Source organism: Vreelandella hamiltonii, from assembly GCF_014651775.1.
GTDB classification, from domain to species: Bacteria; Pseudomonadota; Gammaproteobacteria; order Pseudomonadales; family Halomonadaceae; genus Vreelandella; species Vreelandella hamiltonii.
The window spans coordinates 1-223,096 of record NZ_BMXN01000006.1 but is presented as its reverse complement, the minus strand read 5'-3'; the positions used below and the strand labels follow the sequence as shown (position 1 = coordinate 223,096).

General features: G+C 59.8%; 218 protein-coding genes, 9 tRNA genes, 1 other RNA gene and 1 pseudogene. 122 read left to right on the top strand and 107 right to left on the bottom strand.

Annotated features, from left to right (window positions below; genetic code table 11):
* Window positions 1–99: 99 nt before the first annotated feature.
* Together IE091_RS08065 and IE091_RS08060 are read right to left on the bottom strand one after the other, a co-directional pair.
* A complete protein-coding gene (locus IE091_RS08065; RefSeq protein ID WP_189463359.1) occupies window positions 100–450 on the bottom strand; it encodes a chemotaxis protein CheB in 351 nt (116 codons plus the stop codon).
* Window positions 451–542: 92 nt separating this feature from the next.
* Window positions 543–2,069: a methyl-accepting chemotaxis protein gene (locus IE091_RS08060; RefSeq protein ID WP_189463358.1), complete on the bottom strand. Its 1,527-nt coding sequence runs from the start codon at window positions 2,067–2,069 to the stop codon at window positions 543–545.
* A gap of 246 nt (window positions 2,070–2,315) precedes the next feature.
* Between IE091_RS08060 and IE091_RS08055 the strand changes: the two genes are divergently transcribed.
* Together IE091_RS08055 and IE091_RS08050 are read left to right on the top strand one after the other, a co-directional pair.
* Entirely contained in the window at window positions 2,316–5,534 is a 3,219-nt protein-coding gene (locus IE091_RS08055) for a putative bifunctional diguanylate cyclase/phosphodiesterase (protein WP_189463357.1), read from the top strand.
* A gap of 181 nt (window positions 5,535–5,715) precedes the next feature.
* Window positions 5,716–5,874, top strand: a complete 159-nt coding sequence (locus tag IE091_RS08050; protein WP_189463356.1) for a hypothetical protein — start codon at window positions 5,716–5,718, stop codon at window positions 5,872–5,874.
* Between the two features lie 59 nt (window positions 5,875–5,933).
* On the opposite strand, the gene IE091_RS08045 is transcribed toward IE091_RS08050, so the two are convergent.
* From IE091_RS08045 to grxD, 8 genes are read right to left on the bottom strand one after another with little or no spacing between them, the layout of a single operon-like run.
* Window positions 5,934–6,392: a YcgN family cysteine cluster protein gene (locus IE091_RS08045; RefSeq protein WP_039182563.1), complete on the bottom strand. Its 459-nt coding sequence runs from the start codon at window positions 6,390–6,392 to the stop codon at window positions 5,934–5,936.
* A 42-nt stretch (window positions 6,393–6,434) separates the two neighbouring features.
* Entirely contained in the window at window positions 6,435–7,016 is a 582-nt protein-coding gene (locus tag IE091_RS08040; RefSeq protein WP_189463355.1) for an acyl carrier protein phosphodiesterase, read from the bottom strand.
* Between the two features lie 10 nt (window positions 7,017–7,026).
* Window positions 7,027–7,320, bottom strand: a complete 294-nt coding sequence (locus tag IE091_RS08035; RefSeq protein ID WP_039182557.1) for a YcgL domain-containing protein — start codon at window positions 7,318–7,320, stop codon at window positions 7,027–7,029.
* Window positions 7,317–8,450 carry a ribonuclease D gene (gene rnd, locus IE091_RS08030; protein ID WP_189463354.1) on the bottom strand — a complete coding sequence of 378 codons (1,134 nt, stop codon included), beginning with the start codon at window positions 8,448–8,450 and terminating at the stop codon, window positions 7,317–7,319. The genes IE091_RS08035 and rnd overlap by 4 nt, the downstream gene beginning before the upstream one ends.
* Window positions 8,451–8,501: 51 nt before the next feature.
* Window positions 8,502–9,107, bottom strand: coding sequence for a recombination mediator RecR (gene recR / locus IE091_RS08025; protein ID WP_081138363.1), 606 nt, complete (start codon window positions 9,105–9,107; stop codon window positions 8,502–8,504).
* 3 nt (window positions 9,108–9,110) lie between these two features.
* Complete coding sequence (locus IE091_RS08020; RefSeq protein WP_016914346.1) at window positions 9,111–9,437, bottom strand: YbaB/EbfC family nucleoid-associated protein; 327 nt, start codon at window positions 9,435–9,437, stop codon at window positions 9,111–9,113.
* Window positions 9,438–9,475: 38 nt separating this feature from the next.
* A complete protein-coding gene (dnaX, locus tag IE091_RS08015) occupies window positions 9,476–11,389 on the bottom strand; it encodes a DNA polymerase III subunit gamma/tau (protein ID WP_189463353.1) in 1,914 nt (637 codons plus the stop codon).
* A gap of 32 nt (window positions 11,390–11,421) precedes the next feature.
* Window positions 11,422–11,772 carry a Grx4 family monothiol glutaredoxin gene (gene grxD, locus IE091_RS08010; RefSeq protein ID WP_039182647.1) on the bottom strand — a complete coding sequence of 117 codons (351 nt, stop codon included), beginning with the start codon at window positions 11,770–11,772 and terminating at the stop codon, window positions 11,422–11,424.
* A 220-nt stretch (window positions 11,773–11,992) separates the two neighbouring features.
* Here grxD and argF point away from each other — a divergent pair, with 220 nt between their 5' ends.
* Window positions 11,993–12,913 (top strand): ornithine carbamoyltransferase, encoded by a 921-nt coding sequence (gene argF / locus IE091_RS08005; RefSeq protein WP_189463352.1) that lies wholly within the window; start codon window positions 11,993–11,995, stop codon window positions 12,911–12,913.
* A 130-nt stretch (window positions 12,914–13,043) separates the two neighbouring features.
* On the opposite strand, the gene IE091_RS08000 is transcribed toward argF, so the two are convergent.
* Window positions 13,044–13,119 (bottom strand) — tRNA-Ala (locus IE091_RS08000).
* 173 nt (window positions 13,120–13,292) lie between these two features.
* Between IE091_RS08000 and uvrY the strand changes: the two genes are divergently transcribed.
* From uvrY to nadB, 7 genes are all read left to right on the top strand, one after another.
* Window positions 13,293–13,943, top strand: coding sequence for a UvrY/SirA/GacA family response regulator transcription factor (uvrY, locus tag IE091_RS07995; protein ID WP_039182542.1), 651 nt, complete (start codon window positions 13,293–13,295; stop codon window positions 13,941–13,943).
* 46 nt (window positions 13,944–13,989) lie between these two features.
* The gene (gene uvrC, locus IE091_RS07990; protein ID WP_189463351.1) at window positions 13,990–15,804 is read left to right on the top strand and encodes an excinuclease ABC subunit UvrC; all 1,815 of its coding nucleotides are present in this window, start codon (window positions 13,990–13,992) and stop codon (window positions 15,802–15,804) included.
* A 100-nt stretch (window positions 15,805–15,904) separates the two neighbouring features.
* Window positions 15,905–16,453 (top strand): CDP-diacylglycerol--glycerol-3-phosphate 3-phosphatidyltransferase, encoded by a 549-nt coding sequence (gene pgsA / locus IE091_RS07985; RefSeq protein WP_039182535.1) that lies wholly within the window; start codon window positions 15,905–15,907, stop codon window positions 16,451–16,453.
* 86 nt (window positions 16,454–16,539) lie between these two features.
* Window positions 16,540–16,614: transfer RNA gene (locus IE091_RS07980), tRNA-Gly, on the top strand.
* A gap of 26 nt (window positions 16,615–16,640) precedes the next feature.
* Window positions 16,641–16,714: transfer RNA gene (locus IE091_RS07975), tRNA-Cys, on the top strand.
* Window positions 16,715–16,745: 31 nt separating this feature from the next.
* Window positions 16,746–16,832, top strand: a tRNA-Leu gene (locus tag IE091_RS07970).
* Between the two features lie 186 nt (window positions 16,833–17,018).
* The gene (gene nadB / locus IE091_RS07965) at window positions 17,019–18,614 is read left to right on the top strand and encodes an L-aspartate oxidase (RefSeq protein WP_189463349.1); all 1,596 of its coding nucleotides are present in this window, start codon (window positions 17,019–17,021) and stop codon (window positions 18,612–18,614) included.
* Here the strand turns inward: nadB and IE091_RS07960 are convergent.
* Together IE091_RS07960 and IE091_RS07955 are read right to left on the bottom strand one after the other, a co-directional pair.
* Entirely contained in the window at window positions 18,611–19,009 is a 399-nt protein-coding gene (locus IE091_RS07960; protein ID WP_229800784.1) for a hypothetical protein, read from the bottom strand. The two genes, nadB and IE091_RS07960, sit on opposite strands and share 4 nt — an antisense overlap.
* On the bottom strand, window positions 18,969–19,262 hold the full coding sequence (locus IE091_RS07955; protein ID WP_039182528.1) for an FAD assembly factor SdhE: 294 nt from the start codon (window positions 19,260–19,262) through the stop codon (window positions 18,969–18,971). The genes IE091_RS07960 and IE091_RS07955 overlap by 41 nt, the downstream gene beginning before the upstream one ends.
* A gap of 222 nt (window positions 19,263–19,484) precedes the next feature.
* On the opposite strand from IE091_RS07955, the gene IE091_RS07950 reads away from it, so the two are divergent.
* The 3 genes from IE091_RS07950 to lapB all read left to right on the top strand — a co-directional run bounded on the left by IE091_RS07950 (window position 19,485) and on the right by lapB (window position 21,386).
* Entirely contained in the window at window positions 19,485–19,781 is a 297-nt protein-coding gene (locus IE091_RS07950) for an integration host factor subunit beta (protein ID WP_016914356.1), read from the top strand.
* Window positions 19,782–19,880: 99 nt separating this feature from the next.
* Window positions 19,881–20,186, top strand: a complete 306-nt coding sequence (locus IE091_RS07945) for a lipopolysaccharide assembly protein LapA domain-containing protein (protein WP_039182525.1) — start codon at window positions 19,881–19,883, stop codon at window positions 20,184–20,186.
* A complete protein-coding gene (gene lapB / locus IE091_RS07940; protein ID WP_189463347.1) occupies window positions 20,187–21,386 on the top strand; it encodes a lipopolysaccharide assembly protein LapB in 1,200 nt (399 codons plus the stop codon).
* 16 nt (window positions 21,387–21,402) lie between these two features.
* On the opposite strand, the gene pyrF is transcribed toward lapB, so the two are convergent.
* A complete protein-coding gene (gene pyrF / locus IE091_RS07935; RefSeq protein ID WP_189463346.1) occupies window positions 21,403–22,104 on the bottom strand; it encodes an orotidine-5'-phosphate decarboxylase in 702 nt (233 codons plus the stop codon).
* A gap of 301 nt (window positions 22,105–22,405) precedes the next feature.
* Between pyrF and IE091_RS07930 the strand changes: the two genes are divergently transcribed.
* Window positions 22,406–22,690, top strand: coding sequence for a ComEA family DNA-binding protein (locus IE091_RS07930; protein WP_016914360.1), 285 nt, complete (start codon window positions 22,406–22,408; stop codon window positions 22,688–22,690).
* 118 nt (window positions 22,691–22,808) lie between these two features.
* Here the strand turns inward: IE091_RS07930 and prpF are convergent, their stop codons facing one another.
* The 5 genes from prpF to IE091_RS07905 form a co-directional block, all read right to left on the bottom strand.
* A complete protein-coding gene (gene prpF, locus IE091_RS07925; protein WP_016914361.1) occupies window positions 22,809–23,987 on the bottom strand; it encodes a 2-methylaconitate cis-trans isomerase PrpF in 1,179 nt (392 codons plus the stop codon).
* 92 nt (window positions 23,988–24,079) lie between these two features.
* Window positions 24,080–26,722, bottom strand: coding sequence for a Fe/S-dependent 2-methylisocitrate dehydratase AcnD (gene acnD / locus IE091_RS07920; RefSeq protein ID WP_189463345.1), 2,643 nt, complete (start codon window positions 26,720–26,722; stop codon window positions 24,080–24,082).
* 32 nt (window positions 26,723–26,754) lie between these two features.
* Complete coding sequence (gene prpC / locus IE091_RS07915) at window positions 26,755–27,882, bottom strand: bifunctional 2-methylcitrate synthase/citrate synthase (protein ID WP_081138341.1); 1,128 nt, start codon at window positions 27,880–27,882, stop codon at window positions 26,755–26,757.
* A gap of 57 nt (window positions 27,883–27,939) precedes the next feature.
* On the bottom strand, window positions 27,940–28,842 hold the full coding sequence (gene prpB, locus IE091_RS07910) for a methylisocitrate lyase (protein ID WP_096922683.1): 903 nt from the start codon (window positions 28,840–28,842) through the stop codon (window positions 27,940–27,942).
* 4 nt (window positions 28,843–28,846) lie between these two features.
* Entirely contained in the window at window positions 28,847–29,593 is a 747-nt protein-coding gene (locus IE091_RS07905; protein ID WP_039182506.1) for a GntR family transcriptional regulator, read from the bottom strand.
* Window positions 29,594–29,845: 252 nt separating this feature from the next.
* Here IE091_RS07905 and pabB point away from each other — a divergent pair, with 252 nt between their 5' ends.
* Together pabB and IE091_RS07895 are read left to right on the top strand one after the other, a co-directional pair.
* Window positions 29,846–31,204: an aminodeoxychorismate synthase component I gene (gene pabB, locus IE091_RS07900; RefSeq protein ID WP_189463344.1), complete on the top strand. Its 1,359-nt coding sequence runs from the start codon at window positions 29,846–29,848 to the stop codon at window positions 31,202–31,204.
* A gap of 133 nt (window positions 31,205–31,337) precedes the next feature.
* Complete coding sequence (locus IE091_RS07895; protein WP_039182500.1) at window positions 31,338–31,958, top strand: phosphoadenosine phosphosulfate reductase domain-containing protein; 621 nt, start codon at window positions 31,338–31,340, stop codon at window positions 31,956–31,958.
* A gap of 98 nt (window positions 31,959–32,056) precedes the next feature.
* Here IE091_RS07895 and cysB read toward each other — a convergent pair whose 3' ends face one another.
* Window positions 32,057–33,031 (bottom strand): HTH-type transcriptional regulator CysB, encoded by a 975-nt coding sequence (gene cysB / locus IE091_RS07890; RefSeq protein WP_189463343.1) that lies wholly within the window; start codon window positions 33,029–33,031, stop codon window positions 32,057–32,059.
* Between the two features lie 336 nt (window positions 33,032–33,367).
* Between cysB and trxA the strand changes: the two genes are divergently transcribed.
* On the top strand, window positions 33,368–33,691 hold the full coding sequence (gene trxA, locus IE091_RS07885) for a thioredoxin (RefSeq protein WP_016914369.1): 324 nt from the start codon (window positions 33,368–33,370) through the stop codon (window positions 33,689–33,691).
* A 59-nt stretch (window positions 33,692–33,750) separates the two neighbouring features.
* Here the strand turns inward: trxA and IE091_RS07880 are convergent, their stop codons facing one another.
* Window positions 33,751–34,863 (bottom strand): AI-2E family transporter, encoded by a 1,113-nt coding sequence (locus IE091_RS07880; RefSeq protein ID WP_039180972.1) that lies wholly within the window; start codon window positions 34,861–34,863, stop codon window positions 33,751–33,753.
* A 195-nt stretch (window positions 34,864–35,058) separates the two neighbouring features.
* Here IE091_RS07880 and IE091_RS07875 point away from each other — a divergent pair, with 195 nt between their 5' ends.
* Window positions 35,059–35,907, top strand: a complete 849-nt coding sequence (locus IE091_RS07875) for an SIMPL domain-containing protein (protein WP_189463342.1) — start codon at window positions 35,059–35,061, stop codon at window positions 35,905–35,907.
* On the opposite strand, the gene serS is transcribed toward IE091_RS07875, so the two are convergent.
* Window positions 35,849–37,126 carry a serine--tRNA ligase gene (gene serS / locus IE091_RS07870; protein ID WP_016914373.1) on the bottom strand — a complete coding sequence of 426 codons (1,278 nt, stop codon included), beginning with the start codon at window positions 37,124–37,126 and terminating at the stop codon, window positions 35,849–35,851. The two genes, IE091_RS07875 and serS, sit on opposite strands and share 59 nt — an antisense overlap.
* Window positions 37,127–37,440: 314 nt before the next feature.
* On the opposite strand from serS, the gene ydiJ reads away from it, so the two are divergent.
* Window positions 37,441–40,536 (top strand): D-2-hydroxyglutarate dehydrogenase YdiJ, encoded by a 3,096-nt coding sequence (ydiJ, locus tag IE091_RS07865; protein WP_016914374.1) that lies wholly within the window; start codon window positions 37,441–37,443, stop codon window positions 40,534–40,536.
* 111 nt (window positions 40,537–40,647) lie between these two features.
* Here ydiJ and IE091_RS07860 read toward each other — a convergent pair whose 3' ends face one another.
* Entirely contained in the window at window positions 40,648–41,838 is a 1,191-nt protein-coding gene (locus tag IE091_RS07860; RefSeq protein WP_229800783.1) for an RNA-guided endonuclease InsQ/TnpB family protein, read from the bottom strand.
* Between IE091_RS07860 and tnpA the strand changes: the two are divergent.
* Window positions 41,731–42,133 (top strand): annotated as a pseudogene (tnpA, locus tag IE091_RS07855) (IS200/IS605 family transposase). The gene IE091_RS07860 and the pseudogene tnpA overlap by 108 nt on opposite strands.
* 92 nt (window positions 42,134–42,225) lie before the next feature.
* Here the strand turns inward: tnpA and IE091_RS07850 are convergent.
* From IE091_RS07850 to IE091_RS07830, 5 genes are all read right to left on the bottom strand, one after another.
* Window positions 42,226–42,936, bottom strand: a complete 711-nt coding sequence (locus IE091_RS07850; RefSeq protein WP_016914377.1) for a response regulator transcription factor — start codon at window positions 42,934–42,936, stop codon at window positions 42,226–42,228.
* A gap of 121 nt (window positions 42,937–43,057) precedes the next feature.
* Window positions 43,058–43,450 (bottom strand): hypothetical protein, encoded by a 393-nt coding sequence (locus IE091_RS07845; protein ID WP_016914379.1) that lies wholly within the window; start codon window positions 43,448–43,450, stop codon window positions 43,058–43,060.
* A gap of 51 nt (window positions 43,451–43,501) precedes the next feature.
* Complete coding sequence (trpC, locus tag IE091_RS07840; RefSeq protein WP_189463340.1) at window positions 43,502–44,305, bottom strand: indole-3-glycerol phosphate synthase TrpC; 804 nt, start codon at window positions 44,303–44,305, stop codon at window positions 43,502–43,504.
* A gap of 8 nt (window positions 44,306–44,313) precedes the next feature.
* A complete protein-coding gene (trpD, locus tag IE091_RS07835) occupies window positions 44,314–45,333 on the bottom strand; it encodes an anthranilate phosphoribosyltransferase (RefSeq protein WP_026001760.1) in 1,020 nt (339 codons plus the stop codon).
* Between the two features lie 36 nt (window positions 45,334–45,369).
* Window positions 45,370–45,957 carry an anthranilate synthase component II gene (locus IE091_RS07830; protein ID WP_040460858.1) on the bottom strand — a complete coding sequence of 196 codons (588 nt, stop codon included), beginning with the start codon at window positions 45,955–45,957 and terminating at the stop codon, window positions 45,370–45,372.
* Window positions 45,958–46,973: 1,016 nt separating this feature from the next.
* Between IE091_RS07830 and IE091_RS18575 the strand changes: the two genes are divergently transcribed.
* Window positions 46,974–47,096, top strand: a complete 123-nt coding sequence (locus tag IE091_RS18575) for a hypothetical protein (protein ID WP_016914383.1) — start codon at window positions 46,974–46,976, stop codon at window positions 47,094–47,096.
* A gap of 89 nt (window positions 47,097–47,185) precedes the next feature.
* Here the strand turns inward: IE091_RS18575 and IE091_RS07820 are convergent, their stop codons facing one another.
* Window positions 47,186–47,671 carry an Lrp/AsnC family transcriptional regulator gene (locus IE091_RS07820; protein WP_016914384.1) on the bottom strand — a complete coding sequence of 162 codons (486 nt, stop codon included), beginning with the start codon at window positions 47,669–47,671 and terminating at the stop codon, window positions 47,186–47,188.
* A gap of 225 nt (window positions 47,672–47,896) precedes the next feature.
* On the opposite strand from IE091_RS07820, the gene IE091_RS07815 reads away from it, so the two are divergent.
* From IE091_RS07815 to IE091_RS07780, 8 genes are read left to right on the top strand one after another with little or no spacing between them, the layout of a single operon-like run.
* Complete coding sequence (locus IE091_RS07815) at window positions 47,897–48,262, top strand: Dabb family protein (RefSeq protein ID WP_016914385.1); 366 nt, start codon at window positions 47,897–47,899, stop codon at window positions 48,260–48,262.
* A 21-nt stretch (window positions 48,263–48,283) separates the two neighbouring features.
* Window positions 48,284–48,706, top strand: coding sequence for a DUF2000 domain-containing protein (locus IE091_RS07810; protein WP_016914386.1), 423 nt, complete (start codon window positions 48,284–48,286; stop codon window positions 48,704–48,706).
* A 13-nt stretch (window positions 48,707–48,719) separates the two neighbouring features.
* Window positions 48,720–50,120, top strand: a complete 1,401-nt coding sequence (locus IE091_RS07805) for a phenylacetate--CoA ligase family protein (protein WP_016914387.1) — start codon at window positions 48,720–48,722, stop codon at window positions 50,118–50,120.
* Between the two features lie 2 nt (window positions 50,121–50,122).
* Window positions 50,123–51,088, top strand: coding sequence for a branched-chain amino acid transaminase (locus IE091_RS07800; protein WP_050980294.1), 966 nt, complete (start codon window positions 50,123–50,125; stop codon window positions 51,086–51,088).
* Between the two features lie 21 nt (window positions 51,089–51,109).
* Window positions 51,110–51,748 (top strand): hypothetical protein, encoded by a 639-nt coding sequence (locus IE091_RS07795; protein WP_016914389.1) that lies wholly within the window; start codon window positions 51,110–51,112, stop codon window positions 51,746–51,748.
* Between the two features lie 30 nt (window positions 51,749–51,778).
* A complete protein-coding gene (locus IE091_RS07790; protein WP_016914390.1) occupies window positions 51,779–52,348 on the top strand; it encodes a carboxymuconolactone decarboxylase family protein in 570 nt (189 codons plus the stop codon).
* Between the two features lie 39 nt (window positions 52,349–52,387).
* A complete protein-coding gene (locus tag IE091_RS07785) occupies window positions 52,388–53,305 on the top strand; it encodes an ornithine cyclodeaminase family protein (RefSeq protein ID WP_198517601.1) in 918 nt (305 codons plus the stop codon).
* Window positions 53,306–53,334: 29 nt separating this feature from the next.
* Window positions 53,335–53,955, top strand: coding sequence for a LysE family translocator (locus IE091_RS07780; RefSeq protein ID WP_016914392.1), 621 nt, complete (start codon window positions 53,335–53,337; stop codon window positions 53,953–53,955).
* Window positions 53,956–54,127: 172 nt separating this feature from the next.
* On the opposite strand, the gene IE091_RS07775 is transcribed toward IE091_RS07780, so the two are convergent.
* Entirely contained in the window at window positions 54,128–54,280 is a 153-nt protein-coding gene (locus IE091_RS07775; protein WP_156808482.1) for a hypothetical protein, read from the bottom strand.
* 747 nt (window positions 54,281–55,027) lie between these two features.
* Between IE091_RS07775 and IE091_RS07770 the strand changes: the two genes are divergently transcribed.
* On the top strand, window positions 55,028–55,945 hold the full coding sequence (locus IE091_RS07770) for a metal ABC transporter solute-binding protein, Zn/Mn family (protein WP_189463339.1): 918 nt from the start codon (window positions 55,028–55,030) through the stop codon (window positions 55,943–55,945).
* A 3-nt stretch (window positions 55,946–55,948) separates the two neighbouring features.
* On the opposite strand, the gene IE091_RS07765 is transcribed toward IE091_RS07770, so the two are convergent.
* Window positions 55,949–56,626, bottom strand: coding sequence for a phosphoglycolate phosphatase (locus IE091_RS07765; protein WP_189463338.1), 678 nt, complete (start codon window positions 56,624–56,626; stop codon window positions 55,949–55,951).
* Between the two features lie 125 nt (window positions 56,627–56,751).
* Here IE091_RS07765 and IE091_RS07760 point away from each other — a divergent pair, with 125 nt between their 5' ends.
* Window positions 56,752–58,050: an NAD(P)/FAD-dependent oxidoreductase gene (locus IE091_RS07760; RefSeq protein ID WP_039180998.1), complete on the top strand. Its 1,299-nt coding sequence runs from the start codon at window positions 56,752–56,754 to the stop codon at window positions 58,048–58,050.
* A 13-nt stretch (window positions 58,051–58,063) separates the two neighbouring features.
* On the opposite strand, the gene rpe is transcribed toward IE091_RS07760, so the two are convergent.
* Window positions 58,064–58,762 (bottom strand): ribulose-phosphate 3-epimerase, encoded by a 699-nt coding sequence (gene rpe, locus IE091_RS07755; protein WP_016914397.1) that lies wholly within the window; start codon window positions 58,760–58,762, stop codon window positions 58,064–58,066.
* 227 nt (window positions 58,763–58,989) lie between these two features.
* On the opposite strand from rpe, the gene cysP reads away from it, so the two are divergent.
* The 5 genes from cysP (at window position 58,990) to IE091_RS07730 (ending at window position 63,575) form a co-directional block, all read left to right on the top strand.
* Window positions 58,990–60,042, top strand: coding sequence for a thiosulfate ABC transporter substrate-binding protein CysP (gene cysP, locus IE091_RS07750; protein ID WP_189463337.1), 1,053 nt, complete (start codon window positions 58,990–58,992; stop codon window positions 60,040–60,042).
* Window positions 60,043–60,051: 9 nt separating this feature from the next.
* The gene (gene cysT / locus IE091_RS07745) at window positions 60,052–60,906 is read left to right on the top strand and encodes a sulfate ABC transporter permease subunit CysT (RefSeq protein WP_081137609.1); all 855 of its coding nucleotides are present in this window, start codon (window positions 60,052–60,054) and stop codon (window positions 60,904–60,906) included.
* Entirely contained in the window at window positions 60,906–61,733 is an 828-nt protein-coding gene (cysW, locus tag IE091_RS07740; RefSeq protein ID WP_016914400.1) for a sulfate ABC transporter permease subunit CysW, read from the top strand. The genes cysT and cysW overlap by 1 nt, the downstream gene beginning before the upstream one ends.
* Entirely contained in the window at window positions 61,730–62,824 is a 1,095-nt protein-coding gene (locus IE091_RS07735) for a sulfate/molybdate ABC transporter ATP-binding protein (protein WP_039181007.1), read from the top strand. Before cysW ends, IE091_RS07735 begins: the two co-directional genes overlap by 4 nt.
* A 157-nt stretch (window positions 62,825–62,981) precedes the next feature.
* Window positions 62,982–63,575 carry a YajG family lipoprotein gene (locus tag IE091_RS07730; RefSeq protein ID WP_189463336.1) on the top strand — a complete coding sequence of 198 codons (594 nt, stop codon included), beginning with the start codon at window positions 62,982–62,984 and terminating at the stop codon, window positions 63,573–63,575.
* Between the two features lie 11 nt (window positions 63,576–63,586).
* On the opposite strand, the gene IE091_RS07725 is transcribed toward IE091_RS07730, so the two are convergent.
* From IE091_RS07725 to IE091_RS07715, 3 genes are all read right to left on the bottom strand, one after another.
* Window positions 63,587–64,219 carry a thiopurine S-methyltransferase gene (locus IE091_RS07725; protein WP_189463335.1) on the bottom strand — a complete coding sequence of 211 codons (633 nt, stop codon included), beginning with the start codon at window positions 64,217–64,219 and terminating at the stop codon, window positions 63,587–63,589.
* Between the two features lie 46 nt (window positions 64,220–64,265).
* Complete coding sequence (locus IE091_RS07720; protein WP_189463334.1) at window positions 64,266–64,901, bottom strand: TIGR04211 family SH3 domain-containing protein; 636 nt, start codon at window positions 64,899–64,901, stop codon at window positions 64,266–64,268.
* 83 nt (window positions 64,902–64,984) lie between these two features.
* The gene (locus IE091_RS07715; protein WP_009100748.1) at window positions 64,985–65,314 is read right to left on the bottom strand and encodes a DUF1820 family protein; all 330 of its coding nucleotides are present in this window, start codon (window positions 65,312–65,314) and stop codon (window positions 64,985–64,987) included.
* Window positions 65,315–65,522: 208 nt separating this feature from the next.
* On the opposite strand from IE091_RS07715, the gene IE091_RS07710 reads away from it, so the two are divergent.
* From IE091_RS07710 to IE091_RS07700, 3 genes are read left to right on the top strand one after another with little or no spacing between them, the layout of a single operon-like run.
* On the top strand, window positions 65,523–66,746 hold the full coding sequence (locus IE091_RS07710) for an ATP-grasp domain-containing protein (RefSeq protein ID WP_096922661.1): 1,224 nt from the start codon (window positions 65,523–65,525) through the stop codon (window positions 66,744–66,746).
* A gap of 30 nt (window positions 66,747–66,776) precedes the next feature.
* Window positions 66,777–68,801, top strand: coding sequence for a hypothetical protein (locus IE091_RS07705; RefSeq protein ID WP_039181018.1), 2,025 nt, complete (start codon window positions 66,777–66,779; stop codon window positions 68,799–68,801).
* A 38-nt stretch (window positions 68,802–68,839) separates the two neighbouring features.
* Window positions 68,840–69,589 carry a TlyA family RNA methyltransferase gene (locus tag IE091_RS07700; protein ID WP_189463333.1) on the top strand — a complete coding sequence of 250 codons (750 nt, stop codon included), beginning with the start codon at window positions 68,840–68,842 and terminating at the stop codon, window positions 69,587–69,589.
* Window positions 69,590–69,594: 5 nt separating this feature from the next.
* On the opposite strand, the gene mscK is transcribed toward IE091_RS07700, so the two are convergent.
* Complete coding sequence (mscK, locus tag IE091_RS07695; RefSeq protein WP_189463332.1) at window positions 69,595–72,939, bottom strand: mechanosensitive channel MscK; 3,345 nt, start codon at window positions 72,937–72,939, stop codon at window positions 69,595–69,597.
* 174 nt (window positions 72,940–73,113) lie between these two features.
* On the opposite strand from mscK, the gene IE091_RS07690 reads away from it, so the two are divergent.
* From IE091_RS07690 to IE091_RS07675, 4 genes are all read left to right on the top strand, one after another.
* Complete coding sequence (locus IE091_RS07690) at window positions 73,114–74,133, top strand: phospholipase A (RefSeq protein WP_096922657.1); 1,020 nt, start codon at window positions 73,114–73,116, stop codon at window positions 74,131–74,133.
* Between the two features lie 88 nt (window positions 74,134–74,221).
* Window positions 74,222–74,554: an ElaB/YgaM/YqjD family protein gene (locus IE091_RS07685; protein WP_189463331.1), complete on the top strand. Its 333-nt coding sequence runs from the start codon at window positions 74,222–74,224 to the stop codon at window positions 74,552–74,554.
* Window positions 74,554–74,958, top strand: a complete 405-nt coding sequence (locus IE091_RS07680; protein WP_016914411.1) for a phage holin family protein — start codon at window positions 74,554–74,556, stop codon at window positions 74,956–74,958. The genes IE091_RS07685 and IE091_RS07680 overlap by 1 nt, the downstream gene beginning before the upstream one ends.
* On the top strand, window positions 74,930–75,244 hold the full coding sequence (locus IE091_RS07675) for a YqjK-like family protein (RefSeq protein ID WP_016914412.1): 315 nt from the start codon (window positions 74,930–74,932) through the stop codon (window positions 75,242–75,244). The genes IE091_RS07680 and IE091_RS07675 overlap by 29 nt, the downstream gene beginning before the upstream one ends.
* Window positions 75,245–75,306: 62 nt before the next feature.
* Here the strand turns inward: IE091_RS07675 and IE091_RS07670 are convergent, their stop codons facing one another.
* Window positions 75,307–76,491 (bottom strand): BaiN/RdsA family NAD(P)/FAD-dependent oxidoreductase, encoded by a 1,185-nt coding sequence (locus tag IE091_RS07670; RefSeq protein ID WP_189463330.1) that lies wholly within the window; start codon window positions 76,489–76,491, stop codon window positions 75,307–75,309.
* A 190-nt stretch (window positions 76,492–76,681) separates the two neighbouring features.
* On the opposite strand from IE091_RS07670, the gene IE091_RS07665 reads away from it, so the two are divergent.
* Together IE091_RS07665 and IE091_RS07660 are read left to right on the top strand one after the other, a co-directional pair.
* The gene (locus tag IE091_RS07665; RefSeq protein ID WP_039181036.1) at window positions 76,682–77,746 is read left to right on the top strand and encodes an efflux RND transporter periplasmic adaptor subunit; all 1,065 of its coding nucleotides are present in this window, start codon (window positions 76,682–76,684) and stop codon (window positions 77,744–77,746) included.
* Complete coding sequence (locus tag IE091_RS07660) at window positions 77,746–80,886, top strand: efflux RND transporter permease subunit (RefSeq protein WP_039181038.1); 3,141 nt, start codon at window positions 77,746–77,748, stop codon at window positions 80,884–80,886. Before IE091_RS07665 ends, IE091_RS07660 begins: the two co-directional genes overlap by 1 nt.
* Before the next feature lie 110 nt (window positions 80,887–80,996).
* Here the strand turns inward: IE091_RS07660 and IE091_RS07655 are convergent, their stop codons facing one another.
* The gene (locus IE091_RS07655) at window positions 80,997–81,410 is read right to left on the bottom strand and encodes a DUF3617 domain-containing protein (protein ID WP_100731929.1); all 414 of its coding nucleotides are present in this window, start codon (window positions 81,408–81,410) and stop codon (window positions 80,997–80,999) included.
* A gap of 140 nt (window positions 81,411–81,550) precedes the next feature.
* On the opposite strand from IE091_RS07655, the gene IE091_RS07650 reads away from it, so the two are divergent.
* Window positions 81,551–81,760 (top strand): zinc ribbon domain-containing protein, encoded by a 210-nt coding sequence (locus tag IE091_RS07650; protein ID WP_039181041.1) that lies wholly within the window; start codon window positions 81,551–81,553, stop codon window positions 81,758–81,760.
* Window positions 81,761–81,767: 7 nt separating this feature from the next.
* Here the strand turns inward: IE091_RS07650 and IE091_RS07645 are convergent, their stop codons facing one another.
* From IE091_RS07645 to IE091_RS07630, 4 genes are all read right to left on the bottom strand, one after another.
* On the bottom strand, window positions 81,768–82,610 hold the full coding sequence (locus tag IE091_RS07645) for an ABC transporter permease subunit (RefSeq protein WP_189463329.1): 843 nt from the start codon (window positions 82,608–82,610) through the stop codon (window positions 81,768–81,770).
* Window positions 82,607–83,518 (bottom strand): ABC transporter permease subunit, encoded by a 912-nt coding sequence (locus tag IE091_RS07640; RefSeq protein WP_039181044.1) that lies wholly within the window; start codon window positions 83,516–83,518, stop codon window positions 82,607–82,609. The genes IE091_RS07645 and IE091_RS07640 overlap by 4 nt, the downstream gene beginning before the upstream one ends.
* A gap of 31 nt (window positions 83,519–83,549) precedes the next feature.
* Window positions 83,550–84,731 (bottom strand): ABC transporter ATP-binding protein, encoded by a 1,182-nt coding sequence (locus tag IE091_RS07635; RefSeq protein ID WP_039181047.1) that lies wholly within the window; start codon window positions 84,729–84,731, stop codon window positions 83,550–83,552.
* Window positions 84,732–84,825: 94 nt separating this feature from the next.
* Window positions 84,826–85,929: a polyamine ABC transporter substrate-binding protein gene (locus tag IE091_RS07630; RefSeq protein WP_039181048.1), complete on the bottom strand. Its 1,104-nt coding sequence runs from the start codon at window positions 85,927–85,929 to the stop codon at window positions 84,826–84,828.
* A 361-nt stretch (window positions 85,930–86,290) separates the two neighbouring features.
* Between IE091_RS07630 and ahpC the strand changes: the two genes are divergently transcribed.
* Both ahpC and ahpF read left to right on the top strand, forming a co-directional pair.
* Window positions 86,291–86,854 (top strand): alkyl hydroperoxide reductase subunit C, encoded by a 564-nt coding sequence (gene ahpC, locus IE091_RS07625; protein WP_026001768.1) that lies wholly within the window; start codon window positions 86,291–86,293, stop codon window positions 86,852–86,854.
* A 183-nt stretch (window positions 86,855–87,037) separates the two neighbouring features.
* Window positions 87,038–88,594, top strand: coding sequence for an alkyl hydroperoxide reductase subunit F (gene ahpF / locus IE091_RS07620; RefSeq protein ID WP_100731922.1), 1,557 nt, complete (start codon window positions 87,038–87,040; stop codon window positions 88,592–88,594).
* Between the two features lie 45 nt (window positions 88,595–88,639).
* On the opposite strand, the gene IE091_RS07615 is transcribed toward ahpF, so the two are convergent.
* A complete protein-coding gene (locus tag IE091_RS07615) occupies window positions 88,640–89,047 on the bottom strand; it encodes a polymer-forming cytoskeletal protein (RefSeq protein ID WP_189463328.1) in 408 nt (135 codons plus the stop codon).
* 211 nt (window positions 89,048–89,258) lie between these two features.
* Between IE091_RS07615 and IE091_RS07610 the strand changes: the two genes are divergently transcribed.
* Window positions 89,259–89,786: a bactofilin family protein gene (locus tag IE091_RS07610; protein ID WP_039181058.1), complete on the top strand. Its 528-nt coding sequence runs from the start codon at window positions 89,259–89,261 to the stop codon at window positions 89,784–89,786.
* 18 nt (window positions 89,787–89,804) lie between these two features.
* Here IE091_RS07610 and IE091_RS07605 read toward each other — a convergent pair whose 3' ends face one another.
* Genes IE091_RS07605 through hemA form a run of 5 tightly spaced genes read right to left on the bottom strand, consistent with a single transcriptional unit; the run spans window position 89,805 to window position 94,339 of the window.
* Entirely contained in the window at window positions 89,805–90,560 is a 756-nt protein-coding gene (locus tag IE091_RS07605) for a HesA/MoeB/ThiF family protein (protein WP_189463327.1), read from the bottom strand.
* Between the two features lie 4 nt (window positions 90,561–90,564).
* Window positions 90,565–91,065, bottom strand: a complete 501-nt coding sequence (locus tag IE091_RS07600) for an Lrp/AsnC ligand binding domain-containing protein (protein ID WP_016914425.1) — start codon at window positions 91,063–91,065, stop codon at window positions 90,565–90,567.
* A 30-nt stretch (window positions 91,066–91,095) separates the two neighbouring features.
* Window positions 91,096–91,944 carry a peptide chain release factor N(5)-glutamine methyltransferase gene (gene prmC, locus IE091_RS07595; protein WP_081195661.1) on the bottom strand — a complete coding sequence of 283 codons (849 nt, stop codon included), beginning with the start codon at window positions 91,942–91,944 and terminating at the stop codon, window positions 91,096–91,098.
* A complete protein-coding gene (prfA, locus tag IE091_RS07590) occupies window positions 91,944–93,032 on the bottom strand; it encodes a peptide chain release factor 1 (protein WP_039181068.1) in 1,089 nt (362 codons plus the stop codon). Before prfA ends, prmC begins: the two co-directional genes overlap by 1 nt.
* Complete coding sequence (hemA, locus tag IE091_RS07585) at window positions 93,029–94,339, bottom strand: glutamyl-tRNA reductase (protein ID WP_189463326.1); 1,311 nt, start codon at window positions 94,337–94,339, stop codon at window positions 93,029–93,031. The genes prfA and hemA overlap by 4 nt, the downstream gene beginning before the upstream one ends.
* Window positions 94,340–94,686: 347 nt before the next feature.
* On the opposite strand from hemA, the gene IE091_RS07580 reads away from it, so the two are divergent.
* The 9 genes from IE091_RS07580 (at window position 94,687) to IE091_RS07540 (ending at window position 101,851) form a co-directional block, all read left to right on the top strand.
* Window positions 94,687–96,354, top strand: coding sequence for a tetratricopeptide repeat protein (locus tag IE091_RS07580; RefSeq protein WP_373294907.1), 1,668 nt, complete (start codon window positions 94,687–94,689; stop codon window positions 96,352–96,354).
* A gap of 45 nt (window positions 96,355–96,399) precedes the next feature.
* Window positions 96,400–97,071, top strand: a complete 672-nt coding sequence (gene lolB, locus IE091_RS07575; protein ID WP_039181075.1) for a lipoprotein insertase outer membrane protein LolB — start codon at window positions 96,400–96,402, stop codon at window positions 97,069–97,071.
* A 42-nt stretch (window positions 97,072–97,113) separates the two neighbouring features.
* Complete coding sequence (gene ispE, locus IE091_RS07570; protein WP_039181077.1) at window positions 97,114–97,974, top strand: 4-(cytidine 5'-diphospho)-2-C-methyl-D-erythritol kinase; 861 nt, start codon at window positions 97,114–97,116, stop codon at window positions 97,972–97,974.
* A gap of 31 nt (window positions 97,975–98,005) precedes the next feature.
* A tRNA-Gln gene (locus tag IE091_RS07565) sits at window positions 98,006–98,080 on the top strand.
* 59 nt (window positions 98,081–98,139) lie between these two features.
* On the top strand, window positions 98,140–99,081 hold the full coding sequence (locus IE091_RS07560; protein WP_172416021.1) for a ribose-phosphate pyrophosphokinase: 942 nt from the start codon (window positions 98,140–98,142) through the stop codon (window positions 99,079–99,081).
* A 97-nt stretch (window positions 99,082–99,178) separates the two neighbouring features.
* Window positions 99,179–99,808, top strand: a complete 630-nt coding sequence (locus IE091_RS07555) for a 50S ribosomal protein L25/general stress protein Ctc (protein ID WP_016914433.1) — start codon at window positions 99,179–99,181, stop codon at window positions 99,806–99,808.
* A 134-nt stretch (window positions 99,809–99,942) separates the two neighbouring features.
* Entirely contained in the window at window positions 99,943–100,524 is a 582-nt protein-coding gene (pth, locus tag IE091_RS07550; RefSeq protein WP_016914434.1) for an aminoacyl-tRNA hydrolase, read from the top strand.
* A 95-nt stretch (window positions 100,525–100,619) separates the two neighbouring features.
* Window positions 100,620–101,711, top strand: a complete 1,092-nt coding sequence (gene ychF, locus IE091_RS07545; protein ID WP_016914435.1) for a redox-regulated ATPase YchF — start codon at window positions 100,620–100,622, stop codon at window positions 101,709–101,711.
* 63 nt (window positions 101,712–101,774) lie between these two features.
* Window positions 101,775–101,851: transfer RNA gene (locus IE091_RS07540), tRNA-Met, on the top strand.
* Between the two features lie 101 nt (window positions 101,852–101,952).
* On the opposite strand, the gene IE091_RS07535 is transcribed toward IE091_RS07540, so the two are convergent.
* Window positions 101,953–103,257, bottom strand: coding sequence for a M18 family aminopeptidase (locus IE091_RS07535; RefSeq protein WP_039181083.1), 1,305 nt, complete (start codon window positions 103,255–103,257; stop codon window positions 101,953–101,955).
* A 138-nt stretch (window positions 103,258–103,395) separates the two neighbouring features.
* Here IE091_RS07535 and IE091_RS07530 point away from each other — a divergent pair, with 138 nt between their 5' ends.
* The gene (locus IE091_RS07530; protein WP_189463325.1) at window positions 103,396–105,477 is read left to right on the top strand and encodes a carboxy terminal-processing peptidase; all 2,082 of its coding nucleotides are present in this window, start codon (window positions 103,396–103,398) and stop codon (window positions 105,475–105,477) included.
* Between the two features lie 143 nt (window positions 105,478–105,620).
* Here IE091_RS07530 and IE091_RS07525 read toward each other — a convergent pair whose 3' ends face one another.
* The 4 genes from IE091_RS07525 to IE091_RS07510 all read right to left on the bottom strand — a co-directional run bounded on the left by IE091_RS07525 (window position 105,621) and on the right by IE091_RS07510 (window position 106,578).
* Window positions 105,621–105,917 (bottom strand): metalloregulator ArsR/SmtB family transcription factor, encoded by a 297-nt coding sequence (locus IE091_RS07525; RefSeq protein WP_229800785.1) that lies wholly within the window; start codon window positions 105,915–105,917, stop codon window positions 105,621–105,623.
* 292 nt (window positions 105,918–106,209) lie between these two features.
* Window positions 106,210–106,285: transfer RNA gene (locus IE091_RS07520), tRNA-Asn, on the bottom strand.
* Between the two features lie 55 nt (window positions 106,286–106,340).
* Window positions 106,341–106,416 (bottom strand) — tRNA-Asn (locus tag IE091_RS07515).
* An 86-nt stretch (window positions 106,417–106,502) separates the two neighbouring features.
* Window positions 106,503–106,578 (bottom strand) — tRNA-Asn (locus IE091_RS07510).
* 188 nt (window positions 106,579–106,766) lie between these two features.
* On the opposite strand from IE091_RS07510, the gene miaB reads away from it, so the two are divergent.
* The 5 genes from miaB to lnt all read left to right on the top strand — a co-directional run bounded on the left by miaB (window position 106,767) and on the right by lnt (window position 112,264).
* Window positions 106,767–108,110, top strand: a complete 1,344-nt coding sequence (gene miaB / locus IE091_RS07505; RefSeq protein WP_039181090.1) for a tRNA (N6-isopentenyl adenosine(37)-C2)-methylthiotransferase MiaB — start codon at window positions 106,767–106,769, stop codon at window positions 108,108–108,110.
* An 86-nt stretch (window positions 108,111–108,196) separates the two neighbouring features.
* Window positions 108,197–109,288 carry a PhoH family protein gene (locus IE091_RS07500; RefSeq protein ID WP_189463324.1) on the top strand — a complete coding sequence of 364 codons (1,092 nt, stop codon included), beginning with the start codon at window positions 108,197–108,199 and terminating at the stop codon, window positions 109,286–109,288.
* Window positions 109,285–109,746, top strand: a complete 462-nt coding sequence (gene ybeY, locus IE091_RS07495; RefSeq protein ID WP_189463323.1) for an rRNA maturation RNase YbeY — start codon at window positions 109,285–109,287, stop codon at window positions 109,744–109,746. The genes IE091_RS07500 and ybeY overlap by 4 nt, the downstream gene beginning before the upstream one ends.
* 123 nt (window positions 109,747–109,869) lie before the next feature.
* Entirely contained in the window at window positions 109,870–110,751 is an 882-nt protein-coding gene (locus IE091_RS07490; RefSeq protein ID WP_189463322.1) for an HlyC/CorC family transporter, read from the top strand.
* 49 nt (window positions 110,752–110,800) lie between these two features.
* A complete protein-coding gene (gene lnt, locus IE091_RS07485; RefSeq protein WP_189463321.1) occupies window positions 110,801–112,264 on the top strand; it encodes an apolipoprotein N-acyltransferase in 1,464 nt (487 codons plus the stop codon).
* 73 nt (window positions 112,265–112,337) lie between these two features.
* Here lnt and phaC read toward each other — a convergent pair whose 3' ends face one another.
* The 5 genes from phaC to prmB all read right to left on the bottom strand — a co-directional run bounded on the left by phaC (window position 112,338) and on the right by prmB (window position 117,337).
* Window positions 112,338–114,191: a class I poly(R)-hydroxyalkanoic acid synthase gene (phaC, locus tag IE091_RS07480; RefSeq protein ID WP_189463320.1), complete on the bottom strand. Its 1,854-nt coding sequence runs from the start codon at window positions 114,189–114,191 to the stop codon at window positions 112,338–112,340.
* 93 nt (window positions 114,192–114,284) lie between these two features.
* Window positions 114,285–114,695 (bottom strand): phasin family protein, encoded by a 411-nt coding sequence (locus tag IE091_RS07475; RefSeq protein WP_081137536.1) that lies wholly within the window; start codon window positions 114,693–114,695, stop codon window positions 114,285–114,287.
* 127 nt (window positions 114,696–114,822) lie between these two features.
* Window positions 114,823–115,194 carry a DUF6489 family protein gene (locus tag IE091_RS07470; protein ID WP_081137535.1) on the bottom strand — a complete coding sequence of 124 codons (372 nt, stop codon included), beginning with the start codon at window positions 115,192–115,194 and terminating at the stop codon, window positions 114,823–114,825.
* A 60-nt stretch (window positions 115,195–115,254) separates the two neighbouring features.
* On the bottom strand, window positions 115,255–116,346 hold the full coding sequence (aroC, locus tag IE091_RS07465; protein ID WP_189463319.1) for a chorismate synthase: 1,092 nt from the start codon (window positions 116,344–116,346) through the stop codon (window positions 115,255–115,257).
* A 13-nt stretch (window positions 116,347–116,359) separates the two neighbouring features.
* Window positions 116,360–117,337 (bottom strand): 50S ribosomal protein L3 N(5)-glutamine methyltransferase, encoded by a 978-nt coding sequence (prmB, locus tag IE091_RS07460; protein ID WP_189463318.1) that lies wholly within the window; start codon window positions 117,335–117,337, stop codon window positions 116,360–116,362.
* Between the two features lie 124 nt (window positions 117,338–117,461).
* Here prmB and IE091_RS07455 point away from each other — a divergent pair, with 124 nt between their 5' ends.
* The gene (locus tag IE091_RS07455; RefSeq protein ID WP_081137530.1) at window positions 117,462–118,025 is read left to right on the top strand and encodes a Smr/MutS family protein; all 564 of its coding nucleotides are present in this window, start codon (window positions 117,462–117,464) and stop codon (window positions 118,023–118,025) included.
* A gap of 1 nt (window position 118,026) precedes the next feature.
* Here the strand turns inward: IE091_RS07455 and IE091_RS07450 are convergent, their stop codons facing one another.
* Entirely contained in the window at window positions 118,027–119,043 is a 1,017-nt protein-coding gene (locus tag IE091_RS07450) for a patatin-like phospholipase family protein (protein WP_170919474.1), read from the bottom strand.
* Window positions 119,044–119,103: 60 nt separating this feature from the next.
* Entirely contained in the window at window positions 119,104–119,988 is an 885-nt protein-coding gene (locus tag IE091_RS07445; protein WP_189463317.1) for an alpha/beta fold hydrolase, read from the bottom strand.
* A gap of 343 nt (window positions 119,989–120,331) precedes the next feature.
* On the opposite strand from IE091_RS07445, the gene IE091_RS07440 reads away from it, so the two are divergent.
* Genes IE091_RS07440 through IE091_RS07430 form a run of 3 tightly spaced genes read left to right on the top strand, consistent with a single transcriptional unit; the run spans window position 120,332 to window position 123,225 of the window.
* Entirely contained in the window at window positions 120,332–120,775 is a 444-nt protein-coding gene (locus tag IE091_RS07440; RefSeq protein WP_016914453.1) for a LexA family protein, read from the top strand.
* Window positions 120,772–122,070 carry a Y-family DNA polymerase gene (locus IE091_RS07435; protein WP_189463316.1) on the top strand — a complete coding sequence of 433 codons (1,299 nt, stop codon included), beginning with the start codon at window positions 120,772–120,774 and terminating at the stop codon, window positions 122,068–122,070. The genes IE091_RS07440 and IE091_RS07435 overlap by 4 nt, the downstream gene beginning before the upstream one ends.
* A 39-nt stretch (window positions 122,071–122,109) precedes the next feature.
* On the top strand, window positions 122,110–123,225 hold the full coding sequence (locus IE091_RS07430; protein WP_189463315.1) for an LBF_2804 family protein: 1,116 nt from the start codon (window positions 122,110–122,112) through the stop codon (window positions 123,223–123,225).
* Here IE091_RS07430 and IE091_RS07425 read toward each other — a convergent pair.
* The 9 genes from IE091_RS07425 to IE091_RS07385 form a co-directional block, all read right to left on the bottom strand.
* Window positions 123,222–124,685, bottom strand: coding sequence for a sodium-dependent transporter (locus IE091_RS07425; protein ID WP_144983710.1), 1,464 nt, complete (start codon window positions 124,683–124,685; stop codon window positions 123,222–123,224). The genes IE091_RS07430 and IE091_RS07425 overlap by 4 nt on opposite strands.
* Before the next feature lie 102 nt (window positions 124,686–124,787).
* Window positions 124,788–126,170: an L-serine ammonia-lyase gene (locus IE091_RS07420; RefSeq protein ID WP_189463313.1), complete on the bottom strand. Its 1,383-nt coding sequence runs from the start codon at window positions 126,168–126,170 to the stop codon at window positions 124,788–124,790.
* A 13-nt stretch (window positions 126,171–126,183) separates the two neighbouring features.
* Window positions 126,184–127,050: a formyltetrahydrofolate deformylase gene (purU, locus tag IE091_RS07415; protein WP_189463311.1), complete on the bottom strand. Its 867-nt coding sequence runs from the start codon at window positions 127,048–127,050 to the stop codon at window positions 126,184–126,186.
* Window positions 127,051–127,112: 62 nt separating this feature from the next.
* On the bottom strand, window positions 127,113–127,745 hold the full coding sequence (locus IE091_RS07410; RefSeq protein WP_189463309.1) for a sarcosine oxidase subunit gamma: 633 nt from the start codon (window positions 127,743–127,745) through the stop codon (window positions 127,113–127,115).
* Window positions 127,738–130,800 (bottom strand): sarcosine oxidase subunit alpha family protein, encoded by a 3,063-nt coding sequence (locus IE091_RS07405; protein WP_189463307.1) that lies wholly within the window; start codon window positions 130,798–130,800, stop codon window positions 127,738–127,740. The genes IE091_RS07410 and IE091_RS07405 overlap by 8 nt, the downstream gene beginning before the upstream one ends.
* On the bottom strand, window positions 130,797–131,138 hold the full coding sequence (locus IE091_RS07400) for a sarcosine oxidase subunit delta (protein WP_189463305.1): 342 nt from the start codon (window positions 131,136–131,138) through the stop codon (window positions 130,797–130,799). The genes IE091_RS07405 and IE091_RS07400 overlap by 4 nt, the downstream gene beginning before the upstream one ends.
* A 40-nt stretch (window positions 131,139–131,178) precedes the next feature.
* The gene (locus IE091_RS07395; protein ID WP_189463303.1) at window positions 131,179–132,429 is read right to left on the bottom strand and encodes a sarcosine oxidase subunit beta family protein; all 1,251 of its coding nucleotides are present in this window, start codon (window positions 132,427–132,429) and stop codon (window positions 131,179–131,181) included.
* A 12-nt stretch (window positions 132,430–132,441) separates the two neighbouring features.
* Complete coding sequence (gene glyA / locus IE091_RS07390; protein ID WP_189463301.1) at window positions 132,442–133,755, bottom strand: serine hydroxymethyltransferase; 1,314 nt, start codon at window positions 133,753–133,755, stop codon at window positions 132,442–132,444.
* 273 nt (window positions 133,756–134,028) lie between these two features.
* Complete coding sequence (locus IE091_RS07385) at window positions 134,029–135,135, bottom strand: FAD-binding oxidoreductase (protein ID WP_144983684.1); 1,107 nt, start codon at window positions 135,133–135,135, stop codon at window positions 134,029–134,031.
* Window positions 135,136–135,496: 361 nt separating this feature from the next.
* On the opposite strand from IE091_RS07385, the gene IE091_RS07380 reads away from it, so the two are divergent.
* Window positions 135,497–136,783, top strand: coding sequence for an aromatic ring-hydroxylating oxygenase subunit alpha (locus IE091_RS07380; RefSeq protein WP_189463299.1), 1,287 nt, complete (start codon window positions 135,497–135,499; stop codon window positions 136,781–136,783).
* 96 nt (window positions 136,784–136,879) lie between these two features.
* On the opposite strand, the gene fdhF is transcribed toward IE091_RS07380, so the two are convergent.
* The 3 genes from fdhF to fdhA all read right to left on the bottom strand — a co-directional run bounded on the left by fdhF (window position 136,880) and on the right by fdhA (window position 142,828).
* Window positions 136,880–139,747 (bottom strand): formate dehydrogenase subunit alpha, encoded by a 2,868-nt coding sequence (gene fdhF, locus IE091_RS07375; protein WP_189463297.1) that lies wholly within the window; start codon window positions 139,745–139,747, stop codon window positions 136,880–136,882.
* Window positions 139,748–139,758: 11 nt separating this feature from the next.
* Window positions 139,759–141,477, bottom strand: a complete 1,719-nt coding sequence (locus IE091_RS07370; protein WP_189463295.1) for an NADH-ubiquinone oxidoreductase-F iron-sulfur binding region domain-containing protein — start codon at window positions 141,475–141,477, stop codon at window positions 139,759–139,761.
* Between the two features lie 157 nt (window positions 141,478–141,634).
* On the bottom strand, window positions 141,635–142,828 hold the full coding sequence (gene fdhA, locus IE091_RS07365) for a formaldehyde dehydrogenase, glutathione-independent (RefSeq protein WP_189463292.1): 1,194 nt from the start codon (window positions 142,826–142,828) through the stop codon (window positions 141,635–141,637).
* A gap of 259 nt (window positions 142,829–143,087) precedes the next feature.
* On the opposite strand from fdhA, the gene IE091_RS07360 reads away from it, so the two are divergent.
* Together IE091_RS07360 and IE091_RS07355 are read left to right on the top strand one after the other, a co-directional pair.
* Complete coding sequence (locus tag IE091_RS07360; protein WP_189463290.1) at window positions 143,088–144,668, top strand: BCCT family transporter; 1,581 nt, start codon at window positions 143,088–143,090, stop codon at window positions 144,666–144,668.
* Window positions 144,669–144,731: 63 nt separating this feature from the next.
* Window positions 144,732–145,619, top strand: a complete 888-nt coding sequence (locus IE091_RS07355; RefSeq protein ID WP_189463288.1) for a DMT family transporter — start codon at window positions 144,732–144,734, stop codon at window positions 145,617–145,619.
* 75 nt (window positions 145,620–145,694) lie between these two features.
* On the opposite strand, the gene etfB is transcribed toward IE091_RS07355, so the two are convergent.
* From etfB to IE091_RS07300, 11 genes are all read right to left on the bottom strand, one after another.
* On the bottom strand, window positions 145,695–146,528 hold the full coding sequence (etfB, locus tag IE091_RS07350) for an electron transfer flavoprotein subunit beta (RefSeq protein WP_189463286.1): 834 nt from the start codon (window positions 146,526–146,528) through the stop codon (window positions 145,695–145,697).
* Entirely contained in the window at window positions 146,518–147,789 is a 1,272-nt protein-coding gene (gene etfA, locus IE091_RS07345) for an electron transfer flavoprotein subunit alpha (RefSeq protein WP_189463284.1), read from the bottom strand. Before etfA ends, etfB begins: the two co-directional genes overlap by 11 nt.
* Complete coding sequence (locus IE091_RS07340; RefSeq protein WP_189463282.1) at window positions 147,786–149,801, bottom strand: (Fe-S)-binding protein; 2,016 nt, start codon at window positions 149,799–149,801, stop codon at window positions 147,786–147,788. The genes etfA and IE091_RS07340 overlap by 4 nt, the downstream gene beginning before the upstream one ends.
* Before the next feature lie 20 nt (window positions 149,802–149,821).
* Window positions 149,822–151,894 (bottom strand): dimethylglycine demethylation protein DgcA, encoded by a 2,073-nt coding sequence (dgcA, locus tag IE091_RS07335; RefSeq protein WP_189463280.1) that lies wholly within the window; start codon window positions 151,892–151,894, stop codon window positions 149,822–149,824.
* Between the two features lie 24 nt (window positions 151,895–151,918).
* On the bottom strand, window positions 151,919–152,464 hold the full coding sequence (locus IE091_RS07330; protein WP_189463364.1) for a DUF5943 domain-containing protein: 546 nt from the start codon (window positions 152,462–152,464) through the stop codon (window positions 151,919–151,921).
* 2 nt (window positions 152,465–152,466) lie between these two features.
* Entirely contained in the window at window positions 152,467–153,444 is a 978-nt protein-coding gene (locus IE091_RS07325; protein WP_189463278.1) for a dipeptidase, read from the bottom strand.
* Window positions 153,445–153,678: 234 nt separating this feature from the next.
* The gene (gbdR, locus tag IE091_RS07320) at window positions 153,679–154,824 is read right to left on the bottom strand and encodes a choline metabolism transcriptional regulator GbdR (protein WP_189463276.1); all 1,146 of its coding nucleotides are present in this window, start codon (window positions 154,822–154,824) and stop codon (window positions 153,679–153,681) included.
* Window positions 154,825–155,204: 380 nt separating this feature from the next.
* Window positions 155,205–155,570 carry an AtuA-related protein gene (locus tag IE091_RS07315; protein WP_052196451.1) on the bottom strand — a complete coding sequence of 122 codons (366 nt, stop codon included), beginning with the start codon at window positions 155,568–155,570 and terminating at the stop codon, window positions 155,205–155,207.
* The gene (locus tag IE091_RS07310) at window positions 155,557–156,981 is read right to left on the bottom strand and encodes an acyclic terpene utilization AtuA family protein (protein ID WP_144983675.1); all 1,425 of its coding nucleotides are present in this window, start codon (window positions 156,979–156,981) and stop codon (window positions 155,557–155,559) included. Before IE091_RS07310 ends, IE091_RS07315 begins: the two co-directional genes overlap by 14 nt.
* A complete protein-coding gene (locus IE091_RS07305) occupies window positions 156,981–158,882 on the bottom strand; it encodes a TRAP transporter permease (RefSeq protein WP_144983672.1) in 1,902 nt (633 codons plus the stop codon). The genes IE091_RS07310 and IE091_RS07305 overlap by 1 nt, the downstream gene beginning before the upstream one ends.
* 21 nt (window positions 158,883–158,903) lie before the next feature.
* The gene (locus IE091_RS07300) at window positions 158,904–159,869 is read right to left on the bottom strand and encodes a TAXI family TRAP transporter solute-binding subunit (RefSeq protein ID WP_096922636.1); all 966 of its coding nucleotides are present in this window, start codon (window positions 159,867–159,869) and stop codon (window positions 158,904–158,906) included.
* Window positions 159,870–160,007: 138 nt separating this feature from the next.
* Between IE091_RS07300 and IE091_RS07295 the strand changes: the two genes are divergently transcribed.
* The 7 genes from IE091_RS07295 (at window position 160,008) to IE091_RS07265 (ending at window position 168,376) form a co-directional block, all read left to right on the top strand.
* On the top strand, window positions 160,008–160,943 hold the full coding sequence (locus IE091_RS07295; RefSeq protein WP_189463273.1) for a LysR family transcriptional regulator: 936 nt from the start codon (window positions 160,008–160,010) through the stop codon (window positions 160,941–160,943).
* A 35-nt stretch (window positions 160,944–160,978) separates the two neighbouring features.
* Window positions 160,979–162,238, top strand: a complete 1,260-nt coding sequence (locus IE091_RS07290; RefSeq protein WP_189463271.1) for a M20/M25/M40 family metallo-hydrolase — start codon at window positions 160,979–160,981, stop codon at window positions 162,236–162,238.
* 218 nt (window positions 162,239–162,456) lie between these two features.
* Window positions 162,457–163,908: an SLC13 family permease gene (locus IE091_RS07285; RefSeq protein WP_189463269.1), complete on the top strand. Its 1,452-nt coding sequence runs from the start codon at window positions 162,457–162,459 to the stop codon at window positions 163,906–163,908.
* A gap of 508 nt (window positions 163,909–164,416) precedes the next feature.
* Entirely contained in the window at window positions 164,417–165,214 is a 798-nt protein-coding gene (locus tag IE091_RS07280) for a MipA/OmpV family protein (RefSeq protein ID WP_229800782.1), read from the top strand.
* A gap of 52 nt (window positions 165,215–165,266) precedes the next feature.
* Window positions 165,267–166,931: an alpha/beta hydrolase gene (locus IE091_RS07275; protein WP_229800781.1), complete on the top strand. Its 1,665-nt coding sequence runs from the start codon at window positions 165,267–165,269 to the stop codon at window positions 166,929–166,931.
* Between the two features lie 414 nt (window positions 166,932–167,345).
* Window positions 167,346–168,128 carry a CLCA_X family protein gene (locus tag IE091_RS07270; RefSeq protein ID WP_422822520.1) on the top strand — a complete coding sequence of 261 codons (783 nt, stop codon included), beginning with the start codon at window positions 167,346–167,348 and terminating at the stop codon, window positions 168,126–168,128.
* A 95-nt stretch (window positions 168,129–168,223) separates the two neighbouring features.
* On the top strand, window positions 168,224–168,376 hold the full coding sequence (locus IE091_RS07265; RefSeq protein ID WP_096922632.1) for a metallothionein: 153 nt from the start codon (window positions 168,224–168,226) through the stop codon (window positions 168,374–168,376).
* A gap of 497 nt (window positions 168,377–168,873) precedes the next feature.
* Here IE091_RS07265 and IE091_RS18645 read toward each other — a convergent pair whose 3' ends face one another.
* From IE091_RS18645 to IE091_RS07200, 13 genes are all read right to left on the bottom strand, one after another.
* Window positions 168,874–169,377, bottom strand: coding sequence for a YgjV family protein (locus tag IE091_RS18645; protein ID WP_096922631.1), 504 nt, complete (start codon window positions 169,375–169,377; stop codon window positions 168,874–168,876).
* Complete coding sequence (locus tag IE091_RS07255) at window positions 169,374–170,810, bottom strand: amidohydrolase family protein (RefSeq protein ID WP_229800780.1); 1,437 nt, start codon at window positions 170,808–170,810, stop codon at window positions 169,374–169,376. The genes IE091_RS18645 and IE091_RS07255 overlap by 4 nt, the downstream gene beginning before the upstream one ends.
* A 147-nt stretch (window positions 170,811–170,957) precedes the next feature.
* Window positions 170,958–171,926, bottom strand: coding sequence for a tripartite tricarboxylate transporter substrate binding protein (locus tag IE091_RS07250; RefSeq protein ID WP_157779976.1), 969 nt, complete (start codon window positions 171,924–171,926; stop codon window positions 170,958–170,960).
* Window positions 171,927–171,937: 11 nt separating this feature from the next.
* Entirely contained in the window at window positions 171,938–173,473 is a 1,536-nt protein-coding gene (locus IE091_RS07245; RefSeq protein ID WP_096922628.1) for a tripartite tricarboxylate transporter permease, read from the bottom strand.
* On the bottom strand, window positions 173,473–173,955 hold the full coding sequence (locus tag IE091_RS07240) for a tripartite tricarboxylate transporter TctB family protein (RefSeq protein ID WP_189463265.1): 483 nt from the start codon (window positions 173,953–173,955) through the stop codon (window positions 173,473–173,475). The genes IE091_RS07245 and IE091_RS07240 overlap by 1 nt, the downstream gene beginning before the upstream one ends.
* Window positions 173,942–174,742, bottom strand: a complete 801-nt coding sequence (locus tag IE091_RS07235) for a fumarylacetoacetate hydrolase family protein (protein WP_157779975.1) — start codon at window positions 174,740–174,742, stop codon at window positions 173,942–173,944. The genes IE091_RS07240 and IE091_RS07235 overlap by 14 nt, the downstream gene beginning before the upstream one ends.
* Entirely contained in the window at window positions 174,736–176,181 is a 1,446-nt protein-coding gene (hydA, locus tag IE091_RS07230; RefSeq protein WP_096922625.1) for a dihydropyrimidinase, read from the bottom strand. The genes IE091_RS07235 and hydA overlap by 7 nt, the downstream gene beginning before the upstream one ends.
* 1 nt (window position 176,182) lies before the next feature.
* Window positions 176,183–176,914: a maleate cis-trans isomerase family protein gene (locus tag IE091_RS07225; RefSeq protein WP_096922624.1), complete on the bottom strand. Its 732-nt coding sequence runs from the start codon at window positions 176,912–176,914 to the stop codon at window positions 176,183–176,185.
* Window positions 176,915–176,948: 34 nt separating this feature from the next.
* Window positions 176,949–177,701 (bottom strand): aspartate/glutamate racemase family protein, encoded by a 753-nt coding sequence (locus tag IE091_RS07220; RefSeq protein ID WP_096922623.1) that lies wholly within the window; start codon window positions 177,699–177,701, stop codon window positions 176,949–176,951.
* A gap of 19 nt (window positions 177,702–177,720) precedes the next feature.
* Window positions 177,721–179,088, bottom strand: coding sequence for an amidohydrolase family protein (locus IE091_RS07215; protein ID WP_096922622.1), 1,368 nt, complete (start codon window positions 179,086–179,088; stop codon window positions 177,721–177,723).
* Between the two features lie 18 nt (window positions 179,089–179,106).
* A complete protein-coding gene (locus tag IE091_RS07210) occupies window positions 179,107–180,387 on the bottom strand; it encodes a TRAP transporter large permease (RefSeq protein ID WP_189463263.1) in 1,281 nt (426 codons plus the stop codon).
* Window positions 180,384–180,941, bottom strand: a complete 558-nt coding sequence (locus IE091_RS07205) for a TRAP transporter small permease (protein ID WP_081195631.1) — start codon at window positions 180,939–180,941, stop codon at window positions 180,384–180,386. Before IE091_RS07205 ends, IE091_RS07210 begins: the two co-directional genes overlap by 4 nt.
* Window positions 180,942–180,949: 8 nt before the next feature.
* Entirely contained in the window at window positions 180,950–181,951 is a 1,002-nt protein-coding gene (locus IE091_RS07200) for a TRAP transporter substrate-binding protein (RefSeq protein ID WP_096922621.1), read from the bottom strand.
* A 355-nt stretch (window positions 181,952–182,306) separates the two neighbouring features.
* Here IE091_RS07200 and IE091_RS07195 point away from each other — a divergent pair, with 355 nt between their 5' ends.
* On the top strand, window positions 182,307–182,996 hold the full coding sequence (locus IE091_RS07195; RefSeq protein ID WP_205738319.1) for a GntR family transcriptional regulator: 690 nt from the start codon (window positions 182,307–182,309) through the stop codon (window positions 182,994–182,996).
* Between the two features lie 18 nt (window positions 182,997–183,014).
* Here IE091_RS07195 and puuE read toward each other — a convergent pair whose 3' ends face one another.
* From puuE to IE091_RS07150, 9 genes are all read right to left on the bottom strand, one after another.
* Entirely contained in the window at window positions 183,015–183,947 is a 933-nt protein-coding gene (gene puuE, locus IE091_RS07190; protein ID WP_229800779.1) for an allantoinase PuuE, read from the bottom strand.
* Between the two features lie 11 nt (window positions 183,948–183,958).
* Window positions 183,959–185,395 carry an amidase gene (locus tag IE091_RS07185; protein WP_157779974.1) on the bottom strand — a complete coding sequence of 479 codons (1,437 nt, stop codon included), beginning with the start codon at window positions 185,393–185,395 and terminating at the stop codon, window positions 183,959–183,961.
* Window positions 185,396–185,417: 22 nt separating this feature from the next.
* The gene (locus tag IE091_RS07180) at window positions 185,418–186,719 is read right to left on the bottom strand and encodes a TRAP transporter large permease (protein WP_189463261.1); all 1,302 of its coding nucleotides are present in this window, start codon (window positions 186,717–186,719) and stop codon (window positions 185,418–185,420) included.
* Window positions 186,716–187,333: a TRAP transporter small permease subunit gene (locus tag IE091_RS07175; RefSeq protein ID WP_096922617.1), complete on the bottom strand. Its 618-nt coding sequence runs from the start codon at window positions 187,331–187,333 to the stop codon at window positions 186,716–186,718. Before IE091_RS07175 ends, IE091_RS07180 begins: the two co-directional genes overlap by 4 nt.
* A gap of 31 nt (window positions 187,334–187,364) precedes the next feature.
* Window positions 187,365–188,414, bottom strand: coding sequence for a TRAP transporter substrate-binding protein (locus tag IE091_RS07170; protein ID WP_096922616.1), 1,050 nt, complete (start codon window positions 188,412–188,414; stop codon window positions 187,365–187,367).
* 84 nt (window positions 188,415–188,498) lie between these two features.
* Window positions 188,499–189,194 (bottom strand): cyclase family protein, encoded by a 696-nt coding sequence (locus IE091_RS07165; protein ID WP_096922615.1) that lies wholly within the window; start codon window positions 189,192–189,194, stop codon window positions 188,499–188,501.
* Between the two features lie 381 nt (window positions 189,195–189,575).
* The gene (locus IE091_RS07160) at window positions 189,576–189,857 is read right to left on the bottom strand and encodes an addiction module antidote protein (RefSeq protein WP_081195623.1); all 282 of its coding nucleotides are present in this window, start codon (window positions 189,855–189,857) and stop codon (window positions 189,576–189,578) included.
* Window positions 189,854–190,156, bottom strand: a complete 303-nt coding sequence (locus tag IE091_RS07155; RefSeq protein ID WP_096922614.1) for a type II toxin-antitoxin system RelE/ParE family toxin — start codon at window positions 190,154–190,156, stop codon at window positions 189,854–189,856. Before IE091_RS07155 ends, IE091_RS07160 begins: the two co-directional genes overlap by 4 nt.
* A gap of 413 nt (window positions 190,157–190,569) precedes the next feature.
* Entirely contained in the window at window positions 190,570–191,268 is a 699-nt protein-coding gene (locus IE091_RS07150; RefSeq protein ID WP_189463260.1) for an XRE family transcriptional regulator, read from the bottom strand.
* 176 nt (window positions 191,269–191,444) lie between these two features.
* Here IE091_RS07150 and IE091_RS07145 point away from each other — a divergent pair, with 176 nt between their 5' ends.
* Together IE091_RS07145 and IE091_RS07140 are read left to right on the top strand one after the other, a co-directional pair.
* Window positions 191,445–191,798, top strand: coding sequence for a helix-turn-helix domain-containing protein (locus tag IE091_RS07145; RefSeq protein ID WP_063744307.1), 354 nt, complete (start codon window positions 191,445–191,447; stop codon window positions 191,796–191,798).
* Between the two features lie 2 nt (window positions 191,799–191,800).
* Window positions 191,801–192,238 carry a hypothetical protein gene (locus IE091_RS07140; protein WP_189463258.1) on the top strand — a complete coding sequence of 146 codons (438 nt, stop codon included), beginning with the start codon at window positions 191,801–191,803 and terminating at the stop codon, window positions 192,236–192,238.
* Between the two features lie 11 nt (window positions 192,239–192,249).
* On the opposite strand, the gene IE091_RS07135 is transcribed toward IE091_RS07140, so the two are convergent.
* Window positions 192,250–192,744, bottom strand: coding sequence for a hypothetical protein (locus IE091_RS07135; protein ID WP_189463256.1), 495 nt, complete (start codon window positions 192,742–192,744; stop codon window positions 192,250–192,252).
* An 89-nt stretch (window positions 192,745–192,833) separates the two neighbouring features.
* Between IE091_RS07135 and IE091_RS07130 the strand changes: the two genes are divergently transcribed.
* The 18 genes from IE091_RS07130 to IE091_RS07045 all read left to right on the top strand — a co-directional run bounded on the left by IE091_RS07130 (window position 192,834) and on the right by IE091_RS07045 (window position 201,702).
* Window positions 192,834–194,891, top strand: a complete 2,058-nt coding sequence (locus tag IE091_RS07130; RefSeq protein ID WP_189463255.1) for a DNA-binding protein — start codon at window positions 192,834–192,836, stop codon at window positions 194,889–194,891.
* A gap of 39 nt (window positions 194,892–194,930) precedes the next feature.
* Window positions 194,931–195,650, top strand: a complete 720-nt coding sequence (locus IE091_RS07125) for an AAA family ATPase (protein WP_189463253.1) — start codon at window positions 194,931–194,933, stop codon at window positions 195,648–195,650.
* Window positions 195,651–195,653: 3 nt separating this feature from the next.
* Window positions 195,654–196,280, top strand: coding sequence for a hypothetical protein (locus IE091_RS07120; protein WP_189463251.1), 627 nt, complete (start codon window positions 195,654–195,656; stop codon window positions 196,278–196,280).
* Window positions 196,277–196,660, top strand: coding sequence for a hypothetical protein (locus IE091_RS07115; RefSeq protein WP_144981094.1), 384 nt, complete (start codon window positions 196,277–196,279; stop codon window positions 196,658–196,660). The genes IE091_RS07120 and IE091_RS07115 overlap by 4 nt, the downstream gene beginning before the upstream one ends.
* Complete coding sequence (locus IE091_RS07110) at window positions 196,657–197,292, top strand: hypothetical protein (protein ID WP_189463249.1); 636 nt, start codon at window positions 196,657–196,659, stop codon at window positions 197,290–197,292. The genes IE091_RS07115 and IE091_RS07110 overlap by 4 nt, the downstream gene beginning before the upstream one ends.
* Window positions 197,289–197,717, top strand: a complete 429-nt coding sequence (locus IE091_RS07105) for a YdiU family protein (protein ID WP_189463248.1) — start codon at window positions 197,289–197,291, stop codon at window positions 197,715–197,717. Before IE091_RS07110 ends, IE091_RS07105 begins: the two co-directional genes overlap by 4 nt.
* 1 nt (window position 197,718) lies before the next feature.
* A complete protein-coding gene (locus IE091_RS07100; RefSeq protein ID WP_144981103.1) occupies window positions 197,719–197,979 on the top strand; it encodes a hypothetical protein in 261 nt (86 codons plus the stop codon).
* Window positions 197,976–198,611, top strand: a complete 636-nt coding sequence (locus IE091_RS07095; protein WP_189463246.1) for a DUF3164 family protein — start codon at window positions 197,976–197,978, stop codon at window positions 198,609–198,611. The genes IE091_RS07100 and IE091_RS07095 overlap by 4 nt, the downstream gene beginning before the upstream one ends.
* Before the next feature lies 1 nt (window position 198,612).
* Window positions 198,613–198,978, top strand: a complete 366-nt coding sequence (locus IE091_RS07090; protein ID WP_189463245.1) for a hypothetical protein — start codon at window positions 198,613–198,615, stop codon at window positions 198,976–198,978.
* A gap of 2 nt (window positions 198,979–198,980) precedes the next feature.
* Window positions 198,981–199,139: a hypothetical protein gene (locus tag IE091_RS07085; RefSeq protein ID WP_189463243.1), complete on the top strand. Its 159-nt coding sequence runs from the start codon at window positions 198,981–198,983 to the stop codon at window positions 199,137–199,139.
* Window positions 199,136–199,372, top strand: a complete 237-nt coding sequence (locus tag IE091_RS07080) for a hypothetical protein (RefSeq protein ID WP_189463241.1) — start codon at window positions 199,136–199,138, stop codon at window positions 199,370–199,372. Before IE091_RS07085 ends, IE091_RS07080 begins: the two co-directional genes overlap by 4 nt.
* Window positions 199,369–199,605: a hypothetical protein gene (locus IE091_RS07075; RefSeq protein WP_189463239.1), complete on the top strand. Its 237-nt coding sequence runs from the start codon at window positions 199,369–199,371 to the stop codon at window positions 199,603–199,605. The genes IE091_RS07080 and IE091_RS07075 overlap by 4 nt, the downstream gene beginning before the upstream one ends.
* Window positions 199,602–199,817: a hypothetical protein gene (locus IE091_RS07070; protein WP_189463237.1), complete on the top strand. Its 216-nt coding sequence runs from the start codon at window positions 199,602–199,604 to the stop codon at window positions 199,815–199,817. The genes IE091_RS07075 and IE091_RS07070 overlap by 4 nt, the downstream gene beginning before the upstream one ends.
* An RNA gene (locus tag IE091_RS07065) (hammerhead ribozyme type II) lies at window positions 199,816–199,885 on the top strand. Before IE091_RS07070 ends, IE091_RS07065 begins: the two co-directional genes overlap by 2 nt.
* A gap of 224 nt (window positions 199,886–200,109) precedes the next feature.
* Window positions 200,110–200,517, top strand: a complete 408-nt coding sequence (locus tag IE091_RS07060; RefSeq protein WP_189463235.1) for a hypothetical protein — start codon at window positions 200,110–200,112, stop codon at window positions 200,515–200,517.
* Window positions 200,514–200,936, top strand: a complete 423-nt coding sequence (locus tag IE091_RS07055; protein WP_189463233.1) for a gp16 family protein — start codon at window positions 200,514–200,516, stop codon at window positions 200,934–200,936. Before IE091_RS07060 ends, IE091_RS07055 begins: the two co-directional genes overlap by 4 nt.
* On the top strand, window positions 200,923–201,336 hold the full coding sequence (locus tag IE091_RS07050) for a Mor transcription activator family protein (RefSeq protein WP_189463231.1): 414 nt from the start codon (window positions 200,923–200,925) through the stop codon (window positions 201,334–201,336). Before IE091_RS07055 ends, IE091_RS07050 begins: the two co-directional genes overlap by 14 nt.
* Before the next feature lie 15 nt (window positions 201,337–201,351).
* Window positions 201,352–201,702 (top strand): hypothetical protein, encoded by a 351-nt coding sequence (locus tag IE091_RS07045; RefSeq protein ID WP_189463229.1) that lies wholly within the window; start codon window positions 201,352–201,354, stop codon window positions 201,700–201,702.
* Window positions 201,703–201,760: 58 nt separating this feature from the next.
* On the opposite strand, the gene IE091_RS07040 is transcribed toward IE091_RS07045, so the two are convergent.
* Window positions 201,761–202,012 carry an Arc family DNA-binding protein gene (locus IE091_RS07040; protein ID WP_189463227.1) on the bottom strand — a complete coding sequence of 84 codons (252 nt, stop codon included), beginning with the start codon at window positions 202,010–202,012 and terminating at the stop codon, window positions 201,761–201,763.
* A 64-nt stretch (window positions 202,013–202,076) separates the two neighbouring features.
* On the opposite strand from IE091_RS07040, the gene IE091_RS07035 reads away from it, so the two are divergent.
* From IE091_RS07035 to IE091_RS06925, 23 genes are all read left to right on the top strand, one after another.
* Complete coding sequence (locus tag IE091_RS07035; protein ID WP_189463225.1) at window positions 202,077–202,229, top strand: Arc family DNA-binding protein; 153 nt, start codon at window positions 202,077–202,079, stop codon at window positions 202,227–202,229.
* Window positions 202,207–202,893, top strand: a complete 687-nt coding sequence (locus tag IE091_RS07030; RefSeq protein WP_189463223.1) for a Rha family transcriptional regulator — start codon at window positions 202,207–202,209, stop codon at window positions 202,891–202,893. Before IE091_RS07035 ends, IE091_RS07030 begins: the two co-directional genes overlap by 23 nt.
* Window positions 202,890–203,120: a hypothetical protein gene (locus tag IE091_RS07025; protein ID WP_189463221.1), complete on the top strand. Its 231-nt coding sequence runs from the start codon at window positions 202,890–202,892 to the stop codon at window positions 203,118–203,120. The genes IE091_RS07030 and IE091_RS07025 overlap by 4 nt, the downstream gene beginning before the upstream one ends.
* 169 nt (window positions 203,121–203,289) lie before the next feature.
* Window positions 203,290–203,655, top strand: a complete 366-nt coding sequence (locus IE091_RS07020) for a D-Ala-D-Ala carboxypeptidase family metallohydrolase (protein WP_189463219.1) — start codon at window positions 203,290–203,292, stop codon at window positions 203,653–203,655.
* 2 nt (window positions 203,656–203,657) lie between these two features.
* A complete protein-coding gene (locus IE091_RS07015) occupies window positions 203,658–204,218 on the top strand; it encodes a 3TM-type holin (protein WP_189463218.1) in 561 nt (186 codons plus the stop codon).
* A gap of 20 nt (window positions 204,219–204,238) precedes the next feature.
* Window positions 204,239–204,586 (top strand): DUF2730 family protein, encoded by a 348-nt coding sequence (locus tag IE091_RS07010; protein WP_189463216.1) that lies wholly within the window; start codon window positions 204,239–204,241, stop codon window positions 204,584–204,586.
* Window positions 204,583–204,888 carry a VpaChn25_0724 family phage protein gene (locus IE091_RS07005; protein ID WP_189463215.1) on the top strand — a complete coding sequence of 102 codons (306 nt, stop codon included), beginning with the start codon at window positions 204,583–204,585 and terminating at the stop codon, window positions 204,886–204,888. Before IE091_RS07010 ends, IE091_RS07005 begins: the two co-directional genes overlap by 4 nt.
* Window positions 204,889–204,890: 2 nt before the next feature.
* On the top strand, window positions 204,891–205,442 hold the full coding sequence (locus IE091_RS07000) for a DUF3486 family protein (protein WP_189463213.1): 552 nt from the start codon (window positions 204,891–204,893) through the stop codon (window positions 205,440–205,442).
* Window positions 205,439–206,941, top strand: a complete 1,503-nt coding sequence (locus IE091_RS06995; protein ID WP_229800778.1) for a terminase large subunit domain-containing protein — start codon at window positions 205,439–205,441, stop codon at window positions 206,939–206,941. Before IE091_RS07000 ends, IE091_RS06995 begins: the two co-directional genes overlap by 4 nt.
* Window positions 206,935–208,542 (top strand): DUF935 domain-containing protein, encoded by a 1,608-nt coding sequence (locus tag IE091_RS06990; protein ID WP_189463211.1) that lies wholly within the window; start codon window positions 206,935–206,937, stop codon window positions 208,540–208,542. The genes IE091_RS06995 and IE091_RS06990 overlap by 7 nt, the downstream gene beginning before the upstream one ends.
* Complete coding sequence (locus IE091_RS06985) at window positions 208,532–209,686, top strand: phage head morphogenesis protein (protein WP_229800777.1); 1,155 nt, start codon at window positions 208,532–208,534, stop codon at window positions 209,684–209,686. The genes IE091_RS06990 and IE091_RS06985 overlap by 11 nt, the downstream gene beginning before the upstream one ends.
* 142 nt (window positions 209,687–209,828) lie before the next feature.
* Window positions 209,829–210,305 carry a phage virion morphogenesis protein gene (locus tag IE091_RS06980; protein ID WP_189463207.1) on the top strand — a complete coding sequence of 159 codons (477 nt, stop codon included), beginning with the start codon at window positions 209,829–209,831 and terminating at the stop codon, window positions 210,303–210,305.
* 191 nt (window positions 210,306–210,496) lie between these two features.
* Window positions 210,497–211,438, top strand: a complete 942-nt coding sequence (locus IE091_RS06975) for an LAPAL motif-containing putative phage structural protein (protein WP_189463205.1) — start codon at window positions 210,497–210,499, stop codon at window positions 211,436–211,438.
* A gap of 121 nt (window positions 211,439–211,559) precedes the next feature.
* A complete protein-coding gene (locus tag IE091_RS06970) occupies window positions 211,560–212,615 on the top strand; it encodes a phage protease (RefSeq protein WP_189463203.1) in 1,056 nt (351 codons plus the stop codon).
* A gap of 36 nt (window positions 212,616–212,651) precedes the next feature.
* On the top strand, window positions 212,652–213,080 hold the full coding sequence (locus IE091_RS06965) for a hypothetical protein (protein ID WP_189463201.1): 429 nt from the start codon (window positions 212,652–212,654) through the stop codon (window positions 213,078–213,080).
* A 41-nt stretch (window positions 213,081–213,121) separates the two neighbouring features.
* Window positions 213,122–214,030 carry a Mu-like prophage major head subunit gpT family protein gene (locus IE091_RS06960; protein ID WP_189463199.1) on the top strand — a complete coding sequence of 303 codons (909 nt, stop codon included), beginning with the start codon at window positions 213,122–213,124 and terminating at the stop codon, window positions 214,028–214,030.
* A gap of 14 nt (window positions 214,031–214,044) precedes the next feature.
* A complete protein-coding gene (locus IE091_RS06955) occupies window positions 214,045–214,452 on the top strand; it encodes a gp436 family protein (protein WP_189463198.1) in 408 nt (135 codons plus the stop codon).
* Between the two features lie 9 nt (window positions 214,453–214,461).
* Window positions 214,462–214,740, top strand: coding sequence for a hypothetical protein (locus tag IE091_RS06950; protein ID WP_189463196.1), 279 nt, complete (start codon window positions 214,462–214,464; stop codon window positions 214,738–214,740).
* On the top strand, window positions 214,740–215,141 hold the full coding sequence (locus IE091_RS06945) for a phage tail terminator protein (protein WP_189463195.1): 402 nt from the start codon (window positions 214,740–214,742) through the stop codon (window positions 215,139–215,141). Before IE091_RS06950 ends, IE091_RS06945 begins: the two co-directional genes overlap by 1 nt.
* A gap of 17 nt (window positions 215,142–215,158) precedes the next feature.
* A complete protein-coding gene (locus IE091_RS06940; RefSeq protein WP_340162539.1) occupies window positions 215,159–216,088 on the top strand; it encodes a phage tail tube protein in 930 nt (309 codons plus the stop codon).
* Window positions 216,089–216,145: 57 nt separating this feature from the next.
* Window positions 216,146–216,469, top strand: a complete 324-nt coding sequence (locus tag IE091_RS06935; RefSeq protein WP_189463191.1) for a hypothetical protein — start codon at window positions 216,146–216,148, stop codon at window positions 216,467–216,469.
* A gap of 32 nt (window positions 216,470–216,501) precedes the next feature.
* Complete coding sequence (locus IE091_RS06930) at window positions 216,502–216,840, top strand: DUF1799 domain-containing protein (protein WP_189463189.1); 339 nt, start codon at window positions 216,502–216,504, stop codon at window positions 216,838–216,840.
* Window positions 216,841–216,851: 11 nt separating this feature from the next.
* Window positions 216,852–223,079 (top strand): tape measure protein, encoded by a 6,228-nt coding sequence (locus IE091_RS06925; RefSeq protein WP_189463187.1) that lies wholly within the window; start codon window positions 216,852–216,854, stop codon window positions 223,077–223,079.
* Window positions 223,080–223,096 lie beyond the last annotated feature (17 nt).

Genomic DNA, 223,096 nt, shown 5'->3' with positions numbered 1-223,096 from the left:
GGGGTGGCGGCGCATACCGCACTGGAGCAACTGTTTGCGGGGGAGGTGCCAGCCTTCATGCAGCAAGAAGCCCCGACTCAGCCAACCGGTGCTGAATAGTTACAAGAAATCGTTGATTGAGGGCTTGGGCACGACATGAGGCAACGCGGGTGTGGTGTAAAACACGCCCTCTCTTATCGTCGCATTCATGTTGGCGGGCACCACATAGATGACGCCGGCTTCCGGGCGCTGCTGATGCTCCAGACGCGTCACCCGCAACCGGGTCTCACGCGCAAGAATATCCACCAGCATGCTTTTGTGGGCAGGAGAGACATGCTGCAGCACCACATACGCCAGCGGTAGCGCAGGATCCAGGGGGCGTATCAGCCTGGTAATGGCTTCGAGCCCACCCGCAGAGGCGCCAATACCCACGACAAGCGGTGATACTGGCGCTGGCGTTGCAGCAGTCATGGCGTTCCTTTGAATCATGGTGAGGCGTTTCGACAGTCTACACAGCTTGGCAACAAAGCAATACGTCACCCGCCATTAAACCATTAACGCTATTACTGTTTATCGGCGATGAAGTCCTTTTCGGCAAGTGCCGTTCGAGGCGTTACAGAAAGTGAAGCCACGCTTCCTGACACCCTCAGTGGCGGGAGGTGGAAGCCACTCACGGCTTCCAACAGGGTGTCTGCGGTGTTAGAGAGCTTCTCGGCCATCTCATGGGCATCACTGACCGAACGATTGGAGCGTTCCAGTGCATCATGGATTTCGGTAACACTGTGCTCCAGGGCATCAATACCTTGGTGCTGCTGCTGTAGCGCACCGTCTATACTACCCAGCCGTCGAGCGACTTCCGCAAACGAGGCCTCCAGCCGATGCGTGGTCGCACTGGCCGCCTGGCTCTGGGTAACGCCACTGGCAGTCTGTCGGGTAATGTCTTCCACATTGCCTCGAATACGCTCAGCGGTTTGTTGCGTATTGCCTGCCAGTTTACGTACCTCACTAGCGACCACCGCAAAGCCCCGGCCTTGCTCACCAGCACGGGCGGCTTCCACTGACGCATTCAAAGCCAGCAGGTTGGTTTGAAAGGTAATGTGGTCAATTTCAGCCAGCATGCTGCTTATGGAATCTGCCTGTTGGGCCAACTGATGCATCATATCCTGCAGGGCATTTACCTGACGGTCGTTCTCCTCCATGGCGGCCTGCGCGTCCTGCGCAAGTCGGCGGACATGTTGAGACTCCATGGCCGTATCGCGGGTGAGGCCCGCAAGCTGGGTGGCATTGGTGGAGATTTTTTCCGTTTGGCTGACATTGCGCGCAATCTGTTCACTCAGCGTATCTTGAGCACAAAACAGCTGCTCACTGAGTTGGGAAGCCGCCTGAGCGGCCGCCTGGGTCTTGTGCAAGCTGCCTGCGACCTGATCACGCATGGTCAACACCGCGGCCACGGCGGGCAAGCGCTGCTGCTGGGGAGTAAAGGTAGTATCCAGATGCCCTTTGCCTGCCTTGTGAGCAAAGCGGGTGACATGCAGGCCCTCAGCCACCGTGCGCGACAGCACTTTCGCCAAGTAGCCCAGAATGCCGACCTGCACTACCACCGCACCACCGTGCATCAACAGGCAGGCGACCAGCTCAGCGCCCGAATGATCATGATCGTGACCACTCCCCACCATACCGCTGTAGAGATGCACGTACCCCAGGTGTTGCAACCAGCTGAACGCCGCATGATGCAGTGCTACCACGAGACCACCGAAGGCAATCACCCGCCAGTCGCTGTAGAGAATCAGTGCGGCCAGCAGGATGAAGATGCTGAAATGCGCCTCGATCAGACCGCCACTCTGCTCGATGAGCACGGCCGCCCAGCCCATCATGACCGCCGCTTTGATGAAACCGTTGAAAATGAGCCCAGGCCACTTCCATTGTAACCAGGCGGCCAAGGGTAGCGTGGCCAACGCGTAGGCGATGGCGATCCACAGCGTTTGGGTAAACGACCCAACGATAAGGCACAGAGCGCCTATCAAACCAATAGGCAGCCACATGAGACGGTCGGCATGGGCAATATGACGTGCGAAAAGCTGTCGAGACATGAGTCTCCTTCTGTGGGAACAAGGGTCAGGCGAGGATGAGGGGAGCAGACCGAGGGGGACGGCCTGATAATCGGACTATAGAAACCTTGTAACACTTTTTCAATACTCTGCTTTACAGATTTGTCACACTTTACCACTATTAGATTACACTGAATTGGCCAAGCCGCTGCTTCACCTCTCCGGCTCTCCCGCAGCATAATAAGACTCACAATACTTCCACCTCCTGCTTCAGAAGACACACACCCAATGGATGTACACAATCGTGAGCTGGCCCTGCAAACAGGGCTGCTGATGCTACTGGCGACCACTGTCATCATCGGCGGGGCCAGCCTGCTGTTCGGTGTCATCCCTCATTTGCCGCAACCCCAGGCACTCGCCATCCTTCCGGATAGCGCACTGGTGATCCTGCTATCCGGACTGGGCCTGAGTGCGGTGATGGCCAATCTTGCCTACTGGCGGCGGGTGACGTCGGTATCACTGCTACTGCTGTGCCTGTATACACTGGCGCATAATCTCCTGGCGGGCACGTCAGGGCTGTCGCTCTTGACGGGACAGCCCCGTTTACCTTCCCAGGCATTGCCGACGCTGACCCTGGCCGCCTTTTGTTTATGGGTTGGCCCTGTTGGCGGCTGGCAACGGCGCATGTGGCAAACCGGCGGCATCCTGCTCTGGGTCATCGGCATCATCACCTTGGCAGACCAGGCGGGGGCCGCACTGCCCCACTGGCTACCTAGAGCCAGCGCCCTCTTGCCAGGTCTGCTCTGCTTCTCCTTTGGCCTGGCCATGATCATGGTCAGCCGCCACATTCCTCACTTGACCACCTCGCTCAGCAAGACCGCCGTCCTGGCCGGGCTTCTGGGTGTCAGCATCAGCATGGCCAGCTGGTTTCTGATCAGTTGGAACCAGCATCAGAGCGTGCGCACCGAGGCGCACCATATCCTGGAGAGTGTCACGACGAGCGTGGAGAGAGCGCTGACATCGCGCGCACTGGTACTGAAACGCTTGGCTGAACGATGGCAAGGGGTCTTTATCGATGCGTCTTCTCGTCAACGCGAAGTGGTTCGTTACTGGAATGATTACCCCAGTTTCTTGGCCATGGCCTACCTTGACCCTTCCTCACGAGAAACGTGGCGAAGAGCCCAACAGGGAAATGACCTACTCTGGCTGGATGAGCAACTGACAAAGCCAACAGTGCTGCGCTGGCTGAATCAGCAGCGTGCTACCGAACAATGGCTGCTTCCCGACGCAGCCAGACCCGATATCGCGCTCCTGGCACTGATGCCTTCCAGCGAGCCACGATTCCAGCTCGTCGTCATGATAGATATCGACTTTTTGATCGGTAAAGAAACCACCATCGCAGAACAGGCGTTTGCCCTGAGCATTTCGCATGACAACGGGGAAATGGTCAATTTGCGGGGCCTGGACTCGAACCCTGATCACCATGAAGGCACTCCGCTCAGTGAAGAAATACTGCTCCTGCCAGAGGACACGGCTCTCCACCTGAGCCTGTGGCCAAGAGGTTCTGCCAGCTTCGAACTGGGCAATTTCATTGCCGCAGGCGTGGGAATTTCCGGGCTTTTGCTGACCTATCAGCTGGTGCTCAGTTTAGCCCTGATGGCCGCTCGGGCTCAGCGCTCTGTCGAGCTTACCCAAGCAAAGGAGGCATTGGAGGACCAGCATCGGATCCAGGCCATGATTGCACGCGACGAGCCGTACAGCGCAACGCTACTGCAAATATGCCGCCTGCTGGAGCACCAGAATCCTCAGTGGGAGGTCGCCATCTGGCGCCTGGAACCATCGTCAGCACGCCGAATAGAACTGCTTTCGGCCAGCCTCCCCGCCGCGTTGCAGAGCGACCCCAGCCTCAACGAAAGCCTGATGCGCCTGGCTAGCGAGCTGCAATTGCAGCAACGCTCCACCGTGGCATGGAGCCTCGACGAGCCGTCTGCAGAAGAGTTTTCCAGGCTGTTATCGGAATATGGCTATCGACGCGCTTCATTGCACCTGCTGGATGGCAGCGATAGCCATGCACTGGGAGCGGTGGTGCTGCTATCGAAGCATGCCAACGTGACCTCACCCGATCCCGGCGCCCAAAGCTCCCCTTCACTGCTGGCCAGTGCTCTTCGCCTGATGCGCCTGGCCATCGAGCGCCATAACCACCAGCAAACGCTGCTCTTTCACGCGACCCACGATGCCCTGACGGGGTTGGGCAACCGAGCCCTGTTCGAGGATCGCTTACGTCACGACGTTGCCTTGGCCCAGCGCCACCAGCAGCAGCTTGCGGTACTCTTCATCGACCTGGACGACTTCAAGCCCATCAACGATACCCTGGGTCATGCCGTGGGAGATAAAGTGCTGATTCACGTCGCCAAGCGGCTGGAAGCCATGATTCGCCCCTCCGATACGCTATGTCGACTGGGCGGGGACGAATTTGTCCTGCTGTTACCCGATCTGGTCAACGCAAGGGACGCGGAAGAGGTCGCGGAAAGGCTGCTGGTGGAGTTGGCCAAACCCTATCGCATCGATCGCCACGAGCTGTATCTTTCAGCCAGTATCGGGGTCGCCCTGAGCGACGAAACGCTGGAACAGCCTGCCGCGCTGCTGCAGCAAGCCGACATGGCCATGTACAAGGCCAAACAGCAGGGCCGCAATACTCAACAGACCTTTACCCATGATATCAATCACAAGTTGACCCAGCGGGTGACCTTGCGCAACGAGCTGCAAGAGGCCATGGCCCAAGAGCAGTTCGAACTGCATTATCAGCCGCTGTTGACGCGTGATGGGAAGGTACACGGTTTCGAGGCCCTGGTACGTTGGAATCACCCATTAAAGGGCGCCATTTCCCCTGGGTTATTCATCCCCATTGCCGAGGAGACGGGGCAAATCATTGGTTTAAGCGCCTGGGTCATGGAGCGCGCTGCGCGAGACTTCTGCCTGCTGCGCCCCCTTCTCGCTGGGCAGCCGCGCGTGGCCATCAATCTCTCGCCGCTGCAGTTTCATCGGCCAAGCTTCTTGAACACCCTCCGCCAGACCCTCGCAGAAACCGGCCTCCCCCCTGGCTCGCTGGAACTGGAGCTGACCGAGGGAATCCTGATGAACGACACGGAAGCCGCCATCGAGACGCTGAATGCGCTGCGCGAGCTGGGCGTCAGCATCGCCATCGATGACTTTGGCACCGGCTTTTCCAGCCTGAGCTACCTTCGCCACTTGCCCATCGACAAGATCAAGATCGACCGCAGTTTCATCATGAACATCGACCACCACCGCAAGGATGCCGCCGTGGTCCAAGGCATCATCGCGCTGGCACACCACCTGGATCTGACCGTGGTCGCCGAAGGCATCGAAACAGACGCCCAGCAACAGCAGCTGTTGCTGCTGGGCTGCGATGTATTGCAAGGCTATCTTTTGGCCAGGCCCATGCCGTTCGACACGCTGAAGTCATGGCTGACAGAACGCCAAGGCTGACAATAAGATAGCCTCCTGACGACTTTTTCCTGAAGGCAGCGCTCAGCGCTGCTTTTTTATGCCGATAATTTTTTATGAAAACATTTTCCAAAAACACTTTTCAAAACGCCTTTCTTTGGGCATACTCGCCCTACGTCTTATAGACCAACGTCTAAAACCATCTCTCCATCAGGAGTCTGTCATGAAATATCAGGAACAATTTCTCACTATCTGGGACACCCCTACCAAGGCCTCCGCACCTCAGCCCAAAGCCGCTCCCCAGGCATCGCGCACCCCGCTGAGAGAGATGTTCTTCACCATCTGGGATAGCGCCAAAAACAAAACCGCCAGCACACGATAAGGTGAGCCAGCGGTGTCAGCCCTGCCATGGATGGCAGCGCATTGCGTGTTGGTCGGCAGTCAGGTCATGGGAATGACCGCAATGATATGCTCTTCGAGATGCCGTTCCGGCACCTCATCCTGCGATACCGCAAAGCCTCTGACGCTTACACCTTTGCGATGCACGCGCTCGGCGTCATTGCTCAACAAGGGATGCCATCCCGCCAACTTGCGCCCTTCGGCCACCCGACGGTAGCCACAAGTATGCGGCAGCCAGGTAAACTCTTTTACCAGCGCTGGCGTCAGCTGCGTGCAGTCCGGCACGCTGGCAAAGCGATTCTCGTAATCACTGCATTGGCAGCTGTGTAGATCCAGCAGGCGGCAAGCAACGTTCAGAATGGCCAATTCCTGAGTGTCATCGTCATGCAGCTTCAATAGGCAGCACTGGCCACAGCCATCGCAGAGCGCTTCCCACTCTGGCGCGGTCAACTCCTCCAGCGAGTAGCGCTCCCAGAAGCGCTCACGCAACGTGGTTTCCATGTTCGGTTCTCTCTCGGGTAGGTGCATGATCGCCGACGCCGATCAATGGGCGCTGGTATCGTTGCCGCTGCTGGTCAAGTGCGCCTGACATTCGCGCCACAGCACGCTGAAGTCATCCTCAAGAAGGGCGTAATCATCGTATAGCCAGGGGACCAGCTCGGCCAAACGGTTCGGGCCTGTCAACCGCTTGCCGATGCCTGCCACGGCCTGACAGGTGAAATCGAAATCCGCATAGCGGCGCAGCCAGTCCTGTTCGACCAGTACGGGCATCATGGTGGCCAACCGTTGGGGAGCAGGCCTGGCCGACAGCAGCTGATAACAGCGCTCGATGAGCTGATGCTGCCGCTCACCCGCTTGCTGCCGGGCAATGAAGTGATCCCACACCAGGTCGAGGGCAATACCGGCATAGCGGCGCTGCTGCCTGGGCGCGCGTTGACGCGCAGCCAGTACCCGAGGGTGCTGATCCACCCAGGTATCCACACGGCGGTGATGGCGAATGCCGTCCGCCACGCTGGCCGGCCAGCCGGAGAGATCACTGCCCTTGACCCCATCGGCAATCAGGTTGCCATAGAGAAAACCATCGTTGCCGGGGCGTGCCAGCCAGGCATGGGCCAAAAAATTCATTCTGGCATCATCACGAGCGGCTGGCAGATTCAGCGCGGTGCAGGTCCAGCAGGTACGGCTCCTTGGCGGGGGGCATCTGCAGGTAGAACCCCTGCTCTTCAATGGCCGCCATGACATCGCGGGCGGACACGCGTGCCAATGACTTCTCCTCGGTCAGGATCATGGTCAGCACCGGGACGGGCTTGCCGAAAGTCGCCATCAAGGCCTCGGGCACGTCTACCATGCCCTTGCGCTTGTCCACGTAAAGGTACATCTCTTCTTTTCGTGAGCTTCTGAAAATTTCGCAAAGTAGCTTCTCGCTCATTCCGACGCTTCCTCTAAGGCTCGTTGAAGGTCCTGACCCAGGCAAACTCCGCGCCAACCGTGCAGTTCATCAAGCGGCTCGCCGGCCATGGCCTGCATGACCAGCGCTTCGATATCACGACGACGAAGCAGCATTTCCGGCGCAATCCCCAAGGCCGCCGCTTTGTCCGCCACGACCTGTTTGATGGCCTTGAAGCGTCGCTTGAAGGGCGGCTGCATGGGGTCAGGCCAGCGGGCAGGCAGGGCGCTTTCAGCACAGTGTTGCGCCTGCTTCACCCACCCCAGCAAGGCATCGCCCTCTTTCTTGACCAGTGGTGGCTTGACGCCCTCTACCTCTGCCAGTTCATAGCGATTTGCAGGCATTTTTTCGGCCACGGCAAACAGTAGCTTGTCACTGACCAGCCAGTTGCGTGGCAGGTCACGCCGCCGGGTTTCGCCTTCTCGCCAGATGGTCATCAGACGATAGGCTTCCAGCTGGCGTGGCGTCAGGCGCCAAAGCTGACGCTGGCGGGTGTACCACTGGCCGTCGCTCTCTTCGTCACGACCCGCTTGTTCGATGAGTGATGCACACTCTTCCTCGACCCAGCCAAGCCGCCCTGACTCAGCCAACTGGATGGCCTGGCGCTTCCAGACCTGAAGCAGGTAGGTCACGTCCAGCGCCGCATACTCGCATTGAGAAGCCGTCAAAGGCCGCTCCAACCAGTTGGAGCGAGTCTCTTCCTTGGGCAGCGTGTCACCTATCCAGTGCTCCACCAGCTTCTGATACCCCATTCCCGGGTTCTCTCCCAGAAACGCTTGCGCCACTTGGGTATCGATCAGCGGCGTCGGAAGCGTTCCTGCCCAGTGCTGAAATACTTCTAAGTCTTCACTGCAAGCATGCAGCAGCTTAGGCACCTGGCTTTGCAGAAGAGCCTTGAAAGCGGGCGTACAAGGGGTCACCAGCGGGTCCACCAGGTACGCTTTTTCCCCTGCGGCAAACTGGATCAGTGCAGGCACGGGAAAGAAGGTGTTTTCACGAAAAAACTCGGTATCCAGTGCAATGACCTCTGCACTGGCCACCTGTTGGCAGGCGGCATCCAACGCCTCGGCGTTGTCGATCCATTGATACAAGGAGGAGGTTGAAGAGGACAATTCGGTCTTCCAGGTTGTCACAACCGCCTTGGCGCTTGCGTTTTATCCGACTTAATCGCTAGCAAAAGGCTGACGACCGTTAAAGGCACGACTCAAGGTGCCACCATCCACATACTCGAGTTCCCCCCCCATCGGGACACCGTAGGCGAGGCGAGAAAACGCCACACCGTACTGAGCAAGCTGGGCTGCTATGTAATGCGCCGTCGCCTCGCCTTCTACCGTGGGGTTGGTGGCCAGCACGATCTCGCGAATGTGCCCTTCGGCCACTCGGCTTTCCAATAGCGCCAAGCCCAAGGCATCAGGGCCTACACCGTCCAGGGGTGAAAGGTGACCATGCAGAACGAAGTAGCGACCTTGAAAGCCGCCCGCCTCTTCGATGGCGAGCTGATCCGCTGGCGACTCGACCACGCACAGCAAGCTGTCGTCGCGGCGCGGGCTCTCGCACAAGGCGCATATGTCGGCCTCGGTCAGCGTGCGGCAGTGCTGGCAATAACCCACGTCTTCGATGGCACGCAAGATCACCTCGGCAAGCCGCTGCCCGCCGGGGCGCTCACGCTCCAGAAGGTGCATCGCCATGCGCTGGGCCGTCTTGGGCCCAACGCCGGGCAGCACACGAAACGCATCCATCAACTGCTCTACGAGGGGGGAAAAGCGCATGGATCAGAACGGCATCTTGAAGCCGGGCGGAAGGTTAAGGCCCGCCGTCGCCTCTTCCATTCTGGCTTTCGAGTTGGCTTCTACCTTGCGCACAGCGTCGTTGACGGCCGCAGCCAGCAGGTCTTCCAGCAACTCCTTGTCTTCCTCCATGACGCTTTGGTCGATGGCCACGCTGATCACATCGTGGCGGCCGTTCATGACGACCTTCACCATGCCAGCGCCAGCCTCACCATGCACTTCTGCCTTGGCGACCTCTTCCTGAGCGCGCTGCATTTTTTCCTGCATTTCCTGGGCTTGCTTCATGATGTTGCCCATTCCGCCTTTGAACATGCGGTGATCTCCTGAGTGATATGACTGAAGTGATGGGGTCAAGAGTGCGATGCGGGTTTTACCGTCGACTCAATCAGCGTAGCCCCAAAAGCGTGAAGTAACTTCTCAATATTGGGGTCACGATAAAGTAGATCAACCGCTTCGGCATGTCGCTCCTGCTGGAGACGCTCTTCCTGCTGCCGCGGGGTCTCGATTCCCGTGTCCAGCGCCGCTACCTTGAAGTGCACTTTTCTGGGCAGCCCAATCCCGTTCAACGCGCGCTCGATGCGTTGGTTGTGCACCTCAGCCTGCATGGCCGACTGCGATGGGTCCAGACGCAGCACCAGCGTAGCGCCATCATCGCTTTCCACCTGACAGTGTGCCGCAAGGTTACGCGTCAGCCCCCCCAGGCCCAACGCATCAAAGCAGCCCAGCCACCCGGCTTGATCCAACGGGCCTTCCAACGAGGGCGAAGATGACGAGGAAACCATCGACGCTTGATGAACTGGCTCTGGCTCTGGCTCTGGCTCTGGCTCTGGCTCTGGCTCTGGCTCTGGCTCTGGCTCTGGCTCTGGCTCTGGCTCTGGCGAAAGCATGGCGGCCTGATTCACTTCGTCAAGCGACCAGGGGGGCGGCTCCTCTGCTGGCTGTGCCACAGCAACGTTACTTTCTGGCGGGCGACTCTCTGATACGTTTTGGGGCGGCTCAGCAGATACCCGCGCAACAGGTGTTTGCGGCGGTGCAGCCTGCGCAGCGGGCGGCGCAGGCTCAGGCTTTTTTGGCTCGCTCTCAACGGCCGCAGCCTCGGCCGCGGGCTCAATGACCGGTTCACGACGCAGCGGCAGCGGCACCGTGGGTGGTTTTGGAACCCCCTGCGGGCGAAACGCCAGCATCCTCAACAGCGTCATCTCCAGCGCGCTGCGCAAGTCGGGCGCATGCACCATGTCGCCTCTTCCCTGGATACCGATCTGGTAGTAAAGCTGCAGATCTTCGGCGGTAAAGCGCCCGGCAAGCTGCTGAATCTGGGCGCGGTCACCGTGACTGTTATCCACCGCGTCAGGCACCATCTGGGCAACGGCCAGCCGGTGCAAAATGGCGGTCAGCTCATCCAGCACGGCGGCAAAGTCCGGCCCCTGCTCGGCGAGCTGAGCAACCTCCTGCAGCAGTTGTTGAACGTCCACGTTCGCCAGCGCCTCTACCAGCGCCAGTACGTGGCGATGATCCAGCGTACCCAGCATGGCCGCAACATCGCCATGGCGTACCGCCCCCTGACCAAAAGCAATGGCTTGATCGGTCAGGCTCATGGCATCACGCATCGAGCCCGCAGCGGCTTTGCCCAGCAGCCAAAGCGCACTCTCGTCGTATTCGACGCCTTCTTCACCCAGCACGAAGCTCAGGTGTTCGACCACCCGCTCAGGCGGCATGTGCTTCAGAGTGAACTGCAAGCACCGGGAGAGTACGGTGGCAGGCAACTTTTGCGGGTCGGTGGTTGCCAGCAGAAACTTGACGTGGGGCGGGGGTTCTTCCAGTGTCTTCAGCAGCGCATTGAAGCTGCTGGTCGACAACATGTGCACCTCGTCGATCAGATACACCTTGTAACGCCCTTGGGTAGGCGCGTACTGAACGTTGTCCAGCAGCTCGCGGGTATCTTCGACCTTGGTTCGCGACGCGGCATCGACTTCGATCAGGTCGACGAAGCGCCCCTGGTCAATCGCCTCACAGCTGGGGCACTGGCCACAAGGGGTCGACGTGACGCCCTCGTCACCACGCCCATTGGCGGTGCAGTTCAGGCACTTGGCCAATATCCGTGCCAGGGTGGTCTTGCCGACGCCACGCGTGCCGGTGAACAGGTACGCGTGGTGCAAACGCCCCTGGTCAAGAGCATTGACCAGGGCGCGTTGGACATGGGCCTGCCCCACAAGCTCGTGGAATGTGCGTGGCCGCCATTTACGGGCCAGAACCTGATAGCTCATGGAGCAAAACTTCCTTGGGCGCTGTTCTTGGATTAGGCGTCAGTGCCGTTTTCAGCAGCGCCTGCACGCTGGGCAGCTTCCTTGATCAACTTCTCGAGATCGCCACTCTGGTGCATTTCCATCACGATATCGCATCCGCCGACCAGCTCGCCTTCTACCCACAGCTGTGGGAAGGTGGGCCAGTTGGCAATTTTGGGCAGTTCGGCACGAATATCGGGATTGTCCAGCACGTTGACGAAAGCAAAACGCTCACCGCAGCTCATCAGCGCCTGAACCGTCTGCGCAGAGAAACCACACTGCGGCAGCTGGGGCGTACCCTTCATGTAGATGAGAATCGGGTTTTCAGTGATTTGACGCTGGATATTGTCAGCCGTGGTGCTCATGGGATGCTCCTCGATAAAAAATATGGTCTTTTCCAGTGTACGCAATTCGGCCACTGGCTTTAACCCTGCGACCGGGTCATCGTCAGTCTTGATCCTGCAGGTCAATACCTGAGCAAACGACTCGGTCATATTGCGTGGCGGATATTCTACGCATGCCGCTTGCGTTGCGCATCCCCTGCGGCCTCGCTAGGATGGTGTTTTTGCGCGGAGAGACGTCACCATGGCGACACGCCATTTCCTTACCCTGCTGGATTTGACCCCTGAAGAGCTGGACTATCTGATTCAGCGCGCCATCAAGATCAAGACGGACCTCAAGGCCAACGGACCGATTTACACGCCGCTGCCCAACCGCACTCTGGCAATGATTTTCGAGAAGTCCTCCACGCGAACCCGTGTTTCCTTCGAGACCGGCATGGCCCAGTTTGGTGGCCACGCCCTGTTTTTGTCTCCGCGCGACACCCAACTGGGCCGCGGCGAGCCCATCGAAGACACCGCCCGCGTGCTGGCTGAAATGGTCGACGCGGTGATGATCCGCACCTTCTCCCATGCAGGGCTGGAAGCGTACGCCAGCGCCAGCAGCGTGCCCGTCATCAATGCGCTCAGCGACGACTACCACCCCTGCCAATTGCTGGCAGACGTCATGACCTGGACCGAGCTGCGCGGCAGCGTCAAGGGCAAGACCGCCGTATGGATCGGCGATGGCAACAACATGTGCCACTCGTGGATCAATGCTGCCCGCCAGTTCGGTTTCCACTTGAGAATTTGCTGCCCGGAAGGCTACGAGCCCCGCGACGACATCATGCAAGCCGCCGGCGACTGCATCACTCTGTTGCGCGACCCACAGCAAGCCGCTCAAGGCGCTGACCTGATCACCACCGACGTCTGGGCCTCCATGGGCCAAGAGCAGGAACAGGCGAAGCGAGAGGCCGATTTTGCGGGCTTCCAGGTAACGGAAGCGATGCTCGACAGCGCTAACGCGGACGTCCTGTTCTTGCACTGCCTGCCGGCACATCGCGGCGAAGAGATCAGCCACACGCTGCTCGATGACCCGCGCTCGGTGGTCTGGCAAGAGGCAGGCAACCGCCTGCACGCACAAAAAGCCTTGATCGAGTTCCTGCTGCTGGGCAAGGTCGACGGCTAGCCCACAGCGGCGCCCGCTCACTCATGAACGGGCGCCGATTGCAGCGCAGCAATAGAAGGAGTTCAAATGAGAGGCTACATGACAGGCAAAACAAAAAGCGCCGCGTGAGATACGCGGCGCTTCGAAATCTTGGTGGAGCCTAGCGGGATCGAACCGCTGACCTCAACACTGCCAGTGTTGCGCTCTCCCAGCTGAGCTAAGGCCCCACATGCTGCCATTGCGGCAGCGGTGCGAATATTACTCCAGGGTTTGCGCGAGGTCAAGAATTAAAGTGAACAAGCATTAACTAATTCTCCTTTGCCAAGAGCTGTGGCACTCTATGTCAACGCAGCGTGCGTATCGCCCCAGTCCACGATGATTACCTGCAGGAGCCAGCCCCTTGATCAACGTTTTAATTGCCGATGATCACCACCTGGTGAGAACCAGCATCGCCCACCTCCTGAACGAAGAGAGCGATATCAAGATCGTGGGTGAAGTGGATGATGGTGAGAACGCAGTCACACAGAGCCGACAACTGAAGCCTGACATCGTACTGATGGACATTCGCATGCCAGGCATTGGCGGTCTGGAAGCGACCCGCCGCATCTACCGCACGCTTTCGGACGTCAAAGTCATCATCCTCACGGCACATCTGGAAGACAGCGTCTTGCGGCGCATGCTCGAAGCAGGGGCATCAGGCTTTCTCAGCAAGGGTGCCGATGCAACGGAAATGACCGATGCCATTCGCCAGGTCTTTCACGGGCGCCGCTATGTCAGCCAGGAAATCGCCCAGCGGCTGGCACTCTCCCATTTCGACGATGAAGACAACCCTTTCAGCCACCTCTCGCATCGTGAATTGCAAATCGCCCTGATGATCGTCAATTGCCAGCGCGTACAGGATATTTCGGACCGATTGCACTTGAGCCCCAAAACCGTCAACACCTACCGCTACCGCCTGTTTGACAAGCTCCAGGTAGCCACTGACGTAGAGCTGACCCACTTGGCGTTACGCCATGGACTGGTCGAGGGCTTTGACGCCATCCTGGGATAGACCTACCATCGCTGCTTCAGCCGACAAGAAGCGCCGTTGATACGCCATGTCCTTTGATGCCAAGCAGTTCCTCAGCTCCGTCAGCGCCTCTCCTGGCGTCTATAAAATGCTGGATGAGCAGCAGAATGCGCTCTACGTTGGCAAGGCCAAGCGCCTCAAGTCGCGTCTGGCCAGCTACTTTCGCGGCCAGCTCAATGCCAAGACCCAGGCCATGGTCTCGCGCATTGCCGACATCCAGATCACGGTCACGCGCAGCGAGACCGAAGCGCTGCTGCTGGAACAGACCCTGATCAAGGAGCTACGTCCGCCCTACAACATTCTCCTGCGCGACGACAAATCCTACCCTTTCGTATTCGTGACCGACCGCCACCCCTACCCTGCCCTCGAGTACAAGCGAGCCCGACAGCGGCGCGGTGACGGCAAGTATCTTGGCCCCTACCCCAGCAGCGGCGCAGTCAGGGAAAGCCTGACCCTGATGCAGAAAATCTTTCGTATCCGCAACTGCGAGGATAGCGTCTTCGCCCATCGCTCTCGCCCGTGCCTGCAATACCAGATCGAGCGCTGCAGCGCCCCTTGCGTGGACTACATTTCACAGCCAGAGTACCAGCGGGATGTCGACCATGCCGTCATGTGCCTGGAAGGCAAGAGCGAACATGTGACACAACTGCTTACCGAAGAGATGGAGGCAGCGAGCCGGACGCTCAACTTTGAAGAAGCCGCCCGCCTGCGTGACCAGATCCAGCAGTTGCGCCAGATGCAGCAACGCCAGTTCGTCGACAACGAGAGCGGCGATGCGGATATTTTCGCGCTGGCTCAACGCCCTGGCGCGCTGGGCATCTCCATCCTCAGCGTACGCGATGGGCGCCTGCTGGGTGCACGACATCACATGCCCAAGAACGACCTGGATATTTCCCCCGAGGCACTGCTCACCGAAGTGGTCAGCCAATACTATTTTGGTCAACCCCACAGCGTGCCCAGTGAAGTGATCACCAATCTCCCGCTTGAAGACGGCACACTGATTGCCGACGCGCTTGCCCAGCAGGCGGGCAAAAAAGTCCGCGTGACCCATCAGGTGCGCGGGCACCGCGCCCAGTGGCAGCATTTGGCCATGACCAATGCCGAACAGCAGCTCGCCTCGCAGCTGGCCAACACCACGCAGCTCACCGAACGCTTCACGTCACTGCAGCAAGCGCTGGGGCTACCCTCACTGCCGGAGCGCCTGGAGTGCTTCGACATCAGCCACAGCCAGGGCGAAGCCACCGTGGCTTCCTGCGTGGTGTTCGACCACCAAGGGCCACGCAAGAGCGACTACCGCCACTTTCGCATCGAAGGCGTGGCCGCAGGCGACGACTACGCCGCCATGCAACAGGCGCTCACGCGACGCCTCAAACGCGTCAAAAGTGGCGAAGCCATTGCGCCTGACGTGCTGATCGTGGATGGCGGCAAGGGCCAATTGAACATGGCACGGCAAGTGCTGACCGACCTGCAGGTGCCAGGCATCGTCCTGCTGGGCGTGGCCAAAGGCACTACCCGCAAGGCCGGGCTCGAAACCCTGTTTCTGGAAAGTAGCGACAACCCGCTGGTACTGGCACCAGCCTCTCCCGCCCTGCACCTCATTCAGCATATTCGCGATGAATCGCACCGCTTCGCCATCGCGGGGCACCGAGCAGCACGCGACAAGGCGCGACGCACCTCTACCCTGCAGGACATTCCCGGCATCGGCCCCAAGCGGCGCCGCGAATTGCTCAAGTTTTTTGGCGGCCTGCAGGGCGTGCAAAAGGCCAGCCGTGACGAACTCACTCGGGTGCCGGGCATCAGCGCCGCCCTGGCGGAGACGATTTATGTCACTCTGAACGGATAAAGCGGTGGTTAACATGGATGCAATGCGCCAAGGGGGATAGAATGACCGGGCACATTACATTCCGACTTTCATGATTCTCCGGCAAGGATCGCGCCCTGCGATGAATATACCCAACATACTGACACTGGCACGAATCGCGTTCATCCCACTTCTGGTAGTGCTCTTTTACCTGCCCTTTGGCTGGAGCATGCCGATGGCGGCCGGGCTGTTTGCCCTGGCATCGGTGACGGACTGGCTGGACGGCTATCTTGCCCGCCGCTGGAACCAATCGACACCGTTTGGCGCATTTCTGGACCCGGTGGCCGACAAGCTGATGGTCGCAGTGGCACTGGCGCTGCTCATCGAGCGCTTCGACACGCTGGTATTGACGCTCCCCGCTCTGGTCATCATCGGTCGAGAAATCGTCATTTCCGCCCTTCGGGAGTGGATGGCCGAAATGGGCAAACGCGGCATGGTGGCCGTATCGTGGATCGGCAAGCTCAAGACCACGCTGCAGATGGTCGCCATTCTCGTCTTGCTCGCCTTCCCGCCCGGACACGACGTTGCGCTGCTGGGCGTGGTCATACTTTATGCAGCAGCGACCCTGACCCTGTGGTCCATGATCCAGTACCTGCGCGCCGCCTGGCCGCACCTCAGTCGTTCGATGTAGGCAGGGTAAGCTCGCTTTTTTAAGCACTTAACGAATTGATTGATTGACAATCGCTGGGCGATGCGTATAATTCGCCCTCGAGTCAAGCGGGAATAGCTCAGTGGTAGAGCATCGCCTTGCCAAGGCGAGGGTCGGGAGTTCGAATCTCCTTTCCCGCTCCAATTTGGTTCAATCCAATGACTTGTCAGGCTGGATGGCAGAGTGGTTATGCAGCGGACTGCAACTCCGTGTACGCCGGTTCGATTCCGACTCCAGCCTCCATTTCCCAGTGTATCGATCTCTTCGACACACTGCCCGGATGGCGAAATTGGTAGACGCAAGAGACTTAAAATCTCTCGGAGGTAACTCCGTGCCGGTTCAAGTCCGGCTCCGGGCACCAATATGAAAGACGACGACGCTGCGAGATCATCTGATCGACGCGGCTTTTTTGTGTCTGGCCACCGCCTACCATCTCTTCCTGTTGTCGATGCATCGCCCGACATCCCCAGTCGCGCTATGATGCCGAGCGAACGATGGCGACGCTAGCCACCCACTTGTACTTGTAAGTCATGGAGGAGCGGGCCCAATGAGCACGTCAACATCCGACATCGTCATTATTGGTGGGGGCGTCGCCGGCTTGACGCTGGCACTGGAAGTGGCCGACCAACGCTCGGTGCTGCTGGTGCGCCCCGCCCAGGACGACAAAGGCGCCAGCCGCTGGGCCCAGGGCGGGATTGCTGCCGTCCTGTCACCCGACGACCAGCTCGAAGACCATGTCCAGGACACGCTCATTGCCGGTGACGGCCTGTGCGATGAAGCGGCCGTACGCTTTACGGTCGACCACGGCCCCCAGGCCATTCAGTGGCTCATCGACAATGGCGTGCCGTTCACCCCAGACCCTGACCCCAGCGCCCGCTACCCCTTTCACCTCACCCGCGAGGGCGGCCATAACGCAAGACGCATCATTCATGCCGACGATGCCACGGGCCGCGCCGTGGTAGATACGCTGCTGGATAAAGTCGCTGCCCACCCCAACATCACCCAGCGCAGCGACCTGACCATTCTGCACCTGCTCCAGAACACCTCTGGCCACTGCCTGGGCGCACTGGGCATCGACAGCGGCGGCAATCTTCACCACCTGCTGGCTACGCATACCGTACTGGCAACGGGCGGCGCCAGCGGCCTGTATCGCCATACGACGACCCCCGCCCCCAGCAGCGGAGAAGGCATGATGATGGCCGCCGAGCTGGGCGCCACCCTGTGCAACCTGGAGTTCCAGCAGTTTCACCCTACCTGCCTGTTCGACCCCAACGGCCCTGCGTTTCTGATCAGCGAAGCCGTGCGAGGAGAAGGTGGCCACCTGCTGAACGAGGCGGGAGAGCGCTTCATGCTGGCGCTGGATGCGCGTGCCGAACTGGCCCCCCGTGACATCGTGGCCCGCGCCATCGATGCCAACATTCAGCGGGGCACGCTGGGGCATGTCTGGCTCGACGTGCGCCACCTGGGCGACACCAACCTACGCCACCACTTCCCGACCATTCTGGCCCACTGCGCCTCACGGGGCATCGACATCACCCGGGAACCCATTCCCGTCGTGCCCGCCGCCCACTACAGCTGCGGCGGCATTGCCACCAACAGCGCAGGCGCAACCGACGTGCCCAATCTTTACGCCATCGGCGAGACCGCCTATACCGGCTTGCATGGCGCCAATCGCATGGCCAGCAACTCCCTGCTGGAGTGCCTGGTCTACGCCCGCAGCTGCGCCCTGCATCTGCTCAGCCAGCCGCAGACGGCGCCTTGCCAACTATCTGAAGCGCTAGCTGACAGGCCCATTGATGCATACATCAAGGTGGATCGGAACGCCCTCGACGAGCTGCGCCACGCCATGCGCAGCGTGATGAGCCAGCATGTTTCCATCGTGCGCAGCGAGCAGGGCTTGAACAGCGCCCATGCGGCGCTGGAGAACATGGCGGAGAACCTGAAAGCGCTGGATCCTGAGCGGCAGCACCCCGACAGCCTTCAGCTTGGCCAGGCACTGGCCCTGGCACAGTTGACCACCCTGGCAGCCCTGCGACGCCATGAGTCACGCGGCCTGCATTACTCCACCGATTGGCCCTCGGCCCAGCCAGACAGCCAACCTTCCCGACTGACGCTGGACGACCTGCCCAACGCCAGGCGCTAACGACCGGGACGGTGCAGGCAGCGGCGCAGCTGGCGCTGCTCTGAGGCAGGCAGGCTGTCAGGCCATATCCAGATACGCTGGCTGCCGACACGCAGCCCCGCCAACCAGGGCCCCAAATAGTCACAGCGCACAGGCTGCTCGGGGCCCAGTTCACCAGTAGGCAACAACCAGCTTGCCGCCCAGTGTTGCCCTGTATGCACGAGCTGCAATGTTCCTGCCGGCTGACGGCAGCGGCTGCCCCACCACACCGCCAACCCCACCACCAAGGCCACCCCGATCCAAGCAGCGCTGACGAGGAGCATCAGCAACGTCATGCAGCCCATCAACAATGCTGCATGAACGCCGCTGGCCACGTTAGAGCGTACGATAGGCAGCGTTATCGGTGGTTTCTGCATGTTCGACGATCATTTGGACCATTTGACGCAACTCCGGGTCTTCCGGCCACTCGCGGTGCATCAGCCAGACGAACAGATCCTGGTCTTCCTCTTCGATCAACCTTTGATAGGTCAGTTGCTGCTCATGACTGAGCGACTCGAAGCGTGCTTCCAGAAACGGAATCAACAGCAAGTCCAACTCCCACATGCCACGACGGGAGTGCCAATAGAGCCGCTTGCGCAGCACAGCTGCTGGGGATGTATCGTCGTTCAACGCCACTTCTCCACGTAAAGGGAATGAAAAGGCAGTATACCGGAGCGACAGGGTCGCGCCAGCGCCCGGCTTCGCCTATGCTGTTACTCAGCCTTGAGCTCACCAAGCTAGTACCTTGTTTTATCTGAATTGTTTTATGCCGTTTGGCGAAGTATGCTGATTTCGATGGTATCGAGGTCGCATGCGCAAGAACGGCCTTTAACGTTTGCAGGGAGCCAACCGATGACCAAGTCTGAACTAATCGAACAAATCGCGATGCGTCAACCGGAGCTATCCGCCAAGGAAGTCGAAACGGCAGTGCGTATCATCCTGGATGATATGACCGATGCCTTGTCCAGCGGCGGGCGAGTAGAAATACGGGGCTTTGGCAGCTTTTCACTTCACTACCGCGAGCCACGCACCGGCAGAAACCCCAAGACGGGCGACCCGGTAGAACTGGACGGCAAATATGTCCCCCACTTCAAGCCCGGCAAAGAGCTGCGGGAACAGGTAGACGCCAGCCGAGCGCTGGGCTATTGAGCCTGAGCAAACGCCCCCTTCGACGTTCTTCGGGATGACGTCACGCTTAGACTCAGACACAATAGCACTACCGCGAACGCCACTAACCAGGAAACACACATGCGTTGGATCAAAGGGCTGATTCTGGCCATCATTCTACTGATAGTGCTGCTGGTCGGCATTCTTTTTGCCGTCAACAACCAGCAGACCATTGCCTTGAACCTGATCTGGACAGAGCTGCCTGCCGTCTCGCTGTCGGTCTGGCTGCTGGCAACGCTGACGCTGGGTGTGGTGGTCGGCATGATCGCCATGCTGGGCGTGTACGTACGCCTGAGAGCCAAGCTGGTGCGTAGCGAACGCCACAACAAGCAGCAGCGCAAGGAGCTCGACCGCCTCCGCACCCAGGAGTTCAAGGAACTGGCATAAATGCAAGATGCCGTGCTGCTGGGCGTGCTGTTGACCGCCACTGTGCTGGGCTTTGCGCTTGGGGTCAGACATGCGACCAGGCGCCAGCGGCAGGCCCCTTTGTCGCGCCCACCCGATCTATCTCGAGAGTACTTCGTCGGGTTGAACTATCTGCTCAACGAGCAGCCTGACGAAGCCATCAACACCTTCATTCATGCCCTCGACATCAATAGCGAGACGGCAGAAACACATATTGCCCTGGGCAAGCTGTTTCGCGCTCGCGGTGAAGCCGACAAGGCCGTCAGTATTCATCAAAACCTGCTGGCCCGCCCCGCCCTGTCGGCAGAGACCAACGAACACGTTCAACTGGAGCTGGCGCGAGATTTCATCGCTCTGGGAGTGCATGATCGCGCCCAGCGGCTGCTGCGCAGCGTGCTCGAACACTCGAGCAGCGAGCCTTTGTGCCTGGAAGCGCGCCGACTGCTGATCGACCTGCTGGAAAGAGAAAACGACTGGCATGAAGCGCTGGAGACCGCCCAGCCCCTGATGAAGCTGCAACCTGCCATGCGCCGACCCGCCGCCCATTGGCTGTGCGAACTGGCAGAACAGGAGATCGCCCAGGCAAGCCGCCCGCTGGCCCGCAAACATCTGAAAAAAGCGCTGCAGTTCGATGAGTGCTGCGTCAGAGCCACCCTGCTGTTGGCCGAACTCGATATGGAAAACGGCCATCATGACAAGGCCATCGAGCGGCTCGACCATATACCTCAACAGGATATCGCCCACGTCCCCACCATGCTGCCGGTCCTGCAACGGGCCTATACCCGCAACGATGACCTGGACGGCCTGGAAAACCACCTGTATCGGCTGTTGGGGCAAGCCCCCTACACCAGCGTCATGATTACCCTGGGGGCCCTGATCCACCAGCGAGAAGGAGTCGACAACGCCATCGAACGGATCGGCACGTGGTTACGAGAAGCGCCGAGCCTGGGTGGCCTCGACTATCTGGTGGATCTTTATCTCGAAAGCGAGAAACTGTCCGGCAAAGCTTCTCCCGACACACGCTTGCTGCTGCTCAAGCACCACACTGACCAGCTGCTATCCGACCGACATCGTCACCGCTGCCGCCGCTGCGGCTTCAACAGCGACAGCCTGAGCTGGCAGTGCCCCAGCTGCCGACGCTGGGGCACCATCAAACCCGTCACGGGCGTTCAGGGCGAATAGCCGCTCGCATCCAGCCTCAGACGCTCGCCAGCTCGCTTTCGATAGCGACCAATGCCGCCATCGGGTCTTCTGCCTGAGTGACCGGCCTGCCGATGACCAGATGAGTGCTACCGGCCTGCATGGCTTCTGCAGGCGTCATGATCCGCTGCTGGTCATTGGCTGCAGCGAAATGGGGACGAATTCCCGGCGTCACCTTGAGGAAGGCATCGCCATACCGAGCCTTCAGAGGTGCCGCCTCGTGGGCAGAACACACCACCCCCGCCAAACCACTGGCATGTGTCAACGCCGCGAGACGATCCACCTGGGCATCGATCCCGCCGCTCACGCCGGCGCTGGCCAAATCCTCTTCCTGCATGCTGGTCAACACGGTGACGGCTATCAAGTGCGTCTTCAAACGATGCTCCGCCAGCCGCTGGGCCGCGGCCTCCATCATCTTGCGCCCACCAGAGGCATGCACATTGACCATCCACACGCCCTGCTCTGCCGCCGCCTGCACCGCACTGGCGGTGGTGTTGGGAATGTCGTGAAACTTGAGGTCCAGGAATACCTCGAAGCCCCGACCATGCAATGCCTCCAGTACTGCTGGGCCGCTGCGCGTGAACAGCTCCTTGCCGACCTTCACACGGCAACGCGCCGGATCGAGCTGGTCAGCCATGCACAGGGCCGCGTCAAGCGAAGGGTAATCAAGGGCAATGATGATAGGTGAGTCGGTGGACACGCGCTTACTCCGTGCTCGTTAGATCAACAATGGAAAGGTTCATGTCTGTCACGAACCCGTTCAATGGGCGACGGTCTGCCGCTTGCCTAGTGTAACAGCCCTCGTCACGCGGCTGTGTAAGCGATTACCGACATCCCTCATGGCAAACGGATTACAAAAACTGTCGGCAATGGCTTACAGCGCGAGGCGCGCCAAAAGATTAAGTTGACTAAGGACGCAAGCAATTCGGTCATGCTGGCGATCAAGGAGGCTTGGCTCTTGGCGAGCCGAGCGACGAACCAACACCGATGAGGTACTCCACATGCAGAAAACGTTCAAGGGATTTGTAGCCGCACTCGTGATGTCACTGTGCCTGGGCTTGTCCAGCGCCGCGCTGGCCCAGGCAATCGCCCCCATCAATGTCAATAGTGCCGACGCCGAGCTGCTGGCGGAACTGCCGGGCATTGGCCCCAGCCGGGCGGCCGCCATCATCGAGGAGCGCGAAACCAACGGCGCTTTCGAGAGCGCTGACGACCTGACACGGGTCAGCGGTATCGGCCCGGCCACCGTTGACCGGATGCGCGACCAGGTCGTGGTAGAGGATTAATCACATCATAAGCAACATCATGACCACCCCGCCCGTCACGGCAAGCCTTACGCCCATACCGTGACGGGCACCATTCGGCAAGGGGCACCAGGGTGGTCAAAGCAGTGCCTGCCGTCGATTACAGCACATCACCAGGCACGCGCACTCGCCCTTCCATCAATACCCGGGCACTGCGACTCATGACCGCCTGATCGATTTGCCAGCGCCCCTCCACCAGACTGGCCTTGGCCCCTACCCTGAGCGTGCCGGAAGGATGACCAAAAGTGACCGACTCCCGCTCGCTGCCGCCTGCGGCCAGGTTCACCAGCGTCCCCTGAATGGCCGCTGCTGCGGCAATGGCCACGGCCGCAGTGCCCATCATGGCGTGATGCAACTTGCCCATGGAGAGCGCCCTGACCAACAGATCGATCGATTCGGCCTCGACCTGCTTCCCACTGGAAGACGTATAGCCCGCCGGTGGTGCCACGAACGCCACCTTGGGCGTGTGCTGACGGCTGGCGGCCTCGTCTACATGGGCAATCAAGCCCATCTTGACGGCCCCATGGGCGCGTATTCTTTCGAACCGGGCCAGTGCATCCGGGTCGCCGTTGATCGCCTCTTGCAGCTCACAGCCGCTGTAGCCCAGGGCTTGCGCGTCGATGAACACGGTAGGAATACCCGCATTGATCAGCGTCGCCTTGAGCACTCCGATGCCGGGCACCTCCAGCTCATCCACCGGCTGCCCCGTGGGGAAGATCGCCCCCTCACCGTCGGCAGGATCCAGAAACGCCACCGGAATCTCGGCAGCAGGAAAGGTGACGCCGTCCAGTTCGAAGTCTCCGGTTTCCTGAACGGCGCCGTGGCTGATCGGCACCTGGGCAACGATGGTTTTCTGTATGTTGACCTGCCAGATGCGCACTTCCACGACGCCGTGTTCAGGCACCCGCGCGGGGTCGACCAACCCATTGGCCACGGCATAGGGGCCCACCGCCGCAGACAAGTTGCCGCAGTTACCGCTCCAGTCCACGAAAGGCTTGTCGATGGACACCTGTCCAAACAGGTAATCCACATCATGCTCCGGGGAAGTACTTTTCGAGAGAATCACCGCCTTGCTGGTGCTGGACGTGGCACCGCCCATCCCATCGATCTGTTTTTCATAGGGGTCGGGGCTACCCATTACCCGCAACAGCAGCCTGTCTCGCGCCTCACCCGGCTGCTGCGCAGCGGGAGGCAGGTCACTGAGGGTGAAAAACACCCCTTTGCTGGTGCCACCTCTCATGTAGGTGGCGGGAATACTCATCTGCGCTGCGTGCGCCATGGTCACTCTCCTGACAACGGCCTGACACGCGTCAGGCCGTCGATGTTCACTCGTTGGGCTTTCCCTTTCGATGCTACGCTGGGACAACGCGGCTAGACAGCGGCGCTGGACTCCAGAAAATCCTGCGCAAAGCGTTGCAGCACACCACCGGCGGAGTAGATGGTGACCTCCTCGGCGGTGTCCAGGCGGCACACCACCGGCACACGCTCCACAGCCCCCTGCTGGCGATGGATCACCAGCGTCAGTTGGGCTCTGGGGGCAGGCGTTCCTTCCACGTCATAGATTTCGGTGCCATCCAGCGCCAGCGTCTTGCGGGTCGTGCCCTCCTCGAACTGCAGCGGCATCACGCCCATCCCCACCAGATTGGTGCGGTGGATACGCTCGAAGCCTTCCGCCACGATCGCTTCGACCCCGGCCAGAGCCACACCCTTGGCCGCCCAGTCACGAGACGACCCTTGACCATAGTCGGCACCCGCGATGATGATCAGCGGCTGCTTGCGCGCCATATAGGTCTCGATGGCTTCCCACATGCGGGTCACGGTGCCTTCCGGCTCGATACGCGCCAGCGAGCCTTGCATGACCTTGCCCTGCTCGTCGTGCACCATCTCATTGAAGAGTTTGGGATTGGCCAGGGTGGCACGCTGGGCGGTCAGATGGTCGCCGCGGTGGGTGGCGTAGGAGTTGAAGTCCTCCTCCGGCAAGCCCATGGCATGCAGATACTCGCCAGCAGCGCTGTCCATGAGGATGGCATTGGACGGCGACAGATGGTCCGTGGTGATGTTGTCCGGCAGGATGGCCAGCGGGCGCATGCCTTTCAGCCCCCGCTCCCTGGCCATGTTGCCCTCCCAGTAGGGAGGCCGCCGAATGTAGGTGCTCTGGGGGCGCCACTCGTAGAGGGGGCTCACCTGAGGCCCGGCACGCTTGTCCAGGTCGAACATGGGGATGTAGGTTTCGCGGAACTGCTCCGGCTTCACCGACGCCTTGACGATGGCATCGATCTCGCTGTCTTCCGGCCAGATGTCCTTGAGAGTGACCGGATTGCCCTGGGCGTCGTGACCCAGCACGTCCTGCTCGATATCGAAACGGATGGTGCCCGCAATGGCATAGGCCACCACCAACGGCGGCGAGGCCAGAAACGCCTGTTTGGCGTAAGGGTGGATACGCCCATCGAAGTTGCGGTTACCCGACAGCACCGCCGTGGCATAGAGATCGCGACGAATGATCTCCTCCTGGATACTCGGCTCCAATGCGCCGGACATGCCGTTGCAGGTGGTGCAGGCGTATGCCACGACGCCGAAGCCCAGCGCTTCCAGCTCGCCCATCAGCTCGGCTTCTTCCAGGTACATCTTGACCGTCTTCGACCCCGGAGCCAGCGAGGTCTTGACCCACGGTTTGCGGGTCAGGCCAAGGCGGTTGGCGTTTCGGGCAATCAGGCCTGCCGCCACCATGTTGCGCGGGTTGGAGGTATTGGTGCAGCTAGTGATGGCCGCAATGATCACCGCTCCATCGGGCATCTTGCCGGCGGCCTCCTCTTCCCGAGCCTTGTCCAGCCCGACGGCAATGCCGCGCTTGGCAAGCTCCGTGGTGGGCAGGTGGGCATGGGGGTTGGAAGGCCCCGCCAGGGTACGCGTCACGCTGGACAGGTCAAAGCGCAGGATGCGCTCGTAGACAACCTGCTTCAGGTCATCGGCCCAGAGCCCGGTATGCTGGGCGTAGGCCTTCACCAGGGCTACCTGCTCATCGTCACGGCCGGTCAGCTTGAGGTAGTCGATGGTCTGGTCGTCGATATAGAACATCGCCGCCGTGGCACCGTACTCCGGGGTCATGTTGGAGATGGTCGCCCGATCCCCCACCGACAGCGCATCGGCACCTTCCCCGAAGAACTCCAGATAGGCGCCGACCACGCGCTCGCGGCGCAGGAACTCGGTAATCGCCAGCACCATGTCGGTGCTAGTGATACCGGACTGTAGCTTACCCGTCAGCTCGACACCCACGATATCGGGCAAGCGCATCATGGAGGCGCGTCCCAGCATCACGCTTTCGGCTTCCAGCCCCCCGACCCCCACAGAGATCACGCCCAGCGCGTCCACCATGGGCGTGTGGCTGTCGGTACCCACGCAGGTGTCCGGGTAGGCCACCTGCACCCCCTGCTCATCCGGGCGGCACTGCACCACCGGAGACATCTTTTCCAGGTTGATCTGGTGCATGATGCCGTTGCCGGGAGGAATCACGTCGACGTTCTCGAACGCCAGCTTGGTCCAGTTGATGAAGTGAAAGCGGTCGTCGTTACGCCGATCTTCCACCTGGCGATTCTTCTCGAAGGCGTCCTTCTCGAAACCGGCGTGCTCCACGGCCAGCGAGTGGTCGACGATCAGCTGCGTCGGCACCACCGGGTTCACCTTGGCAGGGTCACCGCCCCTCTCCGCGATGGCGTCGCGCAGCCCGGCCAGGTCGACCAGCGCGGTCTGGCCCAGGATGTCGTGGCAAACCACCCGGGCCGGGTACCAGGGAAAGTCCAGCTCCTGCTTGCGCTCGATCAGTTGCTTGAGGGCGTCGGTCAGCAGCGCCGGATCACAGCGCCGAACCAGCTGCTCGGCCAGCACCCGAGACGTATAGGGCAACTGGGCATAGGCACCGGGCTGAATCTCCTCGACGGCCTGGCGTGTATCGAAAAAGTCCACTGGTGCGCCCGCCACCGACACATTCGGCAGCGGCTTGCGATAATTCGTGTTCATGATGCCTCTCACTTGGTCACAGAGCCAAACGCCTAGTCACGGGCTTCAATGGGCACCCATTCGCTCTTCTCCGGGCCGATGTAGTCGGCGCTGGGGCGAATAATGCGGTTATTGGCACGCTGCTCGAACACGTGGGCGGCCCAGCCGGTCAGCCGCGACATGACGAAGATGGGCGTGAACAGCTTGGTCGGAATATCCATGAAGTGGTATGCGCTGGCGTGGAAGAAATCGGCATTGCAGAACAGTTTCTTCTCCCGCCACATGACCTCTTCGCAACGTACCGATACCGGGTAGAGCACGGTGTCGCCGACGTCGTCAGCCAGCTTCTTCGACCACTCCTTGATAATTGCATTGCGCGGGTCGGACTCACGATAGATGGCATGACCAAAGCCCATGATCTTCTCTTTGCGCTCCAGCATGCCGAGCATCTCCTGCTCGGCTTCTTCGGGCGAGCGCCAGTGCTCGATCATCGCCATGGCCGCCTCGTTGGCGCCACCGTGCAGCGGGCCGCGCAGGGAGCCAATCGCCCCGGTGACGCAAGAGTGCATATCCGACAGCGTCGAGGCACACACCCGCGCGGTGAACGTGGAGGCATTGAATTCGTGCTCGGCATAGAGAATCAGCGAGACGTTCATGACCCGAGCATGCAGCTCGGAAGCGGGCTCACCACGCAGCATGTGCAGGAAGTGGCCACCCACCGAGTCATCATCGGTCTGGGTGTCGATGCGCACGCCGTCGTGGCTGAAGCGGTACCAGTAGCAGATGATCGACGGCAGCACTGCCAGCAGCCGATCCGCCACGTCCTGCTGCTGATCGAAGCTCTCTTCGGTTTCCAGATTGCCCAGCATGGAGGCACCGGTACGCATCACATCCATGGGATGGGCGTCCTTGGGAATCTGCTCGAGCACCGTCTTCAGGGCCTCGGGCAGCCCACGCAGACCTTTCAGCTTGGTAATGTAATGATCGAGCTCCGCCTGATTGGGCAGCTTGCCCTTGAGAAGCAGGTACGCTACTTCTTCGAACCTGGCCTTCTCAGCCAGCTCCTTGATGTCGAAGCCGCGATAGGTCAAGCCGGAACCGGTTTTACCCACGGTACACAGCGCCGTCGAGCCCGCACTCTGCCCACGTAATCCTGCACCTGCTAGCGGTTTATCAGCCATGGTAGTCTCCTGACGTACTCAGTATTGTCACTGTTATTAGGTGTATTGCCTGCGCACTCAAGCGTCTTTTTGTTCAGCGAACAGCGCATCGAGCTTCTGTTCGAAATCGTGGTAATTCAAGAAGTCGTACAGCTCATCGCGAGTCTGCATGGTGTCGACCACCTCGCGCTGATGGCCATGCTCCAGAATGCTCTGGTAAACCTTCAGGGCCGCCGCGTTCATGGCGCGAAAAGCCGACAGTGGATAGAGCACCATTCGACAGCCGACGTCCCCCAGCTCCTGCTGGCTGAACAGCGGCGTGGCGCCAAACTCGGTGATATTGGCCAGAATCGGCGCATTGACGCGCTGGCAGAAGGCGCGATAGTCGTCGAGGGTATGCACGGCCTCGGCGAAGATGGCGTCGGCTCCTGCTTCCACACAGGCGTTGGCGCGCTCGATGGCGGCATCGAGCCCCTCTTTCTGGAAGGCATCGGTGCGTGCAATGAGATAGAAATCCGGATCCAGCTTCGCATCGGCCGCAGCCTTGATGCGGTCCACCATCTCCTGCTGGGAAACGATCGCCTTGTTGGGGCGATGACCACAGCGCTTCTGAGCGACCTGATCTTCAAGATGCACTGCGGCGACTCCGGCGCGCTGCATCTCTTTCACGGTGCGCGCAATGTTGAACGCGCCGCCCCAGCCGGTATCGATATCCACCAGCAGCGGAAGCTCCGTGGCAGCACAGATGCGATGTGCATCCTCGACCACGTCGTTCATGGTCGTCATGCCCAGATCCGGCAGGCCGAAGGAGGCATTGGCCACGCCGCCGCCGGAGAGGTAAATGGCCTGGTGCCCCACGCGTTCAGCCATCATGGCCGTATAGGCATTGATGGTGCCCAGGATGGGCAGCGGGCGCTGGGCTTCCAGCGCGGCACGAAAGCGCCCACCGGGGCTCAGGCGAGAAGTGGATGAAGCGGTCATGACATCAGCTCCTGTCTTCGGTTGTTGTTTGTTGTTCAAGAATGGCGGCGTAGCGGTCTGCCACGTTCGCCCGTGACGCGCTGACATGGCGACGCATCAACAGCTCGGCCAGCTCGGCATCGCCGGCCTCGATGGCATCGACAATCCTGTGGTGCTCCACGAACGCCCGCTGAGGGCGGGTACCGCTGGCGCTGAACTGCGTGCGATAGAGGCGCACCAGGTAGTAGAGGTCGTCACACAGCAGGTTCATCAACATTTTGTTGTGACTGCCCTGAACGATGCGATAATGGAAATCGAGATCGCCTTCGCGCTGGTAATAGGCTTCCCCACGCTTGAGGTCGCTCTGGCTTTCGTGCAGCGCCAGAACGTCTCGCAGCCCCTGGATTTCCTCGGCAGACATGTGCTCGGCCGCCAGCCGCGCCGCCATGCTTTCCAGCGCTTCGCGCACGTCGAAAAGCTCCAGCAGCTCTTTCATGGAAAGCTTGACGACCCGGGCGCCCACATGGGGCACGCGCTCGATCAATCGGTGAGCCTCGAGACGCCGCATGGCCTCGCGCAGCGGCCCCCGAGAGATACCGTAGGTCTTCGAGAGCCCAGGCTCGGTGATTTTGCTGCCAGGTGCCAGCTCCCCACGGACAATGGCGCTTTGCAACTGGTGAAACACACGCTCGGCCAGTGTGCGTACTTCTGGCGAGACGACGTCGCTGGCGTCGCCGTCCGGGGGTGGTGAAGTGGAAGCAAGTAAGGTCATGGCTAATTGTCGACAATTAAGGAATGATGAAACTTTAGCCCTCCCCTTTTCTGACGTCAACCTCGGAAAATAAGCGTTTTTATTCACCTTTCGTTGCACGCCTGACGAGACCTCCTGCGCAAATGTCTACAATCTCTGTTGCGGCATCCTCTCCCCGCCTGCTTACGTGAGAACGCCGTCGATAAACGCGGCTGGTGTCCTTGGCGCGAGCACCCTAAAATGTGCCGCCCTTTCCGGATTGGCGTTTGCTTCATGACAACGGCGTTGACGATATCCGCTCTGCCCTATTTCTCCGACCCGCTGGCCACCTTTGCCCGATTACGGAAACGGCTAGGGGCGGTGCTGCTGGACAGTGGCCGACCCGTGGCCACCAGCGGCCGTTACGACATTCTCAGCAGCGACCCGCTAGCCACGCTGGAAATTTTCGCGAACCGCCAGGCACAGCTCAGCTCCACCACGTTGACGCTGCCAGCTCATCTCGACGATGACAGCACAGCGCAACAGCAGTGGCTGCTGGAACAGCTGCCCGCGCCCGCTCTCGACAGCGACCTGCCCTTTCTGGGCGGCTTGATCGGCTACTGGAGCTACGACCTGGGCCGCCAAGGCTGTTCGGTGCCCAGCCAGCACCCGCCCGCCACCCAACTGCCGCTGGCCCGCCTGGGCCTGTATGACTGGTGCATCACCTTTGACCACGTCACCCGACAAGCCTGGCTGGTGGCCAGCGATGCGCGCCGTCGAGAGGTGCTGGCCTGGCTGGAAGAAGCCCCGCCAGCAGGCGAGCCTTTCACGCTGACGCAGCCGTTCAAGGCCCAGCTCAACCAGGCCGAATATACCGAGCGCTTCGAGGCCGTACAGCGCTATATCCGCGCTGGTGACTGCTACCAGATCAATCTTGCACAGCGCTTCTCTGCCCGCTACGAAGGGGATGAGTGGCAAGCCTATCTGCAGCTGCGACACGCCACACCGACGCCTTTCTCGGGGTATATGGCCTGGCAGGGCCAGGCAGTGCTGTCGCTGTCGCCCGAGCGCTTCATTCAGTGCCGTGATGGCCGTGTCGAAACTCGCCCCATCAAGGGCACCAGACCCCGCGGCGATACGCCCGCAAAAGACCAGGCGCTAGCCGAGGAGCTGCTCGACAGTTCCAAGGATCGAGCCGAGAACGTGATGATCGTCGACCTGCTGCGTAACGATCTCGGGCGGGTCTGCACCCCCGGTTCGATACGTGTGCCGCAGCTTTGCCAACTGGAAAGCTACCCCAACGTGCACCATCTGGTCAGCGTCGTTCAGGGGGAGTTGGCGGCCGCACACTCACCGCTTTCGCTGCTCACGGCGGCCTTCCCCGGCGGCTCGATCACCGGCGCGCCCAAGATACGCGCCATGCAGATCATCGATGAGCTGGAACCCTGCCAGCGTAGCGTCTATTGCGGAAGCCTGGGCTATATCGACACCCGCGGCAGCATGGACACCTCGATTGCCATTCGCACCATGCTGGCCGATCATGGCAGCCTGCATGTATGGGGCGGCGGCGGACTGGTCGCCGACTCTCAGGCAGACGAGGAGTACACGGAAACCCTCGACAAGATCCGTCACCTGATCGGTGCACTGGAATAGATCAGCGCTTTGGAATAACAAAGAAGCATTGTTACATCAGAAAGGAATATAAAACCCAAACCAAACGGTATTGGGGCACCACACAGGGCTTTGGTAGCCTAAGGGCATCGCACGCTTTTCAACAGGAAACAGCATGTCCTCAGCTCTCGAAGCCATTCATCAAGAGTACGCCAACGACCCGCAAGGGTTGATCGAGTGGGCGTTTCGTCAGGGCGAGCGCCCTATTTGCACCACCAATTTCCGCCCGTTCGAAGCCGTGATTCTGCACATGGTGACGCAGGTTCGCCCTGATATCCCCATTGTCTGGATGGACAGCGGTTACAACACCGAGGCTACCTACCGGTTTGCCGATGACGTGATTCGACGGCTCGACCTCAACTTGGTGAGCTTTTTACCCCAGCGCACCCGCGCCCACCGGGAGGCCCTGGACGGCCCCATGCCGGGCATCGACGACCCGCGCCATGCGGCGTTCACTCAGGAAGTGAAGATCGAGCCGTTCGAGCGCGCCCTGGCCACCATGCGGCCCGACATCTGGTTCACTGCCCTGCGCGCCGAAGACACGCCGGAACGAGCCAAGATGCAGTCCGTTAGCCGCAACAGCGACGGCCTGCTGAAAGTGGCGCCGCTACTGAAGTGGACCGCCAAGGACATGTACGAATACCTGCAGGCCCATGACCTGCCCAACAACTTCGACTACTTCGACCCCACCAAGGTGGAAGAGAAACGCGAATGTGGGCTGCACCTGCAGCATTGATATAGCCACCTGACGAGTTCACCGCCCTGTTCACCACACCATGGGGGCGGTGAACAGGGCGGTGAGTTGGTTTATCAACCCTGAATCGCTGGCCGCGCTCAATATTCGGGGAGTTCGACACCTTCGAACAGCGCGTGCTCATGGCGGGGCCCTGCCGTGAGCGCTTCGTCCACTCGGTCGCGGGTCAGGTGGGGGGCAAAGCGCGCCAGGAAGTCATACATGTAACCGCGCATGAACGTGCCACGACGAATGCCGATCTTGGTGGTGGAGCTGGCAAACAAGTGGCTTGCGTCCAGCGCCATCAGGTCGTCATCCTGCGTAGGGTCCACCGCCATATGGGCCACGATGCCCACTCCCATGCCCAGGCGCACATAGGTCTTGATGACGTCGGCATCGGCTGCCGTCAGCACGACGTTGGGGGTCAACCCCTTGGCCTTGAAGGCATCGTCCAGCTGCGAGCGCCCGGTGAAGCCAAAGACGTAGGTCACCAAGGGATACTCGGCCAGAGCATCAAGTGTGAGCGGCCCCTCCAGCGAAGCGAGCGGGTGCTCCTTGGGTACCAGTATGCAGCGATTCCAGCGGTAGCAGGGCAGCAACACCAGGTCGGTAAACAGCTCCAGCGACTCGGTGGCAATGGCAAAGTCCGCCTGCCCTTCACTCACCATCTGGGCAATTTGCTTGGGCGTACCCTGCTGCATGTGCAGCGCCACATCTGGGTACTTGAGCGTGAATTCGCTGATGATCGGCGGCAGCGCATAGCGGGCCTGGGTATGCGTAGTAGCGATGGCCAGGCTGCCACGGCGCTCGTCGCTGTGCTCCTGGGCTACCTGCTTGATGTTTTCGGCAAGCTTGAGCACTTGCCCGGCCAGCTCGATGATCGACTGGCCAGCGGGGGTGACACGCGTGAGATGCTTGCCACTGCGAGCAAAGATCTCCACGCCCAATTCGTCTTCCAGCAGGCGAATCTGCTTGGAAATACCTGGCTGAGAGGTAAACAGACTCTGGGCAGTTGCTGACACATTCAGGTTATGTCGATTGACTTCCCAGATATAGCGAAGTTGCTGTAGCTTCATATCCTCACCTAATGTTCGATGCCGGGAAACGTCCCAAAACGCCCCGCGCTGCTGCCACTGCGTACCTGCCCGATGCTCGGAGCATGACGCTCAACGAGCATAATTGTGAATAAAAAAACGATCTATAATTCCCATATAGTATAAAAAATCATCGCTATCAGCATCCATTAATTTTTTCTATTTCAGCGCAAAACGCATCTGGAATTTGCCAGCATCCGCCGTGACCGCTAACATCTGGCAACTTGGCGCGGTGAAAGAGCGCTGGTAAATCGCGTATAGACCGTTGCTCCATTTGAGGCAACGTAACTGCAAGAGCAACGCAAACGGGAGAAGCAAATGGCTAACAATGTTGATGTCACCAACGCCAATTTTGAGCAAGAAGTCCTCAACGCCGAACAGCCTGTCCTGCTCAAATTCTGGGCCCCCTGGTGCGGCCCATGTAAAGTCATGGCACCTGTGGTCGATGAAGTCGCTGCCGAGCGCGGCGACAATCTGAAAGTCGTCAGCGTCAACGTAGACGATGCACCGGAAATTGCCGCTGAGCAGGGTGTACGTGGCGTGCCCACGGTCATGCTGTTCAAGTCGGGCACCAAGGTCGCTTCGCTGGTCGGCGCGCAGTCCAAGTCGCAACTGACTCAGTTCATCGACCAGAACGCCTGAGCACTTCCAATCACCGCTGGCCTCGCCAGCGGTGATTGCCCCTCCCGCCCTTGCCTGCCCTACTGCTCCTGCTTGTCCCGCTTCAGCGGTGGCCGCCGCGCATCGCCCGGCTGAAGAGTCGAACGGCGCTGCTTGCCAGGCCCTAACAGGTGCGCCATCCAGCGCGTTTGTGGATGACTGTCCAAGGCAATCTTGAGCGTCATGGTCAGCACTACCGACAGCAACATACCCGCCGCGCCGAAAATCCAGCCCCATACCACCAGGGAAAGAAACGCCACGAAGGTGGATAGCCCCAGCGCCTGCCCCATGACCCGCGGCTCGACCAGATTGCCCAGAATGAAGTTGATGACCAAATAGGCCGACGCCAGCATGAATGCCTGCAGCACACCGCCATCCTGAGACACCAGCAGCAGCAAGACAGGAGGAATGGCCGCCAGAGCAGAGCCAATGTTGGGAATGAAGTTGAGGGCAAAGGCCAGCACCCCCCAGAGCAGCGGGAAATCGACCCCTACCATCAGGCAGGAAAGCCACACCAGAACACCGGTGGCCAGGCTGATGACCGTCTTCACGGCCAGATAGCGCTTCAGGGTCAAGCTGAACTCGCTGAAACGTTTCAGGCTAGGCGCAGGGTTTTCCAACGCGCGCGAGACCTTGTCACGAAAGTGCAGCGTCTCGAACAGCATGAAGATCACCAACAGCGCCACGATGGTGCCCTGCATGAACAGCGAGCCCAGCTCTCCCAGCAGCAGGGCAACCCATGAGCCATCGTCTTCCATGGCAAACGCCGAACTCAGCTGTTCCGGGTTGATCGCCAAGCCATGGGACGCCAGCGTATTGAGCAAATTCCAGTAATGCTCGTACAAGCGCGCCTCGATGTCCGGCAGCGCTTCCACGAAAGTGCCGAAGCTGTTGACCACCAGCAGGCCAATCAGGGAAATGAAGGCCAGTAGCACCAGCAGCGTCAGCATGGCTGCCGTACGCCGGCTCAGCCCCCAGCCATGCAGCCACTGCACTGGCGACGTGCACACCACCGCAATGAACACCGCCAATAGCAAAGGTACCAGCAGATCGGCACCTACTTTCATTCCGGCAACGATGACCACCAGCGCGGCCAGCGCCAGGGTAGCGTTAAGTGGAATACTGCGATAATCCTCATCTGACAACTTCGACATAGCCTGATCCTTAGCATGTTATCCGTACATAATGGCTGCTGGCGTGACAATGCACAAACCGTGCACCTATTGAGAAAGACGTCATCACGACTCATTAGCCTGTGAACTTTCCGTGTATCTCTGCTTCAAAGCTGCGGGTAATGACCCACATTCGCTCTCACAACACATTGGCTCTCTCAGCAAGGAAGTGACTCCATGCAAACCCAGCTCAACTCCGTCAATCGGCTGCGCCACCCTATCAAACGCCTTCGCTATGGCGTGTTGGGGGGCGCCCTTCTCGCACTATTGGTCGCCCCCATCAGCCAGGCAGCACCGCCTCCCCCAAGCGTCTTCGTGCAAGCGCAGTCGTGGGTAGAAGTCGAGCCCGACAAGGCGACGCTCAGCGCGCGGCTATGGGAAAACACCCCTGCCGTGTCTGCCCTGGAAGACACCCAAAGCGATGAGCTGAGCGACGCCCGGCAGCGGCTGGAGCAGCGCGCCAGTGAGCTGATTGCGGCCATCGAGGAAGCGGGCATCAAGCAGCGCGCCATCACGGCGGGCTCGCTCAACGTCTACCCCGAGTACGTGGCAGGCCCGCGTAGTGACGATGGCGAGCAGGAGAACCTGATGCGTACGCGTCTCGAACGCCCGTTCAGCGTCGAACTGGCTGACGTAGAACAGCTGGGGGATGTGCTGGACGCGCTGATCGGCGCGGGGGTCAATGCCCTGGATGGCGTGCAGTTTGACCTGCACGACCGTGACGCCGCCACCGATGAAGCATTGACCAAAGCGCTGGAGAAGGCCCGCCACAAGGCAGACCTGATGGCCACCACCCTTGGCGTGGAGCTGGGCCATGTCCAGCGTATCGAAGAGACCCAGGCGCCCATCTTCCAGCCACGCATGATGGCCATGCGGGCCGAAAGTGACGCCGTGGGTAGCGGCTCAGCCAGCGACTATCGCCCCGGCACCATTCGCATCGATGCTGGCGTGAACGTCGAGTGGGCCATTACAGGGCAAGACGCTCCTGACCGCCCAGATAGCGCTGAAGAGGCGCCGGCACGCTAATCGAACCATCCGCCTGCTGGTGGTTCTCCAATACCGCCAGCAGGCACCGCCCTACCGCCAGCCCCGAACCGTTCAGGGTATGCAGCAGCAGCGGCTTTTTCGAATCCGGGTGGCGGTAGCGAGCCTGCATGCGACGCGCCTGGAAGTCTTCGCAGTTGGAGACCGACGAAATTTCCCGGTAGGTGTTCTGGCTGGGCAGCCACACTTCCAGATCGTAGGTTTTCGCTGCCCCAAAGCCCATATCCCCTGTGCAGAGCGTCACGACCCGGTAAGGCAGCTCCAGAGCCTGCAGGATCGCCTCGGCATGCTCGCGCATCTCCTCCAGCGCCGCATAGCTCTTGTCGGGCTCGACGATTTGTACCATTTCGACCTTATCGAATTGATGCTGGCGAATCATGCCCCGGGTGTCGCGCCCATGAGAACCGGCCTCGCTACGAAAACAGGGCGTGTGCGCGGTCAGCTTCATGGGTAGCGCCGACAGCTCGACGATCTCGTCGCGCACAAAGTTGGTCAGCGGCACCTCGGAGGTGGGAATCAGGTGGTACTCTCGCTCATCGTCGAGCTTGAACAGGTCTTCGCCAAATTTCGGCAGTTGCCCCGTTCCCATCAGCGAATCGCGATTCACCATGTAGGGCACATAGCACTCTTCATAACCATGTTGCTGGGTTTGCGTATCCAGCATGAACTGGGCCAGTGCACGATGCAGACGCGCGATCGGCCCACGCATGACGGCAAATCGCGCTCCGGTCAGCTTGGCGGCCAGTTCGAAATCCAGATAGCCCGAACGCTTGCCCAGGTCCACGTGGTCCAACACCTCGAAGTCGAACTCACGGGGCGTGCCCCAGCGGTGCAACTCGACGTTGTCGTCTTCGTTCTTGCCTTCCGGCACGCTGTCATGGGGCAGGTTCGGAATACCGCTGATGGCATCGTCCCACTCCTCCTGCACCTCAGCCAACTCTTTCTTGGCCTTGTCCAGGCGGTCGCCCAGGTCACTTACTTCATCCAGCAGCGGCTGGATGTCTTCGCCGTTGGCCTTGGCCTTGCCAATCGCCTTGGAACGCATGTTGCGCTCGTTTTGCAGCTGCTCGGTCTGAGTCTGCAACTCACGACGGCGCGACTCCAGCGCCTGCAGTGCCGCTGTATCGAGTTCGAAGCCCCGCCGGGCCAGTTGTTGCGCCGTCGTCTCCAGATCACCGCGCAGCAGTTTCGGATCGAGCATGAGGTATTCCTTGGCCAGAATTCAATGACACGCGCCGCCCAGGGCGCGACAAAGGCGACCATTGTAGGCAAAAGCGCGGACGGGAGCCATGGCCATTGTACGAGGGAAAAGCGGACATGAAGATTGTAGGCGTTTGGCTATAGCAAAACGCTGCATTTTAAAGCTAAGGTAGTGCAAAGCCTCACCATACTGAGCAACCATAATCTCTCTCGGTCTCGCCAGCGCCAACGGCCAGGCAAGATGCACGCCTGGAGTAGCTGGGGTAAAGTACGCTATTCCCCTATTCGCCCCCAGCAGTGACGGCTCGATTCACCATGATTGCATCTCTGGATACCCGCACGGCCCCCGCTGAACGTTTGAAGGGCCACTACGTCCGCTTCCTCGACGCCCTGCGCGCCCGCGGTTTCGAGGGCGAAATCGCCCCGGATTACGCCAACCGCACCGTGCTGGCCACCGACAACTCGATTTATCAGCGCCTGCCCCAGGCAGCGGTCTTCCCCAGGCACGCCGAAGACCTGGAGCGCTTGGCCAAGCTGGCTGCCGAGCTGCCCCACCGGGAAGTGGTGCTGACCCCCAGAGGTGGCGGCACCGGCACCAATGGCCAATCGCTGACCGACGGCATCGTGGTGGACGTTTCCCGCCACATGAACCAGATCCTCGAGATCGACGTGGAAGCACGGCGGGTGCGGGTGCAGGCCGGGGTGGTCAAGGACCAGTTGAACGCCGCTCTGAAACCCCACGGGCTATTTTTCGCCCCCGAACTGTCGACCTCCAATCGGGCCACCATCGGTGGCATGATTTCCACCGATGCCAGCGGCCAGGGCAGCTGCGAATATGGCAAGACCCGCCATCACGTACTGGCGCTGGATACCATCCTGCTCGGTGGGCAGCACCTGCACAGCCGCCCGCTGAGCGAGGAAGAGGAGCAGCAAGCACTGGCCGAGGAAGGCGTACTGGGGAAAGTACACCGTACCGCTGCCACCATCATCGACCAGCAGAAGGCGTTGATCGACGCCAAGTTCCCCCCGCTCAACCGCTGCCTGACCGGCTATGACCTGGCCCATCTGCGTGAGGACGGCCAGCTCAACCTGAACAGCCTGCTGTGTGGCTCCGAAGGCTCGCTGGGCTTCCTGAACGAGGCGGTGCTGAACGTGCTGCCGATTCCGAAGTACGCGACGCTGGTGAACGTTCGCTATGCCAGCTTCATGGATGCGCTGCGCGATGCCAAGGCGCTGATGGCCAGTAGCGCTCGCCCTACCTCCATCGAGACCGTGGGCGACACGGTGCTGCAGCTAGCCATGGAAGATTTCGTCTGGGACAGCGTGGCCGAGTTCTTCCCGGCGGGCAGCACGCCCATACAGGGCATCAACCTGATCGAGTTCAACGACGACGACGCCGATACGCTGGCCGAGCGAGTGGCGGCATTCACCCGGCACCTTGGCCAGGACACCCGCGTCGAGCGGCTGGGCTACACCTTGGCGGAAGGCCGCCCACAAATTCAGAAAGTCTACGCCATGCGCAAGCGCTCGGTGGGCCTGCTGGGCAATGTGCAGGGAGAAAAGCGCCCGCTACCCTTCGTGGAAGATACCGCCGTGCCGCCGGAACACCTGGCCGAGTTCATCGCCGAGTTCCGCGCGGCACTGGATGCTCGCCAGCTCTCCTACGGCATGTTCGGCCATGTGGATGCGGGGGTGCTGCACGTGCGCCCGGCACTGGACATGAAAGACCCCGAGCAGCAAGCGCTGATTCGGGAGATTTCCGATGAAGTGGTCGCCCTGACCCAGAAATATGGCGGGCTGCTGTGGGGTGAACATGGCAAGGGCGTGCGTTCGGAGTATGGCCCCACCTTCTTTGGTGAGCTGTACCCTTGCCTGCAGCAGATCAAGGCGGCCTTCGACCCGCATAACCAGCTCAACCCTGGCAAGATCGCCTCGCCCGCTGAAAATGCCCCGCTGATCGCCAGACAGAGCGACCCGGAGCTGCTGCGCGTGGATGGCGTAACGATGCGCGGCCAGCTGGACCGCACCATCGACGAACGCGCCTGGCAGGCTTACGACGCAGCGGTTTACTGCAACGGCAACGGCGCCTGCTACAACTACGATGTGGACGACCCCATGTGCCCGTCGTGGAAGGCCACCCGCGACCGCCGACACTCTCCCAAAGGCCGTGCCAGCCTGATCCGGGAATGGCTGCGCTTGCAGTCTCAGGCAGGCATCGACGTGGTCGAAGAGTCGCGCAAGAAGAAGGCCGAACGCAGCTGGGGCTTTATCAAGAGCTTTCCCAAGCGAGTGATGAACACCCTCAGCCGTCAGCAGCACCACGACTACTCCCACGAAGTGTACGATGCCATGGCAGGCTGCCTGGCGTGCAAATCCTGCGCAGGCCAGTGCCCTATCAAGGTCCACGTGCCTCAGTTCCGTGCGCAGTTCCTGGAGGTCTACCACGGCCGCTATTTGCGCCCGCTGCGCGACTACGTGATCGGGGGCACCGAGTTCATGCTGCCCGCGCTGACCAGGATCGCCCCTCTGTATAACGCCGCCCTGGGGCAGCGCTGGGTCACCCAACTGATGCACAAAGGGCTCGGCATCAGCGACTCCCCCACGCTCTCCCGCGCCAGCGTGAAAAAGCAGCTGCGTGCCTGGGGGGTGGCAGAAGCCACGCCTACGTCACTGGCCCTGCTCACCGAACAGCAGCGCGCGCAGAGCGTGATCATCGTGCAGGACGCGTTCACGACTCACTTCGAAGCCAGGCTGGTGATGGATGTCGTAGAGCTGCTGTCGCGGCTGAACCTGCGCGTGTTCGTGATGCCGTTTTCCACCAACGGTAAGCCGCTCCACGTACAAGGCTTTTTAGGTGCCTTCGAGCGCACCGCGGCCAAGCAGGCCAGGCGCCTGCGGGCGCTGAGCGAGTTCGACGTGCCCATGGTAGGCATCGACCCAGCCATGACGCTGACCTATCGCCAGGAGTACGTCAAAGCGCTGGGCAGCGAACAGGTGCCCACGGTGCTGATGCTGCAGGAGTGGCTTGCTACCCGTGTCAACACGCTCAATCCCAGCCCGGTGAAGCTGAATGACCCGGGCTACAAGCTGCTTTCCCATTGCACCGAAAAAACCAACGCGCCGGGCAGCCCCAAAGCGTGGCAGCAGGTGTTTGCTGCCTTTGGCTTGCAGCTGGAGCTGGCCACCACGGGCTGCTGCGGCATGTCGGGTACTTACGGCCATGAAAGCCGTAACGTCGCCACCTCCAAAACCATCTACGCCCAGTCTTGGCAGCCTCAGGTAGAGGCCGAAGAGAACGCAGGCAAGCTGCTGGCCACCGGGTACTCGTGCCGTAGCCAGGTGAAGCGTTACTCAGCGCAAACGCTGGCTCATCCGCTTCAGGCGCTGCTCCACTGCCTGCGTAGCCAATAACCGCCTCGAACCGCAACGCGAAGGGCCTGCTGTCTCCAGCAGGCCCTTTGGTTTTCCGGCGGTTGCCGCTAATCCGTTAGCTCTCTTCCTGCTGTTGACGTCCTCCCCGCCCTAAAGGACGGGGATTCCAACTTCTTGAGGGCAACGTCCTGCCCCGAGGCTGAGGATATTCCGGGCCGCATTCACGTCCCGGTCGTGGAGTACACCACACTCCACGCACTCCCAGACCCTTACTCGCAACCCGTTGACGCCCTGCGGCCCGCTAAGCGAGCCGCACGACGAACAGGCGCGGGTGGTGTTGGTTTCGCGAACGACCCTGAAGACGATGCCTGCGTGAGCGCATTTATATTCCAGCATCGTTTTCAGTTGTGACCAGCCAGCGTCGTAGACGCTTTTGGCCATCCTGGTCTTCGCGAGCCTGGTTGAGGAAACATCGCCCACGACGATTTCGCCGTACTGGTTGACGAGTTTCCGGGAAAACTTGTGCTGCGCGTCCTGGCGACGGTTCTTGATCTTGGCGTGAATAGCTTTTACCCGCCGCTTGTTGCGGGCACGTTGGGCTGTCGCCAACTGGTCTTCCATGCGGCGGTAGAAGCGGCTGTTTTCCAGCCTTCCTCCATCGCTACAGGTGGCCACATCCTTGAGCCCAAGGTCGATGCCAACGGCGCCCTGCCCAAGCGTCGGCTGCACGTCCACCTCGACCGCAACATTGAAATACCACCGGCCCCGGCTATCTTCGTTGAAACTGCCGGCACGGAACTTGTATGTCGACAGGCCGTAGCTATCCCACACCTTGAAGTAGGTGCCGTTGTGAAATACCTGCCCGTTCTTCCACTTGGCCGCGCCGGTATTGACCGGAATCCAGCCAAGTGAGCGGCGTACACCGCCGGACTTGCGCCAATTCAAGCGGGGCTTTTTGAACTGCTTGCGGCGGGCAACGTATTCAGCAGCGATGCATTGCAGCGTTTGGCTGTGCAGGCCGAGGTCCTTGCCAGCACCCTTGGTATAGGGGTGCATGTCGTAGGCAGACAGAAACAGACCTTTCTCCCGAATGGCTCGGGAAGACAGTTCGTTGAGGTAGTTCCAAACAAAATTCACGCTGCGGGCCATGCGGTTAAGCTCGGCGGCGTGTTTGTCCTTCACTCGAACCTTGAGGGTCTTGGTCTGCTTCATGGCTTCGAATATACTTGGTCTATGGAAACCAAACAAGCTATCAGAACAGGAAGACACTGCCTTTTTAAACTCCATGCCCATTTGGTATTTGTCACCAGGTATCGGGGCAAGGTGTTCACCGGCGCGCATCTCAACTCCCTCGAATTGCTTTTCGACCGAGTGTGTCGGGACTTCGAGGCGGAGCTACAGGAGTTCAACGGTGAAACCGATCACGTCCATTTGCTTGTCAACTTTCCACCCAAAGTGGCGGTATCCAAGCTGGTGAATAGTTTGAAGGGGGTATCCAGCCGGCGGATGAAGTTACTACACCCTGAACCGGTGCAGCCCGCCTACCGGAAGAACTCGCTGTGGAGTCCAAGCTACTTTGCGGGAAGTGTCGGAGGCGCCCCCCCTGAGCATGGTCAAGCAGTATATTGAGCAATAATCGAGGCCGGACTAGGGGCGCTCTCGCGCCCCTCGCTATCCATCCTCGCACTAGAAGTACGAGGTTTTTCGCGATGTTCGATAACCGCCCCGTCACGGGGAGGGCGCGGGGTCCAGACGGTAGCCAAAACCGCGCTGGGTCGTGATCAATGACTCCCCGGCACCATGTACGTCCAGTTTACTACGCAGCCGCCGGATATAGACATTGACGATATTGGTCAGCGGGTCTTCGTGGGCACCCCAGACACTGGCCAGGATGCGCTCTCGGCTGTACAGCTTGCCGGGCGTACTCATCAGCAGTTCGAGGATCGCCAGCTCCTTGGGTGTCAGCTCGATCCGCTGGCCGCCCCGGGTCACGCTACGCTGCTCACGATTCAGGCACAGGTCGCCCACCCGCAGCTCGTTCACTTCCTGGCTGGCCGGGTGGCCCCAGGAACGGCGCTGCAGGGCGGCAATGCGCGCCAGCAGCTCCTCGAAGGCAAACGGCTTGACCAGATAGTCGTCGGCCCCGGACTCCAGGCCCGAGACACGATCCTCAATGCTGTCCAGCGCGGTCAGCATCAGAATGGGGAACGCCACCCCCGCCGTGCGCAAGCTGCGACAGATATCGGTGCCGGTGATGTCCGGCAGCAGCCGATCCAGAATCACCACCGGCTGCCGATCGGGCTCCCGTGCACACTGCACGAGGTGCAGCAGCGCCACCTGCCCTTCACTGAAAGCCTCCACCTGGTAGCCTTCGGCCGTCAGGCCTCTGCTCAAGAAATCGCGAATCCTGGGGTCATCTTCGATGACGACTATGTGCATCCTGATTACCTCATGACGCTCAGCGCGGGGCCCGCCTGGGCGTGCACCGGCAGCTGCAGCAGCGCCTCACAGCCGCCTTCAGGGGCGGCCCTCAGGCTGAGCGTACCTCCATGTAAACGCGTCAGCAGCATGGCAACAGTTTATCAAAGGTCGCCAGCGCCGCCTGGCGCTCCTCGACCAGCGCAGCCGTCAGCTCACTGGAGGGCTGCATCCTGGCCGCCAGGCGGTCGCTGTTGACATGCAAACGTTCAAGATGGGTGTGCATCTCGTGAAGAATGAAATCGCGCTCTTGCACGTCGGCTGGCTGGCCGCCCTGTTGAGCGTTGGCCAGCCAGGTACGCAGCTGGTTCTTGCTGTCGGAAAACGCCAGAAAACCCGCGTGAAGGTCACTGGAAAGCCTGCCCAGCTCTACCTTCTGCCGAGCGCCGTCGATGGCCCACACGGCCACGCCGCCCTGAGCGAGGGTCAGCATGATCAACACCAACAGTGCCACCAGCAGGCGACGCTGAAACATCGGCAGCTCTCCTGAAAACCGCTTTCCGCAGCGCTTTTTCGACCCCCAGGATCAGAAAAACAGACGCTTCAATGCAAGGCCCGGGTCCTCTTCACGCATGAAGGCTTCCCCTACCAGAAAACCGTTGACGTCGTGATCACGCATGCGCTCCACATCGTCACGGGTATGAATCCCCGATTCGGTGATCACGGTGACGCTGTGCGGAATGCGCGTCAGCAGGTCCAGTGTGGTATCCAGGCGGGTATCGAAGGTATGCAGGTTGCGGTTATTGATGCCGACCAGCTTGAGATTCAGCGCCAGAGCACGCTCGAGTTCATCGGCATCGTGCACTTCGACCAGCACGTCCATGCCCATGGCGTTGGCCTGCTGATGCAGGTCCCGAAGCTTCGCATCGTCCAGCGCCGCCACGATCAGCAGGATACAGTCTGCGCCAATGGCTCGCGCTTCCGTCACCTGATAGCCGTGGGTAATGAAGTCCTTGCGAATGACCGGCAGTTCGCAGGCATCCCGCGCGGCGATCAGATAATCTTCGTGGCCCTGAAAAAAGTCGGCATCCGTGAGCACCGACAGACAAGCGGCGCCGCCCTGGGCATAGCTGCGGGCTATGTCGGCAGGGTGGAACTTCTCGCGCATGACTCCCTTGGAGGGGGACGCCTTCTTCACTTCGGCAATCACCGCAGGATCACCCACCTGGATGCGCTGGTTCAACGCCTCGATGAAGCCGCGCGGCGCGCTCTGCTGACCCGCCAGTGCCAACAGGTCCTGTTCGGAAACCGCCTGCTCGCGCTCGGCGACCTCCTGGTCCTTGCGAGCCAGAATGCGCGTGAGAATGGTGGGAGTAGCCTGCTCTGTCATGGCGTTGATCATCCTTTGAAAACACTGGTGAAGTGCGAAAGCTCTCTGAGCTTTTCGAGGGGCAATTTGGAGGCCTGCGCATCCTGGGCCACCATCACGCCCTCTTTCAAGCTGTCGGCTATGCCGGCACAGTAGAGCGCGGCACCGGCGTTCAGGGCCACGATATCTGCCGCGGCGCCTTCGCCACTCAGGGATGCCTTTACTAACCGCAGGCTATCTTCGGCACTGGTGGCTTTCAGCGCCGCCAGGCTCTGGCGCTCGATGCCCAGCGCTTCGGGGGCAATGGTGTAGCGGGTGATCTCACCCTCTTTCAGCTCGGCCACCTGGGTGGGGGCTGCCAGGGAAATTTCGTCCAGGCCATCATCGGAGTGGACGACCATCACGTGGCGACTGCCCAGTTTGCGTAGCACTTCGGCCATCAGCGGCACCAGTTCGGCGGAATACACGCCCAGCACCTGATTGGGCGCACCGGCCGGGTTGGTCAACGGGCCAAGAATATTGAACAGCGTGCGCACGCCCATTTCACGACGCGGCCCAATCGCATAGCGCATGGCCGGATGGTGGTTGGGGGCAAACATGAAGCCGACCCCCACCTGCTCGATACAGCGCGCCACTTGTTCCGGCTTCAAATCAAGGTAGATGCCCGCGATATCAAACAGGTCCGCACTGCCAGATGACGAGGAAACGCTGCGATTACCGTGCTTGGCCACATGGGCACCGGCTGCCGCCGCCACAAAACTGGCCGCCGTGGAGACATTGAACAGATTGGCGCCATCACCACCGGTGCCGACGATATCCACCACGTTATCAGCATGCAGCGTGACGCGCTTCATCAGGTCGCGCATCACCTGGGCGGCGGCGCTGATCTCCTCGGCGCTCTCACCCTTCATGGCCAGCCCTACCAACAAGCCGCCAATTTGTGCATCGGAGGCCTCGCCGGTCATGATCTGGCGCATCAACGCGTGCATGGCATCGAAAGAGAGGTCTTCGCGGCGCATCACCGCGTTAATTGCGTCTCGCATTTGCATGAGCAGATAAGCCCCTAAAGCGTATGAATTTGGCGATCAGCCGCGTCGCAAGAAATTGGCCAATAACGCATGGCCCTGGCGCGTGAGTATCGACTCCGGATGAAACTGCACGCCCTCGACGTCCAGGGTACGGTGACGAAACCCCATGATGAGCCCCGGCGTCACGTCACTCTCTGCGGTCCAGGCGGTGACTTCCAGGCAGTCGGGCAAGCGGTGCTGGTCGACCACCAGCGAGTGGTAGCGCGTGACTTCCAGCGGATTTTCCAGACCGTCAAACACCCCGGCTCCACCATGTACCACCGCAGACGTCTTGCCGTGCATCACCTGAGGAGCGCGCACCACCTTGCCACCGTATACCTGCCCGATGGCCTGATGACCCAGACAAACCCCCAGAATGGGCAGTCGGCCCGCGAAGTGTTCGATGGCAGCCAGCGAGACGCCCGCCTCATTCGGGGTACATGGCCCCGGCGAAATCACCAGATGGGTAGGTGCCAGCGCTTCCATCTGCGCCAAGGTGATCTCATCGTTGCGGTAGGTCATCACCTCGGCATTCAGCTCCCCCAGGTACTGGACGATGTTGAAGGTGAAGCTATCGTAATTATCGACCATTAAGACTTTATTCATGACAACCCTTTAATTTTCTGATGAATTTTGCCATGAAAGCCTGCCTGTTATACACGCCATTATACACATCGAACGTGGAGTTCAGTGGAACGTGGGCCATCGGACACCCCTGAGGGCAGGTTGAAACAGAACACATCACGCCATACTCTTGCAACGTACATAGCAAGGGGCTGAAGTGGCAAAGGGGCGACAAGTAAACTCTAGCGGGCACCGGCAACAGCACGATGCGCAATAGTGAGGGAGGTCAAGGTCATCCGGCAATCTCCTTGGGTCCTGGAGCCGCCGTGACAGAAAGCTATCTACAGAGCCTTGCCTAGCGGTACGACGGCAAGGTACGGGGCGAGGCCGCAACGATACGCCGCTTCCTATTGGAAGCGCCACCACTGCTGAGCAACATTGACCGATGCGGTACGGGCCATGGCAGATCGAAATTCATTCAATTGATTATAAGAGCTGTGCAGGCACCAAGGCTCCCAAAGCACCCTCAGGCTTTCATGATAACACAGCCCCTCGGCCCCTCGTCCACTACTTGCCCACAGAACCGCCAATCCGTATTATCGCACTCTCCTCAGGCTATGTCCCTTCTGCGGTACCCACAGGCCCTCACCGAGCGGCAAGCGGAGTGCTCCCAATGACATAACCAGCTGATTAGCACGCCTGCCCCCACCTGTGCATGTCCGTGCTTTACGAACATAATGAAGGGCTCGGTTTCACCTTTACGCTCGGTCTGAGTAGCCTTGAGGTCAACAAAGTATATATAGGACCGAAGTACTCCCTCGCCCACTGCAAATCTAACCTTGAGATAGTCAACTCAAGAAGATCCGTTGTCATGTTGCTCTATCAGAAAGCTGAGAAGGCCTAACCGGCTTAACCTCCCGGACAAAACCAATCGAAACGGTATGGATGCAGCGCCAATGCAAGGCCAATTAGACCATCCATAAAACACCAGACACCAAATGGGTCTTGATTAAGGAACCAAGGCGTAGGACGCTGATCGTTGAGCACAGACCAACTAGGTGAAAGTCGAGGTCAATGCGGTGTTTCGCGGCATCGTGCTACCCGTCGAAAGCAATCCACTGAGCGCCCAGACCAGTGATCTGTTCAGCGTCGAGTTCGAAGCGCCGACTTTAACCGCCTGAGAATCAGCTAGCCGAATGCGGCTGCTCGGCGCCACCCCTGATGGAGAGCGATTGCAAGCCACTCTTGGCTAGGCGCGACACAGGCCTCTTCAAACAGCTCGCAGACGTTTGACCGGGAATGAGACGAAAGGCTTAATTTCCTTGAGCACGAACATGCTCTGCATTTCCTTGATGCCAGGCAGCTGCCGAACACTGGACATCGCAAAATCAGCGAATGAATCCAGGTCAGAAGCCACCACCTGCAGCAGGAAATCGGCGTCACCACCGATGCTGTAGCACGCAACGACATCCTCAAGTTGCATGACTTCCTGCTCGAACTTCCTAGCCTCAGATTCACTGTGGCGGTCGATTTTGATCCGTATGAAAACCATGACCCCAAGCCCGATCTTTCGGCGATCCAAGACTGCACGGTAGCCCTGAATGTAGTTTTGATCTTCCAAATGCTTCACTCGACGCCAGCACGGAGATGCAGACATGCCGATCTGATCGGCCAGCATTTGGTTGGTGATCCTGCCATCTTGCTGCAGCGCGGTCAGAATTTTGACATCTGTCAGACTTAACGCTTGATCGGTCATATTTTTCACTCATCAGCGAATTTCTGGTAAATCCTACCATTCCTGATATGACTTGCAACAAGAATAGAAAGCACTTTTCCGACCCTATCAATTAACATTTTAATCCAGTTGCATAAGACTAAATAACTGCCATGCTGCACTGAGTGCTAAGCACTTTATTTTAAATACCAAGTTGATCGGAAAATTAGATAATCGCGTTTACTAGGCGAGACATGAGGATGAGAAATGATTTTCCACCTAGTGGCTTTTAAGCTTAATAGCTCTTTACAGTGGTGTGACAAAGAGGTCATCGAGGCAGAGGCAGCGACTCGCGAACATCCAAAACATATTAGCGAAATACGTGGTTGGCTTTGCGCCCGGAATATAAGTCCACGCGAACAAGCCATGGACTTCGTTGTAATGGGACTATTTGAAAACCAGGAAGACCTTTCTGCATATTTAATCCACCCCAATCATCAACAGGGCGTCCAAAAGTGGAAGAAAATTGCCAACTGGAAAGTGGTTGATATTGAGCTCGGCAGCGACACAACAAGGTTCTTTGGGTTATTGAACGCTCTGGTTGGCGTCAGCGGGAAACTCGTGCAGAGCTGATTTTTAAAAAAGGAGAAGCCAATGAATTTTGATGCAGCCACCCACAAGTGCGTCATCGTAGTCGACAAGGAGCTGGGGCTAGGGCATGCGGCTAATGCTGTTAGCGTCATAGGTGTCAGCATGGGACGCTCGGTAGAAAACCTGGTAGGGCCAGACATGCGAAGTCAGGATAACGTGAATTACCCCGGCGTCATCTACACCCCCTTGCCAATACTGCTCTCCAGCAAAGAAAAGCTGCGCGAAATACTTGTAAAAACACTGGAGGAGGATGAGATTCACAACATCCCGTTCAGTGCCCTGGCGCAATCCTGTAGAACCTATCAAGAGTACGAAGAGCGCATGTCAGCAGCCGATAGCTCTTCCATTGAACTGGTCGCCATTGGACTGGTCGGCTCCAAAAAAAAGATCACCAAGCTAACTGGCAGTCTTCCGCTATTCAAGTAACAAGGGGGCCTCAATGTACGCCTTATTCAAGCCTGATCTTCTGAAGCTGGCTCATACTGTTTATCATCAACACGAGCTATTTGAGAATGGCAAAGTCTCCGCTGACGAGTTAAACAGCATCCAACTTGAGCGGCTTAAAAGCACGCTTCGCTATGTCAGGGAATATGCGCCTTTTTATCGTACTGCACTGTCCGCCATGTCTGATTCAGACATAGATGATCTGAACTGGGATGCATTTCGTAAATTGCCATTCACTACGAAGAGTGATTTGCGCACAGCCGGGCATGAGATGGCTGCTGCGCCGCTGACTGAAGCCTGGATCTACTATGAGACTACGGGCACCACTGGCGCAGCCACCCCATGTCCTCGCAACGAGCAGGACTCCATCTTCAACAACAGCCCGCTGATACTCCGTTATGGCGAGATTTTCCGCGCCCACGGTTCTCAGCATATTATCGGTGTAATGGGGCCTACGGAACTGCATTCGACTGGAGATACTTTCGAGGATGTGTGTCGCAGCTTGGGCCACACTGTCGTGAAAATGTGGCCGCGCTCACCCACTGTAGGGCTGGACCGGGCCGTGACGCTGATCAGGGAACTGAAGATCACCGCGCTAGTCTGCACACCAGCCATTGCCATCAGCCTAGCCAAACATCTGCTCCAAAGAGATTGCCAACCTTCCCACTTGGGCGTGAAGCTGATTTTTACCCTAGGCGAGCTCACTACGCCTGCCCTGCTGCGAAATATCGGTGAGGTTTGGGGTAGTACCATCTACAACTGCATGTATGCGTCACAGGAGTCATCAATCCTTGCAGTGAGCAACATTCAAGGAAACCTCTGCACGGTTCCCTTAAATATTGTTTATGAAGTGATAGATCCGCTGACGGGGCAAGTCTTGGAACCCGAGGACGACAGAATGACAGGCGAACTGGTCATCACCCACCTCTATCCAGGGCAGAAGCCACTGATCCGCTATCGCACTGGCGATATGGTCAGAGCCCAAGTGCTGAATACGGGCCAGTGGCACATCATTCCTATCGGCCGGGTCAGAGACACCTTGATAATCAATGGCAGCACCCACTGCGCCTACGACATCGAAGCCACACTGCTCGAGAATCTCAAAGGCTGCTTAGATTACCATATCCTAGTGGAGGCCGTTGCAGGCGCCGACCAACTGAGCGTCACGCTGGAATTAGAGAGCAGCAGCGCTACCCTGAACAACCTGCAGTTCATTGCCAGCTCCATGGCGGAAAAGCTTAATACTCGCGTTCGCATCGCGGTCGGTTCGACTGATGCCGTGACGGGTACTGCGGCAATGGTTAGCTGGAAAGCCGCCAGACTCCATGACAAGCGTCAAGGCAGTGATAACCAGGAGCGCGAAACCGCATTGAAAATTGCAACGTGGAGGGCCTGACCATGGCGGATTCGCTTGGCACCGTCTCGACTGTGCCGCGCAAACCTCACCCTTGGGTATATCTAGATGGAGAGATAGTGCCAGCTGCAGAAGCCCTAGTCCCAACAACGACCCAAGCCTTCAATTATGGCACTGCCGTTTTCGAAGGCATCCGTGCCTATGCTTCCGGCAATGGTCAACTGAATGTCTTCCGGCTGGACGACCACCTTAAGCGACTAGAGCACTCGGCCAAATTTTTGCAGTTGGAAGGCCTGCCGCCACGCCCGGAGATGAGAGCAATCATTCTCGATCTGCTGCAACGCAACCAAGCATCAACCGATAGCTACATTAGACCTTTGGCCTACAAGAAAACGTTGCTTCCTGGATTCAGCTTCGGCGTCAAGCTCGCTGGGGTCAGCACAGGTCTGGCAATCAACACCCTTGACATGGGAGCCTACATGCCAGCAAACGGCATCCATTGCGCCGTTTCAAGTTGGCGGCGTATTCCCGACTCGTCACTCCCCGCGCGGGCCAAAATCACTGGCAGCTACGCCAATTCGGCGCTAGCTATGGAATCGGCGCAGCGCATTGGGTGCGATGACGCTTTGATGCTGAATGTGCATGGCAACTTGGCCGAATCGACCTCTTCCAACGTCTTCATCGTCAAAGGTGGCCACCTCATTACTCCGCCTTTGAGTGCCCACATTCTTGAGGGCATTACACGCGATACCGTCATCAAGCTGGCCAGAGATGAACTGGGGATGGAGGTTATCGAGAGGGATGTTCCTTTTTCAGAGTTGTTCTCAGTCGAAGAATGCTTTCTGTCTGGCACCGGCGTCGAGATCGTGCCAGTAACTCAAATCGACCACTACAAGCTGCAAGAAAGTGGCGTCGGAAAAGTTAGTACCGCAATCAGAAGACTCTACTTGGAGAGCGTGAGAGGCCTGAATGCCAAATACGCTCATTGGCTGACCCCTATATTTAACTGATTCCATTGGAGACTTGTGGCTATGGACAACAGCTTACTGAACCTAGGTATTGGGGACTGGCACGACGTCATCATTCACACCCTAGGCCCCAGCGGAACCAGCAGTGAAGCCGCCGCCGGATTCTTTGCAAAATGGCTTGAGCAACGACACCCCGAATCATGCGTTCGGATCAAACTTAACGATTCCTATGAGAATGCCTGCTCCTCCATGGAGAAGGAAACACCAGCAGTGCTGATCGTGGCTAACGCCTATCCAGAGATACATAACTTCTATATGGAGCCACGCTTGAATCTAGTCGCTACCTTTGTTTTCGACACCCCTTTGTACGGACTAGCGAGCAAGGGGCCACTGACGACCAGCAAGCCAACCATCGCAACCCACCCGGCACCGCGGCTCCTGATAGAAGAATTACTACCTCGGGGGCTTGAGATAGATTCCGTGATTCTCACACTTTCCACCAGTGCCGCCGCTGCGGCGGCGGCCAGAAGCGAAGTGGATGTTGCTCTGACCACTGAGGTGGCGGCCAAAATCCATGATTTGCATTTCATCTCCAACACCCGTCCGATCCGAATGCTCTGGTCTGTCTTTACTCACACGCACTGGAGTGCACGTCTCGCTGAAACCGACCCGTTCAGGCTGAGCGTGGAGCTTGCCCTTTAATTGAACTACCAATGCACAAACGAGGTCATGATGTCTATTTTGAAGCGACACACAATCGATTCGGCACCGGAGAAAAGCAAAGCGTTACTCCAAAACTCAATCGACAGCTTTGGCTGGATTCCCAACCAGAGTGCATATATGGCCGAATCACCAGCACTATTGGCAGCCTACCAGCAAGCACACGACCTGTTCATCGACAGCTCGTTGGACGAAGCAGAAAAGGCCGTTGTATGGATAACCTGCGGTGTCGAAAATAACTGCACCTACACGGTTCAGGCACATGCCTTCATCGCTTTGTCCAAAGGCGTTGATGCCCGTGTGGTCGAAGCTGCTGCGCACGATCCAGATAACCTTGATGACCGGCTGCGGGCCTTGTACAACTTCACACAGGAAGTTATTCATTGCGGCGGCCGCTTGAAAAGACAGGAAATTGAGGCTGTCCTGCATGCCGGTTTCAGCAAACAAAACATGTTGGACGTGATTCTGGGCGTTTCGCAGAAACACATGTCGACCATCCTGAACAGCATCGCCATCACGGAGGTCGATCATCGCTTCAAGTGGGAGGCATTTCTAGGGATCAAACAGACGGACGAGGCTTGAACTATGCTTCACGTGGATGGCCACTCAGTCAGGAAACTCTTGGACTTTCAACTAGGCCTGATTCTCAGCGAGGAAGCATTCAGGCTGCACTCCTCAAATCAGGTACAGCAGCCGCTACGCACAATCATCCGTGGAAACGACAACGATCTGATGGGTGTTATGCCAGCCTATATCAAGTCCGGCCCCTACAAAGGCTTTGGCTTGAAATCGGTGGTGGTCAGGCTTGGGGCCAAGAAGCTTGGTCCGTCTCATACGGGGAGCGTCTTGATCTATGACGAGGCCGGGACATCCCCAGTCGTTGCGGTCGATGCAGGGGCGATCACCGAAATCCGCACGGCTGCAGCTTCGGCATACGCAACAGACCTACTTGCCGCGCCCAATGCAAGCCGCCTGGCCATTCTGGGTACAGGCCTACAGGCCCGCGCCCATCTCATGGCAATGCAGGCCGTCAGACCGGTCAAACAGCTTTCCATATGGGGGCGCACCGAAACAGCCCGGCAAGAGTTTGCCGCCTGGAGCCAGCGCTTCTGCAACTTCCCGATCTCAACCCACCCAACAGTAACCGAGGCAGTGCATGGCAGCGACATCATATGTACCACCACAGCCGCGCGCTCGCCTATTCTGAGCCGGGCCGCAGTGCCCGCACGCTGCCATATCAACGCCATTGGCTCTTCTGCTCTCGGTTTTCAAGAGTTGCACGAAGATGTGTATGAACACAGCGCCTTGTTCACGGACTGCAATCGTTCGGTACTTGCCTCAGCCGAGTGCGTGATCAAGGCTGTCCAGAAAGGCCTGTTGCCCTCGCAAAAGGTCGGCACAGAAATCGGTAACCTGCATGCCGGTCTCACACCACTGCATGAACAGCGCTTGAGCATCTTCAAGTCGGTTGGACTGGCGGTGCAGGACTTGGTTTTTTCCCGCGAGGCCATCAGACGGTGGCGCTCTACACGCTGTTGACAAAATAACCACTTCATCAGGACCGAGACATGCTCGATGTAACGCAAATATTTTCCTATTCGATGGCACTAGGGATTGCCGCTGCCATCCCCGGCCCTGGCTTGGCCGCTCTCGTCGCCCGTAGCGTCAGTGGCGGTACCTTGCCGGGTTTTTGCCTGCTGCTCGGCTTGATAGTTGGTGACCTGATCTATTTGTCTTTCGCGGTCTTTGGGCTGGCGATGGTCGTGGAACACTTCAACGCACTGTTCGAGGTGGTTCGCTGGGGGGCGGCATTGTATCTGTGCTACCTGGCCTGGCAGTTCTGGTTCACCAATCATCAAACGATAGAAGAGGGCAAGTCAGCGAAGAAACGGGAACTGTTGTCGGCGGCATTGTCTGGACTGACCATAACGCTGGGCAACCCGAAGACCATCGCTTTTTACCTGGCGATCCTTCCATTGGTCATCAACTTAGAGGCGGTCTCGTTACAAACTTGGGTAATGATGTTGGTGCCGCTAACCGTTCTGGTATTACTGAGCGTTGGCGCGCTGTTCATTGTGACGGCTGTGCGTATGCGGCACCTGCTGTCCAGCCCGCGCGCGCAGCAACATCTGTTCCGCGGGGCGGCAACGATCATGGTGGCGGCGGCAGCTTCTATGCTGCGTCGTTAAGATGGTATACATCGTGCTTGCGATGCATCGCTTTGCGAAAAGACTCCAAGCACATACCTGTTTCGAACATAGGTGCCAGTCATTGCGGATGCACGCTCGCCACCAACCTGATTGATCTCGGCACGCAGGTGCTTATTTCTAATCATTCTGAACACTGCAACACTTGATCTCTTTACAAACCATACAGGCTGCGCGCCACGGGTGCGATGGAGCACGCCTCGCCGTTTCGTGGCGGGTCACTGCCAAGGGTAATGACCGTGGTCGCCACATAGACCTCAATCAACGCCGATACCATGCTGCCGTCGTATTGGATGGCTGACGCCACGCAGGCCGCCATGATTGATACCGACGAGTCGCGCAATATACACCGGACTATAAGCAAATTTCCTGCCCCCCTGCGCAAGGTAGCAGCGGTGCTGCTGAGCATCCGGGACAGGCGCTTAACCTGGCAGCGTTCAGAGGGGAGGAGTTGCTACACCAGCGCGGTGTCGCGTTCCAGTGTCGCAAAGCACAGCAACGCGAACTGCCGACGGGAGAGCAATATGCGCTGCCAGATGGGTTCAGCAGACTCCGGCGGCAGCGAGAGATCACCAGCACAGGCACTGACGGTTCCGACTGCGCCATTGTTCCACTTACTCCGTGACACTCATAAAGCTATTCTGCTCAGGGTGATAACCCAACCCAAGGCCTCCTTGCAGAGGCAATCAGCGACTAATGCAGTAACGCCTTGGTTCGTTTTTACACAAGAGGGCGTTCTTCAGTTTCGGACTTGAACACAATGGCCATTGGCGTCAAGCGTAGGGATAAAGAAGCACTGGTCACTATGCAGTGTCAGAGGTGTTTGAAACGCCTGGGACCTGTCAACAACACGTTCGCAAAGGCCAGGAGCAGAGCGCCAAATTCGCGTTATCGTTTTTTATACAGCAAAGAGGTTAAATCAGAGTGAGGTAATCATTCGACGAATAGGCGGGGCATCGTTCATCGACTACCCTGCATAGGAAGTGGCCGACACTGGCAACACTGCCCAACACTCTTTATGATCTGCTGTTTTTTTACGGGTTAGGAGCGTGACATGGATAGGCGATTCCCAGGGACGATCACGCTGTTACTCTTGGCACTGCTTGCAGCCCCTCCCGCCTTCGCGACCGCCACCATCAACGTGATTGCATCGTTCTCGATCATCGAGGACCTGGTGAAACGCGTGGCAGGTAGCGACGTGCGCATCGTGACCATCGTGCCGCCCGGCGAGGATGTTCACCGCTGGGAGTTGACGCCTCCCAACGTGCTGGCACTGGAAGAGGCCGATATCGTGTTCTACAACGGCTATGAGCTGGAGCCTTGGCTGCGCCATGTACAGGCCATGGCAGATGACACGCTAACCTTGACCGCCCTGGCGGACAACGCGGCCATGTCACCGCTGACCATTCCCATGGGCCAGTACAAGGGCAACCCCGACCCGCATATGTGGATGGACCCCAAGGGCGCTGCCGCCTACCTTGATGTGATTGCCGAAACGCTGAGTGAGCACTACCCGCACAAGGCCGACGCCTTCCAGCAACGCGCCGCTGAAGCCAGGGAAGCCTTACTGGCCCTGGACCAGCAGGTACGAGAGCGGCTGCAGGGCATCCCGCAGACCAACCGCACCCTCATCACCAGCGAGGCCTCGATGGGCTACTTTGCACGCGCTTACGAGTTCGAGTACAGCGCCATTTGGGGCATCAATAGCGAAACCCAGGGCAGCGCATCGGCCATGGAGGCGATGAGCATACAGCTCGCCGAGCAGCGCCCTCCCGCGCTCTTTTATGAAAGCACGGTGCCCGACATTCACATGGACGCCTTGGCGAGAGAGTCAGGCCTGGCCCTGGCAGGCCCGCTCTACACCGATACGCTCAGCGAGGCCGATGGCCCTGCCTACAATTACCCTGCCCTGCTGCTGCATAACGCCGAGCTGCTTCACGAGGCGCTGGGGGGCGCCCGCGCCGATCACTGACGCCTAAGCGTCAGAGTCGATCAGCTCAGCCAAGGACTCGATCAGCACCTCCGGCTGGCTCTGTTCGATAGGGTCGCCGTGATTGTAGCCGTAAGGCAGCGCCACCGTGGCAAAACCCGCTGCCTTGCCCGCCTCGATATCGTGGCGTGAGTCTCCGACCATCACGCAGGCACTCGGCGCAACGTCCAACAAACGTGCGATATGTAGCAGCGGCGCGGGGCTAGGCTTTTTCTCAGGCAGCGAATCGCCACCCACGCAGTGGGCAAATAGCGCCAGCAGTTCGAAATGCTCCAGAATGGGCGCAATGAAGCGTTCGGGCTTGTTGGTAATGAGTGCCAGCGTGAAGCCTGCGTCATGCAGCTGCTGCAGCGCTTGCGCCACGTGCGGGTACAGCACGGTGCGTGCGTTGGGCGCCGCCGCATAATGGCGCATGAACGCCGCCAGCGCAGCCTCGACAAGCCCCGGCTCCGGCGCTGACGAAGTCGCCCAACTGAGTGCGCGCTCCACCAACACCTGTGCACCGTTGCCTACCCAGTGGCGCACCTGCTGCTCATCCGGCAGCGGCAGCGCCATCTCCCGCATGGATTGCTGTACGGCTACGGCCAGATCAGGCACGGAATCGATCAAGGTGCCATCGAGGTCGAAGGCGATCAGTTGCTTCTGCTGCAGAATGGTATGCACACGGGCTCCCTGGTCATGGCACTGGACGACATAATCACGATTAATTTTATCACCTTATCGGCCTGCGATTACCCATACCGCGTGGAAGCTTCTATGCTGAGGCTATATTAGCCAAGGAGAGAGTAATGGCCACTCCCCGAATCGTGATTGTGGGCGGCGGCGCCGGAGGCCTGGCCCTCGCCACCAAGCTGGGGCACACGCTGGGCAAGAAAAAACGCGCCGAGATCGTGCTGCTGGACCGTAACGCCACCCATGTCTGGAAACCGCTGCTCCATGAGCTGGCTACCGGCGTGTTGAACTCCAGCATGGACGAAGTGGACTATCGTGGCCACTCCACCGCCCATCACTACCGCTACCAGCGGGGCTCATTGAGCGGGCTGGATCGTGAACAGAAGGTGATTCACCTGGCGGCCATCGTCGATGAAGAGGGCGAAGAAGTGCTGCCCGCTCGGCAGATCACCTATGACTACCTGGTGCTGGCACTGGGCAGCGTTTCCAACGACTTTGGCACTCAGGGCGTGGCCGAGCATTGCCACTTCATCGATTCGCCCCAGCAGGCCAAGGCGTTCCAGCGGGACATGATCAACACCTTCCTGCGTTACACCGACCCATCGCTGCGCCAACATACCCAGCTCACCATCGGTATCGTCGGTGGTGGCGCCACAGGGGTAGAGCTGTCGGCGGAGCTGCTGGATGCCTCACGTCTGTTGAACGCCTACGGGGTGACGGCGGTGGACCACCAATCCATCAGCGTACACTTGATCGAGGCCGCGCCGCGCCTGCTGCCAGGTTTGTCCGAACGCATCAGCGGCACTGTACAGCAGGAGCTGGAAAGCCTTGGCGTCACCGTGCACGTCAACACGGCCATTCAGGAGGCGAAGGAGTATCATCTGGTCACCAATGATGGCGAAGTCATCGATACCGACCTGAACGTCTGGGCCGCGGGCATCAAGGCGCCCGAGTTCCTCAGCGAGCTGGGGCTCACTACCAACAAGCGCCATCAGGTCGCCGTGCACCAAACCCTGCAAAGCGTCGATGACCCTGCCATTTTTGCCCTGGGCGACTGCGCCAGCTGCCCACAAGGCGAGGATGCCACCGTGCCGCCCCGCGCCCAGGCCGCCCATCAGCAAGCCAAGGTACTGGCGAAGAACCTGATCAACTGCCTGGAACAGAAACCCCTGGCCGCGTTTCACTACCGTGACCACGGCTCACTGGTATCGCTGGCACGCTACGATGCGGTGGGCAACCTGATGCGCAGCTCCGCTTCTCGCGGGCTGTTTCTGGAGGGCTGGCTGGCGCGCCAGGCGTATGCTTCCTTGTATCGTATGCATCAGCTGTCGATACATGGCGCGCCAAAGACGGGTCTTGCCTGGCTGGTAGACAAACTGAACCGCTACCTCAAGCCACGCATGAAGCTGCATTGAGCGCCCGCCTCGATCAGCGGACGCTGGCCAGCGCAGCTCGCATCTGCTGAATGACGCTATCGTATCCGTGGGGGTCGCTGGCCTGGTGCGCATTGAAAATGGCCGAGCCAGCCACGAACGTATCGGCACCGGCAGCGGCAATCTCGGCGATGTTATCCACCTTGACGCCCCCATCGATCTCCAGGCGGATTGGCAAGCCCGAAGCATCGATCCTTGCCCGCGCCTCGCGCAGCTTGTCGAGGGTCGTCGGGATGAACGATTGCCCACCAAAGCCCGGGTTGACGCTCATCAGCAGCACCATATCCACTTTGTCCATCACGTAATCGAGATAGCTAAGCGGCGTTGCCGGGTTGAAAACCAGCCCGGCCTTGCAGCCGCCATCGCGGATCAGCTGCAAAGAGCGATCGATATGCTCGGAGGCTTCGGGGTGAAAGGTGATGTAGCTCGCACCCGCGTCGATGAAATCACTGATCATGCGATCCACCGGCTTGACCATCAGATGCACATCGATGGGCGCGGTCACGCCGTGCTGGCGCAGCGCCTTGCAGACCATTGGGCCAATGGTCAGGTTGGGCACGTAGTGGTTGTCCATGACATCGAAGTGCACCACGTCCGCACCGGCGGCCAGAACGTTGTCTACCTCTTCCCCCAAACGGGCGAAGTTGGCCGACAAAATGGAAGGGGCAATCAAGAAATCCTGGGCAGTGCTCATCATGGGGTCCTTAGCGCGGATTAACGGTATTGCGCTATCTTACCAGAGCGCTGCGCCCAGCCCCACGCAAGGATGATGCCCTTGAGCGGTATGAAAGGCATGCGTCATTGCCTAACCTTCCTCATATATTCACAAATAGAATATAAAACACAATTGTAATTCCACAATGACAGGTTTAACCTTAGCACCATCGCGACTATGTCGCCCCCTGCTATCAGGAGCCTGCCATGACACGCCATACTCTACTTCGCACCAGCCTGCTTCGTAATGGACTGCGCCGCAGCCTGCTCGCCGCTGCCGTCGGCACCGCCATTGCCGGCATGACGCTCTCCACCAGCGCCGTGGCCCAGGAGCGTGAGCTGCTCAACTCTTCCTACGATATCGCCCGTGAGCTTTTTTCGGCCATCAACCCTGAGTTCCAAGCCTGGTGGCAGGAAGAGCACGGCGAAGAGATCGGCATCAGCCAGTCTCACGGCGGCTCCTCGGCTCAGGCACGGGCCATTCTGCAGGGTCTGCGCGCCGATGTAGTGACCTATAATCAAGTCACCGACGTTCAAGCGCTGGCGGATGCAGGCCTGGTCGCGGAAGATTGGCAGCAGGCGTTCGACAACAATGCGTCACCCTACTATTCCACCACCGCGTTCCTGGTGCGCAAGGGCAACCCCAAGGGCATCGAGAGCTGGGACGACCTGGTACAGGAAGACGTCCGCATGGTCTTCCCGAACCCGAAAACCTCCGGCAATGGCCGCTACACCTATTTGGCCGCCTGGGGCTTCGCCGATCAGGCTTTCGACGGTGACGACGAGCAGATTCAGGACTTCATGCGCACCTTCCTGCGCAACGTCGCGGTATTTGACACCGGCGGTCGTGGTGCCACTACCAGCTTCATCGAACGCGGCATTGGCGATGTGCTGATCAGCTTCGAGTCCGAAGTCAACAATATCCGCACCGAATACGGCAGCGACGATTATGAAGTGATCGTGCCGCCGGTCAGCATCCTGGCCGAATTCCCGGTCGCCGTGGTCGGCCCCAACGCCGAGCGCAACGGCAACAGCGATCTGGCACAGAGCTACCTCGAGTACCTCTACAGCGAAGAGGCTCAGCGCCTGCTGGCGGGCTTCAACTACCGTGTGCATAACGAGACCGTGGTGGCCGAGTTTGCCGACCAGTTCCCCGAGACCGAACTGCTTCAGGTCGAAGACGTGTTTGGTAGCTGGGAAGAAGCCATGGAAGCCCATTTCGAAGGCGGCGCACTGCTCGATCAACTGCAACGTCGCTAACGGAGCCCCATGAGCCAACTTGCATTCTGGCGATCCGGCAGCACACGCGTGCTGCCGGGTTTTGGCCTTTCCATGGGTATCAGCGTGCTGTTTATCTCGCTGGTACTGCTGCTGCCCATCACCGGGTTGTTTGGCCAACTGGCGGGGCTCAGCCTCAGCCAGTACTGGGCCATCATCACCGATGGCCGCGTGGTGGCCAGCTACACCGTGACCATTGGCGCTGCCGCCGTGGCCGCGCTGGTCAACGCCGTTTTCGGGCTGCTGCTGGCCTGGGTGCTGGTGCGCTACGAGTTCCCCGGCAAGCGTCTGCTGGATGCGCTGATGGACCTGCCCTTCGCCCTTCCCACGGCGGTGGCGGGCATCACCTTGGCCACCCTGTATGCCGGCAATGGCTGGATGGGCCGCCTGCTCGAACCGTTAGGCTTTCAAGTCGCCTATACCTGGGTCGGCATTGCCCTGGCCATGGCTTTTACCAGTATTCCTTTCGTGGTGCGCACCGTGCAGCCGGTACTCGAAGACCTGCCCGCCGAGATCGATGAAGCCGCCATGTCGCTGGGTGCTACCGACAGCGTAGCATTTCGCCGGGTGATCATGCCCCACCTGTGGCCAGCGCTGGTCACCGGTACGGGGCTGGCGTTCGTGCGCTCTCTGGGCGAGTTCGGGGCGATCATCTTCATCGCGGGCAACATGCCCTACGAAACGGAGATCACGGCATTGATGATCTTCGTTCGGCTTCAGGAGTACGACTACGCAGGCGCTTCGGCCATCGCCTCGGTGGTCCTCTTCGTGTCGCTGGCACTGCTGCTGGTCATCAACATCTGGCAGGGGCGCTTCGTGCGCCGCTTGCATGGAGGAAAAGGCTAATGCATCGCGTAGGGGATGCGCCGCTGGTGCGGCGCGTACTGATCGTCAGCGCCCTGCTGCTGTCGGCGCTGTTTCTGCTGCTGCCGCTGGTCGCCATTTTTGCTCAGGCCTTTTCTCAGGGCGTGGCGGTGTTCTGGGCCAACGTGACCAATACCTTCACCCTGCACGCCATCGGCCTGACGCTGGTCATCGCGCTGATGACCATTCCGGTCTGCCTGGTCTTTGGCGTCGCGCTGGCCTGGCTGGTGACCCGCTTCAGCTTCCCCGGCCGCCGCATTCTGCAAACCCTGATCGACATACCCTTTGCCGTTTCGCCCGTCGTGGCCGGTTTGATCTACCTGCTGCTCTACGGCCGCAATGGCTGGATCGGCAGCTGGCTGGATACCCATGACATTCAGCTCATGTTTGCCTGGCCCGGCATTCTGATGGTCACCATCTTCGTCACCTGCCCCTTCGTCGCTCGGGAACTGATTCCATTGATGCAGGCCCAGGGCTCCCGCGAAGAAGAAGCCGCCGTGACCCTAGGCGCCTCAGGCTGGACCACGTTCTGGCGCGTGACGCTCCCCAACATCCGTTGGGCACTGCTGTACGGCATCATCCTCACCAACGCTCGCGCGGTAGGTGAATTCGGCGCGGTCTCCGTGGTCTCAGGGGCTATTCGCGGGCAGACCAATACGCTGCCCTTGCACCTCGAACAGCTCTATCAGGATTACAACGCCGTGGGGGCATTTGCCAGCGCGGCCTTGCTGGCGCTGATTGCCCTGTTAACCCTTGCGGCCAAGGCAGGCCTGGAATGGCGCGCATCGCGCCGGGAGGCACTCGTATGAGTATTCGCTTAGAGAATATTGCCAAGCATTTTGCCAATACCCAGGCCCTCGAACCCATCGACCTGGACATTCATGAGGGCGAGCTGGTCGGCTTGCTGGGCCCCTCCGGGTCGGGCAAGACGACCCTGCTGCGTATCATTGCAGGTCTGGAGAGCGCTGACCGCACGCCAACGCCCGGTAAAATTCTGTTTGGCGATCGCGATGTCACCCATGTGCACGTGCGTGACCGGCGCATCGGTTTTGTGTTTCAGCACTATGCGCTGTTTCGCCATATGAGCGTCTACGACAACGTGGCCTTTGGCCTGACCGTGATGCCGCGCAAGCGTCGCCCCTCCAGCGGCGAGATTCGTGCACGAGTATTTCGGCTGCTGGAAATGGTTCAGCTCCAGCATTTGGCCAACCGCCTGCCTGCGCAGCTCTCGGGCGGCCAGCAGCAGCGTGTGTCGCTGGCCAGGGCACTGGCCGTAGAACCCGACGTGCTGCTGCTGGACGAGCCCTTCGGCGCGCTGGACGCCAAGGTACGTCAGGACCTTCGCCGCTGGCTGCGTCGCCTTCATGATGAGCTGAACTTCACCAGCGTATTCGTGACCCACGACCAGGAAGAGGCGCTGGAGCTTTCGGATCGCGTCGTGGTGATGAGCAACGGCCGTATCGAACAGATCGACACGCCGGAAACCCTCTACCGCTCGCCGAAGAACCGCTTTGTGTTCGAATTCCTCGGTGACGTGAACCACCTGGAGGGCAGCGTGCAGCAAGGTGTGCTGACCTGCGGAGATGCGCGCCTGCAGGTAGACCTGCCAGACGGTGACGAAGAGCTGCTGTTGCGCCCCCACGAAGTGCGCCTGGCGGAAGCACCCAGCCCGGAAAGCCACCTGCCTGTCACGGTCACCGCGCTTTCCCCTGTGGGGGCCGAAGTACGGGTCGAGCTGGAGGCGGACTGGCTTGCCAAGCCCTGGCTGGCCACCGTGCGTCATGCCGACTTCGAACGGCTGAACCTGCAGCGCGGCCAGCGGCTGTTTGCGCATCCGCGCCAGTGGCATCGCTTCAAGGAAGACACCGCACCCCAGCCGCAGCCTAGCCGGGTCACGTAAGCCGCTGGCCTCGCCTGTCGCAGCAGGGCTATACTGTACCGACCCTGGACAGCAATGCCTTGTTACGACAGGCTTTTACTATCCAGGCAAGTGACTACCCAATCAGGTTACTATCCAAGCAAGTTACGCCCCAAACAAGTAGAGTGTGGAGAGTTGTATGCGTCGGCGTCATTTTTTACGTATTTCCGGTGCGCTGTTGGCCACCGCCCTGCTGGCCGGCTGCGCCAGCCCCCAGTTCCTGCAGCTGAACCCTTCCCGCACGGCCAACGTGTCGCAGGTAGGCTCCGGGCAGCAGGTGACCGTGGTGGCCGTGGATGCCCGCCCCAGTGAAGTCATTGGCACACGGGCAGGCGGCAGCATGTCGACGGCGCAAATCACCGTCAACCGACATGAATTGATTCCGAAACTTCAGGCCGAAGCAGAGCGTGCGGTGCGCGACATGGGCTTCAACCCCACCCGGGAAACCGCCCAGGGCCGCCCCACTCTGACGCTGGAACTCGCCAGCCTGGCCTACCTGCGGGGCGATAGCGGCCAGCCGCTCATCGACGAGGCCCGTATCGAGGGTGTCTTCCGCGCCATTGCGCAGCATCAGGGCACGACCTACACCGGCACCTATACCTCACGCCGTACGCAGGGCTACGCCATCAAACCTGGTGAAGACAGCAATACCCGCATGCTGAACGACCTGTTGAGCGATGGTTTGAACCGCGCCTTCAGCGACCCGGAACTGGGCCGCCTGCTGGCGCGCTGACCTGGGTCAATTCACACGCGAGGGCCGCGCCGCTCCAATGCCCAAAGGCTCTCGCGACGGCCACGCTCATCGGCGGGCTCCGTAGAGAGCCGATCAACGCGAAAATTGGGCGCCAGCAGGCGCTCTATTTCGTGATCGGGCACGTTGAAGGGCGGCCCTGCTTCGCCTTCCTGATGGGTAAGCGCGACGAGCAAACCCTTGGCACCAGGCGGTATCAGCTGTGCCAGGTGGAACGCATAGCGCTCCCGAGTGGCGGGTGGCAGGGCAATCAACGCCGCCCGGTCATAGAAGGCCCCGACTTCGGCAGCCTGTTTGATATGCAGATGAAAGAAGTCCCCGCACCAAAGCTCGACACTCCCCTGACGAAACACCTCGAAACCTGACTGGCGGTAGCGTGAAACGCCATCTTCCCGCTGGGCCAGAAACTGCTCGATGGCTTCTGGGGCCAGCTCGACGCCCAGCACCGGATGACCCTGCTCGGCCAGCCAGCGCATGTCCAGGCTCTTGCCGCACAGCGGCACCAAGACCTTGGCGCCCTCCTCCACCCCCAGCTCGGGCCAGTATTGCGGCAGCGCGGCGTGCGTTGCCGCCAAATGAAAGCCAATGCGCCCTTCCTGCCAGCGCAACCGCCAGGGGTTGTCCATGGTACTTACCTCGTCAGGCCGTGATGGGTGATGACCAGCAAGACGCTTAGAACCAGCGGTCACGTTTCTTGCGGCGACGCGGCAGGTGCGGCACGACCAGCCCCACCAGCAGGCCTGCACCGGCCACACCCCCGCCGTACATGAAGTAGCGCATCAACAGGTCCTCTTCCTGGGTATCCAGGCGGGCCTGCAGCGCACGCACCTGGCGGCGAGCCTGCTCGGATTGGGCGTCCAGTTCGTGATTACGCGCTTCCAGCTCGGCAATGCGCTGCTCACGGACATCCAGGGTTTCCGTCATCGAAGAGACCCGCTGCTCCCAGGTATCGTTGATGCCGTCAAGCTCCTGGGTCAGCTCTTCCACCTGCGCCTGAAGCTCAGGCAACTGCTGACGAGCACTGGGCGTTTGCTGCAGTTCGCTGCTCAGCACCCACACGGTATCGCCGCTGTTGCTGCGCACTCGGGTGTAGTTCCCGCTGGTTTCCAGTACGTCTACCTGCTCACCCGCATTCAGCGTTCCCACAATGCGATAGCCATCCGTGGGCCCACTGCGCACATAGGTGCTCAGCTCGTCACTGACCCAGGCTTGGCTATCGGATTGAGCAAACGCTGAATGGCCACTGGCACTCAACAGCACGCCCATGGCGGCGGCGTAACAATTCCTGCGAAATTTCTTTACTTGCATGACGTCATGTCCTGATCATAAAAACGCAGCTGACCGACGAAGCCAGCCTGCGTATCGCTATAGCGTTGCGCGTTCTTGGGCGCTTACCCTTCCCCCCTGGGCGGTAACGGGAAGGGACGAGGAAACTCTGCGACGCGAGCATCACTTTTCACTGCCTTCAAGGGGCCTTCACGCTCTACTTCGTCAATGCGCACAATGGCATTGAGCGGCAGGTAGCTGCGCTTGACGCCTTCGAAGGTACGCTGCAGTTTTTCCGCTCCTGGATCCACCACGACTCGCGACGCATCGTCAAAGACAAACTCCTCGACTTCAATAAAGCCCCAGAGTTCGCTCTGAAAGATCTCTCTTACGTATAAATCCCAAATTTCACCCTGCTGGTGAACCACCACACGGTAGATCGGCTTGGCCGCCATCTTGGCCTGTTCCTCTTGACGCTTGAACGTATCCAACAACGGGGTAGCCTACCACACTCACAGGGCAGCCCCTTAGCAGACATCATCAATGCCCACTAATTCCCTCCCGCCCTTCAGTGGGTGCTAATTAGCCCCGGGTCGCTTGGGTCGTGTATGGTGAGGTGAGTGGTTGGCACGATCATTCATCTACCCAACAGGAGTCACCACCATGCAGAAGGATCCCAACAAGGGCTATATCGCCCTCCTCGGCTGGAGCCTCAATGCAATCGAAGCGGCCGAGCAATTCGACCGGCGCTACATCGTGGTTGCCCCCGACTGGGCAGAAGAGCACTGCCAGAAACACGGCATCCCCTACGTTCCCTGGAACTTCGAGCGCCTCAACGATCGCTCCATGGAGATTGCCGAAACCCTCAAGGAAAAAGGCGTGGATGTCGCCATCCCGCTGTTCGAGGAGACCGTCGAGTGGGCCGGTGCCATCAACTCCGTGCTGCTCGACAACCCCCGTCTTTACGGCCAGTCCCTGCTCCTGCGTGACAAGGCGCTGATGAAGCGGCGAGCCCAACTGGGCGGGATCCGCGTGGGCATTTTCGAAGAGGCCCACGACAGAGACGATGTCATCCGTTTTCTGAAGCGGGTCAACCAGACCCTGCTCAAGCTGGACGGCGACCCCAACGATCCAATCCACCTGAAGGCCTTCGACAAGGCGGGCTGCCTGGGGCACCGCGTCATCCGCACCCCGGACGAGGTGGATACCATTCCGGACGAAGAGTTTCCCGTGCTGATGGAGTCGCACCTCGATGGCTGGGAATTTGCCGTGGAAGCGTGGATTCACGATGGCAAAATCGCCTTCCTGAACATTTCGGAATACGTCACGCTGGGCTATTCGGTGTTCGTTCCCGCCTCGCCGGAGCTCGAGCAGTATCGTCAGCAGATCACCGCCCAGATCGAAAAACTGATCAAGGCCTTCGATATCGAATTTGGCCTGATCCATCCAGAGTATTTCGTCACCAGCGATGGCGAGATGTACTTTGGTGAAGTCGCCTATCGTCCGCCAGGGTTCAAGGTGTTCGAACTCCTTGAGCGCGTCTATGGTTTCAACGCCTATCAAGCGTCGATGCTGGTCTTCGACCCCAAAGCCACGGCAGAAGAAGTGGCCGAGTTCTTTCCCAAGGAGATCGTCGATGCCAACGGGTTTGCGGGCTGCTTTGGCGTCTATCCACGCCGCCGCGTGGTCAGCCGCCTGGAGATACCCGAAGAGACCGAAGATCATGACTACTTCGAGTCCCATGAGCTGACCCCACCCGTCGAAGAGACCGTCACCAAGCGCACCGCGTTTGGCACCCACTGGGGGCTGGTCTATTTCAAGGGTGACGATGCTCATACGCTTCGCGACCTGCTCAAACGCCAGGAAGCACTCGACTTCTATGTTTAACTCTCCCCCTTGCCGGGATAAGGAGTCAGCGTGACCAATCAGCGTTCCACCCCTGAGGGGGAAGAAGGCAAACTCGATGGGCTGCTGAGCAAGTTCGATGAAGCCGTGGCGCTGCTTGCCCAGGCTCCCGCCGTCTCCAAGCTGGCCAAGCTACCCCGTGTGATGGACACCGCCAGGCGCATCCTGATGCTCAGCGGAGGCTGCGCAGCGCTGGAAGCACGCGCTGCCTGCTTCGAAGCCGCAGGCGTGTTTGCTGGCTCGGACTGGGACACACCGCAGTACCTGATCCCGACCCTGACGCCCTTTGCATTGAAAAGCGCCGATGCCAATGTGGTGGTGATCGAGACGCTGAGTGAACTGCGGTTGCTGGCGGTGGCCAAGGGAGGCTACGAGCATCCACAGGTATCGCCAGAACACGCCCATCACTACCTTACACAGGTCATGGCCATCAACTTGGGCCTGCTGTTCAACGCCCCCAGCGAGGCCGAGCGCGAAACCCAAGGGCGGCTGGCGACCATTCCACGCCAGCTGTTTCAGCACCTGGCCGAGCGGGTCGGGCACGAGCACGTCATCGATCAACTGATCGATGAAATCTGGCGGATTCTCAAGCAGCGGCCCATCCAGGTCGACTCGATCAAGCAGATGATCACCCAGATCGCGCTGTGCCAGGCCAACCCGGAGATCGACCTGGGCGCCAGCGGCCAAGGCGCCGACCGGTTGGTCAGCTCGCTCTATGGGCCCACCCAAGCCTGCCGAGAAGACCCTGGCATCGAGATATACCAGGCACGCCTGGAGCGCATGGACCACGCGACGCTTCAAGCGGAGTCCACCGGTTTTGCACGCGCCATGCACGATACCGGCCTCGTATCGCCCTACCATGCCGTGCTGCTGCGCTTCCTGCTGGAAGAAGCAGATCAATTGCTTTCCGAAGCGCTGGGGCTTTCGTCCACGGGGCGCGACTGCCTGCTGTGCTATCGCGAATTGGCGCACACCTTGATTCGCAGCGGCGTCTACCCTGCCACCGCCCAAGCCGTCTATGGTCTGGCGTTACTGCTGGAGCGCGGGATTCTCTATCAACCGCCGGTGGCTCCCGCCATGTGGCGGCAGCTTAGCCTGCCGCTCTCCGACTGGGCCATCTCGCGCTTGACGCTGGCGTATGGCGATACGGCATCACCCAGAGCACGCTTGATCGAGGGCGTGCTGTGCATGCTGGGGCTACCGCTGGGTGTGGGCCAAGGCAACAACCCTACCTGCCAATCGGCGCGAGCGCTGTCGATGTGGGCCTACAACGACCCGGACTACCTGCTCCAGATGGTGACCTGGGCCGCCCGAGACGATGAAATCATCATGCATTTCGAAGGCCAGCCCATCTCTTCCCAGGAGAGCGTGGCAGGCCTGGCCAGCGAACTGCCCCTCGACCTCGATCCTGTGTCATTGGTCGTCGTCCCGCACCTGGATCGCATTTATGCGGAAATGGGCCGACGCTGCATCGGCCGGGAAGGCGACCCGCACCGCTGGGTCAATCCTGAGTTTCACGGCTGGTGGTCTGGCCGAGGGTTCAGCATCAATGTGGACGTGGCCACCGGGCAGCTGGATGACGTCGACACCTTCATTCGCCACTTCTACGCCAGCTACCACCCTTTCTACAACGGCAATCAGCCGCTGATCCACCCCCAGCCTGCCGGCATTGCGGTCACGGACAGCGCTGCGCGCTTCATCGGCTGGCACGCCATCACCATTTTGCGCGCCTCGCTCGACCCCAGCGATGTCATGCGCGTCTACTTCTACAACCCCAACAACGATAGCGGCCAGGACTGGGGAGACGGGCTGAAGGTCAGCACGGCTGGCAACGGCGAGCGCTTCGGTGAGGCGTCACTGCCCTTCGAGCAGTTTCTCTCACGGCTATACATCTACCACTACGACCCTCTGGAGAGCGGCAAACTGGCCACCGTCAGCGAGGAGGAGCTGGAGCGCGTCAAGGGCTATCTGCATCGTAGTTGGGGGGCCACACGAATCCCACCCACCGAGCTGCAGGCAGAGCCAGGCGCAACATGACATAATGCGCGGTCTTTCAAAGATCCTGATACCCCGCCATGATACGACTCGATCAACTGCTGGTCAGCCAGGCGCTGGCCAGCTCACGCACCCGCGCCCAGCGCCTCATCAAGAACGGGCGTGTCTTCTTGGCCGACGGCACCCCGCTCACCAAGCCTTCCGAAAAGTGGCCCGCCGACACATCACTGCGCGTCGAGGAAGACCCCGAGGAGCGCTACGCCTCCCGGGCCGGGCTCAAACTGGAGGGGGCGCTCTCCACGCTGGGTATGCGGCTGGAGGGCAAGGGGGTGCTGGATGTGGGTCAGTCCACCGGTGGTTTTACCGACTGTGCCCTACGCTACGGTGCCCGCCATGTAGTGGGTGTCGAGGTAGGCCATGACCAGTTGGCCGAAGCGCTGCACCAGGACCCGCGGGTAGTGTGCCTGGAAGGCTTGAACGCACGCCACATGAGCACCTCGGCCGCCTTGCGGGAGGTACTGCAAGCATTTCCCATCGAGATGGCCATCATGGACGTGTCGTTTATCTCCCAAACGCTGATCCTGCCGGAAATCGCCGCCTTGCTACCGGCCCAGGGCCAGCTTATCTCTCTGGTCAAACCGCAGTTCGAGCTGGAGCCCAGCGCGCTGGACAAGCGCGGCGTGGTGCGCGATCCAGCCCGATACAGCGAGGTGGAGCACAAGATACGCATGGCCTGCCAGGCCTGCGGTTTGCGCATCGCCCACTGGCAGGAGAGCCCGATCACCGGCGGGGACGGCAATCGGGAATTTCTCATGCTGGCCTGCAAATAGACGCCTTAGCCCAGGTTTTCAGGAGGCAGCGGCTTGCGGGTCTGTACTTTCACCGACTCCCCCTGATCTCGATGCAGCCAAACGTCCATCTGCTCGAAGGCCACCCGCACGCCCGCTTCGCGGAACAGCTCATCCACCCGGCAGTTCACTTCGTCGGCTGCAAACAGCCGGTCCAGCAAGTCGTTGACGAAGATGCGCAGCTCGAAATTCAGGCTGTGCGGGCCATAGTTGAGGTAGAACACCTGGGGTTCCGGGTCCGCCAGTACACGCGGATTCTCATCGGCGGCCTGGCGCAACAGCTGATGCACCAACGGCAAATCAGAGCCGTGCGCCACGCCATAGGTCAGCACCACTCGGGTGACATTGTCCGACAGCGACCAGTTGATCAACTGGTCGGTGACGAACGTCTTGTTGGGTATGATGATCTCCTTGCGATCGAAGTCGGTCACCGTGGTGGCACGGATGCGGATACGGCTGACGGTGCCATGCAGGTTGCCCAGCGTGATGGTGTCGCCAATCCGAATCGGGCGCTCGAACAGAATGATCAGGCCAGAGATGAAGTTGGCAAAGATCTCCTGCAAACCAAAACCCAGCCCCACGCTCAACGCGGCCACCAGCCACTGCAGCTTGTCCCAGGAGACCCCCAGGGTGGCCAGCGACATGACGACCCCCGTCCCCACGATGGTATAAGAGAGCAGCGAGCTGATGGCGTAGGCGCTGCCCTGTTTCAGGGCTAGCCGCGACAGCACCATGACTTCGAGCAACCCTGGCAGGTTCCGCGCCATGATGAAGGTGATGGCGACCACCAGCAAGGCCGTGAAAAAATCAGAGAGCGAAAGCGAATTGTCCACCAGGTCGCCTTCATCGGCATCCCACAGCGCCACCTGATCCAGATACCCCAACACCGCCAGCAGGTCCGACCAGACCAGATAAAGCAGCAGGCTGAACCCGATCAGCAGAATGAGCTTGGAGAGCCGCAGCGACTGGGTGTTGATCTTCTCCATGTCCAGGGGTGGCTCTTCGACCACTTCCAGCCCGCCCTCGGCCCCCTCCTGTACCTGGGCTCGCCGCCGCGCCAGGGCTCGGCGATACGCCAAGCGGCGAGCAGCCACTGCCAGGCTGCGAACCACCGTGGCTTCCACCACGACCCACAGCCCCAACAGGTAAAGCGTCATCGCAAAACGTGCCACCAGCCGCAGCGCCGTGTATTCATACCCCCAGGCCACCAGCCCCAGCATGACCAGCGGCACGCTGGCCATGGCCAGTCCCAGGACCAACCGGAACAGCCGAACCCCAAAAATCGGCACGTGAGCCAGAATCAGCTGCATCAACCACCACGCCATGGCCAACAGCCCCAGCATGAATAGCCCCATGGCTACCGGACGCATGGCCAGCGGGGTTTCCATCTGCTCTGACATGGCCGCGATCCCCACCACAGGCACCAGCGCTACGCCCAGGCCCCCCAGCAGTTGACGTAGCCGCGCATTGTAGGCAGGCGCCCAGGTAAAATGACGCTCTGCAACGCCATCGGGCACCAGCAGGCGGCGCCCCAGCGCGACCACACCCCAGCTCAGGCTCAATTGCAGCAAGGCCGGTGCCAGCCCCATCGCCAGGGCACCTTCTGCCGTCCGCAGGGCAACACCCGCGCCCGCCAGCGCCAGCGGGCCTGGCAGCGCCAGCAGCGCATTCATCAGAACCGCTTTGGGCGTATGCAGCTGCGTATCACTCTTCAAACGACCTATTTGCGAGTGCAGCCGCGCCAAGGCGGCCTTGATACGAGAGCGCAGCCCCAGCAAGGTCAGGCTCAGCAGCAGTAGCGGCGCACCGACCAGCATGTCCCAGCCAAGGCCCTGCCAGCGGTTGGGCAGCACGGCTCGCCATTCGCCCTGCTGCCACTCCTGCTGCAGGTAATTGGGTAACTGGCGCACCCAGTTGAGGTCCAGCGGACGACTGTTGGCTACCCAGAAGAGCTGTTCATCGATGGTGGCGCGCAGGTCGTGGGTGGTGGTCAAGAGCTGTTGCTGGTTCAGCTGAAGCTCGATGGCGGCGCTCAACAGGCTGCCATAGGACTGCTCGAGCTGCTCCACCAGCTCACGGCGAGATTGATAAAGCCGCGTCAGGGAGTCCACCAGCCCAGGCGTCACCTCGACACCCGCTTCCTGCAGCCGCTGGGTGGCCAATCGCTCCCCCTGGCGCAGCTGATCACGTTGACGTATCAGATCGAACTGCTTGAGGCGCAAGTCGGCAATTTCATCCTGCAGGTCCCGGCGCGGCACGATTACCGGCAGCGATTGACGCTGCTCACGGAGTATCCGCGATAGCAGCTGGCTGCCGCGAATGGCTTCCAACTGCTCATTGAGACTACGCTGCAACTGACGCACCAACTCCAATTGACGCTGGGCTTCGATATTCTCGCGCACGATGCTGTTGGCGCGGTCAGTGGCCCGCAGCAGCTCGAGACTCAAGGTCTGGTTCATCTGCTGGGCGCGCAGCACTACCGGATGCCCTTCGGCGATCAGCGGGTCATCCCGCGCGGCATCGGCAATCGCCTGCTCGGACTGCAAGCGCCGCTGGCGATCGATGACCCCTTGCAGCAGGTTAAGCCGCTGCTCCTGATGATCGATCTGCAAAGCCAATAGCTCACGCCGCTGCTGAGCCAGCTCCCGCAGTCGGCTGTTGGCACTGAGCTCACGCTGATTGAGGGAGACTTCCTGCTCGGCCAGGGAACGCTCCAGACGCCACTGAATCAGCTGCGCATCCTCGCGAGCCGAGAGCTGGCGGTCGGCCAACAGCGCTTCGCGGGTGTCGTGCTCGCGGCGCAAGGTCTCGGCCCGCTGCAGGGCTTCGGAGATGGCCTGCTGGGCACGTTCGGGCAAGGTTTGCGCAGCCAACAGCTGTGAGTTGACTTCGGCCAACTGGCTCTGCAACTGCTGGAGCTCGATCACCGCGCTGCCCTGCTGCGCCTCCAAGGCTTCCAGCGGCATGTCGCTGAGGCTATCCACGGAGAGCTGTTGGCTCTCTTCCTCGGCTTCTCGCAGCTCTCGTTCGAGTTGCAGCAGCTGCTCAGGGGCCTGGCTGACACGCTGCTCCAGCGCCCGTTGGCGCTCTTCCAGCGCCGTAAGCCGCTCATAGGCTTGCAACGCGGCGCTCAGGGCCGCCTGCTCACGCTGCTGCGCGGCGGTAAGCTCCCCTTCCTGGGACTCGAGCGCAGCCAATCGCTCGTTCAGGGCGCTTTCAGAAGGCGTCCGCTCACCATCTTCTGCCCACCCCATGGGCGACACGCACAACAACACGATACACAGCAATATTCCCAGCGCACCGCTCACCGCCTTCATGGCATTCTTCACCACGTATAGAAGCCTCATTGACTGGTCGACCCGCATCATCGGGCAAGGCATCATTGTCAATCGTAAGGCCCGGCGGCGCAATCCAGCCCGGCACGAGAATATTGGCAGTTGACTTACCTCATCCGCCTGTATAGAACGTCGCTAACATTTATCTACTTTTCACTGCGAGCCATATCAATGGTTATCCGACCCCTGATGTTCACAGGCCTGCTGGTTGCCTTGGCAACGCAGTCGGCCATGGCCGAGACGCGTGACGATATCGAAGCGCGTATTCGCGCCTTGAATACCGAGCTCTATCAGCTCCGCCAGCAGCTGCAGCAAATTGACGCACCCGAGGCTGCCGCCCAGGGTATTCCACCGACGCCGCTGCCGGAAGAAGTGGCCCTGGAGGACCTGTCCGAACGCCGCCAGCTGGAACAGCAGTCGTCGCGGAACCCGTTCTCCATCACGACGCATCGCACCAATTACCTGTTTCCGGTGAGCTACAACACCAATCAGGACTCCAACAACTTTCGTGAAGTGACCGATGCTTCAGGCCCCAACAACAACGAGGTGAAGTTTCAGTTCAGTGCCAAGTTCAACCTGGCCGAAGACGTGTTTGGCGACATTGGCGACGTCTATTTCGCCTATACCCAGCGAAGCTGGTGGCAGGCCTATAACACTGATGCCTCTTCCCCTTTCCGGGAAACCAACTACGAGCCCGAGGTGTTCATCGATTTCGATAACGCCTGGAGCGCCTTAGGCTGGGTGAATACGCGCAATCGTATCGCCTTCAACCATCAATCCAATGGCCGCTCGGACCCGCTGTCACGGAGCTGGAACCGCGTCTATCTGGAAAGCACGCTGCAGCGCGGCGACTGGGCACTGACCCTGGCACCCCACTGGCGCGTGCCGGAGTCCGACGGTGACGACGACAACCCGGATATAGAGCGTTACATGGGGTATGGGGATATTCGTCTGGCCAAGCGCCTGGACAACAATCACGAAGTCGCCGGACAGCTGCGTGGCAATCCTAGCCCCGGCAACCTGGGTACTCAGATCGATTACAGCTGGCCAGCCTTCAATGGGGTGCGAGCACACGTACAGTATTATTACGGGTACGGCGAAAGCATGATCGATTACGACAACCGCGTGCATCGCCTGAGTCTTGGCTTCAGCCTCAACCCGCTGTTCAGCGCCACGGGCCTGAACCGCTGATGCGGAACCACTAAACTTTGGGGTTGTCTATGGAGTGACGGCTGCTATGCTGAAGCTGTCACTCATTCATTCGTCAAAGGAAGACATCATGGCTAAACGTAACACAGACGCCACCGCACGTGCCGACCAGCTGAAAGAAGACCTGCGCCATCTCAGCGAGACGGTCGAAGAGCTGATGAACGCCACATCGAAAGATGCCAGCGGTGAAATGCGCGACCTGCGTGAGCGTGCCGAACGTCGTTTGAAGGATACTCGTGCCCGCCTGGAAGCCCGCGGCGAGCGCATCTATGAAGACACCCGCGAGTCACTGGCTCAGCAAGCCGATTGCTGCGACCGCTATGTACATGAGAACCCCTGGACCAGCATCGGTATCGGTGCCGCAGCTGGCCTGGTGGTAGGTATGCTGCTCGGTCGTCGCTAATGGCATTGGGGCCAACCCAACGCGTCTTTTCTGCCGCCAAACGCTTGTTGAGGTCACTGTTAGCCAACGGTGAAACCCGCCTGCGTTTGGCGGTGTTGGAATTGGAGGAAGAGCGCGCTCGTTTATTGGTACTACTGCTTTTGGCTGGCGCCAGTCTGCTGCTGCTGCTGTTGGGCGTTGCCACACTGACGGCGCTGGTAGTCGTTCTGTTCTGGGACACCTATCGGCTGACGGCCATTGGCGTGAGTGCTGGCGTACTGATGGCACTCAGTCTGCTGCTGGCAGTGATTGCCATACGTCAGGCAAAGCGGCACTCGCTGCTCAAGGAAACCTTGAAACAGCTGGCAGCCGATCGCGCCCTGCTGGAGGCCAATGATGAAGAACTCACCGACCGTCGACGTTAAGACCACAGACAAGCCGTTGAGTCGCCAGCAACGTAAGGCGGCGTTACTGGCCGAGCTGGAGCAGCAGCGTATCGATATACTGGTGAGCAGCGATACGTTGCAACGCACTTCCGCGCCGCTCGATCGGCACTGGCGAAGCCTGCGCTTACCGCTGTACGTCGTGGGCGGGCTCGCTGCCCTGCGGCTGGTTCGCCATCCTGGTGGCGCCATGGCCGTCGGCAAACGCGCATTGGCAGGCTATATGCTGCTTCGCAAGCTGAAACTGCTGGCCAAAGTCGCCAGCTGACGAGGCGTTTGCCTGTTCAAAGCCGTCGGATGCCTTGCATCAGGCGGCTTTTTCAATGGTGATCAACACGCTTGGCCACAGGCGACGCCACTCGCCCAGGCCCACTGGAAGTTGTAACCACCCAACTGGCCAGTGACATCCAGCACTTCGCCAATGAAACGCAGCTGGGGTAAGCCTCGTACTTCAAAATTCTTCGACGAAATGGCCTCGGTACTGATCCCGCCCATGGTCACCTCTGCCGTACGCCAACCCTCTGTGCCCGCCGGTTTCACCTGCCACTCATTGAGGTACTGTGCCCAGCAGTCGATCGCCTCGTTGCTGTACTGTGCCAATGGCATGGCGGTGGCGTGCTCGGGGTACCACTCCATTATCGCCTGTGCCAGACGTTTGGGAAAACGCTCGCCCAGCCAGGTAGACAGCATGCGCTTGGGAGTTTGCTCACGCGCATGACGCAGCGAAGCCGCCACCTCCTCACCCGGCAATAAATCAATCGTAATGGCGCTACCGGGCTGCCAGACGCTCGAAATCTGGAGCATCGCCGGCCCCGACAGCCCCCGATGGGTAAACAGCATGGGCTCATTGAAGCGCCCTTGACCACAGCTGACCGATACCGGCACGCTGAGCCCTGACAGCGTTTCAGCACGCGCTTTCCAGACATCACTGAGCGTGAAGGGCACCAACCCAGGCCGGGTAGGCAACACCTCAAGACCAAATTGTCGGGCGAGTTCGTAACCAAAGCCCGAAGCCCCCATGGTGGGGATGGAGAGCCCCCCCGTGGCCACTACCAACACGCCACAGCTGATGGTGCCCATCGAAGTAGTCAACTGCATTCCCTCGCCCAGGCGCTCCACCTTGGAAATGGACGTCTTCAATGCCAGTTCGACACCGGCCCATTCACATTCGGTCAGCAGGACTCTCACGATCTCCTTGGCGGAGTCGGCACAAAAAAGTTGCCCCGGCGCTTTTTCCACATACTCCACGCCATGGCGCTCTACCAGAGATACAAAATGTTCTGGACGGTAACGTTTCAATGCAGAAATGCAAAAATAAGGATTTTCCGAATAAAAATGGCTTGGTGAGGCATCAAGGTTGGTAAAGTTACAGCGGCCTCCTCCCGACATGAGGATTTTCTTGCCCGGTCTATTGGCATGGTCAACCACCAGCACGCGCCGCCCTGCATAACCTGCTTGAGCCGCACACATCAACCCGGCGGCACCTGCGCCAATGACGACGACGTCGTAAACCATCTTGGAAGCCCTACATGAAAAGCTGACTATCTTAGCAGCAGAGAGGCTGCTCAGCACTTTACAAACCCAAAATAGATGTACATATAATGTACAACAAATATCTTTTCATTCCGTTATCTTGCCGTTTGCCCTTATCACGGCAGTCGATTTCAGGATAATGCAGGTCACCTCTGTTTACGTTGAGACGCCAATGCTTGTTTACAAACGCCTCTTCTGCTGTCTGCTGCTGGCCGCCTTGCCGCCATACGCCATAGCACAAACCCCGCCACCCGTGATCGGTCACTACGCCACGGCCACCGCCTGGTCCGACCCATTAGAAGCCCTGGGCACCCTGCGTGCCGACGAGAGCGTCACGCTGTCAGCCACCGTGACCGATACCATTGCCGAAATCACCTTCGAAGATGGTGCCCAGGTCGAACAGGGCGAGCTGCTGATACGCCTTGAAGATGCCGAGGAACAGGCGCTGCTGAGGGCAGCACGGGCGATCACCGATGAGCGCCGTAACGCGGTGGGCAGAACGTCTCAACTCCAGGAACGCAACTTGGCCCCCCGCGCCGAACTGGAAGATACCCAAGCGCGGCTGAGGCAGGCAGAAGCCGATGTCCAGGCGTTAGAGGCACGCCTGGCCAACTACCGGGTAGTGGCACCGTTCAGTGGTCGCGTCGGCTTTCGTAATGTCAGCGCTGGCGCACTGGTGACCCCGGGCATGGAGCTGGTGACCCTCGACAAGCTGGATATCATGAAACTGGATTTTACCGTACCGGAAGTGTTTCTGGGCCGCCTGTCGGCAGGGCTGGCGCTGAGCGCGACCACCGCCGCCTACCCGGATGATGTCTTCCGCGGTGAAATCGCCAGTATTGGTACCCGTATCGACCCGGTGTCTCGCAGTATCAGTGTGCGGGCCGAGCTGGCCAACCCAGAGCTGCGCCTGCGCCCCGGCATGTTGATGGAGGTGGTCGTGCAGCAACGCGTGCGCAATACGTTGGTACTGCCGGAAGCCGCTATCGAGCCGAGCGGCAATCGCCATTTCGTGATGGTCATTCACGAGGAGGAAGGAGAGCATCGCCTGGAGCGCCGAGAGGTCGCCTTGGGTGAGCGTCGCAGTGGCGAAGTGGAAGTGCTCGAAGGCGTGGCAGATGGCGAGCTGGTGGCAGTACACGGTCTGCAGCTGGCACGAGATGGCCAGCAGGTACGTTTACTGGGCATCACCGATGAAGAGACCAGCATCCGTACCCTGCTGGAGGCTGACCGCTGATGCGCTTATCCGACATCTCCGTACAGCGTCCGGTGCTGGCCATGGTCATCGCCGCGCTGATCGTGGCCTTCGGCCTGCTGGCGCTGAATCGCCTGCCGCTGCAGGAGTATCCCACGGTCGACCCACCGGTCGTCAGCATCGATACACGTTACCCCGGTGCTTCGGCCAGCGTGGTCGAAACCCGCATTACCCAGGTGCTGGAAGATCGTATCGCCGGGGTAGAAGGTATCGAGCTGATTACCTCCCAGAGCGAAGATGGACGATCGCGCATCCAGATCGAGTTTGCCATCAGCATGGATATCGACGCGGCGGCCAACGATGTGCGCGACCGCATATCGGGTGCCTTGCGCAACCTTCCCGATGATGCCGACAATCCTGAAGTCACCAAGGCCGACAGCAGCGATGAAATCGTCATCTGGCTGAGTCTCTCAGGGGCGGACTACTCGATCACCGAGCTCACCGACTACGCCAACCGTTTTCTGGTAGACAGCCTGTCGGTGCAGCCGGGGGTAGCCAGGGTGCGCGTGGGCGGTGGCCGCGACTATGCCATGCGTGTCTGGCTGGACCGCAACGCGCTGGCAGCACGAGGCCTCACCGTGGGTGATATCGAGGATGCCCTGCGCGCCGAAAACGTCGAGCTGCCCGCCGGCTCCATCGAGTCCGATGATCGCCAGTTCATCGTACGGCTGCCGCGCAACTTTGCCACCGCCGATGACTTTCAGCGGCTAGCGGTTACCCAGGGCAGCAACGGGCACCTGATTCGTCTGGCCGATGTGGCCCGAGTGGAAGTGGGCTCGGTGGAAGACCGTTCGGTGTTTCGTGCCAACGGCGTGCCCATGGTGGGGCTAGGCATGATCATGCAGTCCACCGCCAACGTGGTGGAGCTTTCCGAAGCGGTGCAGCAGGAGCTGGAGCGCTTGCAAGGCACCCTGCCCGAGGGCATGTCATTGACGCTCAACTACGACGCCTCGGTGTTCGTGTCGGGTGCCATCGACCAGGTGGTCATGACGCTGTTCATCGCCATGGGCCTGGTAGTCATCGTGATTTTCCTGTTCCTGGGCAACCTGCGAACTACCATCGTGCCTGCCGTGACCGTCCCCATCGCCGTGATTGGCGCCTTCACCGCGCTGGCTGCCATGAATTTCTCGATCAACCTGTTGACGCTGCTGGCGCTGGTACTGGCCATTGGCCTGATCGTCGATGACGCCATCGTGGTGTTGGAAAACATCAACCGCCGCATGCACGATTACGGTGAAACGCCGCTGGTGGCGGCCTTCCGCGGCACTCGACAGATCGCTTTTGCGGTCATTGCCACTACCCTCGTGCTGGTAGCCGTATTCGTACCCCTGAGTATGCTGCAGGGCGATATCGGCCGACTGTTTTCCGAATTTGCACTGACCATGGCCGCCGCGGTGGTCGTCTCCACGCTGCTGGCCCTGACCCTGACCCCCATGATGGCTTCCAAAATCCTCAAGCCGGGGATGCACGATAGCCGCATAGGTCAAGGGGTGCAGTGGCTGCTGGACGGTGCTCGGAAACGTTACCAGCGTGCGCTGGAAGTCGTGCTGGCATTCAAATGGGTAGTGGTGGCCTTGTTTGCGCTTCTGGTGGCGGGCACTGCCTGGCTGGCCTCGGCACTGCCCAGCGAGTACACCCCTCAAGAAGACCGGGGCAACTTCATCGTGCTGGTCAACGGGCCCGAAGGCGCCACCTTCGATTACATGATGGATTACATGGATGAGATCGAAGCACGCCTGACACCCTTCGTCGATAGCGGTGAGCTGGAGCGCGTGGTAGTAAGGGCACCGCGGGGGTTCGGCAATATCGAAAACTTCAACAGCGGCTTCATCATCGTCAACATGGCCGACTGGGGCAGCCGCCGCAGCGCCTGGGAGATCATGGCAGATGTGCGTCAAACTCTGGGGTCCCTGCCTGGAGTCCAGGCCTTCCCGGTCATGCGCCAGGGGTTTGGTCAACGCACCCAGAAACCGGTCCAGTTCGTGTTGGGGGGTGGCACTTACGAGGAGCTGGCCAGCTGGCGGGATACGCTGGTCAACCATATTCGCGAGCACAACCCGCGCCTGACCGCCGTTGAGAGCAACTACAACGAAACCCAGCCGCAGCTCAGGGTCGACATCAACTACGAACGGGCCGCCGCGCTGGGGGTCACCGTCACGGAAATAGGCCGGACGCTGGAGGTGCTGCTCGGTGGGCGCAACGTGACCCGTTACGTGGATGACGGCGAAGAGTACGATGTGATTCTGGAAGGCGACCGTGGCCGCCAGAATAGCCCGCGAGCGCTGGACAACATTCAGGTACGCTCCGCGCGGTCCGGTGAACTGATTCCGCTGGCCAGCCTGGTGACGCTCTCTGACTTCGCGGGTGCCAGCACGCTCAACCGCTTCGACCGCGTGCGCGCCATTACCATCGAGGCCAACCTGGCCGATGGCTACCCCCTGGGTGAAGCGCTGGCCTACCTGCAAGACACCGCGAATACCATTCTGCCAGAAGAAGTGCAGACCAATCTGGCAGGCCCCTCTCGAGACTTCCAGCAGGCCAGTGGGGCGACGACCTTTCTGCTGGTGCTTGGCGCCGTGGTGGTATTCCTGGTGCTTGCCGCCCAGTTCGAGAGCCTGATTCACCCCTTCGTGATCATGCTGACGGTGCCGCTGGCCATGAGCGGTGCCCTGCTGGCCCTGCTGCTGACCGGCCAGTCATTGAATATCTACAGTCAGGTGGGGCTGGTGCTGCTGATAGGATTGGCGGCCAAGAATGGCATACTGATCGTCGAGTTCGCCAACCAGCTGCGCGATGAGGGCCAAGCCTTTCGTTCGGCCCTGATCGAAGCATCGGTCACCCGCCTGCGGCCCATTCTGATGACGGCAGTCACCACCATGGCCGGGGCGATCCCGCTGATCATCTCCAGCGGCCCTGGCGCAGAGTCTCGCCTGGTGATTGGCACGGTGATCATGGCGGGTGTAGGCGCGGCCACGGTGTTTACGCTGTTCGTGGTACCCGTGGCCTACGATTTGCTGGCACGCTACTCAGGCTCCCCTGGCGCCGTGAAGCGACAGCTGGAAGAAGAAATTGCCAATGCGCCGGAGGCCGACCACGAACCGCTGGCTACGCCCGAGCGCTAAGCAACCTCTGCTACCAAGCAGACAGACAACCAGGGCGCCAAAAGGCGCCCTGGTTGTTAAAGAGTGCTGTGGAAGACTGCGCTTGAAGATCGCTAACGCACTGTACGCGATTACTCGCAGTCGCCGATGCGCTCGCCTTCGATCACGGTGTTCATGGTCAATTCGCCCATGGGTGACTGGGTGAAGATGTCCACGCTGCCTTCGATACGCTCACCCATGAAGCGCATTTCACCGTCGATATTGGCTTCGCCGCCTTCAGCACGACATACCATGCTGTACGAGAGGCCATCGGCATTCATGTCTTGATGCTGCAGCTCGCAGCCCTCTTCTTCTTCGATGAAGCCAAACTCTGCGCCATCCAGCTCTTCTTGAGTGATGCACTGACGTTCGGTTTCGGTCTGATCGGGAATCTGCATGTCACCGCTGATACTGGTTACGCTGACGAACTCCCATTCGCCAGGCGTCACGTTAGGTGTTTCCGCCAGAGCGACCATCGGGAAGGCCAATAAGGCCGCTACTGCCATGTGACGTTTCATCATCGTTTTTTCTCACTAGGTTAATTGGGCAAACCCGCTCATATCCTACCTGATTCGTTCCGCTTGTGCCCGCCCCAGGCAGGGCTGTTACACTGGATATCCTTTTTTCACCTGGCAGGGCAACCGCCATGCATGACGACGCGCTGGTTCCTCACGACTTTTATTGCCCTTACTGCGACACGCCACTGACCTTCGTGATCGACACGTCACAGGGCAGCCATGATACCTGGGAAGACTGCCATCAGTGTTGCGCGCCGATACGACTGCAGGTGGTGGTATCGCCTTTCACAGGCGAACTCGACGCCGTCATCACGGGTAGAGACGACGACGTCTTGTGAGCCATGATCAGGCCGCGTCAGCCTGCTGTATCTGAGCAACCCGCTTGGCCTCGCTGCGGCGCATGAAGTACCACGCCAGCAGCGTCGCCAACGAAACGGTCAGAATGATCAGCGTCGCCAACGCGTTGATCTTGGGAGATACGCCCATGCGCACGGAGGAGAACACCACCATGGGCAGCGTATTGGCTCCGGGGCCTGACACGAAGCTGGCGATCACCAGATCATCCAGCGACAGCGTGAACGCCAGCAGCCAGCCTGCCGCCAGTGCTGGTGCAATGACCGGCAGCGTCACGCAGAAGAACGTCTTGACCGGCGGCGAGCCAAGGTCCATGGCCGCCTCTTCGATGGAGCGATCCAGTTCCCGGAGCCGCGCCGACACCACCACGGCCACATAGGCACTGCAAAACGTGGTATGGGCAATCCATATCGTCGCCATCCCCCGGTCAGCGGGCCAGCCGATCAGCTGAGCCATCTGCACGAACAGCAGCAGCAAGGAAAGCCCGGTGATCACTTCGGGCATGACCAGTGGTGCCGTCACCATGCTGGAAAGCGCCGTCTTGCCTCGAAAATGGCCATAGCGGGTCATCACGAAGGCGGCCACCGTGCCCAGGCACACCGCCATGCTGGCAGCGAAAAAGGCGATCTTGAGACTGGTCCATACCGCCGAGAGAATCTGCCGGTCACGGAACAGCTCGCCGTACCAATGAGTCGAGAACCCCGCCCACACCGTCACCAGGCGCGATGAGTTGAACGAGTAGAACACCAGCACGAACATCGGCAGATAGAGAAACAGCAGGCCAAGCACCAGCATCACCGTGGTAAAGCTGGGGCGCCGAGAGGACGTCATCATTGTTCGAGCTCCCGTGACTGGTAGCGGTGGAACCATACGATCGGGATCAACAACAGCAACAGCATGACCATCGCCAGCGCCGCGGCCACCGGCCAATCACGATTCAGGAAGAACTCTTCCCAAAGCACCTTGCCGATCATCAGGGTGTCAGGCCCTCCCAACAGCTCGGGGATCACGAACTCACCCACCGCAGGAATGAATACCAGCATGGAGCCCGCCACGATGCCCCCCATGGAAAGCGGCAAAGTGACTTTCAGGAAGGTATTCACTTTACGCGACCCCAGGTCTGAGGCCGCTTCCAATAACGACGTATCCAGACGCGTCAGATGGGCATACAGCGGCAACACCATGAACGGCAGGTAGGCATACACGATGCCCACGACGACCGCAAACTGGGTATTCATCATGCGTAGCGGCGAGTCGATGAGGCCGATGCTCAGCAGCAGATTGTTGATCAGGCCATTGTTGCTGAGTATGCCCATCCACGCATACACGCGGATCAGAAACGACGTCCAGGAGGGCAGCATCACCAGCAGCAGCAGAATCAACTGCCAGCGACCCGGGGCACGAGCCATGGCATAGGCCATGGGATAACCGAGCAGCAAGCACACCACCGTGGCGGTAAATGCCGTCTTGATGGAGCCCCAGTAAGCCGCGACATACAGCGAGTCGGTCAGCAAGAACAGATAGTTGCCGACATTCAGAAAGATACTCAGGGTTTGATCGGCATACTCGACCAGCGGCCCGTAGGGAGGAATGGCAATCGCCCCTTCGGAAAGGCTGATCTTGAGCACCAACGCAAACGGCAGCAAAAAGAACAGCGTCAGCCAGGCCAGCGGGAACGCAATCACCGCGCGCCGCCCCAGCTTCATACGCTTGATCATGCCGGTAAAGCCAGATGGCATCATGGTAGGCAATCTCCTTCAAGAGACCGAATCATCAGCGATTCAACACGATAGCGCTGTGATCTTCCCAGTAAACGTAAACGCTATCCTCCCAGGTGGGACGATCACCGCGACGCTCCGTGTTGGCCATGCTCACCTTGATCAGCTTGCCCGAGGCCGTGCGCACGTAATACAGCGAATACCCCCCCAGATAGGCAATGTCGTCCACCTTGCCAGCTTCCCAGTTGTATTCGCCGGTTGGCTGTTCACGGGTCAGCCAGATTTTCTCGGGGCGCAGAGCGGCCCATACTCGACGGTCCACCGCCTGGGTAGTGATCCCGTGATCGAGATAGATAGGCCTTGAAAGCGAGGGGCTGGCGATGCGGCAATGGTCGGCCGCGTCCTCGATGATCTCCCCTTCGAACACGTTCACGGTACCGACGAATTCGGCCACCATGCGGCTAGCGGGGCTTTCGTAGATATCGACCGGAGAGCCCACCTGCTCGATCCAGCCATCGGCCATGATCGCCACGCGATCCGCCATGGTCATGGCCTCTTCCTGATCGTGAGTCACCATGATGCAGGTAACGCCTACCTGTTCGATGATCTCGACCACTTCCAGCTGCATTTCCGTGCGCAGCTTCTTGTCGAGGGCGCCCATGGGCTCGTCCAGCAGCAAGAGCTTGGGCCGTTTGGCCAATGAGCGCGCCAAGGCCACCCGCTGGCGCTGGCCGCCAGAAAGCTGATGCGGCTTGCGCTTGGCAAAGCGTTCCATATGCACCAGTTTCAGCATCTGGGCTACCCGCGCCTCGATTTCCGCCTTGGGCAGCTTGTCCTGTTTCAACCCGAAGGCGATGTTCTGCGCCACCGTCATATGCGGAAAGAGCGCATAGGATTGAAACATCATGTTGATTGGGCGCTTGTGCGGCGGCATGTCGGTAATGTTTTCGCCACTCAGCAGGATGCGGCCCTCGCTCGGCGTCTCGAAACCCGCCAGCATCCGCAGCAAGGTCGACTTGCCAGACCCAGAGCCCCCTAACAGGGCGAAGATTTCGCCGCGTTTGACCTGCAAATTCACGTCATCCACCGCCAGCGCGTCATCGAAGCGCTTGCTCAGGCGTTTGACTTCCAACACGATATCTTCAGCAAAGCGCGGAGCTTTTCCCTGGGGCCTCAGAGGCGGAGGAATAGCAGGCGATGAAGATGAAGTGTCGTTCGACAGGGGCGTAGTGACCATTCGCCACTCCCATCAAAAGGCCCGAGAAGCCGGGCGATAAAAGACGAACAGCGAGCCAGGCAACTGCCCGGCTCGCTGTCAGACAAGGGTCGGTTTAGCGACCAGACTTGACGCGGTTCCAGATACGAGTACGCGCACGCAGTACGTCCTGCGGCTTTTCCGCCTGAACGTACAGGTTCTGCATGACGTCTGCATTCGGGTAAACCGCAGGGTCATTCAGCAGTTCCTCGGACAGGAACTCGTTAGCGGCCAGGTTGGGGTTGGCGTAGCTGACGTACTCGCTGATCTCGGCGGCAATTTCCGGGTCGAGAATAAAGTTGATGAACGCATGAGCGTTCTCGGGGTTAGGCGCATCGGCAGGCACGGCCATCATGTCGAACCACAGCGCAGCGCCTTCCTTCGGGATGCTGTAAGCGATGGTGAAGTCGCGACCCGCTTCTTCAGCTCGGTCTGCTGCCTGGAACACGTCTCCCGAGTAGCCTGCGGCGACACAGATCTCACCATTGGCCAGGTCAGAGATATAGCGCGAGGAGTGGAAGTAAGTGACATGGTTGCGCACGGCCGCGATCACTTGGCCAGCGGCTTCGATGTCATCCAGGTTCTCGCTCAGCGGGTCGCCGCCCGAGTAAGCAATGGCAGGCGAGAGCATTTCGTCCGCCGAGTCCATCATGGAGATACCGCAACCGGCCGCATGCAGAGCCGCGGTAATTTCCGGATCGAAGAGCAGTGCCCAGCTATCTACCGGGGCATCGTCGCCGAGAATCTCCTTCACTCGCTCGACATTGTAGCCAATGCCATTGGTGCCCCACATGTAGGGGATGGAGTACTGGCTGCCCTCGTCGATGGCTTCCAGGTTGGCCATCAACTCCGGATTGAGGTTTTCGAAATTGGGCAGTTGCTCGTGGTCGAGCGGCTGGAACACACCTGCCCTGGCCTGACGAGTAAAGTAGTAGTTGGAGGGCACGACGACATCGTAGCCCGAGCGGCCAGACAACAGCGCCGCATCGAGGATCTCGTTACTGTCGTAGACATCGTAGGTCACGGAGATACCGGTACGCTCGGTGAATTTCGCCAGCGTTTCCGGCGCAATGTAGTCGGACCAGTTATATACCCGCACTTCATTGGCGTGGGCAGCGGTGGCCGCTACGGCAAAAGCGATTGCCGTAACGGCCACTGAACGTTTTGGGATGTTCCCCATCTAGCTACTCCTTATCTCGAAAGTCCACTTGTCTTGAAAGTGCCCGTCGAACAGGCGCACCGGGCCTGGCAACGGTTAGCGCTGACGCCGATACCTCTTTGTCTCATTTGCCGCTGCTGAGAAACAGCTTAGGCCATTATCCTCACCGTGCGAATTTTGCGGTGCAGCGCTCTCTATCGCAAGTACAAGTGAAAAATTCTTGCATTACACCACTGGCGACCCCACATCCATGGGCGCGAGCAAAACATAGAGACTGGCTATTGGCAGCATCATTTTTTCCAATTTTAGCTATTAGTCGTAGTTCGCTAATATCAGCAACAACTTTTCCAACTACCATTCACTCACTGCGGAGATATTTTCAATGTCTTTGATCAATACCGAAGTAAAACCGTTTAAAGCGACTGCTTACCTGAACGGCGAGTTCGTAGACGTGACTGAAGCGGACCTGAAAGGTCAGTGGTCTGTCTTCTTCTTCTACCCCGCCGACTTCACCTTCGTATGCCCCACGGAGCTTGGCGATCTGGCCGACAACTACGAAGCCTTCAAGAAGCTGGGCGTCGAGATCTACAGCGTCTCTACCGACACCCACTTCACTCACAAGGCTTGGCACGACAGCTCCGAGACCATTGGCAAGCTCCAGTACCCGATGATTGCCGACCCGACCCTGCAGATTTCTCGCAACTTCGAAGTGCTGATCGAAGAAGCCGGTCTGGCAGAGCGCGGCACTTTCGTTGTCGACCCCGACGGCAAGATCCAGATCGTCGAAATCAACGCTGGCAACATCGGCCGTAACGCCGAAGAGCTGCTGCGCAAGGTCAAGGCTGCCCAGTACGTTCGCGCCAACCCGAACGAAGTATGCCCGGCCAAATGGAAAGAAGGCGAAGAGACTCTGGCCCCGTCTCTGGACCTCGTAGGCAAGATCTGACGCCTACCGTTGCCGACTCGACTCGTGTCGGTCGGCAGCACCACACCCGGGCATGCCCCGGGTGTCTTTTTTTCAGCACCCTGTTAACGCATCCCTGTTTTCCCACACGCTTGTCCCTTACTACACCAAGGCTGGCGTGCCTGGTCGAGAACGTTCTACTGCTGACTACGAGGAACCACTGTCATGCTGGACGCCAATTTAAAGAATCAGTTGAAAGCGTATCTGGAAAAAGTGACTCAGCCCTTCGAGATCGTTGCGTCCCTCGATGACGGTGCCAAGTCGCGTGAGCTGCTGGGCCTGCTGGAAGACATCAGCAGCCTGAGCACTCAGATCACCCTCAAAACCGACGGCCAGGATGCGCGCAAGCCCTCCTTTGCCCTAAACCGTGCCGGAGAAGAGACAGGCGTCGTGTTTGCGGGCATTCCCATGGGCCACGAATTCACGTCGCTGGTACTGGCGTTGCTGCAGGTCGGTGGACACCCGCCCAAAACGTCGCAAGAGCAGCTCGATCAAATCAAGGCGCTGGACGGCGAGATGCTGTTCGAGACCTACTACTCGCTCTCCTGCCAGAACTGCCCGGACGTCGTCCAGGCACTCAACCTGATGGCCATCTTCAACCCCAAGGTGCGCCACGTCGCCATCGACGGTGCCCTGTTCCAGGAGGAAGTCGAGGCCCGCGAAATCATGTCGGTGCCCAGCATCTACCTCAACGGTAAGCCCTTCGACCAGGGTCGCATGACGCTGGAGCAGATTCTGGCCAAGGTGGATACCGGCGCAGCCGAGCGTGAAGCCAAAAAGCTGAGCGACAAGGCAGCCTTCGACACGCTGGTCATCGGCGGCGGCCCGGCGGGCGCGTCAGCGGCCATCTACTCTGCGCGCAAGGGCATCAATACCGGCGTTGCCGCCGAACGCTTCGGTGGTCAGGTGGCCGATACCATGGGGATCGAGAACTTCATCTCGGTGACCCATACCGAAGGTCCCAAGCTGGTCAGCGCCCTGGAAGAGCACGTCAAGCAGTACGAAGTGGACGTGATGAACCTGCAGCGTGCCACCGCCTTCAAAGCAGCAGAAACCGAAGGTGGCCTGCACGAAGTGACCTTCGAATCCGGTGCCAAACTGAAGAGCAAGACCCTGGTACTGGCCACAGGCGCCCGCTGGCGGGAAATGAACGTGCCCGGCGAGCAGCAGTATCGCAACAAAGGTGTGGCCTACTGCCCCCACTGCGATGGCCCGCTGTTCAAGGGCAAGCGTGTCGCGGTCATTGGTGGCGGTAATTCAGGCGTCGAAGCGGCCATCGACCTGGCGGGTATCGTCGGCCACGTGACCCTGGTGGAATTCATGGGTGAAATGCGCGCTGACGCCGTACTGCAGAAGAAGCTCAAGAGCCTGCCCAACGTGGATATCGTGCTGAACGCACAAACCACCGAAGTGACCGGTGATGGCAGCCGGGTCAACGGCCTGACCTACAAGGACCGCCAGACCGACGAAGTCAAGAACATCGCTCTGGAAGGTATCTTCGTACAGATCGGCCTGGTGCCCAATACCGAGTGGCTGAAGGGCTCTCCCATCGAGATGTCACCGCGTGGCGAAATCATCGTCGACGCCCACGGCATGACCTCGGTACCCGGTGTCTTTGCCGCAGGCGATGTCACCACCGTGCCCTACAAGCAGATCATCATTGCCATGGGCGAAGGCGCCAAAGCGTCGCTGGGCGCCTTCGACTACCTGATCCGCAACTGATTCATCCGCATAAAAAAGCAAAAGACCGTGACCAGGCCCGCCTATTCAGGCGGGCTTTTTCATGCTTGCCGGAACAGGCGGACTGGGCACGATAGACCCATTCACCGTGGCACCGGCATGGCACGCCAGCTCACCGGCCGACAGCAGCCCCTGGACAGATGCCAGTGACGTGAGGGTGATGCCGTGAGTGGTATGGACCTCCCCCTGAACACTGCCGCTGATCGAGATATTCTCTTGTGCCGTCACGATGCCATGAATTCGCGTGGCAGCGCCCACATGACTCCCTACCACCGCCTCATTGGCACATTCGACGGCGACCTCAACCATCAGCGCTTCAGGCTCGGGATGGGTGATCACCGCCACGCCGAGACGACGCTTCTTGCGCCGACCATCCATCACGATGATCGTCATGACCACAACGCCCACGATGATCAGCCATGTTTCCATCTGCATGGCACTTTCCCCTGCTCGAACCAGCGTTGTTTATAGCCGTAGGGAGGCGCCAGCGGTAGCCGGAATATCGCACAACCACAGACGTATCTTCACGCTTTGCAAGCCCATCCCGAAGCGTACATTAACGTCATTCGGTCTATTTTGGTGAAGCCTGCCCAAAGGGTGGCGTTTCGCTGCACGGCGACCTTGCCCTACTCCGCAGGCATATCTCATGTTCAAAAAAACCAAACCTCACGCTGAACACCCCGCCCTTCCCACCACTGACCTTCAGCCTGCGCCAAGCGAGCTCAAGAGCCTGCCTGGTGCCCGCCAGAGCACGTCGGTGATCGGCGGCAAGACACAGCTTCGTGGGGACATTCAGAGTGACGAGGACCTGACCATCGAAGGCCAGGTCACCGGCACCATCCTCTGCAAACAGCATACCGTCAAGCTCGGCGCCACGGGGCACTTGCAGGGCGATGCCTACGCACACACGCTGAGAATTTCCGGTACCGTAGAGGGCAATCTCGTTGCGCTGCACAAGGCCACGATCCACGGCGGCGCCAAGGTCACCGGCACGATCACGACGCCCTGCCTGGTGCTGGAAGATGGCAGCACGTTCCACGGCACCATCGACATGAACCCCGACAACGAGGTGTTCAAGAGTGTCTTTGCTGACAAGCCTGCGCCCAGCTCCGCGCCTCGTCAGAAGAAGACATCGGAGGCGACCAAGGCGGAGGACTCCACCGCCAGCGCGTAATGCAGGCGGTGGGCGACGTCAGTCACGCCCACCGCACACCGGGCACGCCGGGTCACGCGGCACCTGGAAATGACGCCACTGCCCGCTGAGCCCATCGAAGGCCGACAGCCCCTGATGTGCCTCACCCGCACCGCTCAGCAGTTTGAAGGCCTCGACGGCTTGAAAGCAGCCAATCAAGCCTACCAAAGGGGCCATGACGCCACTCTCGGCACAGCTGAGGGCTTCGTCTTCGCCCTCCTCAGGGGGATAGAGGCAGGCGTAGCAGGGGCTATCTGGCTGACGCGGGTCGAATACCGCCAGCTGGCCGGAAAAGCGGATAGCCGCTCCCGAGACCAGCGGCACACCGGCTCGCTGCGTCGCGGCATTGATGGCATAACGGCTGGAAAAACGGTCGGTACAGTCCAGCACCACCTGAGCCGAGGCCACCAGCTCTGCCAGCAGCTCGCCTTCGGCGTGACGCTCGATAGCCACCACCTGGCATTCAGGGTTCAGTGCTTCAAGGCGCTGCTGCGCCGAACGCGCTTTGTTGAGGCCCAGGCTGGCCTGCTGGTGGGCTATCTGGCGCTGCAGGTTGGAAAGCTCCACATGGTCGGCATCTACCAGGGTAATCCGCCCCACTCCCGCCGCCGCGAGATACAGCGCGGCTGGCGAGCCCAACCCGCCAGCCCCGATAATCACGGCGTGGGCGCCGCGCAGTCGCTCCTGACCCTCGATATCCACTTCGGGCAGCATGATTTGGCGGCTGTAACGCAGCAGCGCCTGATCGTCCATCATTGGCTTACTTATCCTCGAATTCCTCGAAATCAGGAATGTGGAGATTGAAGCTCTCTTTCACTTCTTCCATCACCACATAGCTCTTGGACTCTTTCACCCCTGGCAGGGTCAAGACCACATCCCCCAATAGTTGGCGATAAGCGGCCATTTCCGGGATGCGGCATTTCAGGATGTAGTCGAACTGCCCGGACACCAGGTGGCACTCCTGAATTTGCGGCAGCTTTTCCACCGCGCGCCGAAACTCATCGAAGACCGCAGGCGACTGGGTCTCCAGGCTGATCTCGACAAACACCAGCAGGTTCGCCTTCAGGGCGCGAGGGTCCAGAATGGCCTGGTAGCCACGAATGATACCGGCACGCTCCAGGCGCTTGACCCGCTCCAGACAAGGGGTTGTGGATAACCCAACTTCTGCGGCGAGATCCACGTAGGAAATACGCGCATTTTCCTGCAAACAGCGAAGGATCTTGAGGTCGATACGGTCCAGCGTTCTATTTTTTGGTTTCATGGCAGGATCCAATACAAATGAATCAGGCGGTCAATAAAGGTGCCCCAGAGTAACCCGTTCATGGCCCCCCATGTCTTGCACACTTTCAACGTTCTGATAGCCCGCCGCCAACAGTGCCTCACGCACACTGGCCGCCTGCTGGTAGCCATGCTCCATTGCCAGGCAGCCACCAGGGGCCAGGTGGGCCTTGGCCGCCTCGATCACATGAAGCAGGTCTGCCATGCCGTTGGCATCGGCAACCAGCGCCGAGTGCGGCTCGAAACGCACGTCGCCCTGGCTCAAATGCGGATCATCGGCCGCAATGTAAGGGGGGTTACTGACGATGATATCGAAAGGCGGCTCCTCTGCCGGAGGCACGAACGCGCTGAGCCAATCACTCAACACAAACCGGGCATTGGTGATCCCCAGTGCGTCGGCATTGCGCTCGGCCAGCGTCACGGCTCCGGGGCGAATGTCGGCACCGATGACCTGCCAGCCCGGCTTTTCACTGGCCAGCGCCAGCGCAATGGCGCCCGTGCCCGTTCCCAGATCCAGTAGCCTGCCCACCGGGGCAGCGGCGCGAGAAAGCGCCACCTCCACCAGGGTTTCCGTGTCGGGCCTGGGAATCAGCGTGTCGGGAGAAGTCGCCAGCCGCAGCCCCCAGAACTCTCGCTCACCGGTAAGATACGCCACCGGCTGCCCCTGGGCACGCGCGGCTACCAGCGCCTCGAAACGGGCTCGCTCCCAGGTGGGGCATTCGCGGTCGCCCCAGGTATAGAGCCACGTTCGGCTGCACTGGGCAGCGCAGCCCAGCAATACCTCGGCATCCAGGCGCGGCGTGGGCGAGCCTGCCTGCGCCAACCGCTGGGCCGCCTGTGACAGCAAGGCGTCGAAGGTCATCAGCCTTCCTGCAGGGCCGAGAGCTGCTCTGCCTGATACTCATGGATCAGGGGCTCGATCACGTCATCGAGCTGCTCGCCGCTGACCACTTCGGTCAGCTTGTAGAGCGTCAGGTTGATGCGGTGGTCGGTGATGCGACCTTGAGGGAAGTTATAGGTCCGAATCCGCTCACTGCGGTCTCCCGAGCCGACCAGCGAACGGCGTGCATCGGCCTGCTCCTGGCGCTGTGAATCCACGGCATTGCGCTTGAGCTTGGCCGCCAGCAAGGACATGGCCTTGGCACGGTTCTTGTGCTGGCTGCGCTCTTCCTGGCACTCCACCACCACGCCGGTGGGCAAGTGGGTGATGCGAATCGCCGAGTCGGTGGTGTTGACGTGCTGGCCACCGGCACCGCTGGAGCGGTAGGTGTCCACCCGCAGGTCGGCGGGGTTGATGTCCACATCGCCCACTTCATCCACCTCGGGCATGACCGCCACGGTACAGGCAGAGGTATGGATACGCCCCTGAGACTCCGTCGCGGGCACGCGCTGTACGCGATGGGCGCCCGACTCGAACTTCAGCCGTGCATAGACGCCGTCGCCCTTGACCCGAGAGATCACCTCTTTATAGCCGCCCTGCTCGCCGTGGCTGGCACTGACGATTTCTACCCGCCAGCCACGCTTTTCAGCATAGCGGGAGTACATGCGGAACAGATCACCGGCAAAAATCGCCGCTTCATCGCCACCGGTGCCCGCCCGCACTTCCAGAAACACGCCACGGCCATCGTCAGGGTCCTTGGGGATCAGCAGACGTTTCAGCTCGACGTCCAGCGCTGCCAGCTGTTCGCGGCCATCGCTGATTTCCATTTCTGCCAGTTCACGCATCTCCGGATCACTGTCACGGCTCAGCTGTTCGGCCTCGGCGATGCTGTCTTCGACCCCGCGGTAACGTTGCCAGGCGGCCACTAGCTCTTCCAGCTCAGCGTATTCCCGCGAATAGTCACGGAAGCGCTGCTGATTGTTGATCACCTCGGGATCGGACAGCAGCATGGCCAGCTCCTCGAAACGGTCGGAGAAGCTATCCAGGCGTTGGCGCAAAGTCTCTTTCATGCGGGTGTATCATCCTTCTGGCGTTTTACCGGACGCGCAGGCTGCTCGAAGGCAGGTTTGGGCGGCAGTAACAGGCGCGGCGCGGCGTTGAGCAATTCATGGTTTTCCTGCGAAGCAGCGTCACGAATGGCAAGCGTGGGTTGATGCATGAAGCGGTTGGCCAGCTGATGAGCCATCCGCTCGATGACTTTGGCCGGGTCTTCCCCCTTGGCCAGGCGTTCCAGCGCCTGCTCCCGCGCTTGATCGCGCAGCGCTTCGCCATGACGACGATAATCTCGAATCACTTCGCCGCCATTGCGAATGCGGCGCTCATGCTGCCAGCTGCCGACGCCGTGTTCAATCAGCGACTCGGCCTGGTCGGCGGCCACTTGGCGATGGCGGCGATTCTCTTCGATGACCTCTTCCAGGTCATCCACGGTATAGAGAAACACATCGGCCAGCTCACCCACCTGTGGCTCGATATCCCGTGGCACTGCAATATCGACCATGAAGACAGGCCGATGACGGCGCTTCTTCAGGGCACGCTCGACCATCCCCTTGCCCAGAATCGGCAGCGGGGAAGCCGTGGACGAGATCACGATATCGGCATGCTCCAGCGCATCCGGAATCTCGGGCAGGGTGATGGCCGTCCCGCCCAGCGCCGCAGACACCTGTTCGGCACGCTCCCGGGTACGGTTGGCCACGGTGAGCTGACGCACGCCCGCCTCATGCAGATGGCGCGCCACCAGCTCGATGGTTTCTCCGGCACCGATCAAAAGCGCCCGTGCACGACTGAAATCATCGAAGATACGGCTGGCCATGCTGACCGCCGCGTAAGCCACCGACACGGGGTTCTTGCCGATACCCGTTTCGGTGCGCACCTGCTTGGCCACGGCAAAGGTGTGTTGAAACAGCCGTTCCAGCTCTCCCCCCAAGCCCTTTGCCTGGCGCGCCTGCTGATACGCGTCTTTCAACTGCCCCAGAATCTGCGGCTCACCCAGCACCATGGAGTCGAGCCCGACCGCTACGCGCATCAGGTGGCGAGCTGCTTCGTTGTCATGATAGTGGTACGCACAGCGTGCCAAATCATCGACCCGCAGATTGTGAAAGCGTCCCAGCCAGTCCAGCACGGTTTGCTCGCCTGCGGCATCGGTCACGCAGTAGAGCTCGGTACGGTTGCAGGTCGAGAGCACCGCGGCTTCGTGGATATGTGGCAGGCCACGCAGCTCGGCCAACGCGCTTTCCAGCTGCGTTGGCGTAAAGGCCACCTGCTCACGCACGGCCACGCTGGCAGTACGATGATTAATTCCCAGGGCAAGAAGCGTCATGCGGTCTGCGTCTTCGCTAGTGGATCGGTCGTCACGTCACTGTTCGTCGTTATCGCTTGGAGAGGAGCCGAACAAGGCAGCTTTACGGGTGAATTGTGCTGACTCGGCCCGCTTTCAAGGTGGAACATTCTATCACAACACTGCATGTTCTGGCGCACACCACTTTGCCGCAGGCAGCCAAGCCGCTATGCTGAACACTCGGCCACTTGATCGAGATACGCATGCCCCACCGCGCAACACTTCCGGGTTTGTCCCGAGCACTATCGGGTCTCCCTCTGTTACCGCTGGCCGCGACGCTGCTGTTGAGCGGCTGTCAGCTGTCCTCCACGCTTCCAGATCGCGGGTTCATGAGTGCTAGCCGCGACCCCATGCTGACGGCCCCGCCGGTCACACGCGGCCTGGATGCGGCAGGGCTCAGCACGCTGCTGGCCGCCGAGCTGGCTGGCCAGCGCGGCGACTATCGTTATGCAAGCCGTGGCTACCTGGAAGCCGCCCAGCGCTACAGCGCGCCCGGGCTGGCCGAGCGCGCCACCTTTGCAGCACGCTTTGGCAACGACGCCGCGTTGATGGAAGCATCTGCGCTACGCTGGCGCGAGCTGTCGCCCACCGCGGAAACGCCCAACCGGCTGCTGGCCGCCCTGTCACTGCAGCGCGGTGACTGGCTGGACAGCCTGGAACAGCGGCTGGTGATTGCCGAATCGGGCGGCTACGGCGACATATCGAGTTTCGCCGAGCTTGCGGTGGCGGAAGCAGCGCCACTCAATGTCCTGGTACAGCCGTTACGCACCTATCTGGCGCAACCGGTTGCTGCCGAGCGCGACTCCTACAGCGATGTGCTGCTGGGCACCGCGCTCATCGAAGCCGCCCTGGGCGAGACACAAACCGCTCAGCAGCACCTCGACCTGGTCGAGCAGCGCGAGCCCGAGTCCGCAGCACTGTGGCTGGCCAAGGCACGCCTGGCGCTGGAAAGCGGCGACCACCGCGCAGCTCAGCGGGCGGCCCAGCAAGGGCTGAGCCTGTCACCCGATGACGTGCGCTTCATTCTCATGCTGGCCCAGGCCGAAATCCGCCTCAACAACATTACCGCCGCCGAAACCCAGACCAACGCCCTGCTGGAAACCCACGGAGGCAATCAGGAACTGCGCATCGCCCTGGCTCAGCTCTATCTCGAAGAGGGCCACAGTGAGCCCGCCTATCGGCTGCTGCAGCCTCTGATCGGCCAGGACAGAATTCCCAATATTGCCTACTTTCTGCTGGGCGCCATTGCACAATCTCAGGGCGATATCGACAACGCCCTGCTCTATTACCGCCAGGTGCGCGATGGCAACGAGTTCCTGCCTGCGCGAGCAGCCGCCGCTCGTATGCTGATCGACGACGACCGCCTGCTGGACGCGCGCGCCTTCCTGCGCATCGAGCGCATGCGCCACGACACCTACTTTGGCGATCTGGTTCTGCTCGAAGTGCAGCTGCTGGACGATCTCGCCATGGAGCAAGAGGCAAGCGCCCTGCTGGACCGAGAAATCACCCGCACGCCCGACGACACGCGACTGCTGTACCTGCGTGCCATGCGTGGCTGGGAGATGGGCGACCTGGCCGCCATGGAGCGCGACCTGCAGCAGATCCTGCGCACCGAGCCCAACAACCCCGATGCCCTGAATGCGCTGGGCTATACCCTGGCCGACCTGAACATCACCGAGCGCCTGGAAGAAGCCCGGGACCTGATCGAGCGCGCCTATGAAGTCGATCCCGACAACCCGGCCATCATGGATAGCCTGGGCTGGGTATACTTCCGACTGGGCAAACTGGATGACGCCCTGGCGTGGCTGGAAAGCGCCTATTCGCGACTCCCCGATCAAGAAGTATCCGCCCACTTGGCCGAAGTGCTGCATGCCTTGGGGCGCAGCGACGAAGCGCGTCAAGCCATCGCCCGAGCCATGCGGCGTGCCGACCATCACCCCCAAATAGACGAACTGCTGGAACGGCATCCTGAACTAACGCCCGCCAGCACGCCCTAATAGTGCACTCTTCTGGATCCAGACCCTACTGACATGGAGCTTCTAATGTTGACTACGTCATTTCCCTTCGCTCGTTCGGCAAGCCCCCGACTGTCTGGTCGCCTGCCTACTGCGCGTCTATGGGTAGCCGCCCTTGCTCTCTTGACCTTGGCCGGCTGCGCCAACCAGGCACCAGTCGACGAAAGCGGTCGTCAGGCAGGCCAGTGGGAGCGCCAGCAGGCGCAGGTCGAAGATTTCGATAGCTGGACACTGGTGGGCAAAGCAGGCTTGCGCACCCCCCAGGAAAACATCAGCGCCAACCTCGACTGGAACCAGACACCGTTCTACTTCCGCATGCTGATCAGCGGTCCCTTTGGCGGCGGACGCAGCGTACTGGAAGGACGTGAAGGACGCTTTTCGCTGAGCACCAGCGACGGCCGCTTCGAAGCCGAAACTCCGGAAGCCCTGATGGAAGAGCAGTTGGGCTGGTCACTGCCGGTACGCGCCATGCCCGACTGGGTGCGCGGCTTGCCCGGCGACCACGCCAGCTATCAGCTGGAAACCGACGAGCTGGGCTTCCCCCGCTTCCTGCAGCAGGATGGCTGGGAAATCGACTACCGTGACTGGGAGCGGGTAGAAGAGATGTGGCTGCCCCGCCGTCTGGTGATGAACTACGGCGAGGTACGCATCACCCTGGTAGTCAACCAGTGGCAAGCTGCCAGCCGCACGGCCGAATAAGCGCCGCTTCATCGCCCTGCACTTTCATTTTAGAGAACCGGCATGTCCGCAACACCCCATTCTCTGATTCTACCGGCTCCGGCCAAACTGAATCGCATGCTGCATATCGTGGGCCGTCGACCAGACGGCTACCACGAGCTGCAAACGCTGTTTCAGCTGATCGACCTGTGCGACACGCTGACGCTCACGCAACGCCAGGACAGCCGTATCGAGCTGACCACGCCGCTGGCAGGCGTTGCCGACGATGACAATCTGATCGTCCGTGCCGCACGCCTGCTCCAGCAGGAAAGCGGCCATCACAACGGCGTATCGATCTCCATCGACAAGCGCCTTCCCATGGGCGGCGGCCTCGGTGGCGGCAGCTCCAATGCTGCCACCGTGCTGGTGGGTCTCAATCAGCTGTGGCAGCTTGGCCTGGATCGCCAGACCCTGGCCACGCTGGGGCTGAGCCTGGGCGCCGATGTGCCGGTGTTCGTGCATGGCCACAGCGCCTGGGCAGAAGGCGTTGGCGAACGGCTCACTCCTGTCACGCTGGACACCCCCTGGTTTGTGGTGATTCACCCCGGCGTGAGCGTCTCGACGCCCGCCATCTTCCAGGATGCGGAATTGACACGCGACAGCCTCCCCATTACTATGGCGCGCGCACTGCAGGGGGGAGCGGCCGAATGGCGCAACGACTGCGAGGCAACGGTCAGGAAAGGCTACCCGCTCATTGCGGATGCACTTGACTGGCTCGCACAGTATGCACCGTGCCGATTGACCGGTACGGGCGCTTGTCTGTTTGCCGCCTTCGACACACAAGAGGCAGCACAGGCAGTGGCCAAGCAAGCCAACCAGCGCTGGAAAGCCTGGGTGGCCAAAGGGCTCAACACCTCTCCCCTACAAGATGCTCTGGGCTGCTGAAAGCGCCCGGTCGTCGCATCAGGCTGTTTGCTGGGGTATCGCCAAGTGGTAAGGCACCGGTTTTTGGTATCGGCATTCCCAGGTTCGAATCCTGGTACCCCAGCCAATCCTGATGTTGATCTGCGTTTTCTCCCCTGATCCCCAACACTGCAAAGGTGGCTGCGCGTGTCAAAATTGATGGTCTTCACCGGGAATGCCAATCCCGAACTCGCTCAAAAGATTGCCGAGAGCTTGGACAGCCGCATGGGTAATGCCACGGTGGGTCAATTTAGCGACGGCGAAATCGCGGTCGAGATCAATGAGAACGTGCGTGGCAAGGATGTCTTTATCCTGCAATCCACCTGCGCGCCGACGAATGACAATCTGATGGAACTGATTCTGATGGTCGACGCCCTGCGTCGTGCATCGGCTGCTCGTATCACGGCAGTGGTTCCCTACTTCGGCTATGCCCGCCAGGATCGTCGTGTACGCTCCGCCCGCGTCCCCATCTCGGCAAAAGTAGTGGCCGACATGATGGTAAAAGCAGGCGTCGACCGCGTCATGACCATGGACCTGCATGCCGACCAGATTCAGGGCTTCTTCGATGTGCCGGTGGACAACGTCTACGGCTCTCCGATCCTGCTCGACGACATCGAACGTCAGAACTACGACGATCTGGTGGTGGTATCCCCCGATGTCGGCGGCGTAGTGCGTGCTCGCGCCATCGCCAAGCAGTTGAATGCCGATCTGGCCATCATCGACAAGCGCCGCCCCCAGGCCAACCAGGCCCAGGTCATGCACATCATCGGTGAAATCGAAGGCCGCACCTGCGTGGTCGTCGATGACATGATCGATACCGCAGGCACCTTGTGCAAAGCGGGTGAAGCCTTGAAAGATCATGGCGCGGCGCGGGTCGTCGCCTATGCCACCCACCCGATCCTGTCGGGCCCGGCGGTAGACAACATTACCAACTCCGTACTGGATGAAGTCGTGGTGACCGACACCATTCCGCTGGCCGACCATGCGCGTCGCAGCGGAAAGATTCGCCAGTTGAGCGTTGCTGGCCTGATTGCGGAAGCCATTCGCCGCGTCAGCAACGAAGAATCCGTCAGCGCGATGTTCCATTGATCGCCTGATGTGACAAGCCCCCTTCTGGGGCCATGGGAACGTCGTCGTCTGGTCGCGGGCGGCGGCGTTTCCTTACTTAAACCAAGAGGCAATTAACATGTCTGATTTTATCCTGAAAGCCAGCGTTCGTAACGACCTGGGGAAAGGTGCGAGCCGCCGCCTGCGTCGTGCGAACCAATTCGTACCGGCCGTTGTGTACGGCGGTGAGAAAGGCGCGCAATCCATCTCTGTCGAAAAGACCGCTTTCTACAAGGCGATCGAAGACGAGTCGTTCTTCTCTTCCGTCATCAAGCTGGTCGTCGACGGCAGCGAAGAGCAGGTCGTTGTTCGTGATCTGCAGCGCCACCCCTTCAAGCCGCTGCTGACCCACGCCGACTTCATGCGCGTCGACGCGACTCACGCCATCACCATGAACGTGCCGCTGCACGTGGTGAACGAAGAGAAGTGTGTGGGCATCAAGGACCAGGGCGGTGAACTGCACGTACTGGCCAACGAAGTTGCCATCAGCTGCTTGCCGAAAGATCTTCCTGACTTCCTGGAAGTGGACATCAGCAAGGTCGAGCTGGGCACTACCCTGCACCTGTCTGACCTGACCTTCCCGGCGGGCGTCACTTCCGTTGACCTGTCCCACGGTGAAGAGCACGACAACGCCGTACTGAGCATCACTGCTGTCAAAGTACGTGTTGAAGAAGAAGGCGAAGGCGACGCAGAAGAAAGCGCCGAGTAAGCCAGGGCGCAGCGGTATTGCGCCCCGAGCCATGCCCGCATGGCTCGGAAATGATAAAATCAAGCGCCTCGGCGCTTGATTTTTTTTTGCGACTCGAGACACGCTGCCATTTTCATCCTACTGGAGCTGAGCACATGAGCCAGGTAACGGCCATTATCGGGCTGGGCAACCCCGGCGCTGACTATGATGCAACCCGCCACAACGCCGGTTTTTGGCTGGTCGAGGCCCTTGCCCGCAGCGCCCATAGTGAACTGCGCCCAGAAAAGAAGTTTCTGGGTCTTTATGCCAAGGTACGCCTGGGCGAGCACGAACTGCACCTGCTGAACCCCTCGACCTTCATGAACCGCAGCGGCGCTGCGGTGGCTGCGCTGACCCAGTTCTTCAAGCTCACTCCAGAGAACCTGCTGGTCGCCCATGACGAGCTGGATCTGCCCCCCGGCCAGGCACGCTACAAGACCGGTGGCGGGCACGGCGGCCACAACGGACTGCGCGACATCATCAGTGCACTGGGCAACCAGAAGCAGTTCCACCGCCTGCGTATCGGCATCGGCCACCCCGGGGAAGCACGCCAAGTGGTCAATTACGTGCTGGGCCGCCCTGGCAAAGCCGAACAGGAAGCCATCGCGCACGCCCTAGAGGAGAGTCTGGCCACCCTGCCGCTGGCACTTTCCGGCGATTGGGCTAAAGCCATGAACCGCCTTCATAGCGTAAAATAGCAGCACGTTTGATCAGTCGTGTGATCGCACACGTTTATTCACTGTTGGCCAGCGCCTCACGAGATAGCGCTGGCCTAGCGGCCAGGAAGTAATGTATGGGCTTTAACTGCGGTATTGTCGGCCTACCCAACGTAGGCAAATCCACCCTGTTCAATGCACTGACGAAGTCAGGTATCGATGCCGAGAACTTCCCGTTCTGCACCATCGAACCCAACGTCGGCATCGTTCCCATGCCAGACCCACGCCTGGATAAGCTGGCAGCCATCGTCAAGCCCGAAAAAGTCCTGCCGACCACCATGGAATTCGTGGATATCGCCGGCCTGGTAGCGGGTGCTTCAAAGGGCGAAGGGCTCGGCAACAAGTTTCTCGCCAACATTCGTGAAACCCAGGCCATTGCCCACGTGGTGCGCTGCTTCGACAACGACAACGTGATCCACGTGGCCAACCAGGTAGACCCCCGCGCCGACATCGAAACCATCAACCTGGAACTCGCTCTGGCCGATCTGGATACGGTCGAAAAAGCCAGCCAGCGCCTGGTGCGCGTGGTCAAGGGTGGCGACAAGGACGCCATGGCCACCAAGGCGGTGCTGGACAAGATTCAGCCCCACCTGGCAGAAGGCCAGCCACTGCGCAGCTTTGGCCTGGATGAAGACGAGAAACGCCAGGTCAAAAGCTTTGGTTTCCTGACGCTCAAGCCCACCATGTACATTGCCAACGTCAATGAAGATGGTTTCGAGAACAACCCCTACCTGGACATCGTCAAGGAGATCGCCGCCGAAGAAGGCGCTGTGGTCGTACCGGTGTGCAACCAGCTGGAGGCCGAAATCGCCGAGCTCGACGACGATGAGCGCAGCATGTTCCTGGCCGAAATGGGCATGGAAGAGCCGGGGCTGGATCGCGTCATCCGCGCAGGCTATGCCCTGCTGGGCCTGCAGACGTACTTCACCGCAGGCGTCAAGGAAGTACGTGCCTGGACCGTCAAGCAGGGGGCCAGCGCTCCGGAAGCTGCCGGGGTCATTCACACCGACTTCCAGAAAGGCTTCATTCGCGCCGAAGTCATTGCCTATGACGACTATGTCTCGCTGGGCGGCGAACAGGGTGCCAAGGATGCCGGAAAATGGCGCCTGGAAGGCAAGGACTACATCGTCAAGGATGGCGACGTGATCCACTTCCGCTTCAATGTGTAACGAATCAAACAATCAATGCTTGACGAATGACAAAGGGGTGGGTAATATTCGCCCCCGTTGCACGGCTACGTAGCTCAGCTGGTTAGAGCACATCACTCATAATGATGGGGTCCCCTGTTCAAATCAGGGCGTAGCCACCAACACCGAATCGAGCTAGCAATAGCGAAGGCCCGCTGATTTCATCAGCGGGCCTTTTTCGTTCTGGTTCGCTTTGGTCCGTTCTGGATTCGCAGACGGGTGATCAGTGCAGCGTCACGCGATTCAGGAACTGAACCAACGCGCGAGTCAGGTACTCGACGTCGCGAGTGCCGGACGTTTCACGAATGGAGTGCATGGCCCACTGCGGCAAGCCCACATCGATGGTCGGCACGCCCACTTCGGTCGCCGTGATCGGACCGATGGTGCTGCCGCAGCCCATGTCTGCCCGGGTGACGAATGACTGCACAGGCACATCGGCTTCTCGACACACATCGCGAAACAGTGCGCCGGTCACGCTGTTGGTGGCATAACGCTGGCTCGCGTTCACCTTGATGACCGGCCCGCCGTTGATGGCCGGGCCATGCCGCTCATCGTGCTTGTCACGGAAATTGGGGTGCAACGCGTGGGCGTTATCGCAGGAGATCATCAGTGACGACTGGATCAGTTGAATCAGTGACTCTTCACTACCGCCACCCACCTGCACGTTCAAGCGCTTGAGCACGTCCCCAAGAAACGGACCCTGTGCACCGCAGGCGCTGGCGCTACCGACCTCTTCATGGTCGTTGGCCACCAGCAACGCCCCCTGCTCGCCATCGCACGCCAGCAGCGCCTCCAGCCCGACGAAGCACGACAGCAGATTATCCAGCCGCGCACTGGCCAGCAGCTCCTGGCGCAGCCCCACCAGCGCAGGCGGCTGCACGTCGTAAAAGCCCAGCTCGAAATCGACGATATCCACGGCACGCAGCCCGTGCTGGGCTTCAAGCCACTGCGCCAACAGATCGTTGAGCTTGAGATCGTTGCTCTGCAGCAGCACCGGCGCCATTTGGGTTTGCGGATTGATCGAACGACCGCCGTTGACGTCGCGATCCATGTGAATGGCCAGGCTCGGAATCATCGCCACCGGCTGCGCCACGTTCAGCAGCACGCTCTCCAGGCGCCCATCGGCATGGCGTACATGCACCCGCCCTGCCAGCCCCAGCTCACGGTCGAACCAGGGCGCCAACAGCACGCCGCCGTACACCTGCACCCCCAGCTGCATCCAGCCCGCCGAGTACTGCGTGGCATTAGGCTTCAAGCGCAACCCTGGGCTGTCGGTATGCGCCCCCAGCATACGCAGGCTGGACAACTTTCCGGCAGGCAGCTGGAAGGCGATCAGCGACGAGTCATTGCGCGTCACGTAGTAACGCTTGCCCGGCGACAGCTGCCAGTTGGCGGTTTCTTCCAAGCGTGTAAAGCCCGCCTGCTCCAAACGCTGCGCCATGTTATGGGTAGCGTGCCATGGCGTGGGCGACTGCTCCAGGAAATCGCACAGTCGCGTTAAACGTTCTGCGTTGAAAGCCTCGGACATGGAAATCCTCTTTACAGTAATGATTGAGTCTCACAGGGTAAATGACCTGCTACAATGCTCCCTCGGCCTACGCAACTCATGGGCTAACTGCGTGTCTAGGGAAGAATGAGTGTACACAAATCCGGGAGAGCTTGACTGATGAGCTTGTTTGCAACGCTTTCGCGCTCGGTCGCCCTTGCTGTCATGCTGGTGATGACCAGCCCGGCAGCGATGGCGCAACTGGCGCCGACAGACGAACAACGCCAAGCGGCCGTAGAAATTGCGGATTCACTCCGCTATGGCCACTACGCGAACATTAATTTTGACCAGCAGTGGTCCGAGGAGGCTTTCCAGCGCTACCTGGACATTCTCGATGGTCAGCGTGCCTATTTGCTCAACCGTGATATTGAACCCTATCGTCATCTGGAAAACGATATGGCAGAGGCCCTTTTCGAAGGAGAATTGGACGATGCCTTTGCACTCTACAACCGCCTGAGCGAGCGCCACACCACTCGCCTGGAGTGGCTGCTGGCACGCCTGGACGAAGGCCTCTCGCTGGAATTCGAAAGCGACGAGCGCCTGGAGGTGGATCGTGAGAGCGCTCCCTGGGCCAGTCGTGAAAGTGAACTCGATGAACTGTGGCGCAAGCGCCTCAAGAACGACGCCTTGACCCTGGCACTCACCGGTCAAGACGACGAGCAGATCGAGAATAACCTGCGCCAGCGCTACGAAGGCCAATTGACCCGCCTGCGACAGACCGAATCGGAAGACGTTTTCGGCCTGCTGATGGCCGCAGTGTCCAGCACCATCGACCCGCACACAGGCTACCTGTCGCCCCGCCAGGGCGAATCCTTCGACATTCAGATGAGCCTTTCGCTGGAAGGCATTGGCGCCCTGCTGCAAGCCGACGGTGAATACGTCAAGGTCTCCAGCCTGGTGCCCGGCGGCCCCGCCGACCGCGCCGGAGTGCTGGAGCCCGCTGACCGCATCATTGCGGTAGGCCAGGAAGATGGCGAGATGGTCAACGTCGTGGGCATGCGCCTGGACAACGTGGTCGATCTGATTCGCGGCCCCAAAGGCTCGGTGGTACGCCTGGACGTCGTGCCTGCCCAGGCGGTCGACATGACCCGCTCGCAAATCGTGGAAATCACCCGTGACACCGTCAGCCTGGAAGACCAGGCCGCCAAAGGCGAAGTCATTGAAGTCATGCGCGAAGGCGAACCCCATCGCATCGGCGTCATCACCGTACCGACCTTCTACGTCGACTTCGATGCCTGGCAGGCAGGAGAAGAAGAGTACCGCAGCACCACCCGTGACGTAGCCCGAGAGATCGACAACCTCAAGAAAGAGGGTGTGGAAGGCATCGTGCTCGACCTGCGCAATAACGGCGGCGGCGCCCTCCAGGAAGCCAACTCGCTGATCGGCCTGTTCATCGATCGCGGCCCCACGGTACAAGTGCGTGACGCCCAAGGCCGCATCCAGCTCTACGGCGACACCGAAGCAGGCACGGTCTACGACGGCCCCCTGACCGTTCTGGTCAACCGCCTGTCGGCATCGGCCTCCGAGATCTTCGCGGGCGCCATTCAGGACTATGGCCGAGGTATCGTGGTGGGCGCCTCTACCTTTGGCAAAGGCACGGTACAGACCCTCAACGACCTGAGCCACGGCCAGATCAAGCTGACACGCGCCAAGTTCTACCGCATCTCTGGCGACAGCACCCAGAATCGCGGCGTAGAGCCGGACATCGCCTTCCCCAGCCTGATCGACCCCGAGCGCATTGGCGAGAGCAGCCTGGACAACGCCCTTCCCTGGGACACCGTGCAGAACGTTCAGTATCGTCGCTACGGCTCGCCGGAAACGGTCCTGCCTACCCTCCTCTCGTTACATGAGGAGCGCGCCAAGGGTAACCCCAATTTCCGCTACCTGGAGCGCCAGTCCACCCTGGCCCGCCAATTGCGCGAGCAGCACACCAGCGTCAGCCTGAACCGCGAACAGCGCCAGCGCGAACTGGAAGCTCAGGAAGCCGAGCAGCTGTCACTGGAAAACCAGCGCCGCCGCGCACTGGGTCTCCCGGAGCTGGAAGAGTGGATGGATGCCCGCAGCGACGGCACACAGGATGACGAGGCCGACACCGAGAGCGACGAAGCCGCTCCCGTCGACCGCGCTCATGTGCTGGAAGCGGCAGAAGTACTGCTCGATTACGCACACTTGGAAAAAGCCCAGCGCATGGCCCGCCGCTGAGCAGCCCCTGCCTCGACGCCTGACGGCGTCGGGGCAGCCTGACCAAGCAAGACGACCCGCGCAGAACGCTCCATGCAAAACGCCAGCCCTTGGGCTGGCGTTTTGCCATATGAACGAATCGACTGATGGAACCACTTACCCCGTCAGCACAAGGCCGCACGCCGAGCTGGCCGATCCCCCATCTTCAACAGGCGCTTTGTCAAGCCAGCCAGCTGCACTTCGCTGCCTTTTGCCCCCGCCTCGATAATGGCCATGGCCCATGCAGGCAGCTGTGGCGCAAGATGATAGTACACCCACTGTCCTTCACGCTGGTCGATCAGCAGACCACACTGGCGCAACTGCGCCAAGTGACGCGACACCTTGGGCTGCGACTCCTCGAGCGCATACGTCATTTCGCATACGCACAGCGACCGCTCCTGGGCGATCAGCAGTACCAGCATCAAGCGCGTCTCGTCGCTCAAACATTTAAAGACCTGCAGCGCCTGCAAGCCAGTTGCATCCTTCACGCGCTTCTCCAACGTTCGTTACCGTTCTGATGCTCATGCTACCGAAAAAGCTGGCGACAGGGCATCATTAAACGCCCCGAGCGAACGCAACGGACGCAACAAAGCCTTGCCATGCACCATAGCTTGATAGGCACTAGAGATAGAGAAAAAAGGAAAAGGAAATACGGCGGACTACGAAAGGGAGGAGAATTGATCGGCTAGATCGACAATACGCGAAGAAATGAAATGGCTCCTCGAGCAGGACTCGAACCTGCGACCCAATGATTAACAGTCATTTGCTCTACCAACTGAGCTATCGAGGAACATCTGTGCGTCAGCAACGAAACATGCTTCGGCAATAAAAGCAGAATAGCGAATTGGCTCCTCGAGCAGGACTCGAACCTGCGACCCAATGATTAACAGTCATTTGCTCTACCAACTGAGCTATCGAGGAACATCTGTATCGCTATTGCGCTTGAGCGAGAACCCTTGCCAACCTGTTAACTTTTCAGCCATTTGCCGAGAGTTCGGGTTGGTGTTTGGCTCCTCGAGCAGGACTCGAACCTGCGACCCAATGATTAACAGTCATTTGCTCTACCAACTGAGCTATCGAGGAACTGCTCAAACACGGTGCGTAGTATACTGATAGAAACGCGCGGGTCAAGTCTCGATTACAAGTGCAGTGCTAGCCGCTGGTTCGGTGTGTCCGTATAATGCAGCCATTCAGCGGCAGGCGACTGCCCAACGATTTTTTCATTCATCCCTCGTCTCTTCAGAAAGACGACCCATAGACGACAGGTACCGATGGCGAAGAAGCTCTTCATCAAAACGCACGGCTGCCAAATGAACGAGTACGACTCCTCTCGGATGGCAGACTTACTCGGCGAATCCCATCAGCTGGAGCTCACCGACAACGAGAAGGAAGCGGACGTCATTCTGCTGAACACCTGCTCGATTCGTGAAAAGGCACAGGACAAGGTCTACCACCAACTGGGCCGTTGGAAGAAGCTCAAGGACGCCAACCCGGAACTGGTCATTGGCGTAGGTGGCTGCGTGGCCAGCCAGGAAGGCGAAGCGCTGCGCAAACGCGCACCTTACGTGGACATGATCTTCGGGCCGCAAACCCTGCATCGCGTTCCCCAGATGCTCGACGCCCGCAAGAACAACCAGATTGCGGCAGTGGATGTCACCTTCCCCGAAATCGAGAAGTTCGACCACCTGCCCCAGCCCAAGTCGGATGGCGCCACGGCGTTCGTATCGGTGATGGAAGGCTGCTCCAAGTACTGCACTTTCTGCGTGGTGCCCTACACCCGCGGCGAAGAGGTCTCGCGCCCCTTCGAAGACGTCATGGATGAAGTCATCCACCTGGCCGACCAGGGCGTACGGGAAATCAACCTGCTGGGCCAGAACGTCAACGCCTATCGCGGCGACAATGAGGATGGCGACGAGATCGACCTGGCCGAGCTGATCGCCTGCATTGCCGCCGTGGACGGTATCGACCGTATCCGCTTCACCACCTCGCACCCGGTGGAGTTCACCGATAGTCTGGTCGATGCCTTTGCCGACATCCCGGAGCTGGTGAGCCACCTGCACCTGCCGGTACAGTCTGGTTCCGACCGCATTCTGAGCGCCATGAAGCGCGGCCATACGGCGGAAGAGTACATCGAGAAGATGGAGCGCATCCGCGCCAACCGCCCGGACATCAGCTTCTCCTCCGACTTCATCATCGGCTTCCCCGGCGAGACCGAAGAGGATTTCGAAGCCACCATGGACTTGATCCATCGCATTGGCTTCGACCACTCCTTCAGCTTCGTCTACTCGGCACGCCCTGGCACCCCCGCCTCGGGCCTGCCTGACGACACCCCGGAAAGCGTCAAGAAGCAGCGCCTGGCCATTCTGCAGGAGCGCATCCTGCAGCAGGCGGCGCAAATCAGCCGCCGCATGGTGGGCTCGACCCAGCGCATTCTGGTAACCGGGTTCTCGCCCAAGGACCCCGGCCAGCTCTCCGGGCGCACCGAGAACAACCGAGTCGTCAATTTCCGTGCCGCCAACCCCACCGAGCTGATCGGCTACTTCGTGGATGTCGAGATCACCGAAGCGCTGCCCAACTCGCTGCGTGGTGAGCTGGCCTCCGCCGAGCGTTATTGAGCCTTCTCTTATCCTGGGTAATTGCCCCGACCCCGTCGGGGCATTAAGCTGAAACGCACACACACCAACGAAAGGGTTTCCTACTCTTGAGCCAGCCATCACCTCAGGCCAATCGCATCATTACCCTAAGCCTTGAACCCAATGACCCGCAGCGCCTTGCCAGCCTCTGCGGCCAGCAGGACGAGCACCTAAAGCTGATCGAGAGCCGCCTGGACGTGACGTTGCGCAACCGTGGCAACGTTTTTCAGCTGGCCGGTGCGGCCAACCGCATCAAGGCGGCCGCCAATGTCCTCGAGCATCTGTACCGTGAAACAGCAGCCGCCGAGCTATCGGCGGATACCGTCCACCTGTTTTTACAGGAGTCAGGGCTAGAGGCCCTGGAGGAAGAAGAGGACGGCGAAGGCGGCAGCGACGAGGTGATCATGCGCACCCCCCGTGCCATGATCAAACCCCGCGGCCTGAACCAGCAGCGCTACGTGCAGAGCATCCGCGAACACGACATCAACTTCGGCATCGGGCCTGCGGGTACCGGCAAGACCTACCTGGCAGTGGCTGCGGCGGTCGAGGCACTGAACCAGCAGGAAGTGCGCCGCATCCTGCTGGTGCGCCCGGCCGTCGAAGCAGGCGAGAAGCTGGGCTTCTTGCCCGGCGACCTGGCCCAGAAGATCGACCCATACCTGCGCCCGCTGTATGACGCGCTCTATGAGATGATCGGCTTCGAGCAGGTGGCCAAGCTGATCGAGCGCCAGGTGATCGAAATCGCTCCGCTGGCGTACATGCGTGGCCGTACGTTGAACAACTCCTACATCATTCTTGATGAGAGCCAGAACACCACGCCGGAGCAGATGAAAATGTTCCTGACGCGGATCGGCTTTGGCTCGACGGCGGTGATCACGGGTGACATTACCCAGGTGGACTTGCCGCGCGGCCAGCGTTCGGGGCTTTCCCAGGTGCTGGACGTGCTCAAGGAGACCCCCGGCATCGGTGTGACCCACTTTGCCGCCAAGGACGTGGTGCGTCACCCGCTGGTGCAGCGCATCATCGAAGCCTATGACGAGTTCGAGTCGCAGCAGGAAGTGGCCGAGCGCGCCCGCCGCGAGGCGCGTCAGCAAGAGCGCGAAGCACGCATGCTGGCCCTCGAACGCCAGGGCAATCGCACTGGAGACGGCGACCAATGAACGAGCCAATGATCGATCGGCAAGCGGCCATCGACGAACCGCTGCTACCCTCTCTCGACCAGCTCACCCAATGGGTGAGCTGCGTGTTTGATCGCCATCCTGACGACGACCGCCAGGAGCTGACCATCCGGTTCGTGGATGAAGCCGAGAGTCAGGCGCTGAACCGCGACTACCGAGGCAAGGACAAGCCCACCAACGTGCTGTCGTTCCCTTTCGAGAACCCGCCTGGCATCACGCTGCCTCTGCTGGGCGATCTGGTCATCTGCCATGCGGTGGTGGCCCAAGAAGCCCACGAGCAGCAAAAGCCGCTGGAGCACCATTATGCGCACATGGTGGTTCACGGCACCCTGCACCTGATGGGCTATGACCATATCGAAGAGCAGGAAGCCGAAGAGATGGAGCAGCTCGAGCGGGAGCTGCTGGCGACCCTGAAGATCGATGACCCTTATCAGGCATGAGTGGCTTTGTTGCAGAAAGCTGCCGCTAGCGGTGGTGTCTGCCGCCACTCAGTGATACAACGATGAGCTGTCATCACCCCCCTTTATCGAACTACCTTGCCCGTAACTGAGAGAACTGACGCAATGAGCGAAGATCGATCGAGCAACCCCAATCAAAAATCATGGCTCGAGAAACTCTTTGGCGCCCTTTCCGGAGACAGCGATGAACCCAGCTCACGGGATGAGCTGATGACGTTTCTACGCCACACGGCCTGCAAGCTGAAACTGGATCAGGACGCCATCATGATCATTGAAGGCGCCCTCGACATCAGTGCCCAGCAGGTTCGCGAAATCCTCATCCCGCGCTCTCAGGTCACCGCCATCGCCCTGGACCAGACCAGTGACGACTACCTGCCGCTGATACAGGAGACCGGCCACTCCCGCTACCCGGTGGTGGGTGAAAATCTCGACGACGTCAAAGGCATTCTGCTGGTCAAGGACCTGCTGCCGCTGCTCTCCCAGACTCAGGAACAGCGCGACGCCTTCAAGCTGGAAGACGTGCTGCGTCCGGCCATGTTCATTCCCGAATCCAAGCGCCTCAACAGCCTGCTCAAGGAGTTCCGGGACACCCATAACCACATGGCCATCGTCGTGGACGAGTATGGCGGCACGGCGGGCATCATCACCATCGAAGATATCCTCGAACAGATCGTCGGGGATATCGAGGACGAGCACGATACCGACGAAGAGGACGATATCCGCACGCTGGAAAACGGCCACTTCGCCATCCGTGCCCTGACGCCCATCGAAGACTTCAATGAACGCTTTGGCACGGCCTTTTCCGATGACGAATTCGACACCGTGGGGGGGCTGGTCATGCAGCAATTCGGCCACCTGCCCGGCCGTGGCGAGCACACTACGCTAGGCGGTTGGCGCTTTGTCATTCTGAATGCCGACAACCGGCGCATCCGCCTGCTCGAGGCCTATCGTGAACGCGATGCCGACGACGAGACCGACGCTGACTAGCCGCCACTGGCGCTGCGTTACCGTTGCACCCTGCTGACAGGATATTGCTATGGGGTTGACTCCCACGTTACCACTTCAACTGCTGGCCGCCCTGGTGGCCGGTGGTTTTACCACGCTCACCGCCTCCCCTTTCGAACTCTGGTGGCTGGGGCCTGTCGCCATTGGCCTGCTCTTTCTGGGCCTGCATCAGCTGAGCCCGGCTCAGGCCGCGCTGAAGGGGTGGCTGTACGGGGTGGCACTGTTTGCCAGCGGCACCTCCTGGGTATACGTCTCGATCCATGATTACGGCTATACCGGCATGCCCTTGGCGGTCTTTCTCACCGCGCTGTTCGTGACCGTACTGGCGCTGTTTTTCGCGGGTACGTTCTGGCTCTATCGACGCTTCGTCGGCCCCCGTTGGGCAGTAGTGACCTTCGCCGGTGCCTGGGTACTGGGTGAGGTACTGCGCACCTATCTGTTTACCGGGTTTCCCTGGCTGCTGGTGGGGTCGAGCTACGTCGACTCGCCCCTGGCCAGCTGGGCTCCGGTCGGCGGTGTCTATTGGCTCTCATTGCTGGTCGTTTTGAGCGGCACCCTGGGTGTGGCCTTCCTGCGCCGTCAGTGGTGGGCAGCGCTGCCGCTGGCGGCCATCTGGCTCACGCCTCTGGCACTGCCCCAACACTGGACCACACCGGTGGACGAACCCACTCGCGTGGCCCTGCTTCAGGGCAACCTTCCGCAGCTACTGAAATGGACACCGGAAGGCCAGCGCAGCGCTGCCAACATCTACAGCGACCTGACCCGTCAGGTTGCAGACGATGCCGACCTGATCCTGTGGCCAGAGACCGCCCTGCCCATGATCGATAGTCAGGCGCGCCCGGTGCTGGAGCGCGTGCAAAGCAACCTGCCGCCTGAAACGGCGCTGCTCACCGGCATCGTGCAACTGGACGAGGCCAATCGCTATTTCAACAGTGTGATTGGTGTCGGCAACGTGGAAGGCAGCTATCAGAAAGAGCATCTGGTTCCGTTCGGTGAGTACTTGCCGCTGGAAAGCGTGCTGCGCGGGGCGATCAACTTCTTCGACCTGCCCATGTCCAGCTTTAGCAAGGGGGCCTCTCATCAGGTGCCCATGCAGGCCGCCGGGGTCACCATCGGTAACGCGATCTGTTACGAGATCATCTATCCGCAGCTGGTGGCACGCCGCGCCATGGATAGCGATGTCATCGTCACGGTCTCCAACGACACCTGGTTCGGCGCCTCCATCGGCCCACACCAGCACCTGCAAATGGCGCGCCTGCGTGCGCTGGAAAATGGCCGCTACGTGGTGCGTGCCACCAGCAACGGCATTACCGCCATCATCGACCCCCGCGGCAAGCTCGTCGACCGTGCACCGCAGTTCGAAACCACCTACCTGACCGGCGAGTTCCACGCCATGCAGGGGCTCACGCCCTTTACCCGCATGGGTAGCTGGCCCACCTGGCTGCTGGCAGGCCTGCTGTTGCTGCCTGGGGTTGCACGTCGCCGCGCAGGATAACGCACCTTACCAGCCCTGCCTGCTGCCTGGCCCCCGCATTGACGCCGTTGACCGGCGAGCGGGGGCCTTGCTTTTAGCGGGCCGAGGGAATTTCCCCCAGCACTTCTGGAATGGTCATTTTCACATAGCGTCCTGGGGCGGGCTCGATCACTTTCAGCTCCCCCTCTCCGGGCTGACGGGCCGGCACCATTTTCTTCGGGTCGGCATCCGCGTAGCCGTTCTCCGTCACCCAGGCCTGCCAGTGCGGCCACCAGGAGCCTTCGTTGAAGGTCGCCCCCTGCTGCCATGCATCGTGGGAGTCCGGCAGCTCGTCGTTCGTCCAGTAGCCGTACTTGTTCTTGTGCGGCGGGTTGACGATCCCGGCGATATGCCCGGAGCCCCCTAACACGAAGGTCACTGGCCCCTTGGGCAGCAGCGCACCGTAGTAAGTGCTGTTCCACTTGGCAATGTGGTCTTCCTTGGTCGAGACGAAATAGCTGGGCGCCGAGATCTTGCGCAGGTCGATCTTGACGTCGTCCAGCTCGATGCCACCGGGCTCTACCAGGCGATTTTCCAGATACATGTGGCGCAGGTACCAGGCGTGGGTGCCTGCGGTCAGGTTGGTGCCATCGGTGTTCCAGTAGAGCAGATCGAACGCCGCAGGCACGTCACCTTTCAGGTAGTTGTTGATGTAGAACGACCAGAACAGGTCGTTTTCCCGCAGCAGGTTGAAGGTGTACGCCATGGAGCGACCGTCCAGGTAGCCCTTGAGCTGCATGCTCTGCTCCAGCCCTTGAATGACGCGCTCGTTGAGAAAGACGCCAATGTCGCCCGGATCGCGGAAGTCCTGTAGCGTTGCCATGTAGGTCACCGACTTGACCTTGCGGCCACGACGCGTGCTGGTCAGGTAGGCCACCGTGGACGCCGTGAGCGTCCCACCCACGCAGTAGCTGACCAGGTTGACCGACTTTTCGCCGCAGGCCTGCTCGATGGCCTCCATGGCGCTGATCGGCCCCAGCTGCATGTAGTCGGCCCAGGTGATGTCGCGTTGAGCAGGGCCAGGGTTGCGCCAGGAGATCAGAAACACCGTGTGCCCCTGCTCTACCAGCCACTTGACCAGCGAGTTGTCGTCGCGCAGGTCGAGAATGTAATACTTGTTGATCCATGGTGGCACGATCAACAGCGGCGTCTTGAAGGTTTTCTCTGTGGTCGGGGCGTACTGAATCAGCTGAATCAGCTCGTTTTCGTATACCACAGAGCCCGGCGTCACGGCGATGTTGTCGCCGACCCCGAAGGCGCTGCGGTCGGTCATGCGTACGTTGACCCCTTCGGCCGAGTTGGCCAGGTCTTCGCGCAGGCGGGTCAGGCCGTCCACCAGGTTCTGCCCCTTGGTCTCCAGCGTACGCCGCATGACTTCCGGGTTGGTGGATACGAAGTTGGTGGGCGACATGGCGCTGACCACCTGACGCGCATAGAACGCCAGATTGCGCTTGTGGGTGGGGTCCAGCCCGTTCAGGTCGCCGATCAGCTCCTCGACCATCTGCGAAAACAGCAGGTACTGCTGCATGATCGCCATGTAGTAGGGGTCCTGGCGCCAGGCCTCGTCGCTGAAGCGGCGGTCATGCTTGGGGGGTGTGATCAGCGGCGTGACCTGTTCGCCCGCCATGGCGCGAACGCCCTGCTGCCACAGCAGCCACTGGTCCTGGATCAGCCGCGATTGGGTTTGCCACAGCAGGTTGGGGTTGCTCATCAGCGACTGGGCTGCCGCCTCGAAGCTTTCACGCATGTCACGGTAGACCGAGTCTGCGGCTTCACTGGGCACGATGCGCTGTAGCAGGTCTTCGAGCAGCCCCTTGTACTGCTCGGCGACGTCGTCCAATTGAGCTTTCCAGGCCTCCATTTCCGGCTGGGTTAGCGGTTGAGACGGTATTTTCCACCCTGACTGCATACGAGTTCCCCCTCGCTTGCCGAGCATTGTTCGCTCTGACAGCTCATCCAAAAGAACGCGGCGCCTCATCGGCGCCGCGAACAGTACGTGATATCAGCTCTTGCGTGACGACTGGCTGGTGGCCTTGGCCGAGGACTCGCCTTTCGCGGTTGCCGTGGCCTGTTCGCTCATTTTTTGCCCGGCTTCGCTGAACAGCTTCTCCATTTCTGTCTTGAACTGCAGGGTCATCTCGCCCATGGCGCGGGCATCTTCCTGCATCTGCTGGGAAAGCTCGTTCATCATTTCCGCTTGCCGGGTGCCGAAGTCACGCAGGCTTTCGGCATCGTTGATTTCGGTGGCGCTGCGAATACGCTCGGTCCCCATCTGGCTGTAGCGCTTCATGGCTTCCAGCTGGTACTGGGTCATCTTTTCCATGTTGTTGAGCATCAGCGAGTTCATCTTGCGCATCGGCTCGAACATCTGGCGGGTCTGGGCGCTGAACGCCTCCATCATCTTGTCTTGCATTGTGGTAGCTCCTGTCTCTCATTCCCTGGCATGAGCCTGGAGTGGCTCATTCACATCGCAATAATTGTGCATCGCACAAAGAGTAATCGCTGGCTTGCCGCTTGACAACTCTGCTTTGGCGGCAGCCCTAACCTTTAGCGCGGGTTCGTGACGAAGCGGCTTTCGCCTTGGTGCCTCGACTGCTGGCCGTGCTGGGTGCCTCCTGCTCTTCGCGAGACTGGCTGCTGCTGGTGGCACTGGAACCCGCCTGCCGCAGCATATCCAGCATCATCTGCTGGTAGGTACCGAAGTTGGCCAGCCCCTGCGATAGCCCTTGTTGCATCATCGGCTGCTGCAGGAACGGGCGCATCAGGCTCATGGGGTCGTAACCCTCCACCCCTGACTCCATCTGGCGCTGGATGTTGTCCAGCAGGCTTTGCTGAAACGCCTCGACATCCGGTAGCCCCAGCGAACGCCGAAACTCGTCCGGCGTCAGGTCAAACTCAACGTTGATCTTCATAGGCGACTCCTTGACCGTCATGCTTGAGTGTAGCAGCGAACCCCGAGGCGTACCGTGGCGTTATCGCTGGCCGATGGCCGGTGTATCAACGCTGACATCGGCATTCTGCCCACGGTGGCGCAGCCAGTGGTCCAGCAGCGTCATGGCCATCATGGCTTCGGCAATCGGCGTGGCACGAATGCCCACACAGGGGTCATGACGCCCCTTGGTAATCACCTCCACCGGCTCGCCGTGCACGTCGATCGAGCGGCCCGGCGTGGTGATGCTGGAGGTCGGTTTCAGCGCCAGCCGTGCCACGATGGGCTGGCCACTGGAAATACCGCCCAGCACGCCCCCGGCATGGTTGGAGAGGAACCCCTCAGGGGTCAGCTCATCGCGGTGCTCGCTGCCCCGCTGTGCCACGCAGCCAAAACCGGCGCCAATCTCGATGCCTTTTACCGCATTGATGCTCATCAGACCATGCGCCAGATCAGCATCCAGGCGATCGAACACCGGCTCGCCAAGCCCCACCGGCACGCCTTCCGCAACCACGGTGATCTCTGCCCCCACCGAGTCCTGGTCACGGCGCAGCTGATCCATGTAGCTTTCCAGCTCAGGCACTTTGTCCGGATCGGGGCAGAAGAAGGCATTCTGCTCGACGCTGTCCCAGCCTTTGAAGTCGATCTTGATCGGCCCCAGCTGGCTCATGTAGCCACGAATCTGAATGCCCTGCGCCGCCAGTACTTTTTTGGCTATGGCTCCGGCCGCCACGCGCATGGCGGTTTCACGGGCGCTGGAGCGCCCGCCCCCCCGGTAGTCACGATGCCCATACTTGTGATGGTAGGTGTAGTCGGCATGGGCGGGCCGGAACTGATCCTTGATCTTCGAGTAATCCTTGGAGCGCTGGTCGGTATTCTCGATCAGCAGGCCAATGGAGGTCCCCGTGGTCTTGCCTTCGAACACGCCAGAGAGAATGCGGACCTGATCCGGCTCCTTGCGCTGGGTGGTATGCCGGGAGCTGCCGGGGCGGCGGCGGTCCAGGTCGCCCTGCAGGTCGGCTTCGCTAATCTCGATACCGGGCGGGCAGCCATCGACGATGGCCCCCAGCGCAGGGCCGTGGCTTTCGCCAAAGGTGGTGACGGTAAACAGTTTGCCAAAGGTGTTGCCAGACATGGGCGTTATTTCCTCACGCAAAAGACGCCGCATGGGCGTCGAGTTCAGCGGCGCTCAGGGCAAACACGCCCTGGCCGCCACGCTCGAAGTCAAGCCACATAAAGGGCACGTCGGGGAAAGCGGCCTCTACATGACGGTCGGAGTTGCCCACCTCGACGATCAGCCAGCCGTCGTCGCTCAAATGGCGGCGCGCGTCACGCAGAATACGCCGGACGATATCCAGCCCATCGCTGCCAGCGCCCAGCGCAAGGTCAGGCTCGTGGCGGAATTCGGCGGGCATGGTCGCCAGGTCGCGGGCGTCCACGTAGGGCGGGTTCGAGACGATCAGTTCAAATGTCTGCCCCTGAAGGCCGCTGAACACGTCCGACTCCCAGGCGCGTACCCGGTCACCGACATCGTGACGGGTGATGTTCTGACGCGCCACGGCCAGGGCGTCCTGGCTGATATCCGCCAGCGCGACGTCACAGGTGGGCAGCACCAGCGCCGTGGCGATGCCGATACAGCCGGAGCCGGTACACAGGTCCAGCACCCGAGCGGGGGGCTCTTCGGGGAACCAGGCGGCAAAGCCATCTTCGATCAGCTCGGCAATGGGCGAGCGCGGAATCAGCACGCGCTCGTCTACCGAGAAGGGGTAACCCGCGAAGAAGGCCTCACCCAGCAGGTAGGGCAACGGACGACGAGTGGTGATGCGCTCGCGGGCGAGCTTGATGATGCGCGAACGCTCCATGGGGAGCAGCCGCGCATCGAGCACGGCGGGGTCGACGTTCCAGGGCAAGTGCAGCGCGCCCAGGCTCAGGGCGACCGCTTCGTCCCAAGGGGACTGCGTGCCGTGGCCATAATGCAGGCCCGCCAAGTAGAACTCGCTGGAGACCCAGCGCAGGTAATCGCGCAGCGTTATCAGCTCGTGTGCCAGCGTCGAATCGGGCAGTGAAAGCGTAGAAGTGGACAGCTCTTCGGGGGAGTGCGTGGTCACAGGGGCTCCTGGCAACATGACATCATGGGAGGATTGTACCTTTGACGCCGCTCGGTTCACAGCCACGAGGTTCACAGCGACGCCTGGCTCGCTATACTGTGCATCTTTATCAACGTGTACTTTCACCGATGCCGAGCCGACCATGACGCGACACCTGCCCAACGACGACGATATCAGTGCCTTTCGCCAGGCACTGCAGGAAGCAGGCGTACGCCGTATTGCCACCAACCAGGCGGATCCCGGCAAACCCAAACGGCAGCCCGACAATCGCGAGGCCCGCCGCCGCGCCGCCGTGGAAAGCAACACGCTGCAGGCCAGCGGCCGCACCTCCGACGGGCGTGTCGAAGCCGTGCGCCCCTCCGAGTACCTGGAGTTCAGCGTGCCGGACCTGCCCTGGCGCACCTTCAGCCAGCTCAAACGGGGGCAAACCGCCTGGCAAGCAGGACTCGACCTGCATGGCTACACGCTGGAAGAGGCCCGCCTGGAGCTGGAGAGTTTTCTGGGCGATGCCGCAGCACAGGGGCTGCGCTGCGTGCTGGTGGTACACGGCAAGGCGTGGGGCAGCAGCGCGGATTTCCCTGTCTTGAAGAGCCACACCAACGCCTGGTTGCGAGAGTGGCCTGGCGTGCTGGCATTTTGCTCCGCCACCGACGTGGATGGCGGCACAGGGGCGGTCTATATTCTGCTGCGCAAACGCGGCCAGTAGCTCACTCGGTAGCGTCCGAGGCAATACTGGGCATGCGCCGCTCCAGCGCCTGATCCGCCAGATGGCGCCCCAGGCGAATCAACTCGTTGGCGCGGTGGAACTCATAGGTGCTGCAAACGGTTTTGGGCACTTCGATCAGCACATCCGGCGGATACCCGGCCACCTTGTACTTGGCCAGCGCCGCCTGGGTGATATCGAACGACTCCAGAATCATGTCCAGTTTGCCCCACTCACGCTTGCCGCGCAGGTCGACGGTTTCATCGTCATCGCTCTCTTCTTCACCGCCGCCCAGGCCGCCCCACAGTCGGCGCGTGGTGGCGCGCACTTCGCTCATCCAACCGCCAATGTTGGCCTCTCGCTCGCGCTCCGAGGGGGTCTGCGGCGGGGCAGGCTCGTCACGGGGCAGCAGCTCTTCCAGGGTCACCGGCTGCGGGCTATGGGCCGTCACGTTCACCGCCACCACAAAATCCGCTTCATGGGCGGCCAGAATGGGCATCATCGGCAGCGGGTTGAGCAGCCCGCCATCCACCAGTACCTGCTCGCCCAGGTTCACCGGAGTAATCACGCCAGGCACCGCAATGGAGGCGCGTATGGCGCGTAGCAGCGGGCCATTTTGAAACCACACTTCGCGCTGGCGTACCAGATCGGTGGCCACCGTGGTCACGGGGATCGGCAGATCCTCGATCAGTACGTCACCCACCAGCTCTTCCAGCTTGCTCATGACCTTGTTGGCCCGCATGGCCCCCATGGGGCTCCAGGTCACATCGACCAGCTTCAGCACGTCCAGATAGTCGAGATGGCACACCCAATCCCGGTACTGAGGCAGCTTGCCCGATGCGTAGATACCGCCAATCAGAGCGCCCATGGAACAGCCCGCTATCGAGATGATCTCGAAGCCCCGCGCTTCCAGCGCCTCGATCACACCGATATGCGCATAGCCTCTGGCACCACCGCTGCCCAGCACCAGGGCCACCTTGTTTCCCTCACCCAGCGCTCTCCCTGCCAACAGACTCACCACGGCACACCCTCCTTCTTATTTTTCACCGCTTTATTTTTCACCGCTCTACTCTTCACCACTCTATTTTTCACCACTGGGGCTACGGCAAATCACCTCGGCGACCTGGGCCACGGCCTGCGGCTCCAGATGAAGATGGTGCCCTCCCGCCAGCACATGGCGAGTGAGGCGGGGAACCGCCTGCCGAGCGGCCGCCGCCCACTGGCGCTCGCCGAGAATACCGCGCTCTCCTTCTATCAATAGCACGGGGGCTTGAATCTCTGCCAGTGTGGCCAGCACCTGCTGCGGCGTCAGGCGGACCAGGGAAGGCTTCAGCAGGCGGCTGTCGGTACGCATGGCGACCTTGCCATCCGCCGTGGCCTGGGTGTTACGTTCGACCAGCGGCCTGGCCGTGATGGCATCCAGCGGCGTCACGCCGCCTGCCACTCGGGCGGCAACGGCCTGTTCGATATCCGCATACCGGGGCGTGCGCGAAGCGACGCGGCGGTGGGCGGTGAGGCCCTTGCGCAGCTGGCTGGCCGTCTCCTCTGCGGGCGTATTCAGTGCCCCCAGGCCATCCAGCAGCACCAGCCGTGCGACACGCTCGGGCAGCGCCGCTGCCAGCAGGCAGGAGACCGCCGCCCCCATCGAGTGCGCCAGCAACGTGGCCTGCTCGATCTCCAGCGCCTCCATGGCATCCAGCACATCGTGAAGGTAGTCCCACAGCGCATAGTCGCTGCCGAAGGGCGTATGGGCCGAGTGGCCGTGCCCGCGAAAATCGAGGGCAACGATACGAATGTTCAGTCGCTTGACCAACAAGGGAGCCAGCCGCGAGAAGCTCGCCGCGTTATCCAGCCAGCCGTGCAGGGCGACCCATACCGGGGCATCGTGGCGCCCCCAGCTCAGGGCCGCCAGGCGCCCATTGGCCAACGACAGCGGCGTACTGCCGCTAAACTCGGAACCTTTCATCAGCCCTCTCTCTTCACGAAAAACCCTGCGCCAGATGACGCTTCGAGCACCAAACGTTACCATGCCTGGCACAGCCTATGCGCTGCTTTCGAGCGGCCTATGGTGGGCCACCCTTTCATATCTTCTGGAGACAACCCGATGAAACCTCGTCGCGACACCCGCGCTCGCAATCTCGTGTTCTGGATCACGGTCATCAGTGCGCTGGTGGTTGGCCTCTGGCTGGCCCGTTAGCCTCCTCGTACCCTTACCTTCGCCCCGGCACCTTGCATTTTTTTCCGCATGAATGAATACTGGCTATAAATACTGTATATAAACACACCATTCATTCGTGAGGAGCCCGACGATGCCGTCTCAACCCACTGCCGTTGCGACCGCCTTGCCGTCAACGCCCTTGCCTCTTCCGTTTGCCTCGCTGAGTGGTCGCGCGGGTTTTAGCGGCTTTCCTTCCCCCGCGCAGGATTACGAGCCGCGCACGCTGGACCTCAACACGCGGCTGATCAAGCACCCGACACAGACGTTCTACCTCACCGCCCGCGGCGACAGCATGGAGGGGTGGGGCATCTTCGACGGCGACCTGCTGGTGGTAGACCGCAGCGTGCCGCCTCGGCTGGGCCACATCGTGGTCGCCCTGTTCGATCAGGAGCTGTTGATCAAGCGCTACGCGCTGTATCGCGGTACGCCGCATTTGTGCTCGTCTCACCCGCACTACCCTCCGCTGCCGCTGGAAGAGGCCGAGTGCCAGCTATGGGGGGTAGTGCGCGCCGTCATTCATGAGTATTTGCCATGATCGGCCTAGTGGATGCCAACAACTTTTACGTTTCCTGCGAGCGGGTATTCCAGCCCACGCTGGAAGGCAAGGCCGTGGGCGTCATGTCCAATAACGACGGCTGCGTGATTGCGCGCTCTGCCGAGCTGAAAGCCATGGGCATTGCCATGGGGACGCCAGCGTTCCAGCTGGAAGGGCTGCGGCGTCGGGGCCAGATCCATTTGTGCTCCTCCAACTACGAGCTGTACGGCGACATGTCGGCGCGGTTGGCACAGCTGCTGCGTGAAGCCTGCCCAGAGGTCGCCCCCTACTCCATCGATGAGATGTTCATTTACCTGGATGGCTTCGATGACGCCCAATGCCAGGCCATGGGCGTGGCGCTACGCCGCCGTGTTCGCCGTTACCTGGGATTGCCCGTCTGCGTTGGGCTGGCGGCCACGCATACGCTGGCCAAGCTGGCCAATCACGTGGCCAAGCAGCAGTCCCACTATCAAGGGGTATGCCTGCTGGCTGCCCACACCGCCACCACCCAGGCACTGCTCAAACAGCTTCCGGTGAGCGAGGTATGGGGAGTCGGCCGACGGCTTGCCGAGCAGCTCGCCGTGAGCGGTATTCGTACCGCCTGGCAGCTGCGCGAGAGCGACCCCAAGCAGTTGCGCAAGCGCTTTTCGGTAGTGTTGGCGCGCACCGCCCTCGAGCTGCGCGGCACGCCCTGCCTGGAGATGAACGCCGTCGAACAGCCCCGCCAACGCATCATGACCTCGCGCTCTTTCGGGCGTGCCACGGGGCGCAAGGAGGAGCTGCACGATGCATTGCGCCAGCACGCCCAGCGCAGCGCCGAGAAACTGCGCCAGCAGGGTAGTCTGGCCCGTGCGGTGCTGATGTTTCTGACCACCAGCCGCCATCGCAAGGACCTGCCCCAGCTGGCCCCCCGCGCCATGATTCCCCTCGATGCCCCCACCGACGACACGCGGCTCATTCTGCAGGCCGTCAAGGAAGGGATGGAGCAGATGTACCGCCCCGGCTATGTGTTCATGAAAGCAGGCGTCATGCTGGTGGACCTGGTAGACGCCCAGCAGTACCAGCTCTCGCTGCTGGCACCGCCTGCCAAGGCGCACCCCCACGTGATGCGGGCGGTGGATGCCATCAACCAGCGGATGGGGCAAGGCACCATCCACTTTGGCATGCGCGACCCGGACGCCGCCTGGCAGCTGCGCTGCGGGCACCGTTCACGCCGCTACACCACGCGTTGGAACGAGTTGCTGGAAGCCGGTACCCACCCGGGAGCCATCGCGGCGTTTACTTCTCACCGATAGCCGCTAGGCTAGTGATTCCGTACGCCAAAAGTTTGCCTTATGTCCTATCAACGACCTGATGACGAGTATGCGCCCAGCCCGGACGTGGCCCATCGCTGGGCGAGCCGCTACATCACGGGCTACCTGCAACGCCATCCTGCCCATTCGGCCCCTGACGCTGCAGCAGTGCAGAAGGCACGCCGCTGGATCATCGTGTGGGCCGCGCTGGCAGGTATCGTCTCGGGCACCTTGATAGGTGGAGCGGAGTGGTGGATGCGGGCACACGCCGTCGACAACTGGGAAGCGTTGGGGTGGCAGGCACAGCTTCCCTACTGGGCAGGCTACATGCTGTTTGCTGGCGTCGTCACCGTGCTGGAAATCGGCTTTCTCTACTGGAACTCCCTGCGCGGCGTGGCGCAGGTCAGCCGCCTGGCAGGCTTGCCCTACCCCAGCGCCGCCCCGATGCCGCCCGCCGTGCAGCTGACCATCCACGGCGTATCCAGAACCGCACTGGAGTACCCCAGCGCAGGCCACCGGATTTACGGGGTCGACCCCCACGCGTACCTGCACGGCTGGAAGCTGACCTGCCGAGCCATTCTTTACCGCTTGAAGGTGAGCCTGAGCAGCTTTGTGCTGCGTTTGGTCATGCGCCGCCTGCTGGGCCGCCTGACGCTGCGTGGCATGCTCCCCCTGCTGTCTGGGCCGCTCTACGCCGTCTGGAATGGCTGGATTGCGGCACGCATCACCCAGGATGCCTACCTGCAAGCGCGCGGGCCTGCGCTGGTCGAGCAGATGATGGAAGCGTTATCCGGACACGATGCCGATATCCGCGCCCTGGTCGCCCAGGGCGTGGGAGAACTGATCATGCGCAACCAGCACCCGCACCCCAACCTGGTGCTCCTGCTGGCTCGACTGCTGGACAGCCAGCCGGAACCGCCCGGCACGCTGCAGGTCGATTGGCCGGCGACCTTGCGTGCTTATGCGCAGTTGACCGGCCAGCCGCAACAGGCGGTGTTGGCGGCCCTGAGCCAGGCCACGCTGTTGAGCGGCCCTTTGCGAGGCGCCCGCCAGCGCTTTCTTGGCGACGTATTCGCTACCTGCCAGACGCCGCTGCCCCACCGCCAGCTCAACGACCTTCAGCGCCGCCTGAACACCGGGCAGGATTGGCCCTCTTAGGCAGCTTTCAGGGCCTTGCGCAAGCGTGGGCTCAAGGTTTCACCCGCTGCCATCATGGCCACCAGGATCGCCAGCAGCCACGGCCAGTGCTGGGCAAACGAGACCTGATAGAGGCCCAGGGCATCGACGAAGATGACCAGGATGCCCAGCGGGCTGACATAACGCACCATGGTCAGCCACAGCGTATAGGGCAGCGGAGCCAGCCCCAGCTCGTCGCGGAACGTCTCGCTCTTGAGCACGAACCCGGCCAGCAGCACCATGCCCAACCCGCCCAACGGCATCATCCAACGGGACGTCAGGTAGTCCAGCCAGTCGAAGAAGTGCCTGCCCGCCAGCGTCCAGTCAGCGCCCAGATTGAACGACAGCATCGCCAGCGTGCTGATCAGCCACAGCACGATCCCGGTGGACCAGGCGGCCACCGGACGCGTGATACCCTTGTTGTCGCACAGCCAGGAAACGGTGGCTTCGACCATCGAGATGGACGAGGTCAGTGCCGCCATGGAGAGCATCAAAAAGAACAGAATACCGAACAGGGTGCCCAAGGGCATGGCCTGGAAAGCCAGCGGCAGGCTCATGAAAATCAGTCCTGGCCCTTCGCCAGGATTCATGCCGTTGGCAAAGATCACCGGGAAGATCGCCAGCCCGGCCATCAGCGCCACCACGGTATCGGCCAGCGCCACGCTGACAGTGGTGCGTCCGATGGAGGCCCCTTTGGGGAGATAGCTGCCGTAGGTGAGAATGGCCCCCGAGGCCAGCGACAGCGTAAAGAAGGCGTGCCCCAGCGCCGCCAGCATACCGGCACTGGACAGGCTGCCCGCATTGAACGAGAACAGGAAGCGGACGGCGTCGCCAAAGCCACCGGAAAACACGCCAAACACGATCAGCAGCACCAGCATCAGCACCAGGCCCGGCATCATCCAGCTGACGCTCTTCTCGATCCCCTCCTGTACGCCCTTGCCCACGATCAGCATGGTCAACAGCGTCACCAGCGTGCTCCAGCCGCCCAGCACCCACGGGTTGGCGTTATTGGCCGCAAAGATCGCCGCCATGTCATCGACGCTGCTGCCCGCCAGACCACCGGAGAGCATCTTCCACAAGTAGGAGAAGGACCACCCGGCCACCACCACATAAAACGACAGAACCATGAACCCGCACAGCATGGCCATCCAGCCGATCAACGACCAGCCGGAGGAGCGCCCCGATTCGCTGACCACCCGGCGAATGGCATCGATGGGGCTACCGCGACCACGACGACCAAAAGCGATCTCGGTCATCATCACGGGCACCCCGACGGCCAGGATGCAGGCCAGATAGACCAGCACGAAAGCGCCACCACCGTACTCCCCGGTGATATAGGGGAATTTCCAGATATTGCCCAAGCCTACCGCCGAGCCGGTAGCTGCCAACACAAAGCCCCAGCGACCCAGCCACTGAATACGCGGTTGTCCAGAAGACGCCATGCCCTTCTACCCTGTCAGAAAAAAGCGCCTATCCTAGAGGATTTTGCCCTCGAAGCCCACGCATCTCTGGGCCACGCCAGTGCTTTTTTACCGGGCAGAGTGTCAACACTCGATGGCGTTCACCGCCAACCCGCCCTTGGACGTTTCCTTGTACTTGTCCAGCATGTCCTTGCCGGTGTCGCGCATGGTACGAATCACCTTGTCCAGCGAGATGAAGTGCGTGCCATCCCCCCGCAAGGCCATCTGCGCGGCATTGATGGCCTTGACCGTGGCAATGGCATTGCGCTCGATGCAAGGGACCTGCACCAACCCTCCCACCGGATCACAGGTCAACCCCAGGTTGTGTTCCAGACCAATTTCCGCGGCATGTTCCACCTGCTCGGGGGAGCCGCCCATGACATCGGCCAAACCAGCGGCGGCCATGGCACACGCCGAGCCCACCTCGCCCTGGCAGCCCACCTCGGCCCCGGAAATGGAGGCGTTTTTCTTGCACAGGATGCCAATGGCGCCTGCCGCCAGCAGAAAGTCCACCACCTGTTTCTCGCAGGCACCGGGCTGGAACTTCATGTAATAGTGCAAGACCGCCGGGATGATGCCCGCCGCGCCGTTGGTGGGTGCCGTCACCATGCGCCCGCCTGCGGCGTTCTCTTCGTTGACGGCCAAGGCAAAAATATTCACCCACTCCATGGCGGAAAACGTCGAGGCGATCAGACAGCTATTCTGTTCCGCCACCTGCAGGCGCTGGTACAGCAGCTTGGCCCTACGTTTGACGTTGAGCCCGCCCGGCAATATGCCCTCGTGGGTCAGCCCGTTGTCGATGCATTCGCACATGACCTGCCAGATACGCCACAGTTCATGTCTGATCTCGTCTTCTGTGCGCCAGACTTTTTCGTTTTCCAGCATGAGCTGGCTGACGCTCAGCCGCTCTCGTTTGCAGAGCGCCAGCAGCTCGTCGGCGGTGTCGAAGTTGTAAGGAAGGGTCGTTCCGTCCAGCTCGTCCAGCGGCATGTCCACCTGGGCCTGCTCGACGACGAAACCACCGCCCACCGAGTAATAGGTGTTGTCGTGGACGCGCTCCCCCTGGTGGGTGAAGGTGGCCAAGGTCATGGCATTGGGGTGGTGCGGCAGGCTCTCCTCGTGGAAAACGATGTCGTTGGCCCAATCGAAGGCGATCTCTTTCTGCCGCCCCAGGGTAAGCACCCCCGTTGCCTTGAGGTGCGCAATGGCTGGCCCTATCGTTCGGGGGTCGATGCGGTCGGGCCGCTCCCCCAAAAGTCCCATGATGATCGCGTGGTCGGTGGCATGGCCCACGCCAGTGGCCGACAGCGAACCGTATAGATGTACCTCAAGGCGCTCCACGGCATGCAGCAGACCGTTTTCCTGCAAGGCGCTCACATACTTGAAGGCAGCCTGCATGGGCCCTACGGTATGCGAGCTGGAAGGCCCTACTCCAATCTTGAAAAGGTCAAAGACACTGATAGGCATGATGTCACTCGCATCAGTTGGCGAACACGACCGTACGACCTGCGTAAAAGAACACGCGGCGTTCCAGATGATGGCTAATGGCTCTTGCCAGGGTCAGGCACTCGATATCCCGCCCTTTCGCCACCAGATCCTCGGGGTAATGGGTATGGTCGACGGGTTCCACTCCCTGGGCGATGATCGGCCCTTCATCCAGGTCGTTGTTGATATAGTGGGCCGTGGCACCCACCAGTTTGACCCCCTTCTCGTAAGCCTGGTGATACGGTTTGGCGCCTTTGAAGCCTGGCAGCAGCGAGTGGTGAATATTGATGGCTCGGCCAGCCAACAGCTCACACATGGAGGGTGAAAGCACCTGCATGTATCGGGCCAGCACCACCAGTTCAGCGTTGGTTTCCGCGATGATGTCGCGTATCTGCGCTTCCTGCTGCAGTTTCGTCTCGGGCGTGATCGGCAGGTAGTGATAGGGCAAACCATGCCAGGTGGCCAACGGCTCCAGGTCAGGATGATTCGACACTACCGCTTTGATATCCAGCGGCAGCTGACCCGTACGATACCGATAGAGAAGGTCGTTCAAGCAGTGATCGGCTTTGGAGACGAGAATCACCGCCCCGGTACGCTTGCCCGGCGCCGTCAATTCGAACTGCATATCGAACTCACTGGCCCGCGCTGAAAAATCGCGCTGGAAGTTCGCTTCATGAAAGACATCCCGCTCCGGGCGAAACTCGGCCCGTATGAAAAAACGGCCGCCCAGTCGATCGTCAAACGAGTTGAGTTCCGTAATATAGCACTGCTGCTCTTTCAAAAAGCGGGTCACCACATCCACGGTGCCCAAACGGCTGGGGCATTGGGCGGCAAGAATCCAGGTATCACTCATTCGGCTCATGGCACATATATCTCTCATCGCGGCAGATGATGGCGGCCGAAACAGGGGTTCGGCCTGCCTGCTTATTGTTCTACGTTGACGCCATACTCTGCGGCGGCATCCAGCAACCAGCGATAGCAGTAGTCGGCAAAGCTGCGCCGCACCACCAACTCCCAGCGGGCATCGCTGGGGCGGCGCAGGATGGTCGTTGCCTTGGCAAAGACGGTGGTAACGCCCTTGCCTACCGGAAAATGGCTGGGGTGCACATCGTAAACGACCGTTTTCATCAGCAGTTCACGGGCCGCATCGCCAGAAATCTCCAGCACCGTTTGCCCACCACTGACATCGCTGATGGCGTAATGGGCATCCCCCAGCCGTTCACGCAGCGCCATCTCCAAGGGAAACTCCTCCCCTCCGGGGACGATCACCAGCCACTCATCCGGAGAGAGCCACTGAATGGAGCGCTCGCCGCTGTCGTCCTGCACCAGCGTTTGCGGCTGGCCTGGCAGGTTGAGCCCCAGCACCTCACGTACGGCTTCGTCGAGTACGATGGCCCCACCGCGCAAAATCAGATGCCCCAGCATGGCCCGCTCGCGCAATTTGAGGCGGTAAGACTGGCCGCCAGGCGCTCCACTGCGTCGGTAGCTGTACGCCAAGGGCGACTCTACCGGGATAGCGGAATCGGTACGGGTATCGAAAGTGGCCGCGTTAGACATTCTGGCGCTCTCCCTTGGGATCGTAGAAAACAGTGCTGACAATCTCGGCTTCATGGGTTTGGCCATCGGCCATGGGCAAGTAGACCGTTTCACCCATTCTCTTGTGTCCACCCTTGACCACTGCCAGGGCAAACCCGGCATTCAAAGTGGGGCTGTAGTAGCTGGAGGTGACATGCCCCACCATGGGCATGGGGATCGCATGCTGGGGGTCCAGCACGATCTGGGCGCCCTCTTCCAGCACCACGTTGGGGTCTTTCGGCCTGAGTCCTACCAGCTGCTTGCGGTCCTCACGACGAGTATCGCTGCGCGTCAGAGCCCGCTTGCCAATCCACGAGAAGGGCTTGTCATAGCCAACGCACCAATGCATGCCTAAGTCTTCCGGGGTCACGGAGCCATCGGTTTCCTGGCCCACGATGATAAAGCCCTTTTCGGCGCGCAGAACGTGCATGGTCTCGGTGCCATAGGGCGTCAAACCGTACTTCTCACCATGCTTGAACAGGGCCTGCCAGACATGCATGGCATAGTTGGCCTGAACGTTGATCTCGAAGGTCAGCTCGCCGGTGAAGGAGATGCGAAAGACCCGCGCAGGCACCCCCGCCACCGTCCCGGCGCGCCATTCCATGAACTTGAAGTCATCGCGGTCCAGGTCGATATCGGTGATTTCGGAAAGCAGCTTGCGCGACTCCGGCCCGGTGATGGTCATCGTGGCCCAGTGGTCGGTCACCGAGGTAAAGTAGACATCCAGCTCGGGCCACTCGGTCTGATGCCATAGCTCCAGCCACTCCAGGATCGCGGCAGCGCCACCGGTCGTGGTGGTCATCAGGAAGTGGTTCTCGGCCAGACAGCTGGTGACGCCATCGTCGGTGACCATGCCGTCGTCCTTGCACATCAGCCCGTAGCGGCACTTGCCCACCGCCAGTTTTTCCCACTTGTTGGTATACACCCGTGCCAGGAACTCACGCGCGTCCGGCCCCTGGATATCGATCTTGCCCAGGGTCGAGGCATCGAGAATCCCGACCTTTTCACGCACCGCCAGACACTCACGCGCCACGGCCTCCGCCATACTCTCGCGTTCGCCATTGACGGCCCCTGCGCGTTCTTGTGGGTAGTACCAGGGGCGCTTCCACTGGCCGACATCCTCGAACTCGGCGCCACGCTCCACGTGCCACTGATGCAGCGCGGTGTAGCGCTCGGGGTCGAACAGGTCACGACAGTGGCGACCGACGATGGCACCGAAGGTAACCGGCGTGTAGTTGGGACGGAAGACGGTGGTGCCCACCTCGGGAATGGAGCGCCCCAGACAGCGGGCCGCAATCGCCATCCCGTTGATGTTTCCCAGCTTGCCCTGATCGGTACCAAAGCCCATGGCGGTGTAGCGCTTGACGTGCTCGATGGACTCGAAGCCCTCCTGAGTCGCCAGCTCGATGCCCGCCGCCGTCACATCGTTCTGCAAGTCCACGAACTGCTTGGGGGCCCGCAGCGTGGATTTCTCATGGGGTACCTGAAAGAGCGCCACCGACGGCCCCTGCTTGATCGGCTCAACGCTGGGAATATTCACTGGCTGGGTGTCATACCCAAGCGCCGCCGCGGCCTTGACCCCCGCCTCGACACCGTTGCCAAGGACATCACCCAAGGCATAGACCCCCTGGGCACCGCCGCAGGCTTGCACGCCCTTCACCAGATTCGGCACAAAACCGAGGATATCGTCACGCCAGGTAGGCCGTGCGCCGGTGTGGGATGCTAGGTGAATCACCGGGCTATAGCCCCCCGAGCTTGCGATGGTATCGCAGGCCAGTTCCTGAACCGGCCCGCTTACGCGGAAAGCGTCGATATCGATGCTGGCAACGCGAGCCGCCTTGACCCGCTGACTGCCCTTCGCCTCGATCACGGCACTGCCGGTGATGATCTGGATACCCTGAGCACGGGCAGCATCGACCCAGTCGCCTGCTGGCGCTTTACGAGCATCCACGATCGCCACAACCTCGCAGCCGGCTTCCTTCCAGTCCAGCGCGGCTCGATAGCCGACGTCGTTGCTGGTGGAGAGCACCAGGCGACGGCCGGGCACCACACCATAGCGGCGGATGTAAGTCGACACGGCACCGGCCAGCAGGTTACCCGGCACGTCGTTGCCTGCGTACACCAAAGGCCGCTCGTGGGCACCCGTGGCGAGAATGACCTGACCCGCGCGCACGCGGTGCATGCGGGAACGCACCGGCCGATGCCCCTGGACCACTGGCGCGGTGTCTCCCAGATGTTCGGTGCGCCGCTCGTGCAGTGTCACGAAGTTATGATCGTGGTAACCGTTTGCCGTGGTGCGTGGCAACAGAGTGACATTGTCGCACCCGGCCAGCTCATCCAGCACCTGTGCCGCCCACTGATCGGCAGGCTTGCCATTCAGTGTTTCACGGCTATCCAGCAACGAGCCGCCCATTTCCTCCTGCTCGTCGGCCACGATTACGCGTGCACCGCTGCGTGCCGCCGCCAGCGCTGCCGACAGGCCCGCAGGCCCCGCGCCCACCACCAGCACGTCACAATGCTGGTTGATGTGGTCGTAGCTATCTGGGTCGTTTTCCATGGGGCTACGCCCCAGGCCCGCTGCTTTACGAATATATTTCTCGTAGGTCAGCCACATCGAGGCGGGCGCCATGAACGTCTTGTAGTAGAAGCCTGGCGGCATGAACTGCCCGCCGAGCTTGCCTACCAGCCCCATCAGGTCACGCTGAACATTGGGCCAGCCATTGGTACTGCGCGCCGTCAAACCTTCGAATAGCGCCTGCTGGGTGGCGCGCACGTTGGGGACCTGGGCCGCTTCGCTGGCGCCCAGCTGCACGATGGCATTGGGCTCTTCGGCCCCCGCCGCCACGATGCCTCGCGGGCGCGAGTACTTGAAGCTACGGTTGACGATATCCACACCGTTGGCCAGCAGGGCCGAGGCCAGCGTATCGCCAGGATGGCCTTGATAGGCCTGGCCATTGAACGTGAAATTCAGCGTGCGGGAGCGATCGATACGCCCGCCAATATCAAGGCGGTAAACTTGCTGCGTGGACTGGCTCATGCCCGCACTCCTTCCTGATGGCTGACCGCAGAGGCCTCGCGCGCCTGCGTGTGACGATCGGACGTGATCGACGGGCGCTCGCCCATTTTGTACGTTTCGAGAATTTCGTAGCTCACCGTGTGCCGCGTCACGTTGAAGAACTTGCGGCAGCCCACCGCGTGAACCCACATTTCATGGTGTACGCCGCGCGGGTTGTCCCGAAAGAAGAGGTAGTCGCCCCACTCTTCGTCGCTACACGCCTCGGGGTCCTTGGGACGCTCGATATGCGCCTGCCCCTTGGGGTGGAACTCTTCTTCTTCACGATGCTCGCCACAATAAGGGCAGTAGATATAGAACATGCGACTTCTCCTCTCTTGCAAACCCCGGCTTTTGCAAATTTTAGTGAGCGACACCGGCAGCGCCGTGTTCGTCGATCAGCGCACCGCTGTGGAAGCGGAACATGGAGAACGGCTCAGCGATGGGGTGCATTTCACCCTTGGCCAGGCTGGCCGCAAACACATGGCCCGACCCGGGCGTCGCCTTGAACCCACCCGTTCCCCAGCCGCAGTTGAAGTACAGACCCTTCACGGGGGTTTTGGAGATGATCGGGCAGGCATCCGGGCAGGTATCGACAATGCCGCCCCATTGCCGATTCATGCGCACCCGAGAGAAGATCGGGAACATCTCCACGATCGCTTGCAGAGTGTGTTCCACGGTGGGGTAACTGCCACGCTGCCCATAACCGTTATAGCCATCGATGCCCGCGCCGATCACCAGATCGCCCTTGTCGGACTGGCTGACGTAGCCGTGCACATGATTGGACATCACCACGGTATCGAGTATCGGTTTGATGGGTTCGGACACCAGCGCCTGGAGAGGGTGGGACTCCAGCGGCAAATTGAAGCCTGCCATCCTGGCCAGCACGCTGGAGTTGCCGGCCGCCACACAGCCTACGGTTTTGGCCTCGATATCGCCCCGGTTGGTGTGCACACCGTAGATGCGGCCATCGCGGATCTTGAAGCCGATGACTTCGGTCTGCTGCAGAATATCCACGCCATGGGCATCGGCACCGCGGGCATAGCCCCAGGCCACCGCATCGTGGCGGGCCACCCCGGCACGCGGCTGCCAGGAGGCGCCCATGACCGGATAGCGAGCGTTCCTGGAGCAGTCCATGATCGGCACAAGCTCCTGCACCCCTTTGGCATCCAGCACTTCGCCATCGATGCCGTTCAGACGATTGGCATTCACCCGGCGCTGGATATCGCGCATGTCCTGCAGGGTATGCCCCAGGTTAAGAACGCCCCGCTGTGAAAACATGACGTTGTAGTTGAGGTCCTGAGAGAGCCCCTCCCATAGTTTCATGGCATGTTCGTAAAGGGCCGCCGCTTCATCCCACAGGTAGTTGGAGCGTACGATGGTGGTGTTGCGAGCCGTATTGCCCCCGCCCAGCCACCCTTTTTCGATGACCGCCACGTTCTTGACGCCAAACTCCTTGGCCAGATAGTAGGCCGTGGCCAGACCATGCCCACCACCACCGACGATGATCACGTCGTACTGCTTCTTGGGCGTGGGATTGCGCCATTGGCGCTCCCAATTCTCGTGGTGGCTAAGCGCATGCTTGACCAGGCCGAAGCCGGAATAACGTTGCATAGAAGCCTCCTGTCAAGCCATGGATTCGGCGGTTTCGGCGACGGCCGTGGCGTAGACCGGATGACGCGCGCACACCTCGTATACGTGGGCACGCACCTGGCGTTCGATGGACGCGGTATCCGCGCCAGCGGCCAGCTCATCGAGAATGTCGCATATCCAACCGGCGAGTTCGCCGCACTCCTGGGCATCGAACCCGCGGGTAGTGACCGCTGGCGTGCCAATCCGTAAGCCAGAGGTCACGAAGGGGCTTTGCGGGTCGTTGGGCACCGTATTCTTGTTGACCGTGATGTGCGCACGACCAAGCGCGGCATCCGCATCCTTGCCGGTAATCCCTTGGCGAATCAGCGATACCAGAAAGAGATGATCGTCGGTGCCGCCAGACACGACATCGTAGCCACGCTCGACGAAGACGCTGGCCATCGCTCTGGCGTTATCGATCACCTGCTGCTGATAGCGCACGAACTCCTGGTTCATGGCTTCCTTGAACGCCACTGCCTTGGCCGCAATCGCGTGCATCAACGGGCCGCCCTGCTGGCCCGGAAAGACCGCGCCATTGAGCTTTTTGTAGAGTGCCTCGTCGCCATGGGCGGAGAGGATCAAACCACCGCGAGGACCGCGCAGCGTTTTATGGGTTGTGGTGGTCACCACATGGGCAAAGGGAATCGGACTGGGATAGAGCCCTGCCGCCACCAGCCCTGCCACGTGGGCCATATCGACCATCAGGTACGCCCCTACTTCATCGGCGATATCGCGAAAACGCCGCCAATCCACGACACGGGAGTACGCGGAGAACCCCGCAATGATCATTTTCGGGCGATGCTCCCGCGCCAGGCGCTCGACTTCTTCGTAGTCGATCTCGCCGGTGTCCGGCTTCAGGCCGTACTGCACCGCGTGATAATGCTTGCCCGAGAAGTTGGGCGCCGCGCCATGGGTCAAGTGCCCACCGTGGGCCAGGCTCATGCCCAGCACGGTATCGCCGGGCGACACCAGCGCCATGAACACCGCCGCATTCGCCTGGGCACCCGAGTGCGGCTGCACGTTGGCATAGTTGGCGCTGAACAGATCGCAGGCGCGCTCGATGGCCAGCGCCTCCACCTTGTCGACGAACTCACACCCACCGTAATAGCGACGCCCCGGATAGCCCTCGGCATATTTGTTGGTGAGCTGTGAACCCTGTGCCTCCATGACGAGCTTGCTGGTGTAGTTTTCGGAGGCGATCAGCTCGATGTGTGCTTCCTGGCGGGCCGTCTCTTCGGCAATGGCTTCCGCCAGCAGCGAGTCGTAGCTGGCCAAACGTGCGCGGGGGGAAAAATTATTCTGAAGCATTACCGCCTCCTCATGGGTCACTCGTTTTCAGTGCGGGGCTGACTGTCCGATGCCGATAAGTCCGGGTTACGGTCAATCAAGGTCCCTATCAGCGTGTTGTTACCGCGATACTAGCGTTGGTCATCCAGCCCAGGATGCTTGCCGACGTCACCAGGGGATGCATTTGCGACATCGTCGGCATCGCTGATTCAGACCCCGCTATAACGACAAACGCCCTGAACGGGCGACGGCCGTTCAGGGCGCTGGAAGGCTGATGAAGCGCGACGTGTCGCGTTAGAAATCCACGACCAGATTGCCTTTCGGGCGACTACAGCACGACAGGATATAGCCCTCTTCGACGTCCTCTTCGGTAATCCCGCCGTTATGCTCCATCTCTACCTCGCCCGACTTGAGCGGCACGCGGCAGGTACCGCAGATGCCCATTCCACACGCCTTGGGGATATGCAGACCCAGCTTGGCTGCCGCAGAGTGAACCGTTTCGCCCGGCTGAATCCGCACGCTTTTCCCGGATGAGGCAAACTCTATGCTGAACAGCTCACTGACCTCGACATCTTCGGCCTCTGCCTCGGCCTGCTCGGCCAGCTCAAGAACATCTTCACGCACCTCAACTGGCGTCGCACCAAACGACTCCTCATGGTAGTGATCCATGTTGAAGTTGTTGGCCCGCAGAATATTTTTGATGGCGTTCATGTAGGGGGTCGGGCCACAGCAAAAAATCTCCCGCTCCATGAAGTCCGGCACGATCAGCTCGAACAGCGGCTGGGTCAGATAGCCTCGATACCCCGCCCACGCCTCACCGATGTCTTCCTTGCTCTCGCAAATGATATGCAACTTGAACTCGGGAATACGCGAGAACATATGCACCAGCTCACGGTGGTAAATCACATCGCGGGGGGCACGGGCACTATGCACGAACTCGACATCGACACTGGCATTGGTGTCAAAAAACCAGCGCGTCATGGACATTAACGGCGTGATCCCTACCCCACCCGAGAGAAACAGCACCTTTTCCGCCGGGAAGTCGATGGAATTGAAATTGCCCACCGGGCCATGCACGACGAGCTCGTCGCCCACCTTGAGATTGGCGTGCAACCAATTGGATACCTTGCCTCCCGGCACCTGTTTGACGGTGATGGAAAAGCTGTACGGGATCGAGGGAGAGCTGGAAATGGTATACGAGCGCATGACGGGCTGGTGATCAATTTCCAGCTCCAGGGTCACGAACTGACCGGGTTTGAAGAAGAACAGCACGGGCTGCTCGGCCATGAAACAGAACGTGCGCACATCCTGAGTTTCCTGGATGACTTTGACACAACGCACCTGGTGACGGCCGTTGGTCCAGGTCTGGGTCGTGACCGGATTGAAGTAGTTGGTTGTCATTGTCGCCTCTGCCTGACCAGCCTTCGTCGCTATGCATCACCGAACCGTATCTGCCATACGGCCAGCACCGTTGGAATGCATTTTGGGGACGCCCCTGCCCACCGACTTACCTGACAGCGACGCGCACTTGTCTCACACCACGCCTTATCGTTTAGAAAGTGCTGTTTTAGTCGCCACGACGCCATCTGATGTCGCGGCCAGACAACTGGACGCCAGTTGCCTGCAACACAATCTGCCGAGGAGACAGACCACCTTTGAATGAAGCGCCAGGTTACGCACGACAACGACAAGATAAACAACTTTGACTAATGGCCGGCTCACAGCTCTCGAAAGAGAGAAGGTGACGTACGAGGATACTGGTATGGAAAAACGTGTTTCTATGATGCTGGACGACCCACTGGCCGCCGCGCGTGAGTCAACGGCCCACATGCTGCAAACCAGGAAGTCTACCTTTTCGCTTCCACAGCCGTTTTACAACGATGCGCGCCTGTTCGCCCTCGATATGCAGGAAATTTTCGAAAAAGAGTGGCTGTTTGCCGGCATGACCTGTGAGATTCCTGCCAAGGGCAATTTCATGACTCTGGAGGTTGGTGACAACCCCATCGTCATCGTGCGGGGAGATGCGGGCACCATTCACGCGTTTCATAACGTCTGCCGCCACCGTGGTTCGCGGCTTTGCGTCAAGGACAAAGGCAAGGTGGCCAAGCTGGTTTGCCCGTATCACCAGTGGACCTACGAGCTGGATGGCCGTTTGCTGTTTGCCGGAAGCGAAATGGGCAGCGATTTCGACCTCAACCAATTTGGCCTGAAGCCGGTCAGTGTGTGTACTGCCGGTGGTTTCCTATTCATCAATCTGAGCGATGAGCCGCCCGCCATCGACGATTTTCTGGAAACCCTGGAGCACTACCTTGCACCCTACCAGATGGACAACGTCAAGGTGGCCGTGGAGTCCAGTATCGTCGAGCAGGCCAACTGGAAGCTGGTGATCGAGAACAACCGTGAATGCTACCACTGCAACGGCTCGCACCCGGAGCTGTTGAACTCGTTGCAAGAGTTCGATGATACCGACGACCCCCGTGCCACGCCCGCCTACAAAGCGCTGGTGGCACGCAAGCAGGCCGATTGGGACCAGGAACAGGTGCCGTACCAGTTGAAACGATTTGGCAAGCGTAATCGCCTGACGCGCACCCCCTTGCTGGATGGCATCGTCTCCATGACCATGGACGGCAAGCCCGGCTGCAAGAAGTTGATGGGCCGCTTGACCAGCCCCGACATGGGCTCGCTGCGTATCCTGCACCTGCCCAATTCGTGGAACCACTTCATGGGCGATCATGCCGTGGTCTTCCGCGTCCTGCCGCTTGGCCCACAGCAAACCGTGGTCACCACCAAATGGCTGGTGCACAAGGATGCGGTCGAAGGCGTGGACTACGACCCCGAACAGCTGCGCCGAGTGTGGGATGCGACCAATGATCAGGATCGCCAACTCGCCGAAGAGAATCAGCGCGGTATCAACTCAAAGGCTTACCAGCCAGGCCCCTACTCCGAAACCTACGAGTTCGGCGTCATCGACTTTATCAACTGGTACGCTGCGCGCATGCTGGAAAACTCAGGCTACGACCGGCCTTCGCTACAGCTTGCCCAAGGCTGACGTCACCACCAAAACGCAGTAACGCTATCAAAACGCAGTAACGCTATCAAACGACCTGGCCCGCTTATGCGGGCCAGGTGCGTTGCAGGATAACGTTTACAGGGCTGGCAGCACCTCCTCAGCGCCAACGCTGCGGCTCAAGCGGCATGCGGCATACTTGAACTCCGGAATCTTGCCGTAGGGGTCCAGCGCCGGATTGGTCAGCAGGTTGGCCGCCGCCTCTCCATAACAGAAAGGCACGAAGACCATGCCTTCCGGCATGCCCGGGTCCACCCTCGCCTTGAGGGTAATGGCGCCTCGTCGCGTGGTGATCGTCAGCTCATCCCCCGGTGCCAACCCAAGGCGCACGAGTTCGGCGGGAGCCAGGCTCGCCACGGCTTCCGGCTCCAGATCATCGAGCACTTTGGCCCGGCGGGTCATGGAACCGGTATGCCAGTGCTCCAACTGACGCCCGGTGGTCAGTACCGTTGGATACTCGGCGTCGACCGGTTCATCGGGCGGGATGGGGCGCGTGGGCGAGAATTTGGCTTTACCGCTCGGCGTCGGGAAAGCCTCGCTGAACACCACGTCTTGCCCGGGGGCATCCTCTGCTGCACAGGGGTAGGTCACCGACTCCTCACGCTCCAGGCGTTCCCAGGAGATATGGTTCAACGAGGCCATGCCTTGTTTCATTTCGGCGAAGACATCCCGTGGGTGCAGGTAATCCCAGCCCAGGCCGAAGCGCTTGGCAATCTCCTGGATGATCCACCAATCCGGTTTCGCCTGCCCCGGCAACGGCAGGGCCGCACGGCCCAGCTGCACCTGGCGATTGGTATTGGTGACGGTACCGTTTTTCTCGGGCCAGGCGGAGGCTGGCAGAATGACATCCGCGAACTGGGCAGTCTCGGTGACGAACAGATCCTGCACCACCAGATGCTCCAGCGTGGCCAGCGCTGCCCGGGCGTGGGCCAGATCCGGGTCGGACATGGCCGGGTTTTCGCCCTGGATGTACATGCCGCGAATGGTGCCCGCGGTGATGGCATCCATGATCTCCACCACGGTGAGCCCTGGCGTCGGATCCAGCGGAGTATTCCACAGCTCCTCGAAGGCACTGCGTACCTGGGCATCGCTGACCGGCTGATAGTCCGGCATCACCATGGGTATCAGCCCCGCATCCGACGCGCCCTGAACGTTGTTCTGACCACGCAGCGGGTGCAGGCCGGTGCCCGGCCGCCCGGTTTGTCCGCAGGCCAGTGCCAGCGAGATCAGGCAACGGGCGTTATCGGTGCCGTGGGTATGCTGGGAGATACCCATGCCCCAGAAGATCATCGCCCGCTCGGCGGTGGCATAAAGCCTCGCCACCTCGCGAATGGTATCGGGCTCGACCCCACACAGGCCGCTCATCGCTTCGGGCGTCATGTCTATGGTGTGGGTCTTCAGCGCTTCGAACCCTTCGGTATGTTCAGCGATGTAAGCCGTATCGTAGAGCTCTTCGGTGATGATCACATTGAGCATGGCGTTAAACAGCGCCACGTCGGCCCCCGGCGCAAATCGCACGCTCAAATGAGCATAGGCGTCCAGCGCCTGCCCGCGGGGGTCGAGAATCAGAATTTTGGTGCCGCGCTTGGCGGCCTGTTTGAAGAAGGTCGCGGCGACAGGGTGATTCACCGCCGGATTACAGCCAGTCAGAATCACCACGTCGGCCTGGCTTGCCTGCATGAAGGATGCGGTGACCGACCCCGAGCCAATACACTCCATGAGCGCCGCCACCGAGCTGGCGTGGCACAGGCGTGTACAGTGATCCACATGGTTGGAACCAAACCCGGTGCGCACCAGCTTCTGGAATAGCCACGCTTCTTCGTTGGAGCACTTGGCACTGCCAAAGCCCGCCAGGGCATTGGGGCCATGGGCCTGCTTGAGGCGGACGAGCCCGCTGGCCGCCACATCCAGCGCTTCTTCCCAGCTTGCCTCGCGGAAATGAGTCAAGGGGTGGGCCGGGTCGAAGTTCGGGTCGAGGCCTTTGACCACGCCCTGGCGACGAATCAACGGAGTGGTCAACCGAGAGGGGTGGCGCGGGTAGTCGTAACCGAAGCGGCCTTTGACACACAGCCGGTTTTCATTGGAGGGGCCGCCGCGGCCTTCCACGTAAAGAATCTCGTCATCCTTGATGTGGTAGGTGAGCTGGCAGCCCACACCGCAGTAGGGGCACACCGAATCGACCTTGCGGTCAGCCGCAGACGAGTCACCTCGCCCTTCGGCATCCACCACCGTGGCAGGCATCAGCGCCCCCGTGGGGCAGGCCTGCACGCACTCGCCGCAGGCCACACAGGTGCTCTCGCCCATGGGATCGTCGAAGTCGAACACGATTTTGGACGCTGCCCCCCGGTGCGCCAACCCAATCACATCGTTGACCTGCACCTCGCGACAGGCGCGCACACACAAGTTGCACTCGATGCAGGCGTCCAGGTTGACGCGCATGGCCGAGTGGCTGGCGTCCTGCGCCAGGCTTTGCGACCGAGGCGTGACATGGTGCACGGTGGTGGCCTGACGTTCGTCGCGGCGGGGCAGTGTGCGGCGTACCTCGGTGGCGTCGATGGCCAGCTGGTCGGCCATGGCCCAGAAGTGGCTGGCGCGGTCCGGACTCTGGTCGCGCTCAGGCTGATCCACCAACAGCATTTCCATGACCATCTTGCGCGCCGACTGTGCCCGCGGGGAGCTTACGCTCTTGACCACCATGCCAGGCGCTGCCTGACGTAAACAGCTGGCCGCCAGGGTACGCTCGCCCTCGACTTCCACCATACAGGCGCGGCAGTTGCCATCGGCACGATAACCGCTGGCATCCTTGAAACACAGGTGCGGTATGGTGTCACCGGCACGTTTGGCCACCTGCCACAGCGTTTCACCGGGGTAAGCGTTCACCTCCACGCCATCCAGCGTCAGGCTGAAAGATTCGTTCGAGCCGAGGGTCGGGTCTTGTTCGTTCATGGTCGTCTCCCTTATCCCTTGACGATGATGTGCTGGGCAGCCAGTTCGCTGCGAAAATTCTTGAGCAAGCCCAGCACCGGGTTCGGTGCCGCCTGGCCAAGCCCGCAAATGGAAGCATCTATCATCACTTGGGAAAGCTGCGTCATCAGCCCGGCGTCCCATTCATTGCGCTCGAGCAGTGTCAGCATTTTTTCCGTGCCTACCCGGCAAGGGGTACATTGGCCGCAGGACTCGTCAGCAAAGAAAGCCAGCAGATTGGTGGCCACCCCACGCAGGTCGTCCTGATCGGAGAGCACGATCACCGCAGCGGAGCCGATAAAGCAGCCGTGCTCCTGAAGCGTATCGAAATCGAGGGGAATGTCGGCCTTGGCGGCGGGTAGAATGCCGCCCGAGGCGCCACCGGGCAGATAGGCGGCCAGGCGATGTCCTTCCGCCATGCCGCCGCAGTACTCGTCAACCAGTTCGCTGAGCGTGATGCCCGCAGGCGCCAGATATACGCCCGGGCGTTTGACCCGGCCCGAGACCGAGAAACTGCGCAGCCCCACGCGGCCATGGCGCCCCTGGCTGGCGAACGCCTCGGCGCCGCGCTGCCAGATCGAGGGAATCCAGTAAACGGTCTCGACGTTGTTGACCAGCGTCGGGCGACCAAAGAGCCCTTGCTGAGCAACGAAAGGCGGCCGGTGGCGGGGTTTGCCCGGCTTGCCCTCCAGCGACTCGATCATCGCCGACTCTTCGCCGCAGATGTAAGCCCCTGCGCCGCGCCGTAGCACGATGTAGCCCGGCGCCACCAGGCCCGCAGCTTCCAGCTCGCCAATCGCCTCGCGCAGGACGCCGTGCAGGGCCGGGTACTCATCGCGCAAATAGATATACAGCGCCTCGGCCTCCACCGCCCAGGCACTGACCAGGGCACCTTCGAGAAACTGATGGGGCGAGCGCTCCAGGTAGTAGCGGTCCTTGAAGGTGCCGGGCTCGCCCTCGTCGGCGTTGATAGCGCAGTACCGGGGGCCGGCCTCCTGGCGCACGAACGTCCACTTCTTGAAGGTGGGAAAGCCCGCCCCGCCCAGGCCGCGCAAATTGGCCTGCTGCATGGCCTCCATCAGCGCTTCCACCGCGACGTTGCCATCGCGACACTCCTGGAGCAGGGCCATGCCGCCCTCACGACGGTACGCCTCCAGCCGCTGCCACTCCACGGGCGCAGGATGGAAATGTGCCGCTGCGATCACGACCTCGATTCGCGCTTGAGTGGCAAACGCTACGTGGTGGTGCCCAACTTCCACCACCGGCGCCGTGTCGCAGCGCCCCATGCAGGGCGCGCGAAGCACCCGCACCTGGTCGATCGGCGTGTTGGCCTCCAGCTGCGCCTTGAGCGCTTCGGCCCCCGCCAGTTGGCAGGTCAAGGAGTCACATACACGAATGGTCACCGCCGGCGGCGGCGACTGGTCATCATGGATGACATCGAAGTGTGCGTAGAACGTGGCGGTCTCGTAAACGGCCGCCATGGGCAGGTTCATGTAGGCCGCCAGGGCACGCAAGTCCGCCAGCAGCAGATGCCCCCGACGATCCTGCAGCATATGAAGGTGTTCGATCAGCAGGTCGCGGCGGCGTAGCGACGCGTCCTGGCGTTCGTCGCCCAACAGCTCACGCAACTCGTCGAGCAGCTGAGGTTCGAGTTCACGGCCACGGGGTTTGGCGCGGAAACGGCGCTTGGGGGTCACGGTCTGGACGGTCATGGCTTACTCGTTATTGTCTGGATCGGCTATACCCAAATGAGCAAGGACGGCCCCCGCAGGGTGCCGTCCAGGGTCGTGCTCTGTGTTGACATACTCGGTGTTGACGTACTCTCTATCTAGTTGCGGGCGCTCCTCGAAACGCGCGGGGCGCTGCGGCTCAGGCAGCCACGCTACCATGGGGGTCGATGACGAATTTCTTGGCCGCCCCGCCATCGAAGTCCGCGTAACCCTGAGGGGCCTGGTCGAGGCTAATCATTTGCACATTCACCGCGTCGGCGATCTTGACCTTGCCAAACAGAATAGCCTGCATCAGGGGGCGATGATACTTCATCACCGGACACTGGCCGGTATGGAAACTATGCGACTTGGCCCAGCCCAATCCAAAACGCATGCTCAGCGCCCCCTGCTTGGCCGCGTCGTCCACGGCACCCGGATCTTCCGTCACGTAGAGGCCCGGGATACCGATCTGCCCCCCGGCCCGCGTCAGCGCCATCGCCGAGTTGAGCACTGTCGCCGGGGCTTCTTTACCGTGGTTGCAGCCACAGGCATGGGCTTCGAAACCCACGCAATCCACGAAGGCATCGACCTCGCGCTCGCCGAGGATCACCTCGATCCTGTCGGCCATGTCGCCCTCCTGGGTGAGGTCGATGGTCTCGCAGCCAAAGCTGCGCGCCTGTGCCAGACGCTCTTCGATCATGTCACCAACGATCACGCAGGCAGCCCCCAGCAGCTGGGCAGAGACGGCGGCGGCCAACCCGACGGGGCCAGCGCCAGCGATATAAACGGTACTGCCAGGCCCGACACCTGCGGTCACGCAGCCGTGGAAACCGGTGGGAAAGATATCGGAGAGCAGGGTCAGGTCCTTGATTTTTTCCATGGCCTGGTCGGCATCCGGGAACTTCAGCAAGTTGAAGTCGGCATAGGGGACCATGACGTACTCCGTCTGGCCACCCACCCAGCCACCCATGTCCACATAGCCATAGGCCGCCCCCGGGCGTGCCGGGTTGACGTTGAGGCAGATACCGGTGCGGCCTTCCTTGCAGTTACGACAGCGGCCACAGGCAATGTTGAACGGCACCGAGACCAGGTCACCGGGACGAATGAACTCGACGTCACGCCCGCATTCGATGACCAGGCCGGTAATTTCATGGCCAAGCACCAGGCCAGAGGGTGCCGTGGTGCGACCACGCACCATGTGCTGGTCGCTACCACAGATATTGGTGGTCACCACCTTGAGAATCACGCCGTGATCGCACTTGCGATTGCCGATGGCGAGCTCAGGGTAGGCGATGGATTCAACGGCGACGTCGCCGGGGCCTTTATAGACCACTCCGCGGTTGGTGGCATTCATGGCTAGCTCCTGTGGCTTATTATTCTATGTAGGGGAGAGATGACGCTGCATCGCCCTATCCCCATCCGACCTTATCCCCTCCAGGTGGTAGCACTTGCCCCAAAAAGGCATCGACATATCTATTCGAGACATGCCCGTCAGGATGAATAGCTGAAGGTCGCTTTCACGACACTGCTCCTCAAAAACAGGCTCAACAATCCAGAGCGTCGATGCTGCTGAACCATCGCCGACACCTAACAAGAGCCACCGAGGAAACCCAATGAAAAACGACGACGACCCTGTTCTGTCTCCCGGACAGGACAACACCCAAATCATGGGGTTGGACTTTCACAACCCGGTCTTTCCACTCTCCGCGCTCGCTATTGTGCTGTTCATCATCTACGCGCTGGTCTATCCGGATGCGGCCAACACGCACCTGGGGCTTGCCAGGAACTGGTCGATCGAACATTTCGATTGGCTCTTCATGATCGCTGGCAATATCTTCGTGGTGTTTTGCCTTGTGTTGATCTGCCTGCCTCTAGGGCGCATCCGGCTAGGCGGCAAGGATGCGACGCCCGAATATTCACGTACTTCCTGGTTTGCCATGCTGTTTGCGGCAGGCATGGGCATCGGACTGATGTTCTGGAGCGTTGCCGAGCCGGTGGCCTACTACACCGACTGGTACGGCACGCCACTGAACACCCCGGCAAGTACGCCGGGGGGTGCCAGTGCCGCCATGGGTGCAACCATGTTTCACTGGGGGCTGCACCCTTGGGCGATTTACGGCGTCGTAGGCCTTTCACTGGCCTTCTTTACCTACAATAGGGGAATGCCACTGACGCTGCGCTCGGCTTTCTATCCTCTCCTGGGGGAGCGCACCCGCGGCTGGGCTGGCCATGTCATCGACATTCTTGCCGTACTGGCGACCATTTTCGGATTGGCGACGTCGCTGGGGTTTGGTGCCACCCAGGCCGCCGGTGGCCTTGCCTACCTGTTCAATGTGCCGAATACCATCGGTACTCAGCTGGCCATTATCGTGGTGGTGACGGTCATTGCACTGTTCTCGGTATGGCGCGGTATCGATGGCGGCGTCAAGCTGTTCTCGAACATCAACATGGTCATCGCAGCGGTACTGCTGGCGTTCGTGGTCGTGGCAGGGCCAACCTTGATGATCCTGATGGGCATCGGCACCACCGCCCTGGACTACGCCAGCCACCTCATTCCCCTGTCGAACTGGGTTGGTCGCGAAGATGACGCCTGGTATCACGGCTGGACGATTTTCTATTGGGCGTGGTGGATCTCCTGGTCACCCTTTGTCGGCATGTTCATCGCCCGTGTCTCCCGAGGACGTACGGTGCGCGAGTTTCTGATCGCCGTGCTGTTGGTACCGACACTGGTCACGCTGGTGTGGATGAGCGCCTTTGGCGGTACAGCGCTTTTTCAAGCGGCCAACGGTGTCGGTGAACTGGCCAATGGCATCAGCGATGTCTCACTGGCGATGTTCCACATGCTGGAGCAGCTCCCCCTCACCAGCATCACCTCGACGCTGGCGATCATTCTGGTGCTGGTCTTCTTCATCACGTCTTCCGACTCCGGCTCACTGGTCATCGACAACATCACTGCCGGGGGCAAAACCGATGCGCCAAAAGGCCAGCGGGTCTTCTGGGCAACGCTGGAAGGCGTCATCGCTGGCGTCCTGCTATATGGCGGCGGCAGCACGGCACTGAGCGCACTGCAGGCAGGGGCGGTTGCCACCGGGCTCCCCTTTACGCTGGTACTCTTGCTGATGTGCTTTAGTCTCTTCAAAGGGCTGCACAAGGAGTGGCAGCAAACGAACGCGATGCCAAGAACCGCCAGCTAGTCATTACTGAACCGCCCGTCTATTTGTCGGGCGGTTTCTTTTTACCCAACGGGAGTCATAACAATGCAGGCAACGCCTCATCAGCGCGGTCTTCTGATGGTTTCTCTGGGAGTGGTGTTTCTCAGTTTCGACGGCCTGCTGATTCGCTTGGCCGCCACCGACGGCTGGACCATCGTGTTCTGGCGCGGCCTATTGATGTTCTGCGTGCTGGGGCTCATTTGCTGTTTAGGCCAGCGGCTGACAGCGTTGAAACAGCACCCATTTTCCTCCCTGGCCTCGGCCCTGCTGCTGGGCCTGATCTCCAGCCTGTTCGTGCTGGCGGTGATGAACGCGAGCGTGGCCAACGTGGTGGTGATTCTGAGCACCGCGCCGCTGTTTGCCGCCCTGTTTTCGCGGGTTTTTCTGGGCGAACAGGTCCCGCGACACACCCTGGTCGCCATGCTGGCCTGCATGCTGGGCATGGGCCTAGTGTTCATGGGCGATGGCGCTCAGGGCATGCTGCTGGGCAACCTCTATGCCCTGGCCGCATCCGCCGCCATCGGGGGCAACCTGACGCTGCTGCGCCGCTTCCCGAACATCGACACCATGACGGTGGTCGCCGGGGGCGGGCTGCTCTCGGCGATGGTGGCCTTGCCCATGGCCACCCCACTGGCCCTGGATGCCCAGCGCTACGGGGTACTGGCGTTGATGGGACTGGTCCAGATGCCGCTGGCCACGGTACTGATCAACAGCGCCACTCGTTACCTGCCATCCACCGACGTGGCGCTGTTTTATCTGGTCGAGACCGCGCTGGGCACGGCATGGGTCTGGTGGTTGCTGGGTGAGGCCCCCACCCTCTCGACGCTGATCGGTGGCAGCGTGGTGATTCTGGTGCTAGTGCTACACGCCTGGCAAGGCCTGCGCATCGAACGGCAGCGACGGCAGCTGTACCCGGGAGTGTTCAGCAAGTGAGCAGTCAAGACCAGGGCAAGTTCAATGAAACAGCCCGCTGAAAAGCGGGCTGGCTGGTAAAAAACATGAGGCACGTCAGCGCAGTACTTCCTCCTCCTTGAGCAGCTTGTAGATTGCCTCGGCGCCCTGCTCGGGGGTCACGTCGGTGAGCACCTGCCCCCCTTTGCCCTCGGATTTGGACGCCGCCGCTTTGAAGCGATCCCGAGCCGAGGCGGCCTTGACGATTCTCAGACGCTTGGGACGTTTGCGAGCAGGTGCCAGATGCCACTGGGCCAACTCGCTATCGACGACGGAGCTGCCAAACGTGACAACCATGGTGGCGCGGCGCGCCGGGCCAAAAGCACTTTGCCGCGCGGCTGGCGCCGCTTCATCCACGCTGATAATGGCCGGTAAACGCACCTTGAGTCGGCGACGCTGGCCTCGCGGCAACGCCTGCAGCAGCGTGAGCACCCCGTTCTCGATGCTTTCCACCGCCGCCAGGCCATTCACCAATGGCCAGCCCAACTGTTCGGCCAGGGCATAGGGCAGCAGCCCCGACCCTTCGCCTCGTTCGGCTCGAGAGCCGGTAATGACCAGCTGAGGCGAAGCCGCCGCCAGGTGCTCCACCAGGGCCGGGATGGCATCACTGCCCTCGGGCTGTTCCAACAGCGTCATGGCTTGAACGCCTTCATCCCCTGTCGCCATGCCTAGGTAGCCGCGCAGCGCCGCCTCGCTCTCCCCATGTTGAGGCCCGGCGTGCAGCACGTCGATGCGTGTGCCTGGCCGGTCGGCTGCCATGGCCAGCGCCAGCTCCAGCCCGCGGGCATCCTGCTCGGCGCGTCGCGCCCGCCCGGTGATGGGGTGACGCCCAATCGAGACCAGTACCGCCACTTCGATGCCCGGTTGCGTTTGCCGTTGATCATGCTGCATCGCGCTGCCCTCCTCGCTGCTGCTCTACCAGGGCCACCAGCGCAGCCAGAATTTTCCCGCTGTCACCGATGACGGCCAGGTCAGCACGTTTGATCATGTCGCACCCCGGATCGAGATTGATCGCCACCACCTTGTCGCAGCGCTGAATCCCCTGCAAGTGCTGAATGGCGCCTGAAATGCCCACGGCCATATAGACACGAGCGGTGACCCAGGTGCCGGTGGCGCCCACCTGACGGTCGCGGGCCATGAAGCCGTCGTCCACCGCGACACGGGACGCGCCTTCGGTAGCGCCGAGGACTTTCGCGGCGTGATGGAAAGCCTCCCACTCCTTGACGCCGTTGCCGCCGGAGAGGATGAATTCCGCCTCGGCCAGCGCCACGCCTGCAGGGTCCACCGCCACCTGCCCCAGGTCTTCGATACGCGATAGCGTCGTGGGAACCGACGCCGCCAGGCTCAGGTGCTCCGCCGCGTGGCGCGTTTCGTCCACCGGCTCGGCGCACTCGGCCAGAGCCAACACGACCCGCGGAAGCGGCCGCTGAATATCCAGGCTACCCGCCCCGCCCCGGGCGGTGCAGCGCCAGCCCAGCGATGTCTGCGAGTCCGCGTCGATCTGCCATACCCCCGTGGCAGCCCGCTCCCCCAAACGCAGGGCCAGACGACGCCCCAGGTCGGCGCCCCCCAGCGGTGAGTCGGGCAGCAGCCAGAAGCGCGGCGCCATCTCACGGGCCACGGCGCCGAGCGCCGCCAGACGAGCTTCGGGGGCATATCCCGTATAAAGCTCATCCTCCAGATGCACGACCCGATCAATCCCGGCATCGCCCAGCGCCGTCTCTTTATGATCCCCAAAGAGGATGGCCAGCACGGCTCCCGGGCTTTGCGGATCGGCATCTGCCAGGCGGCGAGCCAAACCCAGCAGGTCCTTGTCGTGGCTGGAGAGGCGCCCACCGCTCAGGTCAGGCACCACGGCGACCACGAACGCGGGCTGCTCGATATGGACCGCACGGCGACTATCGCGCGCCGTCGTCGCGGTCACCGCAGACTGTTCGCCCTGCTGGAGACCGCTTCGATCGATTCGCTTGACCCCATTAGGGCCGATAAAGCCAACGGCTCGCGGGTTTTTACGCACCACCCCACTGGGCCCGAACCATTCGCTGACGATGGCGCCGCCGCCCATATCGGCCAGCACACTGGCGTGCTCGGGATGCAGTCGATTACGGGCGATCCACTCACGACGTGGATCGCGACGAAGAGTCTCTCTCATACGGTCACCTCCTCAGCAGGCGTGGTGGCGGGCCGACGGGCGGCATCTGACCCAGCCACCGCGGGGCGCTCGACCAGTACATCGGCTACCAGCTCGGCAATGTCACGCACATCGGCAGTGGCATCCACCACCCCTTCGAGCATGGCGGTACACTGCGGGCAGCCCACCGCCACCAGCTCGGCACCGCTCTCCTTGACATCGTTCATGCGCATGTCGGGAATACGCTGCTTGCCGGGAATATCGGTGATCGGCGCGCCGCCACCGCCGCCGCAGCAGCGCGAGCGGAAGCCGGAGCGCTGCATCTCCTTGACCTCGATACCCAGTGCCTTGAGCACGTTGCGCGGGGCGTCATATTCACCGTTGTAGCGCCCCAGGTAGCAGGGGTCGTGATAAGTGACGCGGCCGCCCTTCCAGGGCGCGAACGTCAACCGTCCGGCCTCATATAGCTCGGCAATGAACGTACTGTGGTGGCGAACTTGATAGTGGCCGCCCAGCTCACCGTACTCGTTGCCCAGCACGTGGAAGCTGTGCGGGTCGCAGGTGACGATCTGCAGGAAGTGATACCGGGACAGCGTGGCAATGTTGCGCTTGGCCAGTGACTGGAACGTGGCCTCGTCACCCAGACGACGCGCTACGTCGCCGCTGTCGCGCTCCTCGGTACCCAGCACGGCGAAATCCACCTCGGCGGCACGCAGCACTTTCACCAGGGCGCGCAGGGTACGCTGGTTGCGCATGTCGAAGGCGCCATCCCCCAGCCACAGCAGCACGTCGACCTGCTTGAGATCGGCCATCAGCGGCAAGTTGAGATCCGCCGCCCAGTGCAGCCGCGAGCCTGGATCGAAGCCACCAGGGTTGTCGGTGGCGATCAGGTTATCGAGCACTTCGGCGCCTTTGTTGGGCGTCTTGCCCCGCTCCAGCGTCAGGTGGCGGCGCATGTCGACGATGGCATCGACGTGCTCGATCATCATCGGGCACTCTTCAACACAGGCGCGGCAAGTGGTGCAGGACCATAGGGTCTCGGCATCGACGAGCGCCTTGCCTTCCAGCGCCACGATGGGCGAATGGGGCGCGCCTGCGTGTTCGCCGACGGGCTTGCCCCCAAGCCCTTGTGAAGGGTGTGGAGAACCGGCATAAGCCGCGTCGCTGCCTCCCGCCATGCCCACCACCATGTCCTGAATCAATTTCTTGGGGTTGAGCGGCTGGCCCGCGGCAAACGCCGGACATACCGCTTCACAGCGGCCACACTGGACGCAGGCGTCGAAGCCCAGCAGCTGATTCCAGGTGAAATCGGCAGGCTTTTCAACGCCCAGCGGTGCCCTGGCATCGTCGAGATTCAGCGCTTTGAGGCCCGTCGAGCGACCGTTGCCGCCCTTGTGCGTCGAGAAGCGTTCGGCGCGGCGGTGGAACGCCAGGTGCAAAGCTCCCGCAAACGCGTGCTTCATCGGCCCGCCCCAGGTCATGCCGAAGAACATTTCCCCCAGTCCCCAGGCGACGACACCCGCCAACACCAGCGCCAGAAGCCAGCCACCGCTGCCTTCAAGCAGCCCTTCGGGCAACAGGCCCACCGTGGGCAGGGTGATCAGGAAGACACCTAGCGAAAACGCCATCAAACTTTTGGGCAAGCGCATCCAGGGCCCCTTTGATAGCCGGGCGGGCGGGTCAAGCCGCCGCCGTGCCACGAAGAGGCTGCCGATGAACATCGAGGTGCTGGCCAGTAGCAGTAATCCGCCCAACACGGGATTGGCTAACCCCAGGCCGTGGACCAGAATCATCAGCACGGCAGCCGCCACGAAGCCACCGGCGGTGGCCACGTGGGTATGGGAGATCATCTTGTCACGCTCCACCACATGGTGCAGATCCACCAGGTAGCGGCGCGGCAGGGCTGCCAACCCCTTCAGCAGGTCAACGCGCGAGGGGCGCCCCTGGCGCCACAGGCGAATCCGGCGTACAGCGCCGATGACGGCCAGCGCCAAGGCGGAGAAAATCAGTATCGGCAAGAGCGTATCGAGCATGGTACTCACCTCATCGGCCGTCAAAAATCCTTGCAGATTCGCAGGGCGTCGTAGATGGCCGCGTGGGTATTACGTGGCGCGGTGCAGTCACCCAGGCGGAAGAGCAGGAAGCCATTCCCCTCTTCGCTCAGGCTCGGCTGCGGCCGAATCGCATAGAGCGCCTCCAGATCCACCTGACCTTTATTGCGAGACTGCTCCTTGAGGGCGTAGTAGAGCGACTCATCGGGACGCACGCCGTTCTCGACCACCACCTGATCCACCACCCGCTCTTCCAGGGCGCCGGTGTACTCGTTCTCGAGCACGGCCACCAGGCCATCGCCCTCGCGGTAGACCTTGTGCAGCATCAGGTCGGAGGACATGATCACCTCTTTTTCGTAGAGGCTGCGGTAGTAGGTGGGGAAGGTGGTGCCGCCCACCGCCGCACCGGGTTTGATGTCGTCGGTGACGATCTCTACCTTGGCGCCCTTGTCGGCCAGATAATCCGCCGTCGACACGCCGGAAAATTCGCAGATGGCGTCGTAGATCAATACGTTCTTGCCGGGCGCCACCTTGCCGGAGAGGATGTCCCAGGTGCTGACCACCAGGCTCTCTTCGGGGTTTTCCGAGTAGCCCCACTCGGGGTGCTGGCTCATGAACGGCTGGCCACCGGTGGCCAACACCACGATATCGGGGCGCAGGTCGAGCAGCGTTGCCTCGTCGGCACGGGTGCCCAAGCGCAGGTCGACTTTCAGGCGCGCCAGCTCCAGCTGGTACCAGCGGGTGATACCGGCGATCTGGTCTCGCTGGGGCGCCTGGGCGGCGATGGTGATCTGCCCCCCCAGGGCATCAGCAGCTTCGAACAGCGTGACATCGTGGCCACGTTCGGCGGCGACGCGTGCGGCCTCCATGCCGCCGGGGCCACCGCCCACCACCACGACCTTGCGTTTGACGCCCTCGGTTTTTTCAATGATATGCGGCAGCCCCATGTACTCTCGGGACGTGGCGGCATTCTGAATACACAGTACATCCAACCCCTGATACTGGCGGTCGATGCAGTAGTTGGCCCCCACGCACTGCTTGATCTGGTCGATCTGGCCCATCTTGATCTTGGCGATCAGGTGCGGGTCGGCAATATGTGCCCGGGTCATGCCCACCAGATCCACATAGCCGCCTTCGAGAATGCGCTGAGCCTGGTTGGGGTCCTTGATGTTCTGAGCGTGAATGACCGGCACACTCACCACTTCCTTGATGCCTGCCGCCAGGTGCAGGAAAGGCTCCGGCGGGTAGGACATGTTGGGAATGACGTTGGCCAGCGTGTTATGGGTATCGCAGCCAGAGCCGATGACCCCGAAGAAGTCCACCATGCCGGTGGCATCGTAATAGGCGGCAATCTGCTTCATGTCGTCATGGGAGAGACCGTCCGGATGGAACTCGTCGCCGCAGATGCGCATACCCACCACGAAGTCGTCACCCACCTCGGCGCGCACCGCCTTGAGCACTTCCATACCGAAGCGCATGCGATTTTCGAAGCTGCCGCCCCACTCGTCGGTGCGTTTGTTGACCCGCGGGCTCCAGAACTGGTCGATCAGGTGCTGGTGAACCGCAGACAGTTCGACACCGTCCAGCCCGCCTTCTTTGGCGCGGCGGGCGGCCTGGGCAAAGTCACCCACGATCCGCCAGATCTCCTCTTCTTCGATGGTCTTGCAGGTCGAGCGGTGCACCGGCTCGCGGATACCGGACGGGGATAGCAAGGTCGACCAGTCAAAACCGTCCCAGCGGGAGCGGCGCCCCATGTGGGTAATCTGGATCATGATCTTGCCGCCATGCTTGTGCACGGCATCGGCAAGGTTCTGGAAGTGCGGAATGATGCGATCCGTCGACAGGTTGACCGAACTCCACCACCCCTGGGGGCTGTCAATGGAGACCACCGACGAGCCGCCGCAAATACACAGGCCACACCCGCCCTTGGCCTTTTCTTCGTAGTACTTGACGTAGCGCGCGGTGGTCATGCCACCGTCGGTGGCGTGCACTTCCGCGTGGGCGGTACTGACCACACGGTTGCGAATGGTCAGCTTACCGATCTCGATGGGCTGGAAAATTGCGTCGAATGCCATGCTGCTCTCTCCTCATTTCCCTGACTATCGGGGTGCGTCGGTCAACGGCTGGACGGTAAACAGGCCAACATCACAGCCGTGCTCGGCGGCACTCTGGGTCTGCTCCGCCACCGTTCGCAGCGCGCTACCCCGTGCGGCGAGGATCTGGTCCATGGCCCCGGCAAACCAGCCGGTGAACATGTACTCCACTTTACGTCCCACCTTGCCCATCTGGTAAACGAAGGCGCTGTGCTCCAGCCGTACCCTAGCGGTCCCGGCATCCAGATCGATCTCTTCGGTAATGAAGAGCCCCCAGCCGCGCTGGGAAAGACGCTTCATGTAGTGCTCGAACACGTCGACGCCTTCCAGCCCATGGCATTCGGCCTCTTTTTCACACCAGTGCCAGGCACTCTTGTAACCGGCGTGATAAAGGATCTCGGCGTACTTGTCGGCGCCTAGCGCTTCTTCCACCGCTACGTGGTTGTTGATAAAAAAGTGCCTGGGCACATACAGCATCGGCAGGGCGTCGCTGGTCCAGACGCCGGTTTCGCTATCCACTTCGATGGGCAGTGCGGGGGCCAGTTTGGTCATCATCATGCCCCCCATACGTCGCGCAGCACGCGCACCCAGTTCTCACCCATGATCTTGCGGACCTGGGTTTCGCTCATGCCACGCTTCAAGAGCGCTTCTGTAAGGTTGGGGAATTCACCAATGGTGCGGATACCTTTGGGATTGATGATCTTGCCGAAATCCGTCAGGCGGCGGGCGTAACCCTTGTCGTGGGTCAACCACTCGAAGAACTCCTGACCATGCCCCTGCGTGAAGTCGGTGCCGATACCAATGGCGTCTTCGCCAACGATATTCATGACGTACTCGATCGCTTCGCAGTAATCTTCGATGGTGGAGTCGATGCCTTTTTTGAGGAAGGGCGCAAACATGGTCACGCCGACAAAACCACCGTGGTCGGCGATGAACTTGAGCTCTTCGTCGGTCTTGTTGCGCGGGTGTTCTTTCAAGCCCGAGGGTAGGCAGTGGGAGTAGCACACCGGTTTTTTGGATTCGAGAATGACTTCTTCCGAGGTTTTCGCACCGACATGGGAGAGATCACACATCATGCCGACGCGGTTCATCTCGGCAACGATTTCACGGCCGAAGCCAGACAACCCGCCGTCCCGCTCGTAGCAGCCGGTACCCACCAGATTCTGGGTGTTGTAGCACATCTGCACGATGCCCACGCCCAGCTGCTTGAAGATCTCCACGTAGCCAATCTGGTCTTCGAAGGCGTGGGCATTCTGGAAACCGAAGATGATGCCGGTCTTGCCCTCTTCTTTTGCACGGGTGATATCCGCAGTGGTGCGCACTGGGCGGACCAGATCGCTGCACTCCGCCATCAACTGGTTGGACTTGACGATGTTATCCACCGTCGCCTGAAAGCCCTCCCACACCGAGACGGTACAGTTGGCCGCCGTCAGGCCACCACGTCGCATGTCTTCGAGCAGCTCGCGATTCCATTTGGCGATGATCAAGCCATCGATGACGATGGCGTCATTGTGTAGTTCAGCGGGGGTCATGGCTAAGCTCCAACATGGGTTAATGAAGCGAGCATAGCGCTGACACTGGAGTAGACGGCGCTTGGAAACGACGGCGGAAATTCCAAAAGCGTCATCTCGCCAAGTGCATCACCACTCCTCAACCCCTCCCTGCATGGCAGAACATGGCACGATAGCGCTTAACCATCAGGCATAAAAAAAACGTGCTGCTCGACAATGAGCAGCACGCGATGGTTCTTGGATGAGTGGTCGGCGTCAGTTAAACACCGGTACGCTGGCAAAGGTCGGCTCACCCTGGGCGTACGCCAATGCCTGCTGGGCACTCGACAAAGGTTCGTTCTTGTACGCCTCTACTCCCCACCGCTTGATCAGGGTGGGTGTCTTGGCGCAGTGGCTCTCCTGGCGATCAACAACGCCCAAACGTTCGTTTCTGGGCGGCACCCCAAAGTATTCGCGATAACACTTCGAAAAGTGGGGGGTCGAGACAAACCCGCATACCGACGCAATTTCGATGATGGATAGCGGCGTTTGCTTGAGCAACTGCCTTGCCCGAGTCAAACGCAGCTTCAGGTAGTAGCGCGAGGGGGAGCAAAGCAGATAGCGCTGAAACAAGCGCTCCAACTGGCGTCGAGACACGTCGACATAGCTGGCGAGCTCATTGAGTTCGATGGGCTCTTCCAGGTTGGCTTCCATCAACGCGACGATCTCCAGCAGCTTCGGCTGGGTGGTGCCGAGCACATGCTTGAGCGGGACACGCTGCTGGTCCTGTTCGTTGCGGACACGCTCATAGATGAACATCTCGGAGATGCCTGCCGACAGCTCACGCCCATGATCATGAGCAATCAGGTTGAGCATCATGTCCAGCGGCGCAGTGCCCCCGGAGGCCGTGAATCGGTCACGGTCGATGGAGAACAGGTGCGGCGTCAGAATGACGTTGGGAAAGGCTTCCTGCATGGAGGCCAGACACTCCCAATGCACGCTGGTTTCGTAGTGGTCCAGCAACCCCGCCTCTCCCAACACCCAGCTTCCCGTGCACACGGAGCCCAGCCGTTTCAGCTGGCGGGATTGGGACTGCAGCCAGCGTATGTGGTCACGCGTCACGCTGTGCTGTGGCCCGACGCCGCCACATACGACCACCCACTCCAGCGACAGCGGCGTGTGCATGGAAGCATCCGGCGTTACTTGCAGGCCATCACTGGCGCGAACGGGCAGACCATCCTGGGTCAAGGTGTACCAGCGATACAGTTCGCGCCCAGCCAGTTGATTCGCCATGCGCAGCGGGTCTATCGCCGATGCCAGAGAAATCAGGGTGAAATTATCCAATAACAGAAAACCAAGGGTTTGCGGTTCGTCCGCACGATTGGTATTGGTCGCCGAGCCTTTTACTTGATGCAGTGTCATAGTCCTACCCTCCGTCACCTTTTAAGTCATTCACTTTTTTTTATTAGTATATTAGGTGTCCCTGGCGCCTCTTGGTTTCCCCTTTGGTGAGTGCTCACTCATTCAGGCAAGAGTATTTCTCCGTGGTCGTATACTGGCACGAACAGGGCGGATGGCGACAAGAGAATTGCATCCAGCTGGCGAAGGAAGTCGCAAATACAATCTTTGAGGTCGCATCCAAAACCCTTTCAGCGCGTAATGGAAGCGACCTCCAGCCACGTATATAAACCTCAAGCCGTCTATATACTTGTCACTACTAACGTAAGATTCATTCAAGATTGTCAGCAGGGTATGACGACGCTAAGCCACGTCTTGCTCCCCCGCGACGACACCGCCCATGACTAAGCAGAGCGCGACAGCGTCACCTCCATGCCCAACAGCAGGAAGGAGAGCGTTTTGCCATGCCCATCCAGGTTGAGGGCACCGTTGACACCGCCTTGCAACACGTCGTCGATGACAAAATTCATGCCCGACAAGGTAGGCAGCGGGTAGCGCTTCACCCGGCTTGCCCCACGGTGTGCGAAAAGCGCCAATACCCGCGCTTCCGTGACCTGTTCCAGCAAGGCTGAATAGTCCTGAGGATCATAGGCGAACAGCGCAATGTTCAAGCGCTCCCCCTTGTCGCCCGCCCGCGCATGAGCGACGCGATGCAGCGCCTGGGTAACACGGGTGTCCGCGCTCGTCGCGGCTTGCTCAGCGTACAGCATGTTGATCACCTCCGGCTTTTCGAGAACACGCAGGTTCCGGGCGGGCAACGGGCTCGAATATCGTGGCCCGTGGTTCGACGTCACTACGCTTGACCAGATAGGACGCGGTGAACACACGCCGCTGAAACTGGCGTCGCACGCCTCCCCCGCCTGCAGGGCCAGCGCAATAGAGTGCCAGCAGCTCCTGGGTCGCCCTTGCCACCCAGCGGCGCTCGCCGTGCTCGGCGGCCAGCCTCAGGCGGTAGTCTCCTTGCGTCGACTCCGACATCGTGCGCTGCAGCTCGCCACTATCGCTGTCGAACACGCTGGCCAGGCCAATGATGTCCAGGCGAAAGCGAAGGTCTGCGGGGGCTCTGAAAGAGAGCCGCTCGCGCAGTACCTGAGCGGCCAGCTGTGTCCGGGCCAGCGCGTTGGGTCCGGCATAGGAAATTTCCGCTTCGCCCTGCCAACCGCCGTCGTAGCACACGGTGGTCTTCAGTCGTTCCGGGGCAGGCTTGCCGCGTATGCCCGTCACCGCGATGCAGTTGGGTGCCAGCTCCTCGATCTCCACCGCCGACAAATCCACCGTGACATCCGGCGTCAGGTAGTTGGCAGGGTCGTGCACTTCATAAAGCAGCTGCTCCTTGACCGTCTGAACCGTTACACAGCCGCCGGTGCCGGTGGGCTTGGTGATCACCAGCCGCCCATCCTGCTCGACTTCGATGATCGGATAGCCCACCGTCGCGAGCCCCGGCACGTTCTTGAAGCCTGGGTCGGCAAAGTACCCGCCGCTGACTTGTGCCCCGCACTCCGCCAGGTGCCCTGCCATCATGCCGCAAGCCAACCGGTCCCAGTCGTCCCAGCGCCACTGGAAGTGGTGCACCAAAGGTGCCAGGAAAAGTGCCGGGTCGGCCACGCGCCCGGTGACCACCACATCCGCCCCCAGCGCCAGCGCCTCCGTCAGAGCCGCCGCCCCCAGATAGACATTGGCCGAAATCAGCGCTTCGTGGCCCGGCACTTCCAGCCGCTCGGCTTCCCAGCGCTGAAGGTCGAGCTGGTACAGACGCTGACGAATATCGTCACCCTGCACCTGGGCGATACGCGCATGCGCACAGCCGTGCCTGGCGGCCAGCTCGGCCACGAGCTGGCACGCCCCTGCCGGGTTGGCTGCGCCAAAGTTGCCCAATACCTTGATACCGTGGGCCAGGCAGTCACTGAGTATCGGCTCCAGCAGCTCTTCGAGCAGCGGTTCGAAGCCGCTGGCGGGCTCTTCACGCATGGCGCGGTGGGCGGCCGCCAGGGTACGTTCGCCCAGGGTCTCGAATACCAGCGCACAGGGCTGCTGACGTTTGATCAACTCGGCCACGACCGCCTCGGCGGCATCGGTTCGGTCGCCGGAGAACCCGGCTCCACTTCCTAGTAAAAAGCTCATCAATGAGTCTCCCTGGCTGGCAAGCCGCGGTCAGAATGCTCGTCGGGCGCTGACAGCAGGTAATGACGACGACGCAAAAACAGGCCCACCACCATGCCCAGCGCCAGCAGCGTGGTCAGCCACCCCGGCGTCAGGGCGAGGCCTATCACGACCAACAACGCTGCAACGTCCAGTATCCGCCAGCCCGTCATGGCTACCCGGGACATGAGCGCCGCGAATGCCACCACGAAGACCACGCCTTGGCAACTGGCCAGAGCGATGTCCAAGGCACTGCCGAACCCGGCGAGCGCGGGGTAAATCAGCAGCAGGAACGGGATGACGTAGATAGCCGCCGCCAGGCGCACCGACTCCATCGCCGCGGGCAGCCAATTGGTGCCCGCAATGCCCGAGGCCACGAAGACAGCGATACAGACAGGCGGTGTAATGACGGAGAGCGTGGCGAAATAGAACACGAACAAGTGCGCAATCAACGGCTCGACCCCGATGGCCGTCAGGGCCGGTGCCAGTACCGAAGCCACCAGCACGTAAGCGGCCGTCGTGGGAATCCCCATGCCCAGAATCAGGCAGACACCGCCCACGATGAAGGCCACCAGGAACAGAGACTCGCCACCCACGGTCACGATCAGGCTGGCCAGCGTTACTCCAATGCCGGTCATGCCAATCATGGCGACCAGAATCTGGGCGCCCGCCAACAGTACGCCAATGATGACCATTCCCTTGCCGGCATCCACCAGTCCAGCCAGCAGCTTGCCGACGATCTCCCTGAGCGGCACCCGCGCGATCAGCGAAAAAGGCACAAAGGTGAGCACGGTCATCAGAATGCCGTAGAACGCCGACATCTGAATGGAGCGACCGCTCAGCACGCCGTAGAACAGCCCGCCCAACGCTGCCAGAATGGGAATGATACGCTCTGGCCGCATCACCTCGGACCAGCCAGGCAGCTCGTCTTCCGGCACCACTTGCAGCTGGCGACGCTTCGCGACCAGATGAATGGTGATGAAGACTCCCAGGTAAAACAGGATGGCAGGCAGCAGCGCCGCCAGCGCGATACGCAGGTAACTTTCGCCGAGGATTTCCGCCATGATGAAGGCCGCTGCCCCCAGGATGGGCGGAGCGATCTGCCCGCCCGTCGAGGCCACGGCTTCCACCCCTGCCGCAAAGGGTCGGGGGTAGTTCAAGCGCTTCATCATCGGGATGGTGAAGTTGCCGGTCGTGGCCACGTTGGCGACGGCACTGCCGCTGACCATGCCGAACAGCCCCGACGCGACCGTAGCCACCTTGGCAGCCCCACCGGGCGAGCGCCCGCTGATGCGCAGTGCCAAGTCCATGAAGGTATTGCCGCCGCCGGTATGCAGCAGCAGGCAACCAAACAGCACAAAGGCAGCAATGGTCGTCGCCGCCACCCCCACCAGCATCCCCCAGACGCCCAAGTCCCCCAGGTAGATGGTTTCGGTCATGTAGAAGAGGTCGAAACCACGATGTCCAAGGGGCCCGGGAATCGCAGCACCCAGCCAGGCATAAGCAAGCCCTGCCACGATCAATAGCGGGAAGATGATCCCGATCGCTCTACGAGAGAGCTCCAGAATCGCCACCAGCAGCAGTGCCGTGAACAGCATATCTCGCGGGGTGGCCCAGGGCAGTTCGACCAGTATCGACTCGTGGTTCAACGCCACGTAGCCACAGGCAAGCACCACCCCAATGCCCAGCACCATGTCGATGGCCGCCCCCATGGGCCGCCAACGGGTGCCCGCCCCGAGGGGGTAGACCGCCAGGCCGAGCAGGATGACCAGCGCGAGGAAAATGCTTCGCTGAATCAAGCTTTCGAAAGGCCCCGTGGCCGAGGTGTAAAGGATAAGACCACCCAACAGCAGGGCCAGGCTTTTGGCAAAGAACTCGCGCATGATCATCGTCTCCGCACTGCCTTACTGAACTGGGCGTAATGCGTCGGGAATCTCATGGCCCTGCTCTTCGAAATAGCGCGCCGCACCGGCATGCAGCGGCACGCTGCCGACTTCCAGGGTCATCTGGGCGATATCGGCATCGCGCATGGCGGCGAAGGCATTGATTTGCGGCTCGGGGTTCTCCATGACCGCCTTGACGATCTGGTAGGCGGTTTCTTCATCCATGTCCGGGTGAGCATGCACGGCGACGCCAAACGCCCAGGTGGTGTACTCGGGAATACCTTCCGCCGCCCCTTCGGGAATGGTGATGATCGCCACGTCCGGCATCTCTTCACGCAGCGTATCTGCCTGCTCATCGCTCAGGGAGAGCACGCTGATGGGCGTGAACGTGGCAATGTCCATCGAGGAGCCATCCAACCGCTCTCCGACACCAGACTTCACCGACCCCATGACACGACCGTCTTTCATGGCGTCCACCATATCGGTCGTGGAACCCCGCACGTAGTGGGGCTCGATACCCAGCGTACGCATGACGGCTTCCGTGGTTTTTTCGGTCGCTGAACCGGTAATGCCTGGGTTGAAGCGAACGCCATCCAGCTCAGCGAAGCTGGTGACATTGGCATCCTGGCGCATCACCGCATTCTGGGGCGCAACGGTGTAGACCCAGAGCAAGCGATTATCCACCGGCCTGCCATCGAAATCGTCAAGGCCAGCGTAAGCGTGGTAACCGGTATTGGTGGTGACCAGGCCCATATCGATCTGGTTGCGGCCCAGGCGGCGCAGGTTATCGACCGTGGCCCCGGTTTCCGCCACCGACGAGCTGACGCCTTCCACCTGATTGTTGATGATCTGGTTGACGGCCACGAAGTAGCTGTAATGGCTGGAGGAGCTGGACGTCGAGCCAATCAACAGGCGCTCGTTGGCTTGGCTGGTGGTCGCCGACAGCAAGGCGGCGCTGGCGACCACGGCAGTGATGAGGGTTTTCATGGTGTCTCCGAAGCTCGCTGGGCGAGCGTTGTTATTATGAACGATGGCCACGAGCCTGAAGCACGCGGCCCATTGAGCATGGTGCGCTTGCTTATTTTTGTATATTGAATAGTTTTTATTTTGTGTTTTACTTTTTAAATGAACCCAAGCATCCAGCAATTACGTGTTTTCGTGGCCGTGGCCCATTCGCGCAGCCTGGCAGAGGCCAGCGAGCGGGTACATTTGTCGCAACCCGCCATCTCCATCGCACTGCGCAAGCTGGAAGATAGCGTGGGCGGCGCCCTGTTCGCGCGCACCACGCGGCAACTGCTGCTGACGCCGGAAGGCAAAACGTTTTTGCCCATCGCCATCCGGCTGCTCAATGACTGGAATGAAGCCTTCGAAGACCTGAACGACCAGTTCTCGAAGCAGCGTGGCAAGGTCACGGTGGCTGCCCTGCCGACCCTGGCGGCTGGCCTTTTTCCCAGTGTGATCAAACGGTTTCACGAAGCGTATCCGCGCATCAATCTCAGCCTGCACGATGTGCTGGCCGACCAGATCAATCAGATGGTGCGCGAAGGCCGGGCAGACCTGGGGCTTTCCGTGCCGCCTCAGAACGCCGACGACCTTGGGTTCGAGCCAGTGCTGGATGACAGCTATGTCGCTGTTTGCCCGGAGGGGCATCCGCTTCTCGAACAGCCCGAGGTGGCATGGCGGCAACTGGCCGACTACCCCTTCATCGGCATCAACCGGCTATCCAGCTCGCGTCAGGATATCGATCGCATCATGGCCAGCGTAGGCCGCTCGCTGGATATCCTGTGCGATGCCCGACAGATCGCCACCGTCGGGCGCATGGTGGCCAGCGGGCTCGGCATCAGCGTGCTGCCCTCGCTGAGCTTTCGCCAGATTGCCAACGACGGATTGGCGCATCGTCCTCTGGTGAAACCCACCTTCCAGCGCGCGCTGGGCATCGTACTGAGTAAACGTCACCCGCCTTCTGCCGCCGCCCGAGCACTGCGGGACATGATTCATGCACCGCCCACACCACCAGTCCCACCCACTGGCGACAGAACACGCCACAATCTGGCAGACTAGTCATCACTAACCACCGCTGTAAGTGAGGTTTCACCATGACCGATACCGCAACCCCCTGGACCCAGCCCATGCCGGACGCACAGTTCACCCTGATGCGTGACATTCTGGCGGCACCCAGCCCCGTAGGCCTGGAGGGCGCCATGACCTATGGCGTTCTCAAGCCCTATTTCGAAAGCTTTGCCCCGGCGGGCTGGCACCTGCATCAGTTCAAGGGCAACGCCGGTGTGGTACTGGACACGCATCCGGGCCAGGACGACATGTTCAAGCTGATGATCATCGGCCATGCCGACAAGATCCGCATGCAGGTTCGCTCGATTGGGGAAGACGGCAAGATCTGGATCAATACCGACTCTTTCCTGCCGGGCGTGCTGATCGGACATGAAGTTACCCTGTTCAGTGAAGACCCAGAGGCCCCAGGCAGCTACCGCCGCATCGACGGCGGCACGGTGGAAGCTCTGGGCGCAATTCACTTCTCCGACCCGGCCCAGCGTGATGGCAGCAAGGGTATCAAGAAAGAGCAGATTTACCTGGACCTGCAAATTCACGGAGAGAACAAGAAGCAGCAGGTCCTCAACCTGGGCGTGCGCCCCGGCGACTCGATCATCTTCAATCGTCCCATCCGCCCGGGGTTCAGCCCGAATACCTTCTACGGCGCCTACCTGGATAACGGACTGGGCTGCTTTGTCGCCGCCGAAGCCGCTCGGCTCGTTGCCGAAGCCGGTGGCACCGACAAGGTTCGCGTCATGTTTGCGATTGCCAGCTACGAAGAGATCGGCCGCTTCGGCAGCCGCGTGATGGCGGGCGAGCTGAAGCCCGATGCCATCATCGGCGTGGACGTCAACCACGATTACGTGGGCGCACCCGGCATTGGCGACAAGCGCATGCAGCCGCTGGAAATGGGCAAGGGGTTCACGCTGTCGGTGGGCTCGATTGCCAGTGAGCAGTTGAATCGCATCATTGCCACCGCCGCCAAGGAGCACGACATTCCCATGCAGCGGGATATCGTCGGGGTAGATACCGGCACCGACGGCATGGCAGGCGTACTGGCCTCCATCGACAGCGCGGCCACCTCCATGGGCTTCCCCATCCGCAACATGCACACCATTTCGGAAACTGGCAATACCCAGGACGTATTGGCAGCCGTGCATGCCCTGACGCACACCATCCAGGCCATGGATGCCATGCCCGACCTGCATCAGGCTTTCAAGGACAACCATCCCCGCCTGGACGAAGCCAGCCCGCTTGCCCACCAGGGCAGCAGCAAACCGAAAAGCGATGCTGACAGCACCGACTGACCCCGGCACTTCCCCCGGCCTGCGCTGGCCGGGGGTTCTCTCTCCTCTCTCCAGCCTTCTACTGGCACTCGGTTTTCAAACCTCCCCCGTGGCTAATGTTTCTTTATTCACGACCAAAGTCTTACTCTTACAACCAACGATTAATAAACCTAAGTGGTAGGATGCAGCCCTAAATTTTTCCTTTCTAATTAAGTAAATTTTGAAATCAGGAGATAATGATGGTTGCACTAACGCAAGAGTGGCGACGCTGGACGCCGCTGTTCGCCGGACCGCTACTGTTCGTGCTCATTCAATTGGCCATGCCCACGACGCTGATCGACCCCATGCCGCGCATCGTTCTGGGGCTGACGGCCTGGATGGCGGTATGGTGGGTGACCGAGCCGGTGCCCATTCCCGTGACCTCGTTCCTGCCCATGATCGTTCTCCCGCTGACGGGGGTGATGCCCATGAACGATGCAGTGGTGGGGTATGCCAACCCGGTCATCTATATGTACATGGGGGGCTTCATTCTGGCCATCGCCATCGAGCGCTGGAACCTGCACCGCCGTATCGCGCTCTCCATCGTCAACCGGATCGGCAACAGCCTGCGCAGCATCGTGCTGGGGGTTCTGATTGCTTCGGCCTTTCTCTCGATGTGGATTTCCAATGCGGCCACCGCGCTGATGATGCTGCCCATCGCCGTTGCCCTGCTGGGCGAGCTGGATGAGCGCGATCAGTTTGGCCCCCAGGAGCGCGAGGCCTTTGCCCGTACGCTGCTGCTCACCGTGGCGTATGCCGCGTCCATCGGCGGTCTGGCGACGATTATCGGCTCGGTGCCCAACGCCATCGTGGTCGCCATGATTCCGCAGTTCTTCGACATCGAAATCAGCTTTTTGCAGTGGATGATCTTTGCCCTACCGCTGACCCTGCTGCTGCTGGTCGTGCTGTATGTCTATCTCACCCGTATCTATTCCCGGGTGCCCAATACACGCCTGGAAGTCAACTTCGTGGCCCAGGAGCTGGAGAAGCTCGGCCCCATCACCAAGGACGAGAAGCGCGTCCTCACCGTCTTCGTCTTGACCGCTCTGGCCTGGGCGCTGCGGGGCTGGCTGGCCCCCTTTTTCGACCTGCCGATCAACGACACGCTGATTGCCGTGATCGCTGCGGTATCGCTGTTCATCATCCCGGCCCATAGTGAAAAACGCAGCCTGCTGATCTGGGACGACATGAAAAACCTGCCCTGGGGGCTATTCATCCTGTGGGGCGGCGGCATGTCGCTGGCCGCAGCGTTCAGCGCCAGTGACCTGACGGGCTGGATCAGCCAGCAATTGCAGCTGCTGGATGGCGTCAATTACTTCTTGCTGCTGCTGTTCATGGTCCTGCTGATGCTGTTCCTGACCGAAATCATCTCCAATACGGCCACTGCCAACATGGCCCTGCCGATTACCGCAGGCCTGGCAGCCGCCATCACCACGGGCAACCCGCTGGGCCTCATGGTGGCCGTGGCACTCGCCACCACGTGTGCCTTCATGCTGCCCATTTCGACGCCGCCCAACGCGGCCGTGTTCTCCAGTGGGCGTATCACGATCAAGCAGATGGCCAAGGCGGGGATTGCCATGAACCTGGTCAGCGCCCTCGTGATTACCCTGTTCGTCTATTTCATCATGCCGCTTTTGCTGCCCACGCCTTGAGCCACGATGGGCGAATAGGCAAAAAAAACCCCGGCCATGACTGGCCGGGGTTGTACTGACTCCTCCCTGATCCTTCTTCATGAACGTCCTGTTCATGCATCCCTGGTGCTCAAGCGCTCCTTGCCTGATAGTACTCCCTGAAGGCACCTTTCCTTATGCCATTGCCTACTCTGCAGCTTCTATGTGACAACTGCATTAACCTGAGATAAAAAAACCCCGACCATCGCTGGCCGAGGCTTTATCAGGTCCTCCCTGATCCCACTTCACGAACGTCCTGTCCATGCATCCTTGTGCGCCGCAAGCACTCCCTGCTTGCACTTCCTTGTAACGCTGTCCCTGCGTCATGGGCACACAGTGCGCCTTATAGACGTCGAGTTATCTAACCTGGGATATGAAAGGTCAAAAAGTTTTTATGGGCGGGCCGTGATAAATATCAAGCGCTGGCTTGCGATTGGTTTTAAACCAAACATACAATCATGCACGTTTCTCTCACATTCTGGATGCTCCCATGCCGACTCGCTCCCTGATTTCAAGCCGTTACTCTCGCTCCCACTTACGCCCCCTGGGCTGCCTGGTAACGCTCGCCTGCATGGCCCTGGCCCCCATGGCGCAGGCCGACCAATGGAGCGGCAGCGTGGGCGCGGGAGTTGCTTACGCCCCTGATTATGCCGGTAGCGACGACTACGAAGCCCGCGCACTGCCCGTACTGAACCTGGCCTATGGCGACCAGCTTTCCATCAATCTGCGCGACGGCATCGAGTGGCACGCCTTGCGCCAGGGCAACTGGAGCGCCTCGCCCTTTATCGGCTACACCTTCGGCCGCGATAACAAGGGTGACCTTGGCGCCTTCGAAAAAATCGATGGTGGCGCCACGCTGGGCTTGCGGGTCAGTTACCAGGATGGGCCCTGGCGCTACAGCGTGGCTGGCAGCCGCGCAGTGACCGGCGACATGGAAGGCGCCACGTTCTCGGCGAGCGCCACCCTGCGCACCCCGCTCAGCGAGCGTTTGCTGCTGGTGCTATCCCCCAGCGTCAACTACTCCAACGAGCGCTGGACTCAATCTCTGTATGGCGTTTCCGACCTGGATAGCGCCCGCAGCGGAGTGGCCACCTACGCACCGGATGGCGGCTATTGGCGGCTGGGCGCAAACGCCAGCCTGAGTTACGCCTTGACCCCTGAGTGGACAGCCACCGGCTTCGTCGGTGCTACCCGACTGACCGGCAACGCCGCCGACAGCCCGATCGTCGATGAGCTGGGAAGCCCCTGGCAGGCGCTGAGTGGGGTATCACTGACCTACCGTTTCTAATACGGTAGCGTCTGGAACCCACTCGCCAAATGGATTGCCCTCGAACCAGGCCATGAAAAACGTTATGGAAAACCGTCTCGAGCACTTTCGCATGAGGCCCTTGCTGAACCGCTTGTCGGGCACGGGTCTACTGCTTGCCACGCTCTTTTTTGCCTTCTCACTCACTCCAAGTCTGGTGCCCCGCCCCTTGCTGGCTCAGGGCATCGTCTCCGGGCTCAGCGTCACGGCGGGGTATGCCCTGGGCGTCATTGCGCGCACGCTGTGGCACTACCTGCACCTGCCAGAGCCCAAAGCCGCCCTGGAGCGCACGCTCAAGCAGCTGGCCGCCCTGGTCGCGTTGGTGGTGTCGGTGATTTTTCTATGGCGCGCGGCCGAGTGGCAAAACAGCATTCGCGAACTGATGGAGATGGACCCCACCAGCGGCACACGCCCGCTGGCCGTGGCGCTGATCACCATGGGGGTCTTTCTGAGTCTGCTGCTGGTCGCGCGGCTGTTCAAGCGCACCTTCAAGCTGCTCTCGTACAAGCTTGCCCATGTGCTGCCCCATCGCACGGCCCAGGTGCTGGGGATCGTCTCCGCCGTGGCGCTGTTCTGGCTGATCATCGAGGGCGTCATCTTTTCTTACGCACTACAGGTGGCTGACCGCTCCTACCAGCAGGTGGACGAGCTGATGCAGGATGACCTGAGCCCCCCGCAAGCGGCCAATGTGCCCGGCAGCGCCGAGTCGCTGATCAGTTGGGAAGCGCTGGGCAGCCGGGGCAGGCGCTTCGTCACCCAAGGCCCTACGGCCGAGGATATGGAAGCGTTTCTGGGTGAGCCCGCGCTCGACCCCATTCGCGTCTATGTCGGGCTGAACGCCGCCGAAACCGCCACTCAGCGCGCCGAGCTGGCCCTCGAAGAGCTGATCAGAACCGGCGGGTTCGAACGCTCGGTCATGGTCATCGCGACCCCCACTGGCCGCGGCTGGATCGACCCTCGCTCCCAGCACAGCGTGGAGTATCTTCATCGCGGCGATATTGCCACGGTGGCCGCCCAGTACTCGTATCTACCCAGCCACCTGTCGCTGATCTCCGAAGCAGAGTACGGCGTCGAGAGTGCCCGCGCGCTGTTTTCGGCCATTTACCGCTACTGGAGCCAGCTGCCAAGCGATGAGCGACCGCAGCTTTACCTCTTTGGCCTGAGCCTGGGCGCGCTCAACTCGGATCTATCCTTCGATCTTTACGATATCATCGACGACCCCTTTCAAGGCGTGCTGTGGAGCGGCCCTCCGTTTCGCAGCGACACCTGGCGCGCCGTGACCGCCGACCGCGATCCGGGTTCCCCTGCATGGCTCCCCACGTTTCGCGAGGGCGCGGTTGTAAGGTTCATGAACCAGACCCAAGGGCTGGAGGAAGCCGCTGCCCCATGGGGAGATTTCCGCATTGCGTTTCTGCAATATGCCAGCGACCCCATCACCTTTTTCGAGCCTGCGGCGTTCTGGCGAGAACCCGAGTGGATGCGTGCACCTCGTGGGCCAGATGTTTCTCCAGCGCTACGCTGGTACCCCGTGGTGACCATGCTACAGCTGCTGGTCGACCTGACCGTGGGCAGCGCCCCCGACGGCTATGGGCATGAAATCGCCGCCGAACACTACATCGATGCCTGGGCAGCCCTCACCGAACCCGACGGCTGGGATGCTGAGCAATTGCAGCGCCTGCGCGATCATCTGACGCGCTGACGATAACCCATTTCACCGGCAGGCTATTTAGCCTGCTATTTTTCGTGCCAACTGTAAAAATATAAACATTTGTTAAATATACACTTTATGATCGAGTAGCAGCATTTCTGTACTATTCAAGTACAATAAAAATACAATTTTATCTTGTACATTAATTGTCACTCACCTATAGTTCAAAGCGTTCGCGGCAGGGATACCGCGTGACAAGGGAATGTGCGCTTAGGATGAGCGAAGACGATTCAGGGACCGAGCAAGCTCAGGACGAGCTTTCGTCAATCAGGGAAGAAGAAGTACCGCAGTACACGGACTGATCATTCAGGACGCTCTGTACCGCGATGAAAAAAGCGTCCTCATTCGTGAGGGCGCTTTTTTTTATGTATCCTCCCCATGCCCCTTTCAGCAGGTACCCGGGTGATGCTCGATACCAGGCAGTTTTTTCGCCAAGGGCCCGTGCACCGGCCCGAAGGTAGCAGCGACTTTGTCGCAATCCGCCGCCAGTTCGACTTTCGCGCCATCGAAATTGGCCGCTGGGTCACCCCCGCCGAGCGCGACCACGCCGCCACGCTGTTTCATGATGCGCTCTGCGATCTCATGTTGATCCTGCACGGCAACGAAGCGCTCATTTCCCTGCATGGCACGCTTGCTCTGCAATACGGTACCGGCGGAAGACCCGGCGTCTCGGCGCATTACAGCCCCGCTGAGCGAAGCTTTGCCCTGGCCAAGAACGCTGGGCCTGGCAGCATTGCCCATGAATGGTTTCACGCCTTCGACCACTACATCGCCCGCAAATGTTTTCAGCAGTTACCTGCCAGTGCCTTTGCCTCCAGCGCCTGGCTGCAAAACGCCGTGCCCATCGCGCACCCGCTCAACCAGCGCCTGCTGGCCTGTTTTCAGGCCATCCTGCTGCAACCGAATGGCCAGCAGCCCAGCGAGCTGTTCCGCCACTCGGCCGCGGTCGACCGCGCCATGGGCCAGCTCTACTACAGCAAGCCAGAAGAGCTATGCGCACGAGCCTTCGAAGCCTTTGTACAAGATGCCCCCACCATCAAGAACCACTTTCTGGTCAAAGGCACACGCCGCTCTCCGGAAGCCGCACGCGGCCTGTACCCGCAAGGCAAACAGCGCGAACGCATCAACCAGCGCTTTCATGACTACTTCCTTGCGCTAGGCAGCGCCCTGGCGCGCTCGACGCCTTGACAGCAGCCATCACCAGCAAAAAACCTCACAACGCAATTACATAACACCCAGGGTGCGCACTACGCTTGAAGAGACAACCCACAGGAGGTTCTACCATGTCTCAGCAACAGTGCGCATGCCCGAAGTGTCATTGCAAGGTGGACAGCCACTCCATCGAAAAAGAGGGGCAACTCTTCTGCTCGACGGCCTGTGCGACGGGCCATTCCGATGGCTCTACCGATTGTGGCCATGACTGCAAGTGCGGTTGAACCCACCCGATAACCGCCCACCCCACTGCGATGCCCGGCCAAACACCGGGCATCGGCCTATCAAAGCGTGCGAAACCGCCCATCACCGACTAGGCTTACCTTTCAACTATTCTCAAAGGAAGAGATCATGCCCTCTACTACTACCATCGTGGTCATTGTCGTCGTCATCGTAGCGATTTTCGGATTCAGCGGCGGCCTGCGTTTCTAGGATAGCGGCACGTCTCAACAGTGGTGTGTGATAGCCCTGCCTGGTCTATGCCTCACCAACGAAAACGCCCCGCTGTGAAAGGCGGGGTGGTGATGACTAATTGTAAAGTAAAACGAATGGAAAATTAGGCCGCAAGTGATTTACCCCCATCAGGTAAACAACTCAGATTCTTTGTCCCGTCATTTCTTCAGTATTGTGCTTAGTGTTTGAGTCCAAGGAAGTCTGCTAGTCTCTAGCAAAAGGCAGACTTTCCAGACGCTTTGACCACCTTGGATCCTGCTCATATCGTCTAATGCGTTGTATTAAGCTTTCTCCAGCGAAAAATTCTGTACATATTAGATAATACATCTGCCCCCATCATTATAACTCCGGGTAATGAGCCCGCCTGCCAGTTGAACACTAACCAAAGCAGGCTGCCTACCAGCAGAGCTCCACGCCTCGGCAAACCAACGAAAAAGAATACCCCAACACTTCCTGAAACCACCGCAATCACAGGCAAAATATCCCAACTACTCTGCCAACTAACTCCACCAGTAAAGAGGTACAGGCTAATGAAGCCTGAGGCGAACCACACACCGTGACAGTGCATACAGACGAGGTTACGTGCAGCCGTTATCAAGTTAAGTAGGGCTGCCGTAGGCTGCGCCAATAGCAGGAAATGCAGGCTCCACAACAAGCACGAACCTGATAGCAGCATTAGCATGCGAACATCATGGCGACACTGAAAAGCCAGAACACCTATTAATGCCGCCACACCGCCGAGTAGCTGTATACCTAGCCACTCAAGGTTCATTCGTTGAACCGCGCTGGGATCGTGCCCGGTGCCAAGGGTAGCTCCTGACAGCGTGACCAGATTCGCTCGTAGGCGGGTCGGAGGGTTTCGGTCATACCCTCAGCGGTTGCAATGAAAGGCCTCAACCGCTGCATGGCCTGATCTATACGTTGAGATATTGCACGCTGATTCAGTGTAGTTATCTGGCCATCGGCAACAACCTGCTCGCCTTCTACCCATACAGAGTGAATGCCACCACCGTTCTCACCGAACACCAATTGGCGCAGCGGATTGTTAAGCGGCGTGAAAGCCGGCGCATCTAGTCGATAGAGCACTAGGTCCGCACGCATGCCGGTCGCTATCCGCCCCAGTTGATCCTCCATACCTAGAGCTCTAGCACCACCCACTGTAGCAGCCTCTAGCGCTTCTTCGGCGCCAATCCAGTGCCGATAGTCGTCGCCGCGCAGCTTGTGAAGTAAGGCCGTGTTGGCCACCACTCGGAGCATATCGGTGGACTCCAGTGAGCCGCAACCGTCGGTTCCCAGGCTGACATTAACACCTGCATCTAACAGCGCACGCATGGGCATCAAGCCGGACCCCAACTTTAGGTTACTGTTGGGGTTATGCTGCACGCTGGCACCACTGGCGGAAATCCGTGCGATATCGTCAGGAGTGAGCCACACCGCATGTATCAGCGAGGTTCCAGGTGCCAAAAAGCCAATATCGTCAAGATGTTGGAAAAGTGTCTTACCTCTCTGGTACCAAGCCGAAGCAGCTTGAAGGCGGGTTTCTTGCACGTGGATAATCACCGGCAAACCTGTCCGGTCAGCCACTGCCCTTACCTCCCCCAACAGGCTATCGCTGCAGCGTTGCGGCGCGGAGGGCGCGAGCAGCACCCCTACCCGATTATTGCGGGGGTGACGCGTCGCTGCGAGCGACTCGACCAGTTGAAGATAGTCTGCTGCAGGGGTCGTTTTGTTGGGCGCCAAACTAGCCAGAGTAGCTGGACTACACTCTTCTTTGATAAATGGCACACTTTCATGGAACGGGACATCAAATAGTGTGGGACCAAGCAGCGCACGGATTCCGATGTCTTCATAAGCGGCAAGTGCGGCCTCGACATGCTCTGAATTGAGCAGTGGTGAAGCATTGAAGTCGTCCACGATACAAGTAGTGCCTGATAGCAGTGCTTGGCAAGCGCCAACTAAAGTGCGTAGGTATATATCGTCAGAGGTTAATGGCAAAGGCTTTGCCGGCCGCACATAGTTCATCCACAGTTCAAGTGGCAAGCGGTCATAGCGCCCCTTATGGAAATTTTCATGGGAGTGATGGTGACCATTAATAAAGCCTGGTATGGCTAGTGTACCGGAGACATCAATAGCATCACCCTCAGGAGGAGCTGCCCCTGCAGGGCGAATTGCCTGGATGATGCCATCATGGACAACGATATCCATTGGCGACTCGGCAACATGGGTGCCGTCCTCGCTGAGAGGCCGAGTTCCCAACAGCGTCTTAGTCTTTTCAGATTTATTTATCATCACAAACGGCCAGCGGCCCTGTCCATAGAGCCGCTGACACTCTCCTGCGGTGTGGGAGCAATATCAGTTGCCCAGATAAGCTTCGCGCAATGCCGCTTGTTCCGACGAAAGTGCTTCAGCGAAAGCCTCGTGGTCGAGGAATTGAATGCCAGATCCAATCTGGCCTACCAGGCGAAGAAAGCCTTCATCCTCGGTTAAACGCTGGAAGCCGTCACTAAGCTCTGCGATAACTTCGTCCGATGTACCAGCAGGTGCCATAACTCCGCGCCAGAACTGAAAGACCACGTCATAGCCCTCTTCCTGACAAGTAGGGATATCCCCGTAGGCCTCGAAACGCTCGGTATCGGTAACACAGAGCCCCACTAGGCTACCTGCCTCAAGATGCTCGCCAACCACACTAGGGTCACCAGCATAAGCCATGGTATTACCCCCCAAAAGCTGAGTCACAGCCGGGCCGCCGCCCCCAAGCTCCACACCGCGCATATTAATGTCGGCAGTCGCTTTCAACATCTCGAACACGGTAAAGGTGAAACCGTTACGGTTATCAGAACTGTAGACCACCTCGTCAGGGTTCTCTTCAGCGTACTCAACTAGTTCCGCGATGCTCTGGAACGGCTGATCGGGTGTGGTGACAAAGATCGCTGGGCTGTAGTTGATGCGCGCCACCGGTACGAAGTCATCCATTTCGTAGGGTAAGTCTTCGACCTGCGGACGCAGGGAATTGATGGTCGGATCGCCGAACAGCAGCATAGTGCCGTCTGCAGTGCTGCCAGCAACCTCAGCGGCAGCTACAGCACCACCGCCACCGCCACGGATTACCGAGATCAGCGGGCGGCCCAGAAACTCTTCACCCACTGCGGTAATGATACCAGCATGCAGGGAGTGGGAGCCTCCTGCAGGATAGGGAGTAACGAATCGAATCGGCTCATCAGGCAGATGGCTTTCTTCGGCGAGCACTTGGCCGGTTGTTAGGGTGGCAGCGGCTGCGAGTGACGCGGCTAGAACAGTACGGGACAGAACGAGGTGAGACATGGTTGTTGACCTCAGGTTTTGTTGGACTTCGATGGATGAGAGTTGGAACGCTTGCGGACGAAACCTGCTTTCACCATCCCGCGCCATGCCATCGTGAGGATGACCAGCGCCAGCAGGATCAGCAGAATAAGGCTGCCTGGCCGCGACCAGAAGATCGCCAAGCTGCCGTTTGAGAACACCAACGACTGACGCACGGCGCTCTCGAAACCTGGCCCTAGCAGTAGGCCAATTATTAAAGGAGCGACAGGAAAATGGGTACGCCGCATCACGTAGCCAAGTCCACCCCCTACCATCAGGATCAGCAGATCAAAAGTACTCGAATTGACCGCATAAGCACCGCAAACACAGAGCAACAGAACGCAGGGATAGAGCACTGTGGCAGGTATGCGAGTGACGTGCTTTAACCAGCGAATCGCCGCTAACCCAAAAATCAGTAACAGAACGCTGGTGACCAGAAGAACCAGAAATAGCCCGAATAGAAATCCAGGGTTCTGTTGAATCAACAGTGGCCCCGGCATCATCCCTTGTGCCATTAGCGCACCGATCAATACTGCGGTAATGGTGTCGCCGGGAATACCGAACACGGTCATAGGGATCAGCGCTGCGGGGACGACGGCGTTATTGCCAGACTCGGCCGCAGCAAGACCTTCAAGTGAACCCTTCCCGAATTTCTCCGGCTCACGCGAACGCTCGCGGGCTACTCCATAGGCAATCCAGCAGGAAATTTCAGCGCCCAGGCCCGGTAGTGAGCCCAGGAAGGTACCCAGCGAAGTCGAACGTAGAATAGTCGGCCGAAGAGCCCAAAACTCCGACCACTGGAGCCGTTCACCACCGTGCTCCACCACACCATGATCATCACTCGATGGCTCGGGTGGATAGGTCAGTTGCATTAGTATCTCGCTCAGGGCGAACATGCCGATCAACAGCGGAATCAGTGAAACGCCGCCTAGTAGGTCGGTATTGCCGAAGGTAAAGCGTTGGTAGCCAGACATCGGATCAAGCCCGATAGATGCCACCAGTAAACCGAGTCCAGCAGCAATCAGGCCCTTGAGGAAGCTCTCGCCGCTGACCGTGGCAATCATGGTTAAGGCAATGAGGTAGAGCAGTGCAAATTCCGGTGAGCCGAAGCGAATAGCAATGCTGGCCAATGGAATGGCTACCATTATCAGCACCAGTGTGGCCATTAAATCCGCCACTACTGAGCTATAGAGACTGACCTCTAAGGCTTTGCGAGACTTGCCCTGCTGCGTCAGCGCATATCCATCGCGTGCAGTGGCCGCAGCCGCCGCAGTGCCTGGAGTATTGACCAGAATGGCCGGGATCGAACCGCCATAGATGGCCCCTTTATAAATGCCCAGCAAAAAGGGAATCCCAATGGTAGCCTCCATAAAGAAGGTGAACGGTGCCAGGACCGCCACCGCCATGGTGGCTGTGAGTCCAGGCAAGGCGCCGATCAAAATGCCGCCAGCAAGCCCCGCAGACAGTGCCAGGAAAGTCCAAGGGCTGGCCAGCATTGCAAGCCCCTGTTGCAGTACAGCTAGATCCATCACAGAAGCATCCCCCTGGGGAAGTAGACGCCCATGACGCCCTCAAAGAGATGGATCACCAGCGCCGGTGGTACGACCGCCAGCGCAAGCAGCACGTACCAACGGCGTTCACCAAAGCACAACGCCAGCAGTGGCACAGCCAACATGGCTACCAGCCAGATGCCTAGGAAACGCATAGACACCACCATGGCCACCATCACTGCATAGGCCATTAGAGCCCGTGTCGTGCTGCCGCTAGAAAATGTCACCGAGAAGCGTGGTCGCCAGGCTGATATCAGTAGCACCACGCCCAGCCCAGTGACCAGTAGCGCGATTATGCCGGGAAAGAAAGCTGCCGAGCCGATATAATGGGGGTCTCCAAATGGTGGTGGAGTGCCATGCACAATACGCAAAAACGCGGCTCCCACTATGATTATCGCAATGGCCAGCAGCGATTCAATCAGACGGCTACCTGACAAACGCAGACTATTACGCGGAGTCATGTGCCATCTCCTCCCCTATCGTGTCCGCGTCGATTTCAAGCGATACGCTTCCGATATTCTCGAATCTGGCTTCAATATGTTGCCCCGGATGCGCCTCGAACATACCTGTCCAAGAGCCCATACTGATCACATCACCCTCCGCCAGCCCCCACCCAGAGTACTCCGCATGCATTGCCAACCAGGGAAGAAGCGACACGGGATCGACCATAGGGTGCCGTAGCGCTAAGCCTGTTAAAACCTGGTTATTGACACGCACTGAAAGTGCACTTTCAGCAAAATGCGACTGCCAGGGCCCTACTACCCCTTCTCCAATGATCAGCCGTCCATGCATCTGTAAGTCTGCTAGGAGAAAGGACCGTGGTAGCTGTCGCCAACTTGCAGCTCGTACGTCAAAGAGCTCGATGGCTGCTAGTGTTTCTCCTACTGCCAAGGCGGCTTCGTTGCGTCGACATCCAGAGTAGAGGGGCTGCCTGAGCCGCACGGCCAGTTCTACCTTAATTCCGAACAAACTGAAGCGGTCGGACTTATTTAAGCGTGCGGGAGAGGTCATTAAGCAATGGTTAGGAATCGGTGCGGCAGTTACCGGAGCTATACCAAGTTTCCATGCAAGTGGACGCCCATCAGTCCACCAGCCCATTTTTGTCCCCAAAGCGGACTGAACAGCGTAAGCGTCGGCATCGCTTTGCGGTGCCAATCGCTGTGCCGTCTCTGAAGTTATTAGGGGCCCTCCTTGCCACACCTTTGCGAGGGCTTCGGTAAGCTCCTCAATATTTGAATGGTTTACCACGTATCACCTCCCGGTGGCTTTGGCTTAGGCCGAGCCGGTTCGGGAAGAGCACAATGCAAAAACTTGCCACGCCCAGCACTGCCGAGATAGTTGCCATCGCACCAAACTACCTCGCCACGCGACAACGTCAGGGATGGCCAAGCTGTTACCGGAATATTTTCGTAGGGGGTGTAATCTACATTGTGATGGAGGTCGCTATTATGAATGCGTCGATCCAGACCAGTCTCCCAGAGCACTAGATCAGCATCCGCGCCTACAGCAATGGAGCCCTTACGCGGATAGAGGCCATACATGCGCGCAACATTGGTAGCGGTGAGTGCAACGAACTGCTGCACAGTCAGACGCCCCGTCTCCACCCCATGGCTAAACAGAAGAGCTAGGCGTGTTTCTAGTCCTGGAATTCCGTTGGGAATTCGATCAAAACTGGCATCACTACCGGCGGTGAACTTGCCTTGGGGGCCATCAAAGGTGAAAGGAGCATGATCCGAAGAGAATATCTGGAAAGCACCGCTCTCAAGACCATCCCAAACCACTTGCTGATTGGCTTTATCGCGCGGTGGAGGACTACAGATACACTTAGCACCATGATGATCATTGTCATCGATGCCAAGATCACCAGCGGTAAGAAACAGATACTGTGGGCAGGTTTCGGCGTATATACGCAGGCCATGATTATGCGCCCAACGTAATTGTTCTATCGCCTCGCGGCCCGAGACGTGCACAATCAGGATCGGTACATCGACAAGCTCGGCATAAGCGATAGCGCGGTGGGTAGCCTCACGCTCCACCAGCATTGGGCGCGCTTCAGCATGGTAACGGGGCGCTGTGTGACCATGAGCAAGTAGGCGCTCGGTAAGCCAGGCAATACAGTCGGCATTCTCGGCATGTACCATAACCATGGCACCATGCTCACGTGCCACTGCTAGCACATCGATGATCTCGCGATCTGACAGCTTCAGATCGTCATACGTCATATAGATCTTGAATGAGGTGTAGCCTTCACGGATCAGCTCTGGCAGCTCATTTGCCAGCACTTCTGGTGTCGCATCAGTCACTATTAAGTGGAAGGCATAGTCGATACACGCTTTGCCTTCAGCTCGTTGGTGATAGTCGTTGACTGCGGCACGCAAGCTCTGTCCTTTTTGCTGGCATGCAAATGGAAACACGGTGGTTGTTCCACCGCAGGCAGCTGAACGCGTGCCGCTGAGAAAGTCGTCGGCCATCTTGGTCCCGTCGGAGGTCGGCTGATCCAAGTGGCAGTGACCATCAATACCGCCCGGCAGTACCCAGCGCCCGGCTGCATCAATTTCTTCTTTTCCCGCCGCTAGTCCATTGCCTAGAGCAACAATTACCCCATCGCGAATGCCAATATCGGCGTCGAAAACATCAGCGGCGGTGGCACAGCGCGCCCGACGAACCACCAAATCGAACTCAGCCATATTACAGCCTCCCTTCCATCAAGCGTCCCCAGCCTTTGACCGGTGTCTTTTCATGCCCCGTCATTCGCAGCATTTTCCACACCACCGTGGCAGTGGTATCCAGCACCGGCACGCCTAGCTCAGCTTCCCACTGGTTCACCAGTTGAGCAGAGTTGAGGTTGGTACAGGCGACGACAATCAAGGGAGCACCCTGCTCAGCCACCCGCCGAACCTGGGCGGTAAGGGTCTCTGCACTCACTTCAGCAAAGGCAAAATTTTCACTGATACCAAGGTGATCTTCCGCAACAATAGTGAAGCCTTCAGCGTGGTAATTCGCCAAGATACGCTGCTGTACATCGTCGGTATAAGGCGTTACCAGACCAAATTCACGCACACCGTGCTCGGTCATGATCTCGTTGAGCGCCAGCATGGATGTGGTGGCTTGAATGCCCGTTTCAGCCTTAATGCGTTGGCACAGCGTGACATCGTGGTCAAAGCCTAGCCAACCGGCTGAAGTGCCGCTCCAGCCAATCACATCAACCCTGGCATCGGCGAGAAGCTTGGCGGCAGCCAGTACATGGGTATCGTCAAACTGGCCCAACGCCCGCTGGCTTAGGGCTATTTCAGTGACACCAAAGCGAGAAAAATGCGCTGTGACACCTGGCACCTGAGCCACCATAGCGGAGGTCAATGGCTCGAGGGCAGTATTTGAAGAGGGTGTCAAAACACCAAAACGGTTACGGGGCGTGGTCATGGTCGTGCTCCAAAATGTATATTCCGTGTTTGCCTTACGAGATGCGTTGCCGCCCGATTAATTGACCTAGGGCAGGCGATAATCCCGTCCAGCTTTTTTCAGGTGGTACGGCGTAGCTTCCCGCGGTGGCTTTATTAGGACTTAGCCGTGCCAGCAGTTCTGCCTGATGAACGGCACAACTCACCCCGTCCACAACGGGCACTGGAATCTGCGCTGCGACACTGCGGGCCAACCCTGCCAGCGGTGCGCCAGCAATAATCAACACATCGGCTCCGTCTTCGCGTACGGCGGCTTCGCATAGCGCCACCAGCTGTTCACCCTTGTCCTGCTGAACACTGCCAATGTTGGGCAGTGGTTCGTCTAGGCAGCGGATACTTGCCAGTCGCGAGGTCATCCCATAGCGGTCAACGGTTTCGCTGTACCAGGCACGGATACGCCGCGAAATCGCCACGATGCCGATGCGACCGCCCAGCATGGCAGCACTCATCAGAGCACTCTCAGTAAGCCCGACCACAGGGATCGGCAGCATTTCACGGGCAGCTTCTAAGCCAGGGTCGCCAAAGGCTGCGATGATCGCGGCATCATGCCCTGCATAGTGTTCCGCAAGCTCATTCAATGTCGCATAGGCCCCAACGGCCGCTTCAGCACGGGTTTCGATATAGGCCACCCCAAAGGCCGCCGTGCGCAGCGTCAACTGGGTATCGCCGCTTGCCGAGCGCCGCGCCTCGGCAGCGATAAGGTCGGTAACACTTTGAGAAATGTTAGGATTAACAATCAATAGCTTCATAAAGTCAGTCTCCACCGCATCAAACCTGAGCCCGGGCACGCGCCCAGAGCGTTTCAGCCGCGTGCTGCGCCTCGGCCAGCAGTGTGGGCGTATCGGCCAAGCACAGCTTCCCCTCCTCCACCACAACTTGACCGTTGCACACCACCATCTCGACATCCCGTCCTTGAGCGGTGTGTACCAAGTTGCCAAGGGCATTGATCAGCGGCACCAAGTGCGGGCGGCGGAAGTCAAACACCACTAAATCAGCGCGCTTGCCGGGAGTGAGAGAACCCAGCTCAGCATCCAGCCCTAACGCCTTGGCGCCTCCCAAGGTGGCCATTTCCAGCACGTGATGTGGCTGCCAGGTGTCATTAATTTCGCTCTCTTGCACCCGGCCCATAATCAATGCCCAGCGCATCACTTCCACCATATCGCCGTGCATGTTGTCGGTGCCTAGAGCAAGGTTCGCGCCCGCTGCGCGTAAACGGGTGGTGGGGGCAATCCGCCCACCCGTGGCATTACCCCGTGGAATATGGGCAATGTTGGTGCCGGTACGGCCAATGCGCTCGATATCGCTGTCGGTCACGTACATACAGTGGGCAGCAGTAAAACGCGGGCCCAGCAGCCCAACATCTTCCAGCAACTCACTGGGCGTCATACCGTCACGCTCTATCACCCGACGGTTCTCTTTAACGCTTTGGGAAAGGTGGCCATTAACGTGAATACCCAGCGCATCACGGGCAGTGGCAACGTTGGCTAATAAAGCACGGGAGCAGGTATCAGGCGCATGGGCAGCCAGCTCTACGCCTAAACGGCCATCCAACTTGCCCTGCCAACACTCGTGAAGCGCAATGGCTTCATTTAGCGTACGTTCGCCAATTGCATCGTGATGCTCCCAGACCCCCTCGTGCACACGGCTGAAATCCACATCGTGGATGCGTCCGCAGGTAATCACCCGCATGCCTAGCTCACCCATGGCGGGAAGCGTCAAGTCGGCATGCACATAGCTGTCATTAATTAGCGTTGAACCAAACAACAGTGCTTCGGCGGCCCCTAACCGTGCCAGGGCAACGGCCTCCTCCTCGCTCACTTCATGACCGTGGGGTACGCCGGGCGTATAGGCCGGTGCGAAGCCCATATCTTCTGCTACACCACGCACCATGCTCAAAATGGTGTGGGTATGCACATTGACGAAACCTGGGGTAATCACTCGGCCGGTTAAGTTGATCGTACGGCGTGCCGGTGGCATTGGCTGCGACGGATCATCGGGCCCCACCTCAACTAGAAGACCTTGATGAATCACTAACCGAGCATTTGGAATCTCACCCAATTGAGGATCAACCGTCAGCACGCGAGCGCCATGAATAACCAAATCAGCAGGATGCTGAGCATCGAAGGGTTGCGTCATTATCTGCTCCGGTGACAGTTAGTAGCCAAGCGCGCGGGGCAGCGCGGTGACGAGTTGGGGGACAAAGATGCACAGGGCAAGCACCGCAAACTGGAAGGCCACAAAGGGCAGCGACTCTTTCACAAGCTGCATCATGGGCACTTTGGTGATGCCACTCATGACGAAATAGAGCACCCCCACCGGCGGCGTCATCATCCCGACCACCAGGTTGTACATAAACAGAAAGCCGAAGTAGAGCGGGTCGATGCCATATGTCAGTGCAACAGGCGCAAACAACGGCACCAGCATGATGTAGGCGGCGTTAGATTCAATCAGCATGCCTACCACGACCAGCAGCGCCATGGTGAGCAAGATGAAGGTCATCGGGTCGCTGGTCAGATTCTGGATAAAACCAGATAACATCATCGGCACCATTGCGATGGTGAAGATGAATGTCAGCACCGAAGCAAACGCAATCAACGCGCCGACCATGGCGGACGTGACTGCAGCCCGGTAGAGACAGCCAGGCAGGTCGGAAACTTTCAACCGGCGTGTGACGACAAAACCGATCAGCGCTGAGTACACCACGGCGATGGCCGCGCCCTCAGTGGCAGTAAAAATGCCGCCGACAATTCCGCCGACGACAATGACCGGCATCATAATGATGACCAATGCGCGTCGCCCTTGGTGTAACACATTGGCCAGATTGAAACGCTCGCCGGTCAGCGGATAACCCCGCCGCCAAGAGATCCAACTGGCAATCGCCATAAAGCCAACCGCCAACAATATCCCAGGCAGAATACCAGCGATAAAAAGCCCGCCCACAGAGACCGAAGAGCCCGCCATCAACGCATACACGATCATCGCATTGCTTGGGGGAATCACCGGGCCTAAATTGGCGGCAGAAGCAATAACTGCGCCTGAGTAAGCATCGGGATAGTATTTGCGAAGAGAGGGCACCAAGGTACTGCCCATGGCGCTGGCACTTGCTACTGCGGCACCACTGACAGAAGCAAAAATAGTCCCTGAGGTGATTGTCACATGGGCCAAACCACCATGCATCCGCCCAACCAAGCTATTCGCGAAGGCAATCAGGCGATCCATAATGCCCGCGCGCACCATCAGCTCACCGGCAAGCATGAATAGCGGAATCGCCATCAAGGGGAAGCTATTCACGGCATGCATCATGCGCTGCGGCATGACCACCAGTTCGAAGTCGAGCATCCACAGGCCGGCCAACGAGCCAAATCCAAGTGCAAAAGCCAAGGGCATACCGAAAAAAGCCAGCGCCAGAAACAAGCCAATCGCCATCCACGTCATGACACCCCCTCCCATGTGCGCGAACCACCCCATGCCAACAGCGCCAAGTGTAGAAAGGCGTGAGCGCCGCAAATCAGCACAGCGATGTAGTAAATGGCAGAAGTTACAGGCAGGGTCGGCATTAGTTCTGGCCAGCGATCAACGGTCGCGACCCACGCGCCGATCATCACCATCAGCATCAAAAGCGTGGAAACACCGGCCATCAAACGAAACAGAACCTCCTTCAACCAGCCGGGCATCATCATCACAAACAGGTCAATACCGACATGCACCCCGTGTTTCACGCCATGTGGAATGGCCAGGAAGATCGCCCATACAAAGCACAAGCGTGAAAGCTCATCCGCAGCATCAATGGAAGAACCAAGCACATAGCGCCAGAACACCTGAAGCGACACGATGGTCACCATTAGCGCCATGACCGCGACAATGCCCCAGTAGGTAATGGCATCCAGACGCTCAACGACCCATTTCGCACGTTGGAAAGCAGTGCTTAAATGCGGGGGAGCAGGCCCCCGCTTGGTGTCATCTTGAGGTGATACAGAAGTCGGTGTCATGGTGGGTCTCACAGCGCTGCTTGAGCTTCCTGGGTGACTAACTCAATGAACGCGGGATCTATGCGCTCTTTGAGGCTTTCAGTCACGACCGACGTGGCTTCACGCAACTCAGCCCGTAGCTCAGGAGAAATGGGGGTAAATTCCATGCCATCCGCAATTAACTGCTCGCGCCACTGCTCTTCCTCATCCGCAGCAGCTTGACGCTGCCACGCCATTGCCTCCGTCATGGCGGCATCTATTATGGCGCGGTGCTCTTCCGAGAGGCGCTCGTAGCTGCGCTGATTGGCAACGGCGTTAATAAAGTCATAGAAGTGGCCGCTGTCAGAGAGATACTCCTGCACTTCGTTGAAACGACGGCTGGCGATGATGTTGTAAGGGTTTTCCTGACCGTCAAGAACACCCTGCTGCAGTGCTGAATAGAGCTCGGACACATCCATTGATACCGGGTTGGCGCCCAACGCACGGAAGGTCTGCAGATGAACCTCGTTGGGCTGCAGGCGAATGCGCATGCCCGCAAAATCGTCAACCGAGGTAATCGGGCGCAAGTTATTCGTCACATGCCGGAACCCCAGTTCACCATAGCCAAGATTAACGAACCCAAGCCCCAGCATCTTTTCATCCAACTGCTCACCAACGGGCCCGTCCATAACGGCGAACGCCTGTTCACGGCTATCAAATAAGAAAGGCAGACTGACCGCTTCATACTCAGGGATGGAACGTGTGAAGTAAGCAATCGAAGTGAACACAGCGAAAATAGTCCCGGAACGCACTTGGTCAACGTTTTCGGTGGCACCGCCTAGCTGCATCGCGGGAAACAGATCAATTTGAATCTCACCCTCGGACTCTCGTTCTACCTGCTCTTTAAAAACTTCCATCGCCCGTGAGACAGAGTGATCCGTAGGGAAGTTACCTGCTACACGCAGGCGTTCAGCCGCCTGTAGCGATGAGGAGAAGAGGGTCGCGGCCGTCAGCAGCGATGCCAGGGTTACAGCATTAGCTTTCGAGATCATGGGGGAGGCTCCAGCGGTTTCATAAAGTCGTCATCGCATGCTCACGCGGGCGATTTCCTAAAAATGAACCAGCAATCCTCATGCCACAGCCTAAAAAAATATAAAAAAATGACGTTATGAACTGCACAAGCCAATGATTTACAATAGAATTAAAAAAGTATGTAAAAAATCAAAAAGACATTGATCCATAAATTGCATACAATTAATAAAACATATTTGCGCACAAAAATAATGCACGGCAGCTTAATTTCGCACCTCACTAGTGCACTTTGACAAATTTATAACGTTTTGAACGTAGTACTACAGACGGCCTTGCCCTTACGGCATACTGAACGCAGTTTTTCGACAGGATAAGATGACCATGGATGCCGCTCCGACGACCAAACCCGCCATTGAGCAAATAGCCGAGCGGATTACTGATGCCATAATGGAACATCGGCTTCCGCCTGGGGTAAAGCTAGGGGAGGATCGTCTCGCCCAAACGTTTAATGTCAGCCGCACGAAGGTCAGACAAGCGCTAACCTCGCTCTCCAAAGAGGGACTGGTAACCCTGCACCCCAATCGCGGGGCGTATGTGACGCGCCCTACCCGCCAGGAAGCGCTGGATCTCATGGAAACCAGACGCTTGATTGAGCCAGAAATTATCCGTCAGGTAATTGCACGCGCAACGCCCAAAGACCTAGAAAAACTCAAGGCTCATCTAGAGGAAGAGGATCGCGCCAGGGAAGAGGGCAATCGCCGCCTTATCATCAGTCTCACTGGCAAGTTTCATATGCTGTTGGCCGAGCTCGGCGGCAATATTTTTATTCAGAAGTTGATGTCCGAACTATGCCCACTCACCTGTTTGATCATTGCCCTTTACGATGCCCCGCAAATGCCCGCCTGCCCCGAGGATGAGCATGCCCGCATTGTCGAAGCCATCATCAATAAAGACGTTGAAAAAGCCATTCACCTGATGCTCCACCACCTGAATCACATTCAGGATGCTCTTCACCTAGTAGACCCTGAGGCACGGGACATTCATTGGGAATCACTGTTCGGTTGATGGTTCACTGCAGCCCGGTCACGGGCGGCAGGGAGAGTGGTGCTGATGCCAGTGCCTGGCAATGTCACTACGCCGTGCGACCCAAACGCGCTCATGGCTCACCACATGGTCAAGAAAACGCTCCAATGCCTGCGCCCTACCCGGTCGGCCAGCTAAGCGGCAGTGTAGGCCAAGTGACATCATGCGCGGCTGGTACTGGCCCTCCCGATAGAGCGCATCAAAGGTATCCACCATATAGTCGAGCCACTGTCGCGATGTATTGAACCCTGGGGCCTCGGCGTAGCGCATGTCGTTGGTATCAAATGCATATGGCAAGACGAGATGCTCACCCCTAGGGTGTCTCACCCAGTAAGGCAAGTCATCGTTATAGGCATCCGAATCATAAAGGAAACCGCCTTCGGCAATGATCAGCCGTCGGGTCATTTCGCTTATACGCCCGGTGTACCATCCCAACGGGCGCTGCCCACTCAGCCGGGTCAGCGTGGCCACAGTGCGGCGGATATCCTCAGCCTCCTGCTCTGGAGAAACTTCTTTATAATCAATCCAGCGCCAGCCATGCGCGGCGATTTCATGACCATCGCGTAGCAACCGCTGCGCTACCTCAGGCAGCCGCTCAAGTGCCTGAGCGACAGCGAAGATAGTAAGTGGCAATTGTCGTCGTTGAAAGATGTCCAACAGTCGCCAAATCCCCACACGACTGCCATATTCGTAATGGGATTCCATGTTGAGGTTGCGCCGATTAGGCCAGGGTTGGCAACGCATGTCGCTGTTCAGGCTTTCCGAACCGCTATCGCCATCCAGCAGATGGGACTCGGCCCCCTCTTCCACATTCAACACGATGGATAGCGCTAGTCGTGCATTACCCGGCCAGTTTGGCTGAGGCGGCTGCTCTCCGTAGCCCCGCAAATCCAGCAGGCGCTCTGCCATATCAAGGTTAATCGCCGACGGCATGGGATGCCCCTTCAGTTGATCGCGTGAACACAATCTGGCCACTGGTGGCGAAAGCCTGCCGCTTCCAGTTGCATAGCCACCTGCAGAAGCAGATGCTCGTTACCCGGCTTGGCAACCAGTTGAATGCCTGCCGGTAGTTGCCCAGGCTGGCGAGGTACAGGTAGGCACAGCGTAGGAAAACCTACTAAAGAGACCAGAAACGTACATGCTAAATAATCGATGATCGACTCACAGGCGTGACCATCAATCTCCCATACATCATCTTGTGCATTATCAAACGGCATCACGCTGGTAGCCGGCAGAACAAGTAGGTCAAACTGCGCAAAAAACGCGTGAAAGCGGCGATACAAGGTGGTACGAGTATTCTCGGCATGTAGATACTCTGACGCGCTAACTCCCTCACCTTGGCGTACATTCCAGGCAAAAGAGGCAGAGAGATGCTGCTCCTGTGCATTAACCAGTTCACCAAACGTTGCCCATGACTCAGCCGCTCGGAGCGTCTTGAAAGCGGCCACGCCCCCGTCAACATTAGGATGCCGCCACTCCACACGTCCCAGCAGTGCCTCAATGTGCGCTACGGCCTGTTCAAAAACCCTACGGATCTGATGGGATACATGATAGGCCCCATCAAAGGTTACGGATGCCGCTACCCGCACAGCGCCTGACGTGCTGAAGCCCCCGTTGTTAGCCACTGCTTGTGTGTACGCGGTCGTGCTAAGCCGGAATGAGCTGGGATCGTCAGCATGGGCGCCCTGCATCACACTCATCATCAGTGCTGTGTCCCGCACGTTGCGCGCCAGCACCCCCTGAGTGGACAGCGTGCTCCATCCCCTCGGGCGGTATGGCTCGGCGATAGTGCCTGGCGTTGGCCGCAGCCCAACACAACCACAAAAAGCAGCGGGGGTTCGAACCGAACCACCAAAGTCAGTGCCTTGCGCCAACGGCACCATTCCGGTAGCCACTGCGACAGCCGAACCACCACTGGATCCACCAGAACTAAGCTGTCGATCCCAGGGGTTGGCCGTGGGGCCACAAAGGCTGTTAGTACACACAGCCCCAAAGGCAAACTCTGGTGTATTGGTTTTGCCCAGCACAATAACGCCGGCCGCTTTTAGTCGTGCCACCGAAAGCTCATCCCGCTCGGGACGATTGTGTGCAAACAGGCGTGACCCTTTGGTTGTGGGTAGCCCTACGGTATCCGTGACATCTTTCACAGCCACCGGCAAACCATGTAGCGCGCCTAACGGCTGGCCAGAGCGCCGCTTCCGATCACAATCCTCTGCCGCGGCGCGGGCACCGTCTGCATCCACGCTAATAAATGCCTGCAACGAGCCGTTAAGAGCAGCAATGCGAGACAGCGACGCCTCCACAAGCGCCGAGGATGTGAGGCGACCCTCGGTTAATTGGATAAGCAGTTCAGTGGCTGGCTGGTGCAGCGTATCGTTCATTGCGTCGTGCACGTTCGGCCCCTTATAGCAATAAATAGGGCAACCAAGTCACGATACTTGGAAACGCTATGATGAGAGCTACGGCCAACAGCAAGACCACGACGAACGGCGTAATACCCCAGTAGACATCGATAATTGAGCCAGACCGGCGCCCCCCCTGCACAACGAACAAGTTCATGCCTATTGGCGGAGTAATCAATGCCAGCTCCATCATCAGAACCAAGAAGATGCCAAACCAAACCGGATCGATCCCCATGAACACGACAATGGGGAAAACAATGGGTATGGTGCCCACCATCATAGAGAGCGTTTCAATAAAGCAGCCCAGAATGAGATAAAAAACCACAAGCACCAGCAAAAAGCCCAACACACTCAGCTCCATGGAGGCCACGAAGCTCGTTAGCGCCTGGGGGACCCCCAGCACGCCCACCACAAACTTCAGGAAAAAGGCCGCTACGATAATCAATAGGATCATTGCCGTGGTGCGTACCGTGGAGAGAAACGCTTCATGGAGCATCGTTATGCTCAAAGCACGATTCCAAACCGCGAGCCCAAGGGCCATTAACACCCCTAACGCAGCCGCTTCAGTCGGCGTAGCCCAGCCCAGATAGATGCTACCCATCACTACACCGAATACCAGGAGCGGCGGAATGAGATGTTTAAGGCTGGTCAATTTAATCTTTAAGGAGCTTTTCGCCTGAATGGTTCCGGCAAGGCTGGGAAACAGCGTGCAGATAATGGCAATCGCCAGCATGAAAAGCGTAACGAGTAGTAGGCCTGGCACTAATCCAGCGGCAAACAGGCGACCTACTGAAGTCCCCGTCAATGCACCATAGATAATCAGATTCACACTGGGGGGAATCAAAATCCCTAACGTTGCGCCAGCCGCAATCGACCCCAATACCAGACGCTCATTGAACCTACGCTCCCTGAACTCTGGAAGCGCGACGGTGGCAATGGTCGCCGCTGTCGCGACCGAGGACCCAGAAACTGCTGCAAACAGGCCGCTCGCACCGATATTGGTATGCAGTAGCCCGCCGGGCAAACGGCCTAATAGCACCGATAACCCGGTATACATCCGCTGGGTGACGCCGCAGCGTAGCAGCAGTTCGCCAAGCAGGATAAAGAGCGGTATGGCCGTTAATAAAAAGTCGTTCATGACCGCCCATAGCTGGGTACCAAAGGTGCTCAACATGGCTGGGGAGAGATACACCATGGTGCCAAGTGCACTGGCCAAAAATATAGCCACTGCCACATGAACACCAAGCATCATCAGCCCTAGCATAATGGCAAAGCCAATCAGGGCACCGCTAATGTCGATCATAAAGGCTCCCTTTTACTTTCCGGCCTGTTTTCCAACTGGCTCTCAGCCTCTGCCAGGCTTTTGTCCACTTCCTCTTGTAATGAAGGGGGGCCGTAGCATTCGTTAAGCATCTGATAGTTGGTTCTGAGCAGTAACCAGCAACTATGTATCAGCATGCTGGTGGCAACGAATGCAAACAGTGCCACACCGAACAACCACAACCCTTGAGGAATCCATAAAGGGGTTTGCAGTGGTGTACTGGCACGGCTTCCATAGGCAATGCTGGTTTGCCATGTGCCCCACACTTGGAGCAACATAAACATGGTAAATCCCGCCAATAACAGTATCGCCATGCCGTTCAGACAGGCCTGTATCGCAACGGGAAAACGGCTCAGCCCAAGCTCTATGCGTGTGTGCATCCGGTGCATCAGTGCAGCAGAAAAGCCAACGGCAGACGTGATCGCTAAAACATAACCACCAAGTTCATCTACCCCCTGAACCGAGTGCCCCAGTAAGCGGCGAGCCACGATCTCGTAACCAATTAACAAGCAGAGCCCAAGGCATGCATAGCCGCACATAATGGCGGCGATGTTGACCAGCCGCTCAAGCCCTGGAAAGAATCTGATTGATCGCATCAGCGGTGTCTCCTTATGAACCCCGGGCTGATCACTCGATGGCTAAACCACGAGCTTCACCGATGGTGCTATTCCAAAGAGAAGCGCACTCTGCATAATTGGCATTACAGGTTTTAGACCAGGTAGGCAGAATAACGTCGGACACCGCCTCATTGAGTAGCGCTACATCCTCTTCACTTGGCTCAACAAGGGTCATATCGAAACGGTTGTAACCTTCGCAACTATCATCACCGGTCGAGCAGTTCACCGCATCCTGGGTGAGCGTCCTGGCCATATCCCAATACTGGCTTTCCAGATCCGCATAAGCCTCTTCGATGGCCTCCTGTGCTTCAGCGGACATGGCATTCCATGTATCCAGATTCATCATGTGCGCCTGCACCGACCAGCTCACACCTAGCATCAACAAGGAATCGGTGACTTCTGGCCAGTTACCGGTATTACCGGATGTTGGAGAAGTCACTCCACACTCCGCTACGCCACGCTGTAAAGCGGGATAGACTTCCGCGAACTGCAGCGTGATTGGCGTCGCCCCCAAATACTCCAATAAAGCAGACATGCTCGGAGTAAAGGAACGGACACGCTTACCGCGTAAGTCCTCCAGGCTTGCCACATCACCAGAGCAGAAAAACACCTGAGGGCCAAATGGCCATAGTCCCATTACGCGGGCATTAAAGCGCTCCTCTACCCGGTCACTGAACACACCGCGATAAGCGTCAACGGTGCTTTGCAACGTATCGATATCAGGCGATACACCTATCAGGTCAAGACCTTCCAGAAAGGGATCGTCGCGTGAGGCCGAACCAATGGTCGTTTCGACAACATCGAAACTACCGCTACTGACCATGCGCATGGTGTCTTGCATATTGACGCCCACTACGTCCAACGGATTGAAGTTGACCTGAATGTCCAGGCCAGTCCGCTCGCCCAGGGTGGCGTAAAAATCACGTTCCAGCGCCGTATGGTGCTGATGGGTAGAAACAATGCCAATCGCATTCAAACTGAACTGTTCAGCATAGAGAGTGCTCGATGACAGCGCTGCAATCGATACACCAGCAGCCAGCGCCAGATGACGTTTTCTCATGACGATCCCCTTCAGGTTTTAAAGTATGGCTAGATGCGCTGGCGGGAAGGGACTCCCCTGCCCATCGCGGTGGAAACAAGGAAGTTATTCAAGGAATGCCAAGGCTCTGACAGGTGACGCCGAGCCTCCTTTAATGCGCAGAGGAATACCCTGAAAGGTAAATTCACCCTTACCAATGAGGGCTTCAAGGTTCCAAAGCCATTCGTAATGCACCATGCCCAAGTCACGACAGACCCGGTGGTTCTCGAAGATATTTTCATCCACACGGTCGGTGGAGGGCCCCTCTACACCATGTACCATGGAGCCCCGCTCATATAGCCAGCGCGTCGCCTCCGCAGTGACCTGAGCATTGTTCGTACAGATGGTATCGTGAGGCCAGTGACGGGTATTCAAGCCGGTACACATCAGCACGATGTGTCCATCCACCTTTACCCCGGCTTCCCGCTCGGCTGTTTCCAGTGTTTCCCGAGTGATATCGCCGCGATCCCCCACGTGGCGTAGATCCAGACATACAGCCTTGCCCATGAACATTTCTACGGGCATCTCGTCGATGGTCGCCCCCTCCGGATTATTATGTGACAGCGCATCAACATGGGTGCCTGTGTGATCCAACATTCCCAGGTAAAAGGTGGTGAAGGTTAATAGGTCATCCGATGTCCCTTGCTGAAACTTTTTGGAGGCTTCATGGGTGGTGTGCGGAATGACAACAGGGCGTGCCAGGCGGCCCAAGGCGGGTAAGCCATCCTGAAGCGGCAGAGTAAGGTCGATAATGGTAGGCATGACAAAACCTTTGCTAATTCAGTATTGGACTTCAGCGGTAGCAATAGCTTGATCCAGCACTTTTCATGCCAACACACCATGAGACATGCAAATAAATACTTAATATTCAATATCTTAAAATTTAAAACAGAATTTTATTTTTGAATAAATTATTGCATACAATGTTTTTTAAAATAAAAATGCACAAATCGTGACCAATTATTTGAAGGTAACGCCAAATTTGTGCATGAATGTTGCCTACCCGCTGACGGCACGCGACATTGCCAATCGCTCCTGTCGGAGATGCCTCATAGCGTCAGCACTTACCCATATGGGCACGCCTCCCATCAACGAAAACGCCCCGCTTGAAAGGCGGGGCGTATCACGGAATCGTTGATCGTCTTACGATGCTTCAGCATGTAACGTAAAGCCCAAGGCTTTTGTCACCTTCATAATCGTTGCAAAACTTGGGTTTCCATCAGCAGAAAGCGCCTTGTACAACCCTTCGCGAGTCAACCCCGTATCACGAGCAAGCTGTGCCATACCACGGGCGCGGGCAATATCGCCAAGCGCTGCCGCCACCAGGGCAGCGTCGCCCTCTTCAAGGCAGGCTTCAAAGTACAACACCATTTCCTCTTCGGTATTCAAGTGGTCAACGACATCCCATTTACGCAGTGTGCTCATGGTGCCTCCTTCAAATCGCGTGCCAATTGCTTCGCGATATCAATATCTTTTGCCTGGCTGGATTTATCACCGCCCGCCAACAAAATAATCAGCTCATACCCCCGCTGGACAAAATAGACTCGATAACCAGGCCCGTAGTGAACCCTCAATTCCGAGACTCCTTCCCCCAGCGGCTCACAATCCCCGAAGTTGCCCAGCTCAGCCCAACGCAGACGAGCCAGAATTTTCGCTCTGGCCCGAGCATCGCGTAATTTATCGAACCAGTCCGAATAAGTGTCGGTTTCGCTAATTATTTTCATGACCTCAATGTAAACCACAGTTCACATAAGAGCAAATAATCCCTTCAATGCAAACCGCCATACGCACACCTGCAGCCGCAGGATGGCGCCTGTGTGTAGAAGGCATGTTGTGTTATGAGGCAATCAGGAGGCATGGCAAGCGCCTTAAACCATCACTGGCAAGTTAGCGTGGCTTTACGAATGTGGGTTAGCAGAAGATATGGCACAGCGGCCTAATGTGGGACTATAAACAACAAAGAGGGATAAGGTGGGACGAGCGGCGAAATTTAGCGCCATAGATTCAGAGAGTTACATGCAGGCAGGCAGTATAAAGCGCCCGCATGATAGACGCCAACAGTGCCAAAGATGCGCAAATTGAAAAAGAGGCCGTTCCTATGTGGAGCGGCCTTTTTCGTTAGATATTTGGCACTGCCTCACAACCACCCTGCAGACCAAACAGCCCGCCCGATGATGTCTAGCTCGTGCAGTTGATCCTGGGGCACCAGCACTTTGTCATATTCCTTGTTCGCGCTGATGATAGAAACGCCATTGAACTGGCGCTGCAGCCGCTTGGCGTACAGGTGTCCATCCAGCCGAAGAATATAAATACCCTCCCCCTCAATCGTCGTCCTGGTGTGATCGATCAACACCGTGTCGCCGCTGTTCAGCACCGGTTCCATCGAGTCACCATCAATGCGGATCGCGGATAGATGCTCTGGCGTAAGCCCTTGTTTTCGCAATGAATAACGGGTGAAGGAAATGTGTGTCAGAACGCGGCAGTTCTCGTTCCAGGCACCCGCCCCAGCGCTGCACTGTGCGTCATATAGCGGCACAAAGGCGTAGTCCTCCATACCCGGCACTTGCGTAGCAAGCGGTGCCTTACTTTCCTCGGGCTTCATAGCCCCGACGCCGCTGGCTACCCAGTCGAGCGAGACACCCACAGCTTCGGCAAGCTTCGCAACCCCAGAAAAGACTGGTGGAGACTCTCCATTTATCCATCGGTAGAAAGTAGCGGAGGACACACCGGCTGCTTTTGCAGCTAGTTTGCGGCTGCCCATCCTATCTGCCATCTCAGCTATGCGAGTTCCGATCTCGGAGGTGGGAATCGGAACTGAGCCTGAATTATCTTCCATCAGTTCTGATTCTCTCTAAGTTGATGATTTTAGTGGTTTATCACTAATTTGAGACGCTCCGGCCATCAAAAAAGAAACAGAACTCTCATTTATGGTTTGCATGACTATCAATCCTGAGATATGTTTACTCACAAGTGAGGGTTAGACAGCCAGAAAAAACGCCACGGAGTGACGCTATGAAACTGGATATACCTACCAACCCAACGGCGCGATGGGAGTGGATCAAGTATCAGATCCGCACACGCGGCTTAACGTTGGCTGAATTGGCGCGCCGCCTAGACGTCGAGCTTGGTACGCTTGCTGCTGTGAAGCGCACGCCCTACCCACGTATGGAGCGCGCAATTGCTGCTTCGCTAGGCCTGCAGCCCGCCACTATCTGGCCAGAGCGCTGGAACCACGACGGCACACCGTGCCGCGAAAGACCCAACCGCGCAGAAAAACTCACAACTGCAAAAGCGCAGAACCGTTTATGCGACAAGGATAGCGGTTCTAACGTTTCGGCGCATCGTCAAATGGCGGCGGGGGCTTAACCATGAAGCGCGTCAAAGACACCCAAACGCTAGACATCTTTGAGGTACCTGTCCCCGTTACGCCTACCCCTGGCAGCGGCAACTATGCCGCCCAAGTGAGTGAACTGGTGGGCGTGGTACTGAAAGACTGCCCCGTTGACCGTTACGAAGTGGCCGCGCAGATGAGCCGCTACTCCGGTGACGACGTCTCCAAGCACATGCTGGATGCGTGGAGTTCGCCGGGTCGCTGCGACCACAACATCCCTTTCTATCGCATACCGCTTTTGGAAGAAGTGTGCCAAAGCCACGCCTTTACCGATTGGCTCGTGCATTTGCGCGGTGGCCGGGTGGCGTATGGGCGTGAGGCTTTGGCAGCCGAGTACGGAAAGCTCTCGCGTGTGCAAGAGCGTGTAAATGCGGATCTACGTCGCCTAAAGAAGCTAATGGGAGAAGAGCAATGAGCCGCTCGAATTCAAACATCGCGCCAGCGGTTCGGCGTCACTATCGTCTCTGCCGTATGGTGCCGCTCATGGGGGATATGCGCCGTCGAGTTACACGCCGGGCAATTATAAAGGTCGTGTCCAAACTCTTGCTGCTTAAGGTCCAGGATAGTGGTGCGGCCTTGCTGGAAACAGTTAGCACAAAAATACACTGGCTGTTGGTATTCCCCGCTGCTCGGGCTGTTTCGTACATATACAACACTCCCTGTTTTAAGCACCACCTGCGTGTACATATCGCGCTCAGCCAAAAAATTAGTCGCTTCGGCAAGCCGTTCTGTGAGTTCGCGTTTTTCATCAAGAAGCGTCGTCACCTGCTCGCGCATCGAGAGGATATCCTCGCGCAGCGTCTGTATGTGCTCGCGAAGCTCTATCACAAGTGTCGCACTGTCTCCTTCACTTTTAGCGAGATCGATCGCAGCGCGAGCGATGTTAAGCGTTCGGTCGAAACTAGCCAGCAAACCTTTCATGGGCGTTCCTCTAAGGGTGATTTGGGGTTGGGTCGCACCTCCCAATCTACCGCAGAGTGCAACGCCCGCCTATTCCAGCGGGGGCGTGTATGAACTGGTACTCCGCCAAAGAGTTGGCTGGGCTACCAGGTATGCCCAGCACAGAAAGGGGGGTTAAAAAAGCAGCCGATCGCGAAGGCTGGGAAGGCCAACGTCGTATCGGCAGCAAGGCCGTGGAATACGCCTTCGCCGTACTTCCCAAAGAAACCCAAAACGCCCTGCTGTTGGCACAGGCGGATAACGCCGCGCCCACGCCTACTAGCACAGTAGCGCCGCTGCAAGAAGAGCAGCGCCCAAGCCAGCAGCAACTCACCGATGCCCAACGCCAAGTGATGGGTGCCCGCGTTGCATTCGTCCGCGAGATAGAACGCATGAGCAAGATGGTCAGCCAGCAGCGCGCCATCGAAACGTTAGTCGCCCACGCCCAAGCCGACGATCTAACGCCTTACCTCAAACAGCGGGTAGTGCTAGCCAACGACCGTAAAACGGATACCCGCACCCTTAGCGAGCGCACCCTCAAGCGCTGGATCGCTGACTTCCGCAAGCACGGTGAACGCGGCCTCGCCCCCAAACGCCGCAAGGCCGATATGAGCATGCCGCTTTGGGCCGGTGACTTTCTCAAGCGCTACCAGAAGCCGCAAAAGCCCAGCGTAGAAGCGGCCTACCAGCTGCTGGTCGAACAGACCGAGCCGCCGCACCCTTCTATCCATCAGGTGCGCCGCTGGCTTGCCAAGCTGTCACCGGAAGCGCGTGAGCGTGGCCGCATGGGTGCGCATGAGCTGAAAGCCCTCCAGCCCTTCAAGCGCCGCACCAGCGACGCGCTACTGCCCAACGATGTGTGGGTAGCGGATGGCCACACCTTCGATGCCGAAGTGATCAACCCGCTCACCAGCCAGGCTTTCCGGCCCGAGATCACCTTGATCATCGATTGGGGCACCCGCCGCATCGTCGGCTTTGCCCTCAACCTTGCCGAATCCACCGTGGCCACGCTGGATGCCCTGCGCGATGCCGTGAGCCGCGTAGGCATGTTCAACCTGTTCTATGTCGATAACGGTTCAGGCTTTGACAACGCCACTGTTTACGAAGTGGTCGACCGCCTGGGTGGCAGCATTACCCACTCACTGCCCTACAACTCCCAGGCACGCGGCGTCATTGAACGCGCCCACCAAACCATCCTGGTGAAACTGGCTAAAGAGATGCCCAGCTTTATTGGCGCAGATATGGATAAAGAAGCCGCCACCAAAGCGCACAAGTTAAGCCGCCGCGATATTAAACAAGGGTTAAAGCCCGCGTTTATTCCCACGTTTCAAGAGTTCTTCGAGCGCTTGAACGACGCCCTGGATGTTTATAACCACCGGCCCCACAAAGGGCTGCCCAAAGTGCGCGACTTAGACAGCGGCAAGTTACGCCACCAAAGCCCCATGGAAGCCTGGAAAAGTGCCGAGGCCGAAGGCTTCGAAGCGCTCACCGCACCCAGTGATGTGGTCGCCTCGCTTATGCGCCCGCAAGAAGTGCGCAAAACCAACCGTGGCGAAGTGCGTATCAACGGCGGCGTCTACTTCATGGATGCCCTACGCGACTTCCACGGCGAAGAGATCCGCGTGGCCTGGGATTACCGCGACACCGGCTGCGTCGGCATCTTCACCCTAGAAGGTGAATACCTCGGCGATGCTCAGTTGGATGGCAACGCCACCCCCGCGATGCCCGCCAGCATGATCGAACGTGCCGCCGAAAAACGCGAAAAAGGCCAGCTCAACCGCCTGGTGCAAAAAGCCAAGGTGGTTACCGGCAGCGATGTGGAATTCAGAACGATTACCCCCGCCGCCCGCCAATCAGACGAAAAGCAGGCTGCCCAAGGCCGCGCCTACGCCAAGCGGCTGGCCGATCAAGGCACACGCTTTCAGATACCCCACAACAAGATGGAGCGCTATCGGCTCTGGAAGAAGCTGGATGGACAACTACAGCAAGGAGAAGAAGTACCCGCCGCCGCCCGCGAATGGCACGAGCGTTACCAGCACCACAGTGATTTAAAAGCCATCGCCAAAGTGATGGATACCGAAATGGATGCAGGTGGGCGGCAACCCACCCGCACCCGACGGGCCGTCTGAACCACGGCCCATGACACCCGCAGCAATTAAGGAACTGATATGAGCGTCAACACCATTGTACCACTCACCAACGTTGGCCTACTGGCCGCCGCTGTCGAAAGCGCCGCCAACCGCCCACCAGAACTACCTGGCTTGGTGGTCATGTACGGCCCCAGCGGCTACGGCAAAAGCCTGGCAGCCGCCTATGCCGCCAACCTGCACCGCGCCTACTACGTCGAGTGCCGCGAGAGCTGGACGAAAAAAGCGTTCGTGATCGCCATCCTGCGCGAGATGGGCATCATCCCCATGAAGACGCTCAGCGAGATGGTCGACCAGATCGCCGAGCAGCTCTCCCGCTCTGGTCGCCCGCTGATTATTGATGACGTTCAGTACGTCATCGACAAAGCCGCCGCCAACGTATTAACGGACATCTACAACGCCAGCCAAGGCACCCTGATTCTGATCGGTGAAGAGCGCGTACCTGCCTCCATGGCTCGCTTAGAGCGTCTGCATAACCGCGTCCTGGAATGGGTGCCCGCCCAAGCCGCCAGCCTGGACGACGTGTGTGCCCTGGCCGCCAAAAGCTACCCCGACATCATCATCGAAGACGACCTGCTGGACGCCATCAACCACCGTGTTAAAGGCTGCCTGCGCCGTGTGGCGGTGAACCTCTACCAGATCCACTCCGAAGCCAGCGCTCAAGGCTGGAAGACAGTGGGCCTGCGCGAGTGGAGCGAGCAAGACATCCACACCGGCCAACCACCGGCGCGGAGGGGTTAAGGCATGGCGAAACAAACGCAACTCACCGCTCAAGGCCTAAAGGGAGATCGCCAAGCAATGTGGGAAGCCATCCGTAGCTTCCACACCCAAGGCCGCTCTTTTTCGATCACTGATATTTGGGAGCAAATTGCGATCGGCGTTTCGCAAAATCGCGTACGCGACTACTTCACCGGCCTGAGAAAAGCAGGCTTTATCGAATGCACGGCTTTTCCGAAAGGAGGATCTCGCTACTACAGCTTGGTGAAAGACATTGGTGTAGAAGCTCCTCGAGTACGGCGCGATGGCACTCTCCCCCCGCCCCTAGGCAGGGAACAGATGTGGCGAACGCTGAAAATCATTGGTGAGTGTACCGCTGCCGAACTCGCAGATGCCGCCAGTACTCCCGAAGTGTCGGTCAGCCATGAAACCGCCATCGAGTATCTGCGTTACCTCACTTATGCCAAATACGTGACGATCACTCGCCAGGCTACGGCAGGCACGGGTGCCGTTAATGCTAAGTACCGGTTCAACACCAGCCGCTGGACAGGGCCGATTGCCCCACAGATCCGACGCACACAACAGCTCTTCGATCCCAACACCAACGAAGTAGTGTATAGCCGCGTCACCAAAACCGAAGGGGGCGAGCCATGAACGCCATTCGTCGCACCCGCACCGTGGATATCTCCAACTGGGGCGAAGCGCCGCCCCGCTGGATCACCCTGCTCGCCAACGAAGTGCGCGCCACCAATCGCAAGATGGCCGGTGATCGCATCGGCGTCTCGCGCAGCGCGGTATCCCTGGCACTGGCCAACCGCTACCCCAGCCCCTCCACCAGCAGCATCGAAAAGAAGGTGCTACAGGCGCTGGATGGCCTGAACTGCCCCGCTCAGGAACGCACCATCAGCGTGGAACAGTGCCGCGAGTACCGCTCGCGCCCAGCGCCCACCCACAACCCCATGGCCATGCGCCTATGGCGCAGCTGCCAAACCTGCCCGAACAACCCCGACCGCCAGCAGGGAGAAGACCAATGACCCTCAAAGCCACCTGCCCCGAATGCGGCATGAGCGGTGACATGGCCGCGTTCGTCACCCAAGGCGAACACAACCAGGCGCTGGCCGCCGCGCTGGAAATGCCCGCCTTACTGAGCAGCCGCATCGTGCGCTACCTCGGCATGTTCCGGCCCAAATCGCGTGCGCTGGCCAGCGCCAAAAGCGCCCGCCTGCTGGGCGAGCTGAAGGACGTCATCACCCGCGGCGTGATCGAGCGTAAAGGCATTACCCGTGAAGCACCGCTAAAGGTGTGGATGACTGCGCTTGACCAGTTGCTTGAACGCCCACCCAGCAACCTGCCGCTCACCGGCCACGGCTACCTCTATGAAGTGGTGGCCAACTGCGCCGACCGCCACGCCGCTGAGGTGGAAAAGCAGCGTGAGGAGCAAGTTCGTAGCGGTGCCAAACAGCCTGCAAACCGTGCTGCCGTTGCGCCCCTGCGCGAGCGCACCACCGATGACGTACTTGCCGAGCATGAGCGGTTAGCCCAACGCAAGGCACACGTTACCCACCAGCGCCCGCCACAACACGACAAAGTCGCTGAAAGAGCCAACGCCCCAAAGCGCCTGAGCGACCTACTGAAAGAAGCAGCCAGCCAGGGAGAACAGCCATGAACACCATTACCGACAGCGAACTGGAGTACTACGCCGACCGCTTCATGCGCCTGCGTATCGCCCGTCACGGCTTCAACCTGGCCCAGTACCTCGCCAACCCGCTGGTGATCGAGCGGCTAGCCCTGGAGCCAGAGCCATTGCTGCCCCAGCAGCATGCCACCGTGCTGCGCTTCTGGCAGCGCTGGGACACCGGCCTGGCAGCGGTCTCCGAAGCCGCCAGCGAAGACGACGCCGACGCCGAGATCCAGGCCGCCGCCTGGGACTGGCGCGATCTCCTCGACCGCTGGCGTGAAGAAACCGCCGAAGCCGAGCGCGCCCTGGCGCGTATGAACCAGCGCAACGGCGCGTACGTCGAGCCGATGCGCCACCACCGCCACCATGGCCGCAACCGCACTGCCGCCAACTTTGCACGCAAGGGAGCCTGACATGAGCACACACACCGCCAACCCCGTGCTGCGCCTGATCGACACCGACGAAATCGGCAACGCCAGCGTGAGCCAACTGCTGCAAGACATGGGCGCCACCAGCGCCGAGCAGGTGGCCGTAGGCATCACCCGCAGCCACCAGTTTGAACCGTTCGCCGCGCTGATCTGCCTGCACGGCCCCCACACCCAGCGCTATCTCGACGCCATTAACAGCGTCACGCGGGATATCAAACTCGACCAACGTTTTGGAGCCAACCAATGAGCGCCGCTACTGACACCACGCCTGAGATCCCCGAAGGCTTCCGCATGGATGGCAAGGGCCGCCTGATTCCCGAATCCCAGATCACAGAAATCGATCAGATCCGAGATGAACTCGTGCTCTCCATCGTCGACCGCGCCACCGAGCTGCGCGACCAGCTACGCGACTTCAAAGCCGATGTGTTTAGCGAGATTGCCGCGCTCATCGAAACCTCCGCCCAGGAGTACGACGTTCAGATCGGCGGCAAGAAAGGCAACGTGCAGCTCGTTTCCTTCTGTGGTCGCTACAAGGTGCTGCGCGCTATCCAGGAGCGCATCACGTTTGATGAACGGTTGATGGCTGCCAAGGGGCTGATTGACGAGTGCCTGAAGGAATGGACTGCCGATGCCCGGCCCGAACTGGCCGTGATCGTCCAGGACGCATTCCGCGTTGATGATGCGGGCAACATCCGTACCGGCGAGGTGCTCAGCTTACGCCGCCGCTTCAACATCAGCGATCCGCGCTGGTTGAAGGCGATGGACGCCATCAGTGACGCGGTGCAGGTAACAGGCTCCAAGAGTTACATCCGCATCTATGAGCGCGTCGGTAGCACCGACCAATACAAGCCCATCAGCCTAGATGTCGCGGGGGTGTGAGATGAAAAAGCACGTTAGCGCGTATTGCTTTGCCAGCGGAGAAATTCAGGTTGGCTCGCGTATTCCGGGGGGCGCGGTCGTTCTCGTTACAGGGCCCCGAACAGAGCTAAAACGGGAGATCGATGTGGTGGCACGGCTTTCTTATGACAACCGCACACAGTTGGTTCCTGGTGTGCCTGAGTCACGCTCAGTTGAGAGTGCCATTAACGCGGTGGTTGCTTTCGTCAAATGGGCAAAAAGTCGTAGCTGCCCAGCTTGCCAATGGAGAGATCCCGTCGAGCTTGAGCAGCAGTTACGCGGAAAGGTAGGCATCACGGATGACGATGGCCATATCGCCGACCCAGAAGCTTTTGAGACGGAGGCCTAACCATGCCCAGCAAATGCACCTACTTCTACCAACTCCAGGAGCGCGGCATCAGTGCCGCGCAGGCCAAGCAGTGGCTCAAGAAGAACCCGATGCCACGCAACTGGAAGCACAGCGCCTGGCGCTGGGCCGCTGAGAACATGACAGATGAGGTGACCCAATGAGCACCACAACGAATGCCGCACCCATTCGCGTCCGCGATGCCATCGGCGGTTACGCCGCCACCCTGAAGGGCCAGCGTGCTACCTGCGCCTGGAGCGCGGAGGAAGCCGCTCGCAAAGTCGCACGCAAGGTGCATGGCGACCAGGTCGATGTGGTCAGCGCCGAGTTGGCCGAATCCGATGCTAAAGCGGGCGTTAAGTACCGCTACCACATCACCCAGCGAGGTGCCGCATGAACCACGCACTCAAACACGGCGACCGCGTGAGCTACACCCGCACGGTGCGCCGGGGCAACAGCATCAGCATCTCAGCGCGTAAAGGAATGCTGGTCAGCATCAAGGGCGACGTAGCGTTCATCCGCGCCAGTAATGGGCGGTTGATCCACGTCAACGCCAACAGCGTGCGGCCTGCCAGCCAGCCCAACGCCCTCACCGAATCCATCAAGGCCATGCAGGAAGGTGCCCAATGAGCGAGCCAACCAAAACCAGCACCCAAGCCATGATCACGATTGAGCCTAATGGCAGTGGCGGCTTCAACGTATACGCCGGATTCAATGGCGATAAACCCGAGTCGCCACAGATGAAAAAGGCCGGCGATTTAGCCCTGCTGGGAATGCTGGCCATCGCCAAAGCGCTGGAGCTTCCAGACGCCCACGCGGCCACCAAAACAACCCTCCACTAAGCGAAACGTCCTGCCAATGGCGGGGCGTCTGCTGGGCGTGGTAGCCCGGCACTGATGAGCAGCCCGGAGGCAACGTATGGCAAGGGGAAAGCGATCACAGATCACGATGACCGACATCGGACCAGAAAAGCTGTGCACGAAATGCGGCGAGTGGTGGCCGGACGATAGCGAGTTTTACTATCTGACCAATGGCTTAACCATCCAGCCATGCAAGGCCTGCTATGAGCAACTGCCATCCGTGATCCGTAAGCGGGCAAAGCAGCGTAAACAACCGCAGCCAATGAGGTGATCAATGAACAAATGGCAGCAATTAGAAGAGCAGCTATCGGGCGTTTTTGGAAATGCCACTGTATTGGCTGCTGGCCATAAAGTGACGTTCAGTAAGTGCCTTGACGGCGAGAAGCTTGTGATCCGTGTAGGCGTAGACGGCTGGATCAAGGGTATCTGGATGTCCGTGGACGAACATGGCCAGCCGGAGCACCCAGAGGGGTGCTTCTACTGTCCGCAACGCTACCGCCCCTGGAAGCTCAAAGAATACCCCAGCCTGAAAAAAGTGTACGGCAAGAAACAGGCAGACAAGATGACGGCGCTGAGAACAGTGCAAGTTATCCCCTACTGGAACAGCCCCAAAACGCTGATCAGCCACCTCAAAAAGAACTTCCCTGACCTGGAGCTGATGAACAGCGAGGTAGCGTCATGATCAGCAAAGGCAAGCTGGCCCAAATCCACATCGCCAAGGCCCAGCTGGGCCTGACCGATGAGGACTACCGCGCAATCCTCGCCCGCACGGCGGGCGTGAGCAGTGCCAAAGAACTCACCAACCGAACCGTTGGCGGCGTGATGTACGAGTTCCGCCGCCTCGGTTTTGAACCCCAGCCCGCCAAAAAAGCGGGCCGGAAGGCGCCCCGCCCGCCGCGCTCACGCCAGAACGTGATGAGCAAGATCGAAGCCATGCTCACCCATGCAGAACGACCATGGGCCTACGCCGACAGCATGGCAAAGCGGATGTTCAACGTTGAGCGGGTGGACTGGCTGGACGATGACCAGCTACACCGCCTGATGACCGGGCTCATCATCGATGCCAAGCGGCAAGGACGGTACCCCAATGACCTCAAATGACGATAACCTCGATTTTGGGTTCGATGAGATTCCCAAAGATGTCCTGGAGCGCCTGCCAGACCCAGAGCTGGCACGCCACTGGCCTCAGTCTCTGGTGGACATGCTGCAGGTGATTGAAGCGGAATACGTCGAGATAGGCCTGGAGCCACGCATCGCCCAACGCCTGGCGTTTTCCACCCTAAGAATTCTGGCGTATTACCACGGCGGGCAGGTATTCTATTTAGCCAAAGGGGATCAGCTCGACCGAGCGCTGCGCGACCATCAAATATGGTGCGAGTTTAACGGCAGCAACCACGCCGAGCTGGCACGGCGCTACGATAAGAACGTGATCCAGATCTACAAGATCCTGGCCGAGCAGCGGGCACTGCACCGCAACCGCATCCAGCCAGGGCTGTTTTAAGGGAGGGGGAACACCATGAAAGCATTTGCAGGAGCTGCCCTGGCATTAGTGGCAACGGCAGCCACCGCTCAATCGGGACCGTCATTTTCGGAATACAAAGTTTCCACTGAGGTTGCCGCAGATTTAGCAGCCCTTTGCAGAGTCGAGGTACAACAAGAGTACGGGGAGCGATGCGATCGTTTCTATAGCCACATGGAAAGTCACATGGCCCTCTATGCACAATTTGCCAACCGCTTAGCCAGCGAAGGTAATGACGCATACGGCAATGCAGACACCGTGGATCTGGAAATGCACCAGCGCACCGTCTCCAGGCTCAACGAAAACATGCAGTACATCAATACAATGGCAGAGCTACACTTGAGATAAAGCGACCTACCTGAACTCCCAACAAACCCGCTTCGGCGGGTTGTTTGCTTTCTAAGGACTACTCCTCGCCCCGCTGAAGTTTCTCCAGCACCTCCAGATACTGCTTCGCGGTCGTGCGCTGCTGCTCCAAAAACTCATGAGCTGTCATCTTTCCTAGGCCATCGGGAGCACTTCCCTCAAAGCTTTGCTCTAGCCGAGCAATCAACTCTGCGTTGAGGCTGCGATGGTTCAGCTCTGCCTCGGCCTTTAGCTTTTCGTACAGGCTGTAGGGCAGGCGGAATTGTGAGCGATAGGTATCATCTTTTTTCATAGTGACAGTTTGACACTCAAAAAGGGGTGTTTTATAGTGACAATGTGTCACTAAGGAGAGACGCATGACCCAATACAAAACCCAGCTTCGATTTCCCAGCCGCACGCAGGTTGAAGAAATCAAGGTGCTAGCCCGGCGGCAGCAGCGTTCAATGAACGCGCAGCTTTTGTATCTAATCCAGCAAGGTATGGAGCATGAAAAAGCAAAGAGCAAATGAAAAAGCCCCCGGCGCTGCAACGCCGAAGGCTTCTAGTAAACACACCAACGTTCGTGAAGGTGGCATAATGGATACTACTATGGACCCCGTTCCACAGCAATATAACGCACTGAGCAGCATCGTCCGTCTCAATGGTGAAACCCCTACTACCACGAGCCTGATCATTGCGGAGCAGTTTGGTAAGCAGCATCGCCACGTGATTCGTGCGATCAGATCAATTCTCGCTAACCCCGATTACACTGAAACTGGGGGACTGCCCAATTTTGCGCAGTCGTCTTATTACAACGAGCAGGGGAAGAAGCAGCCGTGCTATCACGTCACCAGAGACGGCTTCACGCTACTTGCCATGGGGTTCACTGGGCGCGAGGCGATGCGGTTCAAGCTTCGATTCATAGAGGCTTTTAACCATCTGGAACAGAGTGTGCATGCCATGCACCACCGGGAAACAGCTCGATTGCGCCACGCCTTGGTGACTCGCGAGCCGCGTTGGTCGGCTTTGGCTCGCTACCACACGATGGGACTGATGCAGTTCGAGATCGCCAAGCTGATGGGAGTTTCACGTGAGACTGTGCGTAAGGAGCGTTACGCCATGGAATCGCTTGGCCTACTCCCTCCTTCTATCGAAACTCAACAACTCAGCCTGCTGACAGGAGGTGACGCATGAACGTTTCACCAATCAACCGCCGTCAGTCGCTTCCCGAGTCGGCGCGCGACGCGCTCGACCGCATGGACGCCATTGGTGATGGCTGGGCCGCCGTGAGTGACTTGATGGTGCCCGAGCCCGATTTGCACGTGGTCAACCGCGAACGTCTTTGCCGCTTGATGGAGATTCTGGCCGGTGAGTACCGCAAGGCCAGCGAGGAGTTGTCAGCCGCGCTGCAGTCGCGTTAAATACACACAGAGCGCCCGAGCGGCCTGACTGCCAGAGTGCCTTTGCAAATGCCCACCCCACGGTGGGCATTTTTCTTTAATCCCCGCTAATCCCGACGCCTTACCCTACCGCCCTATCCTGAACCTCACTGCTCTGTGCTCCGTTCACCTGCAATGAGGATCTCTCGCCATGCCCCGTGACGACATCTCTATCCATTTCCGACGCCGTGAATTCGCCTGCAAATGCGGCTGCGGGTTCGATACGGTAGACCTTGAAACCCTGACACTGCTGCAAGACATTCGTCTTCACTTCAATGCCCCCGTCATCATCAACAGTGGGTGCCGTTGTGCAGCCTACAACCGCCGGGTAGGCGGTGCTGCCGCCAGCCAGCATGTGTTTGGCCGCGCCGCCGATATCCGCGTGCAAGGCATCGACCCCGCCGTGGTAGCCACCTACGTGGAAACCCAGCACCCCACGGCCAGCGTGGGTCGCTACAACACCTTCACCCACGTAGACACACGCACAAGCGGCCCTGCCCGCTGGCCTCGGGGGTGAGTATGCAATGGCGCGAACTAGCCACCACCGTGGGCGGTATGGCCCCGCTGATCGGCAGCGCCCTCGGCGGCCCCGCTGGGGCAGCCGTGGGCCAACTAGCCGCCAAAGCCTTAGGCGTTGCCGCCACCCCCGACGCCGTCGCCCAAGCACTCGCCGACCCAGACGCCGCCATCAAGCTCCAGCAGCTTGAAAACGACCACCAGCAAACCCTCACCCGCATGGTGCTAGAAGCCGAAAGCGTGCGCCTTGGCGAGGTAAACAAAACCATGCGGGCCGAAGCGGCGAGCAACGACGCCTATGTACGCCGTTGGCGGCCTACCTTTGGCTATCTCACGGCGCTTGCCTGGGTCATCCAGTGCGTGGCCATTGCCTGGTCGATTGTGGCCACGCCTGAGCAAGCGGGGGTCGTGGCACAAGCGGTGACCGCACTGACACCTATGTGGGGCATTGCCTTGGCCATGCTGGGAGTTAACGCCACCTGCCGAAGCCGCGACAAACAAGTGGCCGCAGGCCAGCAGCCCAGCGGCTTTATGGATGCCGTTGTAAAGCGCGTTGGCCGCTAACCAACCAATAAGGGAACATCATGGAGTTCATAAACTGGGCAGCCGCCAAGCTGCTATTCGATGTGCTGCAAGCCCTCTTTATGGGCGTCATGGCCGCGTACGTGTACTGGCTCAATAAGCACCGCGCCAGCCAGAGCGCCATCAAGGAAACCCATACGCGTATTGATGGCGTGGAGAAAAAGGTGGTGAACCTGGAGCACAAGATGGAACGCCTGCCGAATCACGAAGACCTGAACAAGCTGCAAGAGCAAATGGCGCGTACCAACGTGCTATTAGCTGAAATTAACGCCAGCCAGAAAGCGACATCGGTGCAGGTCAACCGCATGAATGACTATCTGATGAACCAGCCGCGAGGGGGTCACTCATGAACCAGAGCTTTCAAGACTTCGAAACCGAAGGCCGCCGCCTGGGCATCCTGCGGATTCTGTCGCGCCGCAGCCAGTTCACGACCAACGAATACAGCCTGAACGATGAGCTGAAAGGTGCCTACGCCCACCACATCAGCCGCGACAAGCTACACGGCGATATTGCCTGGCTGGAAGAACAAGGCCTGGTGATTGCCCAGCAGCCCCGCGCTGGCTGGATCGTGACCCTCACCTCTCGCGGTGCCGACTGTGCCGAAGGCCTCGCCAATGTACCCGGCGTCGCCAAACCGCGACCGGGAGCGTAACCATGCCGCCCCGTAACAAGGTGTTCGACCTGCCCCAAGAGGTGCGCGAAGAACTCAACGAGAAGCTTGTTAGCAGTGGCTTCCAAGGCTACGAAGCGTTAGCCGGGTGGCTCAGCGAGCGCGGTTATAACGTTTCCAAGTCCAGCGTTCACCGCTATGGCCAGGATCTCCAGGAGGAGTTCGAAGAAGCCATGGGCGACGTGCGTAAAACCACCGAGCTTGCCCGCGCCATGGCCAGCGACGGCGAAGACGAAAGCGGCCACCTGATCGACGCCACCGCCCGCATCGTGCAAGACCAGCTGCTGCGTATCTCTATCGCCATGCGCAAAGCCGAAGAAGACCCCGCCAAAGCCGCCAAGCAGCTCGGCAGCGTGACCAAAGCGCTGGCCGATATTGGGCGCGTATCACTCAGTCAGAAAAAATGGGCCAAGGAGCTGCGGGTGGAAGTGACCAAAGAAGCCGCCGCCAAGGCTGAAACAGCAGGCCGTGCCCAGGGGCTATCCAATGAAGGTGTCGCGGCACTTCGCGCTGCCATCCTAGAGGGCATGTCGTGAGCGCCGCCATTGATCAAAGTGTATTGCTGCCCTACCAGCAGCGCTGGGTGAAAGACACATCGCCTGTCAAAGTCATTGAGAAGTCGCGGCGTATCGGCCTGTCCTACGGCGAAGCGGCAGACGACGTGCTGTATGCCGCCTCCAGCGAAGGGGCTAACGTCTATTACATCTCCTACAACAAGGAAATGACCCAAGGCTTTATTCAGGATTGCGCTGGGTGGGCCAAAGCCTATCAGGCCGCTGCCAGCCAAATCGAAGAGTCAGTGATTGAAGCCGAAGACAAGCAGATCCTCAGCTACACCATCAAGTTCGACAGCGGCAACCAAATCCAGGCCTTTACCTCCAACCCGCGTAACCTGCGCAGTAAAGGTCGCCCTGGCGAGCGCCTGGTGATTGATGAAGCCGCGTTCGTGGATGACATCCAGGAGCTGCTAAAAGCGGCGATGGCCATGACTATCTGGGGCGGCCAGATTCGCATCATCAGCACCCACAACGGCGAAGATAACCCGTTCAATGAGCTGGTCAATGACATACGCGCCGGTAAGTACGACTACAGCCTGCACCGTGTTGACCTGGACGACGCCCTAGCCGATGGCTTTTATAAGCGCATTTGCAGGGTCACCGGCCAGCAGTGGACCCGTGAGGGCGAAGCCCATTGGCGGCAACAGTTGATCAACCGCTATAAGCCGAACGAAGACGAAGAGCTGTTCTGCATTCCTGCCCAGGGCGGCGGTAGCTACTTAACGCGGGTCATGATTGAGGCGTGCATGGCTCCCGCCCCGGTACTGCGCTTTAACGGGACTCGGGAATTTAACGCCATGCCCGAACCCTTGCGGGCTGCCGAAATGGCCGACTGGATCACCGACAACCTGAAGCCTGTGCTGACCACGCTTAACCCACGCCGACAACATGCGTTGGGGCAAGACTTTGCCCGTAGCGGTGACCTCTCGGTCATTGCCCCCATGGAGATCGGCGATACCCTGCACCGCACGGTGCCCTTCCTGATGGAAATGCACAACGTGCCGTTCAAGCAGCAAGAACAAGTGTTGTTTGCTATTGGTGACGCGCTGCCACGCCTATGCGGCGTCGCCATCGACAGCCGAGGTAACGGCGCGTACATGGGCGAAGCGGCCACGGATAAGTGGGGCTCCATCGTTGACCAGGTGATGGCCACCGAAAACTGGTACCGCGAACGCATGCCCCGTTACAAGGCTCGCTTTGAGGATGGCTCAATCACCATTCCGAAGGATGACGACTTAGTCGATGACCACCGCGCCTTCAAGCTGGTACGCGGCGTTGCCCGCCTACCCGAAGGCAAAACCAGCGGCGAACGCCACGGCGATGGCGCAATGGCTTGCGTACTGGCCGACCACGCCGCCGAACTGGAAGCCATTGAGATCGAATTCACCCCCGCGCCCCTGCCTGGTGCTTCCCGCCAGGACGACGACAGCGACGACATTGAACCCAGCGGCTTTGGAATAGGAGGCGGCGCATGGTAAGCCCCACCGCGAAGTATCGGCGCAACCTGGTCAAAGCCAACGCGCCCGCTCTGAAAGAGCAGCAAACCAACGACGCCCGCATCGGTCAGCTCAAGCGCGAATTTGCCGAGCACCCCACGAAAGGCCTCACGCCTGCGCGCCTGTACCAGATCCTTGAAGCTGCCGAACAAGGCGACTTAAAGGCGCAAAGCGAGCTGTTCGATGACATGGAGGAGAAAGACCCCCAGATCGGTGCCGACTTGGGCAAGCGCCGCCAGCTCGCCGCAGAGCGCGAATGGCAGATCGTACCGCCAGATAACGCCAGCGCCCAAGAGAAACGCGCCACCGAACACGCCATTGAGGTGTTCTCAGGGCTTGAAGTCGAAGACCTTATTCTGGATCTCGGTACCGGCATCGGCCACGGCTGGGCGAACCTTGAGCTTTCATGGCAGCGAGATGGCGCACTGCGCTACATCGAGCAGCCCACGCTGCGCCCCCATAGCTGGTTCAGGCTCCACCCGGATGACCAGAACTGCATCACGCTGCGGGACAACAGCGCCACCGGTGCCGAGCTATGGCCGTTGGGCTGGGTGCAACACCGCCACCGCGCCAAGAGCGGCTACGTCGCCCGCATGGGCCTGCACCGCATGCTCGCATGGCCCTACCTGTTCCAGAACTACGCCCTGGGGGATCTCGCCCAGCTGCTTGAAATCTACGGCCTACCGGCCCGCATCGGTAAGTACCCACGCAACGCCACTGAGCGAGAGAAAGCAACGCTGTTGCGTGCAGTGGTCACGCTGGGCCAGAACGCCGCTGGCATCATCCCAGAGGGGATGGGCATCGAGTTCATGGAAGCGGCAGGCAAGGGAGCGTCTGCGGATCTCTACAAAGCCATGATGGACTGGTGCGAACGCGCCAAGGCGAAAGCGATCCTAGGCGGCACGCTCACCAGCGGTACCGGCGAAGGCACCAACACAAACGCCCTGGGCAACGTGCATGAACGTGGCCAGATGAGCCTGATCCGCTCCGATGCCCGCCAATACGCAGGCAGCATTCACCAGAGCATTTTATGGCCCATGGCCGCGCTCAACTTCGGCATCGACAAGCCACAGCGTGCGCCACGCTTCTACCTCGACTGTGGCGAGACCGAAGACCTGGAGCGCCTCTCCAAGAGCTTGCCGACTATTGTGGACATGGGCGTAAAAGTGCCCATGTGGTGGTTCCATGAGAAATCCGGCATCCCCAAAGCGGCCAAAGATGAAGAGGTGCTAATGCCAAAGGCAGCGCCAAACCCGTTTGGGGCACTACGCCTGCCTGCGTCTAAGCCACCGCTAGCCGCCCTACGCCAGGCACCCACACAACCGGGCCAGCCGAGCTACTACCGCGATGCCACCCTCGACCAGCTCGACGACCAGGCGCAGCCAATCGTCACCGGCTGGGTCAACCAGGTGCAGCAGCTCGTTGAACAAGCAGAGAGCTTCGAGCAGCTGCAAGAGCTGATCGCCACGGCCTTCGATGACCTGGATGAAACCGAGTTGGCCAACGTGATGGCCACCGCGTTTGAAGCGGCTAACCTGGCAGGCCGTGCCGTGGAGGATGAGGAAACCGGCGATGCCGATTAGCGCCCAGTTCAACCGCCCGTTCCCGGAACAGGTCACGTTCTTCCGTAACAAGCTGAACCTGCCCACCACGCGCTCCGGCCAGATCACCCGCGACCAAAACGACGCCGCGTTCGTGGTGGCGGGTGCCACTAAGGCGGATCTGCTCGCCGATCTGCGCGGCGCGGTGGACGATGCGATTAGCAACGGCCAAAGTTTGGGTGAGTTCCGAAAGCAGTTTGAGGAGATCGTGGCTAAACGCGGATGGACGGGCTGGACAGGCGAAGGCAGCAAAGCAGGCCGCGCCTGGCGCACTCGGTTGATCTACAAGACGAACCTCGATACATCCTACGCCGCTGGCCGCTGGCAGCAGATGACCGACCCCGATGTGGTGCGCCTGCGCCCCTACTGGCGCTACATCCACAACACCATCGAGAACCCACGCCAGCAGCACCAGCGCTGGAACAACCTGGTTCTGCGACACGACCATCCGTGGTGGCAAGCGCACTACCCGCCAAATGGCTGGGGCTGCAACTGCGGTGTGGAAACCCTGAACGAACGCGGCCTGCGCCGCCTAGGCAAGGAAGGGCCAGACGCAGCACCGAATGACGGCACCTATGAAAGCGTCGATAACACCACCGGCGAAGTCGTCACCGTGCCCAACGGCATCCAACCAGGGTGGGACTACGCCCCAGGGCAAACAGCAACGGAGCGTGCGATCGCCGCCAGGCTGAACCGGCTGGATAACGTCGAGGCCACCATTGCCCGGCAGAACGTCGCCGACCTAGTGCAGGCACCGCTGTTCAGTCGATTTTTCAATGGTGAGATCCAGGGGGAATATCCAGTGGCGGTAGTGCCGCCACTGGAACGACAAGTATTGGGCGCCGAGTCGCCGGTAGTGCTGCTCTCACAGCAAAGCTTGCGCACCCACCTCGAACGCCACCCCGAGATTGGCCTTGATGACTATCGCCGCGTGCAGCAGCTGCTTGACGATGGCCAGGTGTACCAACTACCCGACCAACCGGGTCGCTTGATCTACCTGGTCATCGAAGGCGTTACCTATCGCGCCGCACTCAAGCGCACGCAGGATGGCAAGAAGAGTTATTTCCTGACGCTGTTCAAGAGCCGCACGGATCAGCCGCCGCCCCAAGCGGAGCGTTTGCGATAAGCCAAGAGATAGAGAAGGAGTAAAGCGAGGCGTGGCCTGCCGCATGGGAGGCACCCATGCTAGCCCTCATCAACGCTCGTTCGATGAGCGAAGGGGTCGGTAGCCATACCGAGGACAGGCACTCACAGTATAGGAGAGAACCATGATCACCATCAACGCGAACACCGACGCCATCGAACGGGCCATCACCGACCTGATCAACAAGGGCAACGACCTCACCGCACCGATGAAGTCGATTGGTGGAGAGATGGTCAACCGCACTCAACAGCGGTTCAGAGACAAGGAAGCGCCGGACGGCACGCCCTGGGCACCCAACTCCCCAGTGACTGAAAAACGCAAAGGGCATGGCCGCGTACTCGAAGGCGAGAACAAGCAGCTCGCCAAGCAGTTCAGCTATAGCGCTTCAAGCGATGGGGTAGAATGGGGTAGTCTGATGGACTACGCCGCCATGCAGCACTTTGGTGCCAATCGTGGTGAATTTGGTGAGGGCCGTTACAAGACAAAGTCAGGAACATTCCCCATCCCTTGGGGTGACATCCCCAGCCGTGAATTTATCGGCCTGAACGATGATGACGAAGACGAAGTGCTGGGCATCCTCGCCGACCATTTGAGCCTCTGACCCCGAGCCGCCAGAAACGCCCTGTCAGCGCCGCAAGGCGCTACCCCGCTACGCTGGCACACATTTCTGCCGCAAGGCGCGTTAGACCCGCGTTAGATTTTGATTGGGACGCTTTCACCTGTATCACTGCATGTAGTATCGTCGTATAAACACAGAAGAATACTAAACTCTAGGGACCAGGGCGCGTATTGATGACTGAGGCAACGATAGAAATGGAACGCTTTCACTTGGTTTACGATGGCCCAGCGTTGCAGGGGCACCAGATGGATGTGCGGGCCTTAGCGCCTGCGCTTCTCTCTGTGGGAAACCTAGTTGAGCAGGCAAATGAAGTGCTTAACGGAGACAGAGCGAAAGTTTATGTAAATGTTAATGCATCCTTTAAAACCGGCTGCTTTGGCATTGATCTCGATACAACCCAATCGCTCATGCAAAAAGCGATAGATCTTGTCTCGTCTAACCCAGTGGTTTCGATCGGAACGATTTGCACAATATTAGGCCTTTCTGCTCGCGACGGTATCAAAGGCGTCATTGCTGTTGTGCGTTGGATTCGTGGCCGAAAAATCACACGTATAGAGCCGCTGAGTGACGGTATAGTCACACTATACATCAATGATGAGCAGCTTCAGGTAGAAGAGCGAGTACTGGCCCTCATTCAGGATTATAAAATCCGCAAAGCCTTAGAAGGCATGATCGAGGAGCCCTTGAACCATGAAGGTATCGAGTCAGTCTCGGTTATGCCTCGCAAAGGCGCTGAACCAGTGGTGCACATAGAAGCTGATGAAGCTGCTTACTTCCACGCACCAGCACCTGAAGACGAAATTCTCGACTCGCTTGAGTACGAGACCAACCTGCAAGTCGCTAACGTACCTTTCCATGATGGCCATAAGTGGCGGTTCACAGAAGGCGGCGGCGGAAATACTTTCTATGCCGACATCATGGATTTCAAGTTTTTGGAGCGGGTTCAGCTTAACCAAGAAAGGTTTGCAAAAGACGATATCCTCAAAGCCAGAGTTCGGCGTGAACAAAAAATGACCGTTCAAGGGCTGAAGGCAGAGTACTCAATCTTGGAAGTGCTAGAGCATAGAAACGCTGCACCAAAAGTACAGCTAGGTATAGATTTTGATAAGCAGTAACCCACGCCAGAAAAGCTTTAACCCACGCTAAATCCCGCCAGCCTCCCCCGCCCCCGATCATGGGGGCATGAAAACACACAGCCTTCAAACAAAGCCCCGCGTCGCCGCCTGCGCTCTCCGAGTGCAGATCACTGACGACAAGACGCGCCTGATGCCTGCTGGCACCTTTCACGCACCGCGTGGGGCTGCTGAAGGCACCGGCCCCTGGCACCTGTCTGCCGAAGCCGCGCAAGCCATCATCCGCTTGGCCGCTGCGCGCAGCACCGATATCGCCATCGACTACGAACATCAGATCCTCTACTCCGAAAAGAACGGCCAGCCCGCGCCTGCGTCTGGCTGGGTCGACCCGCGCTCGCTTGAGTATCGGGAAGATGGCCTGTACGGCACGGTGACTTGGACGGCCAAGGCGCGTGCTGCTATCGAAGAGGGCCCCAACGGCGAGCCGCCCGAATACCGCTACCTCTCCCCCGTATTCCCCTACGACGCCAACGGCGTGCCGCTCGATCTGCTGCACCTGGCGTTGACCAACACCCCCGCCATTGATGAGGGCGCGGCGCAGCTGGCCGCCGCTCGGATGGCGATTGCTCATGACGTCACTGATGACGCCCAGGAGATCGACACCGTGAAACGTGAACAACTGATTGCCACGCTCGGCCTGGCCACCGATGCCACCGACGAACAGATCGACACCGCCATCGCAGCCTTGAAAGCCGCCAAGGCAGATGCCGACGCCTTCCGCGCCGCGTTAGGTGCCAAAGACGACGCGAAGCCAGCGGAAGCCGTGGCTGCGCTCAAGGCTTCCAGTGCAGCCGCATCGGTAGACATGACGCAGTTCGTGCCCGTGGCCGTGTACCAGGAAACCACTCAGCAGCTTGCGGCCCTGAAAGCCAACAGCAACACCGCCGAGCTGGACGCGCTGATCACCGAAGGCCTCGCCGATGGCCGCATTCCCGGTAAAGCCACCGCCGATTGGCTGCGCACGCAAGGCCTGGCCGCCTGCAAGGCTCACATTGAAGGTGCCCCAAGCATCGCCGCACTGAAAGCCACCCAGACCCAAGGCAAGCCCCCAGAAGGCGCAGAGACCAAAGGCGACGACCAACTGACCGCCGCCGAGCTGGCGGTGTGCAAGGCGGCTGGCCTGACACCTGAGCAATACCGCGAAGCGAACCCCGCATAACGACGGCACACCCTAACTCCGCAAGAGGATATCACCGTGGCTCTTAGCAAAAACCGCAATACGCCGTACCGCCATAACACCAGCCGTAGCTACCCCCTGGCAGCCAGTGCGGTGGTGTTTGCCGGTGGCATTGTCGCACTGGCCGCCAGTGGCTTTGTGGCAGCGGGCACAACCGCAACCGGCCTGGTGGCCGTTGGCGTGGCCACGCACTACCAGGACAACACCACTGGCGATGCGGGGGACCAGCACGTCGATGTGAAAGTTGGCTGCTTTGCCTTCGACAACTCCGCTGCGGCAGACGAAATCACCGCCGCTGATGTTGGCAAGCCCTGCTACCTGGTGGACGACCACACAGTGGCCAAAACCGATGGCGAGGCGACCCGCTCCCTTGCCGGAATCATCGACGGCGTAGACGACTTCGGCGTGTGGGTGCTGATTGACCCCACCTCCGGCGTCTACCTGTAACGCCCTATTAACGGCCCGTTTGGCCCAAGAGGATAGCAACCATGGATTTGAATAACGCCAACCTGAACGCCCTGTTCAAGGCCTACCGGGCCAACTTCCAGCAAGGCTTTAACTCTGTCGGCGACGCGGGCAGCGTTTACGAACAGTACTGCACCGTCGTGAACAGCACCACCGCTGTGGAAGTGTACCCATGGCTCAAAGCCTTGCCGCGTATGCGTGAGTGGCTGGGTGATCGAGTCATCCACGGCCTGGAAGGCGCGGACTTCTCGATCAGGAACCGCAAGTTCGAGCTGACGGCTGGCGTGCCTCGCGACAGCATCGAAGACGACACCTACGGCCTGTATGCGCCGGTGTACGAAGAGTTTGGTCGCTCCAGCCGTCAGCACCCCAATGAAATCGCCGTTGAGGTACTGGCCGCCAACCCAATCTGCTACGACGGCAAGCGCCTGTTTGCCAATGACCATCCGGTGCTGGATGCCAAAAACAAGCTGGTCGGCGTTTCCAATGATATGGGCGGTAATGGCGCGGCTTGGTACGTCATGGACTTAACCCGCGCCATCAAGCCGATGGTGTTCCAGAAGCGCCGTGATTATGACTTCCGCGCCCTGACCAATTTGAACGACACCCAAGTCTTCATGACCGACAACTTCCTCATGGGCGTAGACGCCCGAGTGAATGCCGGTGCAGGCCTGTGGCAACTGGTGGTGCGTTCTAACCAGCCGTTCAACGCAGAGAACTACGAGCTGGCTCGCAAAAAGCTTCAGGAATTGAAGGGCGACCATGAGCGGCCACTGGCCCTGCGCCACAGCCACACCATGGTGCCGAGCAACATGGAAGGCCCTGCACGACGCGTTCTCACCAACGCCATGAATGAGGCAGGCGCGACCAACGAATGGGCCAACACCTCACAGCTCATCATGAACCCCTGGCTGCCCAGCGCAGCGGCATAACGGAGCACTAACCCATGCCGTACTGCACGAAAGCAGATCTCATCGCCCGGTTCAGCGAAGGCGAGCTACAAGCCATCGCCCATGACGCCAGCGGTGAGATCGATAACGCAGCCGTCGATCGCGCCTGCGACGACGCCAGCGGCGAGATCGACGGCTACGTCAGTGCGGCGGGCTACCCTGTGCCGCTCTCGCCTGTACCGCGCATCGTCACCGCCTACGCCTGCGACATCGCCCGTTACCGGCTCTACGACGAGCACGCCACGGATCAAGTGCAAAAGCGCTACGACGACGCCGTGAAGTTCTTGCGTAGCGTGTCACGAGGTGAAGTGAAGCTGGGCATCTCGACCGGCCCTTCATCCAGCAGTGCAGGCAGCGTGCAAATGAACCCAGGCCGCCAAGTGTTCTCCGGCGGCGGTTTTTAGGAGATGGCAATGAGTGCCAAACAGACCACCAAAGCAGCGCCCCCGCCACGCCCGCGTGTAGATGTGTCGGTGCGCGTCAAAACCAAATCACCCGGCATCAAGCGCCAGGTGTGTGGCGTCATCATCACCAATGAGTGGAAACGGCTGCTGCTGGATGACAAGGGCAGTGCCTATAAAGCCATTGCCCGTGACCCCGCGCTGGTAATGGAGCAACTCCCCTACGAGCCGCTATCGGACGCTGAAGTAGCCGCCGACAAGCTACCCAGCAAAGAGAAAGAGGCCAAGTAATGCTCTCGCTCACGCCCTGGCTAGCACGGCTCAACGCGCTGGATGGCCCCAAGGTTCAGCTAGCCGCTGATGTGGACGCTGCCCAGAACACAAAGCAGAACCCCAGCAGGATGCTGGTGCTAGGGCGTGAGACCGTCACTCACCACGACATGAGTAGCGGAGCCGATCACCTGGTGCGGCCAGAGGTGCTGCTCGTCACCAGCATTCAGCGGCGCAATTTACCGCTGGGCAATACCGATGATGAGCTGGCACTACTGCGCGAGCCAATGCTGAACAGCCTGATCAACTGGATACCGGACGACTGCGACAGCGCCATCAAATGGCAGCGCGGCCAAATCCTGAGCCTAAAGAGTCACGCCCTTTTCTGGGTCGACGTATTCACCACTGAATACCGGTGGTAGGAGAACGAACCGTGAGTATGAAAACGAACCGCCGGGCGCTCAGAGTCGCCCTGGAATCCGAATACAACGACGGCACCACCACACCGGATGCCGCCACCCAGGCCGTGTTAGCGCGTGAGATCACGTCCACGCCGCTGGCCGGTAACAATATCGAGCGCAATTTCGTGCGCCCGTACTACGGCAACTCACCGCAGGCACCGGGCGAGAAGCACGTTCAGGTGGTGGTGGAAGTCGAGGCGAATACCAGTGGTGAGCTAGGCACGCCTCCGCCTTGGGGCACCATGCTACGTGCCTGTGGCTGGAGCGAAGTCGTCGTTGAGGGCGAAAGCGTCACCTACAGCCCGGTGTCTGAAAATGAAGACAGCTGCGTGTTCTTCGCTCACATGGACGGCAACCTGCACAAAGGGCGCGGTGCCCACGGCACGCCAGAGTTCACGTTCAACGGTAACGGCATCCCAACGATCCGGTTCACGCTTTACGGGTTGATCAGCCCTGTGACGCAAGAAGAGCTGCCTGCCGTCACGCTCACTCAATGGAAGCAAGCGCTGGTGGTCAACAGCACGAACACCGAACAGCTCAGCTTCATGGGGGCCACCGTCCCGTTCAGCCAGTTCACTTTGAACATGGCGGGCCAAGTGGAGCATATGTCCGAAGTCGTCGGCGGTGCTGACATCGAGATCACCGGGCGCGGCCCCTCCGGCACGTTGCAAATCGAAGACCCTGGCGTCGGCGTCAAGGACTACTTCGCGGTGCACCAGAACGCAGAGACCGGGGTGCTCACGCTCACCCACGGCAAAACCCCCGGCAACATCATCGAGATCAACATGCCATCGGTAGGCATCGAAGCGCCTACCTACGCCGATGTGAAAGGCAAGCAGATGCTGAGCATCAACTACATGCCCGAGCCCATCGACGGTAACGACGAAGTCACCATCGTCGTCAAGTAACCCGCCAGCACCGCTGCATCAGCGGCGGTTAAACCGCAGTTAATCAGGAGAAATACCGTGTTCAAACTCAACACCAACCGCTCATACACCTACCCCGTCTCACTGACCATTTACGACGACGAAGGCAAAGAGCACACCGGCAAATTCAAGGCCAAGTTCAAAGCAGTGCCGCAAGACAAGCTGCGTGAAATGCCCGCCGACTCGCCGCTCCTCGATCATGTACTGCTCGAAGTGAGCGAACTGGAGGTGTCGGGCCCAGACGGCCAACCACTTCAGGGCGATCAACTTTTGCACGCTGTGAAAAACGATCCTGCCGCGAGTGCCGCACTGATCACGGCTTACCACGAGAGCGTCTCAAAAAAGAACCGTGGGCGAATCTAGTCGACGCTGGCATTCACTGGGCTGAAGCCAATATGGAACAGCCCAACTTGGTCACGGATGACCTCGCCGCCCTGGGCATTACGTTGGGCGGCGAGCTAGCCGAAGAAGCCGAAGCTGCTGCTGCCGAGCCGGATTTCTTTGAGGTGCTGCCAGAGAACTGGGACGCCGTGCAGCTGTTCCAGCGCTGCGGCAGGCAGTGGCGCTACAAAGGCTTGGACGAAGTAGAAGGCCTGGATCTTACGCCCCTTATCAGTTTGCTCAGTATCTATCGTCTGCCCCAGGAAACGATGATCGAGCGCATCGACCAGGTTCAGTTGATCGAGCTGGGCGCACTCCAGGTGATGAAAAAGAAACCCGCAACTAAACGTTAGAAGGAAGCTCAGTGAACAACAATCTAACGCTTAGCGTCACGCTGACCGGCGATGGCCGCCAGCTCTCCAGCACCCTCCGCGATGCCCAGAACGACGTGCGGGAATTTGGCACCACCACCGAGCGGGAAAGCCGCAAGGCCGATACCGCGCTCACGGCACCAGGCCGTAGCGCGGTGACGGTCTCCGAACACCTACGCACTACTCAGCGCGAAGCACGCGCCTTTGGCACCGAAGCCACCCAGGGCGGGCGTGAAGCCACCCAGGCGCTTAGCCAAACCAGCCAGCAAGTACAAACCACCAACAGCCACTTCAACCTGCTGCGCACAACGGTAGGCTTGGCCCTGGGCGCGTTCTCAGTACGCCAACTCGCAGGCATGACCGATGGCTGGTCAGACATGCGATCGGTCGTCGGTGCGGCCATCGGCGACATGAGCGCGGCGGGCGATATGATGGAGCGCATCACCGATATCGCCAATGCCTCCTATGCACCGCTGGAACAGACCGCCCGCACCTACGCCAGCAACGTCTCAGCCCTGCGCGACCTGGGCCGCACAGCCGCCGACACCGCCGATTACACCGAATCGCTCAACCACATGCTGGTGCTGACCGCCACGCGTGGCCAGCAGGCCGAGTCTGTGCAAAATGCCCTGTCCCGGGCCATGGCCGTCGGCAGGCTGCAGGCGGATGGGCTTGAGACGGTACTCGCCAATGGCGGTGAAGTAGCCCAGGCATTGGCCAATCAACTGGGCGTCACCGTCAGCCAGTTACGTGGCCTGGCTACTGAGGGGCGGATTACCGGCGATGTGATCGCCAGCGCCCTGATCAACTCCCTGGACGATGTGCGCGAACGCGCTGGCGAAATGCCCGCGACGATCGAAGACGGTTTTGTGCGCATCGGCACCTCCGCTACGCGACTGGTCGGCGAGCTGGACCAAGCCATGGGCGCGTCTGAAGGCGTCGCGGGCATCCTGATCGGTGCCGCCGATCTGATGAACGCGGCCATTGACCCGCTGGTCGATAACATCGACAACATCCAGTTCGCCGCCACCGCCGTGGCCGTTGTGTTGGCGGGCCGTTATGTGGGGGCATTGGGTGTCGCCACCACCGCCAAGCTCGCGGCCACCCAACAAACCGTTGCTTATCAGTTGGCACTCGCCCGTATGTCGGGCATCAGCGCCACGGCAGCCACCGGGCAATTAGCGTTAGCGGGCGCAACCCGCGCCGCTGCGGGTGCGTTGGCCCTAGTGGGTGGGCCGTTGGGCGCAGCCGTGATAGCGGGCAGCGCTATCTATTATTTCCGTGAAGAGTTAGGGCTGGTCGATGTAGTGGCACAAAACACTACTGATGCCTTGGAAGAAAATACTGCCGCTATACGCAGTGGTACGGCGGCGGCTTTAGATGCCTCTTATGACAATCTCATCAATGCGCTAGAGGCGGTATCTCTGCAAGCGCAGGATGCAATGGCACAAATGACCGAGCTTCAGGCTCGGCAGGCGTTTTATGAAAACTCCCACAAGGGAATGTCAGACAGCGTCACGGGCGCCATTGATCAGCAGGCGCAGTCGCTAGCGGGGCTGTGGGAAGAGCAAGTCAGGATTCAAACCGCTATTCGTCAAAACCGCGCAGAGCGAGAGAATGCAACGACCGCAGATCGTGCCGCCGCAGTAGCGCTTGATGACATCACGGTATCCGCTGCGAGATCTACCCAGACTACCAACGCTGCTACTGAAGCGGCACGTGCGGCCGCTGCTGCTACGCTAGCACTTACAAAAGCTACAGAGGCCCAAGCCACGGCCATCGAAGCCCTGCGCAATCGTTTAGTGCCAAACAGGCGCGAAACTCTCCAACTCGCCCAGGATCAAAACACCCTCAACCTGGCATTCGCCATGGGCCGCATCACGGCCAGCGAATACCTCTACATGATCGGCGCGCTGCAAACCGCGTACATCGACGCCCAAAACGACGCCGACGAACTCGCCACCAGCACCACCACCGCGCTGTACACCATGGACGGCGCGATGGAAGAGCTGCGCACCAACGGCCTGCGCCGCCTCGACAACGGCTTCGCGGATCTCTGGCTGGGCGCCGTAGACGGCAGCCGCAACGCCACCGACACCATCAAACGCATGTGGGATCAAACCCTCGCCGAGCTGCTGCACATGACCATCACCCGGCCTATCACCGTGCAACTGGCGGCCAGCATGGGCCTGGCTGGCGGTGCCGGTGGCCAGCAGGCGGGCGGCTTTGGCATCAGCCCCGGCAGCGTGGGCAATATGTGGAACGCCTTGCAAGGCGGCTTCAACGGCATCCAGTGGGGCGGTGCGGGTGGCGCTCAGTCTTATGGGGGCACCGGCTGGGCAAATGCGGCGACGTCCGGCACTGGCTCCACGGGGCTGTGGGGCGGCAGCATGCACAACTTCTCCGGCGTGCAGGGCCTGGCAGGCCTCGGTGCTGGTTTTGCTGGCAACTACCTCGGTGGCCAACTGTTCGGCCAAGGGCAGCACAGCAACACCCTGGGCACTATCGGGGGGCTTGCAGGCACGTACCTGGGCGGGCCCATCGGCGCGTTGCTGGGCTCCGGCCTAGGCTCGGCCCTGGGTGGCCTGTTCGGTGGCTCCTGGCGGGAAACGGGCTCCGGCGTCAACCTCGGTATCAACGACGGCAGCATCGCGGGTAACCAGTTCAGCGAGCAGCGCCGCAGCGGCGGCTTGCTCCGTCGTTCGCGGTCACGCACGAACACATCAGCACTCCAGGGCGAGTTTGCCAGCGCCTTGCAGGATGTCTACGACGCCACTGAGGCCAGCCTGGCAGCCACCATCGAGGTGCTCGGCTTCCAGTCCTCCGCACTCGCGGGCTTTACCACTGGCCTAACCCGCATCGATACCCAAGGTCTGAGCGCCGAAGACGCCGAAGCGAAGATCCAGGAATGGCTGGGCAACACCCTCAACGCCCTGGCGATTCGCTCGGTGGGAGATGTCAGCCAATACGCCCTGGGCGGTGAGACGACGATCGACACCCTGGAGCGCCTCGCCGGTGCCCTCAGCACGCTCAACCCCATCCTGGAGCAGCTGCACGGCTCAACGCTGGCTGCATCGCTGGCCGGTGGCAGCGCCGCCAGCCATCTGGCCGAGCTGGCAGGCGGCATCGATGCGTTCAGCGCCCGCGCCGACTTCTACTATCAAAACGTCCTCACCGAAACCGAGCGCCAAGAGCGTGCCATGGCGGCAGCAGCGCAAGCGATCGGTGCATTCACGGCCCGCACGGGCCAAGTGATCAACAGCACTGAGGCCCTGCGCGACCTGGTCGATAGCATCGACCTCACCACCGTCAGCGGGCGCGAACTCTACAACGAAGCGATGAACCTGGCACCGGCGCTTGTTGAGATCGAGCGCGGACTCGAACGCGTTGGCCAACGCTTTGATGAGATGCTGCGTGATGCGGAATCCGTGCTGGCCAGCGCCGAGCAGCAGGCCCGCCGCGCATTGCAGGCATTCGATCAACAGCAGTTCGGCATGCAGCTCGAACTGCTGGCACTGATGGGCGACGCCGAAGGCGCAATGGCCCTGGAACGCGAGCGCGAACTGGCCTCTATCGATGAATCCCTGCGGCCAATGCGTGAGCGCATTTGGGCCATGCAGGATGAGGCCGAAGCCCAGCAGCGGGCTACACAGGCAGCCCAGGGCTACATCCGTGAACTAACCCGCGTGCGTGACCAGCTGAGCCAACAGCTGGGCAGCATCGGCAACTGGCTCGACCAGCAGATGGCCACCAGCAGCACGCCCCAGATCAATCTGGCCACCGCACAAGAGCAATTTGCTCGTCAGCTGGTACGCGCAGAGAACGGCGACCGCGACGCGCTCCAAAGCATCACGCAATACGCTCAGCAAGTGCTGGATGCGAACCGCGATTACAACGCTTCAAGCCCCGCTGGCCAGCGCATCGAGCAAGACGTGTTTTCAGCGCTGAAGGATCTGCCCAAGGCGCTGAGCGATGCCGAGTTTATCGTCGAGGGCTTCCGTGGCATCGTCACCGATGAGATGGCACGCGAGATCGAACGCGCCATTTTTGCTTCGCAGTACACCATTGATGCGCTGATTGATTTTGCCGCCGATGCATCCGCGCTGCCGCAGGATCTACGCACGATCCTAGGCCAACAAGCCCACCGCCTGGACTCCACGCTGAATTATTTGCTCGGCGAAAACCAGCTCGATAGCGAGCTACGCCAGTTAGCCCTGGCATCGTCGAACAACCTTGTGGCCACGGTCGATTACATCGCCCGCCGACAGCTCAGCGACGGCGACAAGCGCTTGGCACTATCCAGCAGCAACACCATGAGCGCGGTGATCGACTACGTGGTGCGCTCAGAGCTGGACCGCGAGAGCAAACGCCTGGCGTTAGAGTCGTCTAACGCCTACAGCGCCATGATCAATATGATCTTGGGCCGCGATATCACTGCCGACGACCGCACACTGGCCCTCGATAGCGCCAACCGATACACCACCCTGGTCGACTATGTCGTGCGTGCCGAGCTAACCGGCGGCAACCGCCGTCTCGCCTTGTCGTCACTCAACGAATACCAGACCCTCATCGACTACGCGACCCGTGCCGACGTGAGCAGCGATGATCGGAAACTAGCGCTCACCAGCGGCAATCGCTATTTGAGCACTCTTGATTACATCGTTGGTAAGGATATTGACGATGGCAGTAAAGAGATCGCTCTGGCGTCGTCAAACCGCTATCTCACGACAGTCAACATCGTACTCGGCAGCAACATCAACAGCGCTGATCGTCGCTTGGCACTCGACAGCACAAACCGCTATGACGCAGTGATCCGCTACGTGGTCGATGCCCCTCTTACCGGAGGCGACCGCAGGCTAGCGCTCTCAGCAGGCCAGCATTACGAAGCGCTGATCGGTTACTACGTCAACAAAGACATCAGCAAGAACGACCGTACGCTGGCCCTCAATAGCGCCAATCGCTACTTGGCCAACGTTGAGTTCATCGTCGGTCGTGATATCAGCAGCAGCGACCGACGTCTCGCGCTCAACAGCAATAACCGCTACGTCAGCACCATCGACCAGTTGATCGGCAAGCAGATCGGGGGCGGCGACCGCAGGCTCGCGCTGAACTCCACGAACGCGTATTTAACGACTGTTGATGCAGTGCTTAAACGCGGCATCCCCGCAGACGTGCGTACGTTCGGGCTCGCTAACTCCAACGCGATCATGACGACGGTCGATGGCATCCTAGCCTCGGGCATGTCCGGCGATGTTCGCACGCTCGCCCTCAAGAGCAGCAACCGGTTCGTCACTACGTTAGAAGCAGCGCTAAAAGATGGCCGTATAACGGGCGACGAGCGCAAGCTGCTGGATGCACGCTCCGAAGACGTCATCAAAACGCTGAAAACCAGCGGCTCTCTGAACCTCACGCAAGACGAATGGGCGGTGATCAACGCCGCCAGCGGCACGCAACGTTTGCAGCTGCTCGCCGATGTGGCCTTTGGCAGAGCGGATCTTGATCACCTCAAGGACATTGACGACAACACACGATCACTAGAAGAGCGGGCGCTTGAGCAGCTCACCTCTTTAAATGGGCTCGTTTCTGAGATGTCGCGCACGACCGACCAATTTGTCGGTTTGAACAGCACCATGATCAGTTTGCGCGAATCCATCAACGCCCTCGGCGTTGCACAGAATGAGATAGCCCGTATCGAGCAAGAGCGCGTCGCGGCACAGAAAGCCGAGCAAATGCGTGTAGACGCGGGCCGCGTGCAATCCAAAATCGACGAGTTCTATACCCTGGCAGAGTCAACGGGCCGCAATGCCAACGACAACGTAGACCGCTACCGCACGTATAACTGGATTGATGGCGATCAAGGCGCGTTTGTCGACCGCATCGGCGGATGGACATACCAATCACAAATGGCGGCATGGACAGCTCGCCGTTTAGAGCTAGCAGCAGGCAGAGAGAGCGAGCTAGAGCGCATGCGCCGCGAATATCGCTCACTCACCGGAGAGCTGGCACCGTTCGCCAACGGCGGCTGGACAGGCCCCGGCGGCAAGTGGGACCCGGCAGGCATCGTGCACGCTGAAGAGTTCGTCGTACGTAGCGAAGTCGTTAAGCAACCAGGCGTTCGCAGCATGCTCGAAGCACTTAAGGAAACGCTGCATAAATCCCGTCGGAGCTGCCTCATAGCCACCGACGAGGTAAAATCTGACCTGTCGTCCAACACCCGCTGACAGAGCCACTCCGATGA

Bases quoted from the DNA above. Each gene is read 5' to 3' on its own strand.
- IE091_RS08065 (WP_189463359.1), bottom strand. From the start codon at position 450: ATGACTGCTGCAACGCCAGCGCCAGTATCACCGCTTGTCGTGGGTATT.
- IE091_RS08060 (WP_189463358.1), bottom strand. From the start codon at position 2,069: ATGTCTCGACAGCTTTTCGCACGTCATATTGCCCATGCCGACCGTCTC.
- IE091_RS08055 (WP_189463357.1), top strand. From the start codon at position 2,316: ATGGATGTACACAATCGTGAGCTGGCCCTGCAAACAGGGCTGCTGATG.
- IE091_RS08050 (WP_189463356.1), top strand. From the start codon at position 5,716: ATGAAATATCAGGAACAATTTCTCACTATCTGGGACACCCCTACCAAG.
- IE091_RS08045 (WP_039182563.1), bottom strand. From the start codon at position 6,392: ATGGAAACCACGTTGCGTGAGCGCTTCTGGGAGCGCTACTCGCTGGAG.
- IE091_RS08040 (WP_189463355.1), bottom strand. From the start codon at position 7,016: ATGAATTTTTTGGCCCATGCCTGGCTGGCACGCCCCGGCAACGATGGT.
- IE091_RS08035 (WP_039182557.1), bottom strand. From the start codon at position 7,320: ATGAGCGAGAAGCTACTTTGCGAAATTTTCAGAAGCTCACGAAAAGAA.
- recR (WP_081138363.1), bottom strand. From the start codon at position 9,107: ATGCGCTTTTCCCCCCTCGTAGAGCAGTTGATGGATGCGTTTCGTGTG.
- IE091_RS08020 (WP_016914346.1), bottom strand. From the start codon at position 9,437: ATGTTCAAAGGCGGAATGGGCAACATCATGAAGCAAGCCCAGGAAATG.
- dnaX (WP_189463353.1), bottom strand. From the start codon at position 11,389: ATGAGCTATCAGGTTCTGGCCCGTAAATGGCGGCCACGCACATTCCAC.
- grxD (WP_039182647.1), bottom strand. From the start codon at position 11,772: ATGAGCACCACGGCTGACAATATCCAGCGTCAAATCACTGAAAACCCG.
- argF (WP_189463352.1), top strand. From the start codon at position 11,993: ATGGCGACACGCCATTTCCTTACCCTGCTGGATTTGACCCCTGAAGAG.
- uvrC (WP_189463351.1), top strand. From the start codon at position 13,990: ATGTCCTTTGATGCCAAGCAGTTCCTCAGCTCCGTCAGCGCCTCTCCT.
- pgsA (WP_039182535.1), top strand. From the start codon at position 15,905: ATGAATATACCCAACATACTGACACTGGCACGAATCGCGTTCATCCCA.
- nadB (WP_189463349.1), top strand. From the start codon at position 17,019: ATGAGCACGTCAACATCCGACATCGTCATTATTGGTGGGGGCGTCGCC.
- IE091_RS07960 (WP_229800784.1), bottom strand. From the start codon at position 19,009: ATGCAGAAACCACCGATAACGCTGCCTATCGTACGCTCTAACGTGGCC.
- IE091_RS07950 (WP_016914356.1), top strand. From the start codon at position 19,485: ATGACCAAGTCTGAACTAATCGAACAAATCGCGATGCGTCAACCGGAG.
- IE091_RS07945 (WP_039182525.1), top strand. From the start codon at position 19,881: ATGCGTTGGATCAAAGGGCTGATTCTGGCCATCATTCTACTGATAGTG.
- lapB (WP_189463347.1), top strand. From the start codon at position 20,187: ATGCAAGATGCCGTGCTGCTGGGCGTGCTGTTGACCGCCACTGTGCTG.
- IE091_RS07930 (WP_016914360.1), top strand. From the start codon at position 22,406: ATGCAGAAAACGTTCAAGGGATTTGTAGCCGCACTCGTGATGTCACTG.
- prpF (WP_016914361.1), bottom strand. From the start codon at position 23,987: ATGGCGCACGCAGCGCAGATGAGTATTCCCGCCACCTACATGAGAGGT.
- acnD (WP_189463345.1), bottom strand. From the start codon at position 26,722: ATGAACACGAATTATCGCAAGCCGCTGCCGAATGTGTCGGTGGCGGGC.
- prpC (WP_081138341.1), bottom strand. From the start codon at position 27,882: ATGGCTGATAAACCGCTAGCAGGTGCAGGATTACGTGGGCAGAGTGCG.
- prpB (WP_096922683.1), bottom strand. From the start codon at position 28,842: ATGACCGCTTCATCCACTTCTCGCCTGAGCCCCGGTGGGCGCTTTCGT.
- IE091_RS07905 (WP_039182506.1), bottom strand. From the start codon at position 29,593: ATGACCTTACTTGCTTCCACTTCACCACCCCCGGACGGCGACGCCAGC.
- pabB (WP_189463344.1), top strand. From the start codon at position 29,846: ATGACAACGGCGTTGACGATATCCGCTCTGCCCTATTTCTCCGACCCG.
- IE091_RS07895 (WP_039182500.1), top strand. From the start codon at position 31,338: ATGTCCTCAGCTCTCGAAGCCATTCATCAAGAGTACGCCAACGACCCG.
- cysB (WP_189463343.1), bottom strand. From the start codon at position 33,031: ATGAAGCTACAGCAACTTCGCTATATCTGGGAAGTCAATCGACATAAC.
- trxA (WP_016914369.1), top strand. From the start codon at position 33,368: ATGGCTAACAATGTTGATGTCACCAACGCCAATTTTGAGCAAGAAGTC.
- IE091_RS07880 (WP_039180972.1), bottom strand. From the start codon at position 34,863: ATGTCGAAGTTGTCAGATGAGGATTATCGCAGTATTCCACTTAACGCT.
- IE091_RS07875 (WP_189463342.1), top strand. From the start codon at position 35,059: ATGCAAACCCAGCTCAACTCCGTCAATCGGCTGCGCCACCCTATCAAA.
- serS (WP_016914373.1), bottom strand. From the start codon at position 37,126: ATGCTCGATCCGAAACTGCTGCGCGGTGATCTGGAGACGACGGCGCAA.
- ydiJ (WP_016914374.1), top strand. From the start codon at position 37,441: ATGATTGCATCTCTGGATACCCGCACGGCCCCCGCTGAACGTTTGAAG.
- IE091_RS07860 (WP_229800783.1), bottom strand. From the start codon at position 41,838: ATGCGCGCCGGTGAACACCTTGCCCCGATACCTGGTGACAAATACCAA.
- IE091_RS07850 (WP_016914377.1), bottom strand. From the start codon at position 42,936: ATGCACATAGTCGTCATCGAAGATGACCCCAGGATTCGCGATTTCTTG.
- IE091_RS07845 (WP_016914379.1), bottom strand. From the start codon at position 43,450: ATGTTTCAGCGTCGCCTGCTGGTGGCACTGTTGGTGTTGATCATGCTG.
- trpC (WP_189463340.1), bottom strand. From the start codon at position 44,305: ATGACAGAGCAGGCTACTCCCACCATTCTCACGCGCATTCTGGCTCGC.
- trpD (WP_026001760.1), bottom strand. From the start codon at position 45,333: ATGCAAATGCGAGACGCAATTAACGCGGTGATGCGCCGCGAAGACCTC.
- IE091_RS07830 (WP_040460858.1), bottom strand. From the start codon at position 45,957: ATGAATAAAGTCTTAATGGTCGATAATTACGATAGCTTCACCTTCAAC.
- IE091_RS07820 (WP_016914384.1), bottom strand. From the start codon at position 47,671: ATGACCGATCAAGCGTTAAGTCTGACAGATGTCAAAATTCTGACCGCG.
- IE091_RS07815 (WP_016914385.1), top strand. From the start codon at position 47,897: ATGATTTTCCACCTAGTGGCTTTTAAGCTTAATAGCTCTTTACAGTGG.
- IE091_RS07810 (WP_016914386.1), top strand. From the start codon at position 48,284: ATGAATTTTGATGCAGCCACCCACAAGTGCGTCATCGTAGTCGACAAG.
- IE091_RS07805 (WP_016914387.1), top strand. From the start codon at position 48,720: ATGTACGCCTTATTCAAGCCTGATCTTCTGAAGCTGGCTCATACTGTT.
- IE091_RS07800 (WP_050980294.1), top strand. From the start codon at position 50,123: ATGGCGGATTCGCTTGGCACCGTCTCGACTGTGCCGCGCAAACCTCAC.
- IE091_RS07795 (WP_016914389.1), top strand. From the start codon at position 51,110: ATGGACAACAGCTTACTGAACCTAGGTATTGGGGACTGGCACGACGTC.
- IE091_RS07790 (WP_016914390.1), top strand. From the start codon at position 51,779: ATGTCTATTTTGAAGCGACACACAATCGATTCGGCACCGGAGAAAAGC.
- IE091_RS07780 (WP_016914392.1), top strand. From the start codon at position 53,335: ATGCTCGATGTAACGCAAATATTTTCCTATTCGATGGCACTAGGGATT.
- IE091_RS07770 (WP_189463339.1), top strand. From the start codon at position 55,028: ATGGATAGGCGATTCCCAGGGACGATCACGCTGTTACTCTTGGCACTG.
- IE091_RS07760 (WP_039180998.1), top strand. From the start codon at position 56,752: ATGGCCACTCCCCGAATCGTGATTGTGGGCGGCGGCGCCGGAGGCCTG.
- rpe (WP_016914397.1), bottom strand. From the start codon at position 58,762: ATGAGCACTGCCCAGGATTTCTTGATTGCCCCTTCCATTTTGTCGGCC.
- cysP (WP_189463337.1), top strand. From the start codon at position 58,990: ATGACACGCCATACTCTACTTCGCACCAGCCTGCTTCGTAATGGACTG.
- cysT (WP_081137609.1), top strand. From the start codon at position 60,052: ATGAGCCAACTTGCATTCTGGCGATCCGGCAGCACACGCGTGCTGCCG.
- cysW (WP_016914400.1), top strand. From the start codon at position 60,906: ATGCATCGCGTAGGGGATGCGCCGCTGGTGCGGCGCGTACTGATCGTC.
- IE091_RS07735 (WP_039181007.1), top strand. From the start codon at position 61,730: ATGAGTATTCGCTTAGAGAATATTGCCAAGCATTTTGCCAATACCCAG.
- IE091_RS07730 (WP_189463336.1), top strand. From the start codon at position 62,982: ATGCGTCGGCGTCATTTTTTACGTATTTCCGGTGCGCTGTTGGCCACC.
- IE091_RS07725 (WP_189463335.1), bottom strand. From the start codon at position 64,219: ATGGACAACCCCTGGCGGTTGCGCTGGCAGGAAGGGCGCATTGGCTTT.
- IE091_RS07720 (WP_189463334.1), bottom strand. From the start codon at position 64,901: ATGCAAGTAAAGAAATTTCGCAGGAATTGTTACGCCGCCGCCATGGGC.
- IE091_RS07715 (WP_009100748.1), bottom strand. From the start codon at position 65,314: ATGGCGGCCAAGCCGATCTACCGTGTGGTGGTTCACCAGCAGGGTGAA.
- IE091_RS07710 (WP_096922661.1), top strand. From the start codon at position 65,523: ATGCAGAAGGATCCCAACAAGGGCTATATCGCCCTCCTCGGCTGGAGC.
- IE091_RS07700 (WP_189463333.1), top strand. From the start codon at position 68,840: ATGATACGACTCGATCAACTGCTGGTCAGCCAGGCGCTGGCCAGCTCA.
- IE091_RS07690 (WP_096922657.1), top strand. From the start codon at position 73,114: ATGGTTATCCGACCCCTGATGTTCACAGGCCTGCTGGTTGCCTTGGCA.
- IE091_RS07685 (WP_189463331.1), top strand. From the start codon at position 74,222: ATGGCTAAACGTAACACAGACGCCACCGCACGTGCCGACCAGCTGAAA.
- IE091_RS07680 (WP_016914411.1), top strand. From the start codon at position 74,554: ATGGCATTGGGGCCAACCCAACGCGTCTTTTCTGCCGCCAAACGCTTG.
- IE091_RS07675 (WP_016914412.1), top strand. From the start codon at position 74,930: ATGAAGAACTCACCGACCGTCGACGTTAAGACCACAGACAAGCCGTTG.
- IE091_RS07670 (WP_189463330.1), bottom strand. From the start codon at position 76,491: ATGGTTTACGACGTCGTCGTCATTGGCGCAGGTGCCGCCGGGTTGATG.
- IE091_RS07665 (WP_039181036.1), top strand. From the start codon at position 76,682: ATGCTTGTTTACAAACGCCTCTTCTGCTGTCTGCTGCTGGCCGCCTTG.
- IE091_RS07660 (WP_039181038.1), top strand. From the start codon at position 77,746: ATGCGCTTATCCGACATCTCCGTACAGCGTCCGGTGCTGGCCATGGTC.
- IE091_RS07655 (WP_100731929.1), bottom strand. From the start codon at position 81,410: ATGGCAGTAGCGGCCTTATTGGCCTTCCCGATGGTCGCTCTGGCGGAA.
- IE091_RS07650 (WP_039181041.1), top strand. From the start codon at position 81,551: ATGCATGACGACGCGCTGGTTCCTCACGACTTTTATTGCCCTTACTGC.
- IE091_RS07645 (WP_189463329.1), bottom strand. From the start codon at position 82,610: ATGATGACGTCCTCTCGGCGCCCCAGCTTTACCACGGTGATGCTGGTG.
- IE091_RS07640 (WP_039181044.1), bottom strand. From the start codon at position 83,518: ATGATGCCATCTGGCTTTACCGGCATGATCAAGCGTATGAAGCTGGGG.
- IE091_RS07635 (WP_039181047.1), bottom strand. From the start codon at position 84,731: ATGGTCACTACGCCCCTGTCGAACGACACTTCATCTTCATCGCCTGCT.
- IE091_RS07630 (WP_039181048.1), bottom strand. From the start codon at position 85,929: ATGGGGAACATCCCAAAACGTTCAGTGGCCGTTACGGCAATCGCTTTT.
- ahpC (WP_026001768.1), top strand. From the start codon at position 86,291: ATGTCTTTGATCAATACCGAAGTAAAACCGTTTAAAGCGACTGCTTAC.
- ahpF (WP_100731922.1), top strand. From the start codon at position 87,038: ATGCTGGACGCCAATTTAAAGAATCAGTTGAAAGCGTATCTGGAAAAA.
- IE091_RS07615 (WP_189463328.1), bottom strand. From the start codon at position 89,047: ATGCAGATGGAAACATGGCTGATCATCGTGGGCGTTGTGGTCATGACG.
- IE091_RS07610 (WP_039181058.1), top strand. From the start codon at position 89,259: ATGTTCAAAAAAACCAAACCTCACGCTGAACACCCCGCCCTTCCCACC.
- IE091_RS07605 (WP_189463327.1), bottom strand. From the start codon at position 90,560: ATGATGGACGATCAGGCGCTGCTGCGTTACAGCCGCCAAATCATGCTG.
- IE091_RS07600 (WP_016914425.1), bottom strand. From the start codon at position 91,065: ATGAAACCAAAAAATAGAACGCTGGACCGTATCGACCTCAAGATCCTT.
- prmC (WP_081195661.1), bottom strand. From the start codon at position 91,944: ATGACCTTCGACGCCTTGCTGTCACAGGCGGCCCAGCGGTTGGCGCAG.
- prfA (WP_039181068.1), bottom strand. From the start codon at position 93,032: ATGAAAGAGACTTTGCGCCAACGCCTGGATAGCTTCTCCGACCGTTTC.
- hemA (WP_189463326.1), bottom strand. From the start codon at position 94,339: ATGACGCTTCTTGCCCTGGGAATTAATCATCGTACTGCCAGCGTGGCC.
- IE091_RS07580 (WP_373294907.1), top strand. From the start codon at position 94,687: ATGAGTGCTAGCCGCGACCCCATGCTGACGGCCCCGCCGGTCACACGC.
- lolB (WP_039181075.1), top strand. From the start codon at position 96,400: ATGTTGACTACGTCATTTCCCTTCGCTCGTTCGGCAAGCCCCCGACTG.
- ispE (WP_039181077.1), top strand. From the start codon at position 97,114: ATGTCCGCAACACCCCATTCTCTGATTCTACCGGCTCCGGCCAAACTG.
- IE091_RS07555 (WP_016914433.1), top strand. From the start codon at position 99,179: ATGTCTGATTTTATCCTGAAAGCCAGCGTTCGTAACGACCTGGGGAAA.
- pth (WP_016914434.1), top strand. From the start codon at position 99,943: ATGAGCCAGGTAACGGCCATTATCGGGCTGGGCAACCCCGGCGCTGAC.
- ychF (WP_016914435.1), top strand. From the start codon at position 100,620: ATGGGCTTTAACTGCGGTATTGTCGGCCTACCCAACGTAGGCAAATCC.
- IE091_RS07535 (WP_039181083.1), bottom strand. From the start codon at position 103,257: ATGTCCGAGGCTTTCAACGCAGAACGTTTAACGCGACTGTGCGATTTC.
- IE091_RS07530 (WP_189463325.1), top strand. From the start codon at position 103,396: ATGAGCTTGTTTGCAACGCTTTCGCGCTCGGTCGCCCTTGCTGTCATG.
- IE091_RS07525 (WP_229800785.1), bottom strand. From the start codon at position 105,917: ATGCTGGTACTGCTGATCGCCCAGGAGCGGTCGCTGTGCGTATGCGAA.
- miaB (WP_039181090.1), top strand. From the start codon at position 106,767: ATGGCGAAGAAGCTCTTCATCAAAACGCACGGCTGCCAAATGAACGAG.
- ybeY (WP_189463323.1), top strand. From the start codon at position 109,285: ATGAACGAGCCAATGATCGATCGGCAAGCGGCCATCGACGAACCGCTG.
- IE091_RS07490 (WP_189463322.1), top strand. From the start codon at position 109,870: ATGAGCGAAGATCGATCGAGCAACCCCAATCAAAAATCATGGCTCGAG.
- lnt (WP_189463321.1), top strand. From the start codon at position 110,801: ATGGGGTTGACTCCCACGTTACCACTTCAACTGCTGGCCGCCCTGGTG.
- phaC (WP_189463320.1), bottom strand. From the start codon at position 114,191: ATGCAGTCAGGGTGGAAAATACCGTCTCAACCGCTAACCCAGCCGGAA.
- IE091_RS07475 (WP_081137536.1), bottom strand. From the start codon at position 114,695: ATGCAAGACAAGATGATGGAGGCGTTCAGCGCCCAGACCCGCCAGATG.
- IE091_RS07470 (WP_081137535.1), bottom strand. From the start codon at position 115,194: ATGAAGATCAACGTTGAGTTTGACCTGACGCCGGACGAGTTTCGGCGT.
- aroC (WP_189463319.1), bottom strand. From the start codon at position 116,346: ATGTCTGGCAACACCTTTGGCAAACTGTTTACCGTCACCACCTTTGGC.
- prmB (WP_189463318.1), bottom strand. From the start codon at position 117,337: ATGTTGCCAGGAGCCCCTGTGACCACGCACTCCCCCGAAGAGCTGTCC.
- IE091_RS07455 (WP_081137530.1), top strand. From the start codon at position 117,462: ATGACGCGACACCTGCCCAACGACGACGATATCAGTGCCTTTCGCCAG.
- IE091_RS07445 (WP_189463317.1), bottom strand. From the start codon at position 119,988: ATGAAAGGTTCCGAGTTTAGCGGCAGTACGCCGCTGTCGTTGGCCAAT.
- IE091_RS07440 (WP_016914453.1), top strand. From the start codon at position 120,332: ATGCCGTCTCAACCCACTGCCGTTGCGACCGCCTTGCCGTCAACGCCC.
- IE091_RS07435 (WP_189463316.1), top strand. From the start codon at position 120,772: ATGATCGGCCTAGTGGATGCCAACAACTTTTACGTTTCCTGCGAGCGG.
- IE091_RS07430 (WP_189463315.1), top strand. From the start codon at position 122,110: ATGTCCTATCAACGACCTGATGACGAGTATGCGCCCAGCCCGGACGTG.
- IE091_RS07425 (WP_144983710.1), bottom strand. From the start codon at position 124,685: ATGGCGTCTTCTGGACAACCGCGTATTCAGTGGCTGGGTCGCTGGGGC.
- IE091_RS07420 (WP_189463313.1), bottom strand. From the start codon at position 126,170: ATGCCTATCAGTGTCTTTGACCTTTTCAAGATTGGAGTAGGGCCTTCC.
- purU (WP_189463311.1), bottom strand. From the start codon at position 127,050: ATGAGCCGAATGAGTGATACCTGGATTCTTGCCGCCCAATGCCCCAGC.
- IE091_RS07410 (WP_189463309.1), bottom strand. From the start codon at position 127,745: ATGTCTAACGCGGCCACTTTCGATACCCGTACCGATTCCGCTATCCCG.
- IE091_RS07405 (WP_189463307.1), bottom strand. From the start codon at position 130,800: ATGAGCCAGTCCACGCAGCAAGTTTACCGCCTTGATATTGGCGGGCGT.
- IE091_RS07400 (WP_189463305.1), bottom strand. From the start codon at position 131,138: ATGTTCTATATCTACTGCCCTTATTGTGGCGAGCATCGTGAAGAAGAA.
- IE091_RS07395 (WP_189463303.1), bottom strand. From the start codon at position 132,429: ATGCAACGTTATTCCGGCTTCGGCCTGGTCAAGCATGCGCTTAGCCAC.
- glyA (WP_189463301.1), bottom strand. From the start codon at position 133,755: ATGCTTCAGAATAATTTTTCCCCCCGCGCACGTTTGGCCAGCTACGAC.
- IE091_RS07385 (WP_144983684.1), bottom strand. From the start codon at position 135,135: ATGACAACCAACTACTTCAATCCGGTCACGACCCAGACCTGGACCAAC.
- IE091_RS07380 (WP_189463299.1), top strand. From the start codon at position 135,497: ATGGAAAAACGTGTTTCTATGATGCTGGACGACCCACTGGCCGCCGCG.
- fdhF (WP_189463297.1), bottom strand. From the start codon at position 139,747: ATGAACGAACAAGACCCGACCCTCGGCTCGAACGAATCTTTCAGCCTG.
- IE091_RS07370 (WP_189463295.1), bottom strand. From the start codon at position 141,477: ATGACCGTCCAGACCGTGACCCCCAAGCGCCGTTTCCGCGCCAAACCC.
- fdhA (WP_189463292.1), bottom strand. From the start codon at position 142,828: ATGAATGCCACCAACCGCGGAGTGGTCTATAAAGGCCCCGGCGACGTC.
- IE091_RS07360 (WP_189463290.1), top strand. From the start codon at position 143,088: ATGAAAAACGACGACGACCCTGTTCTGTCTCCCGGACAGGACAACACC.
- IE091_RS07355 (WP_189463288.1), top strand. From the start codon at position 144,732: ATGCAGGCAACGCCTCATCAGCGCGGTCTTCTGATGGTTTCTCTGGGA.
- etfB (WP_189463286.1), bottom strand. From the start codon at position 146,528: ATGCAGCATGATCAACGGCAAACGCAACCGGGCATCGAAGTGGCGGTA.
- etfA (WP_189463284.1), bottom strand. From the start codon at position 147,789: ATGAGAGAGACTCTTCGTCGCGATCCACGTCGTGAGTGGATCGCCCGT.
- IE091_RS07340 (WP_189463282.1), bottom strand. From the start codon at position 149,801: ATGCTCGATACGCTCTTGCCGATACTGATTTTCTCCGCCTTGGCGCTG.
- dgcA (WP_189463280.1), bottom strand. From the start codon at position 151,894: ATGGCATTCGACGCAATTTTCCAGCCCATCGAGATCGGTAAGCTGACC.
- IE091_RS07330 (WP_189463364.1), bottom strand. From the start codon at position 152,464: ATGACCAAACTGGCCCCCGCACTGCCCATCGAAGTGGATAGCGAAACC.
- IE091_RS07325 (WP_189463278.1), bottom strand. From the start codon at position 153,444: ATGACCCCCGCTGAACTACACAATGACGCCATCGTCATCGATGGCTTG.
- gbdR (WP_189463276.1), bottom strand. From the start codon at position 154,824: ATGACACTGCATCAAGTAAAAGGCTCGGCGACCAATACCAATCGTGCG.
- IE091_RS07315 (WP_052196451.1), bottom strand. From the start codon at position 155,570: ATGCTGTACGCTGAGCAAGCCGCGACGAGCGCGGACACCCGTGTTACC.
- IE091_RS07310 (WP_144983675.1), bottom strand. From the start codon at position 156,981: ATGAGCTTTTTACTAGGAAGTGGAGCCGGGTTCTCCGGCGACCGAACC.
- IE091_RS07305 (WP_144983672.1), bottom strand. From the start codon at position 158,882: ATGCGCGAGTTCTTTGCCAAAAGCCTGGCCCTGCTGTTGGGTGGTCTT.
- IE091_RS07300 (WP_096922636.1), bottom strand. From the start codon at position 159,869: ATGAAAACCCTCATCACTGCCGTGGTCGCCAGCGCCGCCTTGCTGTCG.
- IE091_RS07295 (WP_189463273.1), top strand. From the start codon at position 160,008: ATGAACCCAAGCATCCAGCAATTACGTGTTTTCGTGGCCGTGGCCCAT.
- IE091_RS07290 (WP_189463271.1), top strand. From the start codon at position 160,979: ATGACCGATACCGCAACCCCCTGGACCCAGCCCATGCCGGACGCACAG.
- IE091_RS07285 (WP_189463269.1), top strand. From the start codon at position 162,457: ATGGTTGCACTAACGCAAGAGTGGCGACGCTGGACGCCGCTGTTCGCC.
- IE091_RS07280 (WP_229800782.1), top strand. From the start codon at position 164,417: ATGCCGACTCGCTCCCTGATTTCAAGCCGTTACTCTCGCTCCCACTTA.
- IE091_RS07275 (WP_229800781.1), top strand. From the start codon at position 165,267: ATGAAAAACGTTATGGAAAACCGTCTCGAGCACTTTCGCATGAGGCCC.
- IE091_RS07270 (WP_422822520.1), top strand. From the start codon at position 167,346: ATGCTCGATACCAGGCAGTTTTTTCGCCAAGGGCCCGTGCACCGGCCC.
- IE091_RS07265 (WP_096922632.1), top strand. From the start codon at position 168,224: ATGTCTCAGCAACAGTGCGCATGCCCGAAGTGTCATTGCAAGGTGGAC.
- IE091_RS18645 (WP_096922631.1), bottom strand. From the start codon at position 169,377: ATGAACCTTGAGTGGCTAGGTATACAGCTACTCGGCGGTGTGGCGGCA.
- IE091_RS07255 (WP_229800780.1), bottom strand. From the start codon at position 170,810: ATGGATATCGTTGTCCATGATGGCATCATCCAGGCAATTCGCCCTGCA.
- IE091_RS07250 (WP_157779976.1), bottom strand. From the start codon at position 171,926: ATGTCTCACCTCGTTCTGTCCCGTACTGTTCTAGCCGCGTCACTCGCA.
- IE091_RS07245 (WP_096922628.1), bottom strand. From the start codon at position 173,473: ATGGATCTAGCTGTACTGCAACAGGGGCTTGCAATGCTGGCCAGCCCT.
- IE091_RS07240 (WP_189463265.1), bottom strand. From the start codon at position 173,955: ATGACTCCGCGTAATAGTCTGCGTTTGTCAGGTAGCCGTCTGATTGAA.
- hydA (WP_096922625.1), bottom strand. From the start codon at position 176,181: ATGGCTGAGTTCGATTTGGTGGTTCGTCGGGCGCGCTGTGCCACCGCC.
- IE091_RS07225 (WP_096922624.1), bottom strand. From the start codon at position 176,914: ATGACCACGCCCCGTAACCGTTTTGGTGTTTTGACACCCTCTTCAAAT.
- IE091_RS07220 (WP_096922623.1), bottom strand. From the start codon at position 177,701: ATGAAGCTATTGATTGTTAATCCTAACATTTCTCAAAGTGTTACCGAC.
- IE091_RS07215 (WP_096922622.1), bottom strand. From the start codon at position 179,088: ATGACGCAACCCTTCGATGCTCAGCATCCTGCTGATTTGGTTATTCAT.
- IE091_RS07210 (WP_189463263.1), bottom strand. From the start codon at position 180,387: ATGACGTGGATGGCGATTGGCTTGTTTCTGGCGCTGGCTTTTTTCGGT.
- IE091_RS07205 (WP_081195631.1), bottom strand. From the start codon at position 180,941: ATGACACCGACTTCTGTATCACCTCAAGATGACACCAAGCGGGGGCCT.
- IE091_RS07200 (WP_096922621.1), bottom strand. From the start codon at position 181,951: ATGATCTCGAAAGCTAATGCTGTAACCCTGGCATCGCTGCTGACGGCC.
- IE091_RS07195 (WP_205738319.1), top strand. From the start codon at position 182,307: ATGACCATGGATGCCGCTCCGACGACCAAACCCGCCATTGAGCAAATA.
- puuE (WP_229800779.1), bottom strand. From the start codon at position 183,947: ATGCCGTCGGCGATTAACCTTGATATGGCAGAGCGCCTGCTGGATTTG.
- IE091_RS07185 (WP_157779974.1), bottom strand. From the start codon at position 185,395: ATGAACGATACGCTGCACCAGCCAGCCACTGAACTGCTTATCCAATTA.
- IE091_RS07180 (WP_189463261.1), bottom strand. From the start codon at position 186,719: ATGATCGACATTAGCGGTGCCCTGATTGGCTTTGCCATTATGCTAGGG.
- IE091_RS07175 (WP_096922617.1), bottom strand. From the start codon at position 187,333: ATGCGATCAATCAGATTCTTTCCAGGGCTTGAGCGGCTGGTCAACATC.
- IE091_RS07170 (WP_096922616.1), bottom strand. From the start codon at position 188,414: ATGAGAAAACGTCATCTGGCGCTGGCTGCTGGTGTATCGATTGCAGCG.
- IE091_RS07165 (WP_096922615.1), bottom strand. From the start codon at position 189,194: ATGCCTACCATTATCGACCTTACTCTGCCGCTTCAGGATGGCTTACCC.
- IE091_RS07160 (WP_081195623.1), bottom strand. From the start codon at position 189,857: ATGAGCACACTGCGTAAATGGGATGTCGTTGACCACTTGAATACCGAA.
- IE091_RS07155 (WP_096922614.1), bottom strand. From the start codon at position 190,156: ATGAAAATAATTAGCGAAACCGACACTTATTCGGACTGGTTCGATAAA.
- IE091_RS07150 (WP_189463260.1), bottom strand. From the start codon at position 191,268: ATGGAAGATAATTCAGGCTCAGTTCCGATTCCCACCTCCGAGATCGGA.
- IE091_RS07145 (WP_063744307.1), top strand. From the start codon at position 191,445: ATGAAACTGGATATACCTACCAACCCAACGGCGCGATGGGAGTGGATC.
- IE091_RS07140 (WP_189463258.1), top strand. From the start codon at position 191,801: ATGAAGCGCGTCAAAGACACCCAAACGCTAGACATCTTTGAGGTACCT.
- IE091_RS07135 (WP_189463256.1), bottom strand. From the start codon at position 192,744: ATGAAAGGTTTGCTGGCTAGTTTCGACCGAACGCTTAACATCGCTCGC.
- IE091_RS07130 (WP_189463255.1), top strand. From the start codon at position 192,834: ATGAACTGGTACTCCGCCAAAGAGTTGGCTGGGCTACCAGGTATGCCC.
- IE091_RS07125 (WP_189463253.1), top strand. From the start codon at position 194,931: ATGAGCGTCAACACCATTGTACCACTCACCAACGTTGGCCTACTGGCC.
- IE091_RS07120 (WP_189463251.1), top strand. From the start codon at position 195,654: ATGGCGAAACAAACGCAACTCACCGCTCAAGGCCTAAAGGGAGATCGC.
- IE091_RS07115 (WP_144981094.1), top strand. From the start codon at position 196,277: ATGAACGCCATTCGTCGCACCCGCACCGTGGATATCTCCAACTGGGGC.
- IE091_RS07110 (WP_189463249.1), top strand. From the start codon at position 196,657: ATGACCCTCAAAGCCACCTGCCCCGAATGCGGCATGAGCGGTGACATG.
- IE091_RS07105 (WP_189463248.1), top strand. From the start codon at position 197,289: ATGAACACCATTACCGACAGCGAACTGGAGTACTACGCCGACCGCTTC.
- IE091_RS07100 (WP_144981103.1), top strand. From the start codon at position 197,719: ATGAGCACACACACCGCCAACCCCGTGCTGCGCCTGATCGACACCGAC.
- IE091_RS07095 (WP_189463246.1), top strand. From the start codon at position 197,976: ATGAGCGCCGCTACTGACACCACGCCTGAGATCCCCGAAGGCTTCCGC.
- IE091_RS07090 (WP_189463245.1), top strand. From the start codon at position 198,613: ATGAAAAAGCACGTTAGCGCGTATTGCTTTGCCAGCGGAGAAATTCAG.
- IE091_RS07085 (WP_189463243.1), top strand. From the start codon at position 198,981: ATGCCCAGCAAATGCACCTACTTCTACCAACTCCAGGAGCGCGGCATC.
- IE091_RS07080 (WP_189463241.1), top strand. From the start codon at position 199,136: ATGAGCACCACAACGAATGCCGCACCCATTCGCGTCCGCGATGCCATC.
- IE091_RS07075 (WP_189463239.1), top strand. From the start codon at position 199,369: ATGAACCACGCACTCAAACACGGCGACCGCGTGAGCTACACCCGCACG.
- IE091_RS07070 (WP_189463237.1), top strand. From the start codon at position 199,602: ATGAGCGAGCCAACCAAAACCAGCACCCAAGCCATGATCACGATTGAG.
- IE091_RS07060 (WP_189463235.1), top strand. From the start codon at position 200,110: ATGAACAAATGGCAGCAATTAGAAGAGCAGCTATCGGGCGTTTTTGGA.
- IE091_RS07055 (WP_189463233.1), top strand. From the start codon at position 200,514: ATGATCAGCAAAGGCAAGCTGGCCCAAATCCACATCGCCAAGGCCCAG.
- IE091_RS07050 (WP_189463231.1), top strand. From the start codon at position 200,923: ATGACCTCAAATGACGATAACCTCGATTTTGGGTTCGATGAGATTCCC.
- IE091_RS07045 (WP_189463229.1), top strand. From the start codon at position 201,352: ATGAAAGCATTTGCAGGAGCTGCCCTGGCATTAGTGGCAACGGCAGCC.
- IE091_RS07040 (WP_189463227.1), bottom strand. From the start codon at position 202,012: ATGAAAAAAGATGATACCTATCGCTCACAATTCCGCCTGCCCTACAGC.
- IE091_RS07035 (WP_189463225.1), top strand. From the start codon at position 202,077: ATGACCCAATACAAAACCCAGCTTCGATTTCCCAGCCGCACGCAGGTT.
- IE091_RS07030 (WP_189463223.1), top strand. From the start codon at position 202,207: ATGAAAAAGCAAAGAGCAAATGAAAAAGCCCCCGGCGCTGCAACGCCG.
- IE091_RS07025 (WP_189463221.1), top strand. From the start codon at position 202,890: ATGAACGTTTCACCAATCAACCGCCGTCAGTCGCTTCCCGAGTCGGCG.
- IE091_RS07020 (WP_189463219.1), top strand. From the start codon at position 203,290: ATGCCCCGTGACGACATCTCTATCCATTTCCGACGCCGTGAATTCGCC.
- IE091_RS07015 (WP_189463218.1), top strand. From the start codon at position 203,658: ATGCAATGGCGCGAACTAGCCACCACCGTGGGCGGTATGGCCCCGCTG.
- IE091_RS07010 (WP_189463216.1), top strand. From the start codon at position 204,239: ATGGAGTTCATAAACTGGGCAGCCGCCAAGCTGCTATTCGATGTGCTG.
- IE091_RS07005 (WP_189463215.1), top strand. From the start codon at position 204,583: ATGAACCAGAGCTTTCAAGACTTCGAAACCGAAGGCCGCCGCCTGGGC.
- IE091_RS07000 (WP_189463213.1), top strand. From the start codon at position 204,891: ATGCCGCCCCGTAACAAGGTGTTCGACCTGCCCCAAGAGGTGCGCGAA.
- IE091_RS06990 (WP_189463211.1), top strand. From the start codon at position 206,935: ATGGTAAGCCCCACCGCGAAGTATCGGCGCAACCTGGTCAAAGCCAAC.
- IE091_RS06985 (WP_229800777.1), top strand. From the start codon at position 208,532: ATGCCGATTAGCGCCCAGTTCAACCGCCCGTTCCCGGAACAGGTCACG.
- IE091_RS06980 (WP_189463207.1), top strand. From the start codon at position 209,829: ATGATCACCATCAACGCGAACACCGACGCCATCGAACGGGCCATCACC.
- IE091_RS06975 (WP_189463205.1), top strand. From the start codon at position 210,497: ATGACTGAGGCAACGATAGAAATGGAACGCTTTCACTTGGTTTACGAT.
- IE091_RS06960 (WP_189463199.1), top strand. From the start codon at position 213,122: ATGGATTTGAATAACGCCAACCTGAACGCCCTGTTCAAGGCCTACCGG.
- IE091_RS06955 (WP_189463198.1), top strand. From the start codon at position 214,045: ATGCCGTACTGCACGAAAGCAGATCTCATCGCCCGGTTCAGCGAAGGC.
- IE091_RS06950 (WP_189463196.1), top strand. From the start codon at position 214,462: ATGAGTGCCAAACAGACCACCAAAGCAGCGCCCCCGCCACGCCCGCGT.
- IE091_RS06945 (WP_189463195.1), top strand. From the start codon at position 214,740: ATGCTCTCGCTCACGCCCTGGCTAGCACGGCTCAACGCGCTGGATGGC.
- IE091_RS06940 (WP_340162539.1), top strand. From the start codon at position 215,159: ATGAAAACGAACCGCCGGGCGCTCAGAGTCGCCCTGGAATCCGAATAC.
- IE091_RS06930 (WP_189463189.1), top strand. From the start codon at position 216,502: ATGGAACAGCCCAACTTGGTCACGGATGACCTCGCCGCCCTGGGCATT.